Source organism: Salibacterium salarium (assembly GCF_030813635.1).
GTDB classification, from domain to species: domain Bacteria; phylum Bacillota; class Bacilli; order Bacillales; family Marinococcaceae; genus Salibacterium; species Salibacterium salarium.
In genome coordinates this window covers 1-230,686 of sequence record NZ_JAUSUM010000003.1, presented here as the reverse complement: position 1 = coordinate 230,686, position 230,686 = coordinate 1, and the positions used below count along the sequence as shown (strand labels likewise).

The 230,686-nt window shown below is 39.1% G+C and carries 208 protein-coding genes, 13 tRNA genes and 3 riboswitches (1 of these 224 cut by a window edge); of the genes, 158 read left to right on the top strand and 63 right to left on the bottom strand.

The window, feature by feature from the left end:
* The 22 genes from J2S78_RS12800 to J2S78_RS12695 form a co-directional block, all read left to right on the top strand.
* A protein-coding gene (locus tag J2S78_RS12800; RefSeq protein ID WP_306899135.1) for a BglG family transcription antiterminator crosses the window boundary here: on the top strand, nucleotides 1-40 show its 3' portion. It extends 2,081 nt beyond the left edge of the window; 40 of the gene's 2,121 nt are visible here — the last part of the coding sequence; its start codon lies beyond the left edge, outside the window; the stop codon is at nucleotides 38-40.
* Nucleotides 41-62: 22 nt separating this feature from the next.
* Nucleotides 63-500, top strand: a complete 438-nt coding sequence (locus J2S78_RS12795) for a PTS mannitol transporter subunit IIA (protein ID WP_306899134.1) — start codon at nucleotides 63-65, stop codon at nucleotides 498-500.
* A gap of 2 nt (nucleotides 501-502) precedes the next feature.
* Nucleotides 503-1,633 carry a mannitol-1-phosphate 5-dehydrogenase gene (locus J2S78_RS12790; RefSeq protein WP_306899132.1) on the top strand — a complete coding sequence of 377 codons (1,131 nt, stop codon included), beginning with the start codon at nucleotides 503-505 and terminating at the stop codon, nucleotides 1,631-1,633.
* Nucleotides 1,634-1,890: 257 nt separating this feature from the next.
* Nucleotides 1,891-2,331, top strand: coding sequence for a MarR family transcriptional regulator (locus tag J2S78_RS12785; protein WP_306899130.1), 441 nt, complete (start codon nucleotides 1,891-1,893; stop codon nucleotides 2,329-2,331).
* Nucleotides 2,332-2,600: 269 nt separating this feature from the next.
* The gene (locus J2S78_RS12780; RefSeq protein WP_306899128.1) at nucleotides 2,601-4,247 is read left to right on the top strand and encodes an efflux RND transporter periplasmic adaptor subunit; all 1,647 of its coding nucleotides are present in this window, start codon (nucleotides 2,601-2,603) and stop codon (nucleotides 4,245-4,247) included.
* Complete coding sequence (locus J2S78_RS12775) at nucleotides 4,244-7,351, top strand: efflux RND transporter permease subunit (protein ID WP_306899127.1); 3,108 nt, start codon at nucleotides 4,244-4,246, stop codon at nucleotides 7,349-7,351. Before J2S78_RS12780 ends, J2S78_RS12775 begins: the two co-directional genes overlap by 4 nt.
* 296 nt (nucleotides 7,352-7,647) lie before the next feature.
* The gene (locus tag J2S78_RS12770; protein WP_306899126.1) at nucleotides 7,648-8,193 is read left to right on the top strand and encodes a TetR/AcrR family transcriptional regulator; all 546 of its coding nucleotides are present in this window, start codon (nucleotides 7,648-7,650) and stop codon (nucleotides 8,191-8,193) included.
* On the top strand, nucleotides 8,193-8,534 hold the full coding sequence (locus tag J2S78_RS12765) for a DMT family transporter (RefSeq protein WP_306899125.1): 342 nt from the start codon (nucleotides 8,193-8,195) through the stop codon (nucleotides 8,532-8,534). The genes J2S78_RS12770 and J2S78_RS12765 overlap by 1 nt, the downstream gene beginning before the upstream one ends.
* 295 nt (nucleotides 8,535-8,829) lie before the next feature.
* Nucleotides 8,830-9,777: an NAD-dependent epimerase/dehydratase family protein gene (locus J2S78_RS12760; RefSeq protein ID WP_306899123.1), complete on the top strand. Its 948-nt coding sequence runs from the start codon at nucleotides 8,830-8,832 to the stop codon at nucleotides 9,775-9,777.
* 63 nt (nucleotides 9,778-9,840) lie between these two features.
* On the top strand, nucleotides 9,841-10,770 hold the full coding sequence (locus tag J2S78_RS12755) for a GAF domain-containing protein (RefSeq protein WP_306899121.1): 930 nt from the start codon (nucleotides 9,841-9,843) through the stop codon (nucleotides 10,768-10,770).
* Nucleotides 10,771-10,786: 16 nt separating this feature from the next.
* On the top strand, nucleotides 10,787-11,689 hold the full coding sequence (locus J2S78_RS12750) for a tetratricopeptide repeat protein (RefSeq protein ID WP_306899119.1): 903 nt from the start codon (nucleotides 10,787-10,789) through the stop codon (nucleotides 11,687-11,689).
* Nucleotides 11,686-13,533, top strand: coding sequence for a DUF2194 domain-containing protein (locus tag J2S78_RS12745; protein ID WP_306899118.1), 1,848 nt, complete (start codon nucleotides 11,686-11,688; stop codon nucleotides 13,531-13,533). Before J2S78_RS12750 ends, J2S78_RS12745 begins: the two co-directional genes overlap by 4 nt.
* Nucleotides 13,530-14,972 (top strand): GT4 family glycosyltransferase PelF, encoded by a 1,443-nt coding sequence (pelF, locus tag J2S78_RS12740; RefSeq protein ID WP_306899116.1) that lies wholly within the window; start codon nucleotides 13,530-13,532, stop codon nucleotides 14,970-14,972. The genes J2S78_RS12745 and pelF overlap by 4 nt, the downstream gene beginning before the upstream one ends.
* Nucleotides 14,935-16,401, top strand: coding sequence for an exopolysaccharide Pel transporter PelG (gene pelG, locus J2S78_RS12735; RefSeq protein ID WP_306899114.1), 1,467 nt, complete (start codon nucleotides 14,935-14,937; stop codon nucleotides 16,399-16,401). Before pelF ends, pelG begins: the two co-directional genes overlap by 38 nt.
* Nucleotides 16,402-16,488: 87 nt before the next feature.
* Nucleotides 16,489-17,325, top strand: coding sequence for an AraC family transcriptional regulator (locus J2S78_RS12730; RefSeq protein ID WP_306899112.1), 837 nt, complete (start codon nucleotides 16,489-16,491; stop codon nucleotides 17,323-17,325).
* A 132-nt stretch (nucleotides 17,326-17,457) separates the two neighbouring features.
* Entirely contained in the window at nucleotides 17,458-18,609 is a 1,152-nt protein-coding gene (locus J2S78_RS12725; protein WP_306899109.1) for a Gfo/Idh/MocA family protein, read from the top strand.
* Between the two features lie 13 nt (nucleotides 18,610-18,622).
* On the top strand, nucleotides 18,623-19,807 hold the full coding sequence (locus J2S78_RS12720) for a dihydrodipicolinate synthase family protein (protein ID WP_306899107.1): 1,185 nt from the start codon (nucleotides 18,623-18,625) through the stop codon (nucleotides 19,805-19,807).
* Nucleotides 19,804-20,625, top strand: coding sequence for a sugar phosphate isomerase/epimerase family protein (locus J2S78_RS12715; RefSeq protein WP_306899105.1), 822 nt, complete (start codon nucleotides 19,804-19,806; stop codon nucleotides 20,623-20,625). The genes J2S78_RS12720 and J2S78_RS12715 overlap by 4 nt, the downstream gene beginning before the upstream one ends.
* A 130-nt stretch (nucleotides 20,626-20,755) precedes the next feature.
* A complete protein-coding gene (locus tag J2S78_RS12710; protein WP_306899103.1) occupies nucleotides 20,756-21,961 on the top strand; it encodes an NAD(P)-dependent malic enzyme in 1,206 nt (401 codons plus the stop codon).
* Between the two features lie 437 nt (nucleotides 21,962-22,398).
* Nucleotides 22,399-23,424, top strand: coding sequence for a TRAP transporter substrate-binding protein (locus J2S78_RS12705; protein ID WP_306899101.1), 1,026 nt, complete (start codon nucleotides 22,399-22,401; stop codon nucleotides 23,422-23,424).
* A gap of 26 nt (nucleotides 23,425-23,450) precedes the next feature.
* A complete protein-coding gene (locus tag J2S78_RS12700) occupies nucleotides 23,451-23,933 on the top strand; it encodes a TRAP transporter small permease (RefSeq protein ID WP_306899098.1) in 483 nt (160 codons plus the stop codon).
* A complete protein-coding gene (locus J2S78_RS12695) occupies nucleotides 23,930-25,237 on the top strand; it encodes a TRAP transporter large permease (protein WP_306899096.1) in 1,308 nt (435 codons plus the stop codon). Before J2S78_RS12700 ends, J2S78_RS12695 begins: the two co-directional genes overlap by 4 nt.
* A gap of 188 nt (nucleotides 25,238-25,425) precedes the next feature.
* Here the strand turns inward: J2S78_RS12695 and J2S78_RS12690 are convergent, their stop codons facing one another.
* Together J2S78_RS12690 and J2S78_RS12685 are read right to left on the bottom strand one after the other, a co-directional pair.
* On the bottom strand, nucleotides 25,426-26,016 hold the full coding sequence (locus J2S78_RS12690; RefSeq protein WP_306899605.1) for an SGNH/GDSL hydrolase family protein: 591 nt from the start codon (nucleotides 26,014-26,016) through the stop codon (nucleotides 25,426-25,428).
* A 40-nt stretch (nucleotides 26,017-26,056) separates the two neighbouring features.
* A complete protein-coding gene (locus J2S78_RS12685; RefSeq protein ID WP_306899094.1) occupies nucleotides 26,057-28,426 on the bottom strand; it encodes a glycoside hydrolase family 95 protein in 2,370 nt (789 codons plus the stop codon).
* A 136-nt stretch (nucleotides 28,427-28,562) separates the two neighbouring features.
* Here J2S78_RS12685 and J2S78_RS12680 point away from each other — a divergent pair, with 136 nt between their 5' ends.
* The 8 genes from J2S78_RS12680 (at nucleotide 28,563) to J2S78_RS12645 (ending at nucleotide 40,673) form a co-directional block, all read left to right on the top strand.
* The gene (locus J2S78_RS12680) at nucleotides 28,563-30,572 is read left to right on the top strand and encodes a beta-galactosidase (protein WP_306899093.1); all 2,010 of its coding nucleotides are present in this window, start codon (nucleotides 28,563-28,565) and stop codon (nucleotides 30,570-30,572) included.
* Between the two features lie 57 nt (nucleotides 30,573-30,629).
* The gene (locus J2S78_RS12675) at nucleotides 30,630-33,107 is read left to right on the top strand and encodes a glycosylhydrolase-like jelly roll fold domain-containing protein (RefSeq protein WP_306899092.1); all 2,478 of its coding nucleotides are present in this window, start codon (nucleotides 30,630-30,632) and stop codon (nucleotides 33,105-33,107) included.
* 103 nt (nucleotides 33,108-33,210) lie between these two features.
* Nucleotides 33,211-34,527: an ABC transporter substrate-binding protein gene (locus J2S78_RS12670; protein WP_306899091.1), complete on the top strand. Its 1,317-nt coding sequence runs from the start codon at nucleotides 33,211-33,213 to the stop codon at nucleotides 34,525-34,527.
* 145 nt (nucleotides 34,528-34,672) lie between these two features.
* Complete coding sequence (locus J2S78_RS12665; RefSeq protein ID WP_306899089.1) at nucleotides 34,673-35,506, top strand: carbohydrate ABC transporter permease; 834 nt, start codon at nucleotides 34,673-34,675, stop codon at nucleotides 35,504-35,506.
* 121 nt (nucleotides 35,507-35,627) lie between these two features.
* On the top strand, nucleotides 35,628-36,470 hold the full coding sequence (locus J2S78_RS12660) for a carbohydrate ABC transporter permease (protein ID WP_125554366.1): 843 nt from the start codon (nucleotides 35,628-35,630) through the stop codon (nucleotides 36,468-36,470).
* Between the two features lie 22 nt (nucleotides 36,471-36,492).
* On the top strand, nucleotides 36,493-37,128 hold the full coding sequence (locus tag J2S78_RS12655) for a YesL family protein (RefSeq protein ID WP_306899085.1): 636 nt from the start codon (nucleotides 36,493-36,495) through the stop codon (nucleotides 37,126-37,128).
* Nucleotides 37,129-37,246: 118 nt separating this feature from the next.
* Complete coding sequence (locus J2S78_RS12650; RefSeq protein WP_306899083.1) at nucleotides 37,247-39,052, top strand: sensor histidine kinase; 1,806 nt, start codon at nucleotides 37,247-37,249, stop codon at nucleotides 39,050-39,052.
* Nucleotides 39,030-40,673 (top strand): response regulator transcription factor, encoded by a 1,644-nt coding sequence (locus tag J2S78_RS12645; protein WP_306899081.1) that lies wholly within the window; start codon nucleotides 39,030-39,032, stop codon nucleotides 40,671-40,673. The genes J2S78_RS12650 and J2S78_RS12645 overlap by 23 nt, the downstream gene beginning before the upstream one ends.
* Before the next feature lie 25 nt (nucleotides 40,674-40,698).
* Here the strand turns inward: J2S78_RS12645 and J2S78_RS12640 are convergent, their stop codons facing one another.
* Nucleotides 40,699-41,478 carry an SDR family oxidoreductase gene (locus J2S78_RS12640; protein ID WP_306899079.1) on the bottom strand — a complete coding sequence of 260 codons (780 nt, stop codon included), beginning with the start codon at nucleotides 41,476-41,478 and terminating at the stop codon, nucleotides 40,699-40,701.
* A gap of 217 nt (nucleotides 41,479-41,695) precedes the next feature.
* Between J2S78_RS12640 and J2S78_RS12635 the strand changes: the two genes are divergently transcribed.
* Genes J2S78_RS12635 through J2S78_RS12615 form a run of 5 tightly spaced genes read left to right on the top strand, consistent with a single transcriptional unit; the run spans nucleotide 41,696 to nucleotide 47,671 of the window.
* On the top strand, nucleotides 41,696-43,765 hold the full coding sequence (locus J2S78_RS12635; protein WP_306899077.1) for a bifunctional aldolase/short-chain dehydrogenase: 2,070 nt from the start codon (nucleotides 41,696-41,698) through the stop codon (nucleotides 43,763-43,765).
* Between the two features lie 15 nt (nucleotides 43,766-43,780).
* A complete protein-coding gene (locus J2S78_RS12630) occupies nucleotides 43,781-44,152 on the top strand; it encodes a sensory rhodopsin transducer (protein WP_306899076.1) in 372 nt (123 codons plus the stop codon).
* 27 nt (nucleotides 44,153-44,179) lie between these two features.
* Nucleotides 44,180-45,400: an L-rhamnose isomerase gene (gene rhaI / locus J2S78_RS12625; protein WP_306899604.1), complete on the top strand. Its 1,221-nt coding sequence runs from the start codon at nucleotides 44,180-44,182 to the stop codon at nucleotides 45,398-45,400.
* The gene (locus tag J2S78_RS12620) at nucleotides 45,397-46,887 is read left to right on the top strand and encodes a rhamnulokinase (RefSeq protein WP_306899074.1); all 1,491 of its coding nucleotides are present in this window, start codon (nucleotides 45,397-45,399) and stop codon (nucleotides 46,885-46,887) included. Before rhaI ends, J2S78_RS12620 begins: the two co-directional genes overlap by 4 nt.
* Before the next feature lie 19 nt (nucleotides 46,888-46,906).
* Nucleotides 46,907-47,671 (top strand): DeoR/GlpR family DNA-binding transcription regulator, encoded by a 765-nt coding sequence (locus J2S78_RS12615; RefSeq protein WP_306899602.1) that lies wholly within the window; start codon nucleotides 46,907-46,909, stop codon nucleotides 47,669-47,671.
* Nucleotides 47,672-47,707: 36 nt separating this feature from the next.
* Here J2S78_RS12615 and J2S78_RS12610 read toward each other — a convergent pair whose 3' ends face one another.
* Together J2S78_RS12610 and J2S78_RS12605 are read right to left on the bottom strand one after the other, a co-directional pair.
* Nucleotides 47,708-48,403, bottom strand: a complete 696-nt coding sequence (locus J2S78_RS12610) for a YetF domain-containing protein (protein ID WP_306899073.1) — start codon at nucleotides 48,401-48,403, stop codon at nucleotides 47,708-47,710.
* Nucleotides 48,404-48,656: 253 nt separating this feature from the next.
* Nucleotides 48,657-49,304 (bottom strand): YczE/YyaS/YitT family protein, encoded by a 648-nt coding sequence (locus tag J2S78_RS12605; protein ID WP_306899071.1) that lies wholly within the window; start codon nucleotides 49,302-49,304, stop codon nucleotides 48,657-48,659.
* A 217-nt stretch (nucleotides 49,305-49,521) separates the two neighbouring features.
* Between J2S78_RS12605 and J2S78_RS12600 the strand changes: the two genes are divergently transcribed.
* Nucleotides 49,522-50,010 carry a hypothetical protein gene (locus tag J2S78_RS12600; protein WP_306899070.1) on the top strand — a complete coding sequence of 163 codons (489 nt, stop codon included), beginning with the start codon at nucleotides 49,522-49,524 and terminating at the stop codon, nucleotides 50,008-50,010.
* A gap of 626 nt (nucleotides 50,011-50,636) precedes the next feature.
* Here the strand turns inward: J2S78_RS12600 and J2S78_RS12595 are convergent.
* The gene (locus tag J2S78_RS12595) at nucleotides 50,637-51,650 is read right to left on the bottom strand and encodes a DUF3231 family protein (protein ID WP_306899068.1); all 1,014 of its coding nucleotides are present in this window, start codon (nucleotides 51,648-51,650) and stop codon (nucleotides 50,637-50,639) included.
* A 473-nt stretch (nucleotides 51,651-52,123) separates the two neighbouring features.
* Between J2S78_RS12595 and J2S78_RS12590 the strand changes: the two genes are divergently transcribed.
* Nucleotides 52,124-52,198, top strand: a tRNA-Arg gene (locus J2S78_RS12590).
* 263 nt (nucleotides 52,199-52,461) lie between these two features.
* On the opposite strand, the gene J2S78_RS12585 is transcribed toward J2S78_RS12590, so the two are convergent.
* The gene (locus J2S78_RS12585; RefSeq protein WP_306899067.1) at nucleotides 52,462-52,920 is read right to left on the bottom strand and encodes a hypothetical protein; all 459 of its coding nucleotides are present in this window, start codon (nucleotides 52,918-52,920) and stop codon (nucleotides 52,462-52,464) included.
* A 448-nt stretch (nucleotides 52,921-53,368) separates the two neighbouring features.
* Here J2S78_RS12585 and J2S78_RS12580 point away from each other — a divergent pair, with 448 nt between their 5' ends.
* Nucleotides 53,369-54,829: a phospholipase D family protein gene (locus J2S78_RS12580; RefSeq protein WP_306899066.1), complete on the top strand. Its 1,461-nt coding sequence runs from the start codon at nucleotides 53,369-53,371 to the stop codon at nucleotides 54,827-54,829.
* 40 nt (nucleotides 54,830-54,869) lie between these two features.
* On the opposite strand, the gene J2S78_RS12575 is transcribed toward J2S78_RS12580, so the two are convergent.
* The gene (locus tag J2S78_RS12575; RefSeq protein ID WP_306899064.1) at nucleotides 54,870-55,694 is read right to left on the bottom strand and encodes an ABC transporter permease; all 825 of its coding nucleotides are present in this window, start codon (nucleotides 55,692-55,694) and stop codon (nucleotides 54,870-54,872) included.
* Nucleotides 55,695-55,724: 30 nt separating this feature from the next.
* Nucleotides 55,725-56,657 (bottom strand): ATP-binding cassette domain-containing protein, encoded by a 933-nt coding sequence (locus J2S78_RS12570; RefSeq protein WP_306899060.1) that lies wholly within the window; start codon nucleotides 56,655-56,657, stop codon nucleotides 55,725-55,727.
* Between the two features lie 107 nt (nucleotides 56,658-56,764).
* Here J2S78_RS12570 and J2S78_RS12565 point away from each other — a divergent pair, with 107 nt between their 5' ends.
* The gene (locus tag J2S78_RS12565) at nucleotides 56,765-57,223 is read left to right on the top strand and encodes a MarR family winged helix-turn-helix transcriptional regulator (protein WP_306899058.1); all 459 of its coding nucleotides are present in this window, start codon (nucleotides 56,765-56,767) and stop codon (nucleotides 57,221-57,223) included.
* A 65-nt stretch (nucleotides 57,224-57,288) separates the two neighbouring features.
* On the opposite strand, the gene J2S78_RS12560 is transcribed toward J2S78_RS12565, so the two are convergent.
* Nucleotides 57,289-58,119 carry a methyl-accepting chemotaxis protein gene (locus tag J2S78_RS12560; protein ID WP_306899056.1) on the bottom strand — a complete coding sequence of 277 codons (831 nt, stop codon included), beginning with the start codon at nucleotides 58,117-58,119 and terminating at the stop codon, nucleotides 57,289-57,291.
* Nucleotides 58,120-58,341: 222 nt separating this feature from the next.
* Here J2S78_RS12560 and J2S78_RS12555 point away from each other — a divergent pair, with 222 nt between their 5' ends.
* From J2S78_RS12555 to J2S78_RS12540, 4 genes are all read left to right on the top strand, one after another.
* The gene (locus tag J2S78_RS12555) at nucleotides 58,342-59,100 is read left to right on the top strand and encodes an SDR family NAD(P)-dependent oxidoreductase (protein ID WP_306899054.1); all 759 of its coding nucleotides are present in this window, start codon (nucleotides 58,342-58,344) and stop codon (nucleotides 59,098-59,100) included.
* A 520-nt stretch (nucleotides 59,101-59,620) separates the two neighbouring features.
* Nucleotides 59,621-60,424, top strand: coding sequence for an HAD-IIA family hydrolase (locus J2S78_RS12550; protein WP_306899053.1), 804 nt, complete (start codon nucleotides 59,621-59,623; stop codon nucleotides 60,422-60,424).
* Entirely contained in the window at nucleotides 60,424-61,626 is a 1,203-nt protein-coding gene (locus tag J2S78_RS12545) for a sn-glycerol-1-phosphate dehydrogenase (RefSeq protein WP_306899052.1), read from the top strand. Before J2S78_RS12550 ends, J2S78_RS12545 begins: the two co-directional genes overlap by 1 nt.
* Nucleotides 61,627-61,722: 96 nt before the next feature.
* Entirely contained in the window at nucleotides 61,723-61,902 is a 180-nt protein-coding gene (locus tag J2S78_RS12540) for a hypothetical protein (protein ID WP_306899050.1), read from the top strand.
* Between the two features lie 135 nt (nucleotides 61,903-62,037).
* On the opposite strand, the gene J2S78_RS12535 is transcribed toward J2S78_RS12540, so the two are convergent.
* Entirely contained in the window at nucleotides 62,038-63,141 is a 1,104-nt protein-coding gene (locus J2S78_RS12535) for a GntR family transcriptional regulator (RefSeq protein ID WP_306899600.1), read from the bottom strand.
* 312 nt (nucleotides 63,142-63,453) lie between these two features.
* Here J2S78_RS12535 and J2S78_RS12530 point away from each other — a divergent pair, with 312 nt between their 5' ends.
* From J2S78_RS12530 to mmsB, 9 genes are all read left to right on the top strand, one after another.
* Complete coding sequence (locus J2S78_RS12530; protein WP_306899048.1) at nucleotides 63,454-64,800, top strand: ABC transporter substrate-binding protein; 1,347 nt, start codon at nucleotides 63,454-63,456, stop codon at nucleotides 64,798-64,800.
* A gap of 89 nt (nucleotides 64,801-64,889) precedes the next feature.
* A complete protein-coding gene (locus tag J2S78_RS12525) occupies nucleotides 64,890-65,825 on the top strand; it encodes a carbohydrate ABC transporter permease (RefSeq protein WP_306899046.1) in 936 nt (311 codons plus the stop codon).
* 7 nt (nucleotides 65,826-65,832) lie between these two features.
* Nucleotides 65,833-66,678 carry a carbohydrate ABC transporter permease gene (locus tag J2S78_RS12520; protein ID WP_306899044.1) on the top strand — a complete coding sequence of 282 codons (846 nt, stop codon included), beginning with the start codon at nucleotides 65,833-65,835 and terminating at the stop codon, nucleotides 66,676-66,678.
* Nucleotides 66,679-66,709: 31 nt separating this feature from the next.
* Entirely contained in the window at nucleotides 66,710-67,345 is a 636-nt protein-coding gene (locus J2S78_RS12515) for a YesL family protein (protein WP_306899043.1), read from the top strand.
* Between the two features lie 78 nt (nucleotides 67,346-67,423).
* On the top strand, nucleotides 67,424-68,935 hold the full coding sequence (gene arfA / locus J2S78_RS12510) for an arabinosylfuranosidase ArfA (protein ID WP_306899041.1): 1,512 nt from the start codon (nucleotides 67,424-67,426) through the stop codon (nucleotides 68,933-68,935).
* Nucleotides 68,936-68,964: 29 nt separating this feature from the next.
* A complete protein-coding gene (gene araA, locus J2S78_RS12505) occupies nucleotides 68,965-70,461 on the top strand; it encodes an L-arabinose isomerase (protein WP_306899040.1) in 1,497 nt (498 codons plus the stop codon).
* A 235-nt stretch (nucleotides 70,462-70,696) separates the two neighbouring features.
* Nucleotides 70,697-71,773: a multiple monosaccharide ABC transporter substrate-binding protein gene (gene chvE, locus J2S78_RS12500; protein ID WP_306899038.1), complete on the top strand. Its 1,077-nt coding sequence runs from the start codon at nucleotides 70,697-70,699 to the stop codon at nucleotides 71,771-71,773.
* A 23-nt stretch (nucleotides 71,774-71,796) separates the two neighbouring features.
* Complete coding sequence (gene mmsA, locus J2S78_RS12495) at nucleotides 71,797-73,332, top strand: multiple monosaccharide ABC transporter ATP-binding protein (RefSeq protein WP_306899036.1); 1,536 nt, start codon at nucleotides 71,797-71,799, stop codon at nucleotides 73,330-73,332.
* A gap of 2 nt (nucleotides 73,333-73,334) precedes the next feature.
* Nucleotides 73,335-74,498 (top strand): multiple monosaccharide ABC transporter permease, encoded by a 1,164-nt coding sequence (gene mmsB, locus J2S78_RS12490; RefSeq protein WP_306899035.1) that lies wholly within the window; start codon nucleotides 73,335-73,337, stop codon nucleotides 74,496-74,498.
* 91 nt (nucleotides 74,499-74,589) lie between these two features.
* Here the strand turns inward: mmsB and J2S78_RS12485 are convergent, their stop codons facing one another.
* Nucleotides 74,590-75,285: an L-ribulose-5-phosphate 4-epimerase gene (locus J2S78_RS12485; RefSeq protein ID WP_306899033.1), complete on the bottom strand. Its 696-nt coding sequence runs from the start codon at nucleotides 75,283-75,285 to the stop codon at nucleotides 74,590-74,592.
* Between the two features lie 219 nt (nucleotides 75,286-75,504).
* Here J2S78_RS12485 and J2S78_RS12480 point away from each other — a divergent pair, with 219 nt between their 5' ends.
* From J2S78_RS12480 to J2S78_RS12430, 11 genes are all read left to right on the top strand, one after another.
* Nucleotides 75,505-77,178, top strand: coding sequence for a ribulokinase (locus tag J2S78_RS12480; protein ID WP_306899031.1), 1,674 nt, complete (start codon nucleotides 75,505-75,507; stop codon nucleotides 77,176-77,178).
* A 78-nt stretch (nucleotides 77,179-77,256) separates the two neighbouring features.
* Nucleotides 77,257-78,738 carry an alpha-glucosidase/alpha-galactosidase gene (locus J2S78_RS12475; RefSeq protein WP_306899029.1) on the top strand — a complete coding sequence of 494 codons (1,482 nt, stop codon included), beginning with the start codon at nucleotides 77,257-77,259 and terminating at the stop codon, nucleotides 78,736-78,738.
* A gap of 107 nt (nucleotides 78,739-78,845) precedes the next feature.
* A complete protein-coding gene (locus J2S78_RS12470) occupies nucleotides 78,846-79,223 on the top strand; it encodes a fluoride efflux transporter FluC (protein ID WP_306899027.1) in 378 nt (125 codons plus the stop codon).
* Nucleotides 79,220-79,612 carry a fluoride efflux transporter CrcB gene (gene crcB, locus J2S78_RS12465; protein ID WP_306899025.1) on the top strand — a complete coding sequence of 131 codons (393 nt, stop codon included), beginning with the start codon at nucleotides 79,220-79,222 and terminating at the stop codon, nucleotides 79,610-79,612. Before J2S78_RS12470 ends, crcB begins: the two co-directional genes overlap by 4 nt.
* A 3-nt stretch (nucleotides 79,613-79,615) precedes the next feature.
* Nucleotides 79,616-80,386 (top strand): IclR family transcriptional regulator, encoded by a 771-nt coding sequence (locus J2S78_RS12460; RefSeq protein ID WP_306899023.1) that lies wholly within the window; start codon nucleotides 79,616-79,618, stop codon nucleotides 80,384-80,386.
* Between the two features lie 162 nt (nucleotides 80,387-80,548).
* A complete protein-coding gene (dgoD, locus tag J2S78_RS12455) occupies nucleotides 80,549-81,697 on the top strand; it encodes a galactonate dehydratase (protein ID WP_306899021.1) in 1,149 nt (382 codons plus the stop codon).
* Nucleotides 81,698-81,894: 197 nt separating this feature from the next.
* On the top strand, nucleotides 81,895-82,098 hold the full coding sequence (locus tag J2S78_RS12450; protein WP_306899019.1) for a hypothetical protein: 204 nt from the start codon (nucleotides 81,895-81,897) through the stop codon (nucleotides 82,096-82,098).
* A 93-nt stretch (nucleotides 82,099-82,191) separates the two neighbouring features.
* Complete coding sequence (locus tag J2S78_RS12445; RefSeq protein ID WP_306899017.1) at nucleotides 82,192-82,704, top strand: spore coat protein; 513 nt, start codon at nucleotides 82,192-82,194, stop codon at nucleotides 82,702-82,704.
* Nucleotides 82,705-82,836: 132 nt separating this feature from the next.
* Nucleotides 82,837-83,571 carry a sulfite exporter TauE/SafE family protein gene (locus J2S78_RS12440; RefSeq protein ID WP_306899015.1) on the top strand — a complete coding sequence of 245 codons (735 nt, stop codon included), beginning with the start codon at nucleotides 82,837-82,839 and terminating at the stop codon, nucleotides 83,569-83,571.
* A gap of 30 nt (nucleotides 83,572-83,601) precedes the next feature.
* Nucleotides 83,602-83,760 (top strand): hypothetical protein, encoded by a 159-nt coding sequence (locus J2S78_RS12435; RefSeq protein ID WP_306899013.1) that lies wholly within the window; start codon nucleotides 83,602-83,604, stop codon nucleotides 83,758-83,760.
* A 205-nt stretch (nucleotides 83,761-83,965) separates the two neighbouring features.
* Nucleotides 83,966-84,403 (top strand): CHRD domain-containing protein, encoded by a 438-nt coding sequence (locus tag J2S78_RS12430; protein WP_306899011.1) that lies wholly within the window; start codon nucleotides 83,966-83,968, stop codon nucleotides 84,401-84,403.
* Nucleotides 84,404-84,530: 127 nt separating this feature from the next.
* On the opposite strand, the gene erm is transcribed toward J2S78_RS12430, so the two are convergent.
* From erm to J2S78_RS12415, 3 genes are all read right to left on the bottom strand, one after another.
* Nucleotides 84,531-85,265, bottom strand: a complete 735-nt coding sequence (erm, locus tag J2S78_RS12425; protein ID WP_306899009.1) for a 23S ribosomal RNA methyltransferase Erm — start codon at nucleotides 85,263-85,265, stop codon at nucleotides 84,531-84,533.
* 63 nt (nucleotides 85,266-85,328) lie between these two features.
* A complete protein-coding gene (ermCL, locus tag J2S78_RS12420; RefSeq protein WP_123317386.1) occupies nucleotides 85,329-85,388 on the bottom strand; it encodes a 23S rRNA methylase leader peptide ErmCL in 60 nt (19 codons plus the stop codon).
* A 337-nt stretch (nucleotides 85,389-85,725) separates the two neighbouring features.
* Nucleotides 85,726-86,451 carry a YwaF family protein gene (locus J2S78_RS12415; RefSeq protein WP_306899007.1) on the bottom strand — a complete coding sequence of 242 codons (726 nt, stop codon included), beginning with the start codon at nucleotides 86,449-86,451 and terminating at the stop codon, nucleotides 85,726-85,728.
* 152 nt (nucleotides 86,452-86,603) lie between these two features.
* On the opposite strand from J2S78_RS12415, the gene J2S78_RS12410 reads away from it, so the two are divergent.
* The 4 genes from J2S78_RS12410 to J2S78_RS12395 all read left to right on the top strand — a co-directional run bounded on the left by J2S78_RS12410 (nucleotide 86,604) and on the right by J2S78_RS12395 (nucleotide 89,597).
* Nucleotides 86,604-87,374, top strand: coding sequence for a hypothetical protein (locus J2S78_RS12410; RefSeq protein ID WP_306899006.1), 771 nt, complete (start codon nucleotides 86,604-86,606; stop codon nucleotides 87,372-87,374).
* A gap of 3 nt (nucleotides 87,375-87,377) precedes the next feature.
* Nucleotides 87,378-87,755 (top strand): GntR family transcriptional regulator, encoded by a 378-nt coding sequence (locus tag J2S78_RS12405; RefSeq protein ID WP_306899004.1) that lies wholly within the window; start codon nucleotides 87,378-87,380, stop codon nucleotides 87,753-87,755.
* The gene (locus J2S78_RS12400; protein ID WP_306899002.1) at nucleotides 87,752-88,444 is read left to right on the top strand and encodes an ABC transporter ATP-binding protein; all 693 of its coding nucleotides are present in this window, start codon (nucleotides 87,752-87,754) and stop codon (nucleotides 88,442-88,444) included. The genes J2S78_RS12405 and J2S78_RS12400 overlap by 4 nt, the downstream gene beginning before the upstream one ends.
* An 85-nt stretch (nucleotides 88,445-88,529) precedes the next feature.
* Nucleotides 88,530-89,597, top strand: a complete 1,068-nt coding sequence (locus J2S78_RS12395) for an aromatic acid exporter family protein (protein ID WP_306899000.1) — start codon at nucleotides 88,530-88,532, stop codon at nucleotides 89,595-89,597.
* 22 nt (nucleotides 89,598-89,619) lie between these two features.
* On the opposite strand, the gene J2S78_RS12390 is transcribed toward J2S78_RS12395, so the two are convergent.
* The gene (locus J2S78_RS12390) at nucleotides 89,620-91,401 is read right to left on the bottom strand and encodes an N-acetylmuramoyl-L-alanine amidase (protein ID WP_306898999.1); all 1,782 of its coding nucleotides are present in this window, start codon (nucleotides 91,399-91,401) and stop codon (nucleotides 89,620-89,622) included.
* Between the two features lie 367 nt (nucleotides 91,402-91,768).
* On the bottom strand, nucleotides 91,769-93,199 hold the full coding sequence (locus tag J2S78_RS12385; RefSeq protein WP_306899598.1) for an alanine/glycine:cation symporter family protein: 1,431 nt from the start codon (nucleotides 93,197-93,199) through the stop codon (nucleotides 91,769-91,771).
* 179 nt (nucleotides 93,200-93,378) lie between these two features.
* On the opposite strand from J2S78_RS12385, the gene tlp reads away from it, so the two are divergent.
* A complete protein-coding gene (gene tlp, locus J2S78_RS12380) occupies nucleotides 93,379-93,609 on the top strand; it encodes a small acid-soluble spore protein Tlp (RefSeq protein ID WP_306898997.1) in 231 nt (76 codons plus the stop codon).
* Between the two features lie 50 nt (nucleotides 93,610-93,659).
* Here the strand turns inward: tlp and J2S78_RS12375 are convergent, their stop codons facing one another.
* The gene (locus J2S78_RS12375) at nucleotides 93,660-94,529 is read right to left on the bottom strand and encodes a Cof-type HAD-IIB family hydrolase (protein WP_306898995.1); all 870 of its coding nucleotides are present in this window, start codon (nucleotides 94,527-94,529) and stop codon (nucleotides 93,660-93,662) included.
* A gap of 208 nt (nucleotides 94,530-94,737) precedes the next feature.
* Here J2S78_RS12375 and J2S78_RS12370 point away from each other — a divergent pair, with 208 nt between their 5' ends.
* Entirely contained in the window at nucleotides 94,738-96,291 is a 1,554-nt protein-coding gene (locus tag J2S78_RS12370; RefSeq protein ID WP_306898993.1) for a flotillin family protein, read from the top strand.
* Nucleotides 96,292-96,327: 36 nt separating this feature from the next.
* On the opposite strand, the gene J2S78_RS12365 is transcribed toward J2S78_RS12370, so the two are convergent.
* Complete coding sequence (locus tag J2S78_RS12365) at nucleotides 96,328-96,954, bottom strand: uracil-DNA glycosylase (protein WP_306898992.1); 627 nt, start codon at nucleotides 96,952-96,954, stop codon at nucleotides 96,328-96,330.
* 18 nt (nucleotides 96,955-96,972) lie between these two features.
* Complete coding sequence (gene ligD, locus J2S78_RS12360; RefSeq protein ID WP_306898989.1) at nucleotides 96,973-98,793, bottom strand: DNA ligase D; 1,821 nt, start codon at nucleotides 98,791-98,793, stop codon at nucleotides 96,973-96,975.
* 94 nt (nucleotides 98,794-98,887) lie between these two features.
* On the opposite strand from ligD, the gene ku reads away from it, so the two are divergent.
* Nucleotides 98,888-99,730, top strand: a complete 843-nt coding sequence (gene ku / locus J2S78_RS12355; RefSeq protein ID WP_306898987.1) for a non-homologous end joining protein Ku — start codon at nucleotides 98,888-98,890, stop codon at nucleotides 99,728-99,730.
* Here the strand turns inward: ku and J2S78_RS12350 are convergent, their stop codons facing one another.
* Nucleotides 99,731-100,504, bottom strand: a complete 774-nt coding sequence (locus tag J2S78_RS12350) for an SDR family oxidoreductase (protein WP_306898985.1) — start codon at nucleotides 100,502-100,504, stop codon at nucleotides 99,731-99,733.
* 146 nt (nucleotides 100,505-100,650) lie between these two features.
* Here J2S78_RS12350 and J2S78_RS12345 point away from each other — a divergent pair, with 146 nt between their 5' ends.
* A complete protein-coding gene (locus J2S78_RS12345) occupies nucleotides 100,651-101,109 on the top strand; it encodes a flavin reductase family protein (RefSeq protein WP_306898984.1) in 459 nt (152 codons plus the stop codon).
* A 52-nt stretch (nucleotides 101,110-101,161) separates the two neighbouring features.
* On the opposite strand, the gene J2S78_RS12340 is transcribed toward J2S78_RS12345, so the two are convergent.
* Nucleotides 101,162-101,332 (bottom strand): hypothetical protein, encoded by a 171-nt coding sequence (locus J2S78_RS12340; RefSeq protein ID WP_185819509.1) that lies wholly within the window; start codon nucleotides 101,330-101,332, stop codon nucleotides 101,162-101,164.
* A 42-nt stretch (nucleotides 101,333-101,374) separates the two neighbouring features.
* Nucleotides 101,375-103,330 (bottom strand): aconitate hydratase, encoded by a 1,956-nt coding sequence (locus tag J2S78_RS12335; protein WP_306898981.1) that lies wholly within the window; start codon nucleotides 103,328-103,330, stop codon nucleotides 101,375-101,377.
* A 211-nt stretch (nucleotides 103,331-103,541) separates the two neighbouring features.
* Here J2S78_RS12335 and htpX point away from each other — a divergent pair, with 211 nt between their 5' ends.
* Both htpX and J2S78_RS12325 read left to right on the top strand, forming a co-directional pair.
* A complete protein-coding gene (gene htpX, locus J2S78_RS12330) occupies nucleotides 103,542-104,441 on the top strand; it encodes a protease HtpX (RefSeq protein ID WP_125554456.1) in 900 nt (299 codons plus the stop codon).
* 99 nt (nucleotides 104,442-104,540) lie between these two features.
* Nucleotides 104,541-104,822 (top strand): hypothetical protein, encoded by a 282-nt coding sequence (locus J2S78_RS12325; RefSeq protein ID WP_306898979.1) that lies wholly within the window; start codon nucleotides 104,541-104,543, stop codon nucleotides 104,820-104,822.
* 105 nt (nucleotides 104,823-104,927) lie between these two features.
* Here the strand turns inward: J2S78_RS12325 and J2S78_RS12320 are convergent, their stop codons facing one another.
* Nucleotides 104,928-107,141, bottom strand: a complete 2,214-nt coding sequence (locus J2S78_RS12320; protein WP_306898977.1) for a 5'-nucleotidase C-terminal domain-containing protein — start codon at nucleotides 107,139-107,141, stop codon at nucleotides 104,928-104,930.
* 192 nt (nucleotides 107,142-107,333) lie between these two features.
* Between J2S78_RS12320 and J2S78_RS12315 the strand changes: the two genes are divergently transcribed.
* From J2S78_RS12315 to qoxD, 8 genes are all read left to right on the top strand, one after another.
* A complete protein-coding gene (locus J2S78_RS12315) occupies nucleotides 107,334-108,143 on the top strand; it encodes a DUF2935 domain-containing protein (protein WP_306898976.1) in 810 nt (269 codons plus the stop codon).
* 150 nt (nucleotides 108,144-108,293) lie between these two features.
* The gene (gene rarD / locus J2S78_RS12310; RefSeq protein ID WP_306898974.1) at nucleotides 108,294-109,220 is read left to right on the top strand and encodes an EamA family transporter RarD; all 927 of its coding nucleotides are present in this window, start codon (nucleotides 108,294-108,296) and stop codon (nucleotides 109,218-109,220) included.
* Between the two features lie 343 nt (nucleotides 109,221-109,563).
* Nucleotides 109,564-110,655 (top strand): N-acetyltransferase DgcN family protein, encoded by a 1,092-nt coding sequence (locus J2S78_RS12305; RefSeq protein WP_306898972.1) that lies wholly within the window; start codon nucleotides 109,564-109,566, stop codon nucleotides 110,653-110,655.
* The gene (locus tag J2S78_RS12300) at nucleotides 110,652-111,725 is read left to right on the top strand and encodes an alanine/ornithine racemase family PLP-dependent enzyme (protein ID WP_306898970.1); all 1,074 of its coding nucleotides are present in this window, start codon (nucleotides 110,652-110,654) and stop codon (nucleotides 111,723-111,725) included. The genes J2S78_RS12305 and J2S78_RS12300 overlap by 4 nt, the downstream gene beginning before the upstream one ends.
* Nucleotides 111,726-111,978: 253 nt before the next feature.
* Nucleotides 111,979-112,908, top strand: a complete 930-nt coding sequence (gene qoxA / locus J2S78_RS12295) for a cytochrome aa3 quinol oxidase subunit II (RefSeq protein ID WP_306898968.1) — start codon at nucleotides 111,979-111,981, stop codon at nucleotides 112,906-112,908.
* A 99-nt stretch (nucleotides 112,909-113,007) separates the two neighbouring features.
* Nucleotides 113,008-114,897, top strand: a complete 1,890-nt coding sequence (gene qoxB / locus J2S78_RS12290) for a cytochrome aa3 quinol oxidase subunit I (RefSeq protein WP_370871571.1) — start codon at nucleotides 113,008-113,010, stop codon at nucleotides 114,895-114,897.
* The gene (gene qoxC, locus J2S78_RS12285; protein ID WP_306898965.1) at nucleotides 114,894-115,502 is read left to right on the top strand and encodes a cytochrome aa3 quinol oxidase subunit III; all 609 of its coding nucleotides are present in this window, start codon (nucleotides 114,894-114,896) and stop codon (nucleotides 115,500-115,502) included. Before qoxB ends, qoxC begins: the two co-directional genes overlap by 4 nt.
* The gene (gene qoxD / locus J2S78_RS12280) at nucleotides 115,503-115,862 is read left to right on the top strand and encodes a cytochrome aa3 quinol oxidase subunit IV (protein WP_125554464.1); all 360 of its coding nucleotides are present in this window, start codon (nucleotides 115,503-115,505) and stop codon (nucleotides 115,860-115,862) included. It abuts the gene before it with no gap.
* 71 nt (nucleotides 115,863-115,933) lie between these two features.
* On the opposite strand, the gene J2S78_RS12275 is transcribed toward qoxD, so the two are convergent.
* From J2S78_RS12275 to rpsN, 5 genes are all read right to left on the bottom strand, one after another.
* On the bottom strand, nucleotides 115,934-116,224 hold the full coding sequence (locus J2S78_RS12275; protein ID WP_306898962.1) for a spore morphogenesis/germination protein YwcE: 291 nt from the start codon (nucleotides 116,222-116,224) through the stop codon (nucleotides 115,934-115,936).
* 320 nt (nucleotides 116,225-116,544) lie between these two features.
* Nucleotides 116,545-117,474 carry a sugar-binding transcriptional regulator gene (locus tag J2S78_RS12270; RefSeq protein WP_306898960.1) on the bottom strand — a complete coding sequence of 310 codons (930 nt, stop codon included), beginning with the start codon at nucleotides 117,472-117,474 and terminating at the stop codon, nucleotides 116,545-116,547.
* A gap of 110 nt (nucleotides 117,475-117,584) precedes the next feature.
* Nucleotides 117,585-119,594 carry a transketolase gene (gene tkt / locus J2S78_RS12265; protein ID WP_306898958.1) on the bottom strand — a complete coding sequence of 670 codons (2,010 nt, stop codon included), beginning with the start codon at nucleotides 119,592-119,594 and terminating at the stop codon, nucleotides 117,585-117,587.
* An 83-nt stretch (nucleotides 119,595-119,677) separates the two neighbouring features.
* Nucleotides 119,678-120,511, bottom strand: a complete 834-nt coding sequence (locus tag J2S78_RS12260; RefSeq protein WP_306898956.1) for a 6-phosphofructokinase — start codon at nucleotides 120,509-120,511, stop codon at nucleotides 119,678-119,680.
* A 375-nt stretch (nucleotides 120,512-120,886) separates the two neighbouring features.
* Nucleotides 120,887-121,156 (bottom strand): 30S ribosomal protein S14, encoded by a 270-nt coding sequence (gene rpsN, locus J2S78_RS12255; protein ID WP_306898954.1) that lies wholly within the window; start codon nucleotides 121,154-121,156, stop codon nucleotides 120,887-120,889.
* 266 nt (nucleotides 121,157-121,422) lie between these two features.
* Here rpsN and J2S78_RS12250 point away from each other — a divergent pair, with 266 nt between their 5' ends.
* Nucleotides 121,423-122,493 (top strand): AbrB family transcriptional regulator, encoded by a 1,071-nt coding sequence (locus J2S78_RS12250; RefSeq protein ID WP_306898952.1) that lies wholly within the window; start codon nucleotides 121,423-121,425, stop codon nucleotides 122,491-122,493.
* On the opposite strand, the gene J2S78_RS12245 is transcribed toward J2S78_RS12250, so the two are convergent.
* The 6 genes from J2S78_RS12245 to J2S78_RS12220 all read right to left on the bottom strand — a co-directional run bounded on the left by J2S78_RS12245 (nucleotide 122,494) and on the right by J2S78_RS12220 (nucleotide 127,736).
* The gene (locus J2S78_RS12245; protein WP_306899596.1) at nucleotides 122,494-123,279 is read right to left on the bottom strand and encodes an ABC transporter permease; all 786 of its coding nucleotides are present in this window, start codon (nucleotides 123,277-123,279) and stop codon (nucleotides 122,494-122,496) included. It lies immediately after the preceding gene.
* A 1-nt stretch (nucleotide 123,280) separates the two neighbouring features.
* Nucleotides 123,281-123,913 (bottom strand): ABC transporter ATP-binding protein, encoded by a 633-nt coding sequence (locus tag J2S78_RS12240; RefSeq protein WP_306898950.1) that lies wholly within the window; start codon nucleotides 123,911-123,913, stop codon nucleotides 123,281-123,283.
* A 338-nt stretch (nucleotides 123,914-124,251) separates the two neighbouring features.
* A complete protein-coding gene (locus J2S78_RS12235; protein WP_306898949.1) occupies nucleotides 124,252-124,857 on the bottom strand; it encodes an alpha/beta hydrolase in 606 nt (201 codons plus the stop codon).
* 15 nt (nucleotides 124,858-124,872) lie between these two features.
* Nucleotides 124,873-125,850 (bottom strand): ring-cleaving dioxygenase, encoded by a 978-nt coding sequence (locus J2S78_RS12230; RefSeq protein WP_306898946.1) that lies wholly within the window; start codon nucleotides 125,848-125,850, stop codon nucleotides 124,873-124,875.
* Nucleotides 125,847-126,317: a MarR family winged helix-turn-helix transcriptional regulator gene (locus J2S78_RS12225; protein WP_306898944.1), complete on the bottom strand. Its 471-nt coding sequence runs from the start codon at nucleotides 126,315-126,317 to the stop codon at nucleotides 125,847-125,849. Before J2S78_RS12225 ends, J2S78_RS12230 begins: the two co-directional genes overlap by 4 nt.
* 108 nt (nucleotides 126,318-126,425) lie before the next feature.
* A complete protein-coding gene (locus J2S78_RS12220) occupies nucleotides 126,426-127,736 on the bottom strand; it encodes a globin-coupled sensor protein (protein WP_306898942.1) in 1,311 nt (436 codons plus the stop codon).
* Nucleotides 127,737-127,884: 148 nt separating this feature from the next.
* On the opposite strand from J2S78_RS12220, the gene J2S78_RS12215 reads away from it, so the two are divergent.
* The gene (locus tag J2S78_RS12215; protein WP_306898940.1) at nucleotides 127,885-128,802 is read left to right on the top strand and encodes a DMT family transporter; all 918 of its coding nucleotides are present in this window, start codon (nucleotides 127,885-127,887) and stop codon (nucleotides 128,800-128,802) included.
* A gap of 531 nt (nucleotides 128,803-129,333) precedes the next feature.
* Nucleotides 129,334-130,797 carry a hypothetical protein gene (locus tag J2S78_RS12210; protein WP_306898938.1) on the top strand — a complete coding sequence of 488 codons (1,464 nt, stop codon included), beginning with the start codon at nucleotides 129,334-129,336 and terminating at the stop codon, nucleotides 130,795-130,797.
* Between the two features lie 315 nt (nucleotides 130,798-131,112).
* Here J2S78_RS12210 and J2S78_RS12205 read toward each other — a convergent pair whose 3' ends face one another.
* A complete protein-coding gene (locus J2S78_RS12205) occupies nucleotides 131,113-131,979 on the bottom strand; it encodes an SDR family oxidoreductase (protein WP_306898936.1) in 867 nt (288 codons plus the stop codon).
* 342 nt (nucleotides 131,980-132,321) lie between these two features.
* On the opposite strand from J2S78_RS12205, the gene J2S78_RS12200 reads away from it, so the two are divergent.
* The gene (locus J2S78_RS12200) at nucleotides 132,322-132,504 is read left to right on the top strand and encodes a hypothetical protein (RefSeq protein WP_306898935.1); all 183 of its coding nucleotides are present in this window, start codon (nucleotides 132,322-132,324) and stop codon (nucleotides 132,502-132,504) included.
* Between the two features lie 21 nt (nucleotides 132,505-132,525).
* Here J2S78_RS12200 and J2S78_RS12195 read toward each other — a convergent pair whose 3' ends face one another.
* Nucleotides 132,526-133,686: an acyl-CoA dehydrogenase family protein gene (locus J2S78_RS12195; protein WP_306898932.1), complete on the bottom strand. Its 1,161-nt coding sequence runs from the start codon at nucleotides 133,684-133,686 to the stop codon at nucleotides 132,526-132,528.
* A gap of 62 nt (nucleotides 133,687-133,748) precedes the next feature.
* Nucleotides 133,749-134,522, bottom strand: coding sequence for a class I SAM-dependent methyltransferase (locus tag J2S78_RS12190; RefSeq protein ID WP_306898930.1), 774 nt, complete (start codon nucleotides 134,520-134,522; stop codon nucleotides 133,749-133,751).
* A gap of 121 nt (nucleotides 134,523-134,643) precedes the next feature.
* On the opposite strand from J2S78_RS12190, the gene helD reads away from it, so the two are divergent.
* From helD to J2S78_RS12160, 6 genes are all read left to right on the top strand, one after another.
* Nucleotides 134,644-136,926 (top strand): RNA polymerase recycling motor HelD, encoded by a 2,283-nt coding sequence (gene helD / locus J2S78_RS12185; protein ID WP_306898929.1) that lies wholly within the window; start codon nucleotides 134,644-134,646, stop codon nucleotides 136,924-136,926.
* Nucleotides 136,927-137,219: 293 nt separating this feature from the next.
* Nucleotides 137,220-139,283 (top strand): methyl-accepting chemotaxis protein, encoded by a 2,064-nt coding sequence (locus J2S78_RS12180; RefSeq protein ID WP_306898926.1) that lies wholly within the window; start codon nucleotides 137,220-137,222, stop codon nucleotides 139,281-139,283.
* A 101-nt stretch (nucleotides 139,284-139,384) separates the two neighbouring features.
* Entirely contained in the window at nucleotides 139,385-139,873 is a 489-nt protein-coding gene (locus tag J2S78_RS12175) for a GNAT family N-acetyltransferase (protein ID WP_306898924.1), read from the top strand.
* 415 nt (nucleotides 139,874-140,288) lie between these two features.
* Entirely contained in the window at nucleotides 140,289-141,212 is a 924-nt protein-coding gene (locus tag J2S78_RS12170; RefSeq protein ID WP_306898923.1) for a DMT family transporter, read from the top strand.
* A gap of 132 nt (nucleotides 141,213-141,344) precedes the next feature.
* On the top strand, nucleotides 141,345-142,691 hold the full coding sequence (locus J2S78_RS12165; protein WP_306898921.1) for a hypothetical protein: 1,347 nt from the start codon (nucleotides 141,345-141,347) through the stop codon (nucleotides 142,689-142,691).
* A gap of 138 nt (nucleotides 142,692-142,829) precedes the next feature.
* Nucleotides 142,830-143,072 carry a DUF2584 family protein gene (locus tag J2S78_RS12160; RefSeq protein ID WP_185819513.1) on the top strand — a complete coding sequence of 81 codons (243 nt, stop codon included), beginning with the start codon at nucleotides 142,830-142,832 and terminating at the stop codon, nucleotides 143,070-143,072.
* Between the two features lie 131 nt (nucleotides 143,073-143,203).
* Here the strand turns inward: J2S78_RS12160 and J2S78_RS12155 are convergent, their stop codons facing one another.
* Entirely contained in the window at nucleotides 143,204-144,010 is an 807-nt protein-coding gene (locus J2S78_RS12155) for a 2OG-Fe dioxygenase family protein (RefSeq protein WP_306898919.1), read from the bottom strand.
* Between the two features lie 144 nt (nucleotides 144,011-144,154).
* On the opposite strand from J2S78_RS12155, the gene J2S78_RS12150 reads away from it, so the two are divergent.
* Nucleotides 144,155-146,329, top strand: coding sequence for a type IA DNA topoisomerase (locus J2S78_RS12150; RefSeq protein WP_306898917.1), 2,175 nt, complete (start codon nucleotides 144,155-144,157; stop codon nucleotides 146,327-146,329).
* Nucleotides 146,330-146,396: 67 nt separating this feature from the next.
* Here J2S78_RS12150 and J2S78_RS12145 read toward each other — a convergent pair whose 3' ends face one another.
* A complete protein-coding gene (locus J2S78_RS12145; RefSeq protein WP_306899595.1) occupies nucleotides 146,397-146,915 on the bottom strand; it encodes a DUF3231 family protein in 519 nt (172 codons plus the stop codon).
* A gap of 217 nt (nucleotides 146,916-147,132) precedes the next feature.
* On the opposite strand from J2S78_RS12145, the gene J2S78_RS12140 reads away from it, so the two are divergent.
* From J2S78_RS12140 to J2S78_RS12130, 3 genes are all read left to right on the top strand, one after another.
* Nucleotides 147,133-147,468 (top strand): DMT family transporter, encoded by a 336-nt coding sequence (locus tag J2S78_RS12140; protein WP_306898916.1) that lies wholly within the window; start codon nucleotides 147,133-147,135, stop codon nucleotides 147,466-147,468.
* Nucleotides 147,468-147,782, top strand: coding sequence for a DMT family transporter (locus J2S78_RS12135; RefSeq protein WP_306898914.1), 315 nt, complete (start codon nucleotides 147,468-147,470; stop codon nucleotides 147,780-147,782). The genes J2S78_RS12140 and J2S78_RS12135 overlap by 1 nt, the downstream gene beginning before the upstream one ends.
* A gap of 103 nt (nucleotides 147,783-147,885) precedes the next feature.
* The gene (locus J2S78_RS12130; RefSeq protein ID WP_306898911.1) at nucleotides 147,886-148,218 is read left to right on the top strand and encodes a DUF1516 family protein; all 333 of its coding nucleotides are present in this window, start codon (nucleotides 147,886-147,888) and stop codon (nucleotides 148,216-148,218) included.
* Nucleotides 148,219-148,261: 43 nt separating this feature from the next.
* Here the strand turns inward: J2S78_RS12130 and moaC are convergent, their stop codons facing one another.
* Entirely contained in the window at nucleotides 148,262-148,747 is a 486-nt protein-coding gene (gene moaC, locus J2S78_RS12125; protein WP_306898910.1) for a cyclic pyranopterin monophosphate synthase MoaC, read from the bottom strand.
* 131 nt (nucleotides 148,748-148,878) lie between these two features.
* Here moaC and J2S78_RS12120 point away from each other — a divergent pair, with 131 nt between their 5' ends.
* The 12 genes from J2S78_RS12120 (at nucleotide 148,879) to J2S78_RS12065 (ending at nucleotide 159,915) form a co-directional block, all read left to right on the top strand.
* The gene (locus J2S78_RS12120; protein WP_306898908.1) at nucleotides 148,879-149,427 is read left to right on the top strand and encodes a tyrosine-type recombinase/integrase; all 549 of its coding nucleotides are present in this window, start codon (nucleotides 148,879-148,881) and stop codon (nucleotides 149,425-149,427) included.
* 24 nt (nucleotides 149,428-149,451) lie between these two features.
* The gene (locus tag J2S78_RS12115) at nucleotides 149,452-150,918 is read left to right on the top strand and encodes a potassium/proton antiporter (protein ID WP_306898907.1); all 1,467 of its coding nucleotides are present in this window, start codon (nucleotides 149,452-149,454) and stop codon (nucleotides 150,916-150,918) included.
* Nucleotides 150,919-150,992: 74 nt separating this feature from the next.
* Nucleotides 150,993-151,892: an AEC family transporter gene (locus tag J2S78_RS12110; protein WP_306898906.1), complete on the top strand. Its 900-nt coding sequence runs from the start codon at nucleotides 150,993-150,995 to the stop codon at nucleotides 151,890-151,892.
* Between the two features lie 74 nt (nucleotides 151,893-151,966).
* A complete protein-coding gene (locus J2S78_RS12105; RefSeq protein WP_306898904.1) occupies nucleotides 151,967-152,716 on the top strand; it encodes a FixH family protein in 750 nt (249 codons plus the stop codon).
* Nucleotides 152,717-152,835: 119 nt separating this feature from the next.
* Nucleotides 152,836-152,944, top strand: a riboswitch (TPP riboswitch).
* A 122-nt stretch (nucleotides 152,945-153,066) separates the two neighbouring features.
* A complete protein-coding gene (locus J2S78_RS12100; RefSeq protein ID WP_306898902.1) occupies nucleotides 153,067-153,666 on the top strand; it encodes a thiamine phosphate synthase in 600 nt (199 codons plus the stop codon).
* Nucleotides 153,659-154,807 carry a glycine oxidase ThiO gene (gene thiO, locus J2S78_RS12095; protein WP_306898900.1) on the top strand — a complete coding sequence of 383 codons (1,149 nt, stop codon included), beginning with the start codon at nucleotides 153,659-153,661 and terminating at the stop codon, nucleotides 154,805-154,807. The genes J2S78_RS12100 and thiO overlap by 8 nt, the downstream gene beginning before the upstream one ends.
* Entirely contained in the window at nucleotides 154,791-154,994 is a 204-nt protein-coding gene (gene thiS / locus J2S78_RS12090; RefSeq protein ID WP_306898897.1) for a sulfur carrier protein ThiS, read from the top strand. Before thiO ends, thiS begins: the two co-directional genes overlap by 17 nt.
* 4 nt (nucleotides 154,995-154,998) lie before the next feature.
* Entirely contained in the window at nucleotides 154,999-155,766 is a 768-nt protein-coding gene (locus J2S78_RS12085; protein WP_306898895.1) for a thiazole synthase, read from the top strand.
* Nucleotides 155,766-156,779, top strand: coding sequence for a ThiF family adenylyltransferase (locus tag J2S78_RS12080; RefSeq protein WP_306899593.1), 1,014 nt, complete (start codon nucleotides 155,766-155,768; stop codon nucleotides 156,777-156,779). The genes J2S78_RS12085 and J2S78_RS12080 overlap by 1 nt, the downstream gene beginning before the upstream one ends.
* 327 nt (nucleotides 156,780-157,106) lie before the next feature.
* The gene (locus J2S78_RS12075) at nucleotides 157,107-158,255 is read left to right on the top strand and encodes an NAD-dependent epimerase/dehydratase family protein (RefSeq protein ID WP_306898894.1); all 1,149 of its coding nucleotides are present in this window, start codon (nucleotides 157,107-157,109) and stop codon (nucleotides 158,253-158,255) included.
* Between the two features lie 21 nt (nucleotides 158,256-158,276).
* Nucleotides 158,277-159,419, top strand: coding sequence for a glycosyltransferase family 4 protein (locus J2S78_RS12070; protein WP_306898891.1), 1,143 nt, complete (start codon nucleotides 158,277-158,279; stop codon nucleotides 159,417-159,419).
* Between the two features lie 40 nt (nucleotides 159,420-159,459).
* The gene (locus tag J2S78_RS12065; protein WP_306898890.1) at nucleotides 159,460-159,915 is read left to right on the top strand and encodes a GtrA family protein; all 456 of its coding nucleotides are present in this window, start codon (nucleotides 159,460-159,462) and stop codon (nucleotides 159,913-159,915) included.
* Between the two features lie 212 nt (nucleotides 159,916-160,127).
* Here J2S78_RS12065 and J2S78_RS12060 read toward each other — a convergent pair whose 3' ends face one another.
* The 4 genes from J2S78_RS12060 to J2S78_RS12045 are packed head-to-tail and all read right to left on the bottom strand — an operon-like array spanning nucleotide 160,128 to nucleotide 163,604.
* On the bottom strand, nucleotides 160,128-160,994 hold the full coding sequence (locus tag J2S78_RS12060) for a metal ABC transporter permease (RefSeq protein ID WP_306898887.1): 867 nt from the start codon (nucleotides 160,992-160,994) through the stop codon (nucleotides 160,128-160,130).
* Nucleotides 160,995-161,918 (bottom strand): metal ABC transporter permease, encoded by a 924-nt coding sequence (locus tag J2S78_RS12055; RefSeq protein ID WP_306899590.1) that lies wholly within the window; start codon nucleotides 161,916-161,918, stop codon nucleotides 160,995-160,997.
* Nucleotides 161,893-162,657 carry a metal ABC transporter ATP-binding protein gene (locus J2S78_RS12050; RefSeq protein WP_306898886.1) on the bottom strand — a complete coding sequence of 255 codons (765 nt, stop codon included), beginning with the start codon at nucleotides 162,655-162,657 and terminating at the stop codon, nucleotides 161,893-161,895. Before J2S78_RS12050 ends, J2S78_RS12055 begins: the two co-directional genes overlap by 26 nt.
* Nucleotides 162,658-162,659: 2 nt before the next feature.
* Nucleotides 162,660-163,604, bottom strand: a complete 945-nt coding sequence (locus J2S78_RS12045; RefSeq protein WP_306898884.1) for a metal ABC transporter solute-binding protein, Zn/Mn family — start codon at nucleotides 163,602-163,604, stop codon at nucleotides 162,660-162,662.
* A 365-nt stretch (nucleotides 163,605-163,969) separates the two neighbouring features.
* On the opposite strand from J2S78_RS12045, the gene J2S78_RS12040 reads away from it, so the two are divergent.
* Together J2S78_RS12040 and J2S78_RS12035 are read left to right on the top strand one after the other, a co-directional pair.
* The gene (locus J2S78_RS12040) at nucleotides 163,970-164,443 is read left to right on the top strand and encodes a hypothetical protein (protein WP_306898883.1); all 474 of its coding nucleotides are present in this window, start codon (nucleotides 163,970-163,972) and stop codon (nucleotides 164,441-164,443) included.
* A gap of 29 nt (nucleotides 164,444-164,472) precedes the next feature.
* On the top strand, nucleotides 164,473-165,615 hold the full coding sequence (locus J2S78_RS12035) for a glycerate kinase (RefSeq protein WP_306898882.1): 1,143 nt from the start codon (nucleotides 164,473-164,475) through the stop codon (nucleotides 165,613-165,615).
* A 94-nt stretch (nucleotides 165,616-165,709) separates the two neighbouring features.
* Here J2S78_RS12035 and cls read toward each other — a convergent pair whose 3' ends face one another.
* Nucleotides 165,710-167,158 carry a cardiolipin synthase gene (gene cls, locus J2S78_RS12030; protein ID WP_306898881.1) on the bottom strand — a complete coding sequence of 483 codons (1,449 nt, stop codon included), beginning with the start codon at nucleotides 167,156-167,158 and terminating at the stop codon, nucleotides 165,710-165,712.
* Between the two features lie 276 nt (nucleotides 167,159-167,434).
* On the opposite strand from cls, the gene coaW reads away from it, so the two are divergent.
* The 8 genes from coaW to nasC all read left to right on the top strand — a co-directional run bounded on the left by coaW (nucleotide 167,435) and on the right by nasC (nucleotide 179,816).
* On the top strand, nucleotides 167,435-168,277 hold the full coding sequence (gene coaW / locus J2S78_RS12025) for a type II pantothenate kinase (RefSeq protein WP_306898879.1): 843 nt from the start codon (nucleotides 167,435-167,437) through the stop codon (nucleotides 168,275-168,277).
* A 30-nt stretch (nucleotides 168,278-168,307) separates the two neighbouring features.
* On the top strand, nucleotides 168,308-168,784 hold the full coding sequence (locus tag J2S78_RS12020; RefSeq protein ID WP_306898878.1) for a MarR family winged helix-turn-helix transcriptional regulator: 477 nt from the start codon (nucleotides 168,308-168,310) through the stop codon (nucleotides 168,782-168,784).
* Between the two features lie 209 nt (nucleotides 168,785-168,993).
* A complete protein-coding gene (locus J2S78_RS12015) occupies nucleotides 168,994-172,368 on the top strand; it encodes an efflux RND transporter permease subunit (protein ID WP_306898876.1) in 3,375 nt (1,124 codons plus the stop codon).
* 254 nt (nucleotides 172,369-172,622) lie between these two features.
* Nucleotides 172,623-172,730, top strand: a riboswitch (TPP riboswitch).
* Nucleotides 172,731-172,903: 173 nt separating this feature from the next.
* Nucleotides 172,904-173,713, top strand: coding sequence for a bifunctional hydroxymethylpyrimidine kinase/phosphomethylpyrimidine kinase (gene thiD, locus J2S78_RS12010; protein WP_306898874.1), 810 nt, complete (start codon nucleotides 172,904-172,906; stop codon nucleotides 173,711-173,713).
* Between the two features lie 12 nt (nucleotides 173,714-173,725).
* Entirely contained in the window at nucleotides 173,726-174,553 is an 828-nt protein-coding gene (gene thiM, locus J2S78_RS12005) for a hydroxyethylthiazole kinase (RefSeq protein WP_306898872.1), read from the top strand.
* On the top strand, nucleotides 174,546-175,178 hold the full coding sequence (gene thiE, locus J2S78_RS12000; RefSeq protein ID WP_306898871.1) for a thiamine phosphate synthase: 633 nt from the start codon (nucleotides 174,546-174,548) through the stop codon (nucleotides 175,176-175,178). The genes thiM and thiE overlap by 8 nt, the downstream gene beginning before the upstream one ends.
* Nucleotides 175,179-175,359: 181 nt before the next feature.
* Entirely contained in the window at nucleotides 175,360-177,636 is a 2,277-nt protein-coding gene (locus J2S78_RS11995; RefSeq protein WP_306898869.1) for an FAD-dependent oxidoreductase, read from the top strand.
* A 38-nt stretch (nucleotides 177,637-177,674) separates the two neighbouring features.
* Nucleotides 177,675-179,816, top strand: a complete 2,142-nt coding sequence (gene nasC / locus J2S78_RS11990; RefSeq protein ID WP_306898867.1) for an assimilatory nitrate reductase catalytic subunit NasC — start codon at nucleotides 177,675-177,677, stop codon at nucleotides 179,814-179,816.
* Nucleotides 179,817-180,055: 239 nt separating this feature from the next.
* On the opposite strand, the gene nirD is transcribed toward nasC, so the two are convergent.
* The 3 genes from nirD to cobA are packed head-to-tail and all read right to left on the bottom strand — an operon-like array spanning nucleotide 180,056 to nucleotide 184,031.
* The gene (gene nirD, locus J2S78_RS11985) at nucleotides 180,056-180,379 is read right to left on the bottom strand and encodes a nitrite reductase small subunit NirD (RefSeq protein WP_306898865.1); all 324 of its coding nucleotides are present in this window, start codon (nucleotides 180,377-180,379) and stop codon (nucleotides 180,056-180,058) included.
* A 14-nt stretch (nucleotides 180,380-180,393) separates the two neighbouring features.
* Nucleotides 180,394-182,826 (bottom strand): nitrite reductase large subunit NirB, encoded by a 2,433-nt coding sequence (nirB, locus tag J2S78_RS11980; RefSeq protein ID WP_306898864.1) that lies wholly within the window; start codon nucleotides 182,824-182,826, stop codon nucleotides 180,394-180,396.
* A 35-nt stretch (nucleotides 182,827-182,861) separates the two neighbouring features.
* On the bottom strand, nucleotides 182,862-184,031 hold the full coding sequence (gene cobA, locus J2S78_RS11975; RefSeq protein WP_306898862.1) for a uroporphyrinogen-III C-methyltransferase: 1,170 nt from the start codon (nucleotides 184,029-184,031) through the stop codon (nucleotides 182,862-182,864).
* A gap of 271 nt (nucleotides 184,032-184,302) precedes the next feature.
* On the opposite strand from cobA, the gene J2S78_RS11970 reads away from it, so the two are divergent.
* The 4 genes from J2S78_RS11970 to J2S78_RS11955 all read left to right on the top strand — a co-directional run bounded on the left by J2S78_RS11970 (nucleotide 184,303) and on the right by J2S78_RS11955 (nucleotide 188,181).
* Nucleotides 184,303-185,019 (top strand): DUF3270 family protein, encoded by a 717-nt coding sequence (locus J2S78_RS11970; protein ID WP_306898860.1) that lies wholly within the window; start codon nucleotides 184,303-184,305, stop codon nucleotides 185,017-185,019.
* 130 nt (nucleotides 185,020-185,149) lie between these two features.
* Nucleotides 185,150-186,892, top strand: coding sequence for a carbon starvation CstA family protein (locus J2S78_RS11965; protein WP_306898858.1), 1,743 nt, complete (start codon nucleotides 185,150-185,152; stop codon nucleotides 186,890-186,892).
* Between the two features lie 65 nt (nucleotides 186,893-186,957).
* Complete coding sequence (locus J2S78_RS11960) at nucleotides 186,958-187,224, top strand: cory-CC-star protein (RefSeq protein ID WP_306898856.1); 267 nt, start codon at nucleotides 186,958-186,960, stop codon at nucleotides 187,222-187,224.
* A 15-nt stretch (nucleotides 187,225-187,239) separates the two neighbouring features.
* A complete protein-coding gene (locus J2S78_RS11955; protein WP_306898854.1) occupies nucleotides 187,240-188,181 on the top strand; it encodes an ArsA family ATPase in 942 nt (313 codons plus the stop codon).
* A gap of 2 nt (nucleotides 188,182-188,183) precedes the next feature.
* On the opposite strand, the gene J2S78_RS11950 is transcribed toward J2S78_RS11955, so the two are convergent.
* Both J2S78_RS11950 and J2S78_RS11945 read right to left on the bottom strand, forming a co-directional pair.
* Nucleotides 188,184-189,497 carry a hemolysin family protein gene (locus J2S78_RS11950; protein ID WP_306898853.1) on the bottom strand — a complete coding sequence of 438 codons (1,314 nt, stop codon included), beginning with the start codon at nucleotides 189,495-189,497 and terminating at the stop codon, nucleotides 188,184-188,186.
* A gap of 111 nt (nucleotides 189,498-189,608) precedes the next feature.
* On the bottom strand, nucleotides 189,609-192,857 hold the full coding sequence (locus J2S78_RS11945) for a DEAD/DEAH box helicase (protein ID WP_306898852.1): 3,249 nt from the start codon (nucleotides 192,855-192,857) through the stop codon (nucleotides 189,609-189,611).
* A 210-nt stretch (nucleotides 192,858-193,067) separates the two neighbouring features.
* On the opposite strand from J2S78_RS11945, the gene J2S78_RS11940 reads away from it, so the two are divergent.
* From J2S78_RS11940 to J2S78_RS11930, 3 genes are all read left to right on the top strand, one after another.
* Nucleotides 193,068-193,691, top strand: a complete 624-nt coding sequence (locus tag J2S78_RS11940) for an HD domain-containing protein (protein ID WP_306898850.1) — start codon at nucleotides 193,068-193,070, stop codon at nucleotides 193,689-193,691.
* 607 nt (nucleotides 193,692-194,298) lie between these two features.
* Nucleotides 194,299-195,756 (top strand): SulP family inorganic anion transporter, encoded by a 1,458-nt coding sequence (locus tag J2S78_RS11935; RefSeq protein ID WP_306898848.1) that lies wholly within the window; start codon nucleotides 194,299-194,301, stop codon nucleotides 195,754-195,756.
* A 98-nt stretch (nucleotides 195,757-195,854) separates the two neighbouring features.
* On the top strand, nucleotides 195,855-196,274 hold the full coding sequence (locus J2S78_RS11930) for a universal stress protein (RefSeq protein WP_306898846.1): 420 nt from the start codon (nucleotides 195,855-195,857) through the stop codon (nucleotides 196,272-196,274).
* Between the two features lie 94 nt (nucleotides 196,275-196,368).
* Here the strand turns inward: J2S78_RS11930 and cudC are convergent, their stop codons facing one another.
* Entirely contained in the window at nucleotides 196,369-196,935 is a 567-nt protein-coding gene (cudC, locus tag J2S78_RS11925; protein ID WP_306898844.1) for a choline uptake/conversion transcriptional regulator CudC, read from the bottom strand.
* A gap of 278 nt (nucleotides 196,936-197,213) precedes the next feature.
* Between cudC and betB the strand changes: the two genes are divergently transcribed.
* The gene (betB, locus tag J2S78_RS11920; protein WP_306899588.1) at nucleotides 197,214-198,671 is read left to right on the top strand and encodes a betaine-aldehyde dehydrogenase; all 1,458 of its coding nucleotides are present in this window, start codon (nucleotides 197,214-197,216) and stop codon (nucleotides 198,669-198,671) included.
* Nucleotides 198,672-199,443: 772 nt separating this feature from the next.
* Here the strand turns inward: betB and J2S78_RS11915 are convergent.
* From J2S78_RS11915 to J2S78_RS11900, 4 genes are all read right to left on the bottom strand, one after another.
* On the bottom strand, nucleotides 199,444-199,695 hold the full coding sequence (locus J2S78_RS11915; RefSeq protein ID WP_125554528.1) for a hypothetical protein: 252 nt from the start codon (nucleotides 199,693-199,695) through the stop codon (nucleotides 199,444-199,446).
* Between the two features lie 208 nt (nucleotides 199,696-199,903).
* Complete coding sequence (locus J2S78_RS11910; RefSeq protein WP_306898841.1) at nucleotides 199,904-201,457, bottom strand: Na+/H+ antiporter NhaC family protein; 1,554 nt, start codon at nucleotides 201,455-201,457, stop codon at nucleotides 199,904-199,906.
* Nucleotides 201,458-201,620: 163 nt separating this feature from the next.
* Nucleotides 201,621-202,499, bottom strand: a complete 879-nt coding sequence (locus J2S78_RS11905) for a Cof-type HAD-IIB family hydrolase (RefSeq protein ID WP_306898839.1) — start codon at nucleotides 202,497-202,499, stop codon at nucleotides 201,621-201,623.
* Between the two features lie 15 nt (nucleotides 202,500-202,514).
* The gene (locus J2S78_RS11900; RefSeq protein ID WP_306898836.1) at nucleotides 202,515-203,309 is read right to left on the bottom strand and encodes a carbon-nitrogen family hydrolase; all 795 of its coding nucleotides are present in this window, start codon (nucleotides 203,307-203,309) and stop codon (nucleotides 202,515-202,517) included.
* A 304-nt stretch (nucleotides 203,310-203,613) separates the two neighbouring features.
* Nucleotides 203,614-203,712, top strand: a riboswitch (purine riboswitch).
* Nucleotides 203,713-203,846: 134 nt separating this feature from the next.
* Here J2S78_RS11900 and J2S78_RS11895 point away from each other — a divergent pair.
* Nucleotides 203,847-205,115 (top strand): NCS2 family permease, encoded by a 1,269-nt coding sequence (locus J2S78_RS11895; protein WP_306898834.1) that lies wholly within the window; start codon nucleotides 203,847-203,849, stop codon nucleotides 205,113-205,115.
* A 69-nt stretch (nucleotides 205,116-205,184) separates the two neighbouring features.
* Here J2S78_RS11895 and J2S78_RS11890 read toward each other — a convergent pair whose 3' ends face one another.
* Entirely contained in the window at nucleotides 205,185-206,768 is a 1,584-nt protein-coding gene (locus tag J2S78_RS11890; RefSeq protein ID WP_306898832.1) for a peptide chain release factor 3, read from the bottom strand.
* 134 nt (nucleotides 206,769-206,902) lie between these two features.
* Nucleotides 206,903-207,745, bottom strand: coding sequence for an STAS domain-containing protein (locus J2S78_RS11885; RefSeq protein WP_306898829.1), 843 nt, complete (start codon nucleotides 207,743-207,745; stop codon nucleotides 206,903-206,905).
* A gap of 278 nt (nucleotides 207,746-208,023) precedes the next feature.
* On the opposite strand from J2S78_RS11885, the gene J2S78_RS11880 reads away from it, so the two are divergent.
* Nucleotides 208,024-208,173, top strand: coding sequence for a hypothetical protein (locus tag J2S78_RS11880; protein ID WP_306898828.1), 150 nt, complete (start codon nucleotides 208,024-208,026; stop codon nucleotides 208,171-208,173).
* A gap of 429 nt (nucleotides 208,174-208,602) precedes the next feature.
* Nucleotides 208,603-209,454, top strand: coding sequence for a CAP domain-containing protein (locus J2S78_RS11875; protein WP_306898827.1), 852 nt, complete (start codon nucleotides 208,603-208,605; stop codon nucleotides 209,452-209,454).
* Nucleotides 209,455-209,615: 161 nt separating this feature from the next.
* Here the strand turns inward: J2S78_RS11875 and trhA are convergent, their stop codons facing one another.
* Both trhA and J2S78_RS11865 read right to left on the bottom strand, forming a co-directional pair.
* A complete protein-coding gene (gene trhA / locus J2S78_RS11870; RefSeq protein WP_306898825.1) occupies nucleotides 209,616-210,260 on the bottom strand; it encodes a PAQR family membrane homeostasis protein TrhA in 645 nt (214 codons plus the stop codon).
* A 37-nt stretch (nucleotides 210,261-210,297) separates the two neighbouring features.
* A complete protein-coding gene (locus J2S78_RS11865) occupies nucleotides 210,298-210,606 on the bottom strand; it encodes a winged helix-turn-helix transcriptional regulator (RefSeq protein WP_306898823.1) in 309 nt (102 codons plus the stop codon).
* 162 nt (nucleotides 210,607-210,768) lie between these two features.
* Here J2S78_RS11865 and wrbA point away from each other — a divergent pair, with 162 nt between their 5' ends.
* Complete coding sequence (gene wrbA, locus J2S78_RS11860; protein ID WP_306898821.1) at nucleotides 210,769-211,386, top strand: NAD(P)H:quinone oxidoreductase; 618 nt, start codon at nucleotides 210,769-210,771, stop codon at nucleotides 211,384-211,386.
* Between the two features lie 124 nt (nucleotides 211,387-211,510).
* On the opposite strand, the gene J2S78_RS11855 is transcribed toward wrbA, so the two are convergent.
* Nucleotides 211,511-212,176, bottom strand: a complete 666-nt coding sequence (locus J2S78_RS11855; RefSeq protein ID WP_306898820.1) for a GerMN domain-containing protein — start codon at nucleotides 212,174-212,176, stop codon at nucleotides 211,511-211,513.
* Nucleotides 212,177-212,718: 542 nt separating this feature from the next.
* Between J2S78_RS11855 and J2S78_RS11850 the strand changes: the two genes are divergently transcribed.
* A complete protein-coding gene (locus J2S78_RS11850) occupies nucleotides 212,719-213,258 on the top strand; it encodes an RNA polymerase sigma factor SigX (protein ID WP_306898818.1) in 540 nt (179 codons plus the stop codon).
* Entirely contained in the window at nucleotides 213,255-214,538 is a 1,284-nt protein-coding gene (locus tag J2S78_RS11845; RefSeq protein ID WP_306898816.1) for a GerMN domain-containing protein, read from the top strand. Before J2S78_RS11850 ends, J2S78_RS11845 begins: the two co-directional genes overlap by 4 nt.
* A gap of 31 nt (nucleotides 214,539-214,569) precedes the next feature.
* Here J2S78_RS11845 and J2S78_RS11840 read toward each other — a convergent pair whose 3' ends face one another.
* Nucleotides 214,570-215,340, bottom strand: coding sequence for a rhomboid family intramembrane serine protease (locus J2S78_RS11840; protein WP_306898814.1), 771 nt, complete (start codon nucleotides 215,338-215,340; stop codon nucleotides 214,570-214,572).
* Nucleotides 215,341-215,463: 123 nt separating this feature from the next.
* On the opposite strand from J2S78_RS11840, the gene acpS reads away from it, so the two are divergent.
* From acpS to J2S78_RS11770, 14 genes are all read left to right on the top strand, one after another.
* Nucleotides 215,464-215,817, top strand: coding sequence for a holo-ACP synthase (acpS, locus tag J2S78_RS11835; RefSeq protein WP_306898812.1), 354 nt, complete (start codon nucleotides 215,464-215,466; stop codon nucleotides 215,815-215,817).
* A gap of 80 nt (nucleotides 215,818-215,897) precedes the next feature.
* Nucleotides 215,898-217,442, top strand: coding sequence for an NAD(P)H-hydrate dehydratase (locus J2S78_RS11830; protein WP_306898810.1), 1,545 nt, complete (start codon nucleotides 215,898-215,900; stop codon nucleotides 217,440-217,442).
* A 48-nt stretch (nucleotides 217,443-217,490) separates the two neighbouring features.
* Nucleotides 217,491-218,516: a LolA family protein gene (locus J2S78_RS11825; protein ID WP_306898808.1), complete on the top strand. Its 1,026-nt coding sequence runs from the start codon at nucleotides 217,491-217,493 to the stop codon at nucleotides 218,514-218,516.
* A 138-nt stretch (nucleotides 218,517-218,654) separates the two neighbouring features.
* Nucleotides 218,655-219,791, top strand: a complete 1,137-nt coding sequence (gene alr, locus J2S78_RS11820; protein WP_306898806.1) for an alanine racemase — start codon at nucleotides 218,655-218,657, stop codon at nucleotides 219,789-219,791.
* Between the two features lie 102 nt (nucleotides 219,792-219,893).
* Nucleotides 219,894-220,175 carry a CopG family ribbon-helix-helix protein gene (locus J2S78_RS11815; protein WP_306898804.1) on the top strand — a complete coding sequence of 94 codons (282 nt, stop codon included), beginning with the start codon at nucleotides 219,894-219,896 and terminating at the stop codon, nucleotides 220,173-220,175.
* Between the two features lie 307 nt (nucleotides 220,176-220,482).
* The gene (rsbRA, locus tag J2S78_RS11810) at nucleotides 220,483-221,301 is read left to right on the top strand and encodes an RsbT co-antagonist protein RsbRA (RefSeq protein WP_306898802.1); all 819 of its coding nucleotides are present in this window, start codon (nucleotides 220,483-220,485) and stop codon (nucleotides 221,299-221,301) included.
* Between the two features lie 45 nt (nucleotides 221,302-221,346).
* Complete coding sequence (locus tag J2S78_RS11805) at nucleotides 221,347-221,703, top strand: STAS domain-containing protein (RefSeq protein ID WP_306898801.1); 357 nt, start codon at nucleotides 221,347-221,349, stop codon at nucleotides 221,701-221,703.
* 3 nt (nucleotides 221,704-221,706) lie between these two features.
* Entirely contained in the window at nucleotides 221,707-222,120 is a 414-nt protein-coding gene (locus J2S78_RS11800; protein ID WP_306898800.1) for an anti-sigma regulatory factor, read from the top strand.
* 15 nt (nucleotides 222,121-222,135) lie between these two features.
* Nucleotides 222,136-223,149 carry a PP2C family protein-serine/threonine phosphatase gene (locus tag J2S78_RS11795; RefSeq protein WP_306898798.1) on the top strand — a complete coding sequence of 338 codons (1,014 nt, stop codon included), beginning with the start codon at nucleotides 222,136-222,138 and terminating at the stop codon, nucleotides 223,147-223,149.
* Nucleotides 223,150-223,265: 116 nt separating this feature from the next.
* Entirely contained in the window at nucleotides 223,266-223,592 is a 327-nt protein-coding gene (locus J2S78_RS11790; RefSeq protein ID WP_125562560.1) for an STAS domain-containing protein, read from the top strand.
* Entirely contained in the window at nucleotides 223,592-224,080 is a 489-nt protein-coding gene (rsbW, locus tag J2S78_RS11785; protein ID WP_125562580.1) for an anti-sigma B factor RsbW, read from the top strand. The genes J2S78_RS11790 and rsbW overlap by 1 nt, the downstream gene beginning before the upstream one ends.
* Entirely contained in the window at nucleotides 224,046-224,846 is an 801-nt protein-coding gene (gene sigB / locus J2S78_RS11780; RefSeq protein WP_306899586.1) for an RNA polymerase sigma factor SigB, read from the top strand. The genes rsbW and sigB overlap by 35 nt, the downstream gene beginning before the upstream one ends.
* Nucleotides 224,847-225,449, top strand: coding sequence for a PP2C family serine/threonine-protein phosphatase (locus J2S78_RS11775; protein ID WP_306898795.1), 603 nt, complete (start codon nucleotides 224,847-224,849; stop codon nucleotides 225,447-225,449).
* A gap of 335 nt (nucleotides 225,450-225,784) precedes the next feature.
* A complete protein-coding gene (locus tag J2S78_RS11770) occupies nucleotides 225,785-227,974 on the top strand; it encodes a Tex family protein (protein ID WP_370871564.1) in 2,190 nt (729 codons plus the stop codon).
* Nucleotides 227,975-227,996: 22 nt separating this feature from the next.
* Here the strand turns inward: J2S78_RS11770 and cmpA are convergent, their stop codons facing one another.
* A complete protein-coding gene (cmpA, locus tag J2S78_RS11765; RefSeq protein WP_125562554.1) occupies nucleotides 227,997-228,128 on the bottom strand; it encodes a cortex morphogenetic protein CmpA in 132 nt (43 codons plus the stop codon).
* A 105-nt stretch (nucleotides 228,129-228,233) separates the two neighbouring features.
* Between cmpA and J2S78_RS11760 the strand changes: the two genes are divergently transcribed.
* The 13 genes from J2S78_RS11760 (at nucleotide 228,234) to J2S78_RS11700 (ending at nucleotide 230,470) form a co-directional block, all read left to right on the top strand.
* The gene (locus J2S78_RS11760; protein WP_306898793.1) at nucleotides 228,234-228,683 is read left to right on the top strand and encodes a SprT family protein; all 450 of its coding nucleotides are present in this window, start codon (nucleotides 228,234-228,236) and stop codon (nucleotides 228,681-228,683) included.
* A 177-nt stretch (nucleotides 228,684-228,860) separates the two neighbouring features.
* Nucleotides 228,861-228,935, top strand: a tRNA-Asn gene (locus tag J2S78_RS11755).
* Between the two features lies 1 nt (nucleotide 228,936).
* Nucleotides 228,937-229,027 (top strand) — tRNA-Ser (locus J2S78_RS11750).
* Nucleotides 229,028-229,038: 11 nt separating this feature from the next.
* Nucleotides 229,039-229,113: transfer RNA gene (locus tag J2S78_RS11745), tRNA-Glu, on the top strand.
* A gap of 1 nt (nucleotide 229,114) precedes the next feature.
* Nucleotides 229,115-229,190: transfer RNA gene (locus tag J2S78_RS11740), tRNA-Val, on the top strand.
* A gap of 329 nt (nucleotides 229,191-229,519) precedes the next feature.
* Nucleotides 229,520-229,595, top strand: a tRNA-Asp gene (locus J2S78_RS11735).
* Between the two features lie 166 nt (nucleotides 229,596-229,761).
* Nucleotides 229,762-229,836 (top strand) — tRNA-Gln (locus J2S78_RS11730).
* 6 nt (nucleotides 229,837-229,842) lie between these two features.
* Nucleotides 229,843-229,926 (top strand) — tRNA-Leu (locus J2S78_RS11725).
* A gap of 24 nt (nucleotides 229,927-229,950) precedes the next feature.
* A tRNA-Leu gene (locus J2S78_RS11720) sits at nucleotides 229,951-230,037 on the top strand.
* 8 nt (nucleotides 230,038-230,045) lie between these two features.
* Nucleotides 230,046-230,122: transfer RNA gene (locus J2S78_RS11715), tRNA-Arg, on the top strand.
* A 46-nt stretch (nucleotides 230,123-230,168) separates the two neighbouring features.
* A tRNA-Pro gene (locus tag J2S78_RS11710) sits at nucleotides 230,169-230,245 on the top strand.
* A 6-nt stretch (nucleotides 230,246-230,251) separates the two neighbouring features.
* Nucleotides 230,252-230,325, top strand: a tRNA-Gly gene (locus J2S78_RS11705).
* A gap of 68 nt (nucleotides 230,326-230,393) precedes the next feature.
* Nucleotides 230,394-230,470: transfer RNA gene (locus J2S78_RS11700), tRNA-Ile, on the top strand.
* Nucleotides 230,471-230,686: the final 216 nt, after the last annotated feature.

Sequence of the window (230,686 nt, the reverse complement as noted above, 5' to 3'; positions counted from 1 at the left end):
GAGTCAATCCTTTCGTGATTGGCTAAGAAAAAAATTGTAGAAAGAGATAGGAGTGGGGCAACATGAGTAAACCAATACTACAAGAAGAAAATGTAAAAATGAACGCGAACTTTTCAAGTAAAGAAGAAGCCATACGTGAAACGGGTAACATTTTAGCTGAAAAAGGTTATGTGGACGAAGCCTATATTGAAGCAATGATGGAAAGAGAAGAAATGACTTCGACGTATATGGGAAATTATGTTGCGATTCCTCATGGAACAGAGGATTCAAAACATCTTATTAAAGAGTCTGGGTTATCGATTATTCAAGTACCGGATGGTGTTGATTTTGGCGATGGAAAAATGGTCAAAATCCTAATCGGTATTGCGGGTAAAGAGAATGAACATCTGGAAATTTTACAAAAAATTGCGGTCATATGTTCACAAGAAGAAAACATAACAAAAATGCTGGATGCTCCTGATGAACAAACATTGCTGTCTCAGTTTGAAGAGGTGAATTAGAAATGAAAGCATTGCAAATCGGTGCTGGGAATATCGGGAGAGGATTCATCGGTCAACTTTTGTTTGAAGCAGGTTATAAGGTTTGTTTTGCTGATATTAATGATGAACTAATTGGAAAACTGCAAGAGGAAAAACAATATAACGTGGAGCTTGCGGGAGAAGAAAAACAAGTAATAAATGTACAAAATATAGACGCGGTTCACAGCTCTAACCAGGAGGCAGAACTGCTGGATTGGATTGTAGATGCTGATCTTATTACAACAGCGGTTGGTCCTGACGTATTAAAAGGAATAGCCCCCGTTCTTGCCAGAGGGCTACAATATCGCGTGTACGAACATTCAAATCCAGTCAATATTATAGCTTGCGAAAATATGGCTGGAGCAACAGATCAGTTAAAGACGTATATTTTTGAACAGTTATTGGAAGATGATAAAGACCAAGTTGAAGCGGTGGCTGGATTTGCAAATTCCGCCGTTGACCGGATAGTCCCGATACAACCTGAAGAAAATGAACTGACGGTTACGGTGGAACCTTTTTTTGAATGGGCAGTGGAGACTCCTGCACTTAAAGGGGATCGCCCGCCGATTTCGTCCGTTACTTTTGTGGAAGATTTGACTCCTTATATCGAACGTAAGTTGTTTACTGTAAATACAGGTCACGCAGCTCTTGCCTATCAAGGATATGTCAATGGTTGTGAGACGATAAAAGAAGCAATCGAACACGATGAGGTATATGAAAGTTACCAAGGTGTTTTAAACGAAACTAGTGAATTATTAGAAACGAAACACGGATTTTCTACAGAAGAAATGGAGAAATACAAGAGTAAGATAACAAGTCGTTTTCAAAATCCGTATATTTCAGATACAGTAGAAAGAGTCGGAAGAGGTCCTATAAGAAAATTGGGGCCCAAGGACAGACTTGTTCGACCAGCTTTAGAGAGAATGGAACGAAACCAAGAACCAACTTTTCTTGCCCAAACCATTGCTGCGTTATTGGATTTTCAGTCAGATCAAGACTCAGAAGCGGAAGAATTACAAAAACAGATCAACGAATTGGGAAAAAGAGAAACATTATCTAAATATACTGGTCTTTCTGATAATCACTCTTTAATCAATAAAATACTTTCTTATTAATGAGAGAAAACCCTGGCATGGAAGCGAAATGCTGGGGTTTTTTAGTGTCCGAAATGGTTAGCTTTATGGACAAGATATATAATTTGTGTAGTAATAGGGGCAGATGAAAAACAATGTCGTGGGTTTTTATAGTAGGTACACTTTCCTTGACTAGAGTCCTAGTTTACATTAAAGTATTTAATAGTTAAGAACCTTAACAGTTATGTGTTTGAAACTATTACTATATGATAATAACTTGCAAAGGGGATGAGCCTATATTGACCAAGAATGAATTATTGAAATCTATAGATGAATCTCTATATGACTTAACGTTAAAGATTCAAGAAGAGTTTTGCAGTTTTTACGAATACATACCAGAAAAATATTGTTGGGTACTTACTCTTGTGTCAAAATACCAACCTTTATATGTGAAACAATTAGCTGATTTAATGCGTATGTCAGCAAGTTCAGCAAGTCAGTTGCTATCGAAAATGGAAAAAGAGAAGTACATAGTGCGAGAGATGGATAAAGGTCAAAAACGACACATCATTATAAAGGTAGGAGACCAGGGAGAAGCAGTTTTAGAAAAAATAGAGGAAACACGGAAGAATATTTCTTTTAACTATCTAATGAAACTTTCGTATAAAGAGTTAGAGGCATTTCACAATGGTGCGTTAAAAGTGAAACATTTAGTCGATGCGGAAAGAGAATCGATATAGCACGCTTTATTATATACAATTAATAATCAATCTTAGGTCTTATTGATGTATTGGACTGAAGGTTGAAATGGAATATTTTAATAAAATTTTAATATTATTATCTCTTAAAATGTGAGGAAGTATCGTATAATGAATGCGGATATAAAACCTAAGCTATTCTAATTGGATATATAAGGGAAAAAATTAGTGATAACTAGGTCTTTGGTTGTTAAGATGGATTTTTGTGAAGGAATCACTAAAGGCTTTGAATAACAGTAAGGGGGAGAAAAGTGAAAGCAGGCGACGTAGGAGTTTTCAAAGGAATATTTAGTTTAACTGCTCTACTTATAGTTACAGCATGCCAGTCAACGGATGTCAATTCAACAGAAGATGATACAGTACCGGTAGAAATGGCAGAAGTTGAAAGAGGGAATTTAGACGGAACACAAACAATTAGTGCAACGACAGAAGCTTTATCAGAAGTCTCTTTAATGCCGGAAGTAAATGCTGAAATTGATGAAATTTTAATAGAAAAAGGCGATACAGTAGAAGAAGGTGAGGTCCTAGCCAGGCTGGATGATACAGAATTACAAAACACGTTAGAGCAAGAAAGAGCTTCCTATCAAAGTGCTCAAAGCAATGTAGCCATTGCTGAGGCTGGTGAACGTGGAGCTGAAGCAGGCGCAGAGCAATCCAGAATAGCACTAGAAAACGCAGATCATTCTATCGCACAAGCGCAGGAGCAATATGAGCAAGCTCAAACGGACCTTGAACAAGCGCAAGAAAATCAAGGAGATAATGCAGATAGTGCGGAACGTGCGTTAGAAACAGCGGAACGTAATTTAAAGACAGCGGAAAGAGAACGTAATCGAAGTAAAAGTATGCATGAGTCGGGGCTAATTTCTGATCAGGAAATGGAAGAGGCGGAATCAGCAGTCGATGACGCAGAAGATAGTGTTGCTGATGCAGAAGACAATTTGAAAGAGGCAAAGCAAACATATAATATTGAGAAGCTCGAATCACAGGTAGCTTCAGCAAAATCTGCATTAGAAGAAGCGAGAGATTCAAAACAAGAACTGCAGGCAAATATAAATTCATCCGAAGCTTCTGTAGATGAAGCTGGTGGAGGAATAGAAGATGCGAAAGCTAATCTTGAACAGGCACGTGTTGCTGTAGAACAAGCGGAAGAAAATGTAGAGGATGCTGTTGTGAGGGCTCCAAGTTCTGGGAAGGTGTTGAATGTAGCCGGGGATCCGGGAGAATATTATTCTCAGCAGGAAGAATTAATCACCTTAGGAGAACTGACTTCATTAAATGTAACGGCATCAATAACCCCAGATCAGTTATCGCTGTTTGAAGAGGGGGAAGAAATGGAAGTGAATTTTCCTTCAATCGATCAAACGGTGACCGGTAATATTACATATATTGCTTCATCAGCAGACGATAGTGGGATGTTTTCGGTAGAAGTACAAGTAGACAATTCGGATGAAAATCTTCGTTCGGGAATTTATGGTGAACTTCTTATTGACGAAACGTATGTAGAAAATAGTCTCCTCGTACCTACAAAAGCAATTGTGGATATCGAAGGAGAATCATCGGTTTTTGTTGTCGAGGAAGGAACAGCGAACCTTGTACCCGTAGAAGTCATTCGCGAAGAATCTGAATTTAGTGCTGTGGAAGCCGATATGGAAGAAGGAAGTTTAATTGTCACAACTGGTCAATATTTCCTTGAAGAAGGATCGGAAGTAGAAGACGCAACGGAAACAGAGAATGAAGATGATGTTCCGGAAGAAGATGCAGAGGATAGTGAAGAAGAAAATACGAATAGCGAGGAGGATGAGACTGCGTTATTAGACCTAACCTCCTCCAATCCCTATTTAGCTCCCGGGCGTTTATCCACCCGTATAGAACAAGGTGGTGGGGGTGAAGAATCATGAAACTTTCACGTTGGTCTGTAACACGTCCGGTTGGTATTTTTATGGTGGTAGCCATGGTGATTATCCTTGGTGTCACCTCCGTTCGCAACTTAGCCATAGATTTGTACCCTGATATGGAACTACCCGTAGCAGTTGTAACGACGAGTTATCAAGGAACTGCACCCGAGGATATTGAAGAAATAATTACGAGTCCTTTAGAAGAATCACTAGGAACAATAGATGGTGTAGATAGTATTCAATCTCAATCATCATCTGGGTCCTCTTTAGTACTTGTGCAGTTTGAGTTTGGAACTGATCTTGATCAGGCAATGCTGGATATGCGCGAGTCGGTGGATGGAGCTTCTAGTTCGTTGCCCGATGAGGCAGACGAACCTTCCGTTATGCGTTTTGACCCCAACCAGCAAGCGATGATGTCGATTGGGTTTTCGGGGGAAAACACTGATGAAGATATTAAAAGTCTAGCGGAAGATAGAATACAACCACAATTAGAACAAGGAAATGGCGTAGCAAGTGCAGATATCGAAGGGCTACAATCACGAGAGATTCAAGTACAATTGAATGTTGAAGAGCTTAATAGGTATGAACTTACTCCAGGTGATGTAATAGATTCACTTGGTGCAGAAAACCAGCTTGGATCTGCAGGAAATGTGGAAAGCGGAAGCCAAGACTTGCAGCTTCGAGTGGATGGAGAATTTCAAAGTTTAAATGATATAGAAAATACGTTGATTCCTCTTGAAGAAGGAGGCAATGTTCACGTTCAAGATGTGGCAGATGTGGTTGATACGGTAGAAGAAGATTCTTCGAAGACATATGTTGACGGTGAATCTTCCTATATGTTCTCTATTATGAAACAGTCTGATGCCAACACGGTTGAAGTTTCTCAGAACGTTAGAGACATTGTAGCAGATCTTAATGAAGAGGTTGGAGACGATGCGGAGTTAGTTGTAGTGAATGATTCTGCGGAGTTTATAGAAAGCTCTATTGACAGCGTGATTGATAACCTTATTTTCGGTGCTTTATTTGCGGTTTTAGTGTTATTAATGTTTTTAAGAAGCGTTAGAGCAACGCTCGTTATAGGAATTTCTATACCAATTGCTATAGTTGCAACATTCGGTTTAATGTATTTCACCGGAGAAACATTAAATATCCTTACTATGGGAGGACTAGCTTTAGGTGTAGGTATGATGGTGGATAGCGCCATTGTGATTTTAGAAAGTATATATAAGCACATAGAGGATGGTAAAACGAGAAAAGAAGCTGCTATAGCCGGTGCAGGGGAAATAGGTGGTGCCGTCATTGCTTCAACGATGACAACTCTTGTTGTATTTCTTCCGTTGGTGTTTGTAGAAGGCATAGCTTCTGAATTATTTGCTCCATTAGCTTTGACGGTGAGTTTCGCTCTCATTGCTTCTTTACTTGCGGCCCTAACCATTGTTCCTATGACTGCTTCACAATTAATTAAAGAAGAGTCTGCAACCCCTAAAGAAAACAGTCGTTTTACACGAATAGGGGAAGCAGTGAATAAACGTTACCGTCGTATGCTTGACTGGTCGATTGGTCGTCGTAAAACGGTTGTATTAATAACAGGTCTCTTAATTGTTGTTTCGTTAGCTCTTACTCCTTTAATAGGTGGTGAACTATTACCTGACTCTGATCAAGGAGAAATTATGGTTGAAGTTGAAACACCAACAGCTTCTAATATAGAAGAAACACAAAAAGCCGTCGATCAAGTCTGGTCTTTATTGGAACCATACGAAGATGATATAAAATCCACATATTCAACTGTCGGAAGTGGTGGAGGTCCGACAGGAGGTGGAAGCGATAATGAAGCAGTAGTTAACATATCATTAACTGACAGTAGTGATCGAACGATAGAAACGAACGAAGTTGTTTCCGAGTTGTCCGAGAAAACGGAGCGAATTGCAGGAGCAGAAATATCTGTATCAGATGTAACGACTGGTGCTACAGGAGGAGGCTCTCCTATTTCTGTCAGTGTAAGTGGTCCAGAGGTCGATGTGTTGGATGAACTTGCGCAAGAAGTTGAATTTGCTGTAGAACAAGTTCCAGGTACAAGCAACGTGGACAGTACATCAGGAGACGGGAATCCTCAGATAGATCTTAATGTAAATCGAGACCAAGCTTCACAGTACGGTCTGAGTTATCAGAGCGTCATGAGTCAAGTCATGACAGCTTTCAATGGACAAGTGGCAACAGAGTATAGAGAAGAAGGACAAGAGGTTGACGTACAAGTTATTTTTCCAGAACACTTGAGAGAACAACTTTCTGATGTTAGAAATATGAGTCTTACAGCAGCTAATGGATCAAGTGTCCCTCTTAGGGCCGTAGCAGAATTAAATGAAACAACTGGTCCTACGCAAATTGATCGTGAAGATCAGCAACGTCAAGTGGATATTACCAGTGATGTGTCAGATCGATCATTGAGTGAAGTAGCAACGGACGTAGAGGCAGAATTAAATCAAATGAATATGCCAGATGGTTATTCTGTTAGTTATGGCGGGGATTCAGAAGATATGCAAGAAGCTTTTGGTGATTTATCTTTAGCTTTAATTGCGTCTATCTTTCTAGTATATGCTGTCATGGCCATTCAGTTTGAATCACTAGTTCAACCTTTTATCATCATGTTTTCGTTACCTGCTACATTAATAGGTGTGTTACTAGGGCTATTTATCACACAAACGCCGTTAAGTCTCACTGCCTTTATTGGCTTAATAATGCTGGCGGGTATAGTTGTGAACAATGCTATTGTATTAGTTGATTACATTAATCAACTTCGAGAAGATGGGTACGCACGAGATGAAGCTATTCTAAAGGCTGGCCCTGCACGTCTTAGACCGATTATGATGACGGTTTTAACGACAATATTGGCTATGCTCCCTATTGCTCTAGGTTTAGGAGAAGGTGCTGAACAGCAAGCTCCTATGGCAATAGTAGTAATCTTCGGTCTAGCCTTCTCGACTTTATTTACACTGATATTAATTCCAGTCGTATATGCGATTGTCGACAATATTGTTTTATGGTTTAAGAAGAAAAAAGGAACGCTAGGGAAGAAAAAAAAGAATAAAGAATCAGTAGAAGAAATGTAATCTTTTAGACTTGTTGGAGTGCCACTCCAACAAGTCTTTTTTTATAAGATAGAAAAGTATAAAATGTTGGCGTTTTTGGGATCCGGCTTCAGCGCCCAGCCGCTCGGGGTTTCTTCCCGTGCGACTCCGGGTGCGCAGGCTACCCTGCGCACCCGATCCAGACCCTGTCGCGACTTTCCAGGGTGCTTGCGCTTTTCATATTGACAAAAAAACCGTCTGGACGGTATGTTATGGAGAGTATATGTTTTCATTTTACTTCCTATATCTCTATTTTAAGAAAGGGAGAAGTGGATATTGTGACTAAAACCAACAATCGAGTAAATATATTAAAGGCAGCTGCTGGAATAGTACGGGAACAAGGGATATTAGCACTTACGCTGGAAGCAGCAGCATCTAAGGCAGGGGTTAGCAAAGGGGGACTGCTTCATTATTTTCCATCAAAAGAAAAACTTATCCAGGGGCTAGTGGAACATTTGAATGACAGCTATGTCCACAACATTAGAGAAAGCGTTAAAAATGATCAAATAAAGACGGGAAGATGGACACGTTCATTTATTCAAGAGACGAATGAACAGTTAATCAATAATCAAGAGCTAAATGCTGGAATGCTGGCTGCGCTAGCTGTCAATCCTGAATTATTACGCCCGTTTCAAGACGCATATCAAGAATGGCAAAAAAGTATGGAAGAAGACGGTCTCAATAAAGTTAATGCTACTATTTTGCGTTTAGCTGCGGATGGACTTTGGCTATCAGAATTGTTCGGGTTGGCTCCTTTGGAAGATGATGAAAGACAAAATGTGTTAGAAAAACTTATAAAACTCTCGAAGGAGGATTTTGGATAATGGCTTATTTCTATTTACTATTAGGTATTATTGCGGAAGTGTTTGGTACTTCAATGTTAAAAGCATCAGAAGGGCTTTCGAGAGTGACACCTATTATTGGTGTTGTTGCAGGTTTTGGTGCTGCTTTATTTTTTTTGGCGATGTCTTTTAGAACCATTCCTTTAAATGTCGCCTATGCAACATGGTCCGGCATTGGGACAGCAGGGGCAGCTTTAATTGGAGTCCTATTTTGGAAAGAAAAAATCAATGTACCAAGTTTTATCGGTATTGCTTTGATCATAGCAGGGATCGTAGTGTTAAACATAGCTGGCACATCTCACAGTAGTACATATAAAATGTAATTCAAGTAGAACATCGACAGTAAGTGTGGTACATCCATTCTTGCTGTTTTTTTATTGATGAAAATTATGAATGGTGAAATAGGTCCTTTTCAATGTTCATTAAAAAGAATGGGAATATAATATTTTTTGTAAAAAAAAGAGAAAACAAAAGAATACCGTCGAAAAATGGAATTTAATGCACTGTTTGTTCGTTATAAAGCATAAATTGATTAGTATTGCTACTTGTACGATTTCTTTTGTTCGTTTTATAATTCTATTAAGTTCTTTTTATAGAACATAAAAAAGGGGGACAATCATGAAGATTCTAGTAACAGGCGGGGCTGGATTTATAGGCTCTCATATAGTAGATGAATTACTGAATAAAAAACATGAAATAATAGTGGTGGATAATTTGTCGACGGGTCACATGAGTAATATTCCGTATAATGTGACCTTTTACAATGTTGATGTGAGACAAGGAAGAGAAGTTTGTGATGTTCTTTGTAAAGAACAACCGGATAGTGTTATACATTTAGCTGCTCAAGTTTCGGTATCTCGTTCGTTATATGAAACACATTTTGATGGAGAAGAAAATATTATGGCCACGATAAATATTTTAGAAGCTTGCGTTAAGGCCAATGTAAGAAAGATTACTTTCTCATCAACGGCAGCTGTATACGGAACGCCTGACTATTTGGCAATTGATGAGGAACACCCAATACAACCGATATCCTTTTATGGGTTATCTAAACGAAATGCTGAATCGTATATTCAGTTATATGCAGAGTTGCATGACTTATCCTATACAATTTTAAGATATGGAAATGTTTATGGAACGAGACAGGATACAAATGGAGAAGCAGGTGTGATTGCCATCTATGTTGATAGGATGTTGCAAGGATTGAATCCATTAGTATTTGGAGACGGAAAACAGACACGGGATTTTGTTTATGTGAAAGATGTGGCCAAAGCTAATATTGCTGCTTTAACGAAAGGCGATAACGAAATTGTGAACGTGAGCTCTGAAACGCAGACGTCGATTTTAGACATCATTGATACTCTTTCCAATGTTAATGGACATCCTTTACAACCTGAATATCATGAGACGAGGCAGGGGGATATTAGAGACAGTTATCTTTCATTTAAAAAAGCAAAGGAAATACTAGAATGGGAGCCCTTGTATTCTTTTGACGAAGGGATGAAAGAAACAGTTGAATACTATAAAGGAGTTATACGAGTAAATCAAACGATTTCATCTTCTTAATACAAAGCCACTCTAGAGAAAATGAACAATAAATATTTTTACAATAAAGGAGTGGTGAAAAATATGGAGTATAAAAATGTCATTAAGAAATGGGGCGAGTTTGTCGCTCTGTTTGGAATACTCGGTCTTTTTGATTACTCTATTGGTTTTGAACCCGATTTTGTGAGACCGGTAATATTATTAGGTGTAATTTTGCTGTTTAGTTTAGCTTATGGATGGAAAATGGGTGCACTTAGTATATGTGCATCTATCCTCTATATGATAGTCAATGCGGTAGTAAGTGGCCATGATATGCTTTTATTATTCTTGGATATGAATGAAGCAAAATGGTTTATTCTGTATATTTTTGTTTGGGGATTCTGTGGTTTTTATAGTACGGCAATGCAAGAAAAAAAAGAGGATCTAAAAGATGAACATGAAGAGTTGTATCGCACGAATAAGGAATTGGAAGAATCGATTAATACTTTAGCAGAATCCCGTCGTGACTTGCGTCAAAAGATACTTGAATTTGAACATAGCCCAAAAGTAATGTATGAACGTCTGAATCAAATAGAAATTTCAGGTCCGGACGTAGTAATAGAAAATGTAATAAATGTCGTATCCCAACACTTTAAAACAAGTGAAGTTGGTTTTTATATAATAGACAATGCGACCAAATCGTTAAAACTTCATATGTCATCCCTTGATAAAGAAGGCTTGAGTGAAAGTATTTTACTAACGGAAAAATCCTGCTTTTATCAACGGGTGATTAACGAAAGAAACGTTTTAATGAAACAAAAACATGATGAAGAAAACGATCCTATGGTGGCAGGACCGCTTATCGAAGATGAAGATGTATTTGGTATTTTAGTCATAAAAAGAATGCATTTTGATTTTCTCCAACCGTTTGAATTAGAAATGCTGCAATGCATATTAGATTGGGCGTCTCATTGTTTAGACATGTACACAGTGATGAGTGAGGAAAATAATAAAAGAATGCTTCATCATTTATAGAAGGGAGGAGTTTTTTTTGCAAGTTCTGTTGTGGTGTTTTTTTCTTCTGCATGCAGCGGGAATAAAGTATTTAGGTAAACGTATAGAAGCATTTGCAAGCGCAGAAACACGCGGGTTTTTACATTGGATGATATGGATTTGTGTATTCCTTCCAATTATTGGAGAATTACTTTCACTGATTATTTGGTGTTACATGCGAGTGTCTTCCCTCCCTTCAACAAACATAGAACGAAAAGAAAAAAGAACAAGCCAGATAAAACAGGTCCGTTTTGATCGGGAGAACGACCGTAAGATACTTCCTGCTACTGTTGTTATAAATGGACAAGACAGTGAATTACAAAAATCATATATATTGAAATTGTTTCAATCAAAAATGAAAGGGAGTTACATGTTACTAAAACAAACGTTACGTAGTGATGACCCGGAAATAGTGCACTACGGAGCAACTATGATTAACGCTTTATCAGATTCGTTTAAAAGAGAGATAGGTAATATAGAAGCTACCGGTGAAAAAAGGACGCTCGAAGAATATCAACGAATCTCGCAACTTTATTTAGATTATTTAGAGAGCGGTTTGTTGAATAAAAGCGATGAAGAAAGTGTATTTGAGAGATATAAAAAACATGTAGAACAGGCTGTCAGTGAATATACAAACGATATAACATTATTAAATCATTATGCTGTATTGCTTTATAAAGAAGGAATGTTGGAAAAAGCCTATACTTATTATAGTAGGATTACAGAAGCATCCCCTTTCCATTACAGCGGTTATATAGGCATGATAAAAATTTCTTATGAGCAGCAGGCATGGAAAAGACTTCGTAAACGTCTAACCGACTTGGATAAATACGTGAATGTAGATGAAATCCCTTGGGACGATTACCGAAAAATTCAACTGCTAGAAGGGATGGCTTTATGAAGAAAGTGTGGTTGAAGTTAGTAGTCATAGTACTGTTTTTTATCATCAGCATTGGTGTTTTCCAATTTTATAACACTGGAAACATACATTCTATTTTTACTCCGATTCATACCAATTCATCTACACTTCAAACGATGTCGGACGATGAAGAAAAAGAATCAACAACCGGTCAACAATTAAAAACGTATATATACAAAGACGATTCAACATTGTCACAAGATGTATCGAAGAATATAAAACAGGCTTTAACGTACGCAAAAATACCATCTGAACGAATTGGGAAAGAAGAAATAACAAGTATAACTCCTTCTCCCTATCACGTTCTCATATTAACAGGAACTCAATCCAGTAATTGGTCCCTTTCTGATATTCAAGAATTTACAGCTGGTGGTGGAAGAGTAATTATAGCCAACAGATTTCTTAATAAACAATGGGATGAATTCGTCGGGATGAAACAAAACAATGGCTATGCGGAGGAATCTGTAACAGGATTAACTGTGAAAGACAGCCTGTTTCCAGGATACCCAGATATTAGCGCGGATAGCGATTTTATTGAAAATAGTTCTCTTGATGTAACGTTACAAGAGGATACCGACGTATATGCGGAGACTGAACAAACCCCAATTTTGTGGAGTCATTCTTATGAAGAGGGAGAGGTTGTTTATTGGAACGCTTCCATGACCGATGAGAAAAATTTTAGAGGGCTGTTATTGCATTCCATTGGTATCTCTGTACCTTCGATGGTTACGTCCCAAGCTGCGACAAAGGTTATGTTTATTGACGACTTTCCTGCTCCTGTACCAGAGGGTTCTAACGAAGCGATTCAACGAGACTATGATATGAGCATAGCTGATTTTTATAAAGACATCTGGTGGGAAGACATGAAAGACTTAGGTGGAGAACTGGACTTAACGTATACTGGAGCATTTATTGGCACTTATCGAGATGATATGACATTGGATGTGGAAGATTTACAAAGAAACGAAGAAGATACTATGGTTTATTTTGGAAGAGAGCTTCTGGAACAAGGGGGAGAAATAGGGTTCCACGGATATAATCATCAATCCTTAGTGACAAAAGAAGAGCCAATAGATCCAACATTGGGATATAAAAACTGGGATAGCCGTGCGGAAATGGAGGAAGGCATAGAGCGGTCATCCTCTTTCTATAAGTATTATTTTCCAAATCAGAAGTTAAATACTTATGTTCCACCCTCTAATGTGTTAAACGAAAAAGGTAAAAAAGCGTTGGAAGAGACAATGCCTTCGTTACAAACTATTGCTTCGCTCTATGTTGGAAATCCAGAGAAAGGGGACTATGTTCAAGAATTTGAATTAGATGAAGAGTTTCCAGACTTATATCACTTACCGCGTATTACGAGTGATTATAGTTTTGGGAAGATGACACAATTTGTCTTAAATGACGCGATTGCTAACTTTGGTATGGTGTCTCATTTCATTCATCCCGATGATGTACTTGACCCAGATCGTTCTCATGGAGAGGGGTGGCCTCAAATGAAAGCAGGATTTGAAGAAATATTTGCAACAGTGGACGATCATTATCCTTACTTGCAAGACCTTACTGCTGCTGAGGCTAGGGAGAAATTACTGCAATACGAAGAATCGAACGTAGAAGTGACATATACGGATCAATCCATCGTTATACAAGGAGATGGTATGGTCAAGCCTTTTTCTTTGCTAGTTCGTTTAAACAAGAATCAATCATTAGAAACAGGGACATTTTCATTTGGAACAATCGATGAAATGGACGGAAAAACAGGATTGTATCAAATCACAATGACAGAACCATACGTAACATTAGAAATGAAGGAGGGGACCAGATGAAAGTAGGAATTGTGGCTGAGGGAAGCTATCCTTATATAAGTGGCGGTGTATCAAGCTGGATTCATATGCTCATTCAAAGTATGCCAAAAACCACATTCGAAATTATCGCGATATCTGATCAGCCTAGAACAAGTGCTGACTACAAGTATTCTCTCCCTTCGAATGTTTCGGGAGTTACAGATATTTGTTTAACGGAACAATTCCAGAAAATGAAAGGGAAAGCTAGTCTATCAACGGATGAAAGAAACAAGCTGCTGGATTGGATGTCGTTAAAGTCATTTAATGCCTCGGCGTTGGAGGTGATAGGAAACGATGGAAAAATAGGCACACCCTCTATGTTTTTTAATAGCCCTATTTTTTGGTCATTTGTAGAAAATGAGTATGAAGTAGAAAAACAGTCATCGTCATTTTTAGATTATTTATCGATGTGGAAATCGATGTTTACTCCTGTGTTTTCATTATTACAACGCAATTATCCAGATGTAGATGTTATTCACGCTGTGTCCACCGGATACGCAGGTATTGTGGCTTCTTATTTAAATAAAAGTAGACAAATTCCATTTATACTGACAGAACACGGTATGTATGCACGAGAGCGGGAAGAAGAGATATTACAGTCTCATTGGGTTCCAGAAGAATTTAAAGAAAGATGGATATCGTTCTTCTATCACATGTCGGCTCAAGCTTATAAACAGGCGGACGATGTCATTACTTTATTTAACCGAAATAGTAGGTTGCAAGAATGGGTTGGTGCTCCCTCAGATAAACTAAAGGTTATACCAAATGGCGTTTCTTATCAAAAACTAGCAGCTTTGCCAAGAAACAATACAAACGAGACCTTGAAAATTGGAGCAATTGTGAGAGTCGTTCCGATTAAAGATATTAAAACAATGATTCAAGCCGCTTCTTATTTAAAAAAAGAACAGATACCATTTCAGCTGTTTATTATGGGGCCAATGGATGAAGATGAAATATATGCGAAAGAATGCAGGCAGCTCATTCACTCATTAGGTCTTGAAGAGGAAGTATTTATGGTAGGGAAAGTAAATATAATGGATTATTTAGAAACTATGGATGTCTGTGTCTTAAGCAGTATTTCGGAGGGACAACCACTCGCTGTACTAGAAGGAATGGCAGCTGCTATTCCTTGGGTGGTAACAGATGTAGGAAGTTGTGCGGAGTTAATCCAAGGAACAGCTGAGGACACGTATGGCGATGCTGGCTTTGTGGTCCCTCCTGTGCATGCAGAACCATTAGGAGAGCGGTTGAAGTGGTTTTATCATTATCCTGAAGAAGGGAGGATAATGGGAGAGAACGGACAACGACGAGTGAAAGCCTATTATCAAATGGAGACGATGATAGATTATTATTATGGTTTATACCGAGAGCGAGGTGAACAAAGTGGCAGGTATCGGTTTTCATTTACAGGGGTTGTTTGAAGAAAAATCCCTGTACTCTAAAGTAAGAGCTTATGGGTTAGCGGGGTTGGTGGCCGCAGGTCCTTGGATAATTATTACGTTAACAATGGCCATCATTCAATGGATGACGTATCAGTTTTCAGCAGTGTCATCGGAAGAAAGGGAATTGTTTATTTTTTCTGTCAGTTATTGTTTTATTTTTTCTCAATTGTTGTTTAGTACACAACAGATGACAGTTACAAGATATGTGTCAGATTTGATGTATAACAATGAGCTGTCAAAAGTTTTTCCGACTTTCTTAGGGACGACAAAAGTTGTGACAGTATTGGCGTTAGGGGTATGGGGAATATTTTTCTTAGTGTCACCTCTTTCGTACTTATATAAATTCGTGTTGCTGGCTTTGTTTTTAACGATTAATTATATGTGGATATTATTATTATTTCTTTCTGCTGCGAAACATTATAAAGCCATTGGATGGTCGTTTTTAACGGGTGGTCTTTGTTCTGTTTTTTTAGCAATAGTTGTTATAGGGAATAACGGGATATGGCTGGCAGGAAAATATGCTGTTCCTCTGCAGCTGACAATCAGTATTATGATAGGGATGCTAGTAACAGTGGCAGGATTAATGATGGTACTTCTACGGACGTTCCCTATATGGAAGTCGAATGGAGAGTTTGCCTATTTTACTTATTATGGACGGTTTCCTTCCCTATTTTGGATTGGATTTTTGTACACATTGGGGATATGGGTGTGTAATTGGGTTATTTGGTTTGGGGAAGGTTCAAAAGTGGTAGCTGGTTCATTTATCGTGCATCCTATCTATGACATGGCAATATTTTGGAGCTACCTCACGATTCTACCTGTAATGATTTTGTTTATTATCTCAGTGGAAACGAGATTTTATAAGTATTATAAGACGTTCTTTTCCTATGTTAATGAAGGTGGAACATTAAACCAAATTAGACGAGCTAAACAAAAAATGAACAAAGTCCTTTTTCAAGAAATCCAGCGATTAGTAAGAAGTCAGATGATTGTAACGGTAATAGTAGTGTTAAACGCAGGATATTTGCTTTCGTTCTTGAATGTAAATGAAAATGTTGTGCAGACTTTTCGATTAACAGCTATTGGAGCATTCGCAAATGGTATTTTATTAGTGATGTTGTTGTTGCTTTTATATTTTGAAGATCGAAAGGGCGCTCTATATAGTGCCATTATATTTTTTGTTATGAATGGTGGTTTGACTGTGAGTTTTCTGTCTTTCGGATATGAAGGCTACGGATTGAGTTTTAGCATAGGTTCTTTAATTGGATTCGTGTTTGCGGCAGTAAGATTGAGTATATACTTACAACGCATTGATTATCATGGATTTTGCGGGCAGGGAACGCAAGTAAATATGTCTGCCAATCGTTTTCAAAAACTTGGAGAATGGCTCGAACACCGTCAGTTATAGTGTGTGTTATGTGTTCAAACCTCCGAATACATAGTATAATTTAACCTATCATACTTACTGTTTACTATCGCAGTTGGAGGTAGTGTAATGAGTAATCATATAAAAAAAACCCCTGTTAATGAAATGGAGCTTTATGAAAGCAAGCACAATGAGAAAGATATCGTGAACAATCATTACCATACAACTCATCAAATCCTTTATGTTTTAGATGGGAAAGGTAAATGTACAATGGATTCAGAGGATTATCTATTAGAGTCTGATAATGTAGCGATTGTTCCTCCTTTTACGAATCACTCCATCGTGTCAGATTCTAAGATGACGGTGTTGGTTTTGGAATTTAATGAGTCGTTTTTAAGCGATGAGGTGAAAAAGGAACTGCTTCCTCTTGTGTTTGACACATCAAGAGTATTGAAAATGAGTTTATTTGACAGCAGTGAACTAAGGCAGTTGTTGCGTAAAATGTTATATGAACAATCGCATGGTGACACTCTCCGTTTTTTAGCGATGAAACTATTTCTAGCGGAACTTTTGTTTGTTTTAATTCGATCCTATCAAACGAACCAAATTTCAGATACGAATATGCTTCGTGTAGAGTGGCTACGAAACTATATTAACACTCATTATTTCGAAATTTCAGGATCAGAGGATATAGCAAAAAAGATGGGAATGAGCACGCGGTATATTCATAGTATTTTTAAAGAGCATTATGGCAAAACACCTATGCAACATTTAACAGAGGTACGTCTTGAACTTGTGAAAAAAATGTTAATTGAGACGGATAATGATATTGCTTCCATTTGTTTTGAAGTAGGATTTGAATCCGTATCTACTTTTTATCGAGTATTTAAAAAATATGTAGGTGTACCGCCAAATCAGTATAGAACGTCTCATATCGAGACCGGATTTTCGGAAGAAGACGAATAATCTTACTTCCTTTCCGGCTCGTTTTTTATTCTAGTTCCGATATTGAGACCGCCCTTCCCTATTTAATAAGACAATATGTATGCGTTTTATTATGATAAGACTACATTGATAAAAGGAGAGGGGATTGTTCATATGTCTACACATAAACTGGGCATTATTATGAATGGTGTAACGGGAAGGATGGGGACAAACCAGCACTTGATTCGTTCCATTGTGGCAATTCGTAAACAAGGCGGTGTAGCATTAGGAGATGGAGAGTACCTTATGCCGGATCCTATTTTAGTAGGCCGTAATGAGAAAAAATTAGAGAATTTGGCGAAAGAGCACAATATAGAACGTTGGAGCACTAATTTGGATGAAGCCCTTGATGATTCATATAATCAGATTTATTTCGATTCTCAAACAACCGTACGTAGACCAGATGGAATAAAAAGGGCGATTGCTGCTGGGAAGCACATTTATTGTGAGAAACCAACCGCCACATCGTTAGAAGAGTCGGTAGAACTTGCTCGTTTGGCAAATGAAGCAGGTGTGAAAAATGGGGTTGTGCAAGACAAGTTATTTTTGCCAGGTTTATTAAAACTAAAGCGTCTTATTGATGCAGGCTTTTTTGGAGAAATGCTTTCGGTGCGAATGGAATTTGGTTATTGGGTTTTTGAAGGGGATTGGCAGGAAGGACAACGCCCTTCTTGGAATTATCGAAAAGAAGATGGCGGTGGCATTATAGTGGATATGTTCGCCCACTGGCGCTATGTCATTGACAACTTATTTGGCAATGTCAAATCTGTATCTTGTCTCGGTGCGACTCACATTCCAGAACGTATAGACGAAAATGGAGAACCTTATAAGGCGACAGCGGATGATGCTGCTTATGGCACATTCGAATTGGATAACGGAGTGATAGTGCAGGCGAATTCTTCGTGGGCTGTGCGCGTAAACCGTGATGACTTGTTGACTATTCAAGTAGATGGTACGGAAGGTAGCGCAGTAGCTGGTCTTAGAAACTGTAAAACACAACACCGAGTTAACACTCCAAAACCAGTATGGAACCCTGATATTGAAAACCCATTTGATTTTGAAGATCAGTGGCAGGACGTACCTGACAATGCAGTGTTCGATAATGGGTTTAAAGTACAATGGGAACAATTTTTAAAACATGTACACAGAGATGATGCTTTCCCATGGGACTTGCTTGAAGGTGCAAAAGGAACACAGCTGTCCGATCTTGGATTGGAATCTTGGGAAAAAAGATGCTGGGTAGATGTACCGGACATTAAATTATAGGAGGGACTCGACTATGGTTCAATCGTTAAATCTTCCGAAAGCGGGAGGAGATTTATATACGTACACACCTTCCCAATCGAAACCATTTGAAGTAGAGACAGGAAAACCATTTGAAAAACGTACGGCGTTTTCGGCAGCACACGTTGTATGTAATCCGTTGGCGGATGTCGATCCGTTACAAAACGCCGAAATTGATTGGGAGAGAACAATGGAGTATCGTCATTATTTGTGGTCTCTAGGGTTTGGTGTAGCCGAAGCGATGGACACTGCGCAACGCGGAATGGGGTTAAGCTGGGAAAGCGCGAAAGAGTTGATTCAACGTTCTATCCAAGAATCACGTTCGGTGAATGGCAGAATTGCTTGCGGTACCGGAACCGATCAACTGCTTCCTGGACCAGGTGTGACACTTGCTGATGTAGAGAACGCATATGCGGAACAATGTGAGTTTGTTGAAGGAGAAGGCGGTCAAATTATATTGATGGCTAGTCGCGCACTTGCTGCTTGTGCTGAAAGCCCAGAAGATTATGAAAAAGTGTATGGAAATATTTTAAGGAAAGTAAAAGAGCCAGTTATTTTACATTGGCTTGGAGACATGTTTGACCCTGCCTTGAAAGGATATTGGGGTCACGACAATTTGGATGAAGCACGTGACGTATGTCTTAAAATCATTCGAGATAATATAGACAAAGTGGACGGAATAAAAATTTCACTTCTTGATAAACAACGGGAAATAGAAATGCGGAATATGCTTCCTGATGGAGTGAAGATGTATACAGGAGATGATTTCAATTATCCTGAATTAATTAAAGGGGACGATCAAGGATACAGTGACGCCTTGTTAGGGATTTTTGATGCCATTGCTCCTGCTGCTTCAGCAGGATTACGGGCACTAGATGAAGGTAATATTAATCGATATCACGAAATTCTTGATAAAACGGTACCTTTGGCACGGCATATTTTTCAAAAACCAACGTTTGCTTATAAAACAGGTGTAGTGTTCATGGCTTACTTAAATGGACATCAATCTCACTTTCGTATGATTGGCGGTGCAGAAGGATCTCGTTCGATTATTCACCTGTCGGATTTATTTGTAATGGCAGATGAAGCCGGCCTGTTAATGGATCCAGATTCCGCAGTTAAAAAAATACGTTTAGTTTTGGAACAAGCAGGTATTGAACAGGGGGTGCAAACGACATGAGTGACGCTCCATCTTTAAAACAGATAAGTTTAAATCAGATTACAACAGAACAGTGGTCATTAGAAGAAGCGGTGCAAGGATGTGTTAGACAGGAAATTCCTTGGATATCTGTCTGGCGGCACAAACTTCAAGAAATCGGAATTACTAAAAGTAAAAAGCTAATAAATGACGCCGGTCTTAAAGTGTCTAGTTTATGCCGGGGCGGTATGTTCCCGGCAGCTACAGCTGCAGAACGTAGAGAAAGAATTGAAGACAATAAAAAAGCAATTGAGGAAGCGGCAGAATTAAATACAGATGTGCTAGTGCTCGTATGCGGACCGGCACCTGATCGTGATATTGAAAGTGCTCGAAAATGGGTAGAAGAAGGTATTGCAGAGCTGATTCCCTACGCAGAACAACATGGAGTAAAACTAGGAATCGAACCACTGCATCCGATGTACGCTGCTGATCGTTCAGTTATTTCAACACTAGGGCAAGCTAATACTATTAGTGAAAATATGAAAACAGATCAGGTTGGTGTTGTAGTTGATGTGTTTCATGTATGGTGGGATCCGGAATTGTATAAAGAAATTTCACGAGCTGGACAAAACATTCTAGGTTTTCACGTATCAGACTGGGCTGTTCCGCTGCCAGATATATTTAAAGGCCGCAGTATGATGGGAGACGGCGTGATTGAAATTCGGAAAATGAGAAAAGCCGTCGAATCAGCTGGTTATCATGGCCCGATTGAAGTAGAAATCATTAATCAAGCGATATGGAATCAACCAGGTGATGAGACACTAGATAAGATGAAAAAAAGTTTTGTAGAACACGTATAGACTTTTATATGGAGTGGAGAACCATAAATAGCACGTTTTATCATACAACCCTATCTCTTAGGATAGGGCTGTATGATATCAGTACGTCATTATTATTCAGAATATTCAAACGAAAAAAGGAGCGAAAAAAATGTCGATGAGGGAAAAAGCTTTATCGTTGCACAAGGAACATTATGGAAAAATAGGAACCTATTCAAAAGTGGAAATAAATAAACAAGAAGATTTAGGATTGGCTTATTCACCAGGGGTGGCAGAACCGTGCAAAGATATTTATGAGGATAGTGATTATATTTATGATTATACGAGCAAGGGGAATATGGTAGCGGTAGTAAGCAATGGTTCGGCCGTACTGGGATTAGGCAATATTGGTGCAGAGGCCTCTCTTCCCGTAATGGAAGGAAAAGCTATTTTATTCAAGGAGTTTGCAGGAATTGATGCTTTTCCGTTATGTATTAATCAAGAAAATGTGCAACACTTTATACAGATTGTAAAAGCGTTAGAACCAACGTTTGGAGGCATTAACCTAGAAGATATAGCGGCGCCGGACTGTTTTGTTATCGAGAATGCATTGCGTAAAGAACTAAATATCCCTGTATTTCATGATGATCAGCATGGTACAGCGATTGTTACGTTAGCAGGGCTAATAAATGCTCTAAAACTCGTCGAGAAATCAGCTGTTGATAGTAAAGTAGTGATAAATGGAGCAGGAGCAGCAGGAATAGCGGTAACGAAACTATTATTATCGTTGGGTGTGAAAGAAGTTATTTTATGCGATTCGATAGGTGCTATTTATGATGGTCGTACAGAACGAATGAATGAGAGGAAGGAAGAATTGGCTGCACGAACGAACCCGCAAAGAATAACGGGTAAGTTGGAGGATGTTATAGAAGATGCTGATGTTGTTATAGGGGTTTCGGTCGCAGGCAGCATTACAAAGGAAATGGTCCAAAAAATGAATAGAGATCCAATTATTTTTGCCATGGCTAATCCTGTACCGGAGATATTACCTCAAGAAGCAAAAGAAGCAGGAGCAAGGGTAGTTGGCACAGGCCGTTCTGATTTTCCAAATCAGGTGAATAATGTTCTCGCTTTTCCTGGTATATTCCGAGGGGCTATGGACGTTAGAGCATCAGAAATTAATGAAGAGATGAAATTGGCGGCAGCAACAGCTATTGCAGACCTAATAGAAGAACATGAACGACACCCAGATTATGTTATTCCAAGTCCTTTGGATGAAAGAGTCGTTAAGGTTGTTTCTGAAGCCGTGAGTCAAGCAGCTATTGATACCAATGTAGTAAAGAAAAAGGAAGACAAACTCTCAATATCTACAAAATAAAGGAAATATATCTTCAAACCGGGGCATTCTTTAAAAAGGATGTCCTTTTTTGTGGAAAAATTGTGGATTTTTTTGGGCTGTATCGTTATCCTTTCCCGAATCGAAAACCAATCACCTTCAGTTCGGCTATTTAGTGACACAAGGACGGAGGTTGGGTAATTTTCTCAAGAGTCACTTTTCTTATGGCGCACTATAAATAGATTGATATTGTTTTTATTTAATTATGTCTGTATTATTTTGTATGTAAAGGTTTTCTCGAAATATTCACACAAAAACAAAATATTATTTCCGATTTTGAGATATAATTTCTTGTTTTAATAAGACCAATATAACATTAATCAATAAAATAAAAGAAAATCAAACATTCAACCTCATGAATTTTTGAAAGGGATTTCAAATCATTTTCGTTAAATCAAGATAATGCTCGGAGGGATAATATGAAGAAAATTGGCTGTTTATTAATTTTAATGACGCTTTTTGTCAGTGCCTGTAATAGTACCGAAACTACTTCTTCGGGCAATGATGAAAGCGATAACACAGAGATTAGCAACAGGGAGCTTACAATGGCTCACATTCATGGTGAGGCGAGTCCAGTTTATGGAAGTCTCGAAGAATTTGGTGCAGAAGTTGAAAATAAATCGAATGATAAAATGCAAGTGGAAACATATGGCGAAGCAACATTAGGCGATGAAACAGTTTTGCTAGAGTTGGTGAAGACAGGCATTATCGATATTGCGAAAGTGAATGGAGGAGCTTTAGAAAGCTTTTCAGAGGAGTTTTCCGTGTTTAGTCTACCATACATTTTCGAAAATGAAACTCATTTTAAAAATGTTATGCAATCAGAAACGGTACAAGATATGTACGCCGATTTAGAAGATGTTGGATTGAGAGGTTTGACTCATTATGAAGCAGGGACACGTAGTTTCTATACGGGCGATACTCCTATTGAACATCCTGATGATTTGAATGGACTAAAAATTCGAGTCATGAATAACTCTACTTCGATAGAAACAATGGAATTACTGGGTGCTTCTCCTACGCCGCTTCCAGCTTCAGAAGTCTATTCTGGCTTACAGCAGGGAATTATTGACGGGGCAGAGAGCAGTCATATTGCATTAACAGATGCTAATCACGGAGAAGTGGCTAAAACCTTTTCCTACGATGAACATACTAGAATTCCTGATTTTTTAATCATGAGTGCGGATACTTGGAATAGTTTTTCAGAAGAAGAAAAACAATTGGTTCAAGAAGCAGCCCGTAATTCGTCGGCTTCTCACGATGAATTGTGGGAGGAACTGATGGTAGAAAGCAAGCAGGAATCTGAGGAAGAATTGGGCGTTGAGTTTTATGAAGATATTGATAAAGAACCGTTTCGAGAAAGAGTAGAACCGCTAATTGAAGAACGCCGTGAAAATGAAGATATTGCAGAGATATTGGATAAATTTGAAGAATTAAAAGAGTGAATAATGAAGGTGAAGGGGGAATCCAAGTGGATAAGACAAGAAAGGTATTAGATAATTTTTTATTAACGTTAGCTAGTGTCTTGATTCTGTTTCTAACAATAGCTACTTTATGGCAAGTATTCACTCGTTTTGTTATTGGTGATCCAAGCGTTATAACAGAAGAAGTGGCTAGATTTTCACTGATTTGGATTGCCATGCTTGGAGCGGCATACGGTTTTGGGAGTGGTGAACATTTATCATTAGATTTTATAAGGGAGAAATTTGAAGGAAACATATATAAATGGGTTCGCATAGGAATTGATGTTGTTGTTTTACTATTTGCATTATTTGTGTTGGTGTTAGGTGGTTTTACTATAGTAAATGCTACATTGACAGAATCATCCCCGATTCTTGGTATTTCGATGGGAGCTATTTACAGCATACTACCGGCGTCTGGTATTTTTATCATCATCTATCAAGTTTTGAATGTATTAGATAGAAAACGGATGGAAGGAAGGGAACAGTCATGAGTACAACATTAATCACCGCTGTAGCTTTATTTGGTGTTTTTTTCATTCTACTATTTGCAGGGGTTCCTATTTCTGTAAGTATCGCGATTGCAACATTTGTGGCAGCGTTGTTCCTTTTACCGGTAGATTCATCATTACTCGTCACTTCACAACAAATTATTACCGGAATCGACAGTTTCGTATTAGTAGCATTGGTCTTTTTTATGATGGCAGGGAGCATTATGAATAACGGAGGTATTGCACAACGGTTAATTAATCTAGCGAAACTTATTGGTGGTAGAATGTCAGGTTCATTGGCTCATACGAATGTATTGGGTAATATGTTATTTGGGTCGATATCTGGATCTGCTATCGCATCAGCCGCTACAATGGGAAAAATAATGGGACCACAACAGAAAAAGGAAGGCTATGACCCAGCTTATTCAGCAGCAGTTAACATTGCATCAGCACCCACAGGTCAGGTGATTCCCCCGAGCGGAATACCAATTATCTATTCATTATTAAGCGGTGGGACTTCTATAGGGGCTTTATTTATTGCTGGATATGTTCCTGGTATGCTGATGGCTTTGTTAGTGTTAATTGTTGCTTACATTTTAGCAAAGAAAAATAATTACCCGGTGAGTGATCCGGTTCAATGGAAAGAAGCTTTTAAAATAATTCTGGAAGCGATACCAAGTTTGTTATTAATAGTAGTCGTTATTGGCGGTATTGCTGCTGGTGTATTTACTGCAACAGAAGGTGCCGCAGTGGCTGTGTTATATGCTCTGTTATTAAGTTTGATTTACAGAAGTCTGTCGATACAAGACATCCCAGTCATTTTAAAAGAGACAGTTGTCTTTTCAGGGATGATTTTATTACTGGTGGGTGCTTCCACTGCCATGTCGTGGGTGATGACTTTTGCAGAGATACCACAGACGATAACAAATGCTTTGTTGTCTATATCTGATAATTACTTTGTTATCATGCTTATGATTGCAGGTTTACTATTGTTGGTAGGGATATTTATGGATGTGGCACCTGCATTATTAGTATTTACTCCAATTCTCTATCCAGTCGCAACAGAACTTGGTGTAGATCCGGTACATTTTGGTATGATTATGACAATGGGACTTGCTATAGGCGTTACTACTCCACCGATTGGAACCGTCTTATTTATAGGAAGCAGTGTGAGTGGTGTAAGTATTGAAAAAATCGTTAAACCATTATTCATTTTTTATATACCACTCGTGGTAGGTTTGCTATTAGTGACATTTATACCGGAAATCAGCTTGTGGCTGCCGCGGCTACTCGGTGTTATGGATTAATAAGTGAATGAGGTTATCCTAAAAGGGGCTAGTTGAAGAATTCTTTGTTTTTGCGAATGTTTCAGGTTCCTCGTAAGAAAAAAGCGTTCCCTACAGGATGATCAGCTATTGTGTATTTCAACTGAATTACTAAAAGTAGAGCTATCTCGACTTGTACGGGATAGCTCCGTTTTTCTTAAACGTTTCATTTAGAATGAAATGGTTTTTATCCAAGTGGAGGCCATGAGCATATCTCCTTTGGAATTCATGTGAACCCCGTCCGTTGTTAGCGGAACATTGCTTTCGACTTCTAAATAGGCGTGAAAAGCTTTATTTGTCGGAATTAGAATAGCATCATAGAGCTTGGCAAGTCGTTGTGTTGCTTCCACATAAGGCTCAAGCCTTCGATTTCCTTCAGATTGAATTGTTTCTTCAATGATAGTAGGTTCCATTAAAATGATTGAAGCTTTTGTTTTTTCTTTGACTTGGCCGAGGATATAGTCATACACTCTCTCGAATCGATCGGGATAGATTTGCTCCATATCAGGACTGTCGAGTTGTCTCCATACATCGTTGATTCCAATCGATATACATACCCAGTCAGGATTATAGTCCAACACATCTTTTTCCCAACGATCTGCCAAGTCAGTAACACGGTTTCCTCCTATTCCCTGATTTATTATTTCAAGTTGAAGAGATGGATGGTGGACAAGTAAAAAGTCATGAATCAGTTTGACGTATCCGTCTCCTATATCGTTAGGGTCTTCAAATCTTCCTTCTTCGGTAATGCTATCCCCAATAAAAACAATTCGATCGTTTTTTTTTCCATTTCATAACATATCACTCCTGTTTTATCACGTAGTATATTTCTCCTGGACTGGTATCAAAAGATAACATTCCATTTTTAAACGTTTTTACTTCCGTTTTATTTTTCGTTGTGATTTTGACAGATTGGTTTGTATAGACTACGCAGCATTGCCCGTTGTGAGAGTAGATAGAAGCTTCTTTTAATTGATTATTCGTCCAAGTAATCGCCAATTCGAATCCCCCGCGTGCCTTAATACCACTAATACTTCCATCTGGAAATTCCTTAGGTAAAGCCGGTAATAAATGTATAAAACGTTGGTGAGATTGCATCAATAATTCTACGATACCGGCTGTATAGCCGAAATTCCCATCAATTTGAAATGGTGGATGAGCGTCAAAGAGATTTCTATAGACGCCTCCTTTTTGTTCAACCGTTTCTTCTTCTGTAGCGAGCTGCAATAAGTTTTCCATCAGGTGATAAGCACGATTTCCCTTTTGAAAGCGGGCCCACAAACAGATTTTCCAGGCCAAGCTCCACCCTGTTCCACCGTCCCCTCGGCGATCTAACGACACTTTCGCTGCTTCAAAAAGTTCTGGAGTTTTCGCTTGGGTCAGCTGTTCTCCTGGAAACACACCGTATAAATGAGAAACATGACGATGTTCTATTTCTTCGTCATCAAAATCTTTGTACCATTCTTGTAGTTGGTTATGCCGCCCGATATGGTACGGAAATAATTTCGATTTTGCTTCCCGTAACGACGCTCGAAGCTCTTCATCTAATGCTAGAATGCTGGCTGCATTTATCGTATTTGTGAAAACATCCCATATTAGCGCCATATCCATCGTGGATGCTTTGCTGACGGATGCCGTTTGGCCATTTGATATAAATTTATGCTCTGGTGAAGTCGAAGGGTTTGTGACGAGATAGCCGTCTATATCTTCCACTAACCAATCCAAATAAAAGAGAGCAGATTCTTTCATCACGGGATAAGCTGTTTCACGAAGATACGTCTTGTTGAGGTTGAAGGTAAAATGTTCCCATAGATGCCTTGTCAACCATGCCCCTCCTAGTGGCCATAAAGCCCATACGGGATCTCCGTGACCAAAATCCCCTACCGGTGCAGAATGTCTCCAAATGTCTGCGTTATGGTGTGCGGTCCATCCTTTACAGCCATAATGAACGGAGGCTGTATACTGACCTGTCTTGGAGATATCTTGGATGTACTTCAAAAACGGTTCGTGGCATTCCGGCAGGTGACAGACCTCGGCAGCCCAATAATTCATTTCAGCATTAATATTCAACGTATAATTGCTGCTCCAAGGAGCCTGAATTTCCTGATTCCAAATTCCCTGCAAAGTTGCGGGTTGAGTACCTTCACGAGAGCTTGAAATCATTAAATAACGTCCATAGTGAAACAACAATTCGATTAATCCTTTATCTTTCGCTCCATAATTGATAATACGTTCGTCTGTTGGGAGTTTTATTTCTTTTTCGGTGGTGTCGAGCTGAAAAGATACACGTTCGAATAATTTTTGGTAATCATAAAGGTGAGCATTTCGTAGTTGGGTGTATGTGTTTGCGACAGCATCAGTTATCGCTTTTTTCGTTAAAACAGAAGGATCTTTCCCTTCTTTTCTCGGTGATTTTTCAAAGCCATTGTAACTTGTAGCAGCACTAAGAAAAACTGTGGCTGTTGTTGCTTCCTTCACTTCCAAGGTATCAGGATTTTGTTGAACTATTCCATTAGTAGTTATAGCTACGCGACTCTCAAATGTCATGGCATCTGTTTCATCGATATCGCCATAGATAATAGGTTGTTCAGTGCTATAATAATTAGGATCTACATGTTCTGGGCAATAGCCGGTAAGAATGAGTTCGTTTTCGGTAATAGTAAGGGAACTTTTCAATAAACTGCTTAATCCAATGTTGAAATGCAAGGAACCCATACTGTCACAATCAAGCTTTAAGATAATTACTTGATGCGGTTGAGAAGCAAAGATTTCACGTGTGTAGTTCACGCCATTTACTTTATACCGGACGTTAGCCAGAGCTTTTTCCAAATCAAGACTTCGTTCAAAAGAAGTATACGGGCCGTCATGGTGAAAAGAAAGAAAAAGATCACACATAGGCAGATAAGCCTGTGTATAGGTTCCGGATAAATATTTAGACAACGAACTGGCCTCGGAAAATTTCTCTTCGTTAATTAATTGACGGACATCTGTCAAAAGATCTTTTGACAGATGATTTGTATTATCTTTGGGAAAACCAGACCAAAGAGTGTCCTCGTTACATTGAAGGCGTTCCTCTGTCACATCTCCAAAAATCATCCCCCCTAATCTTCCATTACCGATTGGTAAGGCATCTGTCCATGTTTTAGCGGGGTGATTATAAAATAGTTTCATTGAAAGAAATATCCCTCCTTTATTTTTGTAATCGCATTCATTATAACAAAAAATAAAAAATAATACTTCTATTCAAACAAAAACAAAAATGTGATAAGCTATTTTAATAACTAAATAGAAAAGGATGTGATCAAAAATGAAAACGGTTTCTGATGTGCTCACAAATATTTCATACGGCGGTGATTACAATCCTGAGCAATGGACGGAAGATGTTTGGCTGAAAGATGCTAAATTAATGAGAAAAGCAGGGGTGAATCTGATATCTGTTGGAATCTTCAGTTGGGCTGTGCTGGAAAAAGAAGAAGGAAATTATGATTTTTCTTGGCTCGATAAAGTAATGGATATGCTGCATGATCATGGAGTTGGTGTGTGTCTAGCAACAGCTACCGCATCCCCTCCTGCCTGGCTATCTATGAAATATCCAGATTCTGTGGCGGTAAACCAATATAATGTACCGTATTCTTTTGGTTCAAGGCAGCATTACTCACCTAATAGTCCAGAATACAGATCAGCTATGGTTCGTTTAGTTAAAAAATTAGCAGATCGTTATAAAGATCATCCAGCTTTAAAAATGTGGCACATAAATAATGAATACGCTTGTCATATGTCAGAATGTTATAGTGACTATTCTTTACAAGCATTTCGCAAATGGCTTTTAAATCGGTATGAGCATATTGATGAGTTAAATGAAAGATGGGGAACGAATTTTTGGAGTCAACGTTATAACAGTTTCGAAGAAATTACTTTTTCAGGGAACAGTCCAACATTAGTGAACCCGGGTCAAGAGCTGGATTACAAACGATTTATGAACGATTCTTTCTTGGAACTTTATAAACTGGAAAAAGACATATTACGCGAAGTGACGCCTAATGTTCCGATTTTTACAAACTTCATGTTTGAATTTAAGCCATTAGATTATTTTCAATGGGCCGAAGAATTAGATGTTATTACGTGGGATTCGTATCCGGATCCGCGTGAAGGTATTCCTGTTGCCCATGCTATGCAGCATGACATTATGAGAAGTTTGAAGAAGGGTCAGCCTTTTTTTCTTATGGAACAAGTAACGAATCAAGTAAACTGGCGTGACATTAATTTACCGAAAAAGCCAGGAGAAATGAGGCTTTGGAGTTATGCTGCTATTGCACACGGCGGAGATGGCATTATGTTTTTCCAATGGCGTCAAAGCCGGGCAGGAGCAGAGAAATTCCACGGTGCGATGATTCCGCACTCGAGTGACGAAACCAGCCGAGTCTACCGAGAAGTGAAGCAATTGGGTGATGAACTCAAAAAATTAGATTCATTAGTAGGCGCAAGAGTACCTGCAAAGGTTGCGATTGTTTTTGACTGGGAAAATTGGTGGGCTGTGGAGTTAGATGGAAAACCTCATAATAAGCTAGATTATTTAGACCATGTCAAAAGCTATTATCAAGTTTTCTTTGCTAATAATATAGCTGTTGATTTTGTTCGCGCTGGAGATGACCTATCTGCTTATGAACTTGTCGTTGCACCCATGCTTTATATGATTAAACTAGGAGACGATAAAAATTTAGAAAATTATGTCGACACTGGTGGAACGTTGGTTGTATCTTATTTTAGTGGTATTGCCGATGAAAATGACCGCATTCATTTAGGACACTATCCAGCCCCGCTCCGACATTTTCTTGGTATGTACGTGGAAGAATTTGTTCCTTACGCGGAAGGGAAAACCAATCAAATTGTTCACAATGCCCAACATTTCTCATGTTCGACGTGGAGCGATATTATTCGATTAGAGGGAGCGCACACGTTAGCAAGCTATAAAGATGAATGGTATAAAGATATGCCGGCAGTAACGAGTCATTCTTTCGGAAAAGGTAAAGCCATTTATGTAGGAACAGAACCAGAATACGACTATGTTAATCAGCTAATCACGACGCTTGCTGCTGAAAAAAATATTGAACCGCCGGCTGAAGGGCCGCCGAATGTAGAAATGGTAGAAAGAAATTCAGACGAAGCAAATCACCTTATTGTTATAAATCATAATGAAGACCCAGCTGTTATCCAACTGAATTCGAATAAGAACTACGTCAACCTACTCACCGGAGGTACAATACAGAAGGAAGTATCAGTAGAAGGAACAGATGTGTTGGTGCTGCGTTGTGAATAAAGTGAGTAACAAAGGAAGATTGGTAAGTAGAAAATAAATCAATGAAGGGGTTGAAACATGGTACGTTCTTTAAAGGATCAATTCATTTCTCCGGCAGATGAGTTCACTCCCATCCCGTTTTGGTTTTGGAATGATAATTTATCAAACAGAGAACTTAAGAGGCAAATCCATGATTTCTACGACAAGGAGGTTAAAGGATTTGTTCTGCACCCGAGAATTGGTCTGCCAAAAGAGATAGAATATTTGTCAGATACGTTTATGAATTACGTGAGAACTGCTGTGGCAGAGGCTTCAAAATTAGGGATGAAAGTGATTTTGTATGACGAAGCTATGTATCCATCAGGATCTGCCCATGGCCAAGTAGTGAAAAGAAACCCGAAGTATAGAAGTCGGGGCTTGAAAATGATGGAGTGGCCGTGTGGTAAATACAAGGAGTTAAAAATAAATCTCCCTTCAACAGAAAAGATAGTGTCTGCTCAAGCGGTTAAAAAGTTATCCCCATCATCTATTGACCCAACAGCGACAATATTGCTTGAAAATGAAGGGGAGATAGTAACATTCTCTCCTCCTGATGAGAAAAATTGGTCAATGTTGTTATTTGTGGAAACTTATTCGGAAGGAACAATCCGGGGCATTCACTTTGGTGAAGATGATGGAGAAGAACATGCACCACCTTCTGCTGACCTGTTAAATGCGGAAGCGGTAGATGCATTTATACAATCAACCCATGATCGTTATTATGAAGTTCTCGATAAATACTTTGGCAACACAATTCTAGCAATGTTTACCGATGAACCAGATATATTAGGAAGAAATTCGCTTCCTGGATTGATTCCTTGGACGACAGAATTTCTGCCGTTCTATTTGAACCAGGGAAATAATGAAACCGATTTGCCAGTATTATGGTTTGAAGGTGGAGAGAAGACGGATGTGGTCCGCTCGGATTATAGAAAAACCGTTCATGCAAAATTAACTTCTGCTTATTACGAGCCAATAAGCGAATGGTGCGAAACTCACGATATATCTCTGACAGGACACCCAGCCGCTAGTAATGATATTGGCCTGTTAGCTCCTTTTCATATTCCCGGACAAGATGTCGTATGGCGCTGGGTTGCTCCAGAAGATGGGAAAGGATTAGAAGGAGAGCATTCAACGGCTGGTAAGTGCTCGGCAGATGCAGCAAGACATAGAGGAAGGAGACGGAATTTAAACGAGTTTTTAGGTGTTTGTGGGAAGGAAAGCGAGTGGGCGCTAAGTCCGGGAGATATGAAATGGTATATCGATTGGCTTGCCATACGAGGAGTGAACTTATTTTGCCCGCACGCTTTTTACTATTCTATCGAGGGAAGAAAAAGAAGTCACGAAAGACCGCCGGATGTTGGACCTAATAACACGTGGTGGCCGTATTTTAAATATTTTGCACAGTATATGAAACGGTTGAGTTGGCTCCAGACCGATAGTGTGAATGATACGAACGTTGCTGTTCTATGTACAGAAGACTATTTACCATGGAAAGTAACGAAGTCGTTGTACGAAAACCAAATAGAGTTTAATTATCTCGAAGAATCCTTACTGCCGTTTTGCAGGCTGGATCATAGACTAAGTATCGAACAGCAGCAATATACAACTATTGTTTTGGGAGATAATATAGATGTGCAAAATGATACCGTGAAAATGTTAGAGAATTTTACAGCCAATGGTGGTATGGTACTAGTTGATGGTTCATTAAACCATGTAGCAGGAGCGCAAACTATGTCACATGAAAAAGAGTTTTTAAGAAAACTCCAATCAAACTACGTATTACAACCATCAACTAAAGATTTGCGAATAAGCAAACTAAAAAAATGCGATCGCACCTATTATTTTATTTCTAATGAAGGTGATGAATATTACCAAGGAGAATTACGTAAAGAAACGAAAGGGAAAGTCGAAAAATGGGACCCATGGACTGGAGAAGTGGTAGATCAACCACAATCAGATTCAACTATTATTCCTTTAACATTAAATAGAAGAGAAACAATCATTTATTGTATTAATTCTAGTCAAAATCCAGTTATGCGTACCTCATCAAGATCTTTTCTAAGAACGCAAATTCTGCCATTCCAACAGCAATGGAAAATAAACGATATACCAATAAAATTAGAAAATAACAATCAATTCAAATCGTGGACCGGTTGGGGTGATTTGGATCGGTATTCAGGTACCATGGTGTACCACAACACATTTGAAATGAAAGAAAACAAAAAATATGAATCTGTTTTTTTGGATTTAGGAGAAGTGTGTCAAATCGCTAAAGTATATATAAACGGAAAAGAAGCAGGGATAAAGTTTTGGGCGCCTTATGTTTTTTCTCTCGATCCTAATTATATATTTATAGGGGAAAATAGGTTAATTGTCGAGGTTACAAATAATATGGCGAATCGTATGGATGATGCGAAGTTGAAATCAGGTTTAATTGGTCCTGTTCAAATAAAAGTAAAGGAACATGAAAACAAAAATAAAACAGGAGCGACAAAAACAAATAAATTGTGTTAGTTTTCAAAATATATTTAACATTTATCATATATATATTGTTAATGAAAGCGCTTATAATATTAATTGTAAGCACTTTCAAGATGAAGTTTAAGGAGGGTCTATTTTGAAGAAATGGAAAAAGTACTTGGGTCTTACGTTTTTAAGTGTCGCTGTTGTCGGCTGTAGTCCAGGTGGTCCAGAAGAGGATGCTTCTGGAGATTCAAGCAGCGAGGCAGAAGACGGACAAACGACAATTCGTTTTGCATGGTGGGGGAACGACGAACGTCATGATATTACCCAAGAAGCAATAGAGTTATTTGAAGAAGAAAACCCGGATATTGTTGTAGAACCGGAGTATACGGGCTGGGATAGTTATTGGGAAAGATTGACGACGCAAGCCGCTGGTGACAATTTACCCGCTATAGTACAAATGGATAATTCCAAATTGACCGAATATATTTCCAGTGACCTAGCGCTTAATTTAAACGATTTAATTGATGAAGGTACTATTAATATGGAAGATGTTAGTGATGTATATCAAGATATGCTCGTAGTAGATGACAGCACTTATGCTATATCAGCCGGGTCGAATGGATTATCGACTATTTATAACCAAGAATTGTTTGAAGATTATGATATTAACTTAGAACCTGGTTATACCTATGACGATTTACATGGTGAAATGGAGAGACTTTCGGAAGAAGAAGGAGAAGATTTCTGGGGATATGATTTTGTTAAAGCCGAATATGAAACATTCTTTCACTATGTGCGGCAGTTTGATCAACATTTTTATAACGAAGATGGAACTGGTGTAGGATTTGAAAATGAGACACTAGAAGATTTTCTTTCGATTTTAACTACTTGGATGGACGAGGGAGTTGCAACGCCGCATGACGTTGCTGTTGAAATCAACGAAAGTGGAGAATCAATGGTAGCTAATGAAGAAGCTGGTATGGCAAGTGCTGCAAGTAATGGCTTAATTGGAGTGCAGACGTTGTCAGAAGCAGACTTAGGGTTAAACGTTATGCCGAATGCAGCGGATGGAGAAAAATCCGGCAACTGGGTACGACCAAGTATGTCTTTTATGATCTCTAATAACGCAAGCGAAGAAAAACAAGAAGCAGCAGCAAAACTTATTGATTTCATAACGAATCATCAAGAAGCTAATGAAATTTTACGAGCAGAACGTGGAGTTCCGATTGCTGGTGAAGTAAGAGAAAGTTTATCATCCGAGGTTGATGAGACAGTACAAGAAACATTTGAGTTTCTCGAGGTGCTGGAAGAAAGAGCTGGTGATTCCGAGCCATTACCGCCTCCAGGTGAAGCGGAAGTCAGAGCAGCGTTTGATCGCATGATTGAGAATGTGAAGTATAAAGAGATGACGATTGAAGAAGGTGTGGAAGGTTTTGTAGAAGAAGCAGAACAAATCTTGGCACAATAATATCGGGGCTTAACAAAGGAAGCCAACCAATAAGAAAAGAGCAGGTAAGGAGTAGAGGGGCGGGCTCAGAAAGCGGGTTCCGCCTTTTCCTTTCGCTTATATAACCATGAATGTTCATCAAGCCCGCAAAATAGGAGAGTTAACCATGAAAAGCAATCAAGTTTTGGAAAATAGGACGGTTTCTCCCGCCTTTGTAGAAAAAGAAAGAAAACGGAGAAGAATGAAGGAATCGTTGACAGGTTATGCCATGATATCTCCATGGTTAATCGGTTTTTTCGGTCTAGTTATTGGGCCGATGATATATTCTTTTATTTTATCATTTACAGACTATGATATGTTAAGTGCTCCGAAGTGGGCAGGGTTTTCCAACTATATTGAACTGTTTACGAATGATCCACGTTTTTTAAAAGCATTAAAGGCAACGTTTACTTTTGTTGCTATTGCTGTTCCGTTAAAATTAGCATTTTCATTATTTTTAGCTTTGCTGTTTAATACGGGAAGAAAAGGCTCTGGACTATTCACAACCATTTATTATGTCCCTTCCATCATCGGAGGAAGTGTTGCCATTTCAGTCGTGTGGCGTCAGCTATTCGGAAGAGACGGGGCGGCCAATACGATACTAGATTCGATGGGACTCGGTACCATCAGTTTCTTTGGAAACGCGGATGCTGCCATGTCTATTCTTATATTGCTGATCGTTTGGCAGTTTGGAGCACCTATGATTATCTTTCTCGCTGGACTGCGTCAAATACCACAAGACTTATATGAGGCAGCAAGTGTAGATGGAGCCGGGACAATTAGGAAATTTATTAAAGTGACGATACCGATGTTAACTCCTATTATCTTTTTTAACTTAGTGATGGAAATGATAGCAGGTTTTATGACATTTACCCAGGCATTTCTCGTTACAGGAGGCGGCCCAAGAGATTCTACATGTTTTATGCGGTGTACTTGTATGAAGTTGCTTTCGAGTTTTTAAATATGGGGTATGCCTCAGCAATGGCGTGGATTCTACTAGTCATTATTGGTGCCTTTACCTTGCTAATATTTAAATCATCTAACCTGTGGGTGCACTATGATTAGGATGGGAGGAGCTAATAATGAATAAAAAAACTAGACTATCGGATGCTATCTATTATATTTTTGTCATTGCGTTCAGTTTTCTGATGCTTTACCCAATTCTTTGGATGTTTGGCTCTTCGTTGAAGCCGGAGACGGAAGTGTTTTCTAATGCGGCTGCTTTAATACCAATCGAGTGGGATTGGTTAAACTATCCAGAAGGCTGGGAGGGGTTTGGAGGAACCGGATTTGACGTATTCTTTCGAAACTCCTTGTTTGTAACAGGAATGGTCGTTATTGGATCGTTAATGTCTTGTAGTATCGTAGCTTATGGATTTGCACGTATTAATTTTAAATTTAAAAAACTATTATTTGTTTGCTTGATATCGACTGTATTATTGCCTATTCAAATCATTTTGGTACCTCAATATTTGTTGTTTCAACAATTAAACTGGGTGAATACGTTTTATCCGCTGATTGTTCCACACTTTCTCGGTGGCACACCGTTTTTCATATTTTTGTTGATTCAATTTATAAGGGGGATACCTAAAGAGTTGGATGAAGCAGCGATTATAGATGGCTGTTCAAGGTTTGGTGTGTTTTGGAGAATTGTTCTTCCTCTGCTTAAACCAGCACTTGTTACTGTAGCTATATTTGCATTCATGTGGTCATGGGATGATTTTTTAACTCCGTTGATTTATTTAAATAGTGTCGAGATCCAAACGGTTTCGCTAGGATTGAGAAATTTTATGGATGCTGAAGCAGGAACATCATGGGGGCCATTGCTGGCAATGTCTTCTTTATCCTTGTTGCCGCAATTCATCCTATTCTTATTTTTCCAAAGGTATTTAGTGGATGGAATTTCAACAACCGGTCTAAAATAATGATGCTGAAAAGGAGATACACATGAATGTTCGAAAGTTGGGAGACGGTGCTTTTTCCATATGCGAATGGCTAGCCAGGCTTGCTACGATTAACCTGTTTTGGGTGATGTTTACTGTATTGGGGCTCGGTATTTTTGGATGGGCCCCCGCCTTGGCAGCAGCATTTACAGTGTTACGACAAGCATTTTTGTCAAAAGGACTTATCGCGGAAGACACGGCTTCTCTGTTCACCTTGTTTAAGGACACGTTTAAAAAAGAATTTGTACCGGCGAATGTTCTTGGGGTTATTATCATTTGGGGTAGTGCTTTGCTTTATTTGAGCGGTCGATCAATGATGGAACTAGATACAAGTATGATTCCGCGATTTATTCTTATCGCTGTCGTTTCTTTATTTGTCCTTATTATTTTGTTAATCTTTCCTGTCCGTTCTCATATGAAAGCAAACGTAAAAGAATCTATTCGTTATTCGTTATTATTAGGAGTTGCAAACTTGCAATATGTGTTTTTTTTAGTTATTACCATGGCTCTCATTACCGCATTATTTATCATGTTTCCGGGAGTTATGGTGTTTTATGGAGCAAGTCTTCCGGCAGCTGTGATTATGAATATATGCTTGAAAGTTTTCAAGAAATCAGGCCTGCAGCCTGATACAATTTGAGATAAATAAAATGAAATCAAAAGGAGAGACAACTTGTCTTCTCCTTTTTTGCCATATAAGGTATGATTAAATTAATATATGATAGCGGTATCATAATAATGAGTGCGGGGACTGGGCGATGGAGATATTTAAGAAATACAAAATCAGAAATATATTTTTTATCAGTTTCTTTCTGTTTGTGACCGTTCTTTTAGTCGTCATTATATATGTCACCTATCATCTGTCAACGAGAGAAAGTATAAATACAACCTTAAAACATCAAGAAGAAAAGTTGAATCTCTTAAGTGAAGATTTGAGCAGTGAATTGGATAATTATCACGAGACATCGATTGGTATGTCACGTCAGAATGCTTTCCAAAATTTACTTCGAGTATCAAACCAAGGTAATTCACAAGAAGACCGTCGTCTTCGTTCATCGGTAAATTTAGATTTTTCTAATATCACTTATAGTGTTCCCGGCCTTCATTCTGTTTCTATTTATATGGAACAACCGCCAAGTAATGGCCCTCATCCAGTTCAATATAAACCGTTATCCATGCTGGAGGAAGGCTGGTCTAAAAAGCTTAATAATACTAGTTCTGGATGGCTTGATGAGAGAGAGATACAGTTATACTTTGATTTTGATACGGAAAACGTAATGAGTTACGGCAGAAACGTTTATTCAGCTCGAGGGGACCGACAGGCTGTATTAGTGTTAAATATCAGTACTTCTTATATTGAAGAATGGATGCAGGAAAGAAGCGATCATTCAAGACTAATCTTGCTTGATGGAGAAACATCCGTTTTGTCACGTACAACGTCGATTTCTATACCGGAGGATACACAAGAATATCTCCAAGAAACCGCTGTGCGTTTTCAAGAAGAGCAAGGGTTCTCTAATCAAGCAAGTAGGGAGGGAAATCATTTAGTCGTATCAACAGCTATTCCGGGTACGGATTGGACATTTATAGAGATTACACCAATGGAGGAGCTTACAGAAGGGGGAAGAGAAATTGCTGGTTGGCTTACTATTATTGGGACGATTTCCATTATTGTTGCGTTACTTGCAACCCTGTATCTCACAAAAAAATTCACCAATCCGATTATGTATTTGACGAAAGTTTTGAATAAATATCCACTACATGATATATCCGGAGAATTGCCTACTGATTATAAAAATGAATTCGGACAGTTGTTTCAAGGGTATCGCCAGCTTATACACCGAAGTGAACTACTTTATCAATCTTTAATTGATAAAAACCGCCGGCAGCGAAAAGCGGAGATTAAAGCATTACAGGCAAATATCAATCCTCATTTTCTGTATAACACGCTCGATCAATTAAATTGGCGTGCTATCGAACGTGGAGATGATGATATGAGCAGAATGATGGAATTGTTGGGGAAAATGCTGCGTATTGGGTTATCCAAAGGGGAAAGTATTATAACAGTCCAAAACGAATTGGACTATTTGCGTCATTATTTGGAACTGCAAAAGATAAAAATGGAAGATACCCTTTCTTATGAAATCAATGAAGGGGAAGGCATGTTTCGTTACCTTATTCCAAAATTAACGTTGCAGCCTTTTGTAGAAAATTCTATTATCCATGGTTTTCCGGATTCCAAGGATAGCTTTATTCAACTGAATGTAATGGAAAATGAACATGACCTCGTTTTTGAACTGATTGATAATGGCAAAGGTATTCAACATATGAATACGAACACGTCTCACTCCGATACGGGTGGGTATGGAATCAAAAATGTAAACGATCGTTTACATGTGTACTTTGGTTATTTAGCTAATGTCTCTTTGTATAGTAATGATACGGGAGGAACAACGGTAAGAATAACTATTCCTAAGATAACGGATAAAGCATTTTTTGAACAAAGCGATGTAGTGCATTTGGAAAGGAGGAAGGACAGAGATGTGGAAGGTCGTGATTATTGATGATGATGACAGTGTACTCAGAGGAATGAAAAAGATTATTCCGTGGGAAACATTGGATTGTGAATGGGGTGGGGAAGCTAAAAACGGAGAGGCCGGGAGCATGTTGGTTCGAGAGACAGAGCCTGATTTAATTATCACGGATATTTATATGCCGGTTAAAAATGGTTTGGATATGATAGAGGAATTAAGGCAAGAGGGTTATGATGGCAAAGTCATTATTTTAAGTGGTTATAGTGATTTTGAATATGCCCGTAAGGCCATGCGCTTGAGTATAGATGATTATTTATCCAAGCCTGCTTCAAGAACTACGATTGAGGAAGTGTTAACAAAAGTAATTGGACGGCTGGAAGAGCGAAAAATGGAGAAATTGGAATTTGCCGGACTTCGAGAAAAAGTACAGCTATATGAACCGGTCATTGAAAAAGAGTGGATAAAGTCCCTTATTACCGGGACGAATGTAGTTAAAGATGTGCCCGAATTAGCTGATGATTATATTAAACAGTGGAATAATAAAGACCATGTCACAGTGCTTATTGCTTATACGAAACAGCTGGAGAGATCAGACCTTTTTCAAAAAGATTGGTACTTATTTCGTTTTGCCTCCAATAATGTTATTAAAGAAGCTGCGCAACAATGGTTCGACGATTTTCATTTTGTTGAGTTTCACACCCATCAGGCTGCGCTGTTCATCCATGTACCAAAAATAGATACTAGAAACAATGAAGATATTCTAGCACTCATACGTGACCTAGAGCAAAGTATAAAAACATATTTACAAGTCGATGTCGTCATTACTTCAGGTCAAGTGAAGCAAAACTGGAAAGAAATCAGTCACTCTACAAAAGAGGCGATTGAAAACCTTCCAGAATCGGCATCAAATGGGATGTCTTTTAATGATAATAATGAAGTATCTATGAGAGAAAAAGAGCAGTCTAAGCGTATAACTTTATTAGCCGATTCGATTGAAATCAATCAAAAACTATCGGATGCTATTCGGTACGCAGATGAAGAGAGAGCATGTGCTGTTATGAATTCTTTGTTTGAAAGGTTGTCCAATCAACCGTTTCATCAGCCCTCAGCTGTACATTTGGGGATAGAAATGTGGACGATGATGACGTATTCTCTTTTTGATATAGGTATTCGCATTAGTGATATGTTTCCGGGTGATTTTGATATCTATGAAGAACTGTCTACAAAGCAATCTTGGGAGGAATTATCTGTACGTTTAAAAGAGATTGTTATGGAAATATGTCACCATCAAAAATGGGATGAAAACCTTAAGCATCGTCAAATTGTTGAACAAATGATTGATTTTGTACAGGAGAGGCTGCATGAAAATATCACACTGCACGACTTAGCAGAAGAACTTTATATATCACGTAATTATCTCGGAAGGATTTTTAAGAGTGTCGTTGGAGAGCCTTTTAAAGATTATTTAACGAGAATCCGAATGGAAAAAGCGAAGAATATGATACAAGAAGGTCATCATTTGATGTATGAAATATCGGAAAATGTAGGCTATGGCAATCCGGCTTATTTTTCGACGATTTTTAAAAAACATACGGGATATACCCCAACGGAGTTAATCCAGAAGAGAACTACGGAAGGAAGTTCTCCCTAATCGTGTGACTGATTAGGGAGATTTATTAAATTCCCAATGACTCCCCTCCGTCTATGGATATATCCGTTCCAGTAATGTGTGAAGCGTGATCAGATGCTAAAAAAAGCACTAACTCAGAGATTTGTTCCGGTTTCGCAGGGTTAGAAAACGACTTTTTAGTGAATCCTTGGTCATTTCTAAATGTCTCAAGTTCTGACGTTCGCTCCAGACTATGTTTAAAATCTGTTTTTACGCCTCCAGGACAAACGGCATTAACTCTAATGTGGTATGAGGAGAGTTCTTGGGCAGCCATCTTCATAAAAGCAACTTGACCTGCTTTTGCAGTACTATAGGCAGTAAATCCAGTTTGAGAAAAAACTCTATTTCCACTCATAGAACTGGTAATAATAATACTCCCTCCTCGTTTCTTTAAGAAGGGAATAGCGTATTTGACAGATAAAAAGGTTCCTCTTAAATCAGTGTTTATAGTTTGATCCCACTCTTCTACTTCCATTGTTTCTATTGGAGCCATTACACCAGCTATACCGCCGTTGGCAAAAAGAATATCAAGTCTGCCGAAATGTTCAATAAGTTGGTCAAAACCTTGTTTTAGCTGGTTTGGATAATTGAAATCTGCTTCAATTGCTATCGCGTTCCCTCCAACTTGTTCTATTTCTTTTTTTGTTTCTGCAGCTTTATGGATATTTTTATCTAAGATACCAACTTGTATTCCTGCTTTTGCAAACAAGTGAGCTGTTGCACGACCGATGCCGGAGCCGCCACCCGTTATTAAAGCAACTTTAGGGTGTAATGAATCTGCAAACATTATACTAACTCCTTTCTTCACTCTATTTATTACCATTTATTGTTCTTACTATAAATCATATCACAATATTATGTTTATCTTTGTTGTCTTTTGATTTTTTAATAGAAAGTGACTTAAATTAATTTGTAAACGTTAACAAAAAATAAAATAAATATATTCAAAAATAAAACCAAATTTGTTATTATAGAAATAGAAAATATAAAAGTGGAGGTTGAAGATGACAAAAAATCTTTGGAATGAAAAAAATGCTGGAACAATGAACTCTACGCTCGATGAATTGGTTTATCGCTCAAATTTGTTAGGATCTGATCGTTCGGTTGCAAATTTTGGTGGAGGGAATACTTCTATTAAAACAACTGAAAAAGATTTCCGCGGTCGTGACGTGGAGGTCATGTGGGTCAAAGGAAGCGGATCGGATCTTGCTACAATGGGGGGTAAACATTTCACTAGTTTACGTATGGATGACATCCGTCCGTTATTGGATAGAGAAGAAATGAGCGACGAAGAAATGGTCGATTACTTATCTCATTGTATGATGGATAGTAAACATCCTCGTTCTTCCATTGAAACGCTTTTACATGCCTTTCTTCCGTTTAAACATGTTGATCATACTCATCCAGATGCTATTATCAGTATTTGTTGCGCAGATAATGGTAAAAATGTCGCTGAAGAAATCTTCGGAGATCGTTTTGTCTGGGTACCATACGTACGTCCTGGATTTTCCCTTTCTAAAATGATTGCCGACGGAGTGAAAAACAATCCAAATGCAGAATTGGTGCTCATGGAAAAACACGGATTAGTGACATGGGGTGAAACGTCGAAAGAAAGTTACGATACAACGATTTCAGTTATTCAAGAGGCTGAATCTTACTTAATGAAAAAAATGGAACAGACGAACACTTTTGGAGGGCAAAAATATCAATCTTTACCAGCGGAAAAACGTAAAGAAGTGCTGGCGCAGATCTTACCTACCATCCGTGGAGAAGTAAGCGATGACAAGAAAATGTTACTGACATATTCAGATGATGAAAATGTGCTGGAATTTGTGAACAGCAATGATGCACTGGAATTATCACAAGTGGGTGCGGCTTGCCCTGACCATTTGGTGCATACAAAACGAACACCGCTGTTTATCGACTGGAACCCCCAAGAAGAAAATGTAACAGCATTGACCGAAAAAATTCAACAAACAGTCGCCTCTTTTAAAGAAGAATACAAGAACTATTTTGAAAGAAACAAAAATGAAGGCGATGAAATGTCTGAAACAGCACCTCGGGTTATTTTAATCCCTGGTATTGGGATGGTTAACTCCGGAAAGAACCTTAAAATGGCGAACGTTAGTGGTGATTTATATCATCGTGCGATTGAGGTTATGAAGGGAAGTACGGCTCTTGGAAACTTTGTATCTTTGAATGAAAATGAATCGTATAATATAGAATACTGGCCTTTGGAGTTGTATAAATTATCACTTGCTCCACCGGAAGCAGAATTCTCTCGTGATGTAGCGTTCATCACCGGCGGCGCTGGTGGTATTGGGAGTGCCGCTGCAAAAGAACTGCTCGACGACGGGGCACACGTTGTTCTTGCTGATTTAAACGAAGAAGGCGCACTAGAAAAAGCCGAGGAATTCAATCAAACATATGGTGAAGGCAGGGCACTGGCAGTCAAAGTGGATGTCACGAAGGAAGAGCTTGTCCAAGAGGCATATGAAAAGACGATTCTGCAGTATGGTGGAGTAGATATTGTTGTGAATAATGCAGGACTTGCAACGTCAAGTCCGATTGAAGAAACAACGCTTGATGAATGGAATTTAAACATGAATGTTCTTGGTACAGGCTACTTCTTGGTAGCACGTGAAGCCTTTAAAAAAATGAAAGAACAAGGCGTTGGTGGCAGTATGGTATTTATTGGTTCGAAAAACTCGGTATACGCCGGGAAAAATGCGTCCGCATACAGCTCAGTAAAAGCAATGGAAGCTCATCTTGCCCGTTGCATTGCAGCAGAAGGTGGGGAGCACGGTATTCGAGTGAATTCCATATTGCCGGATGCTGTCCTGCAAGGATCAAATATTTGGACCTCAGCTTGGAGAAATGAACGGGCAGCGGCTTACGGTATTGATCCAGATGAGTTGGAAGAACACTATCGTAAACGAACCACGTTAAAAGTAAATATTTATCCAAAAGATATTGCCGAAGCTATTGCGTTTTTTGCCTCTTCTAAATCTTTGAAAACGACAGGAGCCATGATTACAGTAGATGGCGGTGTTCCAGCTGCTTTTGCAAGATAATAGGAGGTGAAAAATATGTCCGTAAATAAAACAGGGGAAACTCATTGGGTCATTCCTGATGGGTTTATCCCCCCAAATAGTACAGGTGTTCAAGAAAGTCATGAATCGATTTGTGTGTTGAATTGTAATGCGGAAGAGGCATATCTGAACATTAATATATTTTTTGAAGACAGACCTCCAATTGAAAATATAGAAGTAGGTGTTGAGGGCAAAAGAACAAAGCATATACGTACTAGTTTGCTAGAAAAAGACGGAGAAAAAATACCTGAAAATGTTCCTTATGCTATAGAAGTTCAAAGCAATGAACCTGTTGTCGTGCAATATAGCAGGCTTGATTCGACACAACCAGAGCTGGCACTGATGAGTACCATAGCTTATCCCATTTAGAATCGATAATAGAAAGGCTGTGAGATGATGACTGATAAACATTATGCACTATTTGAAGAACAACAAAAGGATCGGGGCATTGATATAGAAAAAGTTAAATCCAAAATAAAACAGTTAAAAGTGGAAACGCCTTCGTGGGGATTTGGAGATTCGGGTACACGTTTTAAAGTTTTTGAACAAGAAGGAGTGCCAAGAGATCCGTTTGAAAAATTTGAAGATGCTGCCCAAGTTCATAAATTTACAGGAACGAGTCCTTCGGTAGCCATTCATATTCCATGGGATAAAGTAGACGATTACAAAGCGTTAAAATCTCATGCGGAAAGCCTTGATTTATCAATAGGAGCGGTAAACCCGAATTTGTTTCAAGACAATGATTACAAGTTCGGAAGTGTAACAAATGTGGATGCGTCCATTCGTCAAAAAGCAACGGACCATCTGTTGGAATGCGTGGATATTGCTAAAGAAGTCGATTCTAAAATAGTAAGCCTGTGGTTTGCAGATGGAACCAATTATCCAGGTCAAGCTGATTTCAGGCAGAGAAAAAAATGGATGCAGGAATGTTTGCAAACAATGTACGACAAAATGCACTCAGATATGCGGATGTTGATTGAATATAAATTTTTTGAGCCGGCTTTTTACCATACAGACCTCGCAGATTGGGGAATGGCTTTCAATATGGCCAATAAACTTGGCCCAAATGCGGAAGTCCTTGTAGATACCGGTCATCATCCACAAGCTACAAATATTGAACATATTGTTGCTTATTTGTTAGATGAAAAACGTCTTGGCGGTTTTCATTTTAATAGTAGAAAATACGCCGATGATGATTTAATTGTAGCCGCACATAATCCGCATGAAATTTATTTAATTCTTCAACAAATTGTGGCTGCAGAAGAAGATAGTGATGAGGGAGTCGTATCTACAGCTGGTAATATTGCTTACATGCTTGACCAGTGTCACAATGTTGAACCGAAAATTCCGGCTATGATTCGTTCTATTTTAAATGTACAAAATTTGTATGCCAAAGCATGCTTGGTCAACTTAGAAGAATTAAAAGAAGCACAAGAAAAGCAAGACGTGTTACGGGCAGAACAAGCAGTGCGCGAAGCTTATGAATGTGATGTAACCCCTCTTCTTCAAGCGGTGCGTGAAGAGATGGGTGCAGCGGTTGACCCAATGAAAGCTTATCAGGAAAGCGGTTATGCAGAAAAAATACTAACACGCGGTAAAGGCGGTGCCAGCTGGTGAGTGTATTAGCTTTTGATATCGGAGCAGGAAGCGGACGAGCGCTTCTTGCTGATATAAAAGATAATCGATTGGTAATGAAGGAAGTACACCGGTTTGACAATACTCCTGTTCAAATTAGTAAACGGTTACAATGGGACGTGCATCGGTTATATTATGAAGTAAAACAAGGAATTCTAGAGGCTAAAAAAACGGGAGAAACACTAGAGGCGATGGCGATTGATACGTGGGCGGTAGATTTTGGATTACTCGGAAGTGATGGTGAACTGCTTCGCAGTCCCTATCATTATCGAGATTCGCATACAGATGGTGTCATGGAAGATTTTCATCAACATGTTTTAAGTAAACGAAAAATTTTCGATAAAACCGGTATTCAATTTTTGCCTTTTAATACGATTTATCAGTTGTATGCGATGTATCAAACCAAGTCGCCGTTGTTCAACGAAGCAGAAGATCTATTGTTAATGCCGGATTTGTTGCGTTATTTTTTGACCGGAGTGAAAAAAACGGAATTCACCAATGCTACGACAACGCAATTATTTAATCCAGTAACCATGGATTGGGACGAAGAACTTGTGAATGCAGCAGGTATTGATAAAGATTTGTTTCAAGAGATAGCTATGCCGGGAACAGTAATAGGTGAATTGAGTGCATCGGTTTGTGAAGAGTTAGACGTTGAACCGATTCCGGTCATCGCAGCAGGAGAACATGATACAGCTTCTGCGGTTGCAGGAATACCTGCAATGGACCAGGATTTTGCCTATATCAGCTGTGGTACATGGTCTTTAATGGGAACAGAGGTTAAAAATCCGATTATAAATGAAAAATCGTTTAACTGGAATTTTACGAATGAAGGCGGAGTACATGATACTTTCCGTCTGTTGAAAAACATTATGGGTTTATGGATTTTGGAAGAGTGTAAGCGTATTTGGGAATATGAAGAGCCTGTAGATTACAATCAGCTTTTGAAAGAAGCAGAGGACGTTGAATCCTTCCAATGTTTTATCGACCCTGACGACTTCCAATTTCTTCATCCAACTAATATGCCACAACAAATTCAACAGTATTGTAAAGATACAAATCAAGTAGTACCAGAAACAAGAGGTGAAATAATTAAGTGTGTGCTTGAAAGCCTTGCCTTTAAATACCGTTATGTGTTTGAAAGAACACAAAGTTTGGCTGGAACTCCTTTTTATGGCCTGCATATGGTTGGCGGAGGAATAAAAAACGAATTATTATGTCAGTATACTTCGAATGCTCTTGGAAAACCAGTTTGGGCTGGTCCAATTGAAGGCAGTGCCATCGGCAATATTATGGTTCAACTGATGGCCATTGGTAAAGTAGAAAACCTGGCACAGGCAAGACTTATCACACTTAAAACAACAGAGATGCAATATTATTTTCCGGAAGAAGAAAAGATATGGCATCGAGCATATGAAACCTTTTGTGGTACGATAGGAGTAAATAACGGTGAAGACCTCACCGTATAAGCGGAAAGTAGGGAAAAGAGTGTTAGTGGCAGAAAGATATGAACGAATTCTTCAATTGGTGGATGAACAAGGAAGTGCTCGGGTAACTGAATTGAGTGAACAATTTGGTGTAACAGAAGAAACGATTCGTAGGGACTTAGATCACCTTGAAAAACAAAAGAGAATTAAACGTAGTCATGGTGGTGCGGTTTCTGTTAAGCAGGAAAAAACAGAGACGCCCTATTTTGAACGTGAAATAACGAATGTAGAAGAAAAGAACAAAATAGCAAATAAAGCGCTGGAGTTTGTGGAGGAAAATGACCGAATTATATTGGATGCCAGTTCTACAGCATGGTATATGGCTAAAGGTCTTCCTGATATTCCATTAATCGTGTTAACGAATTCGATTAAGGTTTCGGCAGAACTAAGTGATAAATACAATATACAAGTCATTTCCACGGGTGGTATCTTGTCTTCTAGATCCCTGTCATTTGTCGGTCCTCTTGCTGAATACGGGATGGATATATACCATGTAGACAAGGTGTTTTTCTCCTGTCAAGGTGTTCATTTGGGGAAAGGACTAAGTGATTCGAATGAACTTCAGGCTCATTTAAAACAAAAAATGATTGAGGTAGGAGATAAAGTTTTTTTATTAGCAGATCATACAAAGTATGATGTTCAATCTTTTACCCGAGTTGCAGATTGGGATAAAATAGATACGCTTATTACAGATGAACTGACAGAAGATTACCGGGTCTATTTGCAGGAAAAAGAACTAGAAATACACACGTTGAACGAACGATAAAGAGAGACGGTGTCGATAAAGGACACCGTTTTTCATTTAAAGGGGAATATCGCTTTTCTTATCAATATAAAGGGACCCATCTTTTTGTAACTCGGCATAAAACACATCGGATGTCGATGGAATGCCAGCAGATTGCAATTGCTGTTCGACCCATGATTGGTCTAGATTTAATTCTTCAAGGTTTGAAGTAACTATTTTTCCATCGCTGATGATGGTTGTTTCAATGGGATACATAGGTGTTTTAGGCGGGATATTCATATCTGTTTTGGTAACAGGTGATTTGAACTCTTTTTTCATGACAGAAAGATTCCCATCTGTTTCAAATATAGCATAGTTTACATCTGTGATAGAAAATACTTCTTTTTGTCTAAGCAAGGCGTTTAGTGCATCCATGTCTAAGCGAACTTTACGCATTTCATCTTCCATGACGAGGCCGTTTTTTATTAGTATTCTTGGTTCTCCTTCAACCGCTAGTCGGACATTTCTCGAGTTTATATCCATAATGCCTAAAATAATTGTGAACAGACACCATCCTGCTAAAGCAATTACTCCGTTTCGAATACTCAGTGATGTATCCGTTACAAGTGTTGCACTAATGCTTCCAATCGCAATCGCAGACACAAAATTAAAAAAGGTCATTTGTGAAAGTTCTTTTCGTCCCATCATCCTGGTTACCGTGAGTAATACAAAATACGACAGAATCATTCTTATAATTAACTCTACAATTGGCATAACAAAACTCCTACACTATAAGGGAATTGATCATTCTCTTAAATAGGTTTTACAAGTACAAAAATATTATTAAAAGGGACGGATTTTAGGTGATTTTCCCAAGAACCGTCCCTTTTTAGTCTTTTTTTAGCAGAGATACGCCGCTTTCCGTCCCGAATCACTTGGAGGAAGCAACAACATCGATTTTTATGATTCTAATATGGTCAGCGCACTTTCCTATCTTAAAAAGATGAGGGGCGAGAAGCCCTCATCTTTATTGGGAAGAGTACACTATATCTTTGTTATTAAAATGAAGTTGATAAAAGGCTGTCAGTTTTTCATGCCAAAATTGAATAAAGGTTCCGAGTAACAAGGCAACAATAATGGTTCCAATTCCTACAGGTCCGCCGACTAGTAATGCAGTTCCAGCTACTACGACAGCTATAAGAGTTTGAGACGTGCGGATATTCCAATTAAAGCGTTCGCTGAAAGAAAGGAATAACTGATCAACCGGTGCTGTTGGAAACCCAGGCATGATATAAATAGCAACACCTAAACTCACGCATAGTATGCCTGTTGAAAAAACGGCAATTTGAACAAATAATGGAGCGGCAACTAAATGTAAATTTTTAAATACAACCTCCAGCCAAAAATCAAGAATAATTGCTTCCAATACGAGAGGGATGACTGCCCAATGTTCTGGACGTCTGCCGAGAAGATACCCATTTACGAAAATAAACACTAATTGAAAAAAACCGTACCAGATTCCGACGGTTAGACCGATTTGATTAGATAAGCCGGTGAAAAAAGCTGCCCAGAACCCAGCCCCCATGCCGGAATTAACTAGTAGAGATACCCCTAAGAAATTGATAACCATACCTAAAAGGTAAAAGAAACTTTTATAAAAATTTGTCAAGGACATAAGATGTGCCCCCTTTTTTTCTAAGTTTTTAGAAGATATAAATATATACGGTTAGATAAATTTAGTATTCAGCATTTGAATAAATGTATATAGTTTTAATTGTTATATATAAATGTATTTGGCGAAAAATAATTATATATGACTGATTTTAAAAATGGAAGACGTACATAAAAAGTCGCAAAATTTAATTGTAATGTTATTCAGTGGGGTGTATTCAATGGAGATTTGGGATAATAAATGCGATGGTGTGCATGATAACGGTAGAGGTAAAAAACTAATCACAATGGGGGCTTTCGTTATGCCGGAGCGAAATCAACAATATCAATTACCGGAAGTAATGCAGTCTGTTCATCAAGCAAAACAGGCTGTAGAACAAGCGCAATCCAGTGAATCTCAACAAGGAATACAACAAGCGCAACAAGTAGTGGAGCAAGTTCAACAAAACCTGCAAAATATACAAGCTTCTAATCCTGAGGAACAACAACAATTGCAACAAGCACAGCAAGATGTTCGAACGGCTTTTCAGCAGTTACAATCAGAAAATCAACAATTATTCGATGCGCAGCAACAGCTGCAAACAGAAAGCCAACAGCTACAACAGGCACAAGAACGTGTAAGGCAAGAGCAACAAGACGTGAAACAGGCTCAACAAAAATTTCAGCAGGAACAATCCATGTCCAGAACATACGATAACGAACAACAATAGTAAAATGAATTTTAGGAAAAGAGTTTGGGACAAAACCATCCTAAGATAAAAAAGGTTTTTCTCAAATATCGGTTAAAACGGGAAGTAGTCTTATTATTTAAATACGTATAAGAAAACTCTTCATTTTAGATTATTGAAGAGTTTTCTGTTTAATTTTCGTCGTCGCGTGTCCGACATGATGCATTTCTTTATTTTCTGATCCTGAAGTTGAGGCCCCATTCTCGAGGGGGGTCATCTGGATAACAGAAACGGAATAAGTAGAAAGTCAGGGGTTGGCATTCTCTGGCTTTTTAGTATTTTAACTAAATTACTTTTTTCGATAATTATTGAATTACTTATAGAATGTTCTATTAAGGGAAGTTATAGTTACACATACAAGTTTTAACGATAGGGAAAATAATATGGTAGTGACAGAACTACAAATAGAATCAGATTGTAGGGAAATTACAAGCGTAGAACTACTTGATCAAACAAAAACTGAAATGAAGAAGAAAGAACTAATAGTACCGACGAAATTTTCCTTTTAAACAGGGTTATTCCCTGCTTTTACATAAAAAAGCAGACCAATGGAAGGAAGTCTGCCTTTTGTTTAAAAATTAAAGAATTAGGATTAATTTTTCTCATTTTTAATTCTTCTTTGCCAGTTCTTCTCGATCAATTGCCCGTGGTGGTTCCTCCATCCACCCCTTTTTTATCATAAGTTTTGCCCCATCGTCAGCATACTTTGCGATTTCAGCGACTAGCCTGCTGTACATTAATCCGATATCCCTTCTAGGACTCATGGACATGCTTGCCCCGTAATACCCAATGCTGAGGGCATTTAGAGAAGAACAATAAAACATCATTTTCTTGTCTGAATAGACGAAATCGGTTGACCCGGTAACCTCAGAATCCAACATTGAAAGAGAGGATAAGTCATTATCTTTTAAATAAGTGTCAAATATCTCACAGTGCTTTTGGGCAAGATCCTTTCCCCTTATAAAATATTGCATGACTTCATTGTCTTGGGCAATTTGACTGTACCCCATCATTGTGGCAGATCCTAAGGCGTTTCTTTGGAAATTAGCATAAAGATTCGTGATTTCCGTTCCTAGTAATGGCCTTTTTTCTCCGAAGAAACCTGTAAGAAAGCTTTGTTTTTTAACATAATCAAACATTTCTGCCTTTGGAAGATAGGGGGATCTAACATACAATCCTTTTGATTTTAAAACATCATTTGTCATCTTTATAAGTTTATCTGATTCGCCCAGACAAGTACTAAAAAAATGATAAACATCATCCCTAACTGCTAAAGGTAAAGCTACACTATATTGATTCAGCCCAATCTTGCCAAGTTGATTAAGGGAATTTAGAAAATAAGTATTCGAAAATAAGCGTGGTGCCGTAACATCAACATCTTCTTCAAGATTAAACCCGTGTGGAATAGGATAGTTTTCTTTATTGAATATTTGTGTGATTTGTTCAAGATGGGATTGGGATAACTTTAAGGCGTATTCGATAATCTGTTTAATTTCTGGATCTTCTACTATATTAAATTCATATTGTAAATGACATATGGCACCACTATCATTCATATAAGTCGTCCATAAATGACTTATTTCTGCTGCAGTTAACTGTATGTTACCATGTGAAGTTTCCACGATTAATTCCTCCGGTCAAAAGAGTTTTCGTTTTTAATGTTTCCTTTTTCCTCGTATCTATTCCATACAAATTTTGATTTTGAATTAGAAACATGAAGCAGGATCGATTTTGTATTAACTGTTGAATTGTATAGATATAGCAGAGTTAAGTCCCTATTCTTTTTATGTCTGTTATCTGATCGAACGGTATAAAATAAGCTTCTTCGTTGTTTTTGATATGCCAGGGAACCGTTCAAGTAAGTTATGAAAGAAAAATGCTGCGTTTTAGTCAGAGAAATGTGACACTGCATAGAATAAAAGCAAAGCATTTTAGTTTGGTGCCACTTTTTTAATTTAGCGAACTTTTATTTTACGTGACATTTAAGTGATAAAAATGTACACTGATTATTGCAAAGGGTTTAGTGTTTCATATCATTTTTGTTCCATATTTTACAAAATCCAAAAGTACCGGACAATGGCGTTTGTTAATTCAAGCCCTAGTAGCTCAGAGGAAGAGCAACAGCCTCCTAAGCTGTAGGTCACAGGTTCGAATCCTGTCTAGGGCGCCACTTAGAAACATGCACTATCCATATATGGGGCTAATTTGGGGCAGAATTTAATTTTCTGTTCTTTTTTTGTGGAAACTTACTAAAATGGGATCCAGCTGATTGATCTATATCCACTATATGGTGACCATAAATATCCATAGCAGTTCCAATCCTCGAGTGTCTTGTCGCTCACTAATCGACTTCATCGGAATATTTTTTCTATTAGATATGTAATGGACATATGTCTAAGATCATGAAACCGTATCTTTTCTAAATCCCTCTTCTTAATAATTGACTATACGTTTTTCATACCATTTTTGGTAAATATAAATAATGGGAATAAGGCTTATTATCAACAGAAAGAGTTCGAAGTTAGTCATGTTGTTCAGTTCGTAAAGAGCAAACTTTTCAAAGACAAGCGGGCTAATAACAAATGCTTGAAATGCGTCCAGTATGATATTCAACCCAAAAAACAGCCATGGGTTTGGGAAAGTAAAATAAAAAACAAGTATTGTTGTCACAGGTAGAAAACCATATGTAAAAGATGAAATATTGGTAAGAAAAAAGACATTGTTGGTGACAGTCCACCAATTATATACTTCTGCCATTTGAAAATGGATGGTGTTGAGCATCAAAACGAAAAAAGCTACTGATAAAAATCGTCTAATCTTTGTTGAATCTAAGAAAATTAATAAAAACCAGGGACCTATAAGTGAAGCCCAAGATACAATAATTTCACCCATTTGTATTCTCCTCATTTGACTTTTATTCCATGTTCACTTTGGATTTTGACTACACATTAGGTACGACGGTTGACAATACCATGTTCCTATATGACTCCAAATTTTTTAATCATTCATTATAAAGTCCTTCTTATATTTTTTAGATTCACCAAAAAAATAAAAATTATTCTACTACGCATTTCGACGAAAACGATTCAATTTTCTTTTTTATATTCATCTAAATGTTAAATTATAAGAGAATTCATTTTATTTCTGTCCTCGAACGTGACGTTCCTTCCTTTTCCTAATTTCTCGATATCCAACTTATCTAAGTAGCATTTTGCTAGTCTAATGGAGTATGTAAAATATTAAAATGTAAATAAAGGTTCTAGATTTCGTTGAACAATCGTTTATGATAGAAGAGGATTAAAAATAAACATTAGATATGTAAAGGATAGAGGGGATTAGGATGAAAGCGATGAGAGAGAATTTGAAAACCAGCAGACGTTGGCAAGTCAGTGTTGGCTTGTTAGGAATTCTTTTCATCCTTGTTATCGTTAATTCCGTTTATGGTTTTTTAAAACCTCTCCCGGATGGTGTTTCTTATGAAGGGGAAACACATAAAGTAGATGAGGTTGAATTTTTACGAGACGTTACATACCATGAAGACGGAGAAAGTTATCAAGAACAAATGATTTTTGACCGCATGATTGAGTTGATTGATGAAGCAGAGGATTTCGTTGTGTTAGATATGTTTTTGTTTAACAAACAGTATGATCAATCGATGGATTTCCCAGGTTTGTCCGAAAAGATTGTTGATGCGTTGGTGGAGAAAAGGCAAGAAAACGAAAATATAGAGATTATTGTCATAACGGATCGTATTAATACATTTTATGGATCGTACTCGACAGATATTTTGACGACATTAGAGAACCATGACATCTCCGTCTTATTTTCAAATATGAAGCCGTTACGGGATTCTAATCCAGTATACTCCGGTTTCTATAGGACATTTCTACAATGGTTTGGAACAGAGGGAACAGGATGGCTTCCGAACCCATTCAGTCCGGATGCCCCAGATGTAACAGCACGTTCTTACTTAGAATTGATAAATTTTAAAGCAAATCACCGCAAGACGTTAATTACCGAAAATCATGGAATGGTTACCTCTGGCAATGTTCATGATGCGAGCGGTTATCATTCGAATATTGGTTTTGTTTTTGAGGGTGAAATATTAGAGGACATGTTAGAAACAGAACAAACGGTTGCCGAAATGTCAGGTGCAGACGAAGCGTTGTTTTCCTCTTTGGAACCAGAACCTACGTCTCCGGAAGAGGGGGATTATAGCATTCAATTGCTAACAGAAGGTAAAATTGAGAAGCATGTTCTCCAAGAAATCGATCAAGCAAAGGAAGGGGAAACTGTTACATTAGGGGCTTTTTATTTATCGGATCGGGATGTGATTGAATCTTTACTGCAAGCGTCCAACCGAGGAGTCGTGGTGAATGTTTTATTAGATGCTAATAAAGATGCGTTTGGAAGAGAAAAGAATGGTATTCCTAACCGCCCAGTGGCCTATGAACTTGTTTCTAAATCAGAAGGGGATATCAATGTTAGATGGTACCGGACAGATGGGGAACAATTTCACACAAAGATGGTCTACATAGAGAATGAACGGGAAGACGTGTTGATTGGAGGTTCATCCAATTTTACAAAAAGAAATATGGGTGATTTCAATTTGGAAACAGATGTGAAAATCAAAGCTTCCTCTGAAACAGAAGTAATGAACGAGGTAGATCAATATTTTGAGCGGTTGTGGACGAATGAAGACCACAGGTATACAGATGATTATGAGACATATGTTGATGACTCCCGTTTCCGTTATCTTTTATATCGTTTTCAAGAGTGGAGCGGTATTTCTAGTTTTTAATGAAAAAAGGTCGCCCTAATTGCATAGAGGCGACCTTTTGTTATGCGTTTGAACGTCGGAAGCTGAGAGTGGCGAGCAGTACGAGAATGGTTGTAAATCCAAGCATAAACAGGACTTCCTCAAAAACCGTGATGCTGCGTCCGAAAATAGATAAGTTAAGTCCCATAGCTTCACGCACAGCAGGAGTTAGCGATTCTACGTCAATCATAACTTTTTTCATTACGTCGACGCCGTATGTGACGGGATTTATTTTGACTATAATATCCATCCAACTAGGCATGTTACTGACTGGAAAAAGAGCACCGGACAAAAAAACCATCGGCATAACAAGTAACTGTACAATCAATTGAAATCCCTGGGTTGATTTAAGAAAACTAGCAATTAATAGACCGACGGATGAAAGCGCACAAGCTAATAAAAACATAAACGGTAATACTTGCAGTAGTGAAGTGATATCGTAACTTATTCCGAGAAAAGGTATTAAAAGAAACATCATTATTCCTTGCAGGAAAGCGACGGTGGATGCTCCGAGCATTTTCCCGATCGCTATGTTTACTCTAGATACAGGGGAGACCAATATTTCTTTCATATAACCGAAATCTTTATCTTCTATAATAGATAAAGAAGAAAATACGGACGTCATTAATAAAGTCATAGCTACAATGCCGGGAAATACAAATTGGACGTATTGAAAATCCGTTTCTCCTTCCATCCCCCCGCCTATTAGATTTTCCATTGTACCGCTCATACCGCCGCCAAATATTAACAAAAATAAAATAGGCATCGTAAATGAACCAAATAAGCGGGCTCTATCTCTAAAAAACTTTTTTACATCGCGCTGCCATATCCCAATTATTCCTTCCAATGGAAGTCCTCCTATACAAAAGCAGAATCCTCAATTTTCTTCGTGCTGAATCGTTCGTCCAGTGAATGCGAGAAATACATCATTCAGAGTAGGTTTTCGTATATTCAATCGTGTAATTGGTACGTCAAGCTGTTTAATAAAATCAGAAATGAAGTCATCACTATTGGCAACTTTCATTTGAATCGTGTCGTCTTGAATGGTTACATCTGCTTCGGAAATGTTTTCATTTATTTCTTGAAGTGCCTGGTCATTATCTTTAGTGGATAATTCGATGATATCTCCGCCTAGACTCTGTTTTAACTGAGCGGGACTGTTTATGGTAATTATTTCTCCGTGATCCATAATGGCGATGCGGTCGCTAATTTCTGCTTCGTCTAAATAGTGGGTTGTCAGAAACATAGTGATGCCTTCTTTTCTTTTTAATCGTAATATATATTCCCAAATATGGGCTCTTGTTTGTGGATCGAGTCCAACGGTTGGTTCGTCTAAAAATAAAACTTTCGGATAGTGTAGAAGGCCGCGTGCAATTTCGAGCCGACGTTTCATTCCACCGGAAAATGTTTCTACCTTTTTAGATTTATTATCAACGAGATCGACGATTTCTAGAACTTCTTGAATCCGTGCCTCCCTTTTTTCTTTTGGTACCTTGTAAAATTTACAATGAAGCATTAAATTTTCGCCAGCGGTCAATTTTTCATCGAGTGTATTTTCTTGAAAAATAATTCCGATACTTTCGCGGACTTTATTTTTCTGTTTTGTGACATTGAACCCGTTAATGTCTATCGAACCACTGCTTGGAGCGAGCATCGTGCAGATCATATTGATCGTAGTACTCTTTCCTGCTCCATTTGGTCCAAGGAAACCGAAAATTTCCCCTTGCTTCACTTCAAAGTTCACATCCTTGACGGCATGTGTATCCTTATAATGTTTATTTAACTGGCTGACTTCAATGATATTATTCATTCTGTCACCTGCTCATCTAGATTAAAAATTATAATTAGTTATGTTATCATAACTTTATTATCATGATATTTGTTAGTTCTGTCAAACGTCAGATATGGAGGTATCATATGAGCGAATGGAGTCATAAGAACATAGCTAAAAACCTTCTGTCTATATTTCCATTAATTAATAAAAAATTATTTCCAACTTCAAAAGTAACTCAACAAAGTGATTTAAATATTACCCATTTTTTTATTTTAAAAACGTTAGGGGAAAACGGAGATTTAACATTAACGGAAGTGGGAAAAAGGTTAAGTATACTGAAATCAAATTTAACCCCTTTGGTGCAAAAGTTGGAAAAAAAGGAGTTTGTCACTTTAGTTCCTGCTCAAAAAGATAAAAGGTTAAAATATTTACAGTTGACTGATGGTGGGGTGGCATATTTAAAAGAACACCAATCGCTACTGGAAAATGAAATTCAAATACGTCTTGGTGAGTTGGAGGACTACGACTTACAAAAACTAAACGAATCCGTATTTCAGCTACAAGAAGTCATCTCAAAGTTAGATAATGAAGAAAATAAGTGAGGGTAAGAGGAGCGGGGCAGTGTTCATTCACTGTCCCGCCTTTATTAGTGTATGATGAATGGTGATTAATTTTCGTAGCTTACTATTTTTTCGGTAAATTTCTTCATATCTTCCGTTGCTTTATTTAACTTTTCCATTTCTTCCATGAATTCTGTGACAAGCTTTGCTTCTTCTTGAGAAGAGTTGGCGATTTCACTAAAATCTGTGTACATGCTTTCAATCGACCCTTTTATTTGTTGGAGAGCATCTTCAACATTGGCAGTAGCGTCCTTCGTGTCTGTTGACAGCTTACGTACTTCGTCGGCAACAACACCAAAACCAGCTCCGTCTTTTCCTACTCTGGCAGCTTCAATTGCAGCGTTAAGTCCTAATAGATTGGTTTGTTCAGATATTCCTTTGATAACCCCTGTGATGTTTGTAACATTAGATGATTTTTTTACGGCTTCATCTGCATTTTGTGAGATTTGGTTACTGGTTGCAGAAAGTTCTTCAGAATGGGCAGCGATATGTTGAATCTTATCTACAAGCCCGTTGGAGATGCCTTGAATGTCCCCGATAATAGTTGTGAGTGTATCTTGATTTTTCGTACTTATTGCCGCATTTAATCCGCCTACTAATGTCCCGTTTTCATCTTTTATTGGAATAGAGACAGATTCAAACGGAACACCGAATTCTTCTTCTGGAACTTTGACAACGACTGTTTTCGTACTATCAACCATTTGAAAGTTTTGATATTTCGGTGGAAGAGGATCTCCTTTTTTGTGCTTGAAGTCCAAGTCTTTACTTGGGGCATAGAAAACATATTTTTCATGGTCAAATATTGTAATCATTACTTCTTCGCGCATGATTTCTTTTATATATGGGACCGCTGTAATCAGTGAATCAAAAATATTCAATATAAATCCTCCTAAGAATATATCCATAATAATATAACTATTATACTAGTAAATAAGTATATATTTTCAGAGAAAAAAACACAATTATTTTCCGTATATTGAGCAATTAAGGTAATATGGTCCTAATAATAAGGAAGGACATTCAGCTATAAGTTTTTTTTATAGATTTTTCATTTCTTATATAGGATAATAGTTGTGTAGATATAGAAAGGGGTATGAAATATGAGTGATTATAATAATAAAACAGCTATTATTACAGGTGGAGGAAGTGGAATTGGTAGACAAACCGCACTTTCCCTAGCCAGAAAAGGGGCTAACGTCACAATAGCTGATATTTCAGAAGAAGCAGGGGAAGAAAGTGTACGATTAATTGAAGAATTAGGAAGAAAAGCGATTTTTGTTAAAACGGATGTAAGTAATCTAGAAGATGTAAAAGCATATGTGAAGAAGACAAAGGAAACTTTTGGATCGATTGACATGTTCTTTAACAATGCTGGGATTGAAGGAAAAGTGACGCCTCTTGCTGATTATCCAGAAGATATTTTTGAAAAAGTAGTTGATATTAACTTGAAGGGAGCGTTCTATGGACTGAAATATGTCATTCAGGAAATGCTCCAAAATGGAGGCGGGGCTATTGTAAACACTGCTTCTAATGCAGCGCTCGATGGTTCACCAGGTGTCAGTCCGTATTCAGCAACGAAACATAGTATTGTAGGGTTAACAAAAACAGCAGCTGGAGAATATGCGAGTCAAAATATTCGTGTCAACGCTATAGCACCTGGTCCTACTGCAACAAATATGATGGATCGTTTCACGCAAGGATCAGAGGAAGCGGCAGATCAGGTTAAATCAGGAATTCCAGCGAATCGCTATGGAACACCCGAAGAAGTAGCTAACCTTGTAACATTTTTGCTTGGAAGTGATGTGAACTTTACAAACGGAGCTGTTTTTCCAATTGACGGAGGTATTACTTCTGTGTAACATCACCGTTTATGAATGAGGTTGGGACAAAAGAAAAATATGCGGTAGTAAACACGAATGTCTTGCGCTGGTCAAGAGCTGCATATTAGCGGAGCCAAAATGCTTCGACTCCTGCAGGAAAAGCACGTGTCTCGAGACCCCGCAGGCAGGGGTTTTCTGCCGAGGGCCCGCAGGATGCGGGTCAGATCGGCGTTGGTACAGGACGTGCCGCTTTTAGCCGATCTTTCTCTTTTCGAGCCGTGCCCGCGGCAAAGGAGACACGGTGATCCGCAGGGAGCCGATGTCGCTCTTGTGCTCTGGAGTGAAAGCGAAGTATTTTGGCGCAGCGATTTGTCTTAGGAACGAAAAATGCCGAACGATTTTGTAAAATCGTTCGGCATTTTTCTATCTTATAAAGGTTTAGTCCCAGCCCATTATTTATTAGAATATTCGTTTGACATGAAGTGAAATTGACAATTTCTGTTGATGGAAATATACTTAACTTATACGTACAAGTTTTCTTGTTTAGTAGGGGGCTTACATGAAAAATCTTGAGGAAATCAAGGGTGTGTTGATCGATATAGACGGAACAGTGTTTAGAGGAAATCATCTAATAGAGGGCGCAAAAGAAGTTATCGAAGAATTGCGGACGAATGGGAAAAAGATTCTATTTTTCAGTAATCGTGGAAATATTTCGAGAAAAATGGCCACAGATAAATTGATGAAGGCTGGAATTTCTGCTGAAAAGGAAGAAATTATCTTATCGTCATATGTCGCAGCTCAATTTTTACGTACGAATTATCCAACAAAATCAGTCTGGGTGCTTGGGGAAATTGGGCTTATAGAAGAGCTAGAAGAAGCCGAGGTTCAAATAGCTAAAAAACCAACAGAAGCAGACTTGCTAGTTGTTTCACTACATGAACAACTAACGTATGCAGATTTAAACGATGCCTTTAAAGCAGTTCGAGCGGGAGCGCGTATCATAGCTACAAATAGTGATAAATCTTTTCCTGCGGAAACGGGTGAGGCGATAGATGTTGGTGGAATACTGGGGGCGATAGAAAGCGCAACGAATAGACGTGCAGATGTCGTAGTCGGAAAACCTTCACATTTCATGGTAGATGAGGCGATGAAACAATTGCGCTTGGAACCTGAAAAATGTGTGATTATTGGAGATAGTTTAGGTTCTGATATGGCAATGGGTGAGTTATTTGGTTTCACAACTGTTCTCGTATTGACTGGCGGGACGAACAGAGAGCAGGCAGAAAGTTATAGTGGCTGCTTGGACTTTATTCTCCCGTCAATTGCGTCACTCTGCAATGCTGATCTAAAGGAGGAAATGTGATGGTAAAAAACGATTTGATTTATAAGCTTGAAAAAGAATGTTTATCCGGCCGTTCTATACCAATTGATCATATGGAAGTGGAAAAAGAAAGTCTTCGCCGAGTTCCAGCTTTTATTAAAGAAAAAGACTACCAACAATTGATGCTCATTATGGATAAAAATACAAAAGAAGCCGCAGGAAATAAGCTTATGGAGTATTTGAAGGAAGCAAAAATAGATGTGGAGGTTATGGTTCTTCCAGAGGATCGCCACGGGCATGCAATAGCAAATGAAGAAACCATGATGCAAGTGTTTGTACATACTTCCCCATCTGTCGATTGTTTTTTAGCGGTAGGGTCTGGAACAATTCATGACATCACTCGTTTTGTCAGCAGCAAAATGAAAGTGCCGTTTATCTCTATTCCGACTGCAGCTTCTGTTGATGGCTTTACTTCAAGAGGGGCTCCGATTATTTTACAAGGTGTGAAAAAGACGGTTCAAACTAGTAATCCCGTTGCTGTTTTTGCTGATTTGAATGTACTTAAGGAAGCTCCTAGAAAAATGACGGCTGCTGGTTTCGGAGATATGATTGGGAAAGTAACCTCAATCTTAGATTGGAACATTTCTTACCTGGTAGGTGGGGAACCGTACAATGAATTAGCAGCAAACATTACAAGACAGGCTTTGAAAAAATGCGTGGAACATATTGATGAACTGGAAAAGAACGAAGAACATGGAATTGAAGTGTTAATGGAGGCATTAATTCAATCTGGGTTGGTCATGCTTGCCCTTGATTACTCGAGACCGGCATCTGGGGGCGAGCATCACTTGTCTCACTATTGGGAGATGGATTTATTGAAAAAAGATGAAAAACAATTATTACACGGTGCTAAGGTGGGGGTAGCGACTGCCATCATCAGTGACTTATATAAGAGCTACTTACAAGAACCAGCTCTTTTAGCATTAACGGAGCACCCAGAATGGAAAGAACGACTGCTGGAATATGGAACCACTATACAAGAACAAGTTGAGCAAATGCCTGATTCCGATGAAATAAAGGGTTGGTTACAAAAAGCAGGTGGGCCAGTTGATCCGAAAGAAATGGGGATTAGCGGGGAACTGGTTCAAGCAAGTTTAAATGAAGCATATCATTTAAGAGATCGTTGTACGGGTTTAAAATTAATAAATGTTTCAACACAGAAAAATACGGTATATCCTATATAAATAAGGTTGTTTTCGTAAACTTTACTGATTTTTTCAACAAGGTTTTTAACAAACAAGTTTGTATAGTATACTTTGAGTAAAAGAGGTTGAGAAATTATGAAGAAAAATTATACTTCTGCGTTTATATTGTTAGGTGGTGCATTCATTCTTGGTGGACTCGCCTTAAAAAATATCTTTGAATATTCATCGGTTGTAGGCTTTGGTTTAGGAACAGTCTTTCTACTGTTTTCTGCGTTTTTTGCAGGCAAGAACCAAGACAACCCACAGTCACAGTGATTTCAAATACTGTGGCTGTTTTTGTCTCCTCAGCCTTACCCGCTTTCAACAATTCTTATTATCAAAAAAAGAAAGCAGCCGTTATGATTATTCATTGCGGCTGCTGCGATTTATGGTAGTTTTTTGGAGTCTTTGTTAAATCTTAAGTGTATCTGTTTCCGGACGCGAGGTAGAATGTCTTAAAACAAGTTCAGGTTCGTAAACAACTGATTTTGATTTACCATCCGGCTGATTTTCAATAAGATCTACGATGATACTAGCTGCATCTTCTCCCATTTTCATCTTAGGATGTTTCATGGAAGTGAATTTAATTTCGGTAGCTTCTGTAAAGTGTGAATCATCGAAACCTATGATAGAGAGGTCTCCAGGAACAGAAAGGTTTTTTTCTCGTATAACATTTAATATTTGAATAATCAATTCATCGTTGTAGCAGACAATAGCTGTAGGTCGATTTGTATTATAAGAGAGTAATTTTCTTACTTCTTCTATAGGTTTTTCAAATTTCTCTGAAGTAGAATACGTAATAATCCGATTCGGGTCTACAGGCACTTGATGCTGGCGGTGAGCCTTCAAAAAGCCCTTCATTCTGCGGCTTCCTTGAATATCGTCATTTTTAAAAATACCTATAATATCACGGTGCCCTAATTCAATTAAGTGTTCTGACTGGATAAAGCCTCCTCGTTCATCGTCCATTACGAGATAGACAGGCTCTAGCTCTTCATAATAAGCATTCATCATAACATAAGGGATATTTTGATTTTCTAGGTTCAAATAGTAATTAATATTGGGGTTAGTGAACGCACTTCGAGTTGGTTCTACAATAACGCCTTCTACATGTTGACTCAAAATATTTTCGAGTGCTGTTTTTTCTTTTTCCAAATCATTATTTGTACTGAAAAGAATGACATTGTATCCTTTTTCACTTAAATAGCTTTCTGCGCCTCGAATAATATAAGGAAAAATGTAATCAGAGATATAGGTAGTAATAATTGCGATACTTTTTCTGGATGGTTGTTGTAACATTTTGGAGCGGTCGGCACAAAAAGTACCGACACCATGCTCACGGTACAACCATCCTTCACTTACAAGTTCGCCAATTGCTTGTCTTATGGTGTGGCGACTTACATCAAAATATTGGACTAACTCATATTCCGAATTAATTTTTTGATGGGCTTGAAAAGAACCATCTAAAATTTTTGATTGAATGTATTGTTTCACGTTTTTATATTTGGGAGTCATATTCCACCTCACTGAGAGCCTACTTGGATTTATTATAGTATAACATGCTTGAGCGTACAACCTGAAATGTAATTTCAGTAAAAGAATAAAAAGTTTCTACATTATGTTACTTAAGTTGATAATTATTGATAAGATTTTTAAAATCTTTGAGAAAGCGGTTGCAATTATAGTTAGGGTGTGTTTTAATATAAATATCTTATACGTACAAGTTTGCATTTGTTATAACTATTAAATTAGTTGTACGAACAAAACAATTTGTATGTACCGATTATTGTTGAAATTTTCATAATAATATTAAGAGGGGGAAGAAAAATGAAAAAATTTGTTGGTTTAGCTCTCGTGCCAATCCTTTTTATAACAGGTTGTGGCGGAAATGATGGAAGCGGAGGAGAAGAAGCTGGTGGTGACGCCGAAGAAACGGAAGTTATCGGGGGAGATGCTGAAGACGCTACTGAATTGACTTTTTGGACGTTTAACGAACAACATATTGGAATTTATCAACCGGCTGTAGAACGTTGGAATGAAAATAACCCCGATAGGCAAATCGAATTAACTGCAGAAGTTTTTCCTATTGATCAAATGAATAATAATTTGCGCTTGGCATTACAGTCAGGAGAAGGGGCACCAGATATAGCTGATATAGAAGTCAGTCATTTTGGAAGTTTTCTTGAAGGTGAACCACAGTTTGAATCTATGAATGATCAAGTAGAGCCTGTGCTAGATGATATGGTTACTGGAAGACTCGACTTATATTCTAAAGATGATAACTATTATGGGCTACCTTATCACGTCGGGGCATCTGTTATGTATTATAACGAAGAAATTATGGATGAAGCTGGTGTAGATATTGATTCGATAGAAACGTGGGACGATTATATTGAAGCTGGTAAACAAGTCACTGAAAATACAGATGCAATGATGACAACCATTGAAACAACGGACCAATTCACGTTTTGGCCGCTCATTGCTCAACAGGAATCAGATTACTTTAATGAAGATGGAGAAGTTACTTTAGATAACGAAACAAACGTTGAGACATTACAGTTTATGAAGGACTTAATTTACGAACACGAAATTGCAGAAACAGCTCCTGGCGGTGATCACCATGAGGAACAATACTATGGCTATATGAATGATGGAGGGGCTGCTTCACTGTTAATGCCGATGTGGTATATGGGAAGATTTATTGACTACATGGAAGACTTAGAAGGGAAAATGCAAGTTCGACCTCTTCCAAAATGGGAAGAAGATGGAAATAGAACAGCAGGAATGGGCGGTACAGGTACTGTTGTCACAAATCAAACAGAAAATCCTGATCTAGCAAAAGAGTTTTTGGCTGAAGCGAAGCTTACGGAAGAAGGAAATATTGATCTTTGGACAGAGTTAGGGTTCGATCCACCAATGCACTCAGTGTGGGATAGCGAAGAAGTAGGAGAATCAAACCAATATTACGAGTATTTTCATGATGATATTTTTGACATGTTATTGGAATTAAATGATGAAGTAGAAGGATTGAATATCACTCCAGAAACTTCAGATGCAACAAATGAAATTAATACGAACGTGTTAAATAATGCCATAAGACAAGAAAGCAGAACGCCGCAAGAGGCACTTGAAGAGGCGGCAGATTCAGTAAGAAGTGGAATGTCTGATGAATAATGGAAGGTGTGAAGCAAAAGAGGATACGTCCTCTTTTGCTTCCTTCCCTATTACTTTAAGTCAGAAAGAAATGGAAGGAGGACATTTATATGGAACCATCCACCTCTACTGATACACAAAGAGTAAGGAATAAACGTCCCTCAAAACTTACGGCATTTTTAACTTCAAGGAAAATAGCACCTTATGTGTTTGTTACGCCCTTTGTTATTTCTTTTTTACTGTTGTTTTTATATCCAATGATTCAAGCGTTTGTTATGAGTTTTCAACAAGTGCTGCCGGGTCAAACAACATTTATAGGGTTTGACAACTATGAACGTTTACTTAACCCAACGTTTTACAGAGCTCTTCTAAATACAAGCGTGTACGTGTTGTTTACTGTTCTTATTCTCGTTGCCGCACCAGTTGTTTTAGCGGTATTTCTAAATAGTAAACTATTGAAGTTCAAGAACTTTTTTCGAGCGTCATTATTTGTACCGGCTTTGACTTCTGTCATTGTAGCAGGTGTTATTTTTAGAATGATGTTTGGTGAGTCAGATTCAGCTGTGGCAAATGAAGTTTTAGGTTTTTTCGGTATATCACCTATTGATTGGAGATACGGTTCTGTATCTGGGATGTTTTTAATGGTTTTATTGGCTTCATGGCGTTGGATGGGGGTAAATATTCTCTATTTTTTAGCTGGTCTTCAAAATGTTTCTGATGAATTATACGAAGCAGCGGATATTGATGGAGCTAACCCTATTCAAAAATTCTTTTATGTCACGTTACCATCATTAAAACCTGTGGTTATTTTTGTGTCTACTATATCAATAATTAACGGCTTTCGAATGTTCGAAGAAAGTTTTGTATTTTGGCAGGCAAATTCTCCCGGGAATATAGGATTGACTGTAGTAGGTTATATTTACCAGGAAGGAATATCGCAAAATGATATGGGATTCGGGGCAGCAATAGGAGTTGTACTGATGCTTATCATTTTCATCGTGAGCATTATTCAGCTCAAATTTGTCGGAGCATTTAAGGAGGATTGAGAAGGCAATGACTACAGAAAAAAAAGAAAAATGGGTGTCTATACTCATCACAACAATATTTGCCATAATTACCCTAATTGCCTTGTTCCCTATTATATCTTTGCTTATCGCTTCATTACGTCCAGCATCAGACCTAATGCGAGAAGGGTTATCCCTATTTTTTAACCCAGCGGAATTAACTTTTAGTAACTACCTTTCCATATTTTCAGATAATGGACAGCAATATTGGAGATGGTACATCAACAGTATTTTAATTAGCAGTATGTTAATAGTTTTGTCCCTTTTCTTTTCCTCTATGGTTGGTTATGCGCTGGCTATGTACAATTTCAAAGGGAGGAATGTACTCTTTGTTCTTGTATTGTTCATTCTAATGATCCCATTTGAAATATTAATGCTTCCATTGTACCAACTGATGATTACGTTGGGGTTAATAGATTCCTATTTAGCAGTAATGCTACCGCTTATTGTAGCACCTATCGCTGTATTCTTTTTTAGACAATATTGTATTGGACTTCCGAAAGAACTTATGGAGTCAGCTAGAATAGACGGATGTACGGAGTACGGGATATTCTTCAAAATTATGGCTCCGTTAATGGGTCCCTCTTTTGCAGCAATGGCTATATTGCAAGGTTTGACAAGTTGGAATAACTTTTTATGGCCACTATTAGTGTTAAGATCGAGCGATATGTTCACGCTGCCGATAGGACTTGCTACATTGCTTACGCCTTACGGGAATAACTATGAACTACTGTTTTCAGGCTCGGTATTGACCATTGTGCCTATCATTATCTTGTTTTTGTTTTTCCAAAGATTCTTTATTTCAGGACTTACAGTTGGCGGAGTAAAAGGTTAATCATAGATGTAACAAAGATGGAGGTGTTCATATGATAGATGGAGCCGTTGCAAAGATTGATGATGCATTCAAATGGCTTTCCAGATTAGCATTGTTAAATTTGTTATGGTTGCTTTCAAGTTTGGCAGGATTATTTGTACTTGGAGCATTTCCGGCTTTGACAGCTATGCTGGGAGTAACTAGAAAATGGATTCTTGAAAGTGTAGAAATACCAATTGCTAAAACATTTTTTAAACAATTCAAAAATGATTTTTGGAAAGCCAACGCGATTGGGTGGCTATTGATATTAGGAGGTTCCATTTTATATTTTAACTTCGAGTTGCTGTTGAATTTGTCTATGGATTTCTCCGTTGTTGTTATCTTTGCTTTTTACTTCGTGATTATGTTGTTTGCGATTGTAGCTATTAATATATTTCCACTGTATGTACACTACGAGGCTTCCGTTTCTAACCAGTTTAAAAATGCTTTCATTGTTGGAATTGTTCGTATGCCAATTACATTAGCGTTATTTATATTGGTAGGAGGAATGGTTTATTTAGGTGCAATAATGCCGACGGTTGTACTGTTCTTTTCCGGAAGTTTACTGAGCTATACTGCGATGAGACTTACATTATTTTCAGTGAAGAAAGTTGAGTACCAAGCAAGGGCCATGGAAGATACTGTTTAATAAGTGTTGGAGAAAGTAAAAACATGTTGTTTGAACCTTTGAAAATTGGTTTAAAACAGTTCAGAAAGTAGGGGGAAAATGGCTAAAGAGTTTACAAATGCAAAAATGGTTGTAGATAAGGATTTTAAGGTATCGGAAATTGACCCACGAATTTACGGATCGTTTATTGAACATCTGGGCCGGGCGGTATACGGCGGTATTTTTGAGCCGGAACACCCTGAAGCAGATGAGCACGGATTCAGGCAGGACGTGTTGGAATTAGTAAAAGAACTTCAAGTTCCAATTGTACGGTATCCAGGAGGGAATATGGTTTCCGCTTATAATTGGGAAGATGGGGTTGGACCGAAGGAAGATCGGCCGAAGCGATTAGAACTTGCGTGGAGAACCATTGAAAATAACCAAGTAGGAACAAATGAATTTGCAGATTGGGCAAACAAAGCAGGAACAGACGTTATGATGGCGGTTAACCTTGGTACAAGAGGAATTGACGCTGCCCGAAATCTTTTAGAATATACGAATCACCCAGGCGGAACATATTATAGTGATTTGCGCAGGAAGCATGGGTATGAACAACCTCATAACATTAAAACTTGGTGTCTAGGTAACGAAATGGATGGTCCTTGGCAAATTGGTGGAAAAACTGCGGAAGAATATGGACGTTTGGCATATGAAACAGCTAAAGCTATGAAGCTAGTGGATCCTTCCATCGAGTTAGTGAGTTGCGGCAGTTCGAGTGCCGATATGCCAACGTTTCCGCAGTGGGAAGCAACAACATTGGATCATACTTATGAATTTGCAGACTACGTATCTCTACACCAATATTATACGAATTACGAGAATGACACCCCTAATTTTCTAGCACGATCAATGGAAATGGATCATTTTATAAAAACAGTTATTTCGACTTGCGATTATATTAAAGCAAAAAAACGTAGTAAAAAGACAATCAACCTAAGTTTTGATGAGTGGAATGTGTGGTTCCATTCGACGGCGGATGATGAAAAAATGGAACCTTGGCAAGTTGCACCACCACAGCTTGAAGATGTGTATACGTTTGAAGATGCTGTATTAGTTGGAAGTTTGCTGCATACGCTGCTTAAGCACTCGGATCGTGTAAAAATGGCTTGTATGGCTCAATTGGTCAATGTGATTGCGCCAATTATGACAGATAATGGTGGAAAGGTTTGGAAACAAACGATTTTCTACCCTTACTATTATACCTCAGTGTACGGTCGTGGTATTGCGTTAGATCCAGTTGTGGATTCCCCAAAATATGATAGTAAAGACTTTACCGATGTGCCGTATTTAGATACTTCTGTTGTGTACAACGAAGAAAAAGAGGAACTTGTCGTATTTGCGACAAATCGTCATATGGAGAACACTTTAAAAGTAGATTGTGATATACGTTCTTTTGAAGGGTTCCGTGTGATAGAACACGTAGTATTGGAAAATGATGATCCAAAGGCTGTGAATACAGCGAATCAAACAAATGTAGCCCCTCATAATAAAGGAGAATCTCATACAGAGGGAAGTATATTGCGCGGCATTTTGCCAAAGATGTCATGGAATATGATTCGTTTACGCAAATAATCAATAAACAAAGAGGAGTGGAGATGGCCATGCTAAAGATAAAATCTTATGACATTTGGTTTGTAACGGGGAGCCAGCATTTGTATGGGGAGGAAACCCTGGCTGAAGTGAAAGCGCATTCGAGTGAGATAGTACAAGGGTTAAATAAAGATGACTCCGTTAATGTAAATATCGTACTAAAAGATGTAGTGACAACTTCAGACGAAATATTACAATTGATGAAAGAGGCAAACAGTGATAATAATTGCGCAGGGGTCATTACATGGATGCACACCTTCTCCCCGGCAAAAATTTGGATAGCTGGTCTGAAGGCTTTACAAAAACCACTATTACATCTTCATACACAATATAACGCAGAAATACCGTGGAATAAAATTGATATGGACTTTATGAATTTGAATCAGTCTGCCCATGGGGACAGAGAATTTGGATTTATGACGGCACGAATGGATATTCCGCGCAAAGTTGTAGCGGGGCATTGGCAGCGCAAAGATGTTAAAGATAGGATTGGCAGATGGTCCAAAGCAGCTGTTACTTTCTCAGAAGGACGTAATATAAAAGTAGCTCGCTTTGGTGATAACATGCGTAATGTAGCCGTGACAGAAGGAGATAAAGTGGAGGCGGAAATAACATTCGGCTGGATTGTACAAGCACATGGCATCGGGGATCTTGTAGAATACATTGATCGTGTAACAGATGAAAAAATAGAACAATTGCTAAAAGAATACAAGGAAGCGTATGAGATTCCATCCGACATAGCTAACGATGAAAATCAATGGAATGCTGTTCGTGAACAAGCCCGGATTGAAGCGGGAATGGAAGCCTTCCTTGAAGACGGCGGGTATACTGCTTTTACTACGAATTTCGAAGACCTTCACGGCATGAAACAGCTACCAGGTCTTGCCGTACAAAGATTGATGGAAAAAGGATACGGTTTTGGCGGCGAGGGAGACTGGAAGACAGCGGCTCTCGTGCGCGCGATGAAAGTAATGGCAGATGGAAAAGATACTTCCTTTATGGAAGATTACACGTACCACTTAGAAGAGGGTAATGAACTCATTCTTGGATCACATATGTTGGAGGTCTGTCCAACGATAAGAAAAACTGATGAAAAACCGAAGATAGAAGTGGAACCATTGTCAATGGGTGGGAAGGATGACCCTTCTCGTATCGTATTCAACAGTAAAACGGGAAGTGCCGTTAATGTTTGTATTATTGATTTAGGTGATCGTTACCGGATGGTGTTGAATGAAGTAGAAGCGGTAGAAGTGAAGGAAGATATGCCTCATTTGCCTGTTGCAAGAGTACTTTGGGATCCTGCTCCTACACTGGAAAAATCAGCGGAATCATGGATTTTAGCTGGTGGGGCTCATCATACTTGTTTGTCTTATGCACTGACGACAGAGGATTTGCAGGATTGGGCTGAAATGCAAGGGATAGAATGTATTGTCATTGATGATTCTTCCCGACCAAGGCAAATTCAACAGGAGATTCGCCAAAACGAAGCATATTGGAGTAAAAATTAATCAATAGCTATTTTGAAACTTGGAAAAGAGGTTCTTTTCATCACAGGAGGAGATAGTAATCCTATGTGGTGAAGGGAACCTCTTTTTTGTTGTAGTAAATAATGAAGGCCGTAACATATTGTAAGGCTTGTTTCATACACATATATATATGCAACTGTATCATCATTCGTCCATGTACTTGTCATTTAATGATGGAAGCGCAAACAATTAGTGGGTAAAAGGAGAGTGAAAGTATATGAAAATGTGTTACGGCCTTATTATGACTGTTTTGTTCCTATGTTTACTGACCGCTTGTGGTAGTGACAGAGCGGGTACAGAAACGGAAACGATAGGTATTTCAATGCCTACTCAATCATCAGAAAGATGGGTGAATGATGGAGATAACATGGTGTCCGAGCTCGAAGAATTAGGATATGAAACGAATTTGCAATATGGGGAAGATGTGGTTGAAGATCAAGTGTCTCAAATCGAAAACATGATTACAGAGGGTGTGGATGCTCTTGTGATTGCCCCTATTGATGGGGAGGCTTTAACCAATGTGTTAGACATGGCCCAAAACTCTGACATTCCAGTCATTGCCTATGACAGGTTAATTATGAATCATGAGCATGTCAGTTATTATGCTACGTTTGATAACTTTGAAGTCGGCGTTTTGCAAGGAGAATATATAGAAGATCACTTAGGACTTGCAGATGGAGAAGGACCGCATCATATTGAATTGTTTGCCGGATCTCCAGATGACAATAATGCTTATTTCTTTTGGGATGGTGCGATGTCTGTATTAGATTCTTATATAGAATCGGGGGACCTCATAGTCGGGAGTGAACAAACAGATTTTGAACAAGCAGCAACACCGCAGTGGAGTGGTTCTGATGCCCAAGAAAGAATGGATAATATACTAAGTGCTCATTATGCCAATGAAGAAGTAGACGCTGTTTATTCCCCATTTGACGGTATAAGTCTTGGAGTTATATCTTCACTAAAATCAGTGGGGTATGGAACGGACAATCAACCTCTGCCGTTAATAACAGGTCAAGATGCAGATACTTCCTCTGTACAATCTATCATTGATGGAGAACAAACTCAGACCATTTTTAAGGATACGCGGGCATTAGCAGACAAAGCCGTAGATATGGTTGATGCGGTAATTAATGATAAAGAAGCTGAGGTGAATGATACCAAAACGTATGATAATGGTGAAAAAGTGGTTCCAGCTAATTTGTTAGAGCCTATTTCTGTAGATCAGTCTAACTATGAAGAAGTGTTAATGGAATCGGGTTATTATTCTGAGGAGGATCTGGATATAGAGTAGAGATTTTTATAGGGAGGGTGACGATGCAAAACCGAATGCTGGAAATGGAAGGGATAACAAAAACGTTTCCTGGTGTAACAGCATTAGAAAATGTAAACATTCAGGTCCAAAAGGGAGCTATACATGCGCTAGTGGGTGAAAACGGAGCAGGCAAATCTACGTTGATGAAAGTGTTAAGCGGCGTTCATCCTTATGGTACTTACAGCGGAAACGTGTACATTCACGGGAAACTGTGTACATTTAAAAATATTAATGAAAGTGAAAAAGAAGGGATTGTTATCATTCACCAAGAGCTTGCTCTTATCCCCGAATTATCGGTTGCCGAAAATATTTTTTTAGGAAACGAGCAAGCAGAAAAAGGGATTATAAATTGGAATAAGACTGTTACGAAAACGATAGATTTGTTAAAAAAAGTAGGGTTGGATGTTTCTCCGTTGGACATTATTAAAAATATAGGAGTTGGTGGTCAGCAATTAGTGGAGATCGCCAAAGCCATTTCGAGAGAAGTTCAGTTATTAATCTTAGATGAACCTACCGCAGCTTTGAACGAAGAAGATAGTGAAAATTTATTAAAATTACTGTTTGAATTTAAAAAACAAGGAATAACGTGTATATTAATTTCTCATAAGTTGAAAGAAGTAATAAAGGTAGCTGATTACGTAACTGTATTAAGAGATGGGCAGACAATCGAGACGTTATCATTACAAAAAAACGAAGTGACAGAAAATCAAATAATAAAACAGATGGTAGGAAGAGATTTAAAAAAAATCTTTCCAGACAGATATGCAAATATAGGGGATAAAGTATTCGAAATAGAAAGTTGGACAGTCTATCATCCTCAACAACCAACTAAAAAAGTATTGGACGACGTTAGTCTATATGTTAGAAAAGGTGAAATAATAGGGATTGCAGGGTTGATGGGGGCAGGTAGAACAGAATTAGCGATGAGTGTGTTTGGAAAATCATATGGTAGAAAAATTAGTGGAAAAATTTATAAAAATGGTAACGAGATTACGATAAAAAATGTAAATGAAGCTATTGAGCATGGGTTAGCCTATGTCTCTGAAAATCGTAAAGAATACGGGTTAATATTAATAAATAGTGTTAAACACAATCTTACACTGTCCAATTTAAAAAAAGTATCAAAGCGTTATAGAGTAAAAGACTATTTAGAAGTGCAAGCAGCGGAACATTTAAAAAAACAGATGAATATTAAAACCTCCAGTGTAGAAAAAAAAGTGGTTCATTTAAGTGGTGGGAATCAGCAGAAAGTAGTGTTAGGTAAATGGCTATTCACTGAACCGGAAGTATTAATGTTGGATGAACCAACAAGAGGAATAGATGTGGGAGCAAAATTTGAGATTTATAAAATAATTAACGGATTGGCGGAGTTAGGGAAAAGCATTATTATTATTTCTTCTGAATTACCGGAATTAATAGGCATTTGTGATCGCATTTACTCGTTAAGTAATGGAAAAATAACTGGTGAAGTAAACCGTGATAACGCCGATCAAGAAAAGTTAATGGAATACATGACGGAAGAATACGGGAGGTCCTGAGTATGGAAACGATTAAAATATCCTTTATTAACAACTTCCGTAGATATGGCATGATTATTGCTTTAATTGGTATCATGCTTTTATTTCAAATATTGACCTCTGGGACATTACTGACTCCTTTAAATATAACTAATATTATTATGCAAAACAGTTACATTATCATACTAGCGATTGGCATGATGCTAATCATTATCACCGGTAATATTGACTTATCCGTAGGTTCTGTGGCTGCGTTTGTCGGGGCAATATCTGCAATTATGATGATATCTTTTGATTTGCCGATTTTGCTCGCTGTGTTTCTTTGCCTCGTACTTGGAGCGGTAATTGGCGCTTGGCAGGGATTTTGGATTGCTTATGTTAATATTCCGTCTTTCATTGTTACGTTAGCAGGCATGTTGTTATTTCGAGGATTGACGTTAGTTGTGTTAGACGGACAAACGATATCGTCTTACCCAAATAATTTTAAAAGCATTAGTACAGGGTTTATTCCGGACATTATTCCGGGATCACCTTTAAATGTTTTGACAATGATAGTGGGTGTTCTTTTTTCCATCTTTTACGTAGGCAGCGAGTGGAAAAGAAGGAAGGATCAAAAAAGTTTCGGGCTGGATACAGGTGTTTTTACTATATTTCTTACGAAAGTAATGCTATTAACTGCTGTTATATTGACGCTCACATATATTCTTGCTTCGTATGCAGGTATTCCATATGTATTAATTACTTTGTTTGTATTGGTAGTTGGTTACACATCAGTGATGAACAATACTATATATGGAAGGCATATTTATACAGTAGGTGGAAACGAATCAGCAGCAAGACTTTCTGGTGTGAAGACAAAGAAGATGACATTCGGCGTATTTGTAAACATGGGAATACTTGCAGCGATTTGTGGATTGGTTTTTTCAGCGCGCTTAAATGCAGCAACTCCGACTGCTGGTAACTTATTTGAATTGGATGCTATTGCTGCAGCCTTTATAGGTGGAGCCTCGATGAAAGGCGGAGTAGGAACGGTCATGGGGGCTGTTATTGGTGCATTAGTAATGGGTGTATTAAATAATGGCATGTCTTTGATGGGGATTGGGACAGATTGGCAGCAAGCAATCAAAGGGTTTGTATTATTGGCTGCTGTTGCGTTTGATATTGTAAGTAAAAATAAGGGGTCGTAAATGATGAAAAAGAGGGAAGGGCTAGGAGATAAAAGCCCTTCCCTTCATGCAAATTCTATTAATCTCTTTAATGATAATCAAAGAGTCATAATCAGTCTTGACCATAATAGGCGTTTTTCCCGTGTTTTCTCTGATAATGTTTGTTCAACACATAATCATCGAGAACTTCTGGTTTTTCTGTGCCGGCAAGCTGTTGTGATAAAAATGTCATTTTGGCAGTTTTCTCTAGAACAACCGCATTGTGGAGCGCGCTTGCAGGTGAATTACCCCAAGCAAAGGGAGCATGCCCGTGGACGACAACACCAGGGACCTCTATCGGATTGATGTCTTTAAATGTTTCAACAATAACATCTCCGGTACATTTTTCATAATCGGTTTCTACTTCTTCTTTTGTCAAACGGCGTGTGCAAGGAATTTCTCCGAAAAAATAATCTGCTTGTGTTGTACCGGCACAAGGTATACCTTTTCCAGCTTGAGCCCAAGCTGTTCCCCAATCAGAATGAGTGTGAACTATACCTTGTACTTCCGGAAAAGCTTTATACAATTCAATGTGAGTTGGTGTGTCTGAAGAAGGTTTCAGTGAGCCTTCAACAACTGTTCCGTCAAGGGAAACGACGACGATATTATCGATGCTTAAGTCTTCGTATGGGACTCCTGAAGGCTTAATTACAAGGTTTCCAGAACTAGGGTCGAATCCGCTTACATTTCCCCAAGTAAAAGTAACAAGGTCATATTTTTCTAACCACTGATTAGCTAATACAACTTCTTTTTTTAGTTGTTCGAGCATTATATTCACCTCTTTAAAAAATGTACGTACATGTTAAGTAAAGGATAAAGCACGATTACCCTGCGGTCAACCATTTTTAAACATTTTACGTCTAATATTTTTTATATAGCACGCTTAAAATGTCTTGCTATTTGTATGAAATTTATTTATAATTTTAAATAGTTGTACGTACATGAGAAAAGGTTTTCATAATACTAGTAAATGCAGGAGGGGTAATCATTGAGTAAATATACTATCGGGGTCGATTTTGGAACATTGTCCGGAAGGGCAGTAGTCGTTGACATTACTAGCGGAGAAGAGTTAGCAAGTGCCGCGAAGGAATATCCACATGGTGTGATAGACAAAGAACTTCCTCAACATATCGCTTTAGATCATGATTGGGCACTGCAGCACCCGGATGACTATATTCATGTTCTTGAAACAGCTGTTCCCCAAGCAGTAGAGAATGCAGGAATTTCTAAAGATAATATTATAGGCATTTCCATTGATTTTACTGCTTGTACGATGTTGCCAGTAAATGAAGAAAATGTTCCGTTATGTCTTACGAAAAAATGGGAGAATGAACCGCATAGCTGGATTAAACTATGGAAACATCACGCAGCTCAACCGCATGCGAATCAATTAAATGACGTACTAGAAGAGAAACGTCCAGATGTATTATCCCGTTATGGAGGGAAGTTGTCGTCTGAATGGATGATTGCAAAAATCATGCAGATTGTCGATGAAGCTCCTGAAGTGTATAGCGAGGCCGATCAATTTCTGGAAGCGACAGACTGGGTGACGTCTCAATTGACTGGAGAAATCAGAAAAAACAGTTGTACTGCTGGTTATAAAGCAATTTGGCATAAGCAGGAAGGTTATTTAGACAAAGAAACTTTGAAAGCGTTATCGCCGAAAATGGAAGATCTATATGAAACGAAACTTAGAGGAGACATATATCCACAAGGTACGAAAGCTGGGGAATTAACAGCAGAAATGGCTCAGAAAATGAGTCTTCCTAAAGGTATAGCTGTTGCTGTCGGTAATGTTGATGCTCACGTTAGTGTGCCGGCAATGGGTGTAACCGAAGAAAAGAAATTAGTAATGGCCATGGGAACATCTATATGTCACGTATTACTTGGTAAAGAAGAAAAAGCGGTAGAAGGAATGTGCGGTGTTGTAGAAGACGGCGTAATCCCAGGTTATTATGGATATGAAGCTGGCCAATCAGCAGTAGGGGATATTTTCTCCTGGTTTGTTGATAACTACATCCCGGAGGAATACGAACAAGAAGCACGGGATAAGGGTGTTTCTATTCACGAATTATTAGAACAAAAGGCAAACAAGTTAGAACCTGGTGAAACAGGTTTACTGGCACTTGATTGGATGAATGGAAATCGTTCTGTTCTTGTTGATACAGATTTAACAGGAATGATTCTTGGGATGACATTGAGCACAAAGCCTGAAGAGATGTATAGAGCACTGATTGAGTCTACAGCTTTTGGGACGTACAAAATTGTTAATAGTTTCATAGACAAAGGGGTTCCAATTGACACATTATATGCATGTGGAGGACTTTCTTATAAAAATAAGATGCTGATGCAAATTTATAGTGACGTGACGAATTTACCTATATATATTGCAGAAAGTGAAGAATTACCTGCTGTTGGGTCCTCCATGTTTGCGGCGGTGGCAGCTGGCTCTGAAAATGGAGGATATGATTCTATAGAGGAAGCTGCCAATTCAATGGCTAGAATTAAACCGGAACCAGTGTTACCGAATCAAGAAAGACATGAAGTGTATCAAAAGCTGTATGAAGAATATAATCGTCTACATGATTATTTTGGCAGAGGAGAAAATGATGTGATGAAACGCTTGAAACAGTATAAGAGCGATGCATCCAACAAAGTCTGAACAAATGTTAAAGACAGAGAGAGGTCACGCAGTAATTGCAGCCTCTCTCATTTTTTAAGTTGAAAGGAGACGTATAAAATGGCATTTAAAGTGGCGTTTATTGGGGCAGGAAGTATTGGCTTCACAAGAAGTTTATTGCAAGATTTATTAGCAGTTCCTGAGTTTCAAGATATTGAGATATCTTTTACGGATATAAGTCAGAATAATTTGAATATGGTAACAGAACTGTGTCAACGAGATATTGATGAAAATGGATTGAATATTACGATTCAATCGACAAAAAATCGGCGTGCTGCATTAAAAAATGCAAAATATGTGTTTGTGGTTGTACGAGTCGGTGGTTTAGAGGCCTTTCAAACGGATATTGATGTTCCTTTAGCATATGGGATTGACCAGTGTGTTGGGGATACATTGAGTGCTGGCGGCATTATGTATGGTCAACGAGGAATTCCCGTGATGCTCGATTTTTGCAAAGATATTCGAGAAGTTGCTCATCCAGATTGTCTCATGTTGAATTATGCGAATCCAATGGCCATGATGACTTGGGCGGCGAATAAGTATGGCGGTGTGAAGACGATTGGGCTTTGTCACGGTGTACAAGGTGGACACCGACAAATTGCGGATGTATTAGGATTAAAGCAAGAGGAAGTGGATATCGTTTGTGCAGGAATTAACCATCAAACATGGTATGTTCAAGTAAAACATAATGGCAATGATATGACAGGGAAGTTATTAGAAGCATTTGAAAACCATCCTGATTATAGTAAAACAGAAAAGGTTCGAATTGATATGTTACGTCGTTTTGGATACTACAGTACAGAATCCAATGGACACTTGAGTGAATATCTTCCTTGGTATCGAAAACGTCCAGAAGAAACGAAAAATTGGATTCACTTGGACTCATGGATTCATGGGGAAACAGGTGGTTATTTAAGAGTCTGTATAGAAGGAAGGAATTGGTTCGAGACGGATTTTCCAAACTGGATGAAGGAACCTCCTCTTCATTATTCCCCGGAATATCGTGGTCAAGAACACGGTTCTTATATTATCGAAGGGCTGGAAACAGGGAGAACATACCGCGGACACTTCAATGTCATCAATCATGGCGTTATTAACAATCTGCCTGATGATGCAGTCATTGAAGCACCTGGATATGTAGATGCAAATGGCATTAATATGCCTATTGTCGGTGATCTCCCATTAGGATGCGCTGCGGTATGTCATACGAGTATCTCCGTTCAGAGATTAGCAGTGGAAGCAGCAGTTCATGGAAATGATCAGTTATTAAGGCAGGCTATGATGATGGATCCATTAACGGGAGCTGTATGTACTCCACCTGAAATTTGGCAGATGACGGATGAATTGCTCACGATACAATCGAAGTGGCTGCCACAATACGAGGACGCTGTTTCTGAAGCACAAGACCGTCTTAAATCGGAACATTTACTTCCAACGAAATCGTTTGAAGGTGCTGCTCGCATAAAGGTGAAGTCGGTCGAAGAGATGAAAAAAGATCGGAAAGAAGCGTCTAAAAATGCAGGGGCTGCCGATAAAGCGTAAGGTGAAGAATACAACGGGGCTAATCAGGTCAGGACAATGAATTGATTTTCAAAAGGAAACGAAAGGAGTATGATTGAAAAAGAAAAATAAACGCCGGGTGAAAACGTATGAAAAATATTTTAGCTATTAGTGCAGGTGCAGCGGTTGGAACATACTTGAGGTATCTTTTTAATTTGCAGACCCAATTTACAGACTATCCCCTTGGAACGTTAATGGAAAATCTTATAGGAAGTTTGTTGTTAGGATTAGTGTCAGGTTATGTTGCAGCAAGAAAGCCGAGAGACTGGGTGAAAGCCGGTTTAGGTGTCGGCGTCTGTGGGAGCTTTACAACATTTTCAACACTTGCAGCCGATACGGTTGGACTTTTTTTGGAACAGAATATGTGGGTCTCTCTTTTTTATATTCTTATAACGCTGGTGGGCGGAATCTCATTAGCAATGGCAGGATTTCTGTTTGGTGAAAAAAGGGGAGGGGGCGTATCGTGACAGCTATTTATTTAACTATAGGTGGTGCAGTCGGGGCTGTATGTCGTTATTTATTAGGTATTTTTATGGCTCGCTTTCAAGCTCAATTTACTATTCCAATAGGGATGTTAACTGTTAATATTATAGGTTCTCTCGGTTTAGGCATTTTTTTTGGAGCTATGTATGGTAATATACCGACAGGATTGTACAATGATGCGTTGTATGTATTGCTTGGCATTGGATTTTTTGGAGCGTTTACAACCTTCTCGACGTTTAGTATGGAGTCTTTTCATTTGTTAGAAAAGCGTCAATATAAACCCTTCTTTATTTATACTGGGATATCTGTTGTAGGAGCTATTTTTTGTTTTGTGATAGGGTTGTTTGTATTTCAAACTTGGATGGGAGGTTAAATGATGGCGAAAGATCAAGTGATCTCTGTTCAATCGGTGGACAGAGCATTACACATTTTGAATATGTTGCAGCAAGAACCTAAAGGTATAGGTATTACGGAATTGTCTAATAAGTTAGATGTGTCAAAAAGTACAGCTCACCGGCTTTTGATGTCATTGTGGAAAAAAGGGTTTGTTCAACAACATAAAGAAACTGAACGTTATGTATTAGGGCTGAAGTGTTTGGAACTAGGTGAAAGCGTGTCAGAAAATCTGGATGTTCGCCAAACAGCTAAATCTTACTTGGAAGAGCTGGCGAAAAAAACATCAGAAACCGTCCATCTTGTTACACTCGAAAGTAATGAAATGGTTTATATTGATAAAATTGAAACAAACGCCACGATTCGGATGTTTTCGCGTGTCGGAAAACGGGCGCCTCTTTATTGTACAGGAGCAGGGAAAGCGATGTTAGCCTTTTTGTCTGAACAGGAAAGAAATCAAATATATGACATCACAACTTTTCGTAGATACACAAGTACAACAATCACCGCTGTTGATGCGTTAGAAAAACATTTGGAGGTAATACGGGAAAATGGGTATGCGCTTGATGAAGAAGAGCATGAAGAAGGGATTCAGTGTGCGGCTGCGCCTATTTTTGATCATACGGGAGACGTGGTGGCAAGTGTGAGTGCAGCAGGGCCTGTTTTCAGAGTGGAAGAGGAAAAATTGACGCTGATGGCTGCTGATGTAAAGAAAACGGCTGATGCTGTTTCTAAAGCGCTGGGCCTGTTTTAAAAGAATGCATCAGTTGTTGGTGTTTTGTCATTCCAAACATAATTGATTGAATAGTTTGACAACAATTGAGATGGATTTTATAATTTTAGTCAATTGAAAGCCTTTTTATTTTATCATTATAAGGAACGATATTCCGTAATAAGGAACAAAAGGAGAGGTAGAATGAAAATTACAGGGTATGAACTATTTCAAGTTCCTCCTAGATGGTTATTTTTGAAAATAGAAACCGATAACGGTATCACTGGATGGGGCGAACCAGTTATTGAAGGACGAGCCCATACAGTAAAAGCAGCTGTGGAAGAGTTAATGGAATACATAGAGGGGAAAAATCCGCTTCGAATTGAAGATCACTGGAACACTCTTTATCGTTCCGGGTTTTATAGAGGCGGTCCAATCTTAATGAGCGCGCTGGCAGGTATCGATCAGGCGTTGTGGGATATTAAAGGGAAGTATTATGACGCGCCGATTTATGATTTGATGGGAGGCGCATGCCGAGACTCCATCAGAGTATACTCATGGATTGGTGGAGACCGTCCGGCAGCCGTTGGAGAAGCTGCGAAAAACGCTGCAGAAACAGGGTTTACTGCTATTAAAATGAATGGAACCGAAGAAATGCAATATATCGATTCCTACGAAAAAATCGATGCGACCATTGAACGGGTAGCGGCCGTAAGGGAAGCCGTTGGAAAAAGGGTTGGCATTGGGATTGATTTTCACGGCCGGGTTCATAAACCGATGGCAAAAGTGTTAGCCAAAGAACTGGAACCGTATCGTCCGATGTTTTTGGAAGAGCCTGTTGTTCCAGAAAATAATGAAGCTCTTCGTGAAATAGCGAATCATACCCATATTCCAATTGCAACAGGAGAGAGAATGTTTTCAAGGTGGGATTTTAAATCATTGCTAGAGGACGGTTATGCCGATATTATTCAACCAGATATTTCACACTCAGGGGGTATCACGGAAACGAAAAAAATTGCCACCATGGCGGAAGCGTACGACGTGGCAGTTGCGCCTCATTGCCCGTTAGGACCGATTGCACTGGCTTCCTGCCTGCATCTAGACGCGACATCCCATAATGCATTTATCCAGGAACAAAGCCTTGGTATTCATTATAATAAAGAGAACGATTTGCTTGATTATATAAAAGACCGCAGCGTGTTTGACTATGAAAACGGACATGTAAAAATACCTCAAGGTGCAGGACTAGGAATAGAAATAGATGAAAACTATGTACGCAAACGCGCGAAAGAAGGACATAATTGGAAAAATCCAGTTTGGCGTCATGCGGATGGTAGTATCGCTGAATGGTAGAAGAAAGCTCAGCGCCGGGAAATATCCCGGCGCTATTTTTATAAGTTCAGAAAGTATAAGGTGGTGCTGGTGTTAGTGGTCTATGAACTATATTTAAAAATAATTGCCATTTTGTCCAGAAAAGCTAGATTCTTCCCCATACATATCGTTCTATCTTTCATACCATTTATAGAAATGGATTAAAGGAGGGTAAGGATATGCAACAAAACCCCAAATTGACTCAAATGCTAGTGAAGCGTCTATTAAAAAAACACGGTATAGATCACTCTAAAATAGAGTTATCAGATGAGGAAAAAGAGGAGCTTAAAGAAGTTGTCAGTAGTATGCAAGACAGTGTAGAACAATTTTTAGCCGGAGAACAATTTAGTGATAAAGAAGATGAAGAAGAGAAAGAATCATAAGGGAAAATCACAAAATATGTGTTTGTATTAGGTGGTTTGTCCAATCTTTTGTATAAATCTCTCATAGAATACTAGCAGAAAGGAGGTAATATGATGGGAAGAAACAATAACAGAGATTGCGACAGAGACAGAAACAGAGACAGAAATAGAAATAGGAATAAGAATAGAAATAGGAATAGAAGATGGAATGCCTTAGATCCTTCTTCTGACATGTCTTGTGGAGGAAATAATAACAATAGTACGCAAAACGCAGACCAAACAAATAAAACGGTACAAATTTCAGAAGACTATATAGAAATCATAGACTGCTGTGATGTTAGTATTTCCAATACAGACATTAAAGGAGCATTAAGCGTTCAAGCAGGAATTCAAGCAGCTATTTTAATTCTCATTACCGTTTCTATTGGAGGAGATTCGGATAGTGCAGAAAGATTCACGCAGGATCTAATGCAGTCAGCTAAAATAAAACAGCACACGCATCAGTACACGTATCTTGAAAATAGTAGAGGTGTGACGATTGATATTAATGATACGCAGTTAGCGCTTAACATTCAAATACTATTACAATTATTGCTTGCGGTAGCTGTCGTTATTGATATTTTGTAATAATCAGGGAGGCGGAGGGAAAAGACCTTCCGCCTTTTTTCCATTGAGAGCGTGGTGATTCATATGGTTGTTACATGTTGTATAATGGAATAGTGGATTTTATTAAGGGAGACAGAAAGGTTCGAAAAATTTATGATAGCTGACATATTAGTTATTTTTGTCGTTGTATTTATCGGAAGTTTTATACAGGGGGCGAGCGGATTTGGGTTTGGATTGTTCTCGATGAGCTTTTTGCCGTTTTTGTTTACGGTGAAAGACAGTACGCTGCTTGTTACCTCCTTAGCGCTTGTCACGTGTATGACTATTTTTATCAAGGTGTATAAACATATTGATATGAAGAAACTTGCTTACTTATTAAGCGCCGCTGTCATAGGACGTGTTGCGGCTTTTTTTGTGCTTCATTATTTTGGTGAGATGGATATGCTAAAAAAAATATTGGGATTTGTTCTTATTGGAATGGTTATATACATATTATCACAAAAAAGAATAGGAACCCGGGATACTCCGGAAAAAAAGATTTTACCACTTTCTTTAGGTTTTATCGGTGGTTTTATCGGAGGCGTTTTTGTTGTTGGTGGTCCATTTTTTGTATTTTATTATTTAATGGTTAGCAATGATAAGTATTCATATAATGCAAATTTACAGGCTACCTTTTTTTTGACAGGAATGATTACAATCCTCATGCATGGGTTCAGCGGGGATATTCATCGAGAATTTATTATTTATTTTGTCATAGGAGTAATTAGTGTGATTGCTGGTTCTCGATTGGGAATGAAATGGTTTGAACATTTGTCCCAAGAGAGGATTAAAAAGATTGCAAGTGTTATTGTAGCGCTTGCTGGGTTAAATTTAATATTTTTTTCATGAGAGAAAAACTGTTTGAAAGGAAGTATTTAGATGGAACAAGAAGCTGGATTCGGGGTTAGACTTATGGCCAATCTACTGGATTCCTTGATTATTGGGCTTATTATGGGATTCATTACATGGTTGATACATGGTGAGTTTTTCATGGATAGTCTTAATCTAACAGATTTCCTCAGCACTATTAAAACCTGAGTCGTCTTCCTGATTAACAGATTGAACTTGAGTATCATAACGTAAGTCCATTCTAGAATCAGCTTCGGCTTCTACCGATAAGATAAAAAAACCACTTTTACTTGAATTTTATAACCTCTATCATTTGCCTTTTTTTAACCCTTCATCCTCTTACCTATACAAAGTTATTTCGATTTACATACCGTATATTCAGGAGGTGAAATTTATGGAGAAATTTGTCGCAAAGTTAAGTGGGATAAACGAAGTACCTCCAGTAAAGACGGATGCTTTTGGAATAGCTAAATTTATCGCTAATAAGGATTGTACAAAAATTGAATTTGAGCTAGAAGTCAACAATATTAGAAATTTCATTCAAGCGCATATTCACTTTGGAGCCCGCGATGAAAATGGACCCGTTCTTGTCTTCCTTTTTGGGGCTGACCTGGCGACTTTAGAAGATCAAAATGGGATAACCACCCGCCGAGGAGTAGTTACGGGAGTTATTACAGATAAGGATGTCGTTCCTAATGACGCAGGTGTAAAAAATGTCAATGACTTACTAATGCTGATGCGAAAAGAATTGACGTATGTAAATGCTCATACCGAACAAAATCCTGGTGGTGAAATTAGAGGGCAAATTATTCCCCGTCGTAAACGATGCTAAGTGTCTATTGTGTCTGTCTGTTCCCCACCTCTTAATGGGTGACAGACAGGCACGGGATTTGATATGTTTTAAAGATTTTGATTTTCCGTAAAAGGGCGCGTTTATCGAATAACGCGTCCCTTTTACACTATTTATTAAACAATTTATAACTATTGAAAAGAGATAAAAATTGTTTAAAGTTAACGTTATTTAAGTCATTTATTTTTGCATGTTTTAAGGCTTTATTAAACTGATTTTTTGTAAATAGTTTTTTGTACTCTTTGTTAACCCATTTCATTACAAAATATTTATATTTCTGTCTATCTCTACATGATATTTTTGATTGTTGTCTTTTTAATATAATTAATGAGCTATTAACTTTAGGCTTTGGGTGGAAGTGATCTCTAGGAATCATATTTAATATGGAAATATCAACTTCTGTCATTAAAAGTAACGCCAATGAGCGATTTGTATTTAACAGCCTTTTAGCAAATCCGTTTTCCACTATTAAATAACTGACTGCAGCTGTGCTTTCAAAAACAACTTTTCGTATTATACCTGTACTTATGTTATAAGGTATATTACCAAATATTTCATATGCTTTATTTTTAGGAAACTTAAACTGCAATATGTCCACGTTTATAACTCGAAAGTTATCGTAATTCACAAGTTTATTTTGCGTTTTCTGACATAATTTATGGTCTATTTCAATAGCTGTCACGTAATTGCATCTTTGAACCAATCCAAGCGTGAAATGACCTTTACCTGAACCAATTTCAAAGATATTATCATTTGCATTTATATTTATATTACTCAATATTTTATTTATATGATGTTTTGAAGTAATAAAGTTTTGACTATCTTTTATATTTTTTTCGTTCATTATAACCCACTCCAATGTGGTTATAATGAATTATTTTTTATATCAACGATTCATTATAACCATTTATTTTTCGTTTGGTTGATAATGAACTGTATTTATTACAAAAATGCTAAAAATACCCATATATTAACTCTCCTTCATTATGATTTATAATTTTAAAATCATGCACAATGGAGACTGTCAATTACAAATGTACAACAATTATTCATTAGAACTCCCTCCTTATAAACATATAATAATTATAGCACAAGCATTGCTAAATAATAACATAATAAAAGCCCATTAGAACAGTAAACTCTGTTCCGCAAACGCACGCTATTGTGCAAGAAGACTTAACTTTTAAACAACTTTATTGTTGTTTATTTTGAGAAAAAGAGGGTTGTATGAAGAAAATTAAACAAAACACCGTTCCATTTTCGAACGGTGTTTTGTTTGTTTGGAGTATTTAAATTAAACGACTTTACTTCATGTATGATACAAAAAAGATTGATTTGTAGACACCATAAATCAATAAAAACATGGAAAACGTGAATATCTCCAATGAAATAATGTAATATGGCCACGGGCCAAACCAGTCAAACAGAGTCGTTTGTGTTGGTTTATTCATGAGATACATATAATTACCATCAATGGCTAAATTAAAGAAAAACACAGCTAGGGCATATATGTTCAAAATCCCCCAAACCCGTAATACAGAACGAAAGGAAATGAACATTTTATCTACAAACAATAGGTAAAACACAACAAGAATAACAAGACCATGTGTAAGGAAAAAGTGGAAGAATCGGTAATGCGGGAATCCAAAAGCAGCAAGGTCCGGTGTGAGTAATGCTAATACTGCACTGCCTAAACCAGCTAAGAAAGTAATTTCAAACCAAATATTATGTTTGGTTAAAAGGGTTAAGACGGAAGTAATCCAAGCGATGCTGCTTAAATGTAGCGGCAATGAATAGGAAATATCCCATATCCCGTTTGTGATGTAGAAAGCTTGAAAACTGAGTTCACTTAGGAGAAAAAGAGAAATAAAGGCAAAAGAGATAAAGTTGCGTGAACCTTTTCTTGAAAGAAAATCGCGTCCAAGTATGATACATCCACTTAAAAAAATGATTATCAACCAAACAGTAATATGAGCTGTGCCAAACCATGAAAAAGTTGATCCTTCATGCATATAATTCCACCACGACATACGATACATCCCTTCTCAACGAAGATCTCCATGCCCATTTTACTATTTTATTTCTCAGAAAACGATATATAACTTCATTGACTCTTATTGTGTCCTAGTGTACTATTTAATTAGTACACTAGGACACAATAACAATTGGAGGTAAAAAAATAATGAAAAGCTGGCTTGCGCTTTTAAAAAAAGAATTTTTGTTAACACGAACGATTTTTCTGTTCGGCATAGGATTGATATTTGCAGTGCTGGGTATATCTTATGCTATGCAGGAAGGGTATGGTCCTCCGGTTACAATTTATGGTATGACAGACAGAGTGATGCTTTATAGTATGACAGCCGGTATTTTAATGCACTTTATTTATTTACCGGTGTATATGATTATAAGTATGCAAAAGGAATTAAAAACCTTTCATCTATGGCTGCATTCCCCTCAACCTATGTATCGTTTAATTTCAGCTAAAATGATAAGTGGTGTTGTATACATGATTGGTTCATTATTACTTAATGGAGCAATTGTTCTTGCTATTGCATATAACTTGATGCCCTCCGAAAATATTCCCGGATACATGGAAACAATAGAGTTTGTAGGATTGGCTGGTTCTTTTATTGTTGCTCAGTCTTTTTATGCAGGCCTATTCGTATTGCTGTTTATTTCTCTGTATTTAACTTTAAGGGATATTTTGCGAGGCTGGTCATGGTTGATTGTTATTGCTTTGTTTGTGGTATTTATTTGGATTAGTGATGACTTAATGGCAGCGGGTTGGCAATGGGCAGAAATATCGATAAATTTTGAGACGGGTATTTTAAGACCAATAAGTGAAATGTTTTTGTATCAATTTTATGTTGGAAATGTGCTTTTCCACTTTATTATTATGGTAGTCATCTTTGTAATATCCGCGGTATTGATAGATAGAAAAGTAGAGGTGTGACACGTGACACATACATTTGATACTTCTAAACCTATTTACCGTCAGCTGGCGGATCAAATATACTGGCGCATCATTAGAGGAGACTTGAAAGCTGGGCAAAAGCTGTCATCGGTCCGCGATGCGGCGATAGAATTCAGTGTGAATCCTAATACAGCGTCAAGAACGTATAATGAAATGGAGAGAGATGGTGTGGTGGAGACAAAACGCGGCCAGGGAACATTTGTGACAGAGGATCAAACAGTACTTCATCAATTGCGGGAAGAAAGAAAACAGGTTCGCATTGAGGAGTTTGTAAGGGAAATGGAAGCAATGGGGTTTTCTGCAACAGACATGATTCATGGTTTAAAATCGTATGTAGACAAGGAGGATCAAAGTCAATGATTACGTTAGAAGATGTAAGCAAACGCTACTTTACCAAATCGGCGTTACACAACATATCACTCGATATACCAAAGGGTGGTATAACTGGACTTGTAGGAGAAAATGGGAGTGGGAAATCAACAATATTGAAGGTATTATCTGGATTGATAAATCCAAGCAGGGGTTCCGTTTATATAGACAAAACGCCAGTCACACGTAGAATTGCGTCAAAGGTCGCCTATTTATCAGAATTAGATGCGTTTTATCGTTTTTATACCGTGCAAAATATGGTGGATTTTCAAGCCTCCCAATTTGATGATTTCAATAAGAATAAAGCAGAAGATATGCTTTCTTTTATGAAGCTTGATCCAAAGAGTAAAATAAAGTCGTTATCTAAAGGGAACCGTGGCAGATTGAAAATCGTATTGACTCTTTCCCGTGAAGCTCCCGTTATTTTAATGGATGAACCATTATCAGGCCTTGATCCGATGGTTAGAGAATCGATTGTAAAAAGTTTGATTTCATTTATAGATATTGAAGAGCAAACGGTTCTAATCACGACACATGAAGTGAACGAAATGGAGTCTATATTTGATCGTGTTATTGCCATTAAGAATGGTGAAATTTTGGGAATAGCACATACCGAAGATATTCGGGAGAAAGAGGGTTTACGTGTCGTGGATTGGATGACCAAGCACTATAACTCATAAAAGAGAAATAATTGACGATGTAGAGCGTATCGAATCGTTTTACTCTTATATGTTATGATGGGAAAAAAAGAAGTAGGCCATTTACATGTTAGAACATATAAAGAAAATACGAATAAAGTTTTTAGGGGCGCGGTTAATTAAAACAGGAATAGCTGTATATCTTGCAGCGTTTCTATGTCATTTAGCAGGCTTACCTCCTGCTTTTGCGGTGATTACGGCTATTGTAACACTAGAACCAACTGCAGCAGCTTCGATCAAAAAAGGTGTAAAGCGTTTTCCAGCTACTCTGATTGGGGCAGCATTGGCTGTGACAGCTGTTTCTTTATTTGGTCAAAATGCAGCGGCTTATGCAGTAGCGGCCGTATTTACGATATATGCTTGTAACCTTTTGCATTTAGAGGTCGGGACTCTTGTTGCAACGTTGACGGCCGTTGCGATGATTCCTGTTACAGAGGGAGCGTATTTCATTTCGTTTGTGGAAAGGGCTGGGACAACAAGTATTGGACTTGTCGTGTCGGCACTCGTCAATTTTTCGATATTGCATCCGCGTTTTTCTGAACTCATTTCCTCTAAGAATACCAAAATTATAGATGAGATCACCACGATTTTAGAAAAACGAGCCCATGAACTTTGTGTTAATAAACCTGCCACAAAAGCAACACGACAACAGTTTCAGCAATTGCAAAAAGACATAGACCGGGCGATGGATCTTGTTTATTATCAAAGAGAAGAATGGAAGTATCATCGCTACAGTACACAGTATATTGATTATTTCACTTATGAAAATAGGCGGCTTGAAGCCTTGGAGCGCATTGTATATCACATTAACAGTTTGTTTATGCTGAAAGAAGTGAATGAAAGTTTTCATGAAGGGGAAAAAGAGTTATGTGAACGAGGATTTCATTCCATTATTAATGTTCTGCATCATCCAGAACACCATATTCCTGAGGATCATTATAAAATGATTGCCGATATTGACCACCATTTTTGGCACATACAGGAAATTCATCCTGATATGATCTCGTACCGGTACCATCATCAATTTTCAAAAGAAATTATTGTGTTTTATGTCATTTTGTCTATTCATGATCGGTTGGAAGATATGGAACAACTACATAAACGACATAAAAAGAAGCACGGTTATTCTTCCTAAGACCGTGCTTCTTTTATGAAAGTTACCAGTTATAATAATTGTCGATGCCATCAAAAATAGCGTCTGCGGCATCCCCTTCATATCCTGCCTCTTTCATCCGTGCTGAATCTTCACTGTTGGTAACAAATCCAAGTTCTGCAAGTGTACTTGGCATCGTTGTGTTTTCAATAACAACAAATTCAGCATCTGTAACTCGTCGATAACTCATATCGGTTTGTGCGACGAGTTCATCTTGGATGTTTTGCGCTAATGCTTGGCTTGCCGCTGCTTTGTGATCATTATTATAAAATGTTTCTGCGCCTTGCGCTGATTCATCGAATGCGTTGGCGTGAATGCTGATGAAAGAATCTGCATCAACTTCTTCTGCTATTTGTACACGTTCTCCTAGTTCTAAAAATGTGTCATCGGATCGTGTCATAACAACATCTACATCTGCTTCTTGCAATCGTTCTTCGACTTCAAGTGCTACATCAAGAACGACTTCTTTTTCAACAAGTCCATTACCAGAAGCTCCGTTGTCATGATCTCCGTGGCCAGCGTCAATGACAATTGTTTTGCCTTTCAATGCATCTTCTCCAGGTTCTTTTTCTTGGAGGTAATAACGATGGACATAGCCTATTTCGTCATCATAACCAATCAAAGCCCAGTCTTCACTAGCATGTTCATAAACGTCAACGGTATCGCCCGTATCAAGTTTGTCGATACTTCTACTGTCAGCATTGTCCTCTGTTCTCACATTTAAATCAGACACTGTCACTTTTGCTTCAGCTATGATATCTTCTTTACTATTATCATCAGAAGAAAGGTCTGAGTTATTGTCTTCTGATTCTGTTTCATTCGAATCATTTATTTGCTCTTCTTCATCATTTTCTGTTGAATCAGATTCATCTGAATCGTTTTGTTCTACAGCGTCATTCTCATCTGCTGATTTAATATAATTTTGATGAACGTAGGCCCATTTTCCTTCGTGTTCGATTTTTAGCCATTCGTCTGATTTTCCATATATATCAACAGATGTCCCATCATTATAAGCAGTGATAGCATTGTAGCTCATTCCTGGTCCGCTTCTTACATTTAGAGGAGTATCCGCACTTACTTCTCCTGTATATATCACGTTTTCTTCAGCTAACTCTTCGTTTGAAGGAGTCTCACTTTTTACTTCCTTTTCTTCGTTGTTTTCCACGTCTTCTTCCATCGCCCTGGCTAAATAAGCGGAAACTTCAGCTCTTGTAGCATTTTCATTTGGACGGAATTCGTCCTCTTCTTCGATAATTTCATTGTCTACGAGAGTTTCTATGTAATTCCCCGCCCAAAAGTCAGATGAAATGTCGTCGAAATTCGTGGAACCTTGATTTTCTTCAGCCTCTTCTTCGAAAAAAGCTCGTCCAATGATTGCGGCGACTTGAGCACGTCTTATATTCCCATTCGGATCAAAACTTCCATCTTCTTTTCCTGTAAAAGCACCAAGTTCCGCTGCTTGTTCAATGTAATTATACGCCCAAAAGGTTTCGTCCACGTCCGAGAAAGAAGTGGCCGAAGGAGTGAAATTATTATTAGAAGTTAACGCGTTGGACATCATTTTGGCAGCTTGCGCTCGAGCTACATCTTCTTCGGGACCAAATCCTCCTGATTCTCTTCCATCAACGACGCCCTCATCTTCTAGAAACGCAATTTCATTCTCTGCCCAATAATTCTCGCTCACATCACTAAAAGAACTAGCGGCTTCTGCATGATGAGAGTTGGAGGGCAATAAGGTAAGTGATAGTGTCGCAGCTAAAATAGAATAAGATATTTTTTTATACAAAACGACAAAATCCTCCTCTCTTTTATAACTTTTTCTAATGTAATACAAGATTCCCCAATATTTTACCTGAGACTAGGATATCACGGTATGACGATATAGACTAGGTATTGTAACCGAATGAATTAAAAATTAATAATCATAGATGAAGTTTCAAAAAAAGACCGACCTCAAAAAGTTATGTTAACAACTTTTAGGTCAGCCTTTTTTAAAAGATACGAAAGTATAAAATGTTGGCGTTTTTGGGATCCAGCTTCAGCGCCCAGCCGCTCGGAGGCCCACACGAGGTGGGTCAGTTCGACGTTGTCACAGGACGTGGCGTTCTTAGCCGAACTTCTACTATCCAGGGCGCTTGCGCTTTTCTTATATATTACTCGTCATCAGAACGTTTTGGTTTTTTCTCCCATGATTCAATGTTATTTAACCCTGGAATACTGTCCTTGTAGAAAACAGGATCATATCCAAGTCGTTTTTGTTTTTGATAATCGTCTAAGGCGGCTGCGGCAATCTTCGTTAACATTGCAACAGCAATTAAGTTGACAAGAGCCATTGAGCCCATAAATAGGTCGGCCAGAGACCAAATTAATTGCAGATCGCTTACTGCTCCAATCATAACCATTGCCAAAAATGCAAGTCGGAAAATTTGTATATAAACAGGATTTTCGGATATAAACTTAATATTATTCGCCCCATAATAGTAATTACCTAACAAAGAACTGAAGGCGAAAAAGAAAATGGCCAAGGAAACAAAAGTTTGTGCCCATCCGCCAAGGTGCGCATCTAACGCAAGTTGGGTCAATTGAATCCCATCAGATTCACTGGAAGTATGAACTCCAGCTAAAATGATAATGAAGGCAGTAGAACTACAAATAATCAAAGTGTCAGTGAACACACCTAGTGTTTGTACTAGACCTTGTTTGACGGGGTGGCTAACGTGAGCTGTAGCCGCTGCGTTAGGAGCACTACCCATACCAGCTTCGTTAGAAAATAATCCACGTTGAACCCCGTTCATTATAGCTGCCCCTAAGCCGCCGCCAGCAATTTCACGAATGCCAAATGCATTAGTGAAAATGAGGGAGAATACTTCAGGTAAAGCACCGATGTTCATAAACATGATCACAAGAGATACTAAAATATAAATAATTGCGAAAATAGGGACAACAAATTCAGTTACAACAGCGATTCTTCGAATACCCCCATAAATGACAATACCAATCATAATCGCAATAGCGCCGCCAATCCAGTATCCTTCGATGTTATAAGCACCTGTGAATGCCTGCGAAATTGTATTAGACTGTACTCCATTGAAAATAAGACCGAAACAAAGCATAATTAAGATGGCAAATAAAATCCCCATCCAACGCATACCTAATGCTTTTTCCATATAGTATGCTGGTCCGCCTTGATAACCATTTTTCACTTTAACTTTATACATTTGTGCAAGTGTACTTTCGACAAAGCCGGTCGCTGCACCAACCAACGCAATAATCCACATCCAAAACACAGCACCAGGTCCTCCAGCTGTTATAGCTAATGCTACACCTGCTAGATTCCCGGTTCCAACACGGGCTGCAGTACTGATAGTAAAGGCTTGGAATGGTGTCGTTCCTTTTTTGTCTTTGAACACCTTTCGATCCGTTCCCTTAAATAAGAGAGAAACCATTTCCTTTAACATCGTGAACTGTACGAAACGCAATCTAACTGTGAAAAACAGACCGAGGAATAATAATAATCCGACGAGCAGATAGGTCCATAAAATGTTATTGCTGGATGATACGATATCGCCTAACCATGTATCCATCGTAAGCCACTCTTCCATATGGGTCACGCCCTTTCTAATAGGTGATGTAGAATATGTATTCTAAAAAAATATTCAGTATTCATTGTACTTTTTTTGTCAAAAGTTGTACATATATTTCACATAAGTTTCCTGTAAGAAGATCATACTAAACATGAATTCATAAGGAGGGATGTTAGGCAATGGAAAAGCCCAAACCAGATGATCGTTCGAATAATCCGGAAAGAATTGAGAACACAATCGGACACACCTTGCAAAACATGGATGAGGCGAGAGATTTTGAAAAGGCACATTCTGAAGAATTGAGTGAAGAAGAAAAACAGCAGATTGAAGCAAAAAATCAACGTCGTGAAGAAAGTATTGATGGTATGCGTCAGGAAATTAAAGACGAAGTAAATGATCAAAAGCAATAACGGTAAAAGCGTGGCATGTTCGAAAGATTACAATGCCACGCTTTTTGTATTTATTTATTAATCTCTATCTCTAATGTTTTGGAAATGATGTGAGCAACTCCGTCTTCCTGATTAGATAAGGTCACGTGAGTGCACTTCTGTTTTATTTCATCTCGTGCATTTCCCATTGCTACACTGTGTCCTGCGGCATCCATCATTGATAAATCATTAAAGCTGTCGCCAATTACCATTGTTTCTTCTAATGGCAGGTTGTATTGAGAGGCGAGATAGGTGAGCATGTTTCCTTTTGAAGCATCGTGATGTTCAAGTTCAAAGTTGTGATCCCCGGAACTTACAAGAGTTAAGCTATTTTCGTCCTTGAATTGATCCCAACCTTTATCACGTTTTTCTTTAAGAAAGGAGAACGCGAGAATATTATATATTTCTGCATCTTTTTTCTTTATATCTTCAAAGGAAGAAAGAAAAGCGTAGCCTGTTTGATTAAATTGTTTGAGAGCAGCTGTTTCCAGCTCATCTCTTTTGATAGAAGGGTTTGCCGATTGTAAACGGTCTAACTCAATCGATAATAAGTTTCTGCCGTGATGAGGAGTATAGATGGCTTGGTTTGTGAAAATCTCATAATAATACTCTTCATCGTGTAACCAGGAGATGATGTCGAAAGCCTTTTCATTGGGAATGGGAACAGATAACTCAAGCTCACCTTGTTGGTTGTGGTAAGTGGCTCCATTGGCACCGATAATGGGAAGCGCCAGCCCCGCTTCTTCTAAAAAGGTTTGAGCGTCAAAATGGGCTCTCCCGGTTGCGATAACTACTTTTATTCCTTGACTTATTGCTGCTTGGATAGCTTCTTTGTTTTGTATACTTATCGTTTGTTGAGAATTCAAAAGGGTACCATCCATGTCTATTGCTATCAGTTTCATTATTTCACCTTTTTCTGTTTTTTGTAATATGTAATCATCTTTAATATTAAGACACTATAAGTATTTTATCAATGAATTGTAAGTTTTATTAAGTAAATATTTTTTCTTTCGTCATGAAATAAAAAAATTGTAAAATACTGAAACGTTATTTGGGGGTTTCTCGTTATGTAGGATGACAAATCAAATAAAGCAGGAGGTGCCTCATAAAATGGGAGCAATTCAGGACATTTTTAGTTTAATTATAACAGGAGTCGTTTTATTCGTTTTACTTATTTTAGCAATTATCGGCTATATTATGTTTAAGCGAAGCTACAAGACGGCAATGTCAAACGAAGCACTTATTATTACAGGGAAAGGACTTGGGAACGGAGACAATGTCTTCACAGACGAAGAGAATGGACGGCAATTAAAAGTCGTCCGCGGTGGTGGTGTGTTTATAAAACCGCTTGTGCAGGTAGCAGAACCTGTTGATTTAACAACTTCCCAGCTTATGGTTCAGACACCAGAAGTGTACACATCCCAAGGTGTTCCAGTTGTTGCAGATGCGGTGGCTATGGTGAAGATAGGAAGTTCTCTTGATCAAATCGCTAATTTTGCTGAACAATTTTTAGGAAAAGGAAAAGAAGACCGTGATAAAGAAATCGTAGAAGTTCTAGAAGGACATCTTCGTTCAGCATTATCTTCATTAACCGTTGAAGAAATATATCAAGATAGAGAACGGTTTAACCGCCAGCTACAGGATGTGGCAGAAAAAGATTTAGCAAAAATGGGATTTGAAATAACATCCTTTGCCCTAAAAGATATACGAGATGATAATGGATATCTTGAAGCATTGGGACGGCCCCGTATTGCAGAAGCGAAGAAAAACGCTGACATTGCGGAAACAAATTCGGAGAGAGAAACAAGAATTCACCAAGCTCAAATGGATAAAGAAGCAGAAGAATCGGAATATAAACATAAGACAGAGATTGCAGAAGCACGCAAAAATAATGAAATCCAAGAAGCTGCGTTTAAGCAAGAAAATGAAAAAGCTAGGGCACAGGCTGATCAAGCATATGCTTTAGAGAAGAGTATTACAGACCGCCAATTGAAAGAGCAGGAAATGGATGTACGAGCGGTTGAATTATCGAAGCAGTCCGAATTAGAAGAAATTGAAATCGAGCGTAAAGAAAGACAATATGAAGGGGAAGTGAAGAAAAAAGCGGAAGCAGAACGCTATGCATCCGGTCAGCAGGCAGATGCAGAAAAGTATCGTACGATTGCTGAAGCTGAGGCACGTGCGGAATCTGAACGTAAACAAGGGGAAGCGGAAGCCCGGATTATCCGTGAAAAAGGTGTGGCAGAAGCAGAAGCGAAAGAACAAATGGCAGAAGCGATGTCGAAATACGGTGAAGCCGCTATTTTAGAAATGATGATCAAAATGATGCCAGATTTTGCAAAAGCCGTTTCAGAACCACTTAATAATATAGACAGTGTAAAAGTTATTGACACAGGAAGTGGTAAAGGCGTATCAAACTTAGCGGGAAGTGTTACGAACAACATGGCTGTCATGCAGGATACTCTTAAAGAATCGACAGGGATTGATATGAAAGAATTGTTAGAGAGTTTTGCCGGTAAGGGGCTGGCCGGGCAGATGACTACCTCGGTGCAGGCGGCAAATGAAAGTGCCGCTGCATCTGATGATAGCGAGCATTATGAAACGGACAAAGAAAGCACCGAGGACACAACCCAAACAACAGCCGTTGAAAAGGAAAACGAATAACCTGTAAAAAAGACCGGAGCGTAAAAAACTCCGGTCTTATATGTTTTTTAATGCTGATTTTAATTCGTTAAGATGGGTGTATATAATAGTTTCTAGACTTCGTTTATAAAGAACAGCTGCCGGATGATATAGCGGAAAAATCGTATAAGTTTCCGGGGTGAAGTCATATGTATTTTTCTCCCAATCATCAAGCCGGCGGATGGGTGAATGAATAAATGTTCCAGTCACTTCTTCCATTTTTGGAGAAAATCCGAGTAATCTCCAGTAAGCAATGCGTCCCATTGGAACAATAATGGGCGGTTTTGTCGTCTCAATTTCAGCATCCAGTATGGGGGCATGGGCTGCGATTTCTTTTTTATTAGGAGTGCGGTTGTATTTTCGAGCAGGTTTATTATGCGGTTTCCCCCATTTATAGGGGCGACTGCGAACGGAACTTGTAATATAAATGTCGTTCCGTGTTATACCGAGATGCTCAAGATAATGATCAAAATATTTCCCGGCCCTGCCACTGAAAGGTATTCCATTGTTGATTTCGGTTTCCCCGGGAGCTTCTCCGACAAACATTAATAGTGGCCGTGTAGGACCAGTCCCATAAACAAATCCTTCGCAGGCGAAAGGCTCCAGCCGGAGTTTACACTGAGTTATTAAATCTTCAGATAGCATTGATTCCCTCCTTTTCCTTTATATAGGTGATTTTTTCAACGTATCGAGCAGCTGATCGACAGCGTCTTTGTTACGACTGCCATTCATAGCTTGGAAGGGACACCCATACTGAATCACTCTTTCTATAACATGTTCCATTGTAAAAAGGGTTCGCTTTACCGAAGAAGAAGATAACTCTTCCCAAAAAAGCGGGCATGCTACTAGAGCATCCTTTTTCCCCCGTAAGGAATAAGGAGCAATAATTGTTTTTCCCTCTGCATGTTGAGGAATATCAAGATAAAGTTTATTGTTCCGTTTATTTCGACGTCTTTCTAGAGTGAATAGATCAGAATATCTATCTGTCATTATACGCCCGACTGCTTTTGTAATTAATTCGGTGTCTTCCCACGAGTAGGTGTTTTCCGGAAGAGGCACATATATTTGAATTCCCTTATTACCCGAAAATTTCACAAACGCTTCTAACTTAAATTCTGTTAACAACTCTTTTATATGCAGTGCTCCTTCTATTGCCATGGGGAAATGGCTGGTGTCTGGAGGATCTAGGTCAAACACGATTTCATCAACGTGTTCAGTATGATGGCGTTGAAAAGGGATGTGCCATTCCAAAGCAAGTTGATTTCCAAGCCACAAAAGTGTCTCTAGTTTATTACATACGATAAAATCATTGTCGTCAAATGCTTTGGTATCGACATAGTCTGGTGCATAGTTGGGACAGTCTTTCTGAAAAAAACCTTCTTCTGTAATGCCATGGGGATAACGTATAACGGTTAGAGCCCGGTCTTTTAATAACGGAAGGATAAACGGAGCTATAAACCTAACGTATTGAAGGTAATTATATTTGTGCACCATTTGATTGGGCCATAGAAGTTTTTCTGGATTCGTAATCTCAACGCCTTTAGGGAGTCTAAGGTCAGCTATATGAAGCTTTTCGATAGTGCAAAGATTTGGCGTATGCTGCAAAAGAAAGGTATGGAATCTGGGCTCTCTCCATTCGTAATCCTTTCGGCTTGTGTAGGAAACTTCTACAACAATGGAAGGTTCTAAACGATAAACCTTCGTAGAAACATCCCATTTTCCATTATTTTTCATTGTTTTGATGAGAGCCGTTTTCTCTTGATCGGACAAACCATGGGCGCATTTTCCTATCGTTATCACTTCGTTTTTTTCAAAAACACCAAGTTCAAAGTAATCATTGGCAGGGTCATATGTTGTAATAAAACATTTTGCTGTAAATGGTGTCTTGTATTTTAACCAATCTTGCGTTCTTTCTTTTTTATAAAGAGAATGGAAGTGTTTAGCAACAATCCCTTCACTTCGAAACAATTGGTTTTCTCTCAAGAGAATATCGAGATTTTCTTTATAAGGGAGAAATTGAATGCGTTCAGCAGCTTGAGGTTCTGGTGATAATGGCAGATTACGGCATTTAATTAGATCTTTTAGTACTTTTTTTCGCTCTTCGTATGTCTTATCTGTTAAGGATTGGTTATGGAATGAGAGACAGTCAAACGCTAGAAAAGCAGCCGGGCGGGTAGAAGCAAAGCTTGCGATTTTACGTGCGGAACGAAGGTGATGCCTGCTTTGCAAAGAATAAAAATCGGCTTTGCCTGCGTTTTCAAGTATAACGAGTTCCCCATCCAATTGAAAGGAATCCTCCGATGAAAAATGAGAATAGACGCTCTCTAAAATTTCGGGGAATTGCTTGTTAAGATTGTGTCCATTTTTACTGGTGACACATGCGTTACATCCGTCCCAATGAAGAGAAGCACGATAGCCGTCATATTTTAATTCATATACCCAATCCTTCTCCTTAGGCAGTGATGCTGTTCTTGAAGGTTTCACCGGCATTCTCTCCTTTTTCTTATCTCCTTGTCGTTAGTATGAATGACAAACGTATAAGTCATGCACAATAAGCAAAAAAGGAGGATGTTCATCTATGCATACGATGTGGAAAGGGAGTATTCAGTTCGGTCTGGTAAGTATTCCAATTAAAATGCATGCGGCAACGGAAGACAAAGACATATCATTTCGTAATCTGCACGAAAAATGCAAAACACCAATAAAGTATGAAAAGGTGTGCCCGGTGTGCGAAGAAAAAGTGGAAAAAGAGGACTTGGTGAAAGGGTACGAAACAACAAATGGTCATTATATTGTAATGAAAAACGACGAGCTTGAAGAACTTCGTCAAGAAGCGGGGGAAAAAGCAGTCGAAATTCTTGATTTTATTAATATAGATGATATCGATCCTATTTATTTTAATCGCAGCTATTTTCTAGGTCCTAACGAAGGAGGCGCAAAAGCATATTCCTTGTTGAGACAAGCCCTGCAGGACTCTCGAAAGGTCGGGATTGCAAAAATCATGATTCGATCGAAAGAGCAGTTGGCGGCACTGCGCATTTATAAAAACACTATTTTGCTGGAAACACTCCATTATTCAGATGAAATAAGAAGTGCTGCAGATGTACCTAATGTTCCGGGAGAAGAGAAGCTTGAAGAAAAAGAGCTTCATACCGCAAAAATGCTGATAGATCAGCTTAGCACAGAATTTGAACCAGAAAAATATGAAGATGAATACCGGAAAAAATTAGTACAATTAATCGAAGCAAAAGAAAATGGAGAAGAAGTTGTTTCAGCCAATCAAGAGACTCCAAAAGATAATGTAGCTGACTTGATGGAGGCTCTCCAAGCATCGGTGGATAAAAATAAAAAGAAGGTAGCCACGAAGAAAAAAGGTACTCCAAAAACAGGCAGTGGTCCCAAAAAGAAAGCAACTTCTTAATTATGATAAAGATTCCGTTCCGTCGATGTATACTTCCGTTCCTGTAATATGAGCGGATTCGTCTGACAGCATGAATAATACCAGATTTGCAATTTTATCGGGGGAGACCGCTTGATCAAGGTTTGCCCCCTCATTATTGTGACCACCTGTTTGAGTTATTTTTTCTAGTTGGCCCTCATCCCGATAGGTTCGATCCAAAATATTTGTTTGCACAGCCCCGGGACAAATGGTGTTTACGCGAATATTATATGGCCGAAGTTCCACAGCTGCCATTTTTGAAAAAGCAACTTGTCCTGCTTTGGAGGAGCTGTAGGCTGACATTCCTAGAGCCGAGAACGTTCTGTTTCCGTTGATAGAGCTTGTAATGATGATACTCCCCCCTGTTTCTTTCATGTAAGGGATTGCATACTTTGTCGATAAAAAACTGCTTTTTAAGTTAACAGCTAATGTATGATCCCAGTCGCTTGGTTCAAAATCTTCGATAGGAGTAACTTTTCCATTCATCCCTGCATTAGAAAAAACACCATCAATCTTCCCCCATTTTTCAGCTGTCTGTGAGAAAGCTTCTTTCATTTGTTGGGCGTCTGTTACATCAGTTTTAAAAGTGATAACGCTGCCATTGTTATTTATGATTTCATCAGCTGTCTGTTTGGAATCTTGTATATCAATCAGTGCGACATTCGCCCCAGCTGCTGCTATTTGTAATGCTGTTGCTTTTCCGATACCAGATGCCGATCCTGTTATAATTACCGTTTTGTTTGAAAGAGAGTACATATGCCTATTCCTCCAGTTTTTAAGACAACCTTTCCCTAATACAGAATAACTAAACCTTTATTTTGTATTCGTTGCATAATCACTCGTTTCCATGTAACGTTGATGGTGACTTTTTGTTTTGAAATCAGACGGAGGAGGAAGTATCGATGGATGATCGTTTATTTAAAACGGCGATGAGCAAGTTTGCGACTGGTGTTACGATTGTAACAACAGAGGTGGATGGAGAAGTACATGGTATGACGGCCAACGCGTTTATGTCTGTTTCCCTTGATCCGAAGCTTGTACTAATCTCGGTCGCAAAACATGCTAATTCCCATGATATGATAGAACAGTCAGGTACGTTTGCGGTAAGTATATTAAAAGAAAACCAAACCGAACTTTCTCAATATTTCGCGAATCAATTGAAAGAAGAAATAGATGTTCCATTTGAACGTTTTGAAAAACAGCCTATTATTGAGGATGCTCTTGTGAATATTGCATGCCGTGTTTATGACAGTCATGAAGCAGGAGATCACACATTGTTTATCGGAAAAGTCGATAATCTCAAGATTCAGGATGAAGAACCGTTACTGTATTTTGAGGGCAACTATAAACAATTTAAATAGTGTCTTTTGAAAAAAGCTTCATAGCTGGTTCACTCCAGCCATGAAGCTTTTCCTATTCAAGCGTTCTGTTATTGCCATCGACATCGAAGGGTCCTTCGGGTTCCGGACTTTCACCAGCTTCCAAAATCCCATCTCCCCCGCATACACTGCAGGAATATTTCCATTGTTCATCATCCATCAACAAACCGGAACCATCACAAGCTTTACATACATTTTCATTCATGATTAATTTGCTCCTTTTAGGAGGAAAATGAATAGGAGGAAATTAAGCTTTATCTTGCTGTCTGTCTTTCACCCAGTTAATTAGTCCTCCTGTTAACATGATGTCCACTTGACGGTCGGATAATGCATGAAGGATTCGGATTTCTTTATTTTTTTCCTTTACGACAGCCGTTAATTCTTTACTGTCTTGTATGGTTTCTCTTACATTTTTCAACTCCAACGTGTCTCCTTGTTCGAGTTGGTCAAAATCGCGTGGATCTGCGAAGGTAAGTGGAAGAATACCAAAATTAATTAAGTTTTGAAGGTGAATCCTAGCAAAGTCTTTAACAATTACGACTTTTAATCCTAAATAACGGGGCGCCAACGCAGCATGTTCGCGACTGGATCCTTGCCCGTAGTTTGTTCCGCCAATGATGGCGTGGCCTGTTTTCTCACGTATGTCCATAGACCTATTATAATAGTCTTCGTCTAAGATTTCGAAAGCGAATTTACTGATTTCGGGGAGGTTACTTCGATAAGGAAGTACACGTGCGCCCCCGGCTAAAATCTCATCAGTGGAGAAATTGTCTCCTACTTTTAGTAAAACGGGAACGTTAATGTTATCTGGTAATGGCTCCATATATGGAATGGATGCAATGTTCGGTCCTTTATGCAACTCGGTTTTTTTGGCATCTTCTAAAGCAAGGGGTTCTTCAAGCAATCGAAAATCTACTGTAGGTTGATCAGGCTCGTTTACATGAGGGTAGGACATATTTAGTGTTCTTGGATCAGTGATTTTCCCGTATAAGGCAGAAGCTGCTGCCACTTCAGGTCCACATAAAAATACGCTGTCTTCTCTAGTGCCGGAACGTCCAGGGAAGTTACGAGGAGTTGTTCTTAGACTATTACGGCCTGAGGCAGGCGCCTGTCCCATACCGATACAGCCATTACAGCCTGCCTGATGCAATCTGGCCCCAGATGATAGTAGACTGGCGATATGCCCGTTCTCAACGAGATCCGTGAGCATTTGTCTAGAGGTCGGGTTAATATCAAAAGACACGCCACTTGCGATTTGCTGTCCTTTCACGATATTAGCAGCAATAGCAAAATCACTATACCCGGGGTTTGCTGAGGAACCAACATAGGATTGATAAATTTCTTCTCCTTCTACTTCTGTGATAGGGACAACGTTACCTGGACTAGAAGGCTTTGCAATCATTGGAACTAATGTAGAAAGATCGATTTCTTCATCGATGTCATATGTTGCTTCTTGGTCTGCAGTGATTTCATGCCAATCCTCTTCACGTCCTTGGCTTTTGAGGAATCGTTTGACTTCTCCATCGGAAGGAAATACAGTTGCGGTTGCACCAAGTTCAGCTCCCATGTTGGCAATAACATGACGATCCATCGCACTTAATTGTTCCAAGCCGGGTCCATAGTATTCAATGATTTTTCCGACCCCGCCCTTCACATCATGGCGGCGCAAGAACTCAAGAATGATATCCTTTGCTCCTACCCAATCAGGCAGTTCACCCGTAAGTTTTACACCCCAAATTTGAGGCATTTTAACGTAGTAAGGTTCACCAGCGATAGCCATTGCAACATCTATACCACCTGCTCCCATAGCAAGCATTCCCATACAACCATTCGCACAGGTATGACTGTCGGAACCAAGTAATGTTCTGCCAGGAACGGCTAGACGCTGCATATGAACGGGATGGCTGACACCATTACCTGGACGGCTGAAATAAAGACCGAATCGTTTTGCCGCACTTTCTAAAAATAAGTGATCATCAGGGTTCTTACTATCTTCTTGAATCACATTGTGGTCAACATATTGCGCAGAAGCCTCGGTTTTTGCACGTTCAATTTCCATTGCTTCAAGCTCAAGCATAACCATCGTACCTGTGGCATCTTGTGTTAACGTTTGATCTATAGATAATGAAATTTCTTTTCCAGGTGCCATTTCACCGGAAACCAAGTGGTTCTTGATAAGTTTTTGTGCCACATTTAAAGCCATAACTAGGTGAACCTCCTTTTAAAACTTAGAACTTAGTATAAATGGTTCTGGTTTATCTATACCTTTGTGATAGAATATCTAAACAAAGAAAGCATAAAACAAGCCAAACATCACGAAAAATGTTACAATCATAAAAGTGAAACGTTTTATATATGTTTTACGTAAACAGCTTTAAACTATATAATAAAATATCAATTGGGAGGAAATTAACTTGGGTAAAAGGATTCTACTGTTTATTATAACCAACGTTCTCATTCTTACTATGGTTACAATCGTCTTTAGTATATTGAGTATGTTTGGTGTGGAGATTCCGAGTATGGGAGCAACAGCCGCGGGTAATATAAATTATGTCTCCCTGCTAATCTTCAGTGCCGTTATAGGTTTTAGCGGAGCCTTCATTTCTCTTGGTTTATCTCGGATTATTGCGAAGAAAATGATGGGTGTAAATGTTATAGATCCAGGAACCAGCACTGGCACAGAGCGTGAGCTAGTAGATAAAGTTCATCGTTTATGTCGTAGTGCCGGTATGGTCCATATGCCGGAAGTCGGTATTTACAATTCTAAAGAAGTCAATGCATTTGCAACGGGTCCAACTAAGAAACGCTCGTTAGTTGCCGTATCGAGTGGTTTGCTCAACTCTATGGATGATAATTCTGTGGAAGGTGTTCTTGCTCATGAAGTGGCGCACGTTGCTAATGGTGATATGATAACGATGACGTTATTGCAAGGAATCATTAACACATTTGTTGTATTCCTTTCTCGAATTGTAGCATCTATCGTTTCTCGTTTTGTACAAAATGATGGTATGCGTATGCTTGTTCACTTTGCAGCTATTATTGTGTTTCAGATTATATTCTCTATTCTTGGCAGCCTTGTCGTTAATGCATACTCGCGGTACCGAGAGTTTCACGCTGACAAAGGCGGGGCAGATCTTGCCGGAAAAGACAAAATGAAACAGGCGCTGCAATCTTTGCAAGCACGGTCGAACATGGTAGATGATAGTCAGACATCATTACAGACGTTGAAAATCAACAACAAGTCAACGATGGCGAGCTTGTTTTCCTCCCATCCTCCGTTAGATGAACGAATTCGCCGCTTAGAAGAAAAGTAATAAACAATAGAGCCAGGCCCGATTGTGGTCTGGCTTTCTGCTGTTCTTTTGGAATAATAATACAATATCTCAGATATGCAATAATAAGAGGTGTGGAGAATGAACGATGAGGTAACGAAAAAAGAAAAACTATTTAATCCAGAGGTTAATAAAAATGCAAAGCTGTCTTTCCTTTTAGTGCTGCTGATTGTTTTCATACTGCTTCAAATAACATCGATACCGTCTGTAATTGTGTTGTCCTATGCTACCCTCATTATTGTTGGTTTTATCGTTTTTCATGTTCTGAAAATCGTATTTTATACAGGAGAGAAGAAAGGAAAAGATATCTTTATGACTGTCATTGCTTTCATTCTGCTTGGTTGGGCGATGACATTGTTTTAACAATTTTACTAGAAAATAGAACAAGTAGGGAGTGTTCTATTGGTGTCGGTTAAGGGAAAGGGAAAAGGCAGTCCCTATGAGTGGGGACTACCTTAACGAGGATGACTATTTTACCATATAAAGAGACAATACTTTGGCTGCTTGGGCACGGGTGGCTGTGTTATTTGGCATGAATTGATTATCATATCCATCGATATAACCGAGTTCGTGCGCAGATTCGGCAGCGATCCTCATTTCTTGGTTCATAGAATGCATGTCTTCAAATGTTGAGGAAGAAGCTTCGAACGTTTCATCATTCTCATACTCATAAGCCCTCATTAGCATGGTTACCATTTGAGCACGAGTAATTGGTTTGTTCGGTTCAAACGTTTTGTCAGACGTTCCTTGGACAATACCGGCATTGTAGGCTGCCGTAATTTCCTCTTGTGATGCATCCGCTAACTCGCCAATGTCTTCAAATGGTGCGTCGCTTGAACTGCTTAAGTCTAATGCATTGGTCATCATGTATGTGAACTGAGCCCGTGTGACGTTTTGGTAAGGAGAATATGTGGTCTCTGATGTTCCATCCGCCACCCCATTGTGAGCAAGATCAAACACGTATGGATTGGCCCAGTTATCAAGCGGGATATCTTCGAATTGATTAGTAACTTGTCTTATCCTGCCTTCTGGTTTCATTGCAAGTGGTTCATCCATCTCTTTTACATAGTCGCGAAGAATATCGGAATCAATATCACCGATTGTTGTTTCGCCTAAAGCATATTCGTCCATGCCATCGGCTAGGTAGCTGTAATCATTTGTTGTTACGGTGTATGACAAATCGTCTTCAATCGGAGTTCCATCTGACAAAAACATATCTTCGACTTGTCCTTGTTCTTTGTCATGGTCGAAAGTGTAGGTATATTCAAATCCGGAAATAGAGTAATCGAGACCATAGCTTGATATTTGATTATTCATTATTTCACGAAGCCCGGCCCCATCGACAGTAAAGGTTTCAAGCATGTTTTGAAATGGTTGAATGGCATATAAATCTCCAAATGTTATTTCTCCGGCATCCAGTCCTTCGCGGATACCGCCGCCATTCATAATACCGATATCAGAATCCATCGACCAAGCCATTGAATCGGCTATTAAATTACCAATTGCGTGATCTGCGTATGCACGATCATTATACGGGTATCCTTCATTATCATAATTATAAGCACTTTCCCCGACGACTTCATTTTGAATAGGTTCAATCAAATCGTTATATTTATTAATGATTTCGCTGATCTCTGCATCCGGGGTTACATCTTGTGTGTTATAAATAATTTCAGCTTCCGTCTCTTCCCCGATAATATCGCCAGATTCAGAATCTATTACAAGGTTTATAGCTCCAAAAGCATATCCATATTCCCATGCTTGGACAACAGCAACGTCGTCGTTCAATGTAGCGTTCACTGTTTGATGATTATGTCCGGCAACGATGACGTCGACTTCATCATGGAGTTCATTTTCCCAATTTGCTACGTCTTCTATCAATGTCCCGCCATCTGCTTTAGCGATAGTTTTGTCGTCTGATTTTTCATTTGTGAAAGTGGCGTCTTCTTGTGCCGCTGGATTATGAGCTAAGACGACAATCGCATCAACTCCTTGGTCATCCACCAACTCTTTGGAGTATGTATTGATTGCCTCCAACTCATCTCGAACCTCAAGGTTTTCATTCCCTTGTTCTTTTACCATACCAGGTGTTTCTGTTGTTGCTACACCGATGAATCCAATTTCTACATCATCTATTTCTTTAATATAATAAGGGTCAAGCAGTAGTTCATTGGTAGAAGAATCATAGACATTGGCAGCGACATTTGGAAAATCTATGCCGTCATAATCTTCGGTTTCTTCTACATCTGGATGTTCCCCACCCTCTATCATTCGGTTGAATTCATCAATCCCTTCATCAAATTCATGATTACCGACGGTTCCAACATCTACATTCATTGCTTCCATAATTTCTACAACCGGTTGATCTTGAAAAGCAGAGGCAATCATCGGAGATCCGCCAATCATGTCTCCAGAGTGCGCAACAATCGTGTTTTCATTTTTTGATTTGTAGTCTTGTAGATGTGCTGCTAAATATTCTGCCCCGCCAACTGTCACTGTCTCATCTCCAACATCAATCGTTGTTTCGGTAGCAATTTGACCGTGCCAATCGTTTAGTGTCAGCAGCTGAATTTCTTTATCATGCGAATCAGCTTTAGCAAAGTTGGGTTGTGATGGAACAATTAATAGTCCCAACGTCAGTACAGTCCCAAGACTAAGCATTTTCTTGTAATAGTTTTTCATTTAAACACCATCCCTTAACGATATAAATTCAGTATTCATTAAGTCTATCAAACTTTTATTTAATTTTTATTAAATTTCTGAAAAGTATTAGTTAAGAAATGTAACAAACTCCCGAACGGAAATCATTTTTTGTTTTAGTACAGGCTTCTTTCTCATAGTTTAAAGGAGTACGAATACAAAGGAGGAGAGGTATTGAACACAAACTGGGAAGGTACAGCAACCGAAGAGCATTTGTTTTGGCTGCAAATATTGGGGGATCATGCACGTTTTATCCATGATACACTTGCTCCTTCTGAAACCGAGTATATCGAAACTGCGCAAGCTTTTATCAAACTTTTTGATCAATTATTAGAAGAAGTAGCAGAAGACCATACAGAACAAACATTGGAAAATTTAACGATGAACGCAAAACAGGCAAGCAAAGATATTCGTTTTTTTAAACTGCAAATTATACAAAGACAATTGACTGGGAAAATCAAAATTGAATTGACCCCCACGTTTATTAATCACATGGTGAATGAGGTGGAAGAATACTTACGTATTTTAAGCTACCTTGTAAATCAAGAAGAACCACCTGTCTGTCACCCGCTTCATCATCATCTTGTGTGGCTGCTGGATGCCGCAGGGCATGCTGATGCAATAACTGGATCGTTGGATAAAATAGAGAATAACTTAAAAGAACAATCGCGAGTGTTTACAGATGAATTTGATCATTTTTACTTAAAAGCAGTAGAAATGGCGGGGTATTTACGTGCAAATGTAGAGACGTTTCCGGCATTGAATCGGCTGAATAGTCAGGTTAAGTTGGAATTTGATATCTTTCGCAGTTTTTTAAATGAGTTGGAAGAAATGGGGATAACAAAAGAGATGTTAGGAACGCTAACGCCGCTAATGGCCGATCACATGTCAAGAGAAGAATGTTACTATCTATGGAAATTGGCTGAATCTGCTTATACTGAAAGTCCTGATTGTAATCCAGCTAAACATAGAGTGGATGCTTAATTAATATGATTGTAATCCCCAGCAGAAGTAAGCTGGGTTATTTTTTTGAAAATATCTTATGATAAAACGAAAAAGTAGCGGGACATAAATAATATGTTTTATACTGTAGTAATCAAAGAATAAATAGAGAGATAGAATCGAGGGAGTGACATGGGAGAGAAACAACAAGGTTGGGGAGTTCTTGCGGCGATGCTGGCTTACGTGAGTTGGGGGTTTTTACCTTTATATTGGAAACTAGTCGGGGATGTTCCGGCGGCAGAGGTTCTCGCTCATCGTATTGTATGGTCTCTAGTCTTTATGATTGTTGCATTATTTTTGATGAGAAAGTTAAAGGGAGTATGGGGGGAAATAAAGCAGACGTTTTCGTCTCGAAAATCGGGAATTGCTATTTCACTAGCTGCAATATTAATTAGTATTAATTGGTTTATCTTTATTTTTGCTGTAAATAGTGACCGTGTCATAGAGGCAAGTCTTGGCTACTATATTAATCCGCTCATTAATGTCGTGCTCGCAACTATCTTTTTGAAAGAAAAGCTGTCCAAATCGGAAGGATTAGCATTTTTGTTAGCCGTTGCCGGTGTTGTCACATTAACGGTGTACTATGGCTATTTGCCATGGGCAGCGCTTGGTCTTGCATTAAGTTTTGGATTTTATGGATTAATTAAAAAAACCGCAGCAGTTGGCGCATGGGCAGGTTTAACAATAGAAACGTTGTTGATGACACCTTTTGCACTGTTGTTTCTATTCTTTATCCGCGAAGGAAATAGCGCTGTGTTTCATTATGGGACGAATACTACATTATTTCTTCTCGGAGCTGGTGCAGCTACCGCTATTCCATTACTGTTGTTTGCAGCAGGTGCGAAACGGATTTCCTTTTCTTTGATGGGTTTTCTTCAATATTTCGCTCCAACCATCATGCTGATTCTAGGGGTATTTTTGTTTCAAGAACCGTTCAGTCAGCAGCAATTCATAGCATTTGTTATTGTATGGACTGGATTGTTGATTTTCACGATATCACGTTCAAATAGTACGATACGAAGTCGAAAAAGAAGAGAAACAAAAGAAAAGGCCGGCTGACTAAATAGATGAATGGCATGGGGACATATAAAAATAATCGAATGAGATAAATCTAATTCTGAATGATGGAACATTTGTCCCTTGGTCCCGACTTAGTTGCTATTAGACCAACCTCCTGCATCTAAACTTATTTTATGAATAAAGTAAAATACCTGCTTATTAACGATAAAAACCCCTGCAAATAGAAAAAGTATGCTATAGTTAAGGGAACAAGAAAAAGCTATATTTATAAACTAATATTGCGGGTGGTACTTAAAAACCTTTCTGCATACGCAGAGGTTTTTTTACAACCTTTATTTACAATTTTTATTTTTTAAGGAAATTAATTGTAAGGAGAGTAATGATGGTTAAAGAATCGGCTATTATTTATTGCGAAGGTAACTTTGGAAAAATGGACGGAAAAACAGCTAATGGATTAGTGAGAAGTTCGCGGCTTTATGATGTAGTAGGAGTCATAGACAGCACAAAGTATGGTATGGATGCTGGAGAGCTAATAGATGGAAAAGAAAATGGGATTCCTGTATTTAAAAGTTTGGAGCATGCATTACAAAACTTGCATGAGCTACCAACCCAATTTATCTATGGACTTGCACCGGCGGAGGCGTTCTTGAAACAAATAGAAAGAGACGTTGTCATGAGTGCTATGGAGTATGGAATAAACATTGTGAATACACTTCATGAATTTTTTACAGAAGACTCTGAGTTTATGGATCATGCAAGGAGATGCGGTGTTGCGATAAAGGATGTGAGAAAACCGCCTCAAAAAAAGGATATGAACCTTTTTTCTGGAAAAGTCTTTCATATTGATGTTCCTGTATTAGCAGTACTTGGAACAGACAGCGCGGTGGGGAAAAGAACGACGTCCGTTTTACTTGAGGAAGCACTCATAGAGAAAGGATTGCGTGTTGTGTTTATCGCTACCGGACAAACTGGTCTCATCCAAGGCGCAAAGTATGGAGTTGCTATTGATGCTATCCCTTCTCAATATGCTATTGGAGAGTTGGAAAGTCAAATATTGAAAGCGTATGAAAGAGAAAGTCCCGATATAATTATTGTAGAGGGCCAAGGGGCATTAAGCCATCCGGCATATATTAGTTCATGCGGCATCTTGAGAGGATCAAGAGCTAGTACAGTCATCGTTCAACACCCTCCTAAAAGAAAATACTTAGGAGATTTTGATTTTATGAAAATGCCTACGGTTGAAAGTGAAATAGAACTTATTGAACACTTCTCAACAGCAAAAGTCATCGCTGTGACCATCAACCATGAAAATATGAACAATCAAGAAATTGAACAAACGGTGAAAGATTATGAAAAACAACTTAAACTGCCTGCCACAGATGCTCTTGAGCATGGTTGTGAGAAATTAGTACAGAGTATCTTCAATGCTTATCCTTCATTGAAGCATAAAATCAAAAAGAAAATCGTTTATTGATACAATCATTCACGCCTCGTATAGAAATAAATCTAGCTAAAATCGCTCATAACGCTAACGTGTTATTACAATTGTTTGACAAAAAAGGGATAGGCATTATGGGAGTTACAAAAGCGGTTTGTGGAGATCCTGCTGTAGCAAAAGTGTTTGTCGAAGCTGGTATTCATACGTTAGCAGATTCAAAGATTAGTAATATTAAAAAGATGCGAGATGCGAAAGTTGAAGCGGAATATGTTCTGTTGAAAATTTCTTCTATTCAGGAAGTGGGGGATGTAACAAGATACGCCGACGTCAGCATTCAGTCTGAATGGGTGGTGATTGAAAAGCTTTCGCAGAGTGCCAAAAGAGCGAATCAAAGGCATAAAATAATTTTAATGATAGAAATGGGAGATGGAAGAGAAGGAATTTTACCCAAAGATATTCACGAAATGGTGCAAAAGATCTTGGGCTTATCTGGGGTGCAGTTGGTTGGTATAGCTGCGAATTTTGCTTGTTTTGGCGGTGTGAAACCGAGCAATGAAAAATTATCAGTTTTGTCTCTACTAGCCTCAGAGTTAGAATCAACATATTCTTTATGTTTTGATTACATTTCAGGTGGAAATTCTGCAAACTATCAATGGTTTACGAAAGTGGAAGACCCAGGAAATATAAATAACGTAAGACTTGGTGAATCAATATTACTGGGAGTGGAGACGCTTGAACAAAAAACAATTCCGGCATTATATACCAATACGTTTACATTCGTTTCTGAAGTGGTAGAGGCAAAAGAGAAGCCTTCTTTACCTGATGGAGAAATTGGAAAGGATGCCTTTGGGAATATTCCTAGTTTTAAGGATAAAGGAATGATGAATCGAGTGATTCTTGGGGTAGGTCATCAAGATATACTAATTCGAGGTCTGACACCTTTAATGGATGTAGAGATACTGGGTGCAAGCAGTGATCATATGGTTATTGATGCGAAGACATCTGGTTTAAGGGTTGGAGATGAAGTAGACTTCAGCTGTACTTATGGAGCCCTTCTACAAGCTATGACATCTCCATATGTTACAAAAAAATATGTTTGTCATTGATGAATATTTTTCATTTTAATATAGAGGTAAAAAGGTGAGCTCTTCGAAATAGAGACTCATCTATTTTTGTTTTCTGAAAAAAAGCGTGAAAACGAAATCATTGAATATTTTATGAATGATTTGTGTTCATTTTGAAACATTTTCGTGAGTTTTATATGACAAATTTAATAACGAATCCGTTGATGACAGTGGATTTGCTATGATGGACAAGGAATATTAGAGAGATTGTTTATTAAAGAAGGGAGTGTAATGAATGAAAGATATATATAGACGAATAAAGCGATGGGCAGTTTTGCCAGCTTTTGCGCTTATATTTTTAGTGACTGGGTGTGCTGACTTGACGGTCTTAGACCCTAAAGGACCGGTTGGGGAAAGTCAGAGTGACCTAATTATATTTTCTATTATTCTTATGCTGTTTGTGGTGGCAGTCGTTTTTGTAGCTTTTACTTATATGATTATTAAATACCGCGAACGTCCTGATCGTGGCGAAAAAGACTATGACCCTGATCATGAGGGGAATACGAAACTTGAAATCATTTGGACTGTCATTCCATTAATTATTGTGACAGCATTATCAATTCCGACCGTTATTACGATTTATGAATTAGAGGAACCTCCAGAAGCTTCTAGTGAAAAGGAGCCTCTTGTTGTCTATGCAACATCTGCGGATTGGAAATGGTTTTTCAGCTATCCGGAACAAGATATTGAAACCGTGAACTACTTACACATTCCAACCGATCGAGCGATAGAATTCCGTTTGTCTTCTGCAGACTCGATGGCATCGCTTTGGATACCAGCACTTGGAGGACAAAAATATAATATGGCCGGCATGGAGAATACGTTATATTTGCAAGCTGATGAAGAAGGAACGTACGAGGGAAGAAACTCTAACTTTACTGGTTCCGGCTTTGCTGAGCAGACGTTTGATGTACATGCAGAATCAGCAGATGAGTTTGAAACTTGGGTAGAAGAAACACAAGAAGACGCATCAGAATTAACACAGGAAAAATATGATTCATTGTTAGCGCCTGGTTTATTAAAAGAAATGGAATTTTCTTCTACACATTTAGACTATGTGGACCATGGAACTCATCAAGGAAGCGATTATTTAATAAAGCGTCATAAAGATGCTTTTGAAGAGCCGCTACACTTAGAAGGTGGTAGAGGTGTCGAAGATGAATAACCGAGGCGGACGGAAAGCAGGTGAAATAAAGTGGAGAATTTCATAAATTTTTTAGTTGATGATTTTTTTGTTACGGGGGAGCCATTAATTTATGGTGCCATGGTATCGATGGCGTTAGTTTCCATTGCGATTGTTTTTGTACTGACGTACTTTAAGAAGTGGGGCTATCTATGGAGAGAATGGCTTACGACAGTAGACCATAAAAAAATCGGGATTATGTATATTATTGCTGCGATAGCCATGTTATTCCGCGGCGGTGTGGACGGTTTAATGATGAGAATTCAGCTGACATTGCCAGGGATGGAATTCCTGGATTCTCAACATTACAATGAAGTATTTACGACTCACGGTACGATTATGATTATTTTTATGGCAATGCCTTTTTTGATTGGATTAATGAACTATATTATTCCATTACAAATTGGTGCGAGGGACGTTGCCTTTCCATTTTTAAACGCAGTTAGTTTTTGGTCCTTTGCGTTTGGTGCATTGCTGTTTAACATCTCCTTTGTTATCGGTGGATCACCAGATGCGGGTTGGACGAACTATGCACCGATGGCTGGTGAAAACTTAAATCCCGGACCGAGCCAAAACTATTATTTAATGGGACTGCAAGTTGCTGGTATTGGGACACTTGCTACAGGAATTAACTTTCTAGTTACTATTTTAAAAATGAGAGCTCCCGGTATGAAAATGATGAGATTGCCAATTTTCACTTGGTCTTCATTGATTACATCGATTATTATCGTGTTTGCATTTCCTATTTTGACAGTGGCTTTAGCTTTAATGACAGTAGACCGTATTTTTGGTTCTCACTTTTTCACGCTGACCGGTGAAGGTATGCCGATGATGTGGGCAAATCTTTTCTGGCTATGGGGTCACCCAGAAGTATATATTGTTATTTTACCAGCGTTTGGAATATTTTCAGAAGTTATTTCTACGTTTGCCCGGAAGCAGTTATTTGGTTACAAAGCGATGGTTATCTCGATGGTAATTATTGCGGGACTTAGCTTTGTTGTGTGGGTACACCACTTCTTCACCATGGGATCAGGAGCAGCGGTGAACTCATTCTTCTCCGTAACAACGATGCTTATTGCGGTGCCAACGGGGGTTAAAATATTTAACTGGCTCGGCACGATGTATAAGGGACGAATACGATTTGATACGCCGATGTTATGGTCACTCGCCTTTATTCCATGTTTTGTAATTGGTGGGGTAACTGGTGTTATGCTAGCGATGGCGGCGGCAGATTATCAGTACCATAATACGTACTTTCTCGTCGCTCACTTTCACTATGTGCTAATTGCCGGAACGGTATTTGGTTGTTTTGCCGGATTAACATTCTGGTATCCAAAGATGTTTGGTCATAAAATGAATGAGAAATTGGGTAAAATCAGTTTCTGGTTCTTTATGATTGGATTTAATGTCTGCTTCTTGCCAATGTATTTCCTTGGATTTGCAGGTATGCCACGTCGGACCTATACAATTGAACCAGAATGGATGCCTTTGAGTGTCACTGCGTCTGTTGGTGCTGCTCTTATGGCAATCGGTTTTGCAGTATTTGTTTATAACATTTACTACAGCTTCCGTTACAGTCCTCGTGAAACACAAGGGGATGCATGGGATGGACGAGCATTAGAATGGGCAACGACAACGCCAGTCCCATATTACAACTTTGCTACCGTTCCGAAAATTGAAGGACCAGAAGCATATTGGATTATGAAAAGTAAAGGAGAAACAACCTACGATAAAGAGAAGGTGGAACCAATTCACATGCCGAGTGATTCTGGAATTCCGTTTATTATGATGGCTTTCATGTTTGTCGGAAGTTTTGGGCTGGTATGGGAATGGATATGGATGGCGATAGCCGGATTGATAGGCGTGCTAGTTTGCATGTTCATTCGTTCTTTTGATTATGATGATGGTTTCCATGTCTCCGTTGAAGAAATAAAAGAAACCGAAGAAAAGGCAAGGGGGGGAGAAAAATGAGTGCAGACACGGATTTAACAACTGGCCCGCTTGAATATCGGTCACATGAAGGAAGAATGAATATTCTTGGGTTTTGGATCTTTATCGGCGCAGAAGTTGCATTATTTTCTACACTGTTTGCGACGTATGCTGTTATGTTTGGCCGCACAGGAGATTCTCCAGTCCCTGCTGAATTGTTTGAGTTGCCGATGGTACTCATCATGACCTTTCTTCTTTTAACTAGTAGTTTTACTTGTGGAATTGCGATTCATGAAATGCGTCGCGGCTCTTTAAAAGGATTGCTTACTTGGCTTGCGATAACCTTAGTACTCGGTTTAGGGTTCTTAGGTTTTGAGATATATGAGTTTGTGCACTACATTCATGAAGGAGCGTCTCTTCAATCAAGTGCATTTTGGTCAGGTTTCTTTTTATTAACAGGGACCCACGGTTTGCACGTCTTGCTCGGAATATCTTGGGCAACTCTTCTGATTGTCCAGCTTCGTCAAAGAGGATTAACACCGGTGACGTCTAGAAAAATGTTCATTGTCGGATTGTATTGGCACTTTTTAGATGTTATCTGGATCTTTATCTTCACCAGTGTTTATTTGATTGGGATGGTGGTATAAATGAGTAGCGAACACAGCGAAGGCTTCCCTAAAAAACACATTGTTGGGTTTATCGCATCGATTGTTCTTACGATAGTAGCCGCCTGGGCAGCACTTAGTTCCGGTCTGCCAACACCGTGGATTATAACTGCGATTATGGTGTTGGCTGTGATTCAAGCATGCATTCAATTATTCATGTTCATGCATATGACGGAAACCGATAGCGGCGGCATACAGGTTGGTAATATGTTGCAAGCATTTTTTGTCGCAGCTGTCGTCGTGGCTGGTTCGATATGGACGATGTCCTTTGGCTACAGTCATAATCATGATGGCGGTGGAAATGATGCAGAAATGGAAAATCATGAGGATATGGATCATTAATAAATAGAAAACACTCCGTTACAGGAAGACTATCCTGAAAACGGAGTGTTTTTTATTATTCTATACAAGAATCAGCGTGCGCTAGAACGAAATCGAGGAACCACTTGTTTTGATGCCATATCCTTAAAGAACGATATAAGGAACATGATAAGGGCAACATCTGCAAGTAAAAGGCTTCCGTAGAAGGCTACGATAGAAGTTGGAGCATTTAATACAGTTATTGAGGTGAAGTGACTAAGGAAATAATCCCACATTCCAAGCATTAAAGCACCTTGTATTAGGGAGAGGCTCCATTTTCCCCGACGAGCAAAAAAGAAAGGAGCTACAGTTGCAAAAGCCATAAATAATAATAGAACATCCATATGAACACCTCTTTAATTTACGGTTATTTACTACAATTCTAAGTAAACGGTTTCAATTTTGTTACTTATATTGTAACAAATAAGTCACAAAAAAGACATAATTAATTCAAAAAAAGTTCAAATTTCATTTGATAATTATTAAAGTTTTATCAAAACAGGAAAATTTAAAAGAAGGACGGATGTTGGGCAGTTATCCCAAGATCTGTCCTATTTAATCTTATTTTTCAGCAGGGTTGCTCTCGAAGGCTTTTCGCTCCCTTTGCCTGTCTTAAGAGTTCACAGAGTTGATGGAGGATGTTTCGACATCGAAAAAAACAATATTATGATTGTAATAACCAATGAGCGGTGTTTTGATCGGTAATTAATATGTTGGCATAGCCGCCTTGTAAAGCTCCTCGCACAGCACGCTGCTTCTTTTGGCCCCCAGCTACAAGAATGGAAGACTTTTTCTTTTTTAATTCATCTAGTTCGATACCAATCGTACGTTCATTTAGTTCTTCATGACATATGTGTCCCTCCTCATTAAAAAAACGGGAACATATTTCACCGGCAGCGTCCGTATCAAGTTTATTCAATTCATCTTCTGTAAAGTAATCCGTTTGCATGAGAACGGAGTCGATCGTTGGGGCACCAACACTAAAGATTGCTTTGTCAGCCGTTTTTCCTTTTTGGAGAATACGCTGAATATGTCTATCTTTTTCAATTGCATTTTTGACAGAAACATGATCAACAATTGCTGGTAAGGGAAGTAGCCAATTATCGGTTTGAAACGCACGTCCAAGTAAATGAATGATTTCTGTTGCATACGTTTGATTTCCGGAATGGCTGGCGCCGCCGTTTAACTGAACAATTTCCACAGTAGGCATTGTTTTTGGTTGCACTCTTTTGGCCGTTTCGTAAAGAGTTGTTCCCCATGAGGCCGCAAGTGTGTCTTGACTTTCGATGTGATGATCGAGAAAGGAAGCAGCGGCTTCCCCTAGTTTTTCTTTTAATGTTGTTTCTTCTTCATCTGAATGAACGATAATGACTTCTTTTAATTCATATGTTTTTTTCAAAGCTAGCGTTTGCTGCTCAATTTCTTCAGAAGGATCATGGATGGTTACTTCTACAATTCCTTCCTGTTTCGCTTTTTTGAGGATTCTGGAGACGGTTGGCCGTGACATCTCCAACTTTTTAGCAATCTCTTGCTGGCTGTAATCATATTCATAATACATCCGAGCAGCGTCAATCATTTTTGAGAGTTGATCCATGGCACGCACCTCCTGCTTCAATTTGTTCTTTTTTTATTTTAATAAAAATATAGCAAAAAAGAAAACCGGAAAAGCCTTATTATCGCTTTTCCGGATTATACTACAGCTTCTTATAATAGTTCTTTTAGTTTGTTAGCAACACATTCTGGTGTAAAACCATACTGAGCAACAACTTCAGGTCCCGCAGCGGAAGCACCAAAGGTATTAATACCAAAAGTATCACCATAATCTCCCGTGTAGCGTTCCCAACCGAAAGGAGAAGCCATTTCTACAGCTAATCGTGCTTTAACATGAGGTGGGATAATCTGTTGGCGATATGTTTTTTCTTGAGCATCAAATAAATCCCAACTTGGCATGCTGACAACTCTTGTGGAGATATTGTCTTGTTCAAGCAGTTGTTGTGCTTCGATGGCTAACGAAACTTCTGATCCACTTGCTAATAGGACAGCATCCGGCTCAGAGTTTTTGGCTTCTTTTACGATATAGGCACCTTTTTTCACACCCTCTTCTGCTTGATTTTCCGTACCAGCAAGAACAGGCAGGTTTTGTCTGGTTAATACGAGTGCAGTTGGGTGATCATTAGATTGTAAAGCTTGCTTCCAAGCAGCACGTGTTTCATTGCCATCGGCCGGGCGAATGACTGATAATCCAGGCATTGCACGTAGAGACGGAAGTTGTTCGATTGGTTCATGTGTTGGTCCGTCTTCCCCTACAGCAATGCTGTCATGTGTGAAGACATAGTTAACCGGAAGTTCCATGATAGCTGCCATTCGAATAGCAGGACGCAAGTAATCAGAGAAAACAAAGAAAGTACCTCCGAAAATTTTCAGACCGCCGTGTAGTGCCATCCCGTTCATAGCAGCAGCCATCGCAAATTCCCGTACGCCAAACCAAATGTTTTTCCCATCATAGGTAGGGGCGCCGAAATCATTTGTATCGTTAATGTGCGTTTTGTTGGAACCGCCAAGATCCGCTGATCCTCCTAAAAATTCAGGAACGGCAGATGCTATCGCTTGAATCATTTCACCAGAAGTAGCTCTAGTTGCTTTAGGTTTGTCATTTTCAGAGTATGTTGGTAAAGAAACATCCCAGTCAGCAGGAAGTTCACCATGAATAGCTTTTTGGAATGACGCGGCTTTGTCCGGATGATTTACTTCGTATTGGCTTAACTCGTTCTGCCAATTTTCAAATTGTTGTTTTCCGGGTTTTGCAATCATATCTTGAAAACGGGAATAAACAGAATCCGGAACAAAAAATGGTTCTTCAAACGGCCATCCATAGGCCTGTTTTGCCAGCTTGACTTCTTCTTCACCAAGAGCAGCACCGTGTGAAGCAGCGCTGCCGGATTTGTTTGGAGCGCCAAAACCTATAATTGTTTTCACTTCAATAAAGGATGGCTTATCGGCATTGGTTTGTGCTTCTTTAATTGCTTTTTCGATGGCTTCCATATCTTCTCCGTCTTCTACGCGCTGCACGTGCCATCCATATGATTCAAAGCGTTTGGCAGGATCTTCGGAAAAAGAACGATTTAAATCGCCGTCTAGGGAGATGTCATTAGAATCATATAATACTATTAATTTTCCTAGTTTTAAATGTCCAGCAAGAGAAGCGGATTCAGCACTTACCCCTTCCATTAAATCACCATCACCACATATCGAGTAGGTATAATGATTAATTAATTCGGCGTCTTGTTCATTGTAAGTGGAGGCCAGTTTGCGTTCTGCCATTGCCATACCAACAGCCATGGCAACTCCTTGACCAAGCGGACCGGTTGTTGCATCCACACCGGGAGTATCTCCAGATTCGGGATGTCCAGGGGTTTTGCTTCCCCAGCTTCGGAATTGTTTTATATCGTCCATTGTCAGATCATATCCGCTTAAATGAAGAAGGCTGTATAAGAGCATGGAACCATGACCCGCAGATAATACAAAACGGTCGCGGTTAATCCAATCAGGCTTCTGCGGATTTGTTTTAAAAAAACGACTCCAGAGTGTATAAGCCATAGGAGCAGCTCCCATAGGCATTCCTGGATGTCCGGATTGTGCATTTTCAACGGCATCCATCGATAACGTCCTAATAGTTTGTACGGCTAGTTTGTCTTCATCTGTGAAATGTGACAAGTTAAATCCTCCTCTGTTGTAATAATAGCTATTTTGATTGTTGCTATGAACTCTGACGTCTTATGAAAAGGGGCGATGTTTGTTTAAGCTGTTACGTGAAACCACTCCACTTGATTAGGAGAAGAAGCTGCCGAATGCACCCATTCATTTGCTTTTTGTGCAGCTCGAACCATCAAAAGTCTATCTTTAGCGGTAAATTTAGGTCCAAGACATTGAGCCCCGTCGACGGTAACGATATTTATATTTATGTCCATTGTTTTAGACAACTGTTCGCTGATTTTAGTGGAATCAAGCGTTTCATCGATGGCAGCTAGTGCATATGTCTGTCCCGATTGATAGTGCTGTATTAAACGTTGTTGAAAAGCATATCTAGTATTTTCATCCACATCTTTTAGTTCCAATCCTCCCGTGGATAGGGCTACATCTTCTGTTAAATGACGGGATGCTCCTTTTGGGAGTTGTAAAAAGAAAAGTCTAGGTTTTCCATATTTCATAGAATCAGCGGTGTCGGCGACGCATAACGCTTGGTTTACTATTTCATTCAAAGCTGTGTCGTACCCGATGGACTCAGATGAATGAATGGTTGGATACAACATGGATACTGGCATGATAAAGACAGGTTGTTTTAGTTGAGAAAGAACTTGTTGAAGTTTTTCTTCGTTTTGAAGCGGGTCTGTTAATAGCAGAACCACGTCTGCCTCATTCAATGTTTCTATGAGCCGATTAGTTTTTGTTTCATCAATAAAAGCAAATGGAGCCGTTTGTGCAAAGAGTTCAAGATCAAATGTCTTTAAAGTGACATTATTATCGACATGGTAGACCATATTCCAAGTCGTACCGGGCACATCTAGTTGTTGTCCAAAAAATCTCAAAAAAGATTGAGGCAATACACTCATGTTAACGACGGCAGGTCTCATAAAACTTCACCACTTTTTGAAATTAATTTCAATTAACAATGAACAATATTTCAAATTTTATTATACGGGATTTTAGAGTAGTTGACAATTGAAGATGAGAAAAAATTCAGAAAGGAGCAAGTTATAAGGGATGGATGAGCGGATAAATTCTTTCACTAGAAAGGTCCTATCGGAGGTATTTTACTAGCGAAAAAGAATGGAATACTAGCCAAGCTGAGGGAGTTACTAGCCAAATATTTAAGTTTACTATCCAAACAATTCGTTACTGTCTAAATGTGATTGATTACTAGCCAAAGAGATTGAATTACTGTCAAAAAGACCACATTTACTATCCAAACAAAAAAATCATGATGTGTATCACACCATGATTTCTTCTTACCAGCTTGCTTTTTTTACACCTGGTAGTTGACCTTTATGAGCTAGTTCCCGGAACGTAATGCGGGACAATCCGAACTTGCGCATATAACCGTGGGGTCTGCCAGTTACCCCGCAACGATTATTTTGACGGGTGGGGGAAGAATCGCGGGGAAGTTTACGAAGTGCTTCATAGTCGCCTTTTTGCTTTAAGTCTTTGCGTAGCTCCGCGTACTTATTTACCGTCTCTTGGCGTTGTTTTTCCTTTGCGACTTTTGCTGCAGTTGCCATTATTGTGCCCTCCTTTCCTATAAAAATATTTATTATATTGTTAATCGTAATGAGTACGATTTGTAATTCTTTTATAATATATCAGAGAATAATGGAGGAGTAAAGAAATACAAACTGTCTGTATTTTGCCCTCATTATTCTAAAAATTGAGCGTTGGAATAGGATATACATATAATTATTTCGAACACCGAAATTGATAGATTCATAGCAGATGTGCTAATCTAAGGTTAAGAAAGATGATGCACGTAGAAAAGAGATGAATGGATATGAAAGAGAAAGGTCGGAGCTTAACACCTTACGGGGAAACCATTCTGATCAGCCTGCTTGCGGGTTTAATTTTTAATGTCCTGAATGTTCCTTTGCCATGGATGCTAGGACCGATGTCAGGACTTATTTTATGGCGTGGTTTTACAAAGCGAAGTCCACAGTGGCCGGTACAAGGGAAAAATCTTGGCTTAATTTTTATAGGATATATGATTGGGGTCTCGGTAACTACAGAAACATTAATACAAATTGGGCAGCAGCTCCATTTCATTGCACTAGCTACTATTTTGATGATTATGATCAGCCTCCTTATTGGAAGTGTCGTTTTTAAGAAGTTGGGAATGAAGTGGGCTGATGTTATTTTTGGCAGTATTCCTGGTGGATTATCGCAAGTAGCAGCACTTAGTGAAGAAGTGAAACAGGTTGACTCAACGAAAGTAATTTTTATGCAAATGATTCGAATTATAACGGTTATTTTTGTTGTTCCTTTTTTGGTCGTTCATCAAGTGGCGTTGAAAGATGACGCAGCTGCCTCTGCTGACTATACCTCATTGTTGCCTTGGCTTTCGTTTTCGCACATTGGTATTCTACTGCTGTGCGGTTTAGTGGCTTTTTCTATAAGCAAAATAGGATTTCCAGTTTCGTATTTGACAGGACCTTTATTGACCGTAGCTCTTATAAATATATTATTTGGTGCGACAGCAGAGCTTCCTTCTTTGCTTACACTTGCCGCTCAAGTACTCTTAGGAACACATTTTGGACTACAAATGGATCCTGATTTAATCAAAAAATCCAAACGAATCGGTGTTCTTACATTTTTGTGCAGTCTTGTTTTGATTGTCGTCTCTCTCAGCCTGTCCTATTTTTTAATGAATGTCACACAGATGAATATGGCAACAGCTTTCTTAAGCACTGCACCAGGTGGATTAGCAGAGATGACAGTGACGGGGACAGGCGTTGGAGCCGATCTTGCGATGATAAGTGGGTATCAACTGTTTCGGATTTTATTTATCTTATTCCTGGCTCTGCCTTTTATTAAATGGTGGTTCGTCAAACATGAGCAGTTGCAGTAATTATTTTTCTTCAAGCTGACTTTTTTCGTTAAAAAATACTTTGTAGCCGTTTTGGACAAACAAAATAACGGTAAGAGAAACGGCACCGGTAACTCCAAGTAAAATAGCGATTTGGTATTCAATTGCGGTGACAGGGTTCACTCCGGCCAATATTTGACCGGTCATCATACCGGGTAAAAATACAATACCTGTGCCGACCATGGAATTAATGGTAGGAAGGATAGCGTTATCGAAAGCTTGGTTGACGATTTTTCTGCTGGCTTCTTTAGGGGCAGCCCCCAACATGAGAGCTGCCTCGACGCGCTGGCGTTGATCTTTCATACCTTCTGTCAATGTTTGTACTCCAAGTGTAACCCCGGTCATGGAGTTCCCAATTATCATTCCCGCAATGGGGATGAAATAACGCGGTTCATACCACGGAGAAAATTGTATGACGATAAAATTAAAATAAATTAAGCTGGACAAGGTACCGGCAGCCATGGAAACAGCGATAATCTGTTTCATTTTTTTATCTAAATCACTGCGGACTCGTTTATAAATATTCCAAATTGCAAACGTAACCATTAATAAAACGACCAATGTTGTCCATAATGGGTGGGGATTTTCAAATAAATACATAAGTATGTAACCTACGAGTAGCAACTGAATTGTCATTCGCAAGGTAGAAATGAATATTTCTTTGTTTCTTGGGATTTTTCTTATCTTCACGATAATAAGTAACATAATGATGAAGACATAGGCGAGAGATAGCTGCCATATCGTAAGGTCGATAATGTTATCATTCAGTTTAATCACGTCCTTTTTTTGAATATGGTGTGATATCAATGATCGTGTCAGAGAATTCTTCTGCTATGGATTGCGAATGCGTCACGAATATAACGGTTTTTTCATTGTCTTGGGCATACGCCATAAATCGTTCCATCACGTCATGTTCTAATTCATCATCCAAAGCAGAAGTTGGTTCGTCCAAAAGGAATACTTCTGGATCTAACAAGGTAATTCGTGCTAAGGCTAATCGCTGCTGCTCCCCGCCGGACAGTTTGTCTGCTTTGTCATCTAGGTTTTTTTCTAAATAATAACGCTGCATGGCGTCTATCATTTCTTTCTCTGAAGGAAGTGTTTTTTCTGAAAAGAGAAGCCCTGCTTCTAAATTCTCCCGCACGGTTTCACCGAACAAAACCGGAGTTTGAGAAAGCATAGCGGCATCACGGCGAAGCTTTACTGCATCCAATTCCTCAACAGGAGTTCCTTTGTAAGAAATAGTTCCGTCTGTACAAGCTATCAAATGATTCATTAGCTTTAATAACGTTGACTTGCCCGTTCCGCTTTCGCCGATTAAAGCGGTTATTGATTTTTCATCAATATGGAGTTCATCAATGTTTAAAATATCTTTATATAAGACCTGTTTAAATGTGAACATGATAACCTCCTTGCGGCTGTACTTTTTCTATCGTATCGCCGTGAAGCGTACTTTACAATATTTGAAACTTTAGTTTATGGAAGATTGTATTTAAAAATACAGACCGAGAGCGTTGAGTTTGAAACTTGTTGAAATCAGTACTAGGTTGATTCACGAAGGCTCTATATCCGTCTATCATAATGGTGGATTTTAGGGGAGATAAAAATGTGGTTGTTTGCTGATTTATTCTGCGGTAACGATTTTTCTTTAAAACTAAATGTAAAAAACGAAAGAAGGTCATTATGGGTTCTCCATAACAACCTTCTGAAATTGTCAAAAAAGATAATATTGGACGTAGACTAATTTATATTGTTTTTGTAAAATGCTGCGGCGCCTTTGACTTCTTCGATGGTTAGTTGGTGTCCGCTGTGTTCCCATTGTACGTGGACATCAGCGCCTGCTTCTTCTAACAATTTAGATAGTTCTTCGGTTTCTTCAGAAGCGCAAATCGGGTCATTAGCCCCTGCGCCAATAAAGACAGATTGCCCGTCCAAGTTTGGTATGTCGACACCTTTACGGGGAACCATTGGATGATGGAGCAAAGCCCCTTTTAAGGAATTTTCATAATGGAATAATAAGCTGGCGGCGATATTGGCCCCGTTAGAATAGCCGACGGCAACGACGTTACTCCGGTCAAATCCATACTGTTCCGCGCTTTCATCGATGAACTCATATAGTTCTTTTGTGCGAAAGATAAGGTCTTCTTCATCGAAAACTCCTTCTGCTAAACGTCGGAAAAAGCGGGGCATTCCATTTTCGGAAACGTTGCCGCGCACGCTTAAAACAGAAGCGTCTTCATCAATCATTTTAGCTACTTCAAGCAAATCTTCTTCAGTGCCTCCGGTTCCGTGTAGTAACAACAGAACAGGTGCGTCTTGTTTACCTTCTTTAAAAATATGCTTCATGACGTAAATCTCCTTTTACACTCCTGGTTTGTAATCAAGTGGTTTTAATTTTGCTTCAATTTCTTCGCGCTGCGGCTCCAAGTACGGCGGGAGAGCGAGTGTTTCTCCTAAGTGTTCTATATCTTCATCGCCGTCAAAGCCAGGTCCATCCGTTGCGATTTCGAACAAGATGCCATTTGGCTCACGGAAGTAGAGAGATCTGAAATAATAACGCTCGACAAATCCGGAATTTGGTAGACCGACATTGCTGATGCGCTCAATCCATTTTTCGAGTTCATCTAAGTCTTCTACACGAAATGCTACATGGTGCACGCCGCCGCGTCCTTGTCTTTCAAAAGGAAGGTTCGGACGTTCTTCAATATGAATTTCAGCACCACTTCCGCCTTCTCCTGTCTCATATACAATAATGTCCGGTTGTCCTTGTTCTGGAGATGGATAACTGTCTATTTTGTGAAATCCCATAACGTCCATTAATACTTTTTCTGTTGGTTTAACATCGCGGACGGTAAGTTTGATAGGGCCAAGACCGGTTACTCCATGTTCTTGAGGGACCGGTGCCTTATCCCATGATCTACCACCTGGCACACCTTCGTTCGTTTCATCAGATACGAAAATGAGGCGCTGTCCTTCAAAATCTTTAAATGCTATCGTATGGCGTCCGCCTCGTTCTTTTATTTCTTCGTGCTCTACATTGAATTCCTCTAAACGCTTTTTCCAATAATGTAAAGCTTCATCGTCCGCTACCCGCAAAGATGTGGCAGAAATACTGCTTGTTCCTGGTTGGTTCGGAGCTGCCATTGGGATTTCAAAGAATGTGAGCTCTGTCCCGGGATTTCCACGTTCATCACCATAAAATAGATGGTAAACGGATGTATCATCTTGATTAACCGTTTTTTTTACTAACCGTAAGCCTAAAACATTAGTGTAAAAGTTAAGGTTTTCCTTTGCATTAGCTGTTATAGCAGATAAATGGTGTATTCCTTTTATATTCATTCTAATTCCTCCGCATTGTTATTTTGGTGCTGCAGTTTACGAAGTAAATCGAGAAGCTGCTTTTGTTCTTCTTTGGTAAGTCCTTGAAATTGAGAAGCCTGAAATTGTTCTTGGTGTGGGACAACATCTTCATACATTTCTTTTCCAAGGTTTGTTAAAGATAATACTTTTGTTTTCCACTCTTGTTCTCGTTTAATCCAGCCCAGTTCTTCCATTCGTCCAAGTACCTGGGTCATGTTTCCTTTCGTTACAAACAATTTAGCCGCCAGTTCTTTTTGTGTTAAAGGCTGGTGTGTACCAATTTGCACGAGCACATCAAACTGGGCGACGGTAAGCCCCCATTTTTTTAAATGAAAATTGGAGCGTCGTAGACTTTGATTGTAAAAGCGGGATAAACGAAACCAGAGAAGTAGGGATAAACGTTCTTCCTGTTTAGAGGAAGGGGATGATTTATCGTTATGGAACATATGTCATACTTCCCTTCTAGTGTTATCTTACCCTTATCAGTTTATACCTAAACTGATAAAAAAACAAATCATACGCTTTTAGATTTCAGCGTATGATCCGGTGATTGTTTATACGTTTGTAAAGCGGTCTGTAGATGATTTTAGTTGATTAGCAGAATTTGCTGCTTCCCCAGAAGCTTTGTCGATTTCGTTGACAGAAGATAAGAGTTTTTCCAGCTCTTTTTCAATACTGTCATTTTGATTTTTCGTTTTACGCATAGCTTCTTGAATTTCATCAAAATGTTCATCTGTATTAGAAAGACTGTTTGTCCCATTGTTCACGACTTCTCCAATGCTGTCGACAGCCGAGGTCACTTTTTCACTTTGTTCCTTTGTGTTTTCAATTAATTCAGCAATTCTAGATGTTGATGACTTGGTTTGAGAAGATAACTTACGAATCTCACCAGCAACAACTGCAAAACCTTTCCCGTGTTCACCAGCACGAGTTGCTTCTATTGATGCGTTTAAAGCGAGTAAGTTTGTTTGTTCCGACACTTTATCCACTAACTCTATGACTTCATTCATTTGTGCTGAAATTGTATTTAGTTTACTCACGTGTTCAGAGATATTACTCACGCTAGTATTGACGTCATTCATATTAGCGTGCAGGGATTGTAATTGTTCTTTTCCGGCATCGGAACGTGCTTGAGATTCTTGTGCTAAAGCTGACCCTTCTTTAGCCAATTCCATCGTTCCTGTGGCTTGATCGTTTAGTTTTTTTACAGAATCGCTCGTTTGTCCAGATAAGGAAGCTAATTCATTCGCGGTTACACTGACATGTTGAGTGAGTTCTTTTTCTGTGGCAGCGTGTTTTGCACGAATTCGTTCATGTTCGTTTTCGTATTCTTCTAAAACAATTTGTTGTTCAAAGTTTATAAGTTTACTTGTTACAGTTATTGCTTGTAACATATCTTGTTGATTTTCCAACTGCTCCATATAGGTTTGACAAAGAGATAAATATAATTTCTCAAATGCAGCCATATACCATTTTGTTTGAAGTCCAACTTGCACATGGGCAAAAGCGATTTTTCTACGTTTGTCTATAAAGTTTTCATCAATACGAGCCGAAAACATTTCTTTAATATGTTGTTGAAATGTACTCTTTAGACGTTCTACGCTGCTGTGTTCTTTTATGATATCTAATAAACCAGGTTGAGCGGTGACGGCTTGATAAAATTCATCGGTAATTTCTTTAATATGTTTATGGACGGTTGATTCTAAGTTTTTAATGATGTGAAGATCTTTTTTCGTAAATGAAATGAGATCCAATTGCTTCTGAAGGTCCTCGTGGCCTCTAATATTTAATGTAACATTGTCGTTATCCTTATCTATGTAGGTAGACTCTTCTTGTTTTTTTGTAAATGGTAGTGCAAATTTCATTGGTCCACAGCCCCTTTTTTGTGTAACTATTTAACAAATAACTTCCCCTTTTTATTTCGGCATTTTTCCTTGATATTTAAAGGAGGGGCTTACTCTATTTTTAACAATTAGATACAATGAAGAAGGTTTTTTGAAGGGTGGGGTTGAAATGAAAGCTTATCTCTTTTTAGTCGTAACAGCAATTATTTTTTCAGGTAATATTATAGTAGGCAAAGCTATGAATGAACTTCCACCTTATACGATTGCTTTTTTTCGCGTTTTTATAGCTCTTATCGTTGTGCTTCCTATAGGTTGGAAACAAGTAAATGCTTATCAAGCGACATTTAAACAGGAATGGAAAGCCATTTTAGCGCTTGGTTTAACCGGAGTGGCTTTTTTTAACTCCTTTATTTATGCATCATTGCAGTTTACGAGTTCAACAAACGTCGCCATTATGGAAGCGTCTATTCCGGTATTCACGATTCTTTTCAGTTTATTGTTTTTAGGGGAAAGATTGAAAGGAATGCAGTGGTTTGGGGTTATCTTGTCGATGGGAGGAGCAATCTGGGTAATTACGGAAGGATCGTGGGAGATCATTCGAAAACTCGCTTTTAATCAGGGCGATGTTATTATGCTTGCTGCGGTTGCGACTTGGGTAGCTTATTCGATTTTGGTGAAATCTCATATGACAAAGTTCCCTATATACGGTAGTTTGGTAATCATGCTTGTGATTGCAAATATGGTGTTGCTCCCGATTGCAGCTTTAGAGTGGGGCGCCTATGGATTTCCGAATATTTTTCAAATGAATCATGCCCTAGGTCTTTTGTATTTAGGTATTTTTCCATCTTTAATTGCGCTTGTTTTATGGAATAAAGGAGTGGAAGAAGTCGGTCCTTCACAAGCTTCTATTTTCTTAAATTTATTACCTGTGTTTGTTATTGCCGGCTCCTTACTTTTTCTTGGAGAAGAGATAACGATGACACAAATAATAGGAGCGCTTGTCGTTATTAGCGGGGTGTTATTAACGACAAAAAGAAAAGAACATACCTGCTCTGAAAAATATATCCAAAAGAAACAGTCGTCTTAAAAAGCGACTGTTTTATAATGGTGTTTTAGGAACGACTTACATATAAAAATTCTATTATGAAATATGTTGAAAATAGTTGAAAATTATACCTTAATAACTACACTAACCCCTGATAAAAACTGAATATTATAACTTTTATGCCAGAAAACGCTAACTATGTGTTAGATTATGTCTTTCAATATATAAGAGAATGTAAACAAGAGATTAGATTAAAACTATTGATCTGGGTATAGAGGTGGTGTTCCTGATGAGAAAATGGTTTTTTGGGATAAATCTACTAACAGTATATTTTTAAGGAAACTTTTGTTTTTTTTGGAATTGTGATAAAAAAAGAATGGCGCCAATATCACTTTAAGAGGCAAATTGTTTCTGTATTTAAGAGTATTGCAGATTCATTAAATATTTGATAATTATATTTTCAATAGTTTGGGATGAAGAAATCCCACTCTCTTGAAGAAGGAACCGAAGAGGAAATTCTACAAGACTTAGAACCTTGGATGACAGAGGAATGAATGGATGGTGGGGAAAGCGATGAAACCGGTACATGTAACGAAAAAGCTGACGAAAGCACAAAAGAAGGCGTATAAGCCCCATGCCTTGCCCGAATTTTCAATCCACCGGACGTTTCCGATTGAGTGGGAAAATGAGGACTATTATTTGGTTGGTCAATTTACAGTGGATACGTACGATGATCATTTCATGCATTCGATAGTACTCGATAAAAATGGAAATAAAGTGGACGATGAAGTAGCAAAATCGATTCATCAGGCGTATACCTATTGGATGTGGGTTAAGAAAGCTCTTTCGTTAATACCAATTTTAGAAGCACGACTTAGAATGAATCCAGACGAACAGCGGATGGAGGAGCTTATCCAACGAATAGCAGTTGACGTGGCGAGGGACTACAATCCAGAAAGGGCCCAGGCAATCAATGTAGTTATACCAATGTTGAAAGCGAAACCACTTTATGAAAGCCAAATCCTAAATCGTCTTTATTCTCTTAAGCGAGTAGTGGAAAAGACTGAATCGGAAAAGAGATTGTCCGAACCTAATAGTAATCAAATAATATCGTTATGGGAGACACTTCAAGAAGAGTATAAACCGTGGCTTCAGGACCTATTTGCACTGGAAGAACATGCTAGTTTAAGTCGACACATAGAAAGAGGGAAAAACTTTTCAGCTGAAAGGGATTATGTATTTAATATCATTTTAGAAAGAAATTATCTGCAATCCGTTGTAAGGGTTATTGGACATCTATCTGAGTCCACTTCTGACGACTGGAAGCAACAAAGGGAATGGCATTTTGAGCGAACCATCGCCCAGCCAGAGGACCCGAAGCCAGATGTATCTTTTAAAGGAAAATACAAACCTTACCCGGTGCTGAAATGGATATATAATGCTTTTGTATATGCTCTTATTCCCCTGGAAGCTTTGTTGTTTTTATTCACATGGAATATCGGGATTCTCATAATAATCGGCATTCAGCTACTTGTTTTTGTTCCTATTATAAGAATCTACCGAATGTGGGCTACGTTACATCTTTCATTTCAATGGAAAGAGATTATTGCCGATAAAAGCAAGGTGCTGGACAGTTTTGAAGCGAAAAATCTGAGTGTTGCGCCTTCATACAAATTGGGGGGAGTCTATTTCGCAGGGATTGGAGCGGTGATGTATTTTTTTACCGATGTGCTAGCGGTCCCACTTACCTTTTTTGGGATAGGGGCGCTGTTGTATGGATACGGGCAGTTGGCTCCCAAAACATCCCTAGTCTGGACGACGGTTGAATTTCATGAGGCCTGGATTAAAATAGGGCCGAACGAATTCTGGGGCATGCAGATTCGCGAGCTGGTGTGGGAAGAAGAGAACACGTTAAAGATTGATCTAGGCAAAGGGAAAGTTCCGTGCTGGATTCAATTCAAACTGGAGGACAAACAAACCGCAGAGCAGGCACTAACAGAATGGTGTCAGATAAACGGATGTTCTGTGGCTGGATAAGTCGGAGAAGAACATGGTTTCATCAATTCATCATTCTTGTAGAGTAGAATAAAAATATACAAGAGGTTGGGACAAAAGAAAAATATGCGGTAGTAAACACGAATGTCTTGCGCTGGTCAAAAGCTGCATATTAGCGGAGCCAAAATACTTCGACTCCTGCGGGAAAAGCACGTGTCTCGAGACCCCGCAGGCAGGGGTTTTCTGCCGAGGAGGCTCGAGCCGTGCCCGCGGAAAGCGAAGTATTTTGGCGCAGCGATTTTTCGTTCTTATAAAGGTTTTGTCCCAACTTCTTTTAAAAAAGATGGTAAAGTAAACTTATGAGGAAATAAAGTCTCCCCCATTTATATGAATTGATTGGCCGGTCATATAAGAGGACTCATCGGAGGCGAGGAATACGTAAGCGCTGGCGTGTTCAGATGGTTGGCCGGGACGCCCCATTGGAGTGTTCGTCCCAAAATTCGCTACTTGATTTGCTGGAAAAGTGGAAGGAATTAAAGGTGTCCATACAGGACCTGGAGCTACCATATTAATGCGAATGCCTTTTTGGGCTAATGGCTGGGCCAGACTTCTTGTGAAGGCAACAATTGCTCCTTTTGTCGCGGAATAGTCAATCAGTTCCGGATTGCCACGATATGCATTAATCGATGTTGTACTAATGATGGAACTACCTTGTTTTAAATGGGGAATCGCCGCTTTTGTGACGTGGAAATAAGAAAAGAAATTTGTTTGGAACGTCTCTTCTAACTGTTCAGCGGACACTTCAGATATATCATTACGCACAAATTGGACCGCAGCATTGTTGACGACTATGTCTAATTGTCCGAATGTATTTACGGTTTGTTGAACAACGTCTATACAAAAAGATTCCTCTTTTAAGTCTCCGGCAAGTAAAAGACATTGAACACCTTCTGCTTCGATAAGCTGTTTTGTTTGGTTGGCATCGCTATGTTCATCATAATATACGATGGCGACATGAGCGCCTTCTTTTGCGTAAACCATTGATACGGCTCGTCCTATACCACTGTCGCCACCAGTAATGAGAGCAACGCGTCCTGTTAGTTTATTGCTTCCTTGATATTCTGTTGGTTGAATAGGAAGAGGATTCATATCTGATTCTATACCTGGTTGTTTTGGTTGTGTTTGAGCAGGTTGCCCTTGTATTTGTTGATTTCTAGGATCCATGTTTTCCTCCTTTGTAAAAAATAAGTATGTGATTAGTCTTATGCTTCCACATCCAAAGGAAAAAATGTAATGTCCAGAGAAATTGATGACACGTTACCTTTTATACATAGATAAGACCTGCGGTGATATGTCAATAGAAAAAGTATAGTTAAAGCAGATGTCAAATTTCTGAAACAACCGCCGGCCAACCGTGGACTTACACGTAGACTCCTGTGGGAATGAAGTGTCCAAAAAATGGGGAGCAGTTTACCATACCAGCAAAGCATGGATAAGACTTTTGAAGAAACGAAATATAAGCTTCTTAAAAAAGGGATTAAATATAATATACGAGGAGGGAGAGGGGTGCAATTTTATAGTGTGCTGGCTCTTACGATTTTTATATGCGGATTTCTTATTGCCAGGCTTGTTAATGTATTCACGAATCGCGCTACATCAGTAAAAAGAGACCTTGTTGTAACGTTTTTTCAAGGTCTCGGTTTAGCAGGGGTGATTATGGCGTATGATAAATTATCCAATTTATTTTAGTCAAAAAGCGGAACCTATGGATTAGGAGGTTTCCACTTTTTTTATCGCATCTGACGCTAAAAGCATGATAGTCATGTCGTCCATTGGTGGATTGTGTAGTCCGGCACGGACGTCTCTGTAATAGCGTTGGAGTGGATTTTTGCTAGAGAGGCTGCGAGCGCCAGCAATCCTCATTGCTATGTCAACGATTTTCACAGCATCATTGACGACACTGTACTTTACAGCGCCAAGTTCTGGTTTCATGTCTTGGCGTTCCTCATAACTGGCGTTGTCCCACTTTTGTGCGACGCCATAAAGAAAATGCTTGTTTCGCTGCATGAGAAGTTCCATTTCCCCGATTTTTTGTTTTACATTTGGTAGGTCGGAAATAGTGCCTTCTATACTATTTGGTGAATATTCTTTCGCAAAACCAACAGTATAATCTTTTGCAGCTTCTGCAATGCCCAAGTAACAGGCAGGAATATGAAGTAACCATCCTGCTGCTGGTTTATTACCAGGTGTTAGATAAGCGACGAGGTGATGTTCTGGAACTTTCACATTTTCCAATACAAGGTCATGACTTCCTGTTCCCCGCATAGCAATCGAGTCCCATGTTTCTTCAATCGACAATCCTGGACTTTCGCGTGGAATCAGAAAGTTTGCGACGCTTTCATCTGTTGTGATAGTGGCGCTGACAACAAAGTAATCCAGTACCGGTGCCATTGTTGTAAACGTCTTGCGTCCAGTTACGTGCCACTTCCCGTCTTTAAACACAGCTGTTGTCTCCGGTTTGCCGCCTCGTGTTGGACTTCCTGTGGCAGGCTCTGTTGCGGTATTGTTGAGCAAGGCGCCATTTTCTATAACTTCTTTGCAAAAAGAGGCATAAATATCTTCCGGCCAACTGTTTTCTTCGCCGAGGTTTTGAACAATGCCCATATGCCAGCCGATAGATAATGCCGTGGAACCATCTGCCTTTCCAATTATTTGTTGAGCCTTCACAAATTCCAATAATGAAATATCTTTTCCGCCATAACGCTTTGGAACAGTTAGTGCTGTATATCCGATGTCTTTTAATTCATTTATATTTTCAACGGGAAAAGAAGCTTCCTGGTCATGCTTAAAAGCTCTTTCTTTAAAAGGTTGCACTTTTTCTTCTAAGGCGAGCAGTCTCTCGTTCATCGTTTGTTGATTAAATAAATCCACGTTTCATCACTCCTTCTGCTTTAAGACCATTTTTCATTCTATAACTACACATTCACTTCCCGTTATGCCAAGGAAGCTTCTATCGTTTCTAAAGCTTGATAAAATGTTTTTTTACTGACTATTTGTTCCACGTTGGTTTTGTCTATAATGTAATAAGCAGGACCTTCCTCTGTTTGCTGGACGAAGGCTCCTTGAACAAATCTTTCATTGGAGTGGACATGTTCCGTTTTAGTACATATGGCAACACCGAGTGGATAATGCCGTGCTGGTCGTTTAGGTTCAATGGTTACCCCTCGTTGAAAATAAAAGGACGTATGAGGATAAGCTAAAAACAAATCCCGGAATTCTTCTTCTGTGAGCTGGTGATAATGAAAAGGAGAACGGCTCGGTTTTCCCCTTCCCAGGCCAAAAGGTGTTGATAATAAAAGGATGCCTCCAGGACGTAATAGCTTCATGACATTTTCAAAAAATGATTTATCATCCGGAACATGTTCGATTGTTTCAAAAGAAAGAATGGTATCAAATGTACCAATCTCGTTCATTAAGTTTGGATCTAACGCATCTCCCGTTTGGAACGTAAGGAGAGGATGATAGTAATGCTGTTTTGCATATTGAATAGTAGAAGGATCAATATCAACACCGATCATTTCTGATATATCCTTTTTATTCATTTTAGCAATCATCTGAGCTCCGTATCCGGTACCTGTCGCTATGTCTAGAACTCGTCCTTTGACATAAGAAGCTGCAAAAGTATAACGTGCGAGATGTTCCAATAACATGCCGTTTTCTGGTTTCATTTCTTTAGGAATGATACGTTCTCCCGTATCTTCTAACAACAATAATCACCGCTTTACGTATATTTACACTCTTCATTGTATCAAATAATAGAATGGAGTGAGGAACATCTTAGGATATGATAATATATGCGTGTAAATAGATGAGAGAAAGGGGTTCTTGATGACGGATCATGGACAAAACGAATTTAAACGGGAAAAGCATCATTTGGAGAATACGAAACAATACTTAGAGGATGTGCTGGCGAAAGCCGCCAATGATCAAGATGCTTTTCAAGGTAATATTAAGCACGCGATGGAAGAATTAGATCATCTCGACAGCAGTTTGAGCTATGTTAATATTTTAGCTAATGCTAATTTGCTTGATATGGCGGATAAAAATTTTCGAAATCTAGTTAATGTAAGGGAAAAACCATATTTTTCAAGAATCGATTTCACACCTAAACACACGGGCGTGACAGAACAATTATATATTGGGAAAGCGTCTCTTTATACAGAAGAGAACCATGACCCCGTTATTGTGGATTGGCGTTCTCCTATTGCCAATTTATATTATGAAGGGCAAATCGGCGAAGCTGGTTATGAAGCACATGGACAGATGTATGAAGGGGAGCTTAGTCTCAAGCGTCAATATACGATTGAAAAAGGTCAGCTTGAAGACATGCGTGATATTGACGTCACCGCAAGAGATGAAATGTTGCAAGAAGCATTAACAACAAACGCGGATAAACGGTTGAAAGATATCGTTTCGACAATACAAGCGGAACAAAATCGGATTATCCGTGCAGATATGCACAAGCCGGTAATTGTGCAAGGAGTAGCTGGTAGTGGGAAAACGACTATTGCGATGCATCGTATTGCTTATTTTATTTATACGTATGCCGAAACATTTAATCCAGATGAAATGATGATTCTAGCCCCTAACCATTTGTTTTTAGATTACATTTCAGATGTTTTGCCGGAGCTCGGTGTAGAGGATGTAAAACAAACGACATTTACCGATTTTTTCTTAGAAGCGATAGGCAAAAAGTATACGTTCACTCCTTATGACGAAAAGTTGTTGGTGCTTGTAGAACAAACCGAAGCCGATACAACTGATATGGAATGGATTGCTGGTTGGAAAGGGTCTTTAGAGTTTAAAGACGTCTTAGAACGATACGTAAAAGCGGTTGAAAAGGAATTAGTACCGAGTGAAGATGTCACGTTAGAACGGTTTGTGTTATTTAAAGGGGAACGTTCGCGCGAACTTTTTGAAGAACAGTATGCATATATGCCGGCTTATCAAAGATTGGACAAAATAAAAGAAGTCATTAAAAAAAGTGCGAAGACGAGGCAAAAAGAAATTTTTGAACAAGTTGAAGAAATTTATGATAACAAAATAGAAAAGTATCGGCATGGAGTGAAAGATCCTGAAGAACGCCGTCAAAAGGTAGTAGAGACGTTTGATCGAAAAGAAGCGCATATGGTGGAATTGAAAGAACTATCGAAAACAGCTGTATCGGATTATGTGAAGCAATTTAGTAAGAAAAAAGTTCATGATTACTATAAAGAATTGATGAAAGATACGGACATGCTAGTAAAGTATAGTGATGGATCTTTGGACAAGAAAGACGCAGAGAAACTGGCAGCTTACCACGAGAAACGTTTGAAAGGAAACAAGCTTGAATACGAAGATGCGGCTCCGCTTTTATATTTGAAGCACCTTTTGTATGGTGTCAAACTACCTCAAAAAATTAAAAACGTAGTAATTGATGAAGCACAGGATTATAGTATTTTCCAAATCTATATGTTAAAACACGTACTTGGAACGGATTTATTTACAATGCTAGGCGACCTGTCACAAGGTATTCATAGCTACCGAAGCATCCAGGATTGGCAACAAGTACTTGATCATATTTTCCCTAAGGCAACCTATACGGAACTCGAACAAAGTTATCGTACAACCAAAGAAATTATGGAGGTTGCCAACCAAGTGATTTCTTACAGCAAGAACAAAGACCTTCCTAGAGCAAAACCTGTTGTCCGTCGAGGAGATGTGCCCGCATTTTATCATTTTGTCGATATGAAAGAATTGGGAAAACGGGTGAAAGCTAATATTGCAAAGTGGAAAGAGAAGAATATAGAGTCGATGGCGATTGTAACAAAAACGAATGAAGAAGCGAAAGTCATTGCGGAGGCGGTAAACAGTGAAATAGAGGAGCCGCTGCAAATGTTGAAAGAGGACGAAGTGCTAAACCAGGAGAAAGTGCAAATTTTGCCGTCTTATTTATCCAAAGGCTTGGAGTTTGATGGCGTTATGCTAATTACAACAGAGGAACGATTTCATCCGGAGAATGAATTGGATATTAAATTGTTATATGTTGCGATGACACGAGCTCTTCATCAATTGGATGTATTTACTCAAGGTCGATACCATGATGATTTACTTGAAGAGGTTGGTTGTTGATATAGAGGTGGTGGGTTTAAGAATATGCCCCTAGTGGAAATGTCCTTCAAATTTTTTTGGAGGACATTTCTGTTTTTCAAATTAATTTAGAATACATCGATGTGAAATAATTCCTCATTTAAACTGCACAATAAAATTCATTAAATTTATTTTAAATAGTGTTAATAGAGAGAGTAAACGCTGTCACACATTACCATAATAACATATGACTATTTGCTTATTTATCGATTTTCGTTACAATAGATGTTGTGAACAAATAAGCCTTTTTGCTTATAAAGGTTGGGGGTATTCGTATGAAAGGAAGTATGACGCTGCGAAAAAAGATGTTGGCCATCTTTATTCCGCTTGTATTAATATCGGGTGCTACGATTTCACTAGTCTCTTATTTTATAACAAAGGCTGATTTAGAAACAGCTTTGCAAGATAATATGAAGGCGACTAGTAATGAGTTAACGGAAGCGACAGAGCGAAGATTTGTTGGACATGAGCGCATTGGAGATAGTTTGTCTTCTCTGTTGAGTAGTGAAGGTTCTAGCCTTGAAAAAGAGCAAATTGCAAATGTTTTAGAGAATACAATTTGGAATAATGAAGATACTTTAGGCGGAGGCGTTTGGTATGAACCGTATGCTTATGATGAGGATACGGAGTTTTTCGGACCTTATGTGTATAAAGACGGAGATGAGGCCGTATATACCGAAGCTTATGAAGAACCAGATTATGACTACCCGAGCTGGGAATGGTATAAAGTTGGAATGGAATCAGATGGAGACGCTGTGTGGACCGAACCATATGATGATGAGGAAACAGGTATAACGATGTTGACGACTTCTGTTCCTTTCACTGATGATTCAGGCGAAACAATTGGTGTTGTTACGGCAGACATAGACTTGTCGACGTTACAAGAACATATTGGTGCCTCTGATATGAACGGATCTGGATATGCCTTTATTTCGGATGAAGAAGGGCAGTATATTGCTCACCCGGATCGTGATAAAGTAATGACAGCTAATGTTAGTGATGATGGGGAATTTGGAGAGTCGTTTGTTGATAACGAAGAAGAAATCCACACGATGGGGTACGATGGAGAAGACCATCTTGTGTATCAACAAACATTACCGACAACGGGATGGACCCTGTCATTAGCAGTACCGGAAAGTGAGTTATATGCTCCATTAAATCGATTATTAACGCAACTTATTACCTACACGATAGTCATTGCAGGTCTAGGATCGATCATTATATTTATCTTTTCCGGTCGTTTGACTCGTCATATCAATACATTAAAAGAAAAGATGGGACAAGTGAGCCAAGGGGATCTAAACGTGAATACATCCATTGACACGAATGATGAGATTGGCGTACTTGGCAGTCAATTCAACCAGATGACCAAAGATATGAATGAACTACTTCGTTCGATGAGGAGTACAGTATTTCAGTTAAAAGATTCTTCCGAACAATTAAGTGCGACCTCAGAAGAAACGACAGCGTCGAGCCAGGATATTAACAAAGCGATCCGCGATGTGGCTGAATCCGCAACATCGATGTCCGGGCAAACGGAAGAAACGAATAGTGCGGCAAATGACTTAGCCTCGTCCATTGAAAATATAACCACGAAAGTGGGGACCATGAATGAGATGAGTGACAAGCAAGAAGCTGATCATAAAGACGGGATGACGCAGATGGACAACCTGCAGTCAGCCTCTGAAACAGCGTCGACACAGACAGATAAGGCAAGCTCGACGGTTAATGAACTATCGCATCATGTGCAAAACATTGAGTCTGTCCTCGCTAATATTGAAGATATTTCCGAACAGACGAACCTGCTTGCGTTAAACGCTAGTATAGAAGCGGCAAGAGCAGGGGAACACGGAAAAGGTTTTGCGGTGGTTGCTGGTGAAGTACGGAAACTTTCTGAACAGACAACCGATTTAACGAGCCAGATAAAAGAACGAATTAATTCGGTGAAACAAGAATCCGAAGAAGCGGTTATGTCGATGAAAGATGTAAAGGATTCGAACGAAAATCAACGGACAGCCGTACTCGAGACAAAAGACATTTTCGAACGTCTTACAGGTGTAGCAAATGAAATGTCTGAAGCGATGGAAGCTATTTCCGGAGATGTTACGGTGATGAACAAGAAAAAAGATAACATCGTGGCAAAACTCGATGATATTAACGCAAGCATTCAACAATCCGCATCGGCCAGTGAAGAAATTACAGCGTCCACAGATGAGCAGGTGCAAGCGCTGCAAAGTGTATCAGAAGCAGCCGAGCAGTTGAATCAAATGAGCGAAGAAGCGGACAACAAAGTACGAGCATTTAAGATTAAAGAAAACGATAATCACCACGAAGAGTAAGAATCAGCCAGTGCCTGAATATTCAGGCGCTGGCTTTTTGCATTACGGATACGAACTCTCTAAAATAGGTAGAGATAAATGAACTTAAGTTGGAGGAAGTAATGAAAATAGTAGAAGCGAAACCAGAAGAGGCAGAAACGGTTCGAATTGTGATGCAGAGTGCTTTTGAAGAATATAAAAACGATTCACCGCCTTCCGGAGCAATGGAAGAAACAACGGAATCTATCAAAATTGCTGTACGAAACAAAGAAGAAACAGTAGCTGTTTGTTATATGAATGATAACCCTGCAGGAATAGTTAGGGTGAAAGAAGACGGGGCTGCTTTGTATTTCTTTCGTCTTTCGGTTCTCCCGGATAAAAGAGGGAAGGGCATTGGAAGGGCTCTTGTAAGGTGGGTGGAAGACAAAGCAATTATGTTAGGGAAGCCTACAGTGTATTGTAAAGTAAGGGCGTCCACTCCTCAAAATGTTAAAAGGTATGAAGAAATGGGGTACACTATTTTTGATAGATATACGGTTGAAAAACCGGGTAAACCGGCTTTCAAAGTAATTTCTATGAAAAAGCAAGTTGGAAAAGCCTACTGCGAATAGTTAATGAAATGTAACCATCGGTACGATAAGTTTAGTTGTATAGCGGTTATTCTGCCAACCGAATAAATTATGACTTTAGGGTAAAGTATTCATTTGTATATAGAAAATAGTGATAGAAATGACTAACCTTTTTTTGCGGAGACATGGTAAAAATATAATGATCAAATATGGTCAAAACTATTCCTATATAATATTGTTTTCCTGTAGTATTTCCTGTTCCAAGGTGAGAAGATAGGGAAGTATAAAATGTTGGCGTTTTTGGGATCCAGCTTCAGCGCCCAGCCGCTCGGACGCCCACACGATGAGGGTCAGTTCGACGTTGAAACAGGACGTGGCGTTCTTAGCCTAACTTCCACTGTCCAGGGCGCTTGCGCTTTTCCTATATGACTCTCTAAAGCAAAAGAAGGTGAAAAAGATGCGGTCAACTGCTGCGTATGGTATCACAATTTTTGGAGCTTCGTTCTGGGGATTGACGGGGTTATTTGTGCAAAGTTTGTATAACTTTGGATTCTCTCCTCTTGAAGTGGTTACGATACGAATGACTTTATCAACAATATTGATGTTTGGGATTATTGGTATGATTCGACCGTATTTATTGAACATTCACTTAAGAGATATTCCTTATTTTATAGGTCTTGGTGTCATTAGTATTGCTTTATTTAATTGGTGCTACTTTACGGTAATGGAGCAATCGTCTCTATCCGTTGCGGTCGTCCTTTTGTATACGAGTCCAGTATTTGTTGCGATTATTTCCCGGTTTGTGTTCCAGGAATCGCTGACAGTTAATAAGGTTGCTGCAATTATATTAACATTAGCTGGATGCAGTTTAGTAGCAGGGTTCTTTCCTCTTGGAGCGATGAACTTGACGGTTTCTGTCCTATTATTTGGTTTGGCTTCTGGTTTCTTTTGTGCGTTATACAGTATTATTGGAAAGTTTGTAAGTAAAAAATATCACTCCGTTACAATCACAGCGTATTCGATGCTTTGTGGAGGGCTTTTTTTACTACCGATTAGTGGAATTGAAAAGAATCTTAAACCATTCGCGGAACCGATGGTATGGGTTTATTCGCTGGGAAGTGTGGTTATTTCAACTATTTTAGCTTATGTCCTATATACTGCTGGTCTAAAATATATTGAATCAAGCCATGCTGCTATTCTTGCAACAATTGAGCCTATTGTTGGAATTATGATAGGCGTATGGGTATTCCATGATCAGTTAACGAATTGGCAGGTCGTCGGCATTATTTTCGTTTTTTCTTCCATTCTGTTATCTGTTTTCTCCAGGAAGAAAAAATTTCAACTTTTAAAACGAAACAGGAAACCAAAATATACGGGGTGACGTTATTTCCCGGGAAATTATGTCGAAAGAGCAGACGAGCGGAAAGATTTTCTATTCGTTATGATATGATGAAAGGGTACCAGCCGTAGGTGGTGGTGCTCTTTTTTTATTTTCTTAAGGTAGGTTTTTTTGATGCAAGGACTGCGATTTATCACATATACATCATACGTATTATTGTATATCGTTCATATTTTCATAGAATCAAAGTTATTGTTGTATACTGTGGGAGTTATTGGTGTCTTTTCGATAATAATATCTTTTCGTGAAGCGAATCGTACGTATCAAATACTGGCAACTGTGTTTTTCAGTGTGTCCCTGTTTCTATTTTTCTTCTACGATCTTTCTTTAGCTGAAGTTCCATTTTATTTTACTTCTATGGCATTGCTGTTATCTCTTTTATATATGATTCCTATTATTAATCATTTTATGTTTGTTGGCCGATATGAACGATCTTTGTATCGTCTATTACAGACAAACGCAACGGACTTAGCTCAGTTTTATCGACGAACATCGCTGACTCATTATATTCTAGGATTATTCATTTTTTTATCGGCAATCCCGATTGTATACCGTTTTGTTGAACATAGATTAATTGATTTTAAGGAAAAAGTCTTTCATAGATTTGCGACACAATCGATGCTGCGTTCATTTGCGAGTGTAAATGTATGGAGTCCGATTGAAGTTTACATCGCACTTGTTTTAGGAATAACAAGTGTATCTTACTTACGTATCCTTCCTTGGCTGCTTGTTTTCTCTGGAACGATGCTTTTATTGGATTGGCTGCTTGCGATGAAATATAAAAGAAATTCATTTGAAAATACTGCGACATCGACGTCTTTTACAAAAAAGGAAGTGAGGAAACTTCTAGCGATGGCGGCATTTCTTTTCTTATTTATTGGAACAGCTGCTGTTGTTCATTTGCTCGCTGGACTAAATTTTTTTGAAGCAATTATTGTAATCATTGCACCTTATACTTTGATCTGGGCAGTTGCGATAAAACGTCATAAAATATTTTTGCGTTATCATTTGCTCACCTTGGTCGGCCAGATGAAAACGATGCAGAATTTCATGCTGCTTTTTTTGGCATTAGGTGTTTTTAATGAAGTCGTGGAACGTACTTCTATTTTTAATGAATTAAGAGGACCATTATCTTTTATAGGAGAGATGCCGCTACTTTTATTTATTGTTTTGCAATTAAGTGCACTAGTGTTAGCTTGCGTTGGTGTTCATCCTCTTGTAACAATTAGTATGCAAGGAATGTTTGTCGAACCATTTCTTCAGGATATTAATCCGGTGAGCATTGCGATTGTCATGATTACTGCTACGCTAGCTAACGATGCAGCTGGAACATTTAACGTACCGATAACGATAATGAGCCAATATACAAAACGAAATCCATATCAAATGACATGGTGGAACCTGCCGTTTGCGCTTATGTTTGGTGGCACAGGTGTAGCTTTAGCTTATTTTCTTCTGTAGCAGGAATGATGCCGTTCATGTCGAATGTAATACTTAAAGAGAATGTTCAAAAAGTACTGGAAATCGTTGTTAATTTATTCTTTTTGAACCCACAGTTGTAGTGTTTTCGAATATTGAATGACGAAAGAAGGGAATGTAATGGGATTTTCGATAGAAATGAATTGGGAGATTATCACTCATAAAGATTCAGAACGTCTTGGTGAACGAACATTTCGACTTGTGAAAGAAGGCTATCATTTTTTTCCGCTAGATACAGCGATCTCTATTCAAACAGAAGGAGATAAGCAACCATTTGGAACTGCTATTATTACAAAGGCAGAATGGGGAACAGGCCGCACTACGCTTTATTACGAACTCGTTTCGTTAACTTCTGTTAACTAAGAGGGCTGTCCCAACCCCTATTAAAAAGAGTATAAGATTCGTTATTGCTTGAAAGGAAGCTACGGCGCTGCTGTCGGCTTAATATTTTAATTAAAAGGGACTGCCCTTTTGGACAGCCGTCATGTCTGCTATTATACGTAAATCATCTTACTTGTCTTTCCTTGCATGCTCCGCACAACATCTGGGTCAGCAATTACAGTTGGTTGAAAGTCTATCAGAATGGCGGAGCGTTCCCCGATACCAGCTTGATTCCCTTTTTCTACTTCGCCAACATAGTGTGTGACGAGTGGATCATACACACTATAGGACTCCAAAGGATCTTCCAGATAAAAAGAGGTTGTTATCTCACTATCAGGCACTTCTTCGGGCATTTTTCCGCGATGTTCCGGGGTAGAAATGGCATTCATCGCCCCTTTTATATTATTACGTCGAATGAGATGAGCGAATGTAAAAGGTTCACCGTCTTGATGGAGGTTATTAGGAGACGAAACAGCGACATCCCCTTCGTTTTCTACCAACAACTTTACAAAATGAATCCCCGCATGAAACGGCATTAGTGCATCTTCTCTCATCCAAAATGTTTCCCGAAAATCAAACCGTATAATTTCTTCGAGTAATTTATTTTGCATCGATTCTTTTGTCAGTGCAGGAAAACGACGATATTCTCCCATATACTCTGGATTAAAACTTCCTTGAAAATATTCATAATAATTTTTTCCGTCTATTTTTGTTTCAGGAAGCCATTTTATTTCATGTGTTCCCGGCATAATGACGGCTCTAGCGTATCGGCGGTACCTGTTCAGATCGGGAGCATATTCATCTGCCGGCAAATAATCAAATGCGTTTGTCAGCTTTTTTAAATCATCTTCTATTCCTTCGTACTGTATTTCATTTTTCAATTGATAATATTCGAAGCCTGCTTCTTTTAAATGACTCACAGGTATGACCTCCATCTCTGGTAATTCCTATAAAAGTTTATCATTTTTTTTAATAGAAGATAAGAGAAGTCGTTTGTAAAACAAGAAAAATCATTTATAATAACGAAAGGAACGTTCGTTCTTATTCGGTTAAAGGAGCGAGAAATGATGCCCGTTATATTAGCAGAAAAACCAAGTCAGGCTAAAGCGTATGCTGCAGCTTTTCCCAAAGGAAATAAAAAAGAAGGATACATGACGATACCTGCCTGTTCTACTTTTCCAACAGGAGCTATTCTTACTTGGGGAATAGGCCATTTGGTTGAATTAAAAACCCCGGCGGAATATAGCACGTCTTGGAAACGCTGGAACTTGAATACCTTGCCAATGATTCCAAATCGTTTTGAATTTAAGACGGCTTATAAAACAAAAAAACAATTTCAGATTGTACAAGGGTTGTTGCGTGAGGCAGATGAAATTATTATCGCAACCGATTGTGATCGAGAAGGTGAAAATATAGCGAGGAGTATTATAAAACAAGCAAGGGTGAGTCAAAAGCCTACGCAACGCCTGTGGATTAACAGCCTTGAAAAAGAAGAAGTGAAGAAAGGCTTTGAGCGTCTTCACCCTGGAGAAAAGTTTGTCTCCTTGTATGAGGAAGCGCAGGCCCGCCAAATTTCTGATTGGGTTGTCGGAATGAATGCGAGTCGTTTATATACATTGCTTTTGAAATCAAAAGGATTAAATCACGTTTTCAGCGTTGGAAGAGTCCAAACACCAACGTTAAAACTTATTTACAACCGTCAGAAAGAAATCGAACAGTTTGTACCTGAAGATTATTTTGAATTAAAAGCAGACTTTAAAACAAACAATGGAACCTATCAAGGGAAAGTCAATAAGCGTTACAAAACAAAAGAAGAAGCAAAAAAAGTTATCGAAAAGCATCAAATCAAGGAGATAGACACAGGTACCGTTCAAGATATAAAAGTTAGTCAAAAACGCGTCAAACCGCCATTATTGCATTCTTTATCGAGTCTTCAAACGTTGGCTAATAAAAAATACAAGTACAGTCCGTCCAAAACGCTTGAAATTGTTCAAAGTTTATACGATGAACCGTTGAAGCTTGTTACCTATCCAAGAACGGATACACAGCATATTACAAAGAATGAATTTGCTTACGTACAAAAAAATCTGGACAGCTATCAACGAGTAACAGGTGATATATTTGAACCTTCTTCATTGCAGCCTAATAAACGTTTTGTGAATGATGAAAAAGTGAAGGAGCACCACGCCATTATCCCGACGAAAAAAATTCCAACGGAACAAGCGGTGCAAAAGCTTCGTACGGATCAAAAAAATATATATTTTGAAATAGTAAAAAGCGCGTTGGCCATGTTCCACTATGACTATGAATATGAAGAAACAATTGTAACAACTGCTGTTAAAGGTCTGGGATTTTATAGTAAAGGGAATGTAGAAAAACAAAGAGGATGGAAAGTATTGTTTGGTTCGTCCAAACAAAATTCGAAACAAAACCAACAGCAGATCCAAGCATTACCGCGACTTGAAAAAGGAATGTCGGCTGATGCTTTTGTACATATTCATAAAGATAAAACAAAGCCGCCAAAGCCTTATACAGAAGGGCAACTAATTAATATGATGAAAACGTGCGGTCAGCTGGTCGATGAAGATGAAGAAGCGAAAGCTACGTTAAAAGAAGTCGAGGGACTTGGAACAGAAGCGACGCGAAGTAATATTATAAAGACGCTCATTCGACAGGAATATATTTATGTTCAAAAAAATATTGTTCATGTTGCAAAAAAAGGAGAGATTTTATGCCAGGCGGTCGAAGGTTCTTTATTATCAAAACCAGAAATGACAGCAAAATGGGAGTTGTTTTTAAAAAGAATAGGAGAAGGTAATGCACAAAAACAAACGTTTATCCAGAACACTTCAGCTTTTACTAAAAACTTAGTTGATACTGCAGGAGCAGAGATTGATAAACTAACAATTTCTACGGAAGGCTTGCCGAAGCCAAGAAGGGCAAAAGGAAAAAAAGGAACACAACAGCCCATTGCTCTCTGTCCATCATGCCAAAAAGGAGAAATTGTACAGCGAAAATCGTTTTATGGATGCACGAATTACAAAAATGGATGTAAACAAACCTTTAATCGTACTATTTTAAGTAAAACCATTACCGAGGCGCAAGTTCGTGATCTTTGTGAAAAAGGAAAAACGCGGGTAATAAAAGGTTTTAAAGGGAAACGGACATTTGATGCGATGCTTGTCTTGAAAAACGGAAAAACTGAATTTTCTTTTCCTTCATCGTCGTCATCAACATAACGGTTATCTTTAGAGAGGATCAAAAAAAGCAGGAGTCCTCTTTTTAAAGAGAACTCCCACCCTTTTATTATACAGTAACACTTTGTGGAGTTTCGATATGAAGCGGTGGTAATACAAGCCAGCCTTTGTCCTTATTCAATTGCAAAAGCTTTGCTCCTGCTTGAGCTTTATTAGAATGATATCGCCCAAACATCATCGCAATGTCTTCGCGGGTTGATTGACCTATCACTTGACTGCAGGCGACCAATCCCGTTGCAATGTCTTTTGTAATCATAGCGGATATTTCAGGGTCATTAAAACGTGCTCCAACTGGAATGTTTTCATGATCAGAATAAGCTCTTTCTGGAGGGGATGGAGGCAGACCAACCCCGTTTTCCTTCAGAAGCTGCTCCATTTCCATCTCTTCTCTTTTGGCTTCATCCACCATGTTCTCGATGAATTTAAAAAGATCAGCATCTCCAGTATGGTTCATCATTGTTTGATAACCAGATATGATACCTTTTAAGCTGGTTAAATAAGTCCATGCTCCGAACACTTCCCCATAATGCATCGGTTCTTCTTGTGGATTGCCGCTTAATATACCCATAAATATTCTCCCCCATGGTTTCATTTGTGGGTCTCCTTTTTGTCTCCAAACGTCGTTCGAAGATGTTTGACCGACACTAGTTATCGTGTGAAACATGAACGTATTTATGAATGGGAAAGAACGGAAAATTCTTTAGTCTCCTGATTTAGACAAATCCACCTGCTCTGGTTACAATATAAGATGGAGATTCATGGAAGGGTTTTGGGGAGATGATAAAATGAATATGCAATGGGTGAAAGTCGTCATCGCCGCTATGTTTGAGATAGGATGGGTGATTGGATTAAAACATGCCGCTTCGTGGTGGGAATGGAGTTTGACATTTGTTTGTATATACATCAGTTTTCATTTGTTAGTGATGGCTGGAAAATTTTTACCTGTAGGGACCGTTTATGCGGTCTTTGCCGGACTTGGTACGGTTGGAACAGTACTGTTTGATACATTTCTATTCGGAGAACAGCTGGGCCCTATAAAAATGGTATTAATCGGGGTATTATTAATCGGTATTATCGGATTAAAGCTTGCTGAAGATAAGCCGAGGGAGGAACGGATATAATGGCATGGGTTTATCTGATTGTTGCAGGCTTGTTTGAAATGACGGGAGTAACGATGATTAGTAAATTGCACCATGATAAAACAATTCGTGCTTTCTTCTTTTTGGTGATAAGTTTTTGGTTAAGTTTTGCGTTTTTAGCTCTTGCTATGAATACTCTTCCGATGGGGATTACTTATGCGGTGTGGACAGGCATTGGCACAGCAGGAGGAGCCATTCTTGGTATGATTTGGTACGATGAACCTAAGGATTGGTTCAGGTTAAGCTGTATTGGATTAATTATAATTTCTGCCGCCGGTTTAAAGCTTTTCTCATAGCCCCAATAGAAGAACAGCAGCAGTAAAAGCTTGCGGGCATGGAGTTTGTTCTATATATTGGGAAGAGGAAATATTAACTTATTAAAAAGGAGATATGTGGAAAATGTTAAGTATGTTTCAAGGAGCGCATGAAGGTTCATGGTTTCTTCTTGTACTGTTTTTTCTTGTAAGCTATTTCTTGCCTAAACAAAAAATCACGCTAATGTTACAGCGCTTGTTCGCTGTCATCATGATTGTTTCAGGTGTAGGAATGTTAGTTTCATACGGGTTCCCGCTTGAATTTATTTTTAAAGGGGTTCTGGCCGTCATTGTCATTGGTGTCATGGAAATGTTAGTTGGCAAAAAGAAAAGGAACGAGCCTCAAGCAATGTTATGGGTGGCCTGTATTATTTTACTTGTCGTCATTATATTGACTGGATATGGCCTAATATTTTAATGAACAGCCAGCAGACAGGTTGAAAGTCTGCTGGCTATTATTTTTAAGTACGCTCGTAGTCACCGCTTTTTCCACCTGTTTTCTTCAAAACAAAAGTCGGTCCAATGGTCATATCTTTATCAATTGATTTACACATATCATAAATCGTAAGCGCAGCGGTTGATGCTGCGGTGAGTGCTTCCATTTCTACACCTGTGTTCCCCTTTACTTTTACTTCAGCGATTATGATAATAACGTATGATTTTCCTTCAGAAATTTCCCACTCAAACTGAATATCAACCCCGTTTAAGGAAAGCGGATGGCACATCGGAATAATATCGGATGTTTTTTTGGCTCCCATAATTCCGGCAATTTGTGATACACCAAAAACATCACCTTTTTTATTTGTTCCCTGTTGAATCTGGTCATATACATCTTTTGAAACAGTGATACTAGATCTAGCGGAAGCGGTGCGGACGGTTGTTTCTTTGTCGGAAATATCGACCATTTTTGCTCGTCCTTGTTCATTAAAATGAGTAAATTCTGACATAGAAAAATCCCCTTTTATTAGTGCTCTTAATCGTATTTCCCCAATTTTAAAATAACCTATGATATCATAATGGTAACATAACATATAAACATAGTACGTTTTTGTAACCTATTTTGGAGGAGAATGGTGAAGTGGAATATGTTAAACCTATTAAAGATATAGAACTCATTTTTCAGTTAAAACAAACGTTAAAGACACATTCCTCCAGAAATTTTTTATTATTTGTCATGGGTATCAACACAGGATTGAGAATAAGTGAACTGCTTGTTATAAGCGTGAAAGATGTCTTAACTGATGAAGGGGAGCCTCTTGATTTTATACAGTGTGACAGAGAAGACATTGCTTTAAACAGACAAGTGCAGTCGGCACTAAAATGGTACTTCACTAAACACACTACCTTAGACCCTCAAGCCTATCTATTCCAATCTTCAAGAGGAACGACTCCAATAAGCAGGCAGCAGGCGTATCGGGTTATGAACAATGCAGCGGAGAAAATTGGTATGACAGAAAAGATTGGTCCTCATACTTTGAGGAAAACTTTTGGTTACCATGCCTATAAGAAAGGCATTGCTGTTTCTCTCATACAAAAACGATTTTGTCATCACTCACCTGGGGAAACTTTGAGATACATCGGAATTGATAAAAACAAGATGAAACCGCGTTTAGACGTTAACCTTTAAACCGTAAGAAAGGAGAAGACGAGCATGTTTGTTGGGGGGTTTGATATCGATTCATTCGTATTACTTGCCGCTCTGCTTTTAATAGTGGGAGTTATGGTTACTAAGTTTTCATCGCGGTTAGGCATGCCTTCGTTGATTCTCTTTATTCTTGTCGGTATGTTAATCGGAAGTGACGGATTAGGAATTATTTATTTTGATAACGCCAAGCAAGCCCAACTCGTTGGGATTATGGCACTTGTGATTATTTTGTTTGAAGGGGGAACACAAACAAAATGGTCAACGATACGTTCGGTGATTTGGCCGTCTTTAAGTCTTGCTACTATTGGTGTTTTAATTACGTCTATGCTTGTCGGACTAGCGGCAAAATACATAGTGGATCTTACTTGGATGGAATCATTTCTACTCGGAGCTATTGTTGGTTCGACTGATGCAGCGGCGGTATTTGCTTCATTAAAAGAACGAAATATAAAAACAAAAATAGCATCAACGATGGAAGCTGAGTCTGGGACAAATGATCCTATGGCTGTGTTTTTAACCCTCGTATTTATTGAATTAATTACGGTTAATGAACCTAATTATTGGTTAGTGTTTGGCTCCTTCTTTTGGCAGATGGGAGTGGGTCTGATAATTGGGATATTACTGGGGAAAGTTGCTTCCATGTCGATTAATCGCATAAATTTAGATTCAAGTGGTCTTTACCCGATATTTGCACTATCTTTTGCACTTTTGACGTACAGTGTAGCATCGCTATTAAATGCAAGCGGGTTCCTGGCCGTTTACATAGCAGCTTTAATTATTGGTAATTCCGAACTCACTTACCGCCATTCGATTTTTCGTTTTAACGAAGGATTCGCTTGGATGGCTCAAATTTTAATGTTTATCATTCTTGGGCTTTTGGCTTTTCCGGAACAAATATTATCTCCGTCTGTTATTGGAAGTGGATTGTTGCTGTCTGCTGTACTAATACTTATTGCCCGCCCTATTGCCACATACTTGTCGACCCTTGGTATGAAGTATAGTGCGAAAGAGAAGCTTTTCTTATCTTGGGCCGGGTTGCGCGGAGCGGTTCCGATTGTACTTGCTACATTCGCCATTGTCGCCGATGTCGAGAGCGGGCCGATGATATTCAACGTTGTCTTTTTTATTGTTTTAACTTCTGCGTTAATTCAAGGGTCTTCTATTTCATTTCTATCTAATAAATTAGGGTTGTCTGGTCCAAAGAAAGAAACGCCGACACATTCTCTGGAGTTAATATCCATCGGTAAAGCAAATGCAGAAATTATTGAATTTAAAACCGAAGAGAACACCTCTATTGTCGGTAAGTCCCTTCAAGACATTGATTTTCCGGATTCGGTCCTTATCAGTGCGATTGTTCGTGATGATGAGTTAGTAACTCCGTATGGAGAAACAATCATCCAGGAAAATGATTTTTTATATATTTTAGTATCTAGAAAAGAAAAAAATAAATTGCGTAGCATGTTAAAAAAATAGGCTTTGTTTAGAACTGCAATCCAGCCGTATGCCTCGTACTTTTCTTGATCTGACGAAACGAAGGTGATTTTAATATGTCTGTTTTTATAAATGTTTTAGTGCCGATTGTTCTTATTTTCTTAGCTGGTTTTTTATTGCAAAAGAAACATGTGCTACAGGTGGGTTCGGTTTCTGCTGTTGCTCTTTATATCCTGAATCCTGCTTTAGTCTTTCGAACGTTTTACACAACGGAACCCGATGCAGATCTTTTTCGAATTATAGCTTTTTCCGTCTTGTTTTTGCTTGCGATGCTGCTGATTAATAAGGTATTAGGTATGGTGTTAAAATGGGATCCCGAAAAAACGAGTGGTATGACTCTTGCGACGACGTTTATGAATTCCGGAAACTACGGGGCGCCCTTGATTTTATTTGCCTTTGGGGAGAGTGCTTTCGCTTATTCCATCATTTTCATGGTCATTCAAGCATTATTAATGAGTACAATAGGAGTATACATAGCAAATAGAAGCAGCTTGACTGCAGCTGATGCCCTCCGTGTGGTGTTGAAAATGCCTGTTTTCCATGCACTGATTGTCGGTGTGTTTTGCCAGGCTATTCAGCTGGATATAAAGGAATCTTATATGGATGCAGTGAACATGTTGGCAGACGCTGCCATTCCTGTTGTCATGATTGTACTTGGTATGCAATTAGCGAAAATATCCGTTTCGTCCTTGGATTGGAAATCAGTAGGTACGGGAACTGTTCTAAGACTTGTGGTTTCACCGTTGGTGGCGTTTGTTTTCACACTAGTACTTCAAACTGGTGATACGTTAAGTGCAGTATTAATCGTTTCCACAGCTATGCCAACCGCTGCAACGATTGCAATGATAGCTGTGCAGTTTGAATCTAGTCCGGAACTAGTATCAAGTATCACCTTAGTGACAACACTCCTTAGCGTCCCTTCCTTGTGGATACTATTAACGATATTCGGAGTGTAAATAAATTGTCATTGTATAGATAGAAGTGAAAAAAAACGGTGTGTATAATGAAAATAATAGAGGGGGAATTCATAGTGAATGTAACAAAACATACTAGTTATACATTGGTTGCTGCGTCTCTACTTCTTTTAAGTGCGTGTGGTGAGGCGGATGAAGAAGAACAAACAGGTGAATCTTCGCTGGAACCGATTGAAGTAGAAATTGATATGGCGGAGAGCGCTGAAGTAGAAAAGGAAATAGAAATTGGTGCAAAAGTAACTCAAGCAGAAGAGCCGGTGGAAGATGCGGATGAAGTTCTTTTTGAAATATGGAAGGAAGGCGCAAAAGAATCTAGTGAAGAGATACTTGCTGAAGAAAATGAAAACGGTGTTTACAGCATTTCTGAAAGCTTTGGAGATGAAGCTGTTTTTAATGTAACTGCCCATGTCACGGCAAGAGATATGCATCAGATGCCGACAGAACAAATAACTATTGGAAATCCAGACGATGAGGACAATAAAGAAGAGCATGTCGGACATGCGGACACGTCGCCGGTATCCGCTGAACTGCAATCGAAAGCAGAAATAATGGCCGGTGAAGAAAAAGATTTATCTTTTCAAATTAGTAACAACGGTGAACCTTTAACGAATGCACGGGTTCGTTATGAAATATGGAAAACCGGAGAAGATACACGAACGTGGGAAGAAACGGAGGAAGAGGCTGATAGTGTTTACACGGGATTTCATACCTTTGATTCAACTGGAGAATACAAGGTAATCGTTCATGTGGAAGATGACGAAGATTTACATGAACATGTGGAAAAGACGATGTCAGTCGAGGAATAACTCGTTATCTAATAGAGGGGATGTCAGTTGACAAGGACAAGAAAAGTGTTTTAAGATTTAATCAATAAATTCAATACATCAACAACTTTTGGCCGACAATAATTTAATGTAAAATAATAGAAAACCACTAGGGGTGCCTTAAAGAAAGGCTGAGATTAAAGTGAACCTTTAAAACTCTTAGAACCTGAACTGGATGATTCCAGCGGAGGAAAGTGGGAAGCAGGGATAAAAATCCAGCAGACCGCTTTCCGCTCGAAGGAAGCGGTTTTTTTAATACCTAAAAAAATTGACGTTTTTGCATGTTTTGACTGTTCGCCTTTGAGTTGATTCGTTTTGAAAGGAGAACTTTCATGCTGCATGTTATTTCAACCGGAACTCAATCTTTTCAAACATGGCTGAATATTACGACAAAGATTGCTCCTTATGTGGATTATCTCCATATACGAGAAAAAAATTGGAGCGATGAAAAGATATTGGAAGCTTTAGAACAATTAAAAGAACATCATGTTCCTGCTGACAAAATCATTGTAAATAATCGTTACATCATTACGAAGTATCATAGAGTAGCAGGTATTCACTTGCCTGAAGCAATGGATTTGTCCAGCATTCCTACTTTTCATGGTTTGATAGGAAGTTCTGTACACAGCATAGAGGCTGCACGAAAAAAAGCACAAGAGGGTGCTGACTATTTGTTTTTCGGACACATTTTTGAAACAAGCAGTAAGCCTCTTTCTCCGGCTAGGGGAACAGAATACCTGAAACAAATAGTAGAGGCTGTTTCCATTCCTGTCATAGCGATTGGAGGTATCACTCCTGAAAGCGTCAGAGATTGTCTCATACATGGAGCAGAAGGTGTTGCTGTTATGTCAGGTATCTATGAAGCATCAGATCCAGTAGCGGCGGTTCAGTCGTTTCAAACGGTTTTAAAAGAGGAGGCAGGACATGAATAACTTCTATGATGTACTTGTCATTGGTGGTGGGGTCAATGGTTGTTCAATAGCGTACCAGTGTTCGAAACGAAACATGAAGGTAGCAGTGCTGGAAAAAACGAGAGTAGGAGCAGAAGCTTCCAGTGCTGCAGCAGGTATGCTCGGGGCACAGGCAGAGATTAAAGAAAAAAGTCCGTTTTTTGATTTTGCGAGAAAAAGCCGGGACATGTTTCCAGAACTAGTTCCGGAATTAGAAGAAAAGTCAGGAATATCTGTTTCTTTGATTAAGAATGGGATGTTGAAGGTTGCCGACACCGAAACGGAAAAAAATCGACTATTGGAAATGCTTCAGTTTCAACAACAAGAGGGCGAGCAAGTAGAGTGGCTCACTAATCGAGAGATTCAAGCCATCGAACCGAGTTTAACAGGAGAAAATTCCGGCGGATTGTATATTTGTGGAGATGGGCAAGTGAAAGCAGCAGAATTGACAAAAGCTTATGCGAGAGCTGCTGCTTTTGAGGGATGCGATATATATGAAGACACGCCAGTATTAAAGATTTTACGAGAAAACGGGAAAGCAATAGGAGCAGAAACACCGTTTGGTCCAGTATACGCTGATGAAGTTGTGCTTGCCAGTGGAGCTTGGTCTAATACGATTAGCTCCTTCCAAGAGCAGCCTTTGCCCCTTATCCCCGTGAAAGGGGAATGTGTCTCTCTTCGTCCTGCCAAACCTATTATTCAAACGACGATGCATGCTTCAGATTTTTACCTTGTCCCAAAACCCGGCGGTTCTATTATTATCGGAGCAACGGAACGGGAAGGAGAAATGGGGAAAAAGGTGAGTGCAGGTGCGGTACAGACTTTGTTAGCTAAAGCATTCCGGCTTGTACCTGACCTTCAAGAAGCAGAATGGGAAACAGCCTGGACGGGTGTTCGTCCGCAGACTTTTGATGGGAAGCCTTACCTTGGACAAAGTCACGTGAAAGGACTATGGATAGCGGCAGGTCACTATCGAAATGGAATTCTTTTATCCGCATTAACGGGGACATGGATGGCTGATTTAATCGAAGGGAAGGCAAATGTTCCGGAATGGATTTCTGCCTTTTCCCCGCAAAGAACAATGAATAAAAAGGAGGATACTCCCGTTGACATTAACAATTAATGGAGCCCAAAAGGAGATTCCTGAAGAAACGGAAACGATAAATATGCTGTTGAACCATCTACAGCTTGGAAATAAAAAAGCTGTAGTCGAACGCAACGGAGTTATTTTAAAAAAAGAGCAGTATGATGAAGAACCAGTACAACCAGGCGATACGTTGGAAATCGTTCATTTTGTAGGAGGAGGCTGAAATCATGTTAAAAATTGGACCTTATTCATTTCAATCCAGGTTATTTCTAGGAACGGGAAAATATGAAAATGCCGATGTTCAAAAAGAAGCAGTACGTGAATCCGAAACCGAGGTGCTGACGTTTGCGGTACGGCGAATGAATTTGTTTGATGAAAGTCAGCCTGATCCATTTGAAAGAATGGATCTAAGTGGGTTCCGGCTTTTACCGAATACAGCTGGAGCAAAAACAGCGGAAGAGGCTGTTCGGATAGCAAAAATCGCTCAAGCTGCTGATATGTGTGATATGGTAAAAGTAGAGGTCATAGGGTGTGATAAAACGTTATTACCCGATCCAGTAGAAACAATCAAGGCCTCAGAGATTTTATTAGATGAAGGTTTTACTGTACTTCCATATACGTCAGATGATGTGGTACTCGCAAGACGTCTTCAGGAATTAGGTGTTCACGCGATTATGCCTGGTGCTTCGCCAATTGGAACAGGACTAGGAATTATTAATCCATATAACTTATCTCACATTATAGAACAAGCGGAAGTTCCTGTTATTGTAGACGCAGGCATAGGGAGTCCTAAGGATGCAGCACATGCGATGGAACTTGGTGCTGATGGGGTTTTACTAAATACTGCTGTGTCTGGGGCAGATAACCCTGTGAAAATGGCGGAAGCAATGAAATACGCGCTGGAAGCTGGTAAGTTAGGATGTGAAGCTGGCCGTATAGAAAAGAAATACTACGCACAAGCAAGCAGTCCGGTTGAAGGGTTGAGTAAACTGTGATAAATCATCGCTATTCCCGGCAAATTATGTTTCAAGGGATTGGAGAACATGGACAGCGATTATTGTCTGAAAAGCATGTTGTCATTGTCGGAGCCGGTGCATTAGGTAGTGCAGCCTCAGAAACACTTGTCAGAGCTGGTGTCGGGCGTATTACTATTATAGATAGGGATTATGTGGAGCATAGTAATCTAAACAGACAACAACTTTATACAGAGAAAGATGCAGACATGACCCTACCAAAAGCGCAGGCTGCCAAGAACAGATTAACAGCTATAAATACAGAAGTGACGGTTGAAGCAGTCATCGGAGAAGCAGATGTAGCATTATTGGAGAATGTTCTCCCTGCTGATTTAATTATTGATGCGCTTGATAATTTTGACACGAGAATGCTAATTAATGATTTTTCCCAAAGATATAACATTCCATGGATATATGGGGCTTGTGTGAGCAGTTATGGGCTTACTTTCACCGTTATCCCAGGGCAATCGCCATGCTTACATTGCTTAATGGAAGATATTCCACTAGACGGAGAAACGTGTGATACAGTTGGTATTATTGGTCCTGCCGTGCAAATGGTGAGTTCGCATCAGACGACAGAAGCATTGAAAATTTTAACAGGTCAGCAAGAGTCTTTGCGAAAAACGTTATTATCTTTTGATATATGGGAAAATGAAACTTCCTCCATACAGGTTGAGAAGTTAAAAAAAGAAGACTGTCTTTCTTGTGGAGAACAGGCAACTTACCCATTTTTAGAGTATGCTAATCGGACCAAAGCAGAAGTGTTGTGTGGACGTAATGCGGTTCAGGTACGTCCGGCATCCCGGCAATTTTTGTCTCTACCCGATTTGAAAAATCGTTATCATCAAGAAATACAGCAAGAAAATGATTTTTTGTTAGTGTTGGACTTGGAAGATAAACGTTTTGTGATCTTTCGTGATGGAAGAACTATTATTCACGGGGAAAATGATAAAACAAAAGCGCGTACTCTTTACCAAAAATATATCGGAGGTTAACAAAAATTAAATGAAGGGCTCTCTTCCTTGGCAAGGGAGCCTTTTTTTGTAAGGACGGATAATGAATGTGACAATTATTTAAAATCTGTCTGTGCATTTGGGTATAATATGTATTATTATTCATACTAGTATCAATGAAATGTTATAATATCTAAAGTGATAGAGAAATAATAGAATGTAGAATCACACGAGTAGAAAAACATTTGCGAAATGTGCGCGAACATGATACCTTTTCTTTGGTCGTGTAAAAAAATGAAAAAAGATAATTTGTAAGAAGTTTTCGTAACATTTATGAAAAAATATATTAAGATGAGTGGAGGTTATGACGTGAATATTATCATAGCTGGAGGAGATGGCTTCTGTGGTTGGCCAACAGCACTTTATTTATCAAAACAAGGACATGACGTATCTATTATTGATAACATGGCTAGAAGAAAATGGGATGAAGAATTAAAGTCAAATTCTATCACCCCTATTGCTGATTTAGAAGAACGTGTGGAAAAGTGGAAAGAGCTTACTGGAAAGGAAATTCGTACATACGAAGGAGATCTTAATCACTATGATTTCCTTAAGGAAGTGCTTAGACAGGAGAGACCAGATGCTTTTGTCCATTTTGCAGAGCAGCGTTCTGCTCCGTATTCCATGATTGACCGGGAACATGCGATTTTCACCCAAGTTAATAATGTAGTTGGAACGTTAAATGTTCTATATGGTATTAAGGAAATGGTTCCAGATTGTCATTTGATCAAATTGGGTACAATGGGTGAATATGGGACACCAAATATTCCAATCGAAGAAGGATATCTTGAAGTAGAACATAAAGGGCGTAAAGATGTACTTCCGTATCCAAAACAGCCCGGTTCGTTCTATCACCTATCTAAAGTACATGACAGCCATAATATTATGTTCACTTGCAAAATTTGGGGAATACGAGCAACGGACTTGAATCAAGGTGTTGTATACGGCTTGGATACAGAAGAAACGCAAATGGACCCAATTCTTGCGAACCGCTTGGATTATGACGGAGTCTTTGGCACTGCCTTAAATCGTTTCATTATTCAATCCACGGTTGGACATGATTTAACGGTATACGGAAAAGGCGGTCAAACACGCGGATTTTTAAATATTAAAGATACCGTACGCTGCATTGAGATAGCGGCCGAGAATCCAGCAGATAAAGGAGAATTCCGTGTGTTCAATCAGTTTACAGAAGAGTTCTCTGTGTTGGATCTAGCAAATAAGGTTCAAAAAGTCGCGCAAGAGGAAGGCTTTAACACCGATGTTGCTCATTTAGACAATCCAAGAGTAGAACTCGAAGATCATTTCTTCCACGCGGAAAATACAAAATTGAGAGACTTAGGACTTGAACCGCATTTACTGACTGACGAAGTCATCCGTGAAATTCTTAGAACAGTCATGAATCATAAAGACCGGGTCATTGAAGAAAATGTATTGCCGAGTGTAACCTGGAAATAAAAGAAACAGGGAGTGTCCTCCTTGAAAATAGCGATTGTAACGGAAACATTTTTACCCTCTACAGATGGCATTGTAACAAGACTTACAGCGTGCATCCGTTGGCTTCATAAACAAGGTCATAACGTGCGTATTATTGCACCGGACTTGGGCGTTTATGAATACGATGGTGCGATTATTAAGGGCGTTCCAGCTAGAACGCTTCCTTTTTATCGCTCCAAACAGTTTGCGCTTCCGAATCGAGTGGTAAAAAAATATCTTGAAGAATATGATCCGGACGTAGTTCATGTTGTAAACCCTGCCATTCTTGGATACTCCGGGGTTAATTATGCTTATAAATTGGGGTATCCACTAGTTGCTTCTTATCACACCAATGTGGCTCAATACTTGGATTTCTATCATCTTTCCTTGTTAAAAGGAGCCATTTGGTGGTATTTCAGAAAGTTGCATAACCGTGCCGATTTAAATATCTGTACTTCTCAAACAGTACAGAAGGAACTAGTAGAACGAGATTTTAAAAATGTGCACGTGTGGAAACGCGGTGTGGATACCGACATGTTTCACCCGGATTGTTTTACGAATTCAATGAGGGAAAAACTGACAGATGGTCGCACTCAAGATAAATTATTATTGTATGTAGGAAGACTTGCGCCTGAAAAAGAAATTGAGAAATTAAAAGCCGTACTAGAGGAATCAGATGAATTTTCTCTAGCCATTGTGGGAGATGGACCACACAGAGACCAATTGGAAAAACACTTTGAAGGAACAAAAACTGTTTTTACTGGTTTTATGCACGGCGAAGAATTGGCCCAGGCTTTTGCATCTTCAGATGTATTTGTATTTCCATCCACAACGGAAACACTTGGTTTAGTTATATTAGAAGCCATGGCATCCGGCCTTCCGTTGGTTGCGGCTGAAAGTGGTCCAACCTGTGAACAAATTGAAGATGAACGAACTGGTTTGTTGTACAATCCAGAAGAACCGAGAGATTTTATAAAAACGGTTCGCCGTTTCGAAGATGAAACATTACGTAAACGTCTTTCTACAAATGCCCGCAAAGATATAGGGGATTTGGGATGGTCAGAGGCTGCAAGCCAACTTCTCACATTATATGAAGATGTTGTGGGTTTAGAAGAAAAAAATGAAAAAACGCAAGATTCTACGTAACGTCACCCTAAAATAATGCAATAGAAATAGAAGGGGTATCATGGCAAAGAAAAAAATGACAAGAGGACCATTCCAATTTATGCAATTCAGTGTCATAGGATTAGCTAATGCAGGAGTCGACATTGGTACATTAAATCTCTTGTTATTATTGTTTCCGACCGACGATAGAGGAATTCTTGCTCTCTTTAATACAATCGCTTATTCTCTAGCGGTCGCTAATAGCTATTTTTGGAATGTTCTTATCACATTTCGCCATTCCGCTGAGGGCAGCCGCCGGCAAAGATTGACATTTATTCTTCAAGGTATTGTCAGTCTCGGTGTTAATAATATTGTTTTTTTAGGTGCCAATCAGCTTTTTCAGTGGTTTGAAATCCCGAGATGGCTGCGTCATAATATTGCCAAAGGGGTGGCGATGTTTTTGTCATTTACCGCGAGCTTTTTTATGATAAAGTTTTTTGTTTTTAAAGATTCTAATCAGAAATTCCCTCGAAAATAGTGAAGGACTGCCTCAAAAGTTTGATTAAACTTTTAAGGGCAGTCTTTTTTTGAAAGATGAGAATGTATAAAATGTGGAGTTTTTGGTGTGAGAGGAAGAAAGGATAGAATTTGCGCAATGTATATGTTGGGATAAACCTACAGCAGGAGCGGTAGACGGGCGACTTCATCGGGACAGCATGAGTCAATATATATCGTGTTATAGATGTAACGTTACAGTGCTGGCTTGACGTATTTTGCAATCAAGCCATGTTTTGGAGAAAAAACAAAGCTAACTAAAAAGACTAATCCGGTTGCAAAAGCCATAGATCCCGAGATGGAAGTGTTTAACCACACGGCAGTATAGTATCCGGCTATGGCAGATATCACCCCAAAGGAGCTGCTTAGTACAAGCATTATGGAAAGTTTGTCAGTCCAAAGATAAGCAGAAGCAGCGGGTGTGATTAGCATGGCAACTACCATGATAGCACCAACTGAATCAAAGGATGCGACTGTTGTGATCGATACGAGACTCATAAAAACATAATGTAAAAACACAACAGGAATTCCTAAGCTTGCAGCAAGTGCTGGGTCAAATGAAGTGATTTTCCACTCTTTGTAAAAGGCAACGATGAAAGATAAAACAATTACAAAAGCAAGGGCTAATAACGCTGTCGCCTTTGGTACATCACCAATGACAGGGAGAGACATTGTATTCCAGGGAATGAATGTTATTTCTCCCATCAAAGCATGCTGCACGTCTAAATGAGCATTCCCAACAGATGTTGATATTAAAATAACTCCAACCGCAAATAATGTGGTAAAGACAATCCCCATGGAAGCATGTTGTTCAATGTTCAGCGAATGAAGCCACTGTACTAAGAAGGTGGTAAGTAGACCGGCTAATACTGCACCGATGAGCATAGGTGTCCCGCTCACCTCACGAGTAATAATAAACGCGATAACGATTCCTAATAAAACAGTATGGCTTATGGCATCTGCCATCATTGCCATTCTGCGGAGGATTAGAAATACGCCAATGAGCCCACAAGAAAGCCCGACTAAAGAAGCAGTGAGAATGATCCATCCAGTATATGGCATTTATTTCACCCCTTTTGTACGATAATGAGAAAGGTCCTTATTATTATCGATGAGTTGTTTTTGCCGTTTAAACTGTAAAAACGTAATGAGCAGGCCTCTTTCTTTACCAAAAATCAGCGAAAGAATAAACAAACACGATCCCACAATGACTATAAATGGACCAGTTGGCCAACCACTTCCTAATGCGCTTATAGCAGTACCTAAGACACCAGCTAATCCACCAAATATGGCAGAGAGACAAACCATCCACCTAAAGGCATGTGTCCAATAAAGTGCACTGACAGGTGGAATGATGAGTAAGGCAGCAATCAAAATAACTCCTACAGCCTGAATACCAATCACAATAGTTGTGACAAGAATCGCCGTATATAAACCATTCATTCCTTTTATAGACAATCCTGCCCCTTTTGCGAATGATGGATCAAACAGGTAAATTTTCCATTCTTTGAATCCAACTCCTACGATGAAAATAACCAATAAAGCTAAAATAAACATCGTTAGAACATCTGATTGAACCATGGAAGCTGCTTGGCCGAAAATAAAACTATCAAGCCCACTTTGATTTCCTCCTGCTGTACGATTGGCGATAGTGAGAAGCATAATGCCCAACCCATAAAAGATGGATAAAACCATGCCCATTGCAGTATCTTCCGTAATTCTGGTGGAAGAACGCACCCACTCAATAAAGTAAGCACCAATTAAAGCACTGATAGAGGCACCTGTAATTAATACAAAGAGATTTTTTTCTCCGAGCAGTAGAAATGCAATCACAACCCCTGGTAATGCTGCATGAGCTAAAGCATCACTCATAAGACTTTGCCGTTTCCAGTACGCAAGACAACCAACAGTGCCGGCAGCGATACCGAGCACCATCGTACTTGCCAGTACCCATTGTGTGTTACTGCTTAATAGATGGGACCACATCATGATCCTCCTCTCTCATCCAACGCATATTTCCACCATAGGTACGTGAAATATTATCTTTTGTAAAAGTTTGATTTGTTGGCCCGTGTTCAATGACGGTCTGATTTAATAAAAGAACATGATCAAAATATTCGGCGACAGTTTGTAAATCATGATGGACGACCATAACAGTTTTACCTAATGTTTTTAATTCCTTCAATGTCGTCATAATAGCGTGTTCCGTTGCTGCATCGACACCGGCCAATGGTTCATCCATAAAATACAGTTCGGCATCTTGGACCAATGCACGGGCTAGGAAAACACGTTGCTGCTGCCCGCCAGACAACTGACTAATCTGGCGCTTTGCATAATCTTTCATCCCCATTTTTTCCAGTGCTTGATATGCTTTCTCTTTATGAAAACGCGATGGCCGTTTCAACCACCCTATGTGTCCGTATAATCCCATAGTGACAACGTCTAATGCATCGGTGGGAAAATCCCAATCAACGGAACCACGTTGGGGGACGTAACCGATTTTTTTCTTCATTTTCTTAAACGGTTGACCAAAAAATGCAACCGATCCGGTTAAGGAAGGATGTAAATTCAACATCGATTTAAGAAGTGTTGACTTTCCGGCACCATTAGGTCCTACAATTCCTGTCAGAGAGCCCGATTCTACAGCAAGGTTCACATCTGAAAGGACTGTATTTTTGCGATAAGAAGCGAAAAGATTTTCTACTTTGATTGCGACATCTTCCATATTTATTCGACTCCTTTAAGTAATGCTTCGTGTATCGTGTTAATATTGTGTTCATACATTCCTGTATACGTTCCATCCTCAGTTCCTGACTCGCCCATCGCGTCAGAATAGAGTTCACCGCCTAATTCAACATTAACTCCTTCGCTTTTAGCTCCGTCGATCACAGCTTGTATGGAATCTTCATTAATGCTTGATTCCACAAAGATTGCAGGAACTTCATGTTCTTTTATGATTTCAATGGTTTCATTTATATCCGACACACCAAGTTCATCATCTGTGCTGAGTCCTTGAAGTCCAATCACTTTCATGTCATGCATACTTCCGAAATATCCAAATGCATCATGGGCTGTAACAAGCACTCTCTGACTCTCTGGAATATCAGCAATTTTTTCCGCCTCTTGATTTACATCTAATAGACCTTCAAAGTATTCCTGTTTGTTTTCTTCAAAATAATTTGCATGTTCAGGGGAGTATTCTTTTAATTCATCCACCGCTGCATCTAATGCTTGCTTCCAGAGATTTAGGTCAAACCAAATATGTGGATCAATAGCACCTTCTTCATCTTCCAGTAAGGAATCTTCGGAAATTTCTTCTCCCACAGCAAGAACGGGTTTTGACTCAGATATTTCATTAAATATTTCAACCATGTTCGCTTCTAAATCTAAACCGTTGTAAAAAATGATATCCGCTTGGTCGATTGTAGAAATATCACCTTGGGTTGCGTTATATAAGTGGGGGTCGACAGAGGGTCCCATTAAACTTTCAACTTGCACACGATCCCCCCCAATAACGGATAAAGGTTCCCCAATTTGCGCGATAGTCGTTACGATTTTCACTTTTTCATCATCTTGTGTATTCGATGTCTCTTCCTCAGATCCGCATGCTGTTAATAGTACGGAGATACTACCGAGTAACAGCGTACCCATTGTTTTAGTAAGTTTTTTCATGTGCATTCTCCTTTTATATTTATAAATTTTTATCACCGGTAAATTAATTTCTCTAAGTAATGAAAGTTTCTCTAGGGCAAAAAATAATTAAAAAGAAAAACCAGATTTTAGTCTGGTGCCACTAAGTTTCCCTAAGGAAAGATTATAGGAAGGACAAGGTGTAAGTCAATCACTTTTTTCGTAAATTATGATAGTATATCGTTTTATTTATCGGTATGTGCCTATTTGTACAAGAAAACACAAGGAATAATCTTTGTTTCACAAACAGATGATAATTGTAATAAAATAAAAGGAGAAAAAGAAAGTTTTATCGAAATAAAGAAGTAGGATGACACAGTTTTCAATAGAACGAAGAGGGGGATGACATGACAAACCGAGAGCCTGTTCACTTATATCTATCCCGTTATGATGAGCATATTCAATATTTACAAGAAACTGGTCAAGAATCTCCAGGCTGGCGAGAGCTACGGGAAGAAGAATTACCCCATTTCTTAGAAGTGAAGGATTCTCAAGTACAAATCGAAGGAGAAACGATTGTACGAGATTTTGCTGAAGAAGGTTCTTGGAAACCAGGAAGTATTCTTCACATGCACTTGGAATTAACAGATGGAACAAAATATGCGATGCATGGTTATTTTGTCGAAGAAAAAGACGATTGGTATCCAAACGAGAACCCGATTATTCATAAAACGAGTCATTGCGGCTATTGTCAATCGATTATTGGTCTTGGTGGCAATGGTGATGTGAAAGAAGAATTTTGTATGCTGCCTCTTCCGGAAAAGAAATTTTTGTTTGAAGAAGGGCTTAGAAGACATTCCGATGAAGTATATGAACAATAGAAGGGGAGACACTTGGAGAGGAGAACATAATGAAACTAGTGATTGCACCAGATTCATTTAAAGAAAGTATGACTGCGATGCAAGCAGCTAAAAGTATAGAACAAGGATTCAGACAAGTATATAACGATCAATTAACATCGGAGCTTATCCCAATGGCGGATGGTGGAGAAGGAACAACAAGATCAATGGTCGATGCTCTTGATGGTACGTTGCATGAGGAAGTAGTGACAGGACCAAACGGAAGTCGAGTAAAAGCAGTGTACGCTGTACTTGGTGACAAAAAAACAGCAGTAATAGAAATGGCAGAAGCCTCGGGACTTGCGCTAGTACCAAAAGAGGAACGAAATCCTTTATTTGCAACAACCTTCGGGACAGGAGAACTGATAAAAGCAGCGTTGGATAAGGGAGTAAAAAAAATTATTCTCGGCATTGGCGGGAGTGCTACAAATGATGGTGGTGCCGGGATGTTCCAAGCGTTGGGTGGAGAATTACTCGATGAATTGGGAGAAGAACTTCCAGTTGGAGGAGCTTCTCTTGCACGTTTAAACGCAGTAGATTGTTCCAATTTGGATCAACGTCTCTCTCGTACCGACATTATTACTGCCTGTGACGTGAATAATCCGCTAACTGGCGAAAATGGAGCAAGTGTTATTTATGGTCCTCAAAAAGGTGCCGATGACAAGATGGTAAAGCAGCTTGATGATGCTTTATATCAATATGCTGAAGTCATTTGGGATCAACTCCGAATAGATGTGAACAATCTTCCGGGTGCGGGCGCCGCCGGAGGATTGGGAGCTGGCCTTAAAGCATTTTTGGACGCTGAGTTGGAACCGGGTATTGATATTGTCTTAAAAGAAACGGGATTTCATGAAAGAGCTCAAGCCGCAGATCTTGTTATTACCGGAGAAGGTAAAATCGACAAACAAACGGTGTTTGGAAAGACCCCGGTTGGTGTAGCAAAAGCAGTACCAAATAAGGATAATACATCAGTGATTGCTTTATGCGGGCAATTGGGAGACGGATATGAGGCTGTATTTTCACATGGCATAACGGCTGCATTCAGCATTATGCCCGGTCCTGCAAGCGTGGAAACGGCAATGGAAAATGGTCCTGCTTACATAGAACAGTTGGCTAGAAATATTGCAGCATTATGGAAAGTAAAGAAAAAGTAAACAAAAGAAGCCAGCCTTCGTTAACAGACTAGGCTGGCTTCTTTTGGTATGAAAAGATAATTGCATTGCCACTACTTTTGTCAAAAACACTCCTTTATAAAATAGGAGATAATAAGTGAGAAATGGATTCTTTGAATCGAATCCAGAGTGACCGTTCTTTATAGTCTTGTAACGTTAATTCCTTACAATCTTTCATATCTTCTTGAAAAATTAATGCCATTCTTTCTGCGGTAGGTCGATGATATAAAAAGGCATTTATTTCAAAGTTTAAACGAAAGCTGCGGACATCAATATTAGCTGTCCCAACAGACCCTACTTTGCCGTCAACTACTATTGTTTTCGCATGAATGAAGCCATTTTCGTATATAAAGACTTTTGCTCCTGCTTTTAGCAGTTCTCCGATATGCGAATACGTCGCCCAGTACACAAAGGGATGATCTGGTTTGTCGGGAATCATGATGCGAACATCTTTACCGGATAGAGCAGCTATTCGCAAAATATCCATTAAGCTTTGATCCGGAATGAAATAAGGAGTTTGAATATAAATCGAATCTTTGGCAGCCATAATCATTTTAATATAGCCGTTTTTAATTTGTTCCCATTCAGAGTCAGGTCCGCTTGATACAATTTGTGCGGCCATATCACCGGCTGGTTGTAATGCAGGAAACAAACGCTCTTCATAATGAATATAGTGATGATGGGACGCTTGATTCCAGTCTAAAATAAAACGGGTTTGTAAAGCTTTAACCACCTGCCCGCTCATACGAAGATGCGTATCCCGCCAGTAGCCAAATCTAGGATTAAGGCCGAGGTATTCATCTCCGACGTTAAAGCCGCCCAAATATCCAATGTTCCCATCAATAATAACTAACTTGCGGTGATTGCGATAATTTAAACGCAAATTGATAAAAGGGATTCGTTTAGGGAAAAATATTTCTACTTCCCCACCTGCTTTTTTTAAATGATTGAACGCATGCTTGGATAGCTTTCTCGAACCCATTTCGTCATATAACACTCGTACTTTCAAACCTTCTTGCGCTTTTTTAGTCAAAGCATCGAGCAATCGGGATCCCAATTGGTCATGTCGGAAAATGTAATATTGCAAATGGATATGATCCTCGGCATTTTCAATATCTTGTAGTAGCTGATCAAATTTTTCTTTCCCATCGGTGAACATATCAACTTTATTGTCTTCGGTTAACAAAGCGTCATTGTTCACTAAATGCATGTAAATAAGATCTCTATAGTCACGCGCATCTGGATCAGAAAAATGGAAGCGTTGTTCGCGAAGCGTGTTCGTTTGTTCGGCTATTAAGTCTTCAATTCCTATTTTTTTAATATCTTCCCAGTCAAACAATCGCTTTCGACTCATATTTTGGCCGAATATCAAATATAAAATAAACCCAAGAAAAGGAATGAAAAATAAGACCATAAGCCATGCCCATGTGGATGTTGCATCTTTTTGCTCGAGAAAAATGATAATAACTGCAAAGAAAATATTTAATATGAATAAAAGACTGATTAGAATAGAATAGACGTCCATTGGTTTCCTACCTATCTGTCATGAAAAGCACTCGTTAGAAAGCGGACATGACAATGTTTTCTGATGATGAAAGGTAATATACCTATCACAATCCGTTGACTTTCCAGTATAACAAAAAAAAAGAATGTCGTCTTATGATATTCACAAACTAGAGAAATGTCCGATTTTTGTTCTTCTTGAATTATATTCTATCATTTGTATTGCGACATGGTATAAAATAAAACATAGTGTAATCGTTAAAAAAAGATTAAAGAGAGAAAGGGGTTCATCGGTTTCATGTCTCAAGAATATGTTGGCATAGACGCGGGAGGTACTCTCTCAAAAATAGTATATACACATGGCGAAGATTGGGGATACAAAAAAATCGCCACGAATCGAGTTGCTGAAATTAACCGTTGGATTCAAGCAAATTTCACGGATCCACATATACATATAACGGGTGGAAAAGCGGGTGTTTTATTACAGGAATTACCGGTTTCGGCCAAAAATGTAAACGAATTTGAAGCAACATGTGAAGGAGTAAATTGGTTGTTAGAACAAAATGGTATTCTTTCACAAATTGGTTCAACGTTTATGGTGACAAATGTAGGTACAGGGACATCTATCCACTATGTTCAACAAGATTCGTATGAAAGAATTGGAGGAAGTGGTATGGGTGGGGGAACCCTCCTCGGTTTGTCATACTTATTAACAGGAGAAGAACATTATGATAAGATTTTGGAATTAGGAAGAAAAGGAGAAGGTGAAGGACTGAATGTCACCGTATCCGATATTTACTCTCACGAAACGCCTCCTATTTCCGGGGATTTGACTGCTAGTAATTTTGGAAATGCCGCTCAAATGAAGGATAAGGCTTTTTCGAAGGAAGACTATATTTCGGCTATTGTACGCATGATTGGGGAGACCATAACGACAATGAGTGTACAGGCGGCAGAACGCTTGAAGACGAATGCTATCATTTATATAGGAACTACTTTTTCCCGTCATGACACTCTTAAAGAGATTGTGAAGGGATACACGGAGCTAAGGGGAAAACAAGCTTATTTTCTTGAATATGGAGAATACAGTGGAGCAATAGGCGCTCTGCTAAACAACGGATTGAAAAAGGCAGTCTTATAAATGAGTAAGACGGAAGTGAGATGAAACGATATGAGTTTGGATGACTATAAGAAAATATATTTGCAGTCGATTTATTCTCTTGAAAATATCGCTAAGTATTTACAACCAAAAGTACCACTGCTTAGTGAACTGCAGCTGACATCGCGTCAGGAAACAATTATGATATTATTTATGAGACATAATAGTATTACACTTGGAGAAGTATCGGAACGCATCGGTATTTCTAAAAGTGCGATTAGTCAGGCGATGAATAAATTGGAAAAAGAAGATTTGCTTATTCGGTCCATTAATGAGCAGAATAGAAGAGAAGTAACCATAACCTTTGGAGAAAAAGGAAAAGAGTTGAAACGTCAATTTGAGGCATTTGAAACGTCTATTATAGAAGATTATATTTCACAATTGAAATTAGAAGACATGCAGCATGTGCAAAACGTTCTTGTTCAATTGGAGAAAACAATTAGAGAAGGCGAGATAAATGGAAAAGACAAATATGGGAAGGATGATTAAAGCGGAGTATTGCTAAGCAGCTCCGTTTTTCTTATTTTAAAAGTTCTCATTGTTTAAAGATAAATGGATTGTGAAGAATAAATGAAGAAAATAAAAGCGCCTTGACGTGGGAGTTTGTCTTGTATTAGTTTTGTAAATAGTTTAGTATCTTAATGATTGTATTTTTGGAAAAAAAGTAAAGGAATACTATTTATAATAGGAGGCTGTGAGTGAAGCTTACAAATTTATCAATCAGACGCCCGAAGTTAACCATCGTAGCTATGGTTTTATTTATATTGTTAGGATCTGTTTCATTATCGAATTTACCTTTAAAGTTATTTCCGGAAATTAATCCTCCTGTTGGAGCAGTTGTAACGAGTTATCCAGGTGCGAGTCCGGAAGAGGTAAAAGATAAGGTAACGATACCACTTGAAGAAGAATTATCTACATTGTCAGGTCTGGACAGTATGACATCCACGTCAGAAGAGGGGATGACCCTTGTATTGCTTGAATTCTCCTGGGACTCTTCAATCGATGATGTCGAACAAGATATTATTACATCGATGAATCAAGCTACACTCCCTGATGATGCAGGTGATCCGAGCTTCTTAAAGTTTGATCCTTCTATGATGAGTATGAATCAAATGGCCATCACATCTGATAATCAGGATATAGAAGAATTTCAGGGGGACGTCGAATCATTTAGTTCTGATCTTGAAAGAATAGAAGGTATTGCGAATGTAGATTACTCCGGAAGTGTGACGGAACAATTTAACGTTAACCTGAATCAGGAAGATTTGGAAAACAATCAATTAACTCAAGAAGATGTAGTAAGTACAATACAGGCGCATGATATTACGTTACCTGGAGGGACGATTGAAACTGGGGATCGCAGTCTGACGACCCGGGTGATGAATACGATAGATGGGGAAGAGGGTTTATCGGAGCTTGTTGTTGGAGCAGATCCGGAAAATGGAGAAGATTTGCTGCTATCAGACGTTGCAGAAGTGAACTTTACTACGGCAGATCAAACGGCTATTACAAGAGCCAATCAAGAACCAGCTATGCAGCTTTCTGCTATGAAAGAAACGGATGCCAACACAGCCCAGGTGTCTGATGATTTCAATGAAGAGATTGATTCGTTACTAGACGAAGACGAGTACGAAGATTTAGATGCTGTCACTTTGTACGATGAAGGTGAATTTATACAAGACTCGATTAACAGTGTTTCGATGGCTCTTATTTTAGGTGCTGTATTCGCTATGGTCGTTTTATTCTTCTTTTTGAGAAATCTTAAAACACCATTGATTATCGGCATAGCTATACCATTTTCAGTAATTGTCACATTTGGTTTTTTGTACTTTACAAATGTAAGTCTGAATTTGATGACGCTTGGTGGACTGGCATTAGGTATAGGAATGCTAGTTGATAATGCTATTGTTGTGATTGAAAATATATATCGGCATTTGTCAATGGGCAAACATCAAAGAGATGCCGCTTCAGAAGGGACAAAAGAAGTAGGTGGCGCGATTACAGCTTCAACTTTAACGACCGTTTCTGTATTTTTACCAATTGTATTTATCAGCGGTATTGTCGGAAATATTTTTACCGAATTTGCTTTGGCGGTTTCGTTTAGCTTGTTGGCATCTTTACTTGTAGCCTTAACTGTCGTGCCGATGATAGCCAGCAGAGTTTTAACACCTCCAGATGAAAATAAAGAAGAAAAAAGACAGCAATCAACATTCATTAGAGGATTAGAACGTTCGATAAAGTGGGTACTTGGTCATCGTATCCTGACTCTTATTATAACTTTATTATTATTAGGAGCGGGAGGGGCCGGTCTAGCAGTTACTGGTGTGAACTTTTTGCCGGCGACCGATGATGGTTCTTTTACAGTTGATATTGAAATGGACTATGGAACAAACTTAGAGAGCACAACAGAAGTTGTAGAAGAAGCAGAAGAAATCTTGGATGATGAGGCGGTTGTCGCAGATTATATGTCAACGATTGGTTCGTCACAAGATTCAGCAGGCATGGGAGGTCCATCAGGATCTCATGAAGCTCAGATATTTGTAACCATGACTGATTTAGACGAAAGAGATCAAAGCACGATTGGGTTTGTCGAAGAAATAGAAAACGATATAACAGGCGTCGATTCCAGTGCTGATATTTCATTATCCACGCAAGCGGCAGTTGGCGGCGGGGAAGCGAATACAGTTGTCTTTACGCTAAGTGATAGTGAATCGGAAAATCTAGATGAGTCAGTCGAAACGATACGACAAGATTTACAAAATGAAACAGATGTAAGAGAAGTCGAAACATCTGATGAGAAACAGGCTCCTGAAATGCAAGTGCGCATTGATGAAGATGCCGCCAGGGATAACGGACTTGCTCCTGCTCAAATTGCTGAGACTGTAGATAATATTACCCGCGGGCAGACAGCAACTTCTTTACAAACGGACAGTGATGATAATTATGATGTTGTTGTGCAGTATTCAAAAGAATCATTGCAGGACACAGAGGATTTAGAGAATCTTCTTATTCCAAATGAACAAGGAGACTATGTGGCACTTGATGATCTAGCTGTGGTTGAAGAAGGGGATGGTCCAGCTGTTATCAATCGTTTAGATCAAGAAAACAGTGTAGAATTTACGGTAACGTATGGGTCTGAAACGAATCTAAATGACACGTCAATCCTAATAGAAGACATTATTGCAGACGCAAACTTAGCGGACAGCACAAGTTATGCCTTTTCAGGAGAACAAGAATTGTTAAATGATGCTATTAACAGTCTATTGTTTGCATTTGGGCTTGCTATATTGTTCATTTACCTTGTCATGGCCGGCCAGTTTGAATCCTTTAAATATCCATTTGTCGTAATGTTTAGTGTGCCTCTTGTTGTCATTGGAGTTATGCTTGCACTTACTGTCACGCAAACCCCGTTAAGTGTAACAGTATTTATCGGACTGATTGTGTTAGCAGGAATTGTGGTGAATAATGCGATTGTACTGGTTGATTACATCAATCAGTTAAAAGAAAAAGGAACAGCAGCAAGGCTGGCTATTATTGAAGGAGTGAAGCACCGGACACGTCCGATTTTAATGACAGCTATCACAACGATATTGGGAATTCTGCCGCTTGCTCTTGGTATCGGCGAAGGGTCAGAAATTCAACAACCAATGGGTATTGCTGTTATAGGTGGATTGGTAAGTAGTACATTCCTTACATTGTTTGTCGTTCCTGTAATATATAGCTTTTTTGACGGCGAAACGAGAAATATGAACAAGCGGTTTATGACAACGGACGGGAAGATTGTGTACTCCTATGAAATGGAGCAGTTATTACCTGAACAAGAGAACCATAAGAATTCGGTGGAAGAAAAAGAATTAGACAATCCATCTAATGCCTCGATGGATGACAATAGACCACCAAATGACGAAAGAAAAGAAGCAGATGAATCGAAGAAGAATTTGCGAACGTTCGAACAAGAAGAACAGCTGTCAAAGGATGATATTCTTTATTTATTAGAACGTATTCTTCGTCACTCTAAAGAAAAGGAAAACACATCGGAAGAAAAAAATAAACGAGATGATGAACAAGAGTAGGTGTAAAAATAGTTCTCGGTAGATTGAGTTAATTCACTCGAACGTTGTAATCACCCCACGTTTAATTAAGGATGTACTGAATCGTGGGAAAATATAATGCTCAGGAAACTCGAAATAAGAGGGAATGGCAATAAAGCACTGGAAAAGTCAGTCTTTCAGGACCCTGAGAGAAACTTGAAGTATACCGAAAAAGAATAGAAGTTGACATTTTTCCTTTTTGTCGAGTAATATAAAAGTAATTCAATCGATATAACCGATTCCACTAGGGGCGCTATAGAAGCTGAGATGATGCAACCTGAAGCATCGGTCCCTTAGAACCTGATATGGTTAATACCATCGTAGGAAAGTGGAGCGATTACACGTGTATGTAAGCTTTTCACATGTTCCCGCTCTCTTTTCTAGAGAGCGGTTTTTTATGTTTATACGTGATTTGAAGTGGGCTTTGCGAAAGCAAACCACAATTTGCTAAAAACCTATCGTGAAGACAGCTTCATCGGCTAATATTTACGGATGAAGCAACAAGGAGGCTGGAGAAATGAAAGAGGTACCAAGTGTTTTATCCATTGCTGGAACAGATCCTACCGGAGGAGCCGGCATTCATGCGGACTTAAAAACATTCCAGGAATCCAAAGCATACGGTATGGCGGTCGTAACGTCCGTTGTCGCACAAAATACAGAAGGGGTAAGGGACGTATGGCATCTTCCAATAGAAGCTTTGGAGGAGCAAATACGAGCGGTGTTAGAAGACATTCGGCCTCATGTCATAAAAACGGGCATGATAGCTACGCCGGATATGATAAATAAGACAGCTGATCTTTTGGAAGAAGAAAACATTCCTCTTGTCATTGATCCTGTTATGGTAGCAACAAGCGGAGATTCACTGATGGAAGATGAGTCAACTTCATTAATGAAAGAAAGGCTGTTTCCGCTTGCTAAAGTCGTTACACCTAATATAGATGAAGCCAAATTGCTTACAGGCTTGGATATTCAATCACAAGAAGAAGCTAAACAGGCAGCGGAGCAAATAGTAGAGGAAATGGGAGCGGCAGCAGCTGTAGTAAAAGGAGGTCACTTCACTGGAGAAGCGACAGACATACTATACTATAACGGTGAATTTGAATTTCTGACAGCAGAACGTACGGATACAAAACACACCCATGGGACAGGCTGTACGTTTTCGGCCGCAATAGCTGCTCGTCTGGCCCGGGGAATGACAGTAAACGAGGCAGTATCTGAAAGCAAAACGTTCATTTCTGCAGCCATTAAAGAAACACTAGGGATTGGAAAAGGCAATGGGCCGGTCAATCATTGGAGAATTCCAAAAGAAAACATACTGCACCAATAGGGGGTTCATTGGATGAAAGCAAAAGAAGTTAAAGTTCTTTTAGAAAAAGTTAGAGAGCAGAAGCCACTTGTTCATAATATCACCAATGTAGTTGTCGCTAATTTTAATGCGAACGGAATACTTGCTATGGGGGGTTCTCCTGTTATGGCAAATGCTGTGGAAGAAGCGGCAGATATGGCAACAGCAGCTGATGCACTTGTTTTAAATATTGGAACACTTCATTCAGCCCAAGTAGAAGCGATGTTTCTTGCAGGCGAAGCAGCAAATAAAAAAGGTATTCCTGTCGTATTAGATCCGGTTGGAGCTGGCGCGACGTCATATCGAACGAATACGACAAGAGAACTAATAAAACATTTGGATATAACACTTTTGCGTGGAAACACTGGAGAAATTTCAGCCATTGCAGGGATTGAAGGGGAAGTGAAAGGTGTAGATGCAGCTGGTGCTGATAAAGACACCAAAATGATTGCTGAACACGCCTCTTTTGAACTAGGAATACCGGTTGCTGTCACTGGCCCCGTAGATGCTGTAACAAATGGAACAGATGGGTATCAGATTTACAACGGTCATTCCATGATGAGCCGAATCACCGGGACTGGCTGTTTGGCTAGCGCTGTGACGGCTGCGTTTTTAAGTCAGTCTGATCATGTCTTGGATAGTACAGCAGCTGCATTAGGATATTATGGAGTGGCTGCGGAAAGGGCAGAAGGTTTCGCTTCTATGCAGGGCCCCGGCACATTTCAAGCTGAACTATTAAATGCACTATATAACGTTGGGGAAATGGACCTTCGTCAAAAATTGAACATCCAGTTGAATAGCGTAGGTGGAAATAATGACTAAGCATGATATTCTCTTGTATTTTATTATGGGAAGCAATAATACGTTGAATAACCCGGAGGACATATTGGAAGCAGCTATCAAAGGAGGCATTACCTGCTTTCAATTTCGTGAAAAGGGTGAGAATGCTCTCATAGGTAGTGATAAGCATTCTTTAGCATCAACGCTACTTGATATATGTCACTCTCGTGGTGTGCCTTTTATTGTCAATGATGATGTGGACCTGGCATTGGCAGTAAAAGCAGATGGTGTTCATGTTGGTCAGGATGATACCTCGTTAACAGACGTTAAAAGACGCTGTCCAAAGTCAATGTCCATCGGTATTTCAGCTAAGACAATAGCAGAGGCGAAGGATGCACAAGAACATGGGGCTGATTATTTAGGGGTAGGTCCTATGTATTCTACGTCTACAAAGGAGGATGCGGAGTCACCCATTGGTCCACAAGCAATTCGTCAAATGCGTGAGGCGGGTGTAACGATTCCGATAGTTGGTATTGGCGGCATTGATGACACGAATGCAAAAGATGTAATGAATGCAGGAGCAGATGGGATATCTGTAATTTCTGCTATTAGTAAAGCCCCGAATGTAACAGAAGCATCAGCATCACTCAAACGTCGATTAACATAATGTTAGTCGGCTTTTTTTGTGAATAAGCTGTCCAATGGGCATATCGACCTTTTTCTGCCTGGACCATGATGCAGTCATAAATATGTGTGTCATATTTCCTTCCGTACTAGTAGAAAATACTGCCTCTATCGCTGACAATAACAATAACAGTGTAATTTCTTAGTATGTTGGAGGGGAAAGAATGAGAAAGAAACTGATTATTATAGGAAATGGTATGAGTAGCCTGCGGTTCATGGAAACCATTGTATCTCAATCGAATAGTTCTTTCTCTATTCAATCTTTTGGGGAAGAACCGAGTTATCCTTATAATCGGGTAAGACTGTCATCATATCTTCAACAAGAAGCAGATCAGCAGTCCTTATTTCCTCACTCATCGGATTGGTATGAACATAGAGATATTCAAGTACACACAACGGAACAAGTTATTAATATAGATAAAGATAAAAAACAGATACACACAAGCACAGGATTGGTATATTCTTACGATTATTTAATCATAGCGACCGGATCCTCCCCTGTACAATTAGATATTCCGGGTGTAAATAAGAAAGGTGTCCACACGTTTCGAACCTTAAAAGATGCGAATGATCTAATAACAGCTGCAAATGACCGGAAACGAGCTGTTGTCATTGGAGGAGGGTTTCTAGGTTTAGAAGCGGCTTTTGGGTTAGCGAAGGCTGGCTCAGAAGTAGTTGTTGTACAAAGGGGAGATACGTTATTGCCCCCTCAGTTAGACAATACGGCGTCTGAATACCTACAAAAAGAATTAGAAGCGTATGGAATAAAATTTTACTTTGAGCAATCTATTCAATCCGTAGAAGGTGAAAACCAAGTAGAATCCGCTATATTACAGGACGGAACAGTTATTGATACAGATGTAGTCTTATTTGCAACGGGCATACGTCCGAATAAAAATATAGCAATGCAGAGCGGTATCCGTACGAACCGCGGTATTATTGTGGATGATTATATGAAGACGAGTGCCGAAGATGTGTATGCGATAGGTGAGTGTATCGAACATAACGGTCAATCGTACGGACTTGTACCTCCTGTTTACGAGCAAGCACGTGTAGCTGCTATGGCTTTATGCAGCCAAGATCCAGTCCCGTATAAAGGGTCCTTTCCATATAGTCATTTAAAGATTGCTGGAATTGATTTATTTACAGCAGGAAATATAGAAGAATCGGTTCAAATGGATACGATTGTTCAGGCGGACAGCTCCAAGCCGCTTTATCAAAAAATCGTTATGCAAAACGATGTCATACAAGGAGCAATCTTATTCGGAGAAACCGCGGCGGCAGATGATATCGTATTGCGTATGAAGAATCAAAAGCCACTTTCTATTGCGGAAAAGAATCATTTGTTTTCCGGAGAAGGGAAAGAAGAAAAACTGGTGCGCTGCTCACCTGCATCCACTATTTGTAAATGTAACCAAGTAAATAAACAAGACATTTTGCTTCATATTGCTAAAGCAGAAGAGGCTAATGTTCAAACGATTCGTGATGCGACAAAAGCTTCTTCTTCCTGTGGTGGGTGTGCAGGAGACGTTGCAGGGTTACTTTCAGTATTCGAACAATGTAAACACCAAGCACAAACAACGAAGTTCTGTGCTTGTACAACGCTTGAAGAAGAAACCGTACGCGAAAAAATTAACTCAGGCTGGTGGAAACAGTTACATGATGTGTTTTTATCAGATGAGTGGAATACAAAAGGCTGTGATATATGTAAGCCGGCTCTTACGTATTACTTTTCTGTTGTGGGGAAAATGGGTACTATACGTCCGCCTTGGATTCAAAAACATGCTGATAATGATTTTACTATTACATCTTTGCCCATTCGGAGTAAGGATATAACCGGTTCTATGCAATCTTGGATGAGATTGCAGCAAGAAATTCCGGGCACCCATCTGAAAATGGGGCAGGACCAGCGCATTCAATTGACAGGCGTACCTGAAAATGAAATTAATCGGGTTTGTAATGAAACATTTACTCCGATAACTGCTTATCCACATGCTAAAATTCAACCTTTTCATTTTTCTGTCACTGATGGCAATTATGATGTCATCGAACGATTAGAAGCTGATTTGTTTCCTTTATCTTTTCCGGAAGAATTTTCAGTACAAGTAACAAAAGATTTTCCAGCCGTAATCCCAGCAAGTGGTGTGACTCTCGTATGGAATGAAGGTACTTGGGAGATGCATGTTGTCGGAGCGGAAGGTCGTATCATCCTTTATGTCTTTCAGGAAGAAGAACTAGAGGAAGTATTAAAAGTGACCGTTGCCTATTACCGGGAAACCGCCCACTTTGGTGAACCTTTTTCGGAATGGGTGACCCGTCAAACTCCGGTGAAGATTCGTGAAACGATTCTTTCAGATGATGATAGGGACGAACTTCTCTTAAGATTAGACAGTCAAATTGAATCAATCAAGCAAAACAGAGAGCATACAAATCTCGTTTAGATAAGTAGATTTGGTGAAGTAAGGAGGGAGTTTGTTCTATGAATGAAAATATGCTTGCTAGCTTTCGAGAACGACAACAATCAGCAGCTACTGAACAAGTATTTGAAACACAATGTCCGTTTTGTAGTATGCAGTGTAAAAAGAAGGTTATAGAAGAAAAGCGTGCGGGGCGCGCCAAGTACCGAACAATTGGAGTAGATAATCCAACGACAAAGGGCAGGTTGTGTGTGAAGGGGAAAAACGCTTATCAACATGCTGTTCACCATAACCGAATCACCACACCTCTTATCAAATACAACGGCGAATTTCAAAAATCATCTTGGGAAGAAGCGCTTGCTTATATTAAACAAAATATTGAGGGTATACAAGAACAACATGGACGCAATGCCGTTTCTGTTTACGGAGGCGGGTCTTTAACAAATGAGGAAGCTTATTTACTTGGTAAATTCGCACGTGTTGGATTAGGTACAAAGTACATTGATTACAACGGACGTTTTTGTATGTCATCTGCTGCATCAGCTGGGATGAAAGCATTTGGTTTAGATAGAGGATTAACCAATCGCATTGATCAAATCGCTGATTCAAAATGTATCATATTGGCAGGTACGAATATTGCTGAATGTCAGCCTACGTTCGTGCCTTATTTAGAAGAAGCTAAACAAAATGGTTCATTTATTATAGTCATAGATCCTCGCGAAACAGATACTGCAGCTATGGCGGATCTCCATTTAAAAATAAAACCAGGGCATGACAAAACGTTGGCGCGTCTGCTAGAAAAGTTTATCATACAAGAAAACCTTGTTGATGATTCGTTTTGTCGTGAACGGACGAATGGTTATGAAGAATTGTTAGAGGAGCTTGATGCAATAGAGCCGGATAACCTTTGTAAAGAAATAGGCTTATCCGTGCAGGATGTTCATGAAGCAGCGTATCGTTTTGGAAGTGCAACTTCAGGTATGATTTTTACAGCTAGAGGAGTGGAACAACAAACCGATGGTCACGAAACCGTGCGCCATTTTCTCAATCTTTTGCTTCTTAGTGGAAAAATAGGAAAACATGCATCCGGCTATGGAGCAATTACTGGACAGGCGAATGGACAAGGTGGACGGGAACATGGCCAAAAAGCAGACCAGCTGCCAGGTTACCGTTCCATTGAAAATAAAGAACATCGACATTACATAGCAGATGTGTGGGGAGTAAAAGAGTCATCACTGCCTGAAAAAGGAGTATCTGCTTATGAAATGATGGAGCGTATGGAAGAAAAAGAGATTAAAGCGTTGATCCTTATCGGTTCAAACCCCGTCATTTCTAATCCTAATGCTAATCTTGCCCATAAAGCACTCTCTTCTCTATCTTTTATGGTAGCGGCAGAAATGTTTATGACCGAGTCAGCAGCTTATGCGGATGTGATTTTACCAACTACGTCTTATTTAGAAAATGAAGGCACGTTAACAAATATGGAAGGTCGTGTCACATTAAGAGAAGCTTCTCGTCCTCCAGCTGGACAAAGTAAACACGACTGGGAAATTATATCGGCTATCGCAAGAGTGTTGGGCAAAGGTGATTTATTTTCTTATACGGATGCTGAAAGTATTTTTAATGAGCTGCGTTTAGCTTCCCGTGGTGGAAAAGCAGATTATTATGGGATCACGTATGAGCGCATCCGCCGTGAGATTGGAGTGTTTTGGCCCTGTCCATCCGAAGAACATGAAGGGGAAACAACTTTGTTTACGGAAAACTTTGAAACAGAAAATGGGAAAGCCAACTTCTACTATGATGGATTAATATCTATGCACATGCTAAAAGAAGAGACCAGTGAACAGTATCCTTTGTTTATTACAACAGGAAGAACAATGAATCATTACCTAACAGGAGAACAAACGCAGCGAAGTTCACGACTTGTTGCTCGTGAGTTTGAATCCTTTGTATATATTCATCCAGACACAGCAATGTCATACGGCGTTCGTTCAGGGGAGTTGGTGGTGCTCTCTTCCAAACAAGGAGAAACAACGCTGCGTTGTTCGTTGTCAGAACAAATACGTACGGATACGTTGTTTGCACCGATGCATTGGGGAGGATCACAAAACATTAATAGATTGATAGCGGGTGACTTAGATCCGGTGTGCCGTATGCCTGGGTTTAAACGAGCTGCTGTATCGCTTAGACCATACAAATCATAATAGGAAGTACAAAGAAGAAGCTGAGGTGTTCAGCTTCTTCTTTGTATGGAAGTGTGTCGGAGCATAAGAAGGCATATTTTATGGAGGAAGCATGAGGGGCAATCACGTAATGATGTTATGTTGTCTCTAATTGATATATTAAAGGCAAAACATTGTGTTTTCAGGATGAAAAGACCTACCAAAACAATTAAATACTCCCCCTGTCACTTTACAAGGGGAGTCATCCACTATGAACTTTTTTAGTACATAATATAAACTGATCCGTCTTTTATAACGGTTTCGTAAGTGGTAACGCAACCTTCATCAGGGGCTTGGGCTTTTCCGTCAATCACATTTATTTTCCAATCGTGTAAAGGACAGAATACATACTCCCCGCTGACAATGCCTTGAGAGAGAGGCCCTCCTTTATGAGGGCATTTGTTCTCAATGGCATGAACGTCTCCGTCATGAGTGAGAAAAATAGCGATAGATTGATCCCCTATTAGTATTTCACGAGGTACATTAGCACGTAAATCCTTGTAATCTAATATATATATTTCTTTTTTTCCTTGTAATGTGTCCATCGTTTATCCTCCTCTTATACTAGCTCTACAGCTTTACGTTCGAATAGTTCTTTGCGTTTATTTTCGTTATGAGTAAGGGACTCCCAAGGATCTGCTGGTTTGTTTTCCAGCGCCACTTCCATTTGTTCTGCATAGTACTTACGATTATCCATGTTATCAATGATGGTGCTGCGGACATGTTCTAGACCAACGCGATCGACCCAGTGGGACGTTCTTTCAAGATAATGAGCATCTTCACGGTAATACTGCAAGAACGCACTTATAATCTCTAAGACTTCATCGCTAGTTTCTACTTTTGCGAGCAAGTCACCAGGTCTTAAGTCAACCCCGCCATTACCACCTACATACATTTCCCATGCTCCTTCGACTCCGACGATACCGATATCTTTAATGCCGGACTCTGCACAATTTCTTGGACAAGCAGACACGGCCATTTTAACTTTGTGAGGTGTATTTAGACGTTCAAACTTTTTCTCTATTGCGATACCAAGTCCGATAGAGTCTTGCGTTCCAAAGCGGCAAAAGTCTTCCCCTACGCAAGTTTTTACTGTCCGAATAGCTTTACCATAGGCATGACCGGAAGGCATATCTAGGTCAGACCACATATTCGGCAAGTCTTCCTTATTCACGCCGAGCATGTCGATACGCTGTCCGCCTGTCAGCTTTAACATTGGGACGTCATATTTATCGGCTACGTTAGCAATTTTTCTAAGCTGATCCGAATTTGTCACGCCTCCATACATTCTTGGGACAACTGAATACGTACCATCGTTTTGAATGTTTGCGTGCATTCTTTCGTTAACGAAACGGGACAGGTCATCATCTTCATATGTCTCTGGATGAACAACGCCCAAGTAGTAGTTAATAGCAGGACGACATTTAGAGCAGCCTTCTTCGTTTTCCCAACCTAATACATTCATGACTTCACGTGGGTGAGTTAATTGCCGGTTGCGGATATCTTCTTGAACCTGCTCATGGGAAAGGGAAGTACATCCACAAAGTGGTTCCACTTGAGATATGGAGCTTTCATCCCCCAATGTTGCTTGCAATAAATCAGCTACGAGTGGCTTACAGCCGCCGCAGGACCTAGAGGCATTCGTGTGTTTTTTAATTTCTTCGACTGATGATAGACCATCTTGTTCAATCGCCTGAACGATAGCTTCTTTAGACACCCCGTTGCAGCCGCAAATCGTTTCATCAGGAGCCATTGAAAGCACAGGGCTTTCTGTACTATCTGCTTCTTCAGATGGCAGAAGTACAGCTTTACTCATACCGCTTATATCTTCTTGTTTTTTCATCATATCTAGTAATCGAGGAGAATCGGAAGTGTCACCGAATAGAACGGAGCCAACCACTTTATCATCTTTGACCATGACTTTTTTATATACTCCTTCAAATTCATCATGAACTCGAACCGCTTTTTTTCCTTCTCCAGATTGAAAGTCCCCTGCCGAGAATACATCGACTCCAGAAACTTTTAATTGTGTATACATTAAGGAACCAGTGTAGCTTGCTTCTGATTTCTCATTGCAAAGTTGGTCAGCCAAGACTTTTGCTTGTTCATATAGTGGTGCGACGAGACCGTAAGCAATACCATTATGCTCTGCGCATTCGCCGACGGCATAAACATTGGAAGCACTAGCTTCTAGATAATCATTAACAACAATAGCCCGATTCGTTTCTAAACCTGCCGTTTGTGCTAAACCGATATTAGGTTTAATACCTACTGCCATGACAACCAAATCGGCATAAAGCTTCGATCCGTCTTTAAAGTGAACACCTTCCACGCGATCTTTACCGACAATCTGTTCTGTCTGTTTTTTCATATGGAATCTCATACCCTGGCTTTCTAATTCTTCGCGCAACATAGTGCCGGCTGTATCATCAAGCTGACGTTCCATCAAGTATTCCTCAAGATGAATAACATCTGTTTCCATGTTTAAGTTAATTAACCCGCGTGCTGCTTCCAATCCTAATAACCCGCCGCCAATAACGACAGCGCGCTTATATTTTTCAGAAGCATTGATCATTGTTTCACAGTCTTCGATATCTCTAAAGGCAATAACACCTTCTTTATCTGCTCCGGGAAGTGGAAGCATAAACGGGTTAGATCCAGTTGCTATTATTAATTTGTCATATGATATTGTCACGTTCTTTTCGCTAGTTACAGTTTGCTTTGTCGTGTCAATATCTACGACTGGATCAGCAGTGTATAATGTAATATTATTTTCTTCATACCATTCATACGTGTTTAGAACAATGTCATCAATTCCGGTATCTCCTTGTAAAACGGAAGATAAAGAAATGCGGTTATAGTTTGGATGAGGTTCTTTACCGAATATAGTAACGTCGTATTTGTTAGGATCTTTTTTTAAAATTTCCTCTACCGTTCTTACTCCGGCCATTCCATTTCCAATGACGACTAATTTTTCTTGTCTGTTAGACATAAATTTGTTTCCTCCTTGTTCATAGTAAAAATGGTTTATACTGTAGCTTTTTCACTCTGAAGAGAAGGATGTCCCACTTCTTCAGCTAATAAGCATTTAATGGAATCTTCAGGCTTTCCGATTGGAAGGGATGGCAAAAGAGATGAAATGATGGACGTTTCATTCTCTTCTGCCATCCAACAGGTTAAAGGTTTATCTATAGAGGAACGTCTTTGCTGCCATGCCTCATATAGCTGCTTCCCTTTTATTGTCGCCGGAAGAATCAGGTGTCGAATAAATCCTTCTTCTACAAGCCGATCTATAATTTCTAACGTATTATTAAGATTAAAGTCGGAATCTTCAGATAAAGAAGAACTGAGAAAGACTTCGATTCCGCTGTCTTTTAGTTTTTCGTATAGACTTACTTCCTTTGAATGGAGCGGAAAAGCAAGGATACTGCCAGCAGTTGATGGTGCAAACCATTGTAAATCCGTGTGATGGCTAGTTACGTCACCAATTATGATGATGGATGGATTTTTTACACCTTGTTTTAACACAATATCTGAAATGGTATCTAAGGTTCCCGGTATCGTACGTTGTTGTTTGTGGGTGGCCCACTCGACAACGAGTACGTTAGTTTTGGGTTCTTTACCATGTTTCATAAGTTCTGCTGTAATTTGAGGAAGACGTTTCATTCCCATGTACCAAATAAGTGTATCGGTTGTGTGCGCTAAGCTGTGCCAATCGGCGGCTACATCATCCCCTGTGGATGTCTTGCCATGTCCGGTTAAAACGCGATACCCATGGGCATAATCACGATGCGTCAGAGAAACACCAGCGTAGGATGCTGCTGCACTTCCGGCTGTAATACCTGGGATAATTTCATAGGGGATTTGGCGTTCAGATAATTCTTTCATTTCTTCAGCCATTCTTCCAAAAATGCTAGGATCACCGCCTTTTAACCGAACAACATTTTTTCCGCGCTTTGCTTGGACAATCAATTCGTTTTGTATGTCTTCTTGTCGTAACGTGTGAAGACAAGGTTTTTTACCACAGTAAATGAGTTTAGCGTGAGCAGAAACGTGAAACAACAAAGCGGGATGCGCCAAACGATCATAAAGGACGACGTCTGCTTTTTTTAAACATTCAGCACCGCGAAGAGTTATTAATTCGGGTGAGCCGGGCCCTGCTCCGACAATGTGAACTTTTCCATACAGTTTTTTCATAGGTATGGATGTCTCCCTTCATGTATTTCTATGAGTGATTGTACGTTGAGTGTATAGTATTTTTTCGGCCTGTTGTTAGATATAGGAAGGAAATCTGACAAACTATTTACTTATTTAATAGAGGTGAATTTCTTTTAAACTCGGTCATAAAAAGGGTTATTGTGTATAATGCGTACATATTTTATTAACATTCTGTAGATGATGTTTGATAATAATGAGAAATAGGGAAATGAATGTTTGTTGGTTTAACATTTGGAGAGGAGAGACCATATTGAGGATAGATACTGTTTTATTAGGAATTACTTATTTAATTGTACAATTGTTTGCGAATAGAATAATATCTTCTAGCACCGTTGGCAGGTTTAAATGGCTGTCGTTTTCGGGTGGAGTAGCAGTGTCGTATGTTTTTGTGTATGTCATGCCATCATTGCATAAAGAGCAAGAAAACTTCGCAAAATCTGGACTGACGATGGATTCAGAATTATATGTGCTAGGTTTAATTGGCTTATTAACATATTATGGAGTTCATAAAGCAGCGGAACGAGCTTCAAGAAAACACGAAAAAGGGGAAGGGACTTTTTTTTGGATACAAATATCATTTTTTGCTGTCTATAATATGCTTATCTCTTACATAATTTTTGCTTCTGATATTGAAGGGATAGAAGCTGTTTTTTATGGTGTTGCCGTTGGAATGCATTTTATGGCGGTCTCACATGATATGTGGCGGGAAGACAGTGTGAGGTACCAAGAGCTTGGAAGGTACTTACTAGCACTTGGAATTATAATAGGCTGGACAATTGGCGTCTTTGCACCGATGCCGCCCTTCGTACTTGGTGTCGTTTTTGCTTTTATATCTGGTGCGATGATAATGAATGTTTTGAAAAAAGAACTTCCTTCCGAGGAGAACGCTCATTTTCGAACCTTTTTAGGAGGAGCGATTGGCTATACACTACTAACGCTGGCATTAAAATGGTTCTTTGAATGGTGATTTTATGAAAATATTGAAAGAAATAGTGTTATACATCTATTTCTTTTATAATAATTATGATAGCGCATACATTTTTAAGGCAAGGAGTGGAGATTTATTTAAATTCTAGCAAAGAGAGGAAGTGGTCTTAGTGCCAGCTATAGTGCTCGCTATTTTCGGTTTACTTGTTTTTGTATTTGGCTATCGTTATTATTCTAAGTTTATCGCTCAACGCATTTATCGTTTGGATCCTAATTTTAGAACTCCTGCTCATGAATTTAGAGATGGTGTCGATTTTGTTCCGACGAATAAATGGGTATTATGGGGGCATCATTTTACTTCCGTAGCTGGGGCAGCTCCCATCGTTGGACCGGCTGTTGCTGTTTACTGGGGGTGGCTGCCTGCTTTTTTATGGGTTGTATTTGGTACAGTTTTCGCTGCAGGTGTCCATGATTTTGGCACACTCGTATTATCTGTTCGTAATAAAGGGCAATCTATCGGCACATTGGCAGAAAAAATTATAGGTCGTCGCGCGAAACTATTGTTTTTATTTATTATTTTAATTTTAGTATTGATGGTGAATGCAGTATTTGCATGGGTCATATCAAATTTATTTATTTCGTTTCCGGCAAGTGTGTTGGCTGTGTTTATCCAGATTCCACTAGCTATTTGGATTGGATACACCATGAATAAGAAAGGCAAGAAAATGCTTATCCCTTCTTTAATAGCACTTGCCGTGATGTACTTTACTGCCATATTGGCAAGCAGCATACCAGCATTGCAGATTGATCTAATTTCATACTTTGGCGGAGAAGACGCTGGAGGTGCGTTTGGTCTTGATTCTGTATCTCTTGCTTTCTTAGTATGGATTGTTATTCTTATGATTTATGTATATATAGCTTCTATTTTACCTGTATGGAAGTTACTGCAACCACGAGACTATATTAATTCTCACCAGTTAGTCGTCGGTCTTTCTATACTTTATCTAGGGTTATTATTTACATGGCCTATTGCAGAAGTGACAGCGCCAGCAACAAGAGGGGTGTCAGATGTTTCATGGTTTCCGCTTTTGTTTATTACGATAGCTTGTGGTGCTATTTCGGGATTTCATGGTTTAGTGTCGTCTGGAACATCGTCAAAACAGTTGAATCGAGAAACTGATGCCCGTTTTGTTGGTTACTTTGGAGCGGTGGGAGAAGGGGCACTCGCACTCATTACAATTCTGGCTGTTACAACGTTTTTTGCAAGCCAAGGGGACTTTCTGGCAAGTTATGAAAGCTACACTGTAGCAAATTCGGATGGATTAAACCATTTTGTTGGAGGAGCAGGACAGCTGGCCGCATCCCTCGGATTACCAGCTGGCGTAGCAGAAACGATTGTCGCTGTTATCGTTGTTAGTTTTGCTGCTACAACTCTTGATACCTCAGTGCGTTTAATGCGCTATATTATTGCTGAGCTTGGTCAAGAATACAAAGCAAATGTTTTAACAAAAAAACATGTCGCTACTAGTTTAGCTGTTGGTTCAAGTGCGCTGCTTGTTTTACTCCCAGGAGACCGTGGGTTTGGTTCTGGAGGATATTTATTGTGGCCTTTGTTTGGCACAGTAAATCAACTTTTAGCAGCTATCAGCTTGTTGTTGATATCAATATGGTTAAGAAGAAAAGGACGTAATTTTATGGTTACTATTATACCCATGGTATTCTTATTATTCATGACCTTGTGGGCGATGGTAAGTCAAGTGGCGTTTGAATGGTCTGGTCTTGGAGATGAAGATGCCCAAATTTTGTTATTTGTACTAGGGGCTGTCATATTAGGATTTGCGGTTTGGATCTTTTTGGAGGCATTGGCGTTATTCCGGAAAGAACCTCCGAATACAGATCCTGATAATAGATAGAAGAAATTAAAAGGGGCTTGGTGTTTTAAGCATCAAAGCTCCTTCTCCAAATAGGAGGTATAAGTATGGTGGAAAGAAAACTGACCTTAAAAAAACTGATGGAATTTTACGATGAAGTACTAAGTCTACCGCATCAGGCCGAGGTAAAAAGAGAAATCAGGGATGAAGACGATCTTTTTCTTTTATTATGTTTTTCCGAACTGCTTGGTATTCCCAATCCCGTTTCTTACTATACACTTGAGTTATATCCGCAAATGATAGAACGGTTTCATGATTGGCATTTACGGATGGGAATGGATAAGTCCCCGTTAACGGGCATTCGTTGTTGTTAAGGAGAGATCTATAATATGGACAAGTTATTTCACTATAATATTGTGTTTTTTGGCGGAAAAGGAGGAGTAGGGAAGTCTACATCTGCCTCTGCATTTGCGCTTGCTGCTGCGGACCAGGGAATACATACATTGCTTGTATCAACAGATCCTGCTCACAATGTAGGAGATATTTTTAATAAGACAATCGGTGATCATAGAACCAAATTGACTACCCATCTGTGGGGCATCGAAATTAGTTCAGAAAAAGAATCTAAACGATATATTGATGACGTAAAATATAATATTAAAGATTTAGTGAAATCTCACATGGCAGATGAAGTGAATCGACAAATTGACATGGCAGCCGTTTCTCCAGGAGCGGAAGAAGCCGCACTATTTGATCGACTCGTTAGAATCATTTTGAAGGAAAAGCACGATTTTGATTTAATCGTGTTTGATACAGCGCCAACAGGACATACGGTTCGATTATTATCGTTGCCTGAATTAATGGAAGCTTGGATTGAAGGAATGTTGCAGCGCAGGGCGTCGATTAACGAAAATTACTCGCAGTGGTTGCATGATGGTGATCCTGTCGATGATCCGATTTATAGAATTCTAATGGAGCGTAAAGACAGATTTTCTGAAGCCCGAAAAGTATTAATGGACGAAAAGAAAACGGCCTATGTGTATGTGCTCCTACCGGAAAAGTTACCAATTGCTGAAACGGAACGTGCGATAGAGATTTTAGAAAAGACACAGCTACAAGTAAATACATTACTTGTGAATAAATGTATGCCTGATGATGCGATGGAAAGTTCTTTTTTTCAAAAAAGAAGAAGACAAGAAGAGGCCTATTTGCAGGATATAAACAAGCGCTTCCCTAAACAAAAAAAGGTGTATTTACCGTTGTTGGAAGAAGATATATCATCTCTTGATTCTTTAGAAACGGTAAAACAGGTCATGTTAAAATCAATGTAATTTTATTCTGATTCATCATCTTGTTTCACTACTTCGACCCATTTGATTTGCTGTCCTTCTAATTCTCTTGGGATAAAGGTCCAGTTTTCAAACGTAATATGGTCTCCTTTTTTAATATTATATTTTACAGACAAAAGCCAACCAGCAACTGTATCAACAGGACCGTCCTCGATATCTAGAGACAATAAGTTATTCACGTCTTCTATCAGCACTTTGCCATCAAGCAAGTATTTCGACTCGTTTTCATTCAGCTTTTGAATGAGAGGATTCTCATTTGTGTCTAATTCATCACGAATTTCGCCAACAATTTCTTCTAAAATATCTTCAACTGTTACAATACCTGCTGTTCCTCCGTATTCATCCAATAAGACAGCCATATGGGTTTGCTCGGATTGCATTTTAACGAGCAGTTCAGGAATCGGTGTTGATTCAATGATTTGAATAACAGGACGGATATAAGAAGACAGATCAAATGGGTTTTTCGTGGTGGAAAGGGCTACATCGCCTAAAATTTCTTTTGCATGAATAAGACCTATAATATGGTCTTTATCCCCCTTTGTAACGGGATAACGAGTATATCGCTCGGAACGGATAATATCAAGATTATCTTGCTGTTCTTTTTGCAGTGATAGTGTGACAATCTCGGTTCGCGGAATCATAATTTCGTTTGCTAAGCGATTGTCAAACGCAAAAATGCGGTTGACGAAATCAAACTCAGACTGGTTAATTTCTCCCTTTTCATAGCTCTCTGATAAAATAATACGCAATTCTTCTTCCGAATGAGCTACTTCATGTTCAGAAGCAGGCTTTATTCCAAAAAGTCGAGTTAATGCTTGGGCAGAGCCATTTAACAGCCAGATAAACGGAAACATTAATCGGTAAAACCAAATAATCAAGGGTGAAAACCATAGAGTTACAGCCTCTGCTTTTTGGATAGAAATCGTTTTAGGAGCGAGTTCACCCACTACAACATGTAAGTAAGTGACAAGAAAAAAGGCTAAAATAAAACTTAAAATGGATGTTGCAGTATCTGGTATAGGGAAAGTTTCGAAAAGGGGATGTAAAATTCGTTCTACTGTAGGTTCCCCAAGCCACCCTAAACCTAGAGCGGTGATAGTTATCCCGAGTTGACAGGCTGACAAGTATTCGTCAAGCCCCGTGACAACCTTTTTTGCTGATTCCGCTTTTGTGTTCCCTGCTTCTATAAGTTGATTTATTTTTGATGTTCGAACCTTTACTATTGCAAATTCAGTTGCGACAAAAAATGCGGTCAACACTATAAGCAGAACTAATAATAATATATTGACTAACAACAATAAAATTCCCTCATTTCATCCACGAAAAGCTAGCATCCTTTTTATTATTATGTCGCACTTTATCCAATTTTACTCATAAAAAAGCCATCCTTTTAGGGATGACTAAAAAAATTATGAGAGTTCTAAGAGTTCCCGAACATCTTCCTCGGATAGGGATGTTAGATTTGTTTCACCGGATTGAATCACTTGATCAAATAATTCTTTTTTCTTGTCTTGAAGGGCTTGGATTTTTTCTTCAATTGTCCCTTTTGAAATAAGCTTGATCACTTGTACGGTTTGTTTTTGACCAATACGGTGAGCGCGGTCAGCAGCTTGTGTTTCAACGGCGGGGTTCCACCATAAGTCAAAAAGGATTACTGTATCGGCGCCGGTCAAATTCAAACCAGTACCCCCAGCTTTTAAAGAAATAAGAAATGCTTCTTTCTCCCCATCATTAAATTGTTCGGTCATTTGTAAACGTTGTTGACTCGGGGTTTTCCCATCTAAATAGTAATAGGAAAACCCTTTTTGGTTAAACGCATCAGCAATAAATGACAGCATGGTCGTAAATTGGGAGAAAATAAGAACGCGGTTTCCATTTTCTTTGGCATCATTCATGAAGTTCATTAATTCATCAAGCTTGCCGGAACCACCATGATAATCTTCTAAAAACATTCCTGGGTGACAGCATAATTGGCGCAGTCTGGTTAAATTAGCTAGTATATTCATGCGGTTTTGCTGAAAGCTTCCACTTTGCAGTTGATTGGCTGTTTCGTCTTTGATTCGATTGAGATAAGCCACATACGTTTCTCTTTGGTTTTTTGTTAAATCACAATTTAATGTGGTTTCAATTTTGTCCGGCAGTTCTGTGAGTACATCTTTTTTGGTCCGCCTCATAATAAAGGGAGACACACGATAGCGGATAGTTTCTGCCGGCATGTTTTTAAAGGATTGAACATCTGGGAATAATCCCGGCATTAAAACAGCAAACAGAGACCATAATTCGTCAATCTTATTTTCGATAGGGGTTCCACTCAAGGCAAAGGCTTTCTCGGTTTGTATTTGCCGCACGGCACGAAATGTTTTTGAAGTATAGTTTTTCAATGCTTGAGCCTCGTCAAGAATTAAACCGTGGAACGTCTTATCCTCATACAACGCAATATCTCTTCGTAATAGCGGATAAGAAGTGATTAACATATCGATGTCTTCCGATTGCTCTATTTGTTTTTTTCTTTCCGCTTTCGTCCCGTGAATAAGTTGAACCCGAAGTTCAGGGGTGAATGTCCTTGCTTCTTTTTCCCAATTAAAAATGAGAGAGGACGGTGCAACAATTAAAAACGGAGCAGCCTGAGCGCGTTCTTTTCGTTCCGAAAGAATATAGCTTAACGTTTGAAAGGTTTTACCGAGTCCCATATCGTCAGCCAGAATTCCTCCGAAACCATAAGAAGCCAAGGCCTTCAGCCATTGGAAGCCTTTTTCCTGGTAATCACGAGGCTGTCCTTCCAATCCCTCAGGAAGTAATGTTTCAAACTGTTCTGGAGAACGAATGTCTCTTAATAACTTTTTCACACTTTCACTTTTTTGCCACTGTCTTCCGGTATTTAAAAATTTATCAACTTGAAATGCTTTATATGCAGGGAGTCTGAGTGTATTTTCTTCCCAATCCGTAGGGTCCATGTCAGAGTCCTCAAGTAAATCGCGGAATCCTTGCAGCATTTCATCATCTAATGATACATATCGACCATCTGCTGTTTTATGATAGCGCTTTTTCTCTCTTAATGAATACATGAGAGCATACAGTTCATCATCATTTAAATCATCGGTTTGGAAGGAGATATCCAACCACCCCAGTGACTCATCAAGATTGGAATCAATAGAAAACGAAGCTGGGGAAACGAGCATTTTTTCCATGTCTTTACTCATAAAAACATCTGCTTTTTCTTTCAATTCAGGTAAAATAGCAGTAAGGAAGTAGTAAATTGATTCATCATCTGACAATGACAATGCTTGCCCGTTCCAGTGAAATCCGGCAGATTCAATCAATTGAAGAAATTCTTCTTCTTTTTGTGAATCGCGGGCGATAAGCGTTTCATCGCCAGGGGTATTTCTCTCCTCTGTTACCGCATGTAACGAGTGAGCACCATAAGAAAACAGTGGATCAGCTAAAATTGTATTGTTGTCACTGTCTAAATAAATTTTAGCTTGAAGTGGATGATCCTCCACAGCATCTACATTATCGTTGACGGTCAAACGCCCCTGGTCTTTTAAGGAAGACACGACATTTGCATAAACTTGCTCTAAATCTGATTTATCTAGCGGAAGTCTTCCTTTTGGTGTATCCATCAACATGTGAAACAGCAACTTAGTTGAATGATCTTCTTCATCGACTGTTTCATAAAGACGGTCGTTCCAAATATAGTAAGGCGTTAAGCTTACTTTTCGTGGTGGATAATCAAATGAAGAATAAGAGACGTAATATTGACCTTGTTGTTTTGTTAATTCAAATTGTCCAGGCCACTGCTGTTTTACGACTAACGGAACAGGGGAACCGACGGAAGGTCTTACAACGACATTGGAACAATCGAGCAACGCCTGCAACATTTCTTCTGCGGCAACCGGTGGAATTGTAATTTCCGCTCTTCCTTTGTTTTCTGCATACATAAAGCTGGTTTGTCTGTCGGCCCATTTTTGGTTTCGAATAACCTCTTCAAGTTTTCTAATGACATGAAGGTCTGCTTCTTCGAAATAATGATAGGTAGGATCAAATGTAAATTTTTTCGTGAAAGGAAGCAGAGAACGTTGTCTCATTGCGGATAATAATGCTTCAATGTCTTTTACGATATACAATTTGTCTGTTCCTACTTTTATTTGAATAGAAAAATACTGTTCTTGCGGTTGAAAATAGTCAGTGTAAAATGACAGGTTAAATTCGGTTTGTAATGCCTCACCAATAGATTCGACAGATTGCATTCGTCCGGCAAAATAATCAACAAACAATTTCTTTAAGGAGGCGGTTGATTCTATTTCAGTGTCTTTGTTTGAATAAGAATTTCTCCGCACTTCACGTTTTTTCGGAGGAGGAGCTGCTTCTGTTGGATTAGCAACTGACAACAGTACAGCTGTAATGTGCTTGCACACATCGATTCCATCTTCGTGAGCTGGGCAACCACAGGCATATTCTTGAAGTTCACCGTCTTCGTGGAATAATAAGTGCACTTTATAATGGAAAGAACCAGTTACGGTTGCTTTTATTTTTGTGAAAGAACCAGCGGTATTGTGAGTTATTTCTTCAACCCGTCCGTCCTCAAAGTATGACAATCCTCGGGAATACATTGTGGATCCGGCTAGGGTCCGAATTTCTTGTTTTGTTAAGAAACGCACGATTCTTCCTCCTTCTCGTAACAAACCATACCCTTCATTATAACATAATCGATGGGTTGAGACAGGTTGTACAGATAAAAGGCTAGTGATTTCGTCCTTTCTGAATGGAAGTTTGTCCGTGCTAGAAAGAAGGGAATAGGGGGATTAGTGTAGAAATAAAAGAATGAAGGATACATCCTATAGACAAAAACAGGGCAAGGTGGGCTTAATATGGCTGATACCGAAATGATTATCGAAAAAGCGCAAGCAAAAGCTGAAAACTTTTTTTCAACGAAAGATCCTTCTCATGATTATTGGCATACTCATCGGGTTGCAACTTGGGCTGTGAAATTAGCTGAAGACGAAAAGGCTGATGTTTTTATATGTGAATTGGCAGCATGGCTGCACGATTTGATAGATATAAAATTGAATGATTCAGAAGCGGAAGCCCTCACCCAAGTAGAAACTTGGCTTAAGGAACACGTCGAAAACGAAGAACAAGTAAGACATGTGATAGAAATTATAAAGACAATGTCTTATCGAAATGGAGAAAATGCAGCAATGAGAACACTCGAAGGGAAAGTTGTTCAAGATGCTGACCGGCTAGATGCGATAGGAGCAATAGGGATAGCACGAGCTTTTGCTTTTGCCGGGCGTACGGGGGAACCATTGCACAAGCCGGCCTCTCCGGAAAAAGAAAAACGAAGCACTGCTATTGAACATTTCTATGACAAGCTATTACGGTTAAAATCGTTGATGAACACAGAAACAGCAACTAATATTGCAAACAAACGGCAAAAGTTTATGATAAGCTATTTAGAACAATTTTATAGTGAATGGGAAGGGAAGCTGTAGGAAATGTAGTAGAATAAGACCCTATCCCCTGTCCCATGAAAATGTTCTCCATCTCTATTTGGGGGACATTTTTTCATAAGGTCCAGTATTCTCTTTTTTCGAGACACAGCCCCTGTCGTGTAGTTCGAAGAGTCTCGCATTATCAGTTATCGAGACATATCGCCTGCTGCCTCGCACGAAAAATCCTATAAATCTTTTTTCAAGAAACTTCTCCTTCCCATATTCCACAGTTTTTTCAGGTAATTTTCCCAAAAATTTTTTATTTTTCCAATCAAGATGAACATTTCATCATTTCAATTGTCTTTGATTTATCTCCTGTTTTATAAAGCACCTAAATCATCTTCCTTTCCCGTGAAATTATTTATAGTATGTGACAAGTTGATGAATAAAGTAGAAAAGAAGAGAATTTTACATGTATGAAAGAGAAAATATAATATGACTTACGCTTACATACGGTTTGGGGAAACTACTACTCTATGATAGAATCCATTTTGTTCGTAACGGTGGCTTTTGTAGTAGAGGCAAAAGCTGGTTTAGACAAAGGAGCGAGGGACGAAACGACGGAAATATCCCTTGCTTAAAAAATAGTAAAGGAGATTTAGAAGAAGTGACTGTAATAGAAAAACTTAAAAAGACGTGGTTAGGAAATATCCGCGGTGACGTCTTGGCCGGTATAGTTGTAGCGTTGGCTTTGATTCCGGAAGCCATTGCGTTCTCTATTGTGGCTGGAGTGGACCCGATGGTTGGATTGTATGCTTCCTTTAGTATCGCTGTTGTTACTTCCATTGTAGGTGGACGTCCAGGGATGATATCTGGTGCTACAGGTGCCATGGCACTGTTAATGGTAACACTTGTCGCACAACATGGACTGGAATATTTGCTTGCAGCCTCAATTTTGACCGGAATTATACAAATCATATTTGGATGGAGCAAATTGTCTAAGTTAATGAAGTTTATTCCAAGGTCCGTTATGGTTGGATTCGTCAATGCGCTTGCTATTCTTATTTTTATGTCACAAATGGAACATTTTGAAGGACAAGGCTGGACGATGTATGCTTTAGCTGGGGTATCATTGGTTATTATATATTTGTTTCCAAAAATATCGAAAACCATCCCATCGACATTAATTGCGATTATTGCAATAACAGTATTTGCTGTTGTTATGGGAATCAACACCCAAACCGTAGGTGATATGGGGGCATTACCAGATACATTACCAGTGTTTCTTATCCCCGAAATTCCTTTGACAATTGAAACATTAGTGATTATTTTCCCTTATGCTTTAGCCTTATCTGTAGTAGGTCTCCTTGAATCTTTATTAACTGCGACAATTGTTGATGATATGACCGATACAGAAAGTGATAAAGATAAAGAATCACGTGGCCAAGGGTATGCTAATGTCGTAACAGGATTTTTTGGAGGTATGGCTGGCTGTGCTATGCTTGGTCAATCAGTCATCAACGTAAAGTCAGGCGCTAATGGAAGGTTATCTTCTCTCGTTGCCGGTGTATTTTTAATGTTTTTAATCCTTGTGCTAGGTGATCTCGTTGTACAAATACCAATTGCAGCACTTGCCGGCGTCATGATAATGGTTTCTATAAGCACATTTGATTGGAATTCATTAAAAATGTTAACAAAAGTGCCAAAAAGTGATTCCACTGTTATGGTTGTCACTGTAGGTACCGTAATTGTTACCCATGACTTGTCTCAAGGAGTGCTAGCAGGTGTTGTATTGAGTGCGATCTTCTTTGCTGCGAAAATTTCAAAAGTGAATGTAGAAAAATCAACAGGTCATTCGGATTCATATAAAATATACAAAGTCGAAGGGCAGTTGTTTTTCGCTTCAGTTACAGATTTTACGAAGAGCTTCGATTTTGATGAAGCGGTCAACACAGTCGAAATAGATTTAAGTCAAGCTCATTTGTGGGATGATTCTGCTGTGGAGGCATTAGATAAAGTAAAAGCGAAATTCCATCAACGCAATGTGGAAATTGTGTTAAGCGGAGTAAATAAAGAAAGTTCCCAATTGATGAGCAAATTAGATGGCCTTTCATCTGGGCATTAGAAAAAAGTGCGCTTTAGTGGCGCACTTTTTCTAATAAACAGGCAGGTATGTAAAGAGATCCTGTAGAAAAGAGTTTGAAGAAAAGGAGAGTACAAGTAATGTATAATAAGATATTGTTAGCAGCTGATGGATCTGATCATTCTTTACGCTCGGCAAAACATGCGATGGCTTTAGTAAGAGGAGGAGAAAATCCGCATATTGATATTATTTATGTTGTAGATGGAGACAAATCCAAAACGGATGTCCTTCATTATGGAAACACTGATGTGATTCAATCGAAACGAAAAGAAAAGTTGTCTCCGATTGAAGAGATGTTGGAGGAAAAGGAAATTTCTTATGAGATTCATTTAAAACATGGAGAGCCAGGACCAGCTATTGTTAAGTTCGCAAATGACAGTCAATATGATTGTGTTGTTTTAGGAAGCAGGGGGTTAAACCAACTACAGACAATGGTACTTGGCAGTGTCAGCCACAAAGTAGCCAAAAGAGTGGAATGCCCTGTGATGATTATAAAATAATGTATCGAAATCCTTACAATGTCCTATGTCATTCACACAGTTGACCGATATCTAAAAAAAAGAGAGTAGACTTCTAAAGTCACTCTCTCTCTTTTCATTGTCTATCTTCATCTTTAGAATCTAGAGGAATCAAATCAAAAATTTCCCCCGTTTCAATCGTTTCCACTAATTTGTTAAGCCACTGGTAGTACCGTTTAGAGTTCTCCATGACTTGGAAAGTCTCACGTGCATCTTCTTTCACTTCTTCAGAGACATTATCTTCATTAATGATCTGAGTTAAGGTACTTTGAGCATCTTTGATAGAATGAAGATTAACCTTGGCCTCTCTTTCCCATTTCTGGGTGAAAAAATTAGAAAAAAATTGAAAGAAATCTTTTTCTGCAATGTAGGTCTGTTTTCTTTTCCCTTTTCGGAATGTCTTTTTTACTACATTGAATTCTTGAAGTTTTTTTACACCGGTACTCATGCTAGGCTTGCTCATTCCGAGTTTTTCTCTCATTTCATCGAGCGTCATATCTCCTTCTAGATACATCGTTCCATAGAGAGTGCCTGCACTTCGTGTCACACCATACAAATCCATTGTTTCTGCGATAGAATCGATAACGAGTTCTTTCGCATTGTCCAAGGATTCTCGAGCTTCTTGATCAGAAGAGTTTGACATTCAAATCCTCCTTATTAAAAAGATATTTATCGTTAAAAATTTTATTTATTAACTTATCTTAACGTATAAAAGATAGATGTCAAAGATGAAAATTAATTTAATGCTTTGTTCCTATATGGTTATGTTTGGAAAACATTTTAAAAAAACATTAATGTTTGTCTGTTTGACAATAAAAATGAGAAGTGTTAAATTAAACGCATTCGAAACGTTAAAATTATTTTAAACAAATTAAATGTTATTATTCTATATGAGGAGTGATTTACTTGGTACTTAAAAAGATGTTCATTAATGGCACTTGGGTAGAGGCGAAGTCAAATGAAACAAGAGCCATCATTAACCCGTATAATCAGGAAGAGATTTTTCAATCTGCTGAAGGTAATCGTGATGACGCGAAAGCAGCCATTCAAGCAGCGCGCGTTGCTTTTGATAAAGGTGAATGGCCAAACACCCCTGCAAAGGAAAGAGGGGAAATCGTACAAAAAATTGCCGATTATATAAGAAGAGATAATGAAGAACTTGCTGAACTAGAAACACTTGATACTGGTAAAACAATAGAAGAAAGTCGCGTAGATATGGATGACATTGCAGGTGTCTTTCAATATTTTGCCGGCCTTGCAGACAAAGATGGAGGAGAAGTTATTTCATCTCCTATTCCAGACTCTGAGAGTAAAGTTGTTCATGAACCGGTTGGTGTTTGCGGTCAAATAACACCTTGGAACTATCCATTATTGCAAGCAGCATGGAAGATTGCTCCGGCACTAGCTGCAGGAAATACGATAGTAGTCAAGCCAAGTGAGATTACACCACTTACTACTGTAAAGGTATTTGAACTCATTGAAGAAGCAGGCGCACCAAAAGGCGTTGCTAACCTTGTTCTTGGAAAAGGAACAGACGTAGGTGCAGAGTTATCTGAGAACACAGATGTTGATCTTATTTCATTCACAGGCGGTATTGATACAGGGAAGAAAATCATGCAATCCGCAAGTGTTAATGTGAAGAAGATTGCATTAGAGCTTGGCGGTAAAAACCCTAATATTGTATTCGCAGACGCTGACTTTGAAACAGCAGTAGATCAAGCATTAAACGCAGCATTTTTCCACGCTGGTCAAGTATGTTCCGCAGGAGCTAGACTTCTTGTAGAAGACAGCATCCATGACGAGTTTGTAGAAGAGCTTGTAAAACGTGCTGGAAACATTAAATTAGGAAACGGCTTTGACGATGATACTCAATCTGGTCCGCTTATTTCTGCTGAACATCGTGCAAAAGTCGAAAAATATATTGAAGTTGGTCAACAAGAAGGAGCAAAAATTGAAGTTGGAGGTAAGCGTCCTGAGAAAGCTGAACTCCAAGATGGTTTCTTCTACCTACCAACAGTATTTACCAACTGCACATCAGATATGAGAATTGTTCAAGAAGAAGTGTTTGGTCCAGTTTTGACTGTAGAGAAATTCAGCGGTCAAGAAGAAGCTGTTGAAAAAGCTAATGACACTATTTATGGTCTTGCTGGCGCAGTATTTACAACAGACATTGGAAAAGCAGAGGAAGTTGCAGGATCCTTGAGACTTGGAACTGTATGGATTAATGACTTCCACCCATACTTTGCTCAAGCTCCTTGGGGAGGATATAAGCAGTCTGGAATTGGTCGTGAACTAGGAAAGCCTGGTTTAGAAGAATACACAGAAGTGAAACACATTTTCCGCAATAGAAAACCTGAACCAATCCATTGGTTTAAATAAGCAATACAGTCGCAAAACATAGACGAATGGATTTGCATGCGTTGCTTCAAACTTCTTCCAAAATCCGTTTAATATAAATAAAAGACCGTCTTTTTCCGTATGAATGGAGAAGGCGGTCTTTTTAAAAGGTTATAATGTATAAAATGTGGAGCTTTTGGTGCAAAAGTAAGAATGTGGCCATGCTCGCGGAAAGCGTCCCGTCTGTAGCGGATGTGGAAAGAAGCACATTCTAAAAATCGGGGCTCCACAAAGGACGGAACTTGGGCGAACTTTCCGAGCTCCGTTTTTCTTAGTAATGATTGGCTATCGTTCTTTATTAAAATGAGGGAGTCAGCAAGGATTTATGGTCCACATCTAACATTTACTGTCCCCATTCGATAATTTACTAGCCAAGTTTGAGTGATTACTGTCCGAATGAGCAAGTTTACTAGCGAAATTCAAATTTACTGTCCGAACCAGACGATTTACTAGCCGAATTCGCAGATTTACTGTCTAAACAAAGCTTATTACTGTCCAACCTGCCACAAGCAAATAATAAGTGCGTGTGAATCCTTCTTTGTGCTATCTAAAAATCAACGCAGCATATACATTCCACAATTCCATCGTTCATTCGTCTGGAATTCTTGCGGGAATAGGACTTCAACTGTCTCATAAACAATTGAGCGAAGTTCGGATTCTCTGTAATGGCGGATGTTGACCACCCCTACTGTCCGGCATGCAGCTCCCCATTGTCATAAATAAGATTTCTTATTTTATGAACGGGTGAGTTCCTTTATTGATGACGGTTCGGACGAAGTTGAAAATCGATAAAGCTTCCGGCTATCATTCCGAGAAAGAAATCTTTGATGTCCATTTGATTTCCCGCTATCCCGTACAACAACCCGATACCACCAAATATTATGGTATATCGCACTCTCATCAATGAATTGTAGTATGGAAAGGATGCTTGCACACTTTCCAAAAAGAAGGGAGAAAAATAAACAGCAACGATAATAACGACAATGACAACAAATAAAATTTCCACACCGATCGCCTCCTATGCATTAAAAACCCTTATTACATCTTACTTATCATTTTTCCTTTCTTGACCGTTTTTAAACAATATCGGATATTTCCATACCGTTGTGTTCGAGAAAATGGACGAAGGGATGTGTTTGTGTTAAAAAAAGAAGCTGTCTCTTTGTCATGGTGAGAAGTCACTATGACACGGGACAGCTTCTATAAAACGGGAATTAGTTTTCAGGTAATGGGGTTATAACGCTTTTCAAGGAGAAAGCAATACCAACAATGATAAATAAGGTTACTAGAAGCCCAGCTAAGGTACTTCCGGTCATTCCGAGTACAAGAAATCCAATGAATGCTCCAATTGCTGTTAGAATAGCATAGGGAAGCTGTGTGACTACGTGATCGATATGGTGGCTGCCTGCTCCTGTTGAAGATAGGATGGTCGTATCTGAAATAGGAGAACAATGATCCCCTAATATAGAGCCAGCTAAAACCGCTGCTAAAAAAGGCAAAATCATGGACAAATCTAAGACAGACGCAATTTCACCAGCAATAGGAAGTAAGATTGTAAAGGTTCCCCATGATGTGCCGGTAGAAAATGCGATAAGTCCAGCCATTACAAATAGCAGGGCAGGTAAAAATACAGTCGGAAAAGAACCATTATCTATCAAGAATGCTAAGTATTCCCCTGTGCGCAATTGATCGATAATCGTGACAATAATCCATGCTAAAATTAAAATATAAATAGCTGGTAACATGGATTTAATGCCATTCCATGTTGCTCGCAACATTTGAAAAGGAGACGGACGTTTAGAAAGAGTTAATAAAACCGAAGCCCCCAGTCCGATAAGTCCGCCATAAACAAGGGAACGAGCGACATCTGTCTCGGCAAAAATAGTAAGCAATGTGGCATTATCAGCAGCTCTTGCCCCTGTAAAGATCATAAAACTAATAGTACTTATTATAAGAGCAACAATGGGGATAACCAAATCTGAAACAGAACCATGATGAGTGTCTAAATCTTGACTGTGATCCCCTGGAACATTTTTTCGAGTCGGATCTAAAAGCTGCTGATGAACGATCGCTCTTTCCTCATGTTTTCTCATAGATCCAATATCAAGTTTCCACACAATCACAAGAAACACAAAGAGAATAGCAGCCAGTGCATAGAAGTTCATAGGGAGCATGTATATAAATGCTTGTAATCCACTGTATGCAATCCCACTGTAGTCACTTAATATATCATCAATGATAGTAATAATATAAGCGCCCCAACTTGATAAAGGGGCAAGCACACAAATAGGTGCCGCAGCCGAATCCACAATATATGCAAGTTTGGCCCTGGAGACGTTATGTCTATCGGTAAGGGGGCGGCTGACTTGACCCACCGTCAAACTATTGAAATAATCATCAATAAAAACGAGAATACCAAAGATGAGGGTAATGAGTTGAGAACCAACTCGTGTTTTCACCCGCTGCAAGGCCCAATCACCAAATGCTCTACTCCCTCCTGAAAAACTGATTAGAGAAGCCATAATCCCCAATATCAATAAAAACAAAATAATAAAAAGTTCCCAGTCATTGATAGCTCCCTCTGATACAAATATACCGGAAAATGTTTCCCAAATAAGAGTAGAGGAGGGAATAAACGCCCAATCGTTTAATATCAAAGCTCCGACAATAATTCCAACTCCAAGGGAAGGGAGTACTTTACGAGTGACGATAATCATAAGTAAAGCAAGAGCCGGTGGGAGCAAAGATAATATCGTTGTTTCTTCCATATTCTTTTTTCTCCTTTCAATATTTCTACAGAAAAAACCTGGCTGGTTTCCGTTCCAGTCAGGTTAAACGGTGTCTTTACATTGTAATAATTGTACAAAGAAACAATAAAATTATACCAATATCGCTCTTTTGAAGCAATACAAGCATCTTTGGCACGATAAATTATTTAGAATAAGAGGGATCTAATATAAAGGAATCAATGGCGTATGCAACACCATCATCATCGTGAGACAGGGTTTCACGTGTAGAAAGGCGTTTAACGTCCTCCTCGGCATTCCCCATTGCAATACTTGTTGCAGCAACATTAAATAATGGAAGATCATTAAAGTTGTCCCCGATAGCAAAAGTAGATTCCACGTCAAGTTCAGCGTGGTTTAATAAATGAAGAAGCCCTTTTCCTTTTTGAGTTTCTGGATGCATGATTTCAAGGTTATCCCGTCCGGAAGAGGTCACAAGTATATTGTTATAGTCTCCCCAGTATTTGACACAACTTTTGAGCTTAGGTTCAAGCATAGAAATTATAAGAAATTTGTATACAGTAATATTATTCTCTGTAATAAGGGAAGGTGATGTCAGCTCTTTCATTTGAGCTTGACGTCGGTGTCCATCAGCCCGGCGGCGAATGGCTTCTTTCATTTCTTCCCCTTTTTCTTTATCTTGTGTATATATCTCCAAATCATTCATAAAAAACTCGCGTGAACGTGGAGGACTGTACACTCCATCACCTGTATTAATATGGTAGTAGTATTCATTATTATCGAGCCATGTTGCAAGCTGTACAGCATCATTGCTATCCATATACTTCTCTCGTATACGTTCACCCTGCCAAGAAACAATGCTGCCATTTAACGCAACAATTCCGTCGGGCGTAAGGTCTGCGTTTTTTAGCAATCGTTCTACGTCATTTACGCCTCGTCCTGTCGCAATAACAACGTTATGCCCTTCGTTTTGAAGGCGTCTTAACGCGTCTGCGTTTTTTTTAGAAACATATCCATCGGTGTGAAGGAGTGTTCCGTCCATATCTATAGCTACTGTATTCATGTTTGTCACCTCTGGTTAAAATCGGTATTTTGTCGTATCTCTGCTTGTAAAAACAGGAATGTTTTTTCGTATGAAATCGGTTTGAGCGATGTCGATATCGGCAATAATTGTTTCTTCTTGTTCTGTGGAGCCTTCAGTTATAATGTTTCCATTAGGGTCTACTACCATAGATCGACCTGCAAATGTTGTTCCATTATACGAACCGATGCGGTTGCAGGCAACGACATATATTTGATTCTCAATCGCTCTTGCTTGTAATAGACTTCGCCAATGGTTCGCCCTTGCATCCGGCCATTCAGCAGGAATAATGAGCACATTTGCTCCTTCAGCAGCGAGAGGTCGGAATAACTCAGGGAATCTCAAATCATAGCATATGCCTACCACAGCTTTCAGTTCACCGTATTCCGCCGCATAGGGCATTTCTTTTCCAGAAATAAGGTAATCCGGTTCCGCGAGCATCGGCACGAGATGAATTTTATCATATAGTGATAGAACTGCTCCATCATTTGCAATAATCGACGCTCGGTTAACGATTCCGTCCTTCGTTTTTACAGCATGTGATCCGCCGAAAACAGTAAGGTTATAAGTGACCGCGAGTTCTTGTAAGAATGCGAGAGTATGATCTGATGATTCGTCATCTGCTAGTAACGGTAGAGATGATAGAGTATAGGCAGTTGTCCACATCTCTGGCAGCATAACTGCATCGGGATTGTAAGAAGCAACGGTTTTTTTTACCCATGTGGTTACTTTTTTGCGGTTTTCTTCGGGTTTTCCCGGGATAATATTCATTTGATACATTGCTATATTCATATTCAAAAACTCCTTTTGTTTCCTGCCATGAAGGAGAATTAGTTTGTTGTAAGCCGTAAGAAAGTATACATGTTTGACATTTTTAGCAAAAGTACCCAACTTTTAATCCTCAGTCGGAGCGAAAAGCGTCCACCTATAGTACAGGCCATTTTGCAACGAAAAAAAGGACGGTTCTTGGGTATTTTTCCCAATAATCATTTCGCTTATTTTCAATCTATTTAAGGATAACATGAAATAAACTTTCGCAGGTAGGATATTTTTGTGTATTGACGTATTGCTGGGCTTTGCTTATAATATCTTTTGGTATAAATATTAATAATTTGCTCGTATAACCTGAACGAATGGGTTCGGGGTTTCTACAGGGTCCGATAATTTCCCGGCTACGAGTCTCTTACATCCTAAGAGATTCGTAGCTTTTTTATGTTCAAAGGCTCTAGCGTAGATGGGTATGGCGAATGGTTTTCAATTTTGATAGCCGCCATTTGCATTTACCGAAAAGAGTCGTGTCTTAAGAAAAGATATTGGTTAGAAAGAAGGATGATTATGTTTCGAATAGAACAGCATGGCACGTCATTAAAGCAAGAACTCACAGCTGGTGTGACTTCTTTTTTTACCATTGCTTATATTCTTGTCGTTAATCCAGCTATTTTGGCAGATACGGGAATGCCCTACTCGTATGCCCTTTTAGCAACAATTCTTGCCACCGCAGTTGGCTGTTTTTTGATTGGATTATGGGGAAATGCTCCGATCGTACTCACTCCTGGAATGGGTATCAATGCATTTTTTACGTATACCATTGTACAAGGCTTTGGTTTATCTTGGCAGCAAGGGCTGGCAGCTGTACTCATTGCAGGAGCTATATTTTTCATTTCAACTGTGACTCCGGTCGCCGGGAAAATGTCTAGTGCGGTTCCCGAATCATTAAAACACGGTATTACCGTAGGTGTTGGTATTTTTCTTTCTTTTATTGGATTACAGAAGGGTGGGTTAATTGTGGCAGATGATGAAACATTTGTTACGCTTGGAAAATTAGCTTCGCCTGACGTATTGCTGACAATCTTTGGGTTACTGTTAACCCTTTCGTTGTTTGTTAGAAAAATAAAGGGAAGTTTTCTGATTGGTATGGGTATTACCGCTGTCATCGGATTGCTAATCGGTGTTCAAGGAGAAATGGCAGGCGATAAAATTACATTTTATGGATATAGTTCGATGGTAGGTATGGCAGATTTCAGCAATTGGCTTCAGCTTTCGTTCTGGGTTTCTGTATTTTCGTTAACCATTATTATTATGTTTGAAAGTATGGGGCTTTTACATGGAATGCTGCCGGATCGTGCGAAGTTTTCAAAATCATATCAAGCTTCGGCAGTTTCTACGATATCATGTGGATTCCTCGGAACATCTCCAACGATACCAACTGTTGAAAGTGCGTCTGGTATTGCGGAAGGTGGACGGACTGGTTTGACGGCTGTAGTTGTAGGTGTCTTATTCTTGGTTTCTTTGCTATTCGCTCCGCTTTTCACTGCCATTCCTGAGGGAGCGATTGCACCGGTATTAATTATTGTTGGAGGATTGATGGTACAAGAAATAAGGCACATAACATTTGAGGATATGTCAGAATGGTTTCCTGCTTATTTAATCATTGGATTAATTCCATTAACGTATTCGATAGCGGATGGTATTGCGTTTGGATTCATTGCCTACCCGTTATTAAAACTAGCACTTGGTCAGCCAAAAGCCGTATCTCCGATTATGTATATTATTTCAGGACTATTTTTGATGAACTATATTTTACTAATGGGACTTTAAAATAAATGAAAAGCACCCCAAAAGTTAGTTTTTTACTCTAACTTTTGGGGTGCAGTACCAGTTGATGATTTAGTTTAAATAAGAGTTTTCATGGAAATCTAAGTTTGGATACTTATCCTTGCTCATATTCATCTGGAACTCATTTTCAAATAAGGCAACTATTTTGCCATCACGATCGGTAGCAAGGTTTCGCTGCCGTTTTTTAAATTGTTCTAGTTCGTCGGCATCTCCGCTCACCCAGCGGGCAATCGAAAACGGGAGATGTTCGAGTCTGATGTCTGCCTTATATTCATTTTTTAAACGATGTTCAAGTACTTCAAATTGAAGTTCACCGACAACTCCTACAATTTGTTGTTGTGGATACTTATTGTACGTTTCAAATAGTTGAATCGCACCTTCTTCTGTAAGTTGTTGAAGCCCTTTTTCAAATGATTTGTGTTTCATGGCATCTTTTGCAGAAATGGCAGCAAAATGTTCCGGGGAGAAGTGCGGCATTTCTGCAAATTGAAACGACCCCTTTTCAACAAGAGAATCCCCAATTCGAAAAGTTCCGGGATCAAACAGCCCGATAATATCTCCAGCATAAGCCTCTTGTACGATACTGCGGTCTTGTGCAAGAAATTGGGTAGGTTGAGCGAGTTTCATTGTTTTATTCAAACGGACATGATTTACTTGCATCCCTTGTGTATACTTTCCAGATGTGATTCGTAAAAAAGCAATGCGGTCTCTGTGTTTTGGATTCATGTTTGCTTGAACTTTAAAGATAAAGCCGGAAAATGTATCCTGCACTGGTTCAATCATTCCTTGGTCACTATCTCTTCCAACCGGAGAAGGAGCGAAATGTAGAAAATGCTCGAGAAAGTTTTGGACGCCAAAATTAGAAACAGCACTACCAAAAAATACAGGAGTTAAGTCGCCTTCCATGATTTTTGATTCATCATAAGGATCCCCTGCTACATCAAGCAATTCCATTTCTTCACGAAATTGAGCCAAAAAGGCCGAATCAACGAATTCATCGAGAATAGGATCGTCTGGTCCGGTTGTCTCTTTCACTTCGACGTGAGACGGATTTTCAGCGTTGAAAAGCTCTACTTTTTTGGAATGGCGGTCGTAAATACCGTAGAAATTTTGTCCCATACCAATCGGCCAGTTCATCGGGTAAGAACGGATACCTAAGACATTTTCCATTTCTTCCATTAATTCAAAAGGATCTCTTACTTCTCGGTCCATTTTATTGATAAAAGTAAATATGGGAATACCGCGCATGCTGCAGACTTTAAATAGTTTTTCCGTTTGGGCTTCGACCCCTTTGGCAGCATCAATTAACATGGTGGCAGAGTCTGCTGCAGTGAGCGTTCGGTACGTGTCTTCACTAAAGTCTTCGTGTCCTGGTGTGTCAAGAATATTTATATGGTGGTCTTTATAATGAAATTCCATGACAGAGCTTGTAACGGAAATTCCACGTTGCTTTTCAATCTCCATCCAGTCACTGGTTGCTTGTTTTGTGTTTTTTTTCCCTTTCACAGAACCAGCTTCACGGATAGCTCCGCCGAAGTAGAGAAGCTTTTCGGTTAAGGTCGTTTTTCCAGCGTCCGGGTGGGAGATGATTGCAAATGTCTTACGAGCTGTTATTTCTTCGTTTAACTTACTCATCTAATAACCCTTTCTTTTTCATAGAACGTCTAACTACTCTATAATAAACGATTCCACCGTTTGGCACAATATCCCCTTGGAGACTTGAACTTTAAAAAAGAGTTCTCTGTCTATGACAGGGAACTCTGATAGTGTTATGAGTAGACAGTATGTTGCACAAGTGCTTGTTCTAGTGTGAGGAACTTAGATACATGTTTAAATGTAATGCCGAGCTGTACAATCGTTTGAGAAAGCTCAGGGCGCATGCCAGAAATGCTGGTGTCGATTCCAAGCAGTTGTAGTGCATCAATTAGTTGGATTAAATGCTGGGCAAACCATGTGTTGATAGTATTTATACCAGATAAATCAATAATTAAATAAGATAATTCGAGTTCGGTTGCTCGTTCTAATGTACGCTGTTGGAGAAATTCAGAACGATCATCATCCATATCACCAATAATCGGCAGGACGGCTGTTCCCTGTTTAATAGGGACGACAGGTACCGAAATTTCCTGCATTTCTTGTTTTGCACGTTCTAAAGCTTCGATGTGATGATGCAAAAACGTATGACTGAATACATGAGCGGCATTATCAAGCAATGATTCAAAGGTGTTATATATATAAAATGAATCATGCAATGACAAATTAAATTCTAAACATTTTTTTTCAATGGTCGTGATAAGTACTTCTCGGAACTTAGGGATGACCTGTAACGCTGTGGACAAGCTCACATCATTGTGTAAACAGTATTGTGCTACCTTATTCCCCCATTCTTTTATTTGTGTTTTTAAGGTCTCAGATTCAGGATGTTCATTACTAATACCTTCCCCAATCTCAACGAACAACTCTTTTGTTAAATGGAGAAAATAATCATTGTTTTGAGCAAAACTAAATCGGCTGTCTAATTGTTGCAGATTACGCATTCGTTCTTCTAAACTATCGATATTTTCTAAAATATCTTCTCCGATTTTACTGAAAATCTGATGATCGTTTTCCATCTTATCTAACTCCCGTTCTTTCTATAATAATTATATGTATTAGTATAAAGTATCATCTACATCTAAATGGTATTACCCTAATTTTAAATTTTAAAACATGTTTTTAATCAAGAACGCAAATGTGTGAAATTTTATCGTAAGATTATGGGACGTTTCTATAAAAGTGTCAAAGTTCAAAATTTTTTAATTAATTCCTAGAGTACTGTGATATCTTTTAATTAAAGCAAGAGGAGAACAAAAGACGTTCATCCTCTTCCATTACAAAAGGAGGTTTAATAATGAACAAAAAATGGTTGTATGCATTGTTAACTGGAGTAATGGCAGTAGGGGTTCTTAGTGCTTGTGGAGATACAGAAGAAGATCCTACTATGGACGAAGAACCTGCAGTGGACGAAGAGCCAGCAGGTGAGGAAGATCTAGAAGGTTAAAAAAGAGCGGAGCTGCCCCAAAAGTGGATGAAGACACTTTTGAGGGCAGTCTTTTTTTTAGAGAGATTTAAATATTTGCGTGTCTTCGATGTATAACGTAAGTGTCCAGATGGTAGAACGTTTAGCCACCTTGCACTTTTATAATAAGAAATACAGGTAACGAATACCAATGTTGCAAGTGTATTTCATTCACATTACTTTTTAATAATGAGAACTGTGTAAAAAGAAATAGGAGTGAGATGTAATGCCGAAAATTTTATAAGAATTACGTTTCAGAATAACCAATTTGTATATAGAACATAGTACGATAGACATAGAAAACCAGGTAATAAAGTAGTGATAGAAGATTATCTCACTGATTACCAAAAAAATCCCCCTCCCTTTCATAGTTTTTAAGATGTGTCATAATGACAACTGGAGGTGTTCAACATGAAAAAAATCATCATGGCAATGGCTGTAGTACTGGCATTCCCAGCAGCAGTCCACGGACAAGATAGCTATACAATAAATCAAGGAGATACGTTTTCTAATATCTCAGGAAACTTGAACGTATCCTATAGCAATGTTGTCCAATTTGTTCAAGACTGGGAGAACGTTGACTTTTTCTATCCTGGTCAAGACATTCCGGAACAAGAGGAGCAGCAAAATAATGAAGAAGCTCCAAATGAATCCGGTGAAGAAGAAGCATCAGACGAAGCCGATACAGAAAATGGATCAAATCCATCTGATGCACAAGAACCTACTTCAGAGGAACAAAATACAGAAGATGTTCCGAATGAAGAACCTTCGGAAGAAGCGGATGTAGAAGAAACGCCGGCTGAAGGAAATTCAGAAGAAGTATCGGAAGAACCAAATGCTGCGCAAGACAATTCTTCTGATAATGACGTTCAAAGTGAAAGCGAATTTGAACAAGAGGTTATTCAATTAACCAATCAAGAAAGAGAGCAAGCAGGACTTGATCCGCTTCAGTCTTATAGTGAACTTTCCGACGTAGCAAGAGATAAATCGAAAGATATGAGAGACGCAGGGTACTTTGACCACAACAGCCCGAACTATGGCAGTCCATTTGATATGATGGATACTTATGGCATAGAGTATAGTGGCGGCGGTGAAAATATCGCTGCAGGGCAACGGTCACCAGAAGAAGTGGTTGAAGGCTGGATGAACTCACAAGGTCACCGTGAGAATATATTAAACTCAGACTTCACTCATATTGGAGTGGGCCATGCTGAAGGTGGAAGTTATGGAGACTACTGGACACAAATGTTTGTAACAAAATAATGACGCGTACAAAAAGCCTCTTCATTGCGATGCTTATCGCAATGGGAGGCTTTCTTTCTTTTACTGGATATTTTCGCTACAGACGGATGCTTTTCGCAGACTTGGCCTCAGACTTCTCGGTAGGAATCAACCTGCGTGGTCTTTATCTAAAATTTTTCTAGTTACAAGGGAAGGACATAAAAGAATATAGCAAAGAAATGCAATATGGAACCAGCTAATACGAATACATGCCAAACGGCGTGATGATACGGGAAATGCCGCCAGATATAAAAGATGGTACCAACCGTATATAACAATCCTCCCCCAACGAGAAATCCTATTCCGGGTGCGGGCAGATTCTCCATGACCGGTTGCCAGGCAAAAATCATAATCCATCCCATAAGAATATAGAAAATGGTAGATAAGAATAAGAACTTTTTCACAAAAAAAGCTTTAAAACCTATTCCAAAAAATGCAATACCCCATACTACTCCAAATAAGGTCCAACTCAAAGGGCCTTCCACTACGTGAAAAAGAAAAGGGGTGTAAGATCCTGCAATAAATAAGTAAATCGAAGCATGGTCGAAAATTTCAAATAAATCCTTTGTTTTTCCCTTTTTTAAGGTATGGAGGAGAGTGGAGGAAACATAAAGGAGAAGCATAGTAGTGCCATAAATCGAAACACTGACGACATGAAAAGGGGTAGCGTTTAAACTGGTAAAAACTATTAATACAGCGATTGCAACGAGACTTAAGACGATTCCGACAGCATGGGTAGCTGCATTAGCGATTTCTTCTTTACGAGAAAACGTGTGAACTTCTGCCATAAAAATGTTCCTGCCTTCCATTCAAGGTTCTTGTTCATTACATCCATTTGTCTCCCCAGCCTTGAATTGCTTCAATGACAGGAGCAAGGTCCTTTCCTTTATTCGTAAGAGTGTATTCAATGCGGACAGGTTTTTCCGGGAAAACGCTGCGCTCAACGACATCGTGTTCTTCCAATTCTTTGATGCGTTCCGTTAATATTCTATCGCTCATTTCAGGAATTTGTGTCTTTATATCTTTAAATCTTTTAGAACCTCCCAAAAGGACACGAATGATGAGGCCTGTCCATTTCTTACCAAGCAGATCTATTGCTGCTTCGTATTTGGGACACATCTTGTTATAATCCATTATCCTCACCTCTTTATAATTTTATTCTAACATATTTTACATGTTTATCGTAACAAAGCGAAGGGGAACATAATTCAGTAAGTTCATATTGACAAAAGGTAAGATGAACTATAGTATAAATGTATAGTAACTTTAAAAAAATAAGTATATGAGGTGATTACATTGGCTAAAGTTTTAGTTCCATATTACAGTACTTATGGTCATGTGTTTCAAGTGGCTAAAGAAGTAGCAAAAGGCGCTGAAAAAGCGGGAGCAGAAGTGAAGATTGTCAAGATTCCTGAATTCGAAGAGGCTCGTCAAGCGATGTCAGGACAAGATGCTTACGTGCAGGCTCAAGATGCTCAAAAAGACATTCCGGAAGCAACCCATGAGGATTTGAAATGGGCGGATGGTATTATCTGGGGTGTGCCGACTCGTTACGGAAACATGCCTGCTCAAATGAAGCAGTTTCTTGATACAGGAGGAGCGTTGTGGGCGAATGGAGAACTGGAAGGAAAAACAACAGCTGTCTTTACAAGCACAGGCTCTATTCACGGTGGTCAAGAGACAACTATTATAACAACGCTTATCCCATTGCTTCACTTCGGATTAATCTATGTAGGTCTGCCATATGGCCAAAATCCAGAGCAAATGACAACGGATGGTATCGGCGGTACACCGTATGGTGCTTCCACTGTTGCTGGCACAGACGGTTCAAACCAGCCGGATGAAAGAGAATTAACAATGGCTGGTCGTCTTGGTGAACGCGTTGCAAATGTTTCTGCGAAACTAAGTCAATAATTTTAAAAAACCCTCCGCCAATTAGATTAATCTAATTGGCGGAGGGTTTTTTGTATGAAGACAGTCTGATGATAGAAGATAACACAATAAAAAACTGCCTTCATTTAGAAGGCAGTTTTTTAGACTATTCTTCGATTGATTCGTACTCATCAGGATTTTCTGCTGTGACAGGTTCTGTTGCATCCATGTGCCCGAATAAAGAAGATTCTTCTTCTCCTTCAATCAAAATTTTCGTTTCATCATAACCGAATTGTTCCATGATGAGGGCGATTTGTTCTGTGATAGCAAGTTCAGCACTAGAGCCAACATTGGCTTCTAAAAAGGAATCGGAAAAGGATACTTGCGCGACACCGTCCTCTTCCTCGACAGAATCTACTTCAATCTCACTTTGGAAATGTGATGTTAACTCTTCATGTTCCGGTCCTTGAATCCAAGCTTCTAGAGCTGCAACTGGAATTTCTTCTTCTGAATCAGCTGTCACGTCCTGTTCTTCTTTATATGTTTCCAGTACTTCATTATCTGAGAAATACAATGTAACGGTTTCTGTGACTTCATTCGTGGAATCCGTTTCTACTGTGTCTTCTTGCTCAACCCCTGTATTGCTTTCATCGTTTGAAGGCTCTTCTTCTGAATTATTTTCATCTTCTGAAGTCCCTTCATCGGTTTCATCGGAATTGGCTTCGCTTTCGCTTCCTGTATCATTTTCTTCTACCTCTTCTCCCTGGCCACAAGCAGCAAGTACTCCAAGGCTCAAAAGGACGGTAATAAATAAGTACAACGTACGTTTCATATAATACTCCTTTCTTTCCTGCTTTATAATCTGTCTACTTCTTAGTCGTTATGTAGAAAGAAACAGTTACAAAAAGTGTAGAAAAAGAACAAATTAATGTCAAAGGTCTTTTCTCCCTATTAGTCGTATAAAAAATATTCTGAAAAGTGTTCAGCCATATGAAAAAGTAAAGAAAAGTTGCATTTTTTCTATAAAATTTAATATGATTGTTCCTATTAATTTGTATAAAAATGATATAATATGCGTTGTATTAGTTTGGAAGGTGATAGGATGCGTAGATTTTCGAATAAACAGCTGTTAGCTTTTATATCAGCTATTCTTTTATTGTATGGAGTAATATATTGGACATTTGTATTGTTTATATAAAAGCTCAGCGGGGCCTGCAGGACGCAGGTCAGTTCGGCGTTGCCACAGGACGTGGCGTTCTTAGCCGAATTTCCACTACCCAGGGCGCTTGCGCTTTTCTTATAAAAATGAAAAATTGTGGAGTTCATTTGTAACTTCCTAAAAAAACTAACGACTAAAGTATGGGAGTGTTAATCGTGCAAGAGGAATTTGAACGGTTATATGAAACCTATCACCACTCTCTTTTTCAATATTTATTTTATATGATTCGTGATAAAGAAGCTGCAGAGGAATTAGTGCAGGAAGTATATATTAAAGTCTTTCATTCCATTGATTCTTTTGAGGGAAAAAGCAGTGAAAAGACGTGGCTTTATTCTATTGCGAGACACGTAGGAATTGATTGGATACGAAAACAAAATCGTAAAAAACGAAAATGGCTTGGGGTGTTGGGGCCTCTTTCAAAAGAAGAAGTCCGTGATCCAGCACCACTTCCCGAGGAAGTTGTTTCCGCGAAGGACGAAGCCAGAGAAGTGTTTGAGGGGATGGAACATTGTACCCCGGATCAGCGGCAGGTGTTGGTCCTAAGGTATGTTGATTCGATGTCTATTAAAGAAACGGCGGAAATATTAGGCTGGTCTGAAAGTAAAGTGAAAACGACCCAGCACCGCGCCATAAAAAAACTTCAGGACGTGTTGGGAGATTACAATCATACATCAGAAAGGAGGGTGGAACAGTGAGTAAACGGAATGATTCTTCTGAAAAAAAGATTGAGCAAATGCTTACACAAATGCCGCGTGTCAAAGATGAACGGTCAAAAGATGAAATATATCAAAAAATAAAACAACAAAGTCAAAAAAGAATTCCGACGAAGAAAAAGTGGGCAGTACCAGCATTTTCTGTCGTAGCTGCTATGCTGCTATTGCTAGTATTAGTTCCGAATGTATTAAACTTTACAAATCAGACATCTCCGAATGGATCTAACGAAAGTAATGGGGATAACTCGACTGGTATTGGAACAATGGAAGATCAGGATGAGGAAAAGGAAAAAGATACGAACGAGTTAGAATCGTCAGAAGCTGAAAAGAAAGAATCGACAGAAGAATATGCAATGGAACCTACAGAAGACGAGGAAACCGCTAAAGAGCCGTCTGTAAAGTTAGGAGATGACTCTTTTTCCCATGAAAATTACGTTACAGCGTTAAATGAAGGGGATATGGAAGAAAATCAGACCGCTGTCACTGTTCCTTTGCAAGATGCAGAAACCTCAATGATTGTACCGGTAAGTTTTGCCGTAGAAGATGATGAAGATTATATAGAAACGTTTGAACAATGGAACGAAGAATTTAGCGGTGAAGACATTGGTCTTGATCCTTCCCCTCTTCGAGACGTTGATTGGTCTAAGGAGTCAGAGGAATCAACGTTAGAAGCAGATTTTGAGGAAGAAGAATCACTTGTTGGAAGCGCAGAAAGCAATATGGTTGTGCGTAGTTTAGAAGAAAGTTTGCGCTTTCTGGAAGAAACAGAGGTAACACTCTTTGAAGAGGAAGAGCAAGGTGTTGATTTTGGGAATTACGGTGTGATGGAAACTTACACAGCGGAGCAAGACAATCGAGGCTATTATGCGTATACAAGTGATGCAGATATGACATTTCTAGTAAGTCAAAACGCTGCTAATATAAGAAAAACGAATCAAAGTGGTGAACTACTTACATTCGAAGAAACGTTAAATCAAATGAAAACAGAGCATGATGTCAGTGAGGCAACAGCTTCTATACCGGACACTGTGACGATTAATCAAGTCGCAGAAGACGGGGATTTGGCAAGAGTAGTTTTTTCTCAAGATAGTGAATTTCCCGATAGTGAAAACATTCAATTAATGGTGGATGCAATTCTTTTTACTGCTTCAGATTTTAATTTCGAACGTGTCTCCTTTGAAGGAGTTCCTGAAGACATGGAAGCATTTAACGTGGATGAGCCGGTGGAAATCCCGGTTGCACCGAATCAAGTCGCATATTAACTAAAAAACTCGGCCATAGCGCCGAGTTTTTTTAAAATAGTCGTGATAGAATGCCGAGGATGACTAAGATAACGAATGCCCAACCGGCGAAACGAGCGACTCGTCTTCCTGAAAAAATACGACGTTTACGCCAACGGTCTGGATTAAAAGAAATGTTTCTATCGTCAGGTACTGTTCGAGTTTGCACGTAAAAGGGCCGAGCGTTCCAGAGAACGAGGGGGGCCAATGCGGCTCCGCCAATAAGTCCGAATAAATGCCCTAAAATGTTTATGCCAGGGTTTAAAAAGGTCATGACCACCCCTAGTATGAGAATAATAGAAATAAGTTGAGCGTTCATCGCGTCGATAAGGTCTTTTCGATTTAACACCATGTAAAGATACACGCCAAACAAACCAAATATAGCTCCGGAAGCACCGAGGTGTGAATAACCAGGTCCCGTTAAAAAATAAGTTCCGATATTTGCAAGAATCCCTGCTGTTAAATAGGTGGATATAAATTTTGTATGACCGAGCATTTTTTCCAAGGCTGGTCCGAATAAAATAAGGGAGATAGAGTTGAATAGCACGTGACTCATCCCTTGATGCAAAAATATGGGAGTGATGAGTCGCCAATACTGTCCATCAGTGATGAAACCAGTATGTCCGATACCAAGGTAAAAGATAGTCTGCCCAAAAGGTATGAGGCCGTCTGTAAAAATGGTAAGGTTATACCATAAAAAAAGCACAAGATGAATAGCGATAAGCCCTGTTATGATAGGGTAGTTTTTTCGATAAGAATAGAAAGTTTCGTTTCGTATAAACATAAAATGGGTTCTCCTTCCCATAACCTGGTAATTTGTAGATAGACGATTTTGTATTTTATAATTTTAGCATATGAGTGAAGTCGGTGGCTAATACTGGCTTTTACAAAAGTTGGGAGAACAGTAATGATAAAAGGGATTGGAATTGATATCGTTGAACTCGATAGAATCAAACGATTATTGTACAAAAATGATCGCTTTCAAAAAAGAATTTTAACAGACAACGAACAAGATATGATGAAACGATACAGTGAAAAAAGAAAAGTGGAATTTATCGCAGGTCGTTTTGCAGCAAAAGAAGCGTTTGGAAAAGCGATGGGAACAGGGATTTCCGGAAACTATGGATTTCAAGATATTGAAGTAGTGGCTAATTGTTCAGGGAAGCCTAGTATTTTAGCGGTAGGAATAGAAGAGATTATCCATGTTTCCATTTCACACAGCGAGGAATACGCTGTTGCGCAAGTGGTTTTAGAATCCTGAATGCAAATACTTAGCTGGCTTGTTTGCATAACAGTGAAGGTTGTCTCATAGAAATATAATGCGGTTGGGAGGGACCTGTCATGCAAGTGGTAACTGGTGAGGAGATGAGACTCATCGATCGCTGTGCCATAGACGAATTAGGGATGAATGAGGAAATATTGATGGAAAACGCCGGCCGGGCTGCAGCTCAAGAGATAGAAAGGTTATATGTTCCATGGGGAGATCGAAAGGCCGCCGTTCTTATCGGAAAGGGGAATAATGGAGGGGATGGTTTTGTCATAGCTCGAACGTTGTTAGAAACTGGATATGATCTTGACGTTTGGTTGCTTGCGGACGTCGATTATTTCAAAGGTGCTACTCGTTATCACAAAGAATTGTACGAGCAATTCGGTTATACTTGGTCGTATTGGTCAATGGATAACAAAACAGAGATTCGTGAGGGTTATGATATTATCATCGATGCCATGCTGGGAACGGGGGTTTCTGGAGAATTAAGAGAACCTTTTAACAGTGTGTCGCTAAGTTTAGAAACGACAAAGGCGGATGTTGTTTCTATTGATGTTCCGAGCGGCGTTCCTTCCGGAGAAGAGTCGGTTCCAGAATCAGCAGTGAAAGCAAATACGACAATCACGCTTCAGGCCCCAAAATGCAGTGCCTACTTGTATCCGGCAAAACATTATTACGGGAAACTGATTGTGGTTGATATCGGACTCCCTACAAAAGCAATGACTTCTGTCTTAGAAGAAAGAAAACAACTATGGCAGGAAAAAGATGTACGTCTGACGCTTCCGCATAGATCACCGTCTTCACATAAAGGGAGTCATGGCAAGGGCTTGCTTATTGGGGGATCAGCTGCTATGCCTGGAGCTCCAACGATGGCAGTGTCCGCATGTATCTACAGTGGTGCTGGTTTATTAACGGCTGCTGTTCCGGAATCCATTTTGACGAGTGTATCAGTTACGAACCCGGAAGTGATGTTACGGCCTTTGCCGGAAAGAAGCGGGCAAATTGCGTCTGAAATTATAAGTACTGACTTTGCATTTCAGTCTTATGATGCTGTCGCAGCAGGACCTGGGCTTGGGAGACATCAAGGTACAAAGGCAGTTGTGAAAAAATTATTGTCAGACGTAGATACACCGTTATTACTAGATGCTGATGCTCTTTATTATTTACCGGAGTTGGAACAATTAATAAAAGAACGGCGAGCTCCGTTGATTTTGACACCACATCCAGGAGAAATGGCGCGTATGGCCGGTGTTTCTATCAGCGAAGTAAACAAACATCGTTTCACCATCTCTCGAAACTTTGCCAAACAACATGATTGTTATCTCGTTCTAAAAGGACCATTCACTATCGTGACAACGCCAGATGGAACCCAATTTGTAAACACAACAGGAAATGAAGCTTTGGCTAGAGGCGGAACCGGCGATATTCTTACAGGGATGGTTCTAGGACAGCTTCTTCAAAAAGATAATCTCTCGTGTGCTATCAGCAATGCAGTGTATCTTCATGGCTTGACCGCTGATCTAGCGGTGAAAGATGATTTTCATTCCTATTCTATGGCGTCCAGTGATCTCATTTGTTTTTTGCCGCTTGCATTTCGTTCTATAGTTTCTTCTTTGTAAAGGTTCCCTCCTTTGTCGTTATTTTAAGGACAAAGGAGAAATGATATCGTGCGCAAAATAGTATGGCTTAGCAGTTTGTTCTTTTTGCTTCTATTACTCGGAGCCTGCGGTGAAAAATCTCAAGAAGAAGTCGTTCAGGATTTAGATAATAAACTGCAGGATATGACTGGTTACAAAGGTAAAGCTTCTATGACTTTAGAAACAGGGGAAGAACCACGAACGTATGATGTTGATATTTGGCATTTGCAAAACGAAACGAACAAGTATTACAAAGTTGACCTTAAAAATGAAGAGGAAGAACAAAATCAAATGATTATTAGAAATGATGACGGTGTGTTCGTATTGACACCGGCACTCAATAAAAGCTTTCGTTTCCAAAGCGACTGGCCAAACAACAACAGTCAAGTCTATTTGTATGAATCTTTAATTTCGGACATATTAATGGATGCAGAACGAACATTTGCCATTCATGAAGACACTTATGTTTTTGAAACAAAAACGAACTACCAGAATAAAAATCTTCATCATCAGGAAATCGTACTAGATTCCAAGTCATTGCGTCCCGAAACGGTCAAAATTTATGATTCCGATTATAAGTTGTTGGTATCCGTTGAATTCTCTGATTTTGAAGAAGATGCGACATTTGATGAAAATGATTTCGATACAGATAAAAATATGACAGCGGCTAACCTGGGAGAAGTTCCGGCTTCTACAGAAGAAGAGCCTGCCAATTTTGATGTAGTGTACCCGACATTTGAACCACAAGGAACGGAGCTTTCAGACACAGAGGAAACCATGACGGAAACAGGGAAAAAAGTAGTATTATCCTATACAGGTGATAAATCGTTTACTATTATTGAAAAAGCTGAACAAGTCGAGCCGGCAATGGCTAGTGTAGACGTTGGGGCCGGAGAACCTGTGAATTTAGATTTCGCTGTTGGTGCGCAAACTGATGATTCGTTGACATGGACGAATGAAGGAGTAGAGTATTTCCTTGCATCGAATAATTTAACGATGGAAGAAATGGCAGCAGTTGCAAGGTCAATGAATCATTCGACAGAATCTGTAAAATAATTAGGCCAGCCTCAAAAGACATTGATTCTTTTGGGGTTTTGCTTTTTATTATCTCTTCTGGTGAATTGACATTTTTGGTATTCCCTATAATAATCAACATAGACAATAGTGGCATCAAGAAAAATAGGGGAAGATATTATGGCTTATAAACAAACTTCATACAGAGATACGTGGATAGACGTTGACTTAGAAAATATTAAATATAATATAGAAGAAGTAAAAAAACAGTTTTTACAAACGATGCATGTGATGGCTGTAGTGAAAGCAGATGGATATGGACATGGTGCCATACAAACGGCCCAAGCCGCGTTGGAAGCAGGAGCGGCGTTTTTAGGAGTAGCTTTGCTTGAAGAAGCTTTAGAATTACGAGAGGCGGGTATTTCTGCGCCTATTTTAGTGTTGGGGAGAATCAATCCGGAATACGCGGAGATCGCACAAGCGAATAACATCAGCTTAACGGTATTTCAACGGGATTGGCTACAAGAGGCAGCGCCCTTTTTATCGGAGGAGGACACGCTTAAGATTCACATGAAAGTGGATACTGGCATGGGAAGAATCGGGATGAAGACTGACCAAGAAATTCTTACTTTCATCAAAGAATTAGGGGCTTATCCATCGATTCAACCGGAAGGTATTTTCACTCATTTTGCAACTGCTGACGAAATAGATAATTCTTATTTCGACGAACAATATCGACGTTTTTTGCAAATTATCGGTCTGCTGAATAGTAGTCTTGGTCCTTTGCCTTATATTCATTGCGGAAATAGTGCAACGGGCCTTAGATTTCCAGATAAATGTTTTAATATGTTTCGGTTTGGAATATCGATGTATGGATTAACCCCATCTGAAGAAATCATGAAAGAACTTCCATTTTCACTAAAGGAAGCCTTTTCTTTGCACAGTCGAATTGTTCAGGTGAAAAAGTGTGCGCCTGGAGAAAGTATTAGTTACGGTGCGACCTACACGACAACCGAGGAAGAATGGATAGCAACGGTTCCTATCGGTTATGCAGATGGGTGGTATCGATACCACTCCTCCAACAACGGGGAAGTGCTGGTAAACGGAAAAAGAGCTCCGATTGTAGGTCGAATTTGTATGGATCAAATGATGATTAAACTGCCGGAAGATACACCAGTCGGTACAAAAGTAACACTAATCGGAGAACAAGGCCAAGACAGCATTTCGGTTTTGGAGACAGCTCGGCGTCTAGATACGATAACGTATGAAATTCCATGCATGATAAGTGCTCGTGTGCCCCGTCGATATAAAATGTGACAAATATTTCTTCTGTCAAAACGGTCTTTGCAAACTGTAGGACGACATGCTATTATAAGATTAGTTCGATAGAGAAGCAGGCGTAAGCTGGAGGTGTGCGGAGTGTCTCAAAGAAACACTAAGCAAATTGAAGTCAGTCTTCCTGAGGTTCTGTTGCGTGAATTAGATAGAATTGTCGAAAATGATAACATGAACCGGGATGATTTTATTTATCAGGCCACAGAATTGTATCTCAGGGAGCGCCAAAAAAGAAGGAATCGTGAATCTATGCAGCAAGGCTACATGGAGATGGCTAATATTAATTTAAATATAGCTTCCGAATCTTTTCTCGCCGAAGAAGAAGCAGAACACTCTTTGGATAATAGACTTGTCAGTGGAGTTTGACTATTAGAGCAAGTATCACGGTATCTAAGTTTTCCGTGGAATTATATCTTTATTTTTTTAGAAAAAAAGATACGATTAAAAGTTGCTGAACACATTTTTGTGTATAGCAACTTTTTTTATTTTGAATCGGCGTATGCGTTCCTTGAGCAGGCATTGAAAAATATAACGTCGAAAGAAATAATGTTTTGTTTGCGCAGGTCAAAAAGTCATGAAATAATAGAAGAAGTATCTATGTAGTTTTTTATATGGCAAAATATTTAGCATTTTGTCGCCATGTTATGAATAAGGTCATGGAGGAGTTTGAAATATGAAACCGTCTGTCATTGAGATGATATATAGTCAGCATGATGAAATTATAAGACAATGGAAGAACGAAGTAACCGAATTAAATCAGTTTGACAGTACTTTACCCACAAATTGGTTTCATGAAACGAATGAAGAGTTTGTGAATTTGATTATGGGCACATTGGAGTTAGAAGAAAACGAAGCTAAAGAACAATTTCGTTCATTTGCGGAAAGGTTAATGAATGCAGGGTGGCCGTTAAGTTACTTCACAAAGGGCATGCAGTTATTTCGTCGTGTTTTGGTACAAATGCTTACTAGCGATGAAAGTTTTGAATCAGAAAAGGTATTTGAGACGTTAAATGAAGTAGAAAAGTGGGTGGACGGTGTCATAAATCAATTAGTTGATGAGTACACCGGATCCTGGGAGAATACACTTCACCTTCAAAAACTTGCATTAAAAGAACTATCTGCTCCGTTAATCCCTGTTTTTGAAAAAATAAGTGTAATGCCTTTGGTTGGAACGATTGATACTGAACGAGCAAAATTAATTATGGAAAATCTATTAGAAGGTATCATTGAACACCGGTCTCAAGTTGTGTTGATAGATATTACAGGTGTGCCCGTAGTGGACACGATGGTTGCACACCATATCATTCAAGCGTCCGAAGCGGTCCGCTTGGTTGGGGCAGAATGTATCTTAGTTGGAATTCGTCCTGAAATAGCTCAAACGATTATAAATCTCGGAATTGATTTAAGGAAATTCCCAACCAAAAGCACTCTTCGCAAAGGTATAGAAACTGGATTAGAATTAACACAAAGAAAAATTATAAGTACTTCATAACACTTAGTGCTCGAAATGATGAATATAGATCGGAGGGCTGCGAGCATGCGCATTCCAATTTTAAAATTAAAGAATTATTTACTAATATCTGTACAGGTTGATTTGGACGACCAAACTGCTCTTCAATTCCAAGAAGACCTTTTAAACAAAATACATCAAGAAGGCTCATTTGGAGTAGTAATAGACCTGACATCTGTAGAAATGATCGATTCTTTTATAGCGAAAGTTTTGGGCGACGTAGTGGAGATGTCGAATTTAATGGGGGCGAAAGTAGTTCTTACTGGTATCCAGCCTGGAGTGGCTATTACATTGATCGATATGGGTATCGTGCTTGATGAGGTACCAACTGCCCTAGACTTAGAACAGGGGTTAGATAAACTTCAGCAGGAATTGGAGGCGTGATTAATGAGTGTTCAATCCAATGTTGAAGTTCATAGTGAGTGGGGAATTGTGTCAGCGCGACAAGCAGGACGAAATTTAGCGAAAGAGCTGGGGTTTGGCGGAGTCGATCAAGCAAGGTTTACGACAGCTATTTCCGAGCTTGCAAGAAACATATACTTATATGCCGAACAAGGTGAAATTATCATTGAGACTGTAGAAAATTCAAGAATAACAGGTGTCCAGCGCGGATTAAAAATTACCGCGAGGGACCGTGGCCCAGGCATAAAGAGTATTAGGGAAGTGATGGAAGATGGTTACACTACTTCCGGTGGACTTGGAGCAGGACTTCCAGGTGTCAAAAGATTAATGGATGAGTTTGATATTGATTCTGTGACTGGAGAAGGAACAGAAATAACTGCAATTAAATGGCTTCGTTAAGATGGGGGGATTAGGTTGGCTGATTCTTATAGCTTCATGCAAGAACAATACACTAAAATATTAAAAACATATTTGGAAGAAAAAAATGAAATAGGATTGTATCAAGCTCAACAATTCAGCAAAAAAGTATTGGAAAACCAGATATCCCCGGAAGAAGTCGTGAGTCTGCATATTGAGGCACTCGAACATTTTTTTCCGGATTTGCCTCAAGGTGCACGTGACTCTTTTGACTTTTTGATAGAGATTATGATGGGGTATGGCATGGCCTACCGGGAACATCAGATTTTAAGGGACAAACAAAAAGAATTAGAATCGGAAATAAATGTTGCTGCCAGCATGCAGCAAACATTTCTTCCTGATGAGATTCCGGAAATGGATACATTGGATGTAGGAGTTATTAGCGTACCTGCATCCAAAATGAGTGGAGATTATTACCATTTCGTGAAAGATGATAATGACTGTATTGGTGTCGCTATTGCTGATATCATTGGGAAAGGTGTCCCTGCGGCATTATGTATGTCGATGATTAAATACGCCATGGACAGCTTGCCGGAGCAACGATTACAACCGGGAGCTCTGTTGGAGAATTTAAATAGAGTGGTAGAGCAAAACGTAGCATCAAATATGTTTATCACAATGATGTATGGATCCTATGATTCTCGTGTACATCATTTTTATTATTCTGGTGCAGGACACGAACCTGGGTTTTATTATAATAAGGCGGAGGATTCGTTTGAAGAATTATATGCCAAAGGTCTTGTACTTGGGCTTAATAGAGACACGCAATTTAGAGAGTATCACAAAAAAGTAGAACCGGGAGATTTTATCGTCTTGTTATCGGACGGGGTTACTGAATGTAGAACGGATGATGGCTTCATTGAAAGAGAAGAAATCACCCGCCTGATTCGCCAATATAGTGATTTGTCTGCCCAGGAAATCGTTGATAATGTGTTTTACCAACTAGAAAAACTACAAGGATTTCGACTAAGAGATGATTTTTCTTTAATTATTTTAAGAAGAAAGGTTTAAACACAAGAATGTATGGGAAAAAACAAGCCAGAGTAATTATAATTTGTTAGAATAATCGTAAGTCAAAAGTAACGATTAACCATATACTTTGTGTTTATTTTTTAGGAGGTACTATCATGAACTTGGATATTCGTACGGAAGAAAAGGAAGATTACAACCTTCTTCACGTTAGCGGAGAAGTAGATGCATACACAGCGTCGCAGCTGAGAGAGTCTCTACTTCCTTTAACAGAAAAAGAAGGAGCAAGTGTTATCGTAGATTTATCAAATGTTGATTATATTGACAGTACCGGGCTTGGAATTTTTATCGGTGCATTGAAATCATCCAATCACTACAATGGAACGCTTCGGTTAGTTGGTTTGAATGCACGGGTTAAAAGGTTATTCTCTATAACTGGATTAGATGAAGTGATGGACATCGAAGAAGAGGAGGAAGCTCAGTGATGGATAAAGAAGTATTAGATCATGTAGAAATGAAAATTCCTGCAAGAGCGGAGTATGTCGGTGTCGCAAGGTTAACGATATCTGGTATCGCGAGTCGGTCCGGTTATTCTTATGATGATATTGAAGATTTGAAAATTGCTGTTGCAGAAGCATGCACTAATGTTGTGGACCACGCCTATGATGAAGGTGGGTACATGGGTTTGTTTTGTGACCTTTATCAGGACAAGATTGAAATTGTTGTTTCGGATCGAGGACAAAGTTTTCATTTAGAAGATATTAAAAAAGAAGTTGGCCCGATTGACAGCGCGAAGCCGATTGAGGACTTGAAGGAAGGGGGGCTAGGACTCTTTCTAATTGATTCTCTGATGGACAAAGTAGAGATCAACGGGGAAACTGGCGTTGCGATAGTGATGACGAAGTTCCTGCAAAGAGATGGGAGGGAACAAGATGCCAATGGAGTCCCAGCACCAACAAACGCACAAAAATAATCAAGATACTAAGAACGAATACGTTTATGAATGGATAGCTCAATTTCAAGAAAACCCTACGGAAGAAATTCAGACGAAATTAGTTCAACATTATGACCAGCTCGTTCATTCGTTAGCGCGAAAGTTTTCCCGAGGACAAGATCACGATGAGGATTTGTATCAAGTGGGAATGATAGGTTTGCTTGCAGCTCTAAGAAGATTCGATAATTCGTATAATAGAAGTTTTGAATCTTTTGCTGTACCTACCATTGTCGGTGAAATTAAACGTTTCATAAGAGATAAGACATGGAGTGTTCATGTTCCGAGGAGAATTAAAGAACTTGGTCCTCGTATTAAAAAGTCGGTAGAAGATTTAACAAATGATTTGCAGCGCTCTCCACAAGTTAATGAGATTGCCATTTACTTAGGTGTGAGTGAAGAAGAAGTTTTAGAAACGATGGAAATGGGAAAAAGCTACCAATCCCTTTCAGTTGATCGTTCCATAGAAGCGGATCAAGAAGGTAGTGCTGTAACGTTACTTGACTTAGTGGGGTCGACCGAAGAAGGATATGAAAAAACCGATCAACAGATGTTACTAGAGAAAGCCTTTGTTGTATTGACCGACCGGGAAAAAGAAATTCTTCAGTGCACTTACTTTGACAATTTAAGCCAAAAAGAAACGGGCGAACAGCTTGGAATCTCTCAAATGCATGTATCTCGTCTACAGCGACGGGCTTTGCAGAAACTAAGGGATTCGATAAGAGTGGAGCCATCGGAGTGTCTGTAAATGATTAATAACAAAACGCATTCAAAAGTTGAGATATCTGCCTTTCAACAAGTGAAACAAGGAAACAAACGATGTGGGGACGATTATGTTACGATAGAAACGGACTCGTCTTTTATTTGTGCTTTGGCTGATGGTCTTGGAAGTGGTGAAGGTGCCCATTGTTCGGCAAATATCGCGATGGAAGTTGTGAAAGATTATTATGACGAAGATGTTTCGCTTATCTTAGATAAGTGTAACCAAGCACTTATTCATGAGAGAGGCGTTGTCATTACAATATTAAAGTTTTATTTTGACACGAATGAAATTATCTATGGCAATATCGGTAACGTTGAAACCTTTCTTTTTTCAAAGGAAGGGGAAATGAGACGTCCTATCCCTGTTCCCGGCTATTTATGCGGTCGTAAATTTCGATATAGATTGGAACGATTCCCTATGTGTGATGGGAGTTATTTTGTACTGCATTCGGATGGAATGACAATCTCAAGAACCGATCAAGAAAGTATAAGACATTCGGAATGTCCGAATACATCTATCCAACAAATAGCGCAAAAGGCCCAAAAGAAAAATGATGATATTACAGTTGTTGTAGGTCATATGACGTAAGAGCCCTGAAAAGTGGCTCTTTTTTTATTTATAGAATTCGTGCAATTTTTGGGGCGAACCTTCAGCAAGAGCCGATGACGGACGAATCCAATAGGAAAAGCATTAGGCTGAGGCGATGCCCGTGGGGAAAGAAGCATATTCTAAAAATGCGGCTCCACATTGCAATATGTAAAAGTACATATGGTGCGGTTTCCACGTTTAGCGCAAGTGCCCAGCCATTCGGTTTTTCTTATTTAATGGCGTAAACTCTTGTTCGTATTTCCTTTTTATTTCGTGTTATATTATAAGAAGTAATTTTCTCCTGTGCACATTAAGGGAAAGGGGCAACAACTTAAATGAAAACAGCTGATACAAAGACAGAAGAACTTTTAATGGATAACATAACGAAAGATTTGCAGTTACCTAAAACATCCGTTCATAATATTATTCAATTGCTCGATGAAGGAAATACGGTGCCATTTATTGCCCGGTACCGTAAAGAACAAAGTGGTGAAGCGGATGAAATACAAATACGTGCTGTTCAGGAAGCATGGGAATACGGAAAACAATTAACAGAAAGAAAGCAAGAAGTACTTCGGTTGATTAACGAACAAGGCAAATTAACGGAGGAATTACGAGAATCTATTGAGAGTTCCGTTAAGTTGCAAGAGGTGGAAGATCTATACCGTCCGTATCGCCAAAAACGGAGAACACGAGCAACTATGGCAAAGGAAAAAGGACTCGAACCTTTAGCTGAATTTATTTTTGGACAGCCAAGAGAAGCAGATATTGAACAAGAAGCGGATCGTTATGTATCGGAGGAGCATGAGTTACATACAAGGGAAGATGTTTTGCAAGGAGCATTAGATATTATTGCAGAATGGGTATCGGATGATGCTGAAATTCGTAAAAGAATTCGAACGATGACTTTTCAACAAGGGAGCATGGCCTCCAGCAAAAAATCAAAAGCAGAAGATGAACAAGGTATATATGAAATGTATTACGAATACGAAGAACCTATTCGAAAGGTACCGTCTCACAGAATACTTGCGATGAATAGAGGCGAAAAAGAAGGTGTCCTGAAAATATCTGTGGAGACATTGGAAGAACCGATTTTCTCTTTTCTCGAGAAATATGTAATAAAACGTTTTGGTTCACCGGCGGTGCCATTTTTAAAAAAGGCTTATGAAGACGCTTATAAACGTCTCATTGCTCCTGCTATTGAAAGAGAATTACGAAAAGAATTAACGGAGAAAGCAGAAGAACAAGCGATTCATATTTTTTCGGAAAACCTTAAGAATTTATTATTGCAGCCGCCTGTGAAAGGGAAGGTTGTTTTAGGGATGGATCCTGCCTACCGGACGGGTTGTAAACTTGCTGTTGTTGATGAAACAGGAAAAATGATGGATATCGATGTCATTTACCCCGTTCCGCCTAAAAATGAAGTGGAAAAATCGAAAAAGAAAGTGAAGGAACTTATTCAAAAGCATGCAGTTGAAGTAATCGTGGTGGGAAACGGTACAGCATCAAGAGAAACAGAGCAGTTTGTTGCGGACGTTATTCCTGAACTTGATGCCGATGTATCTTATTTAATTGTTAATGAAGCGGGGGCTAGTGTATATTCAGCCTCTCCGCTTGCCCGTGAGGAGTTCCCTGATTTAGAGGTGGAAGAAAGAAGTGCCGTATCGATTGCACGGCGCCTGCAGGACCCATTGGCTGAACTCGTTAAAATTGACCCTAAATCAGTAGGGGTGGGGCAGTATCAGCATGATGTTTCGCAAGCAAAACTGAATGATTCGCTGAAATTTGTTGTAGAAACGGCTGTGAACCAAGTAGGTGTTAATGTTAACAGCGCGTCCTCCAGCCTTCTCCAATATGTAGCTGGTTTATCTAAATCAGTAGCTAATAATATTATTAAAGCAAGAAATGAGAAAGGTTCTTTTCAAACTCGCAAAGAATTACAAAACATTCCTAGATTAGGAGCAAAAACGTTTGAACAGGCAGCAGGTTTTTTGAGAATTCCAGAGGGAGATGAACCATTAGACAGGACAGCTATTCATCCAGAAAGTTATAAAGTGGCATGGGAACTTTTAAAGCAAATAGATGCTAGAACGGAAGAAGCAGGTACTGCCATTATTAATGAAAAATTCGAAAGCATGAATATACAAGAAACAGCAAAAGAACTTGATGTCGGAACTCCAACGTTAAAGGATATAATAGAAGATTTAAAACGTCCGAGCAGAGATCCGCGTGAGAACTTGCCGGCTCCAATCTTGAAAAAGGGTATTATGAGTATGGAGGATTTATCAAAAGGAATGGAACTCCAAGGTACAGTTAGAAATGTCGTTGATTTTGGGGCATTTATCGACATTGGTGTAAAACAAGATGGACTCGTTCATATATCCAAGTTGGCGTCGAGATTTATAAAACATCCGATGGAAGAAGTGTCAGTAGGAGATATTGTAAATGTATGGGTAGATGGTATAGATACGAAAAAAGGACGTATCGCTTTGACAATGATTCAGCCGGATGAACAAGTAGAATAGGTATAAAATGGGCGGGTGATTTCTAACTTTTATCACTCGCCAGGCTTTTTTGTTTAAATTTATAGTCAAACCAACATTGATTTAATACCCGGATTTCCCGGCGGTTTTTTTCAAAAAAAGCTTTTTCCATCTGTTTCATAAACCATCCAGGCATACATATAACCTCCTGTAATCAAGATGTAATGTTGAATATAGGTATCGTTACATTATTATATGATTCAAGGTTTGTCTGAATTGACAAAAAGGATTGGTGACTACAGTGGAAGAGGAAGAACTAAATCAATTGACACAAGATATATCAATAACATTTTTTAGAAAACCCTTTTTACATAAGACTGTATTTAATAACAGGCTGCGAACAACAGGTGGGAGATATATATTATCTACTCACCACATTGAAATAAACCCGAAGCATTATGAAAAATTCGGGAAAGATGAATTAGTGTCAATTTTAAAGCATGAACTTTGCCATTATCATTTACACCTTGAAGGAAAAGGGTACAGACATAAGGATAAAGATTTTAAAATACTGCTTCAAAAAGTGGGAGGGGCCCGCCATTGTCGAAGCATTCCAGAACAACGTAATGCACCTAAAAAGGTTCACTATTATCAATGTGAATCATGCGGAATTTATTATAAAAGGCGGCGTAAAATGGATACCACAAAATACGAGTGCGGAAAATGTAAAGGTAAGATAAAAAAATTATAATAATACCTTGACCAATTTTGAAAGGCTGTGTTACATTATAAAAGTCGCTTCAGACGAGAAGGACAACCAACAAAACAAATAAAAAGTAATTCCATTTAAAAAACTCATTGACATTACATACGATATTAGTTAGAATGAATTTTGTCGCTGAAAAGAAAGCGAACATTTTCAACACATTCCACAGTAGCTCAGTGGTAGAGCTATCGGCTGTTAACCGATCGGTCGCAGGTTCGAATCCTGCCTGTGGAGCCACGGAGAAGTACCCAAGTGGCTGAAGGGACACCCCTGCTAAGGGTGCAGGTCGCGTAAGCGGCGCGAGGGTTCAAATCCCTCCTTCTCCGCCATTGCTTATATCGGCCCGTTGGTCAAGTGGTTAAGACATCGCCCTTTCACGGCGGTATCAGGGGTTCGAATCCCCTACGGGTCACCATGGAGGGTTAGCTCAGCTGGGAGAGCATCTGCCTTACAAGCAGGAGGTCGGCGGTTCGACCCCGTCACCCTCCACCATAATTCTTTAAAATTTAGACTAGACACTACAAACAGGATTATGTTAAAATAGTGTTCGTCTCCTTAAAAAGATTAACGTGAAAATGAAACTTCAACGCTTTTTTGAAAAGAAGAAGCAAGAAGGTCGAGGAAACAAGCGAAGGAAAGAAAGGAGCGTACAGCAGTACGTGACTTGACAGATTCGCATTCGAACTTCAACGCTTTTTTGGAAAGAAGAAGCAAGAAGGTCGAGGAAACAAGTGAAGGAAGAAAGGAGCGTACAATAGTACGTGACTTGACTGACTGAGAGCAGTTGACGAAGAGATTCGCAGCTTATTCTTTACAAAAAAGGGCCTGTGGTGTAGCGGTTAACATGCCTGCCTGTCACGCAGGAGATCGCGGGTTCGATTCCCGTCAGGCCCGCCATTTTATTCAAAACAAACAAATGAACAGAACAATGTTCCCTGAAATTTTGCTAGAAGAAGTAAAAGAATTAAGGGAGCGGAAGAGAGAAGAGCGTACAACGGTACGTGACTTGATTAGATGAATGAAGTGAAACAAAAAATCACTTATTCTTCACAAGAAAATATAGTGGGCCATAGCCAAGCGGTAAGGCATCGGATTTTGATTCCGTGATGCGCTGGTTCGAATCCAGCTGGCCCAGCCATTCTATGCGGGTGTGGCGGAATTGGCAGACGCGCTAGACTTAGGATCTAGTGTCTCTGACGTGAGGGTTCAAGTCCCTCCGCCCGCACCAATAATTATAAAATCAATTGGCCTCGCGGTCGTGGCGGAATGGCAGACGCGCTAGGTTGAGGGCCTAGTGGGAGTTAATCCCGTGGAGGTTCGAGTCCTCTCGACCGCACCATTTCATATGCGCCCGTAGCTCAATTGGATAGAGCGTCTGACTACGGATCAGAAGGCTAGGGGTTCGACTCCTCTCGGGCGCACCAATATAAAAAATATATAGATGCATGGCAAAACATTATTCTATGAAAACGGGAAGTAGCTCAGCTTGGTAGAGCACTTGGTTTGGGACCAAGTGGTCGCAGGTTCAAATCCTGTCTTCCCGACCATTATTTGCGGGTGTAGTTTAGTGGTAAAACCTCAGCCTTCCAAGCTGATGTCGTGGGTTCGATTCCCATCACCCGCTCCATTTTTTATTTCTTTTTAAAAAACAAAGGCGCCATGCCTTTTTTTATGTCTTTTGAAAAGATAAAGAATGGGCCTGTAGCTCAGTTGGTCAGAGCGCACGCCTGATAAGCGTGAGGTCGGTGGTTCAAGTCCACTCAGGCCCACCATAAAAAATTGTTGACATGATATAGTTAACTTGTTAACATTGAATTCCTTGCTTAGAAAAAAGCAAAGTTGTTCTTTGAAAATTGAATGAAAGTCAAGCGTCTGTCAATTCAAGCAACAAATATCGATTCAATATTGATTGAATCAATCAGTTAGAATCAAACATCTTTTTATTGGAGAGTTTGATCCTGGCTCAGGACGAACGCTGGCGGCGTGCC

Excerpts from the sequence above, each read along its gene's own strand:
- J2S78_RS12795 (WP_306899134.1), top strand. The coding sequence starts at position 63 with ATGAGTAAACCAATACTACAAGAAGAAAATGTAAAAATGAACGCGAAC.
- J2S78_RS12790 (WP_306899132.1), top strand. The coding sequence starts at position 503 with ATGAAAGCATTGCAAATCGGTGCTGGGAATATCGGGAGAGGATTCATC.
- J2S78_RS12775 (WP_306899127.1), top strand. The coding sequence starts at position 4,244 with ATGAAACTTTCACGTTGGTCTGTAACACGTCCGGTTGGTATTTTTATG.
- J2S78_RS12765 (WP_306899125.1), top strand. The coding sequence starts at position 8,193 with ATGGCTTATTTCTATTTACTATTAGGTATTATTGCGGAAGTGTTTGGT.
- J2S78_RS12760 (WP_306899123.1), top strand. The coding sequence starts at position 8,830 with ATGAAGATTCTAGTAACAGGCGGGGCTGGATTTATAGGCTCTCATATA.
- J2S78_RS12755 (WP_306899121.1), top strand. The coding sequence starts at position 9,841 with ATGGAGTATAAAAATGTCATTAAGAAATGGGGCGAGTTTGTCGCTCTG.
- J2S78_RS12745 (WP_306899118.1), top strand. The coding sequence starts at position 11,686 with ATGAAGAAAGTGTGGTTGAAGTTAGTAGTCATAGTACTGTTTTTTATC.
- pelF (WP_306899116.1), top strand. The coding sequence starts at position 13,530 with ATGAAAGTAGGAATTGTGGCTGAGGGAAGCTATCCTTATATAAGTGGC.
- J2S78_RS12730 (WP_306899112.1), top strand. The coding sequence starts at position 16,489 with ATGAGTAATCATATAAAAAAAACCCCTGTTAATGAAATGGAGCTTTAT.
- J2S78_RS12725 (WP_306899109.1), top strand. The coding sequence starts at position 17,458 with ATGTCTACACATAAACTGGGCATTATTATGAATGGTGTAACGGGAAGG.
- J2S78_RS12720 (WP_306899107.1), top strand. The coding sequence starts at position 18,623 with ATGGTTCAATCGTTAAATCTTCCGAAAGCGGGAGGAGATTTATATACG.
- J2S78_RS12715 (WP_306899105.1), top strand. The coding sequence starts at position 19,804 with ATGAGTGACGCTCCATCTTTAAAACAGATAAGTTTAAATCAGATTACA.
- J2S78_RS12710 (WP_306899103.1), top strand. The coding sequence starts at position 20,756 with ATGTCGATGAGGGAAAAAGCTTTATCGTTGCACAAGGAACATTATGGA.
- J2S78_RS12705 (WP_306899101.1), top strand. The coding sequence starts at position 22,399 with ATGAAGAAAATTGGCTGTTTATTAATTTTAATGACGCTTTTTGTCAGT.
- J2S78_RS12695 (WP_306899096.1), top strand. The coding sequence starts at position 23,930 with ATGAGTACAACATTAATCACCGCTGTAGCTTTATTTGGTGTTTTTTTC.
- J2S78_RS12685 (WP_306899094.1), bottom strand. The coding sequence starts at position 28,426 with ATGAAACTATTTTATAATCACCCCGCTAAAACATGGACAGATGCCTTA.
- J2S78_RS12680 (WP_306899093.1), top strand. The coding sequence starts at position 28,563 with ATGAAAACGGTTTCTGATGTGCTCACAAATATTTCATACGGCGGTGAT.
- J2S78_RS12675 (WP_306899092.1), top strand. The coding sequence starts at position 30,630 with ATGGTACGTTCTTTAAAGGATCAATTCATTTCTCCGGCAGATGAGTTC.
- J2S78_RS12665 (WP_306899089.1), top strand. The coding sequence starts at position 34,673 with ATGAAAAGCAATCAAGTTTTGGAAAATAGGACGGTTTCTCCCGCCTTT.
- J2S78_RS12660 (WP_125554366.1), top strand. The coding sequence starts at position 35,628 with ATGAATAAAAAAACTAGACTATCGGATGCTATCTATTATATTTTTGTC.
- J2S78_RS12655 (WP_306899085.1), top strand. The coding sequence starts at position 36,493 with ATGAATGTTCGAAAGTTGGGAGACGGTGCTTTTTCCATATGCGAATGG.
- J2S78_RS12650 (WP_306899083.1), top strand. The coding sequence starts at position 37,247 with ATGGAGATATTTAAGAAATACAAAATCAGAAATATATTTTTTATCAGT.
- J2S78_RS12645 (WP_306899081.1), top strand. The coding sequence starts at position 39,030 with ATGTGGAAGGTCGTGATTATTGATGATGATGACAGTGTACTCAGAGGA.
- J2S78_RS12640 (WP_306899079.1), bottom strand. The coding sequence starts at position 41,478 with ATGTTTGCAGATTCATTACACCCTAAAGTTGCTTTAATAACGGGTGGC.
- J2S78_RS12635 (WP_306899077.1), top strand. The coding sequence starts at position 41,696 with ATGACAAAAAATCTTTGGAATGAAAAAAATGCTGGAACAATGAACTCT.
- J2S78_RS12630 (WP_306899076.1), top strand. The coding sequence starts at position 43,781 with ATGTCCGTAAATAAAACAGGGGAAACTCATTGGGTCATTCCTGATGGG.
- rhaI (WP_306899604.1), top strand. The coding sequence starts at position 44,180 with ATGACTGATAAACATTATGCACTATTTGAAGAACAACAAAAGGATCGG.
- J2S78_RS12610 (WP_306899073.1), bottom strand. The coding sequence starts at position 48,403 with ATGCCAATTGTAGAGTTAATTATAAGAATGATTCTGTCGTATTTTGTA.
- J2S78_RS12605 (WP_306899071.1), bottom strand. The coding sequence starts at position 49,304 with ATGTCCTTGACAAATTTTTATAAAAGTTTCTTTTACCTTTTAGGTATG.
- J2S78_RS12600 (WP_306899070.1), top strand. The coding sequence starts at position 49,522 with ATGGAGATTTGGGATAATAAATGCGATGGTGTGCATGATAACGGTAGA.
- J2S78_RS12585 (WP_306899067.1), bottom strand. The coding sequence starts at position 52,920 with ATGGGTGAAATTATTGTATCTTGGGCTTCACTTATAGGTCCCTGGTTT.
- J2S78_RS12580 (WP_306899066.1), top strand. The coding sequence starts at position 53,369 with ATGAAAGCGATGAGAGAGAATTTGAAAACCAGCAGACGTTGGCAAGTC.
- J2S78_RS12570 (WP_306899060.1), bottom strand. The coding sequence starts at position 56,657 with ATGAATAATATCATTGAAGTCAGCCAGTTAAATAAACATTATAAGGAT.
- J2S78_RS12565 (WP_306899058.1), top strand. The coding sequence starts at position 56,765 with ATGAGCGAATGGAGTCATAAGAACATAGCTAAAAACCTTCTGTCTATA.
- J2S78_RS12555 (WP_306899054.1), top strand. The coding sequence starts at position 58,342 with ATGAGTGATTATAATAATAAAACAGCTATTATTACAGGTGGAGGAAGT.
- J2S78_RS12550 (WP_306899053.1), top strand. The coding sequence starts at position 59,621 with ATGAAAAATCTTGAGGAAATCAAGGGTGTGTTGATCGATATAGACGGA.
- J2S78_RS12545 (WP_306899052.1), top strand. The coding sequence starts at position 60,424 with ATGGTAAAAAACGATTTGATTTATAAGCTTGAAAAAGAATGTTTATCC.
- J2S78_RS12540 (WP_306899050.1), top strand. The coding sequence starts at position 61,723 with ATGAAGAAAAATTATACTTCTGCGTTTATATTGTTAGGTGGTGCATTC.
- J2S78_RS12535 (WP_306899600.1), bottom strand. The coding sequence starts at position 63,141 with ATGACTCCCAAATATAAAAACGTGAAACAATACATTCAATCAAAAATT.
- J2S78_RS12530 (WP_306899048.1), top strand. The coding sequence starts at position 63,454 with ATGAAAAAATTTGTTGGTTTAGCTCTCGTGCCAATCCTTTTTATAACA.
- J2S78_RS12525 (WP_306899046.1), top strand. The coding sequence starts at position 64,890 with ATGGAACCATCCACCTCTACTGATACACAAAGAGTAAGGAATAAACGT.
- J2S78_RS12520 (WP_306899044.1), top strand. The coding sequence starts at position 65,833 with ATGACTACAGAAAAAAAAGAAAAATGGGTGTCTATACTCATCACAACA.
- J2S78_RS12515 (WP_306899043.1), top strand. The coding sequence starts at position 66,710 with ATGATAGATGGAGCCGTTGCAAAGATTGATGATGCATTCAAATGGCTT.
- arfA (WP_306899041.1), top strand. The coding sequence starts at position 67,424 with ATGGCTAAAGAGTTTACAAATGCAAAAATGGTTGTAGATAAGGATTTT.
- araA (WP_306899040.1), top strand. The coding sequence starts at position 68,965 with ATGCTAAAGATAAAATCTTATGACATTTGGTTTGTAACGGGGAGCCAG.
- chvE (WP_306899038.1), top strand. The coding sequence starts at position 70,697 with ATGAAAATGTGTTACGGCCTTATTATGACTGTTTTGTTCCTATGTTTA.
- mmsA (WP_306899036.1), top strand. The coding sequence starts at position 71,797 with ATGCAAAACCGAATGCTGGAAATGGAAGGGATAACAAAAACGTTTCCT.
- mmsB (WP_306899035.1), top strand. The coding sequence starts at position 73,335 with ATGGAAACGATTAAAATATCCTTTATTAACAACTTCCGTAGATATGGC.
- J2S78_RS12485 (WP_306899033.1), bottom strand. The coding sequence starts at position 75,285 with ATGCTCGAACAACTAAAAAAAGAAGTTGTATTAGCTAATCAGTGGTTA.
- J2S78_RS12475 (WP_306899029.1), top strand. The coding sequence starts at position 77,257 with ATGGCATTTAAAGTGGCGTTTATTGGGGCAGGAAGTATTGGCTTCACA.
- J2S78_RS12470 (WP_306899027.1), top strand. The coding sequence starts at position 78,846 with ATGAAAAATATTTTAGCTATTAGTGCAGGTGCAGCGGTTGGAACATAC.
- J2S78_RS12460 (WP_306899023.1), top strand. The coding sequence starts at position 79,616 with ATGGCGAAAGATCAAGTGATCTCTGTTCAATCGGTGGACAGAGCATTA.
- dgoD (WP_306899021.1), top strand. The coding sequence starts at position 80,549 with ATGAAAATTACAGGGTATGAACTATTTCAAGTTCCTCCTAGATGGTTA.
- J2S78_RS12450 (WP_306899019.1), top strand. The coding sequence starts at position 81,895 with ATGCAACAAAACCCCAAATTGACTCAAATGCTAGTGAAGCGTCTATTA.
- J2S78_RS12445 (WP_306899017.1), top strand. The coding sequence starts at position 82,192 with ATGGGAAGAAACAATAACAGAGATTGCGACAGAGACAGAAACAGAGAC.
- J2S78_RS12440 (WP_306899015.1), top strand. The coding sequence starts at position 82,837 with ATGATAGCTGACATATTAGTTATTTTTGTCGTTGTATTTATCGGAAGT.
- J2S78_RS12435 (WP_306899013.1), top strand. The coding sequence starts at position 83,602 with ATGGAACAAGAAGCTGGATTCGGGGTTAGACTTATGGCCAATCTACTG.
- J2S78_RS12430 (WP_306899011.1), top strand. The coding sequence starts at position 83,966 with ATGGAGAAATTTGTCGCAAAGTTAAGTGGGATAAACGAAGTACCTCCA.
- erm (WP_306899009.1), bottom strand. The coding sequence starts at position 85,265 with ATGAACGAAAAAAATATAAAAGATAGTCAAAACTTTATTACTTCAAAA.
- J2S78_RS12415 (WP_306899007.1), bottom strand. The coding sequence starts at position 86,451 with ATGTCGTGGTGGAATTATATGCATGAAGGATCAACTTTTTCATGGTTT.
- J2S78_RS12410 (WP_306899006.1), top strand. The coding sequence starts at position 86,604 with ATGAAAAGCTGGCTTGCGCTTTTAAAAAAAGAATTTTTGTTAACACGA.
- J2S78_RS12400 (WP_306899002.1), top strand. The coding sequence starts at position 87,752 with ATGATTACGTTAGAAGATGTAAGCAAACGCTACTTTACCAAATCGGCG.
- J2S78_RS12395 (WP_306899000.1), top strand. The coding sequence starts at position 88,530 with ATGTTAGAACATATAAAGAAAATACGAATAAAGTTTTTAGGGGCGCGG.
- J2S78_RS12385 (WP_306899598.1), bottom strand. The coding sequence starts at position 93,199 with ATGGATACATGGTTAGGCGATATCGTATCATCCAGCAATAACATTTTA.
- tlp (WP_306898997.1), top strand. The coding sequence starts at position 93,379 with ATGGAAAAGCCCAAACCAGATGATCGTTCGAATAATCCGGAAAGAATT.
- J2S78_RS12375 (WP_306898995.1), bottom strand. The coding sequence starts at position 94,529 with ATGAAACTGATAGCAATAGACATGGATGGTACCCTTTTGAATTCTCAA.
- J2S78_RS12370 (WP_306898993.1), top strand. The coding sequence starts at position 94,738 with ATGGGAGCAATTCAGGACATTTTTAGTTTAATTATAACAGGAGTCGTT.
- J2S78_RS12365 (WP_306898992.1), bottom strand. The coding sequence starts at position 96,954 with ATGCTATCTGAAGATTTAATAACTCAGTGTAAACTCCGGCTGGAGCCT.
- ku (WP_306898987.1), top strand. The coding sequence starts at position 98,888 with ATGCATACGATGTGGAAAGGGAGTATTCAGTTCGGTCTGGTAAGTATT.
- J2S78_RS12350 (WP_306898985.1), bottom strand. The coding sequence starts at position 100,504 with ATGTACTCTCTTTCAAACAAAACGGTAATTATAACAGGATCGGCATCT.
- J2S78_RS12345 (WP_306898984.1), top strand. The coding sequence starts at position 100,651 with ATGGATGATCGTTTATTTAAAACGGCGATGAGCAAGTTTGCGACTGGT.
- J2S78_RS12340 (WP_185819509.1), bottom strand. The coding sequence starts at position 101,332 with ATGAATGAAAATGTATGTAAAGCTTGTGATGGTTCCGGTTTGTTGATG.
- J2S78_RS12335 (WP_306898981.1), bottom strand. The coding sequence starts at position 103,330 with ATGGCTTTAAATGTGGCACAAAAACTTATCAAGAACCACTTGGTTTCC.
- J2S78_RS12325 (WP_306898979.1), top strand. The coding sequence starts at position 104,541 with ATGAACGATGAGGTAACGAAAAAAGAAAAACTATTTAATCCAGAGGTT.
- J2S78_RS12320 (WP_306898977.1), bottom strand. The coding sequence starts at position 107,141 with ATGAAAAACTATTACAAGAAAATGCTTAGTCTTGGGACTGTACTGACG.
- rarD (WP_306898974.1), top strand. The coding sequence starts at position 108,294 with ATGGGAGAGAAACAACAAGGTTGGGGAGTTCTTGCGGCGATGCTGGCT.
- J2S78_RS12305 (WP_306898972.1), top strand. The coding sequence starts at position 109,564 with ATGGTTAAAGAATCGGCTATTATTTATTGCGAAGGTAACTTTGGAAAA.
- qoxA (WP_306898968.1), top strand. The coding sequence starts at position 111,979 with ATGAAAGATATATATAGACGAATAAAGCGATGGGCAGTTTTGCCAGCT.
- qoxB (WP_370871571.1), top strand. The coding sequence starts at position 113,008 with ATGGTATCGATGGCGTTAGTTTCCATTGCGATTGTTTTTGTACTGACG.
- qoxC (WP_306898965.1), top strand. The coding sequence starts at position 114,894 with ATGAGTGCAGACACGGATTTAACAACTGGCCCGCTTGAATATCGGTCA.
- qoxD (WP_125554464.1), top strand. The coding sequence starts at position 115,503 with ATGAGTAGCGAACACAGCGAAGGCTTCCCTAAAAAACACATTGTTGGG.
- J2S78_RS12275 (WP_306898962.1), bottom strand. The coding sequence starts at position 116,224 with ATGGATGTTCTATTATTATTTATGGCTTTTGCAACTGTAGCTCCTTTC.
- J2S78_RS12270 (WP_306898960.1), bottom strand. The coding sequence starts at position 117,474 with ATGGATCAACTCTCAAAAATGATTGACGCTGCTCGGATGTATTATGAA.
- J2S78_RS12260 (WP_306898956.1), bottom strand. The coding sequence starts at position 120,511 with ATGAGACCTGCCGTCGTTAACATGAGTGTATTGCCTCAATCTTTTTTG.
- rpsN (WP_306898954.1), bottom strand. The coding sequence starts at position 121,156 with ATGGCAACTGCAGCAAAAGTCGCAAAGGAAAAACAACGCCAAGAGACG.
- J2S78_RS12250 (WP_306898952.1), top strand. The coding sequence starts at position 121,423 with ATGAAAGAGAAAGGTCGGAGCTTAACACCTTACGGGGAAACCATTCTG.
- J2S78_RS12240 (WP_306898950.1), bottom strand. The coding sequence starts at position 123,913 with ATGTTCACATTTAAACAGGTCTTATATAAAGATATTTTAAACATTGAT.
- J2S78_RS12235 (WP_306898949.1), bottom strand. The coding sequence starts at position 124,857 with ATGAAGCATATTTTTAAAGAAGGTAAACAAGACGCACCTGTTCTGTTG.
- J2S78_RS12230 (WP_306898946.1), bottom strand. The coding sequence starts at position 125,850 with ATGAATATAAAAGGAATACACCATTTATCTGCTATAACAGCTAATGCA.
- J2S78_RS12225 (WP_306898944.1), bottom strand. The coding sequence starts at position 126,317 with ATGTTCCATAACGATAAATCATCCCCTTCCTCTAAACAGGAAGAACGT.
- J2S78_RS12220 (WP_306898942.1), bottom strand. The coding sequence starts at position 127,736 with ATGAAATTTGCACTACCATTTACAAAAAAACAAGAAGAGTCTACCTAC.
- J2S78_RS12215 (WP_306898940.1), top strand. The coding sequence starts at position 127,885 with ATGAAAGCTTATCTCTTTTTAGTCGTAACAGCAATTATTTTTTCAGGT.
- J2S78_RS12210 (WP_306898938.1), top strand. The coding sequence starts at position 129,334 with ATGAAACCGGTACATGTAACGAAAAAGCTGACGAAAGCACAAAAGAAG.
- J2S78_RS12205 (WP_306898936.1), bottom strand. The coding sequence starts at position 131,979 with ATGGATCCTAGAAATCAACAAATACAAGGGCAACCTGCTCAAACACAA.
- helD (WP_306898929.1), top strand. The coding sequence starts at position 134,644 with ATGACGGATCATGGACAAAACGAATTTAAACGGGAAAAGCATCATTTG.
- J2S78_RS12180 (WP_306898926.1), top strand. The coding sequence starts at position 137,220 with ATGAAAGGAAGTATGACGCTGCGAAAAAAGATGTTGGCCATCTTTATT.
- J2S78_RS12175 (WP_306898924.1), top strand. The coding sequence starts at position 139,385 with ATGAAAATAGTAGAAGCGAAACCAGAAGAGGCAGAAACGGTTCGAATT.
- J2S78_RS12170 (WP_306898923.1), top strand. The coding sequence starts at position 140,289 with ATGCGGTCAACTGCTGCGTATGGTATCACAATTTTTGGAGCTTCGTTC.
- J2S78_RS12165 (WP_306898921.1), top strand. The coding sequence starts at position 141,345 with ATGCAAGGACTGCGATTTATCACATATACATCATACGTATTATTGTAT.
- J2S78_RS12160 (WP_185819513.1), top strand. The coding sequence starts at position 142,830 with ATGGGATTTTCGATAGAAATGAATTGGGAGATTATCACTCATAAAGAT.
- J2S78_RS12150 (WP_306898917.1), top strand. The coding sequence starts at position 144,155 with ATGATGCCCGTTATATTAGCAGAAAAACCAAGTCAGGCTAAAGCGTAT.
- J2S78_RS12145 (WP_306899595.1), bottom strand. The coding sequence starts at position 146,915 with ATGGGTATATTAAGCGGCAATCCACAAGAAGAACCGATGCATTATGGG.
- J2S78_RS12140 (WP_306898916.1), top strand. The coding sequence starts at position 147,133 with ATGAATATGCAATGGGTGAAAGTCGTCATCGCCGCTATGTTTGAGATA.
- J2S78_RS12135 (WP_306898914.1), top strand. The coding sequence starts at position 147,468 with ATGGCATGGGTTTATCTGATTGTTGCAGGCTTGTTTGAAATGACGGGA.
- J2S78_RS12130 (WP_306898911.1), top strand. The coding sequence starts at position 147,886 with ATGTTAAGTATGTTTCAAGGAGCGCATGAAGGTTCATGGTTTCTTCTT.
- moaC (WP_306898910.1), bottom strand. The coding sequence starts at position 148,747 with ATGTCAGAATTTACTCATTTTAATGAACAAGGACGAGCAAAAATGGTC.
- J2S78_RS12115 (WP_306898907.1), top strand. The coding sequence starts at position 149,452 with ATGTTTGTTGGGGGGTTTGATATCGATTCATTCGTATTACTTGCCGCT.
- J2S78_RS12110 (WP_306898906.1), top strand. The coding sequence starts at position 150,993 with ATGTCTGTTTTTATAAATGTTTTAGTGCCGATTGTTCTTATTTTCTTA.
- J2S78_RS12100 (WP_306898902.1), top strand. The coding sequence starts at position 153,067 with ATGCTGCATGTTATTTCAACCGGAACTCAATCTTTTCAAACATGGCTG.
- thiO (WP_306898900.1), top strand. The coding sequence starts at position 153,659 with ATGAATAACTTCTATGATGTACTTGTCATTGGTGGTGGGGTCAATGGT.
- J2S78_RS12085 (WP_306898895.1), top strand. The coding sequence starts at position 154,999 with ATGTTAAAAATTGGACCTTATTCATTTCAATCCAGGTTATTTCTAGGA.
- J2S78_RS12065 (WP_306898890.1), top strand. The coding sequence starts at position 159,460 with ATGGCAAAGAAAAAAATGACAAGAGGACCATTCCAATTTATGCAATTC.
- J2S78_RS12060 (WP_306898887.1), bottom strand. The coding sequence starts at position 160,994 with ATGCCATATACTGGATGGATCATTCTCACTGCTTCTTTAGTCGGGCTT.
- J2S78_RS12055 (WP_306899590.1), bottom strand. The coding sequence starts at position 161,918 with ATGTGGTCCCATCTATTAAGCAGTAACACACAATGGGTACTGGCAAGT.
- J2S78_RS12050 (WP_306898886.1), bottom strand. The coding sequence starts at position 162,657 with ATGGAAGATGTCGCAATCAAAGTAGAAAATCTTTTCGCTTCTTATCGC.
- J2S78_RS12045 (WP_306898884.1), bottom strand. The coding sequence starts at position 163,604 with ATGAAAAAACTTACTAAAACAATGGGTACGCTGTTACTCGGTAGTATC.
- J2S78_RS12040 (WP_306898883.1), top strand. The coding sequence starts at position 163,970 with ATGACAAACCGAGAGCCTGTTCACTTATATCTATCCCGTTATGATGAG.
- J2S78_RS12035 (WP_306898882.1), top strand. The coding sequence starts at position 164,473 with ATGAAACTAGTGATTGCACCAGATTCATTTAAAGAAAGTATGACTGCG.
- cls (WP_306898881.1), bottom strand. The coding sequence starts at position 167,158 with ATGGACGTCTATTCTATTCTAATCAGTCTTTTATTCATATTAAATATT.
- coaW (WP_306898879.1), top strand. The coding sequence starts at position 167,435 with ATGTCTCAAGAATATGTTGGCATAGACGCGGGAGGTACTCTCTCAAAA.
- J2S78_RS12020 (WP_306898878.1), top strand. The coding sequence starts at position 168,308 with ATGAGTTTGGATGACTATAAGAAAATATATTTGCAGTCGATTTATTCT.
- thiD (WP_306898874.1), top strand. The coding sequence starts at position 172,904 with ATGAAAGAGGTACCAAGTGTTTTATCCATTGCTGGAACAGATCCTACC.
- thiM (WP_306898872.1), top strand. The coding sequence starts at position 173,726 with ATGAAAGCAAAAGAAGTTAAAGTTCTTTTAGAAAAAGTTAGAGAGCAG.
- thiE (WP_306898871.1), top strand. The coding sequence starts at position 174,546 with ATGACTAAGCATGATATTCTCTTGTATTTTATTATGGGAAGCAATAAT.
- J2S78_RS11995 (WP_306898869.1), top strand. The coding sequence starts at position 175,360 with ATGAGAAAGAAACTGATTATTATAGGAAATGGTATGAGTAGCCTGCGG.
- nasC (WP_306898867.1), top strand. The coding sequence starts at position 177,675 with ATGAATGAAAATATGCTTGCTAGCTTTCGAGAACGACAACAATCAGCA.
- nirD (WP_306898865.1), bottom strand. The coding sequence starts at position 180,379 with ATGGACACATTACAAGGAAAAAAAGAAATATATATATTAGATTACAAG.
- nirB (WP_306898864.1), bottom strand. The coding sequence starts at position 182,826 with ATGTCTAACAGACAAGAAAAATTAGTCGTCATTGGAAATGGAATGGCC.
- cobA (WP_306898862.1), bottom strand. The coding sequence starts at position 184,031 with ATGAAAAAACTGTATGGAAAAGTTCACATTGTCGGAGCAGGGCCCGGC.
- J2S78_RS11960 (WP_306898856.1), top strand. The coding sequence starts at position 186,958 with ATGGTGGAAAGAAAACTGACCTTAAAAAAACTGATGGAATTTTACGAT.
- J2S78_RS11955 (WP_306898854.1), top strand. The coding sequence starts at position 187,240 with ATGGACAAGTTATTTCACTATAATATTGTGTTTTTTGGCGGAAAAGGA.
- J2S78_RS11940 (WP_306898850.1), top strand. The coding sequence starts at position 193,068 with ATGGCTGATACCGAAATGATTATCGAAAAAGCGCAAGCAAAAGCTGAA.
- J2S78_RS11930 (WP_306898846.1), top strand. The coding sequence starts at position 195,855 with ATGTATAATAAGATATTGTTAGCAGCTGATGGATCTGATCATTCTTTA.
- cudC (WP_306898844.1), bottom strand. The coding sequence starts at position 196,935 with ATGTCAAACTCTTCTGATCAAGAAGCTCGAGAATCCTTGGACAATGCG.
- betB (WP_306899588.1), top strand. The coding sequence starts at position 197,214 with ATGTTCATTAATGGCACTTGGGTAGAGGCGAAGTCAAATGAAACAAGA.
- J2S78_RS11910 (WP_306898841.1), bottom strand. The coding sequence starts at position 201,457 with ATGGAAGAAACAACGATATTATCTTTGCTCCCACCGGCTCTTGCTTTA.
- J2S78_RS11905 (WP_306898839.1), bottom strand. The coding sequence starts at position 202,499 with ATGAATACAGTAGCTATAGATATGGACGGAACACTCCTTCACACCGAT.
- J2S78_RS11900 (WP_306898836.1), bottom strand. The coding sequence starts at position 203,309 with ATGAATATAGCAATGTATCAAATGAATATTATCCCGGGAAAACCCGAA.
- J2S78_RS11895 (WP_306898834.1), top strand. The coding sequence starts at position 203,847 with ATGATTATGTTTCGAATAGAACAGCATGGCACGTCATTAAAGCAAGAA.
- J2S78_RS11890 (WP_306898832.1), bottom strand. The coding sequence starts at position 206,768 with ATGAGTAAGTTAAACGAAGAAATAACAGCTCGTAAGACATTTGCAATC.
- J2S78_RS11885 (WP_306898829.1), bottom strand. The coding sequence starts at position 207,745 with ATGGAAAACGATCATCAGATTTTCAGTAAAATCGGAGAAGATATTTTA.
- J2S78_RS11880 (WP_306898828.1), top strand. The coding sequence starts at position 208,024 with ATGAACAAAAAATGGTTGTATGCATTGTTAACTGGAGTAATGGCAGTA.
- J2S78_RS11875 (WP_306898827.1), top strand. The coding sequence starts at position 208,603 with ATGAAAAAAATCATCATGGCAATGGCTGTAGTACTGGCATTCCCAGCA.
- trhA (WP_306898825.1), bottom strand. The coding sequence starts at position 210,260 with ATGGCAGAAGTTCACACGTTTTCTCGTAAAGAAGAAATCGCTAATGCA.
- J2S78_RS11865 (WP_306898823.1), bottom strand. The coding sequence starts at position 210,606 with ATGGATTATAACAAGATGTGTCCCAAATACGAAGCAGCAATAGATCTG.
- J2S78_RS11855 (WP_306898820.1), bottom strand. The coding sequence starts at position 212,176 with ATGAAACGTACGTTGTACTTATTTATTACCGTCCTTTTGAGCCTTGGA.
- J2S78_RS11840 (WP_306898814.1), bottom strand. The coding sequence starts at position 215,340 with ATGTTTATACGAAACGAAACTTTCTATTCTTATCGAAAAAACTACCCT.
- acpS (WP_306898812.1), top strand. The coding sequence starts at position 215,464 with ATGATAAAAGGGATTGGAATTGATATCGTTGAACTCGATAGAATCAAA.
- J2S78_RS11830 (WP_306898810.1), top strand. The coding sequence starts at position 215,898 with ATGCAAGTGGTAACTGGTGAGGAGATGAGACTCATCGATCGCTGTGCC.
- alr (WP_306898806.1), top strand. The coding sequence starts at position 218,655 with ATGGCTTATAAACAAACTTCATACAGAGATACGTGGATAGACGTTGAC.
- rsbRA (WP_306898802.1), top strand. The coding sequence starts at position 220,483 with ATGAAACCGTCTGTCATTGAGATGATATATAGTCAGCATGATGAAATT.
- J2S78_RS11805 (WP_306898801.1), top strand. The coding sequence starts at position 221,347 with ATGCGCATTCCAATTTTAAAATTAAAGAATTATTTACTAATATCTGTA.
- J2S78_RS11800 (WP_306898800.1), top strand. The coding sequence starts at position 221,707 with ATGAGTGTTCAATCCAATGTTGAAGTTCATAGTGAGTGGGGAATTGTG.
- J2S78_RS11790 (WP_125562560.1), top strand. The coding sequence starts at position 223,266 with ATGAACTTGGATATTCGTACGGAAGAAAAGGAAGATTACAACCTTCTT.
- rsbW (WP_125562580.1), top strand. The coding sequence starts at position 223,592 with ATGGATAAAGAAGTATTAGATCATGTAGAAATGAAAATTCCTGCAAGA.
- sigB (WP_306899586.1), top strand. The coding sequence starts at position 224,046 with ATGGAGTCCCAGCACCAACAAACGCACAAAAATAATCAAGATACTAAG.
- J2S78_RS11775 (WP_306898795.1), top strand. The coding sequence starts at position 224,847 with ATGATTAATAACAAAACGCATTCAAAAGTTGAGATATCTGCCTTTCAA.
- J2S78_RS11770 (WP_370871564.1), top strand. The coding sequence starts at position 225,785 with ATGAAAACAGCTGATACAAAGACAGAAGAACTTTTAATGGATAACATA.
- cmpA (WP_125562554.1), bottom strand. The coding sequence starts at position 228,128 with ATGCCTGGATGGTTTATGAAACAGATGGAAAAAGCTTTTTTTGAAAAA.